Origin of the sequence: Pantoea sp. Z09 (assembly GCF_022394795.1) — a bacterium.
Taxonomy (GTDB): domain Bacteria; phylum Pseudomonadota; class Gammaproteobacteria; order Enterobacterales; family Enterobacteriaceae; genus Pantoea; species Pantoea latae.
In genome coordinates this window covers 3458746-3686134 of sequence record NZ_CP092373.1, presented here as the reverse complement: position 1 = coordinate 3686134, position 227389 = coordinate 3458746, and the positions used below count along the sequence as shown (strand labels likewise).

Below are 227389 nucleotides of genomic sequence, written 5' to 3'. Positions count from 1 at the left end.
CAGCAGGATCACTGCCAGCACGCAGCCCACCACCATCACCAGGAAGCCGCCGTCCCAGCCGAAAAAGTCGACGGTATAGCCGACGATGGCGCTGGCCGCGACCGAGCCGCCCAGATAGCCGAACAGGCCGGTAAAGCCCGCCGCGGTGCCTGCCGCTTTCTTCGGCGCCAGCTCCAGCGCGTGCAGGCCGATCAGCATCACCGGGCCGTAAATCAAAAAGCCGATGACGATCATGCAGGCCATATCGACGCCGGGGTTACCCGCCGGATTGAACCAGTAGACCACGGTGGCAATGGTCACCAGCGTCATAAAGAAGACGCCGGTCGCACCGCGATTCCCCTTGAACACCTTGTCCGACATCCAGCCGCACAGCAGCGTGCCAGGAATACCGGCGTACTCATAGAGAAAATAGGCCCATGACGACTTATCGAGCGTGAAGTGCTTCACCTCTTTCAGATAGGTCGGCGACCAGTCGAGAATGCCGTAGCGCAGCAGATAGACAAAGACGTTGGCCAGCGCGATATACCACAGCAGCTTGTTGGGCAGCACGTACTGCATAAAGATCTGCTTCGCCGTCAGCTCCTCTTCGTGCGTGGCGCTGTAGTCGGGCGGGTAATCGTTTTTATACCCCTCGATAGGCGGCAAGCCGCACGACTGCGGCGTATCGCGCATCAGGGCGAAGGCGATCAGCGCCACAGCGATAGCGGCGAAGGCGGGCATATAGAGCGCCGCTTTCCAGTCGCTGAACCAGGCCATGCCGAGCAGAAACAGCAGCGGCGGCAGGCCGCCGCCGACGTTATGGGCGCAGTTCCACACCGACACGATGCCGCCGCGCTCTTTCTGCGACCACCAGTGCACCATGGTGCGCCCGCACGGCGGCCAGCCCATGCCCTGAAACCAGCCGCAGAGAAACAGCAGAAGGAACATCACCATAATGCTGGAGGTCGCCCAGGGCACAAAGCCCATAAACAGCATCACCGCGGCGGCGAGGATCAGCCCGGCGGGCAGAAAGACGCGCGGATTCGAGCGATCCGACACCGAGCCCATAATGAATTTCGAGAAGCCATACGCAATCGAGATGCCAGAAAGCGCAAAGCCGAGATCGCCGCGCGAAAAGCCCTGCTCCACCAGATAGGGCATCGCCAGCGCGAAGTTTTTACGCACCAGATAGTAGGCGGCGTAGCCGAAAAAGATGCCGAAGAAGATCTGCCAGCGCAGACGACGATATAATGGATCAACCTGATCTTCCGCGACCTGCGGTCGATGCGGCGCGGGTTTAAAGATACTCAGCATAGCTGCCCTCCCAGGCGTCTTGTCGTTGTTATGCAAAGGTGCGGCGCATTCCAGAGGTCGCCGCGATGTTCCTTTTCGCGTCTATTCTGGCGCTTTTCGCGCATGGGAGCTGTGATAGTTGACACATTTGTTACACTTTTATGACAATCACGGCAGGTTAATTTCACAAAATGGTGTTAATCGCGCATCGCTTATAAAACATTCACCCACGCCTGCGCTGAGCGTTGCTTTTATGAGCGGTTGTCAACCAGAAAGCGCCGCGTCGCCGCAGTACATTGATTACACTAGCGGCCTCCTTTTTTATGCAGGATCGACGCTGTGCTGTTACTGATCGTTACCACTATTCTTTGGGCGTTCTCCTTTAGCCTGATTGGAGAATATCTGGCGGGGCAGGTGGACACCTGGTTCTCGGTATTGATGCGTCTGGCGCTGGCGGCGCTGGTGTTCTTACCTTTTTTGCGCTGGCGCGGCTATCGTCCCTCGACGCTGCTGCTCTATATGCTGGTGGGGATGCTGCAGCTTGGCATCATGTACCTGATCAGCTTTGAGGCCTATCTCTACCTCAGCGTGTCGGAGTTTTTGCTGTTTACCGTGATGACGCCGCTCTACGTTACCCTGATCTATGACCTGATCAGCAAACGGCCGCTGCGCATCGGCTACGCCTTCAGCGCGCTACTGGCGGTGGCGGGCGCGGCGATTATTCGCTACGACAAGGTCAGCGATCATTTCTGGTTCGGGCTGCTGCTGGTGCAGCTGGCCAACCTCTGCTTTGCCGTAGGGATGGTGGGCTACAAGCGTCTGCAGGAGACCCGGCCGATGCCGCAGCACACCGCCTTTTCCTGGTTTTATCTCGGCGCGGTGCTGATTGCGATTGTCGCCTGGTTTCTCTGGGGCAATCCGGCGAAGCTGCCGACCACCTCGCTGCAGTGGGGCATTCTGGTCTGGCTGGGCGTGGCGGCGTCAGGGCTGGGCTACTTTATGTGGAACTACGGCGCGACGCAGGTCGACGCGGGCACGCTGGGCATTATGAACAATATGCACGTGCCGGCCGGCCTGCTGGTTAATCTGGCGATCTGGCAGCAGAAGCCGCACTGGCCCAGCTTTATCGCCGGCGCGCTGGTGATTTTCGCCTCGCTCTACGTGCACAAACGCTGGGTGCTGCGCAGTCGCTGAGGCGCGTCATCGGTCAGGGCGGCAATGGTCGCCCTGCGGCGGGACTATTTTCTGGCTTTAGGCGGCTGGGCCGGGCGGGGTTTCGCCGTCTGAGACGGCGCGGATTTCGCTGCCTGCGTCGGGCTGGTTTTCGCCGGCTGCGTCGGGCGCAGCGTCATCGTCAGGCCCTTTAAAAAGTTACGCATAATCTGATCGCCGCATTCGCGATAGTTTTTATGATCCGGCTTGCGGAAGATCGCGCCGATTTCCGCCTGAGAAACGGTAAAGTTGGCCTTAGCCAGCACCGCCGGAATATCGGTGGTTTTCAGATCGAAAGCGATGCGCAGTTTTTTCATAAAAATATTGTTGTTCATACGGCGCTCGATCGAGGGCGCAGGCATCTCTTCGCTCTTGCCGCGGCGGAAGAAGATCAGGCCGTTAAGGAAATAGCCCATCAGCACGTCCGGCAGCGGCTTAAATGCCGCGTCATCCTCTTTTTTTAACCACGCCTGCACGTCTTCCAGCGCCACTTCACAGTTGGTCAACGCGAAAATCTCCACCACTTTGGCATCGCTTAAATTCAGCATAAAGCGCACGCTGCGCAGAATATCGTTATTGGTCATGGTGAGATTTTCTCATGGTCGTTTAACAGGCTGCGCATTATAGGGGAAATTGCGGCTCAGCGTTGCAAAATCGCGCCCGGTTGCGCCGCGTCGCGCACAAACGGCAGATGCTCGCAGGCGTGCTGACGTGCGAAGCGGGTGAAGGCCTCCAGCACCGGCTGACGCTGTTCGCCGTCACGCACCGCGGCGTAGAGGCGGCTCCATAACCCTTCGCCCAGGGTTTTGGTCACGATAAGCCCCTGCTTTTCAAAACTCTCCACCACCCAGTGCGGCAGGGCGGCGATGCCCATGCGCGCCGACACCATCTGGATCAGCAGCAGCGTGTTGTCGACGCTTTTTAGCGCCGGACTCACGCCCGCCGGCTGCAGAAAATGGCGCCAGATATCGAGACGCTGGCGCTGCACCGGATAGATCATCAGCACCTCTTGCGCCAGATCCTCCGGCGCGATCTGCGTCCGCTGCGCCAGCGGATGATCCGGCGCCATCACCAGCCGCACCTCGAAGTCGAACATCGGCGTGTAGTGCAGGCCGCTGCGCGGCAGGATATCCGAGGTCAGCACCACGTCCAGTTCGCCCTGCTGCAGCGCGGGCTGCGGATCGAACGTCACGCCCGATTTGAAATCCATCACCACCTGCGGCCAGCTCTGACGAAATTTATCCAGCGCCGGCGTCAGCCACTGAATGCAGCTGTGGCACTCAATAGCGACGCGCAGCGTTGCCTGATGCGGCTCGTGGCACGCCTGCAGCGCCTGCTGGATTTGCGGCAGCACCTGCTCTGCCAGCTGCAGCAGGATCTCGCCCTGCGGGGTGAAGCGCAGCGGCTGGCTTTTACGCACGAACAGGCGGAATCCCAGCCGCTGTTCGAGATCGCTGAACTGATGCGACAACGCGGATTGCGTCTGATGAAGCTGCGCGGCGGCGGCGGCCAGCGAGCCGGTATTACGCAGAGCCTGAAGCGTCCGCAGGTGCTTGAGTTCGATCATGAGAGTCCTTCACATCGAGATTGAACAATTTGCGCTTGAGGAACATACACTACCCGCAGAATATAGCGGTGTAAACATCTGGACGGCTAAACATCTTTGGCTTCCAGGCGAAGCCCAAGAGAGAGATTATCTGGAGAACAGCATATGACCATTCTGAACCACACCCTTGGCTTTCCTCGCGTCGGCCTGCATCGTGAACTGAAAAAAGCGCAAGAGAGCTACTGGGCGGGCAAGACGACTCAGCAGGCGCTGCTGGCCGTGGGCCGCGAACTGCGCGCCCGTCACTGGCAGCAGCAGAAAGCGGCGGGCGTCGATCTGCTGCCGGTTGGCGACTTCGCCTGGTATGATCATGTGCTGACCACCAGCCTGATGCTGGGCAACGTCCCGGCGCGCCATCAGAACAGCGACGGCTCTGTTGATCTCGACACCCTGTTCCGCATCGGACGCGGTCGCGCGCCGAGCGGCGAACCGGCCGCCGCCGCCGAGATGACCAAATGGTTTAACACCAACTATCACTACATCGTGCCGGAGTTCACGAAGGGCCAGCTGTTCAAACTCGCCTGGACCCAGCTGCTGGACGAAGTCGACGAGGCGCTGGCGCTGGGCCACAAGGTGAAGCCGGTGCTGCTCGGCCCGGTGACCTATATCTGGCTGGGCAAAGTGAAAGGCGAGCCGTTCGACCGCCTGTCGCTGCTGTCGGAGATCCTGCCGATCTATCAGCAGGTGCTGGCCGAGCTGAAGAAGCGCGATATCGAATGGGTGCAGATTGACGAGCCGGCGCTGGCGCTGGAGCTGCCACAGGCGTGGCGCGAGGCGTTCAGGCCCGCTTACCAGGTGCTGCAGGGCAGCGTGAAGCTGCTGCTGACCACCTATTTTGACAGCATCGGCCAGAATCTCGACGTTATCCGCGATCTGCCGGTGCAGGGGCTGCATGTCGATCTGGTGCACGGCGATGACGACCTCGCCTGGCTGAACGAGCAACTGCCCGCGGCGTGGCTGCTGTCGCTCGGCGCGATCAACGGCCGCAACGTCTGGCGCGCCGACCTGAGCCGCTGGTTCACACGTCTGCAGCCGCTGGTGGGCACGCGCGATCAGCTGTGGATCGGCACCTCCTGTTCGCTGCTGCACAGCCCAATCGATCTGGAGAGCGAAACCCGGCTCGATAACGAAGTGAAAAGCTGGTTCGCCTTCGCGCTGCAAAAATGCGGCGAGCTGAAGCTGCTGAGCGCTGCGCTTAACCATAACGACGCGGCTTCGCTGGAGGCCTGGAGCGCGCCGATCCGCCAGCGCGCGCACTCCAGCCGCGTACATAACGCCGCGGTCGCCAGGCGTCTGGCGGCGATCTCCGCGCATGATACCGAGCGGGCGAGCGGCTATGCCGAACGCGCCCGCGCACAGCGCAAACGCTTTAACCTGCCCACCTTACCGACCACCACCATTGGATCTTTCCCGCAGACCACCGAGATCCGCGCTCTGCGTCTCGACTTCAAAAAAGGCCATATCGACGGCGGCAGCTACCGCACCGGCATTGCGCAGCATATTAAACAGGCGATCGTCGAGCAGGAGCGCCTCGGTCTTGACGTGCTGGTGCACGGCGAAGCGGAGCGCAACGATATGGTGGAGTATTTCGGCGAGAACCTCGACGGCTTCGTTTTCACCCAGAACGGCTGGGTGCAGAGCTACGGTTCGCGCTGCGTCAAGCCGCCAGTGATCGTCGGCGACGTCAGCCGTCCGCAGCCGATTACCGTGGAGTGGGCGACCTATGCGCAGTCGCTCACCGACAAGCCGGTGAAAGGAATGCTGACCGGTCCGGTGACCATTCTCTGCTGGTCCTTCCCGCGCGAAGACGTGTCGCGCGAAACCATCGCGAAGCAGATCGCGCTGGCGCTGCGCGACGAGGTCGCGGATCTGGAAGCGGCCGGCATTGGCATTATCCAGATTGACGAACCGGCGCTGCGCGAAGGGCTGCCGCTGCACCAGTCCGACTGGGCGGACTATCTGAAGTGGGCGGTGGACGCCTTCCGTCTGAATGCCGCCGTGGCGAAAGAGGAGACGCAGATCCACACCCATATGTGCTACTGCGAGTTCAACGACATCATGGAGGCTATCGCGGCGCTGGATGCAGACGTGATCACCATCGAAACCTCACGCTCCGACATGGAGCTGCTGGAATCCTTCAAGGTGTTCGACTACCCCAATGAAATCGGTCCAGGCGTCTACGATATTCACTCGCCTAACGTGCCGAGCGTGGAGTGGATGGAAAATCTGCTGCGTAAGGCGGCGCAAAGCATCCCGGCAGCGCGGCTGTGGGTGAACCCGGACTGCGGCCTGAAAACGCGCGGCTGGCCGGAAACCCGGCAGGCGCTGGCGAACATGGTGGAAGCGGCGAGGCGGCTGCGCGGCGAGACCGCCTGAGCAGGCGGTGAAACGGGGGCGCCACGGCGCCCCTTTTTAATGGCGCGATCAGACGACGCCGAACTGCTTAAACCACGTCAGCATGCGCGCCCAGCCATCCTGCGCCGACTCGGCGTGGTAGCTCGGACGATAGTCGGCGTTAAAGGCGTGACCGGCGTCGGGATAGACCACGATCTCCGCCTTGGCGTTGGCGGCGTGCAGCGCCTGGCGCATCTGCTCCACGCTCTCCAGCGGAATGCCCTCATCCTGGCCGCCGTACAGGCCCAGCACCGGCGCGCCTAAATCCACCGCGATATCAATCGGGTGCTTCTGCTGCTTCATGGTTTTTTCGCCGATCAGGCGGCCATACCAGGCCACCGCGGCGCGCAGCTGCGGGTTGTGCGCGGCGTACAGCCAGCTGATGCGGCCGCCCCAGCAGAAGCCGGTAATGCCCATGCGGCGAATGTCGCCGCCGTTGCGCGCAGCCCAGTTGGCGGCGTGGTCGAGGTCGGAGAGCACCTGGCTATCCGGCACTTTGCTGACCAGCTCGCTGAACAGCGTCGGGATATCGTGATACTCATTGGGATCGCCTTCGCGGAAGTAAAGCTCCGGCGCCACGGCCAGATAGCCCTCCAGCGCCAGCCGACGGCAGATATCGCGGATGTGCTCGTGCACGCCAAAGATCTCCTGCACCACCAGCACCACCGGCAGCGGGCCGTTCGCCTCTTTCGGTCTGGCGTAGTAAGCAGGCATATTCTCGCCCTGGCTCGGCACGGACGTTTCGCCTGCCTGAATATCGGGGCTGTCGGTGTGGATGGTGGTGGAGGCGGTCGGCTGAACGGCCGGCGCGAAGCCGCCCGTCGCGGATTTTTGTGCCATATTCTCTTCGGTTTTCATTTTTCTCTCCGTGCTGGCAGTAGCGCAATCACGTAACTATAGCCTGGCCAGATTGCGTCTGGACCAGAGACCGGGAACAGAGTAGGGAGCGAGCAAAAAGACTCTTCTCTTTAACATTGCTGCAAAGCCTTGCGCGCGCAGCTTGTAGCAATGGCATTCTGAATGGATGAAATATGCGACACATATCTCATTATTGTTCTGTAAAAATGTAACATTCATTTTTGATGGTGACTGATATCACACAATTATGCGCTGCGCTCCAGTAGAGTGGCGCGCTTCACTTCCCTGTTCAGGAGTTTGCTATGTCTGACGTTTTTCACCTTGGCCTGACTAAAGCCGATCTGCAGGGCGCGACCCTGGCTATCGTTCCCGGCGACCCGGAGCGCGTAAAGAAAATTGCCGGGCTGATGGCGGACGCCCAGCCGCTGGCTGCGCACCGTGAATTCACCTCCTGGCTGGCGAAGCTGGACGGCAAACCGGTGGTGGTTTGCTCCACCGGCATCGGCGGTCCCTCTACCTCTATCGCCGTGGAAGAGCTGGCGCAGCTTGGCGTGCGCACCTTCCTGCGCGTCGGCACCACTGGCGCCATCCAGCCACACATTAACGTCGGCGACGTGCTGGTCACCACCGGCGCGGTGCGGCTCGACGGCGCCAGCCAGCACTTCGCGCCGCTGGAGTTCCCGGCCGTAGCGGACTTCGCCTGCACCACCGCGCTGGTCGCGGCGGCAGAGGCGAGCGGCGCCACCACCCATATCGGCGTCACCGCCTCGTCGGACACCTTCTATCCGGGCCAGGAGCGCTATGACACCTTCTCCGGCCGCGTGGTCAGCCGCTTCCAGGGCTCGATGAAAGAGTGGCAGCAGATGGGCGTGCTCAACTATGAAATGGAGTCCGCCACGCTGCTGACGATGTGCGCCAGCCAGGGGCTGCGCGCGGGTATGGTCGCGGGCGTGATCGTCAACCGCACGCAGAAAGAGATCCCGGATGCGGCCACCATGAAGCAGACCGAAAGCGACGCGGTAAAAATTGTGGTCGAAGCGGCGCGCCGTTTGTTATAACGCTTTTCAGGCAGCGCGCCTGCGCGCGCTGCAGCAAAAGCGAGGATCGCCCGATGCGTCAGACACCGCCCCGACAGAAACCCGCCGTTACCGCCGCGCCCGCCGTGATGCAGGCGCGTCTCGAAAATGCCGCCGCGCGCTTTCGCCAGCATATGGCGCAGCAGGATTACGCCGCCGCCGCCCGCTGCTGCGAAGAGGTGCTGCGCATCGTGCCAAATCAGATGCAGGTGCTGAGCGACTATGCGCTCTGTCTGCTGCGGCTGGGCCACTACAGCCAGTCTTACCGGGTTTATCAGAAAATCTATCAGGCGCCGCCGGCGGTGCGCGCCACCGCCTCGGAAACCTGGCTGGACGGGCTGGCGGAGCTGTGCGGCTGGATGGGCAAAACCGACGAGCTGGCGAGGTATGGCCTGGAATCGCTCAACGGCGCGGACGCGCGTTTCCGCCAGGGCCAGCGTTACGCCTTTCCGGCGGCGCAGCCGGAGCCCATCGATCTCAGCAAGCCCGAACAGAACGTGATCGCCTTTAGCCTCTACGGCGGCCAGCCGCGCTACTGCGAAACCCTGATTAAAAACGTCGAGGTGGCGCAGGCGCTTTATCCCGGCTGGCGCTGCCGCATCTACCTTGACCAGAGCGTGCCGCAGCATGTGTGGCAGCGCCTTAACCAGCCGCACGTCGAGCTGGTCGACATGTCGCAGGAGCAGGGGATCTACCCGACGCTGTGGCGCTTTCTGGTGATGGACGACCCTGGCGTCAAACGCTTTCTTATCCGCGACGCCGATTCGCTGCTGTCGGAGCGTGAAGCGGCGGCGGTCGACGCCTGGCTCGCCTCGCCCTACTGGTTCCACCATATGCGCGACTACTTTTCCCATACTGAGCTGCTGCTGGCGGGCATGTGGGGCGGCTGTAACGGCGTCTTCAGCCAGCTGGCGCAGGCGATGCGCGACTTTATCGCCCGCTACAGCGGCAGCGCGCGCTTTACCGACCAGTATTTCCTGAAGGTCGCGCTCTGGCCGACGGTGCGCGAGAGCCTGCTCAGCCACGACGAGATTTTCCATTTTCATCAGGCGCAGCCCTGGCCGCCGCACGCGCCGGTGCGCTGGAATATGGCGAACTTTCACGTTGGCAGCAACGCCGGGTTCGCCAGCATGGCGGGCAAGGCGACGGTCGACGACGGCGCGACGCAGCCGGTGGAGCTGAGCTGGGACGGCCACACCGTTGTCTATCTGGCGCAGGTAAAAGGCGGTGAGTGGCGCATGTCGATGCCGTTCTTTTTAACCGACGCCTGGAAAGCGGGCGAGCTGCAGGTCAACGCGCGGTAAAACCCCGTCCGGGCTGAAAATAGTCTGGACATTCATACAGGGCGACTCTACTTTCTTCCCAGCAACGCGCGTCGCGAGGGAATTATGGATCAGCAGATTATTATTAGCGCCTGTCTGGCGCTTGCCGGACTGGGTATCGGCTGGATGCTGGCGCAGCTTCGCGCCAGCCATCAGAGCGCCAGCTTCGCCACCGAGCGGCGTTTGCAGCAGGAGGCGCAGCAGCGTCAGCAGCAGCAGCTTGCACAGCTTCAGCAGCAGCTGCAGCAGCGCGAACAGGAGCTGCGCCAGCTGCACGGCTCGCTAAGCGGCGCGCAGGAGCGGCTGCAGCAGCTCGACTACTGGCGCGGCGAATGCGAACAGCTCAACCGCGAGCTGCGCAACCAGCTTGAGGTTAACAGCGCACAGGAAGCCGAACTGCGCGAGGTCACCATCCGTCTTGAAGAGACGCGCTTCGCCGCCGAGGAGAAGCAGCGTCTGCTCACCAGCAGCGAACAGCGCCTCAGCGCGCAGTTTGAAAATCTCGCCAACCGCATCTTCGAAAACAGCGGCCGCCGCGTCGACGAGCAGAATCGCCAGAGCCTGAACGGCCTCATCGCGCCGCTGCGCGAGCAGCTGGACGGCTTTCGCCGCCAGGTGCACGACAGCTTCGGCCAGGAGGCGCGCGAGCGCCACACGCTGGCGCATGAGATCCGCCAGCTGCAGCAGCTGAACGCGCAGATGGCGCAGGAGGCGATCAACCTGACCAAAGCGCTGAAGGGCGACAATAAGATTCAGGGCAACTGGGGCGAGGTGGTGCTGAGCCGCGTGCTGGAGGCGTCGGGCCTGCGCGAAGGCCATGAGTATCAGACGCAGGTAAGTTTGCAGTCGGAGCAGCAGGGCAGAATGCAACCGGATGTGATCGTGCGTCTGCCGCAGGGCAAAGATGTGGTGGTCGACGCCAAGATGACGCTGGTGGCCTACGAGCGCTACTTCAACGCGGAGGATGAGGTGACGCGCGAGCAGGCGCTGCAGGAGCACGTCGCCGCGGTGCGCAGCCATATTCGTCTGCTGAGCCGAAAAGATTATCAACAACTGGCCGGTTTACGCTCCCTCGATTATGTGTTGATGTTTATCCCGGTGGAGCCGGCGTTTCTGCTGGCGATCGATCGCCAGCCGGAGCTGATCAGCGAGGCGCTGCAGCAGAACATCATGCTGGTCAGCCCCACTACGCTGCTGGTGGCGCTGCGCACCATCAACAACCTCTGGCGCTACGAGCATCAGAGCCGCAACGCCCAGCGTATCGCCGAGCGCGCGGCGCGCCTGTACGACAAGATGCGGCTGTTTGTCGATGATATGAGCGGCATCGGCCATAGTCTGGATAAGGCGCACAACAGCTACCGCGAGGCGATGAAAAAGCTGGCGGAAGGGCGCGGCAACCTGATCGCGCAGAGCGAGGCGTTTAAATCCCTCGGCGTTGAAGTTAAACGCTCAATTAATCCGCAGTTAGTGGAACAGGCGATGCCGGAAAAGGCATGGGACGAGGAGGAGGGGCTGGACGATCTCTCGGAGACCGCGGACGCGCGTGTGAGGCGGCTCCACGAATAAGCGGGTCGTCGCGTGCCTGACTACCCTGACTCTGATACACTTCGGGAAGTATTGTTTGTGGAACAGGTAAAACCGATGGCAGATGAATCACAGCAGGAAACTACCCATTTTGGCTTTCAGACCGTCGCCAAAAGCGAAAAAGCTGACAAAGTCGCGGACGTGTTTCACTCCGTCGCGGCGAAATATGACGTGATGAACGATCTGATGTCGTTTGGCATCCATCGCATCTGGAAGCGTTTTACCATCGACAGCAGCGGCGTGCGCCGTGGACAGCGCGTGCTGGATCTGGCGGGCGGCACCGGCGATCTGACGGCGAAGTTTTCCCGTCTGGTGGGCGACACCGGCCAGGTGGTGCTGGCGGACATCAACAGCTCGATGCTGAAAATGGGCCGCGACAAGCTGCGCAACCTCGGCGTGGTCGGCAACGTCAGCTATGTGCAGGCCAACGCCGAAGCGCTGCCCTTCCCGGATAACTATTTCGACTGCATTACCATCTCTTTCGGCCTGCGTAACGTGACCGAGAAAGAGAAGGCGCTGGCGTCGATGTTCCGCGTGCTTAAGCCGGGCGGACGTCTGCTGGTGCTGGAGTTCTCGAAACCGGTGTTCGATCCGCTCAGCAAGGCGTATGACGCCTACTCGTTCCATATCCTGCCGCGCGTTGGCCAACTGGTGGCGCAGGACGCCGAGAGCTATCGCTATCTGGCGGAGTCGATCCGCATGCATCCCGATCAGGAAACCCTGAAGGCGATGATGAACGACGCCGGCTTTGAGAACACCACCTACCACAACATGACCGGCGGCATCGTCGCGCTGCATCGTGGATTTAAGTTTTAACCGGATATGGTGATGCGCTTAACGCCCTTGATTACCGCCGGTCTTGAGACCGCGCTGAACCGCGTGCTCTATCGCGATCGCAGCCTGAAGGCCGCGCGCCAGCGTCTGGCAGGCCAGGTGCTGACGCTGCGTCTCGACGAGCTTTCCCATCCGCTGGTGCTGGTGTTTAGCGAACAGCAGCTGGACGTGCTGAGCGACTGGCAGGACAGCAGCGACTGCACCGTGATTACGCAGCTGAAAACCCTGCCGAAGCTGCGCGACCGCCAGCAGCTGACCAGCCTGATCCGCAGCGGCGAGCTGCAGGTCGAGGGCGATTTGCAGGTGGTGCAGCGCTTCTCCGCGCTGATTGACCTGGCGGAGCTGGACCCGGCCGAGTATCTGGCGCCCTGGATCGGCGACATCGCCGCACAGAGCGTCAGCCAGGGTGCGCAGCGCGCGCTGCGGCTGCTGCGCGGGGAAGTGGCGCGTCGTCAGGACTATCTTGGGCAGGCATTAACCGAAGAGTGGCGCGTCGCGCCAGGCGCGCTGGAACTGGCGTGGTTTTCTGAGGAGGTAGACGCGATGGAACGTTCGCTTGATGCGCTCACTGCGCGTTTAGCGCAGCTGGAGGCGAGATGACACCTGGAGAAATTCGCCGTTTGTATTTCATCGTCAGGATCTTTTTAACCTACGGTCTTGATGAGCTGATCCCCCGCATGCGCCTTACCCTTCCGCTGCGCCTCTGGCGTCGCGGCATTTTCTGGATCCCGAACCGCCACAAAGATGTCGAGCTTGGCGTGCGTATGCGCCTGGCGATGGAGCAGCTGGGGCCGGTCTGGATCAAGTTCGGTCAGATGCTCTCTACCCGTCGCGACCTCTTTCCACCGGTGATCGCCGACGAGCTGGCGATCCTGCAGGATCGCGTCGCGCCTTTCGACGGCGTAAAAGCCAAAGAGGTGATCGAAAAATCGATCGGTGGGCCGGTTGAAACCTGGTTCGACGATTTCGATATCAAACCGCTCGCCTCAGCGTCGATCGCGCAGGTGCACACCGCGACCTTAAAAGCCACCGGCAAAAAAGTGGTGATCAAGGTGATCCGCCCGGACATCCTGCCGGTGATCAAGGCAGATATGAAGCTGATCTACCGCCTGGCGCGCTGGGTGCCGCGTCTGCTGCCGGACGGCCGTCGCCTGCGTCCGATGGAAGTGGTGCGCGACTATGAAAAGACGCTGATCGACGAGCTGAATCTGCTGCGCGAAGCGGCCAACGCCATTCAGCTGCGCCGTAATTTCGACGAGAGCCCTATGCTCTACGTGCCCGAGGTCTATTCAGACTACTGCAGCGAAACCATGCTGGTGATGGAGCGCATCTACGGCATTCCTATCTCTGACGTGGCGACGCTGGAGCAGCACGGCGTCAATATGAAGCTGCTGGCCGAGCGCGGCGTGCAGGTCTTCTTCACCCAGGTTTTCCGCGACAGCTTCTTCCACGCCGATATGCATCCAGGCAATATCTTCGTCAGCTATGACCACCCGGAAGATCCGCAATATATCGGCATCGACTGCGGCATCGTCGGCTCGCTGAATAAAGAGGACAAGCGCTACCTGGCGGAAAACTTTATCGCCTTCTTTAATCGCGACTACCGCAAAGTGGCGGAGCTGCACGTCGATTCCGGCTGGGTGCCGCCCGACACCAACGTGGAAGATTTTGAGTTCGCCATCCGCACCGTCTGCGAACCGATCTTCGAGAAGCCGCTGGCGGAGATCTCGTTCGGCCATGTGCTGTTGAACCTGTTCAGCACCGCGCGCCGCTTCAATATGGAAGTGCAGCCGCAGCTGGTGCTGCTGCAGAAAACGCTGCTCTATATCGAAGGCATTGGCCGCCAGCTCTATCCGCAGCTCGATCTGTGGAAAACCGCTAAGCCGTTCCTGGAAGAGTGGATTAAAGATCAGATCGGCCTGCCGGCGCTGCTGCGCGCCGTCAAAGATAAGGCGCCGTTCTGGGCGGAGAAGCTGCCGGAGCTGCCGGAGCTGTTCTACGAAAGCATGCGGCACCATAAACTTTTGCAGCACAGCGTCGATAAGCTGACCAACGATATGCACGCCCAGCGCACGCGTCATCATAAGGCGCGCTATCTGTTCGGCGTTGGCGCCACCCTGCTGCTGAGCGGCACGGCGGTGCTGCTGAGCCGGCCGGAGTGGGATTTCTTCCCGGCTCTGTTAATGGCGGCGGGCTTCGTCACCTGGCTAATCGGCTGGCGTAAGACAAACTAATTGTCAGCCACGCCTGAATCGCGGTAATGTCGCAGCCTTAAGCCCGGCGCCATCAGGGCTTTTGGCTGACGTTACTCTTCTCAATCTCTCGCAACATCAGAGGCACTATCTCATGGGCGGTATCAGTATCTGGCAATTATTAATTATTGCCGTCATCGTTGTTCTCTTGTTTGGCACCAATAAGTTAAAAAATCTGGGTTCCGACATCGGCTCTTCCATCAAAGGCTTCAAAAAAGCCATGAACGATGATGAAGAGAAGAAGCATGAGCCTGATTCGCATCAGGATGCTGATTTCAGCGCCAAAACCCTGGCGGAAAAACAACAGACTTCAGCTAACAAAGAAGAATCCAAAAACGACAAGCAGGTGTAAACCGTGTTCGACATTGGTTTTAGTGAACTGGTATTGGTGTTCGTCATCGGACTGATTGTTCTCGGCCCGCAACGATTACCGGTTGCGGTAAAAACCGTAGTGGGCTGGATCCGGGCAATGCGCTCGCTGGCTGCCAACGTGCAGCACGAGCTGGCGCAGGAGCTGAAGCTGCAGGAGCTGCAGGACAGCCTGAAAAAAGTGGAAGAGGCGAGTCGCGGCACCATGTCGCCGGAGCTGAAAGAGTCGATGGAGGAGCTGCGTAAAACCGCCGACTCCATGAAGCGCTCGGTTCAGCAGAGCATCGACATCGAGAAAGCCGAGGATGAAGCCAACACCATCCACGCGCCGCAGCAGCGCCCGGCCGAGTCTGTGACGCCCGCAACGGCGCACGCTCAGGCCAGCGCGCCCGCACAGGCGCCTGAACCGGTCGCGGACGCCGCGAACGGCGCTAAAATCGATGCGAACCACGCTGCGCCGGTTGGGGAACCTCAACCGGCCGCGCCGCGCAGCCCGGCAACTTCCTCTTCTGCAAGTGATGAACGATAACCATGGCCGTTGAAGATACCCAACCGCTTATCAGCCACTTGATTGAGCTGCGTAAGCGTCTGCTGTACTGCATTATCTCGGTGTTCGTGATTTTTATGGCGCTGATCTACTTCGCCAACGACATCTATCATCTGGTCGCGTCGCCGCTGATTAGCCAGATGCCGGCAGGCGCCAGCATGATCGCCACCGACGTCGCGTCGCCGTTTTTCACCCCGATTAAGCTCACCATCATCGTGTCGATCTTTCTCTCGGTGCCGGTCATTCTCTATCAGGTGTGGGCCTTCGTCGCCCCGGCGCTCTACCGCCACGAACGCAGGCTGGTGATGCCGCTGCTCTTTTCCAGCACGCTGCTGTTCTACGTTGGCGTCGCCTTCGCCTATTTTATCGTCTTCCCGCTGGCGTTCGGCTTCTTCGCTAAAACCGCGCCGCAGGGCGTCACCATCGCCACCGACATCACCAACTATCTCGACTTCGTGATGACGCTGTTTATGGCGTTCGGCGTGGCGTTCGAAGTGCCGGTGGCGATCGTGCTGCTCTGCTGGACCGGCATCACCACGCCGGAAGATCTGAAAAAGAAACGTCCCTATATTCTGGTCGGCGCCTTCGTTGTTGGGATGCTGCTCACACCGCCAGACGTTTTCTCGCAAACTTTGCTCGCTATTCCGATGTACTGCCTGTTTGAAGTCGGCGTATTCTTTTCCCGTTACTACGTCGGGAAGGGACGGCGGGCGCAGGAAGAAGAACAGCATACCGACTCCTGACGCGTTATCCGTCTGTTTCCCGCGCCTGGCGGGTAGACCCTTTACCGAACCGCCCCTCTGGGCGGTTTTTGTTTAATAAGCGATGGGAAAAATTATGTTTGATATCGGTGTAAACCTGACCAGCACGCAGTTCGCCGCCGACCGCGACAAGGTGGTAAAGCGTGCGCGCGAAGCGGGCGTCACCGGCATGTTAATCACCGGGACCAACGCGCTGGAGAGCCAGCAGGCGCAGCGGCTGGCGGAGCGTCAGCCTGATTTCTGCTGGTCGACGGCGGGCGTGCATCCGCATCACGCCAGCGAATGGTCGAACGAGACGGCCAGCACGCTGCGCCGCCTGGCGGAACGGCCGCAGGTGGTGGCGATCGGCGAGTGCGGGCTCGACTTCAACCGCAACCTCGCCGCGCACGAGCAGCAGGAGTACGCCTTCGACGCGCAGCTGGCGCTGGCCGCCGAGCTGAATATGCCGGTGTTCCTCCACTGTCGCGAAGCGCACGACCGGTTCGCCGCGGTGCTGGCGCCCTGGCTGCCGAAGCTGCCGGGCGCGGTGGTGCACTGCTTTACCGGCACGCGCGACGAGCTGGAAGCCTGTCTGGCGATGGGGCTGTCGGTGGGGATTACCGGCTGGGTATGCGATGAGCGTCGCGGCATGGCGCTGCGCGACATGCTGCCGCTGATCCCGGCAGAGCGGCTGCTGCTGGAAACGGACGCGCCTTATCTGCTGCCGCGCGATATGCATCCGCGGCCGACGTCGCGCCGCAACGAACCCTGTTTTTTGCCGCACATCGTGCAGCAGGTGGCGAAGTGGCGTGGAGAGGAGCAGGATGCGCTGGCGGCGCAGGTCGATCGCAACGCGCGCGCCTTGTTTCGGCTGGCCTAAAGCTTGCGGAACTGCTTGTTGTCGACGCTGCGCATCACCTGTTTGTTGAGCAGATTAAGCAGCAGCATCGAGCGCGTCTCGCCGTCGGGCTCGGCGAAAATGGCGCGCAGCCCCTCGAAGGTGCCTTCGGTGATGATCACCTCATCGCCGACCTGCGGCGTTTCCGGATCGATCAGGGTTTGCGGCGCGTCAGTTTGCAGCGCTTCGATCACCGCGGAAGGCACCGTCGCCGGCAGGGTGCCGAAGCGCACGAAGTGGCTGACGCCGCGCGTGCTGCTGATGGTGGTGGTGTGAATCGCTTCCGGATCGAATTCGATAAACAGGTAGTTAGGAAACAGGGGCTCACTCACGGTGGTCCGTTTGCCGCGCACCACTTTTTCCAGAGCGATCATCGGGCTGAGGCAATGCACCTCCTGCCGCTCAAGATGCTCTTTCGCGCGCAGCAGCTGTCCACGTTTGCAATAGAGTAAGTACCAGGATTCCATAAATGCTCCCATTGAATGGACGCTAAGAATAGCAAACCTGCTGCCAGAGTTATAGCGCATCGCAGCGTGGAAAGATGCGGATGCGGGGAAAGTGGCTGAGGTTTCCGCAAACCACCTGGCGCGCGCAGGAGAATTGACGAGTGGCGGTGCGCTGGGTCAGACTCGTTGCCCATAACGTTTGCGAAAAGGATCTGCTGATGGAACTGTTTTTATTGAGCAACGGTAAGCTGGCCGACGATGCCCCTTTGCTCGGCTATGCGCTGCCGCAGCTGCACGCGATGATCGCCCAGCGCGGCATCCGTTCGGCGGTGCTGGTGCCCTACGCCATTATTCGCGGCGATCGTCAGCAGCGCGCCGACGAGCTAGGCGCCTCGCTGGGCATTGAGGTGCGCTGCGTGCAGGATTTCGCCACGCCGGTGGCGGCCATTGAGCAGGCGGAGCTGATCCTGGTGAGCGGCGGCAACAGCTGGCTGCTGAATCAGATGCTGCACGAGACCGGGCTGATCGTGGCGATTCAGCGCGCGGTGCGCGAACGCAAGGTGCCCTACGTCGGCTGGAGCGCCGGCTGCAACGTGGCGACGCCGTCGATCCGCACCACCAACGATATGCCGGTGCGCAGCAGCGTGGTGCTGCCGGCGCTGGGCCTGTTTCCGGTGCAGATCAACCCGCACTATCTCGACGCGCACGCCAGCGGGCATATGGGCGAAACGCGCGACGAACGGCTGGCGGAGTTTTGCGCCGTCAATCCCGAGGAGTCGGTGATTGCGCTGCGCGAGGGCAGTTTCCTGCATGTGCATGAAAATCAGCTCGCTTACTTCAGCGTGCGCGGCGAGGATTTTAAAGTTTTCCGCCACGATCGGCCGACTCAGGCCTGCCGCGACGCCACGGCGCTGCAGGCGCTGGTTCCCTTTCGCTGCGACTAAGGTTGCCGCATAAAACCCAACACGCCTTAAGAATCGGCCCTATAATGGCCGATTCACATTGGCTGGAAGCGAAAGCCGCATGAAATATCACGATTTACGAGACTTCCTCGCGCTGCTGGAGCAGCGCGGCGAGTTAAAGCGCATTAGCCAGGCGATCGATCCCGAACTGGAAATGACAGAGATCGCCGACCGCACGCTGCGCGCCGGCGGACCGGCGCTGCTGTTTGAAAACCCCAAAGGCTATGATATGCCGGTGCTGTGCAACCTGTTCGGCACGCCGAAACGCGTGGCGATGGGCATGGGCCAGGAAGAGGTCAGCGCCCTGCGCGAGGTCGGCAAGCTGCTGGCGTTTCTGAAAGAGCCGGAGCCGCCGAAAGGCTTCCGCGATCTGTTCGACAAGATGCCGCAGTTCAAACAGGTGCTGAACATGCCGACCAAACGGCTGCGCAACGCGCCCTGTCAGGAAGTGGTCTACAGCGGCGACGAGGTCGATCTGTCGCGCATTCCGGTGATGAAGTGCTGGCCGGACGACGCCGCGCCGCTGATCACCTGGGGGCTGACCGTCACGCGCGGACCGCATAAAGAGCGGCAAAACCTCGGCATCTATCGCCAGCAGGTGATCGGCAAAAACCGCCTGATTATGCGCTGGCTCTCTCATCGCGGCGGCGCGCTCGACTATCAGGAGTGGTGCCAGACCCATCCCGGCGAACGCTTCCCGGTGTCGGTGGCGCTCGGCGCCGATCCCGCCACCATCCTCGGCGCGGTGACGCCGGTGCCGGACACGCTGTCGGAGTATGCCTTCGCCGGTCTGCTGCGCGGCAATAAAACCGAAGTGGTGAAGTGTCTTTCCAACGATCTGGAGGTGCCCGCCAGCGCGGAAATCGTGCTGGAAGGCTACATCGAGCCGGGCGATATGGCGCCGGAAGGCCCCTATGGCGATCATACGGGTTACTACAATGAAGTGGATAACTTCCCGGTGTTCACCGTAACCCACGTGACGCAGCGGCAAAACGCCATCTATCATTCGACCTACACCGGCCGTCCGCCGGATGAGCCGGCGGTGCTGGGCGTGGCGCTGAACGAAGTGCTGGTGCCGATCCTGATCAAGCAGTTTCCGGAAATCGTCGATTTCTATCTGCCGCCGGAGGGCTGCTCCTATCGCCTGGCGGTGGTGACGATGAAGAAACAGTACGCCGGCCACGCGAAGCGCGTGATGTTTGGCGTCTGGTCATTCCTGCGGCAGTTCATGTACACCAAATTTGTTATTGTGTGTGATGACGATGTTAACGCACGTGACTGGAACGACGTGATCTGGGCCATTACCACGCGTATGGATCCGGCGCGCGATACGGTGCTGGTGGAGAACACGCCCATCGACTATCTGGATTTCGCCTCGCCGGTTTCCGGCCTGGGGTCCAAGATGGGACTGGACGCCACCAATAAATGGCCGGGCGAAACCCAGCGCGAGTGGGGACGTCCTATCGTGAAGGATCCCGCCGTGACGGCGCGCATCGACGCAATCTGGGATGACTTAGGCATCTTTACTCAGCCGCCGCAGCGCTGACGGCGCGCATAACCATAATGACGACCCGACAGAGGGAACGCATGACAACCTTAAGCTGTAAAGTAACCTCAGTAGAAGCGATTACCGACACCGTATATCGCGTTCGCCTGATCCCCGAAGCGGATTTCACCTTTCGCGCCGGGCAATATCTGATGGTGGTGATGGACGAGCGCGACAAGCGTCCGTTCTCTATCGCCTCGACGCCGATGGAGAAAGAGATTATCGAGCTGCATATCGGCGCCTCCGATCTCAATCTCTACGCTATGGCGGTCATGGACCGCATCCGCGACGATCGCCAGATCACCGTGGATATTCCCCACGGCGACGCCTGGCTGCGCGAAGAGAGCACCCGTCCGATCGTGCTGATCGCTGGCGGCACGGGCTTCTCCTATGCGCGTTCGATTCTGCTGACCGCGCTGGCACAGCAGCCGGATCGCGAAATCGCCATCTACTGGGGCGGCCGCGAACTGCAGCACCTCTACGATCTGGATGAGCTGAACGCGCTGGCGGTGAAACATCCCAACCTGCGCGTGGTGCCGGTGGTTGAGCAGCCGGAAGCGGGCTGGCAGGGACGTTCCGGCACGGTGCTGACCGCGGTGATGCAGGATTTCGCCACGCTGGCGGAGCACGATATCTATATCGCCGGACGTTTCGAGATGGCGAAAATCGCGCGCGACCGCTTCTGCGCCGAGCGCGGCGCCAAAGAGGCGCAGATGTTTGGTGACGCCTTCGCCTTTATCTAAGGCGCGGCAGGCAGAAAAAACCCGCCCCTGACGGGCGGGAAGAAACGGCCAACGTGATCCAACGTATTACAGACGTTCGAATACGGTTGCGATGCCCTGGCCTAAGCCGATGCACATGCTGGCAAGGCCAAAGCGGGCGTCGCGTCGTTCCATAATATTCAGCAGCGTGGTGCTGATGCGCGCGCCGGAACAGCCGAGCGGATGACCGAGCGCAATCGCGCCGCCGTTCAGGTTCACCTTGTCGTCCAGCCGATCCAGCAAACCGAGATCTTTGATACAGGGCAGCGTCTGCGCGGCGAACGCCTCGTTCAGCTCGACCACTTCGATATCCTCTATGCTCAATCCGGCGCGCTTCAGCGCCAGCCGGCTGGCGGGCACCGGGCCGTAGCCCATGATCGACGGATCGCAGCCTGTCACCGCCATGCTTTTAATACGGGCGCGCGGCGTCAGGCCGAGGTCGCGCGCGCGGGTTTCGCTCATGATCAGCAGCGCCGCCGCGCCGTCGGAGAGCGCCGACGAGCTGCCCGCCGTTACCGTGCCGTTCACCGGATCGAACGCCGGCTTCAGCGCCGCCAGCCCTTCGAGGCTGGTCTCCTCGCGGATCACCTCGTCGTAGTCATAGCGTTTCAGCACGCCGTCGGCGTCGTGGCCGTAGGTCGGCACGATTTCCCGCCGGAAGTCGCCGCGCTGCGTCGCCGCCCAGGCGCGCTGGTGCGAGCGCAGCGCGAAAGCGTCCTGCTGTTCGCGGCTGATATGGTGCATATGCGCCAGCATCTCGGCGGTCAGGCCCATCATGCCCGCCGCTTTGGCCACCGTGCGGCCCAGCCCGGGATGAAAGTCAACGCCGTGGCTCATCGGCACGTGCCCCATATGTTCGACGCCGCCGACCAAACAGGCGTGGGCATCGCCAACCATAATGGCGCGCGCCGCATCGTGCAGCGCCTGCATCGACGAGCCGCACAGGCGGTTAACGGTGGTCGCCGGCACGCGATGCGGGATCTCCGCCAGCAGCGCGGCGTTGCGCGCGATGTTAAAACCCTGCTCCAGCGTCTGCTGCACGCAGCCCCACACCACATCATCCAGGCTCGCCGCCGCCAGCGCGGGATGGCGGTTCAACAGTTCGCGCATCAGATGGGCGGAGAGATCTTCGGCGCGCACCTGGCGAAACGCGCCGCCCTTAGAGCGGCCCATCGGCGTGCGGAGCGCATCGATAATCACCACATTTTCCATTTTGTTTCCTCAGGCGCTCTGCAGCGCCGCTTCGTCGATGGGTTGAACCGCCGGATACCAGCTTTCGTGCTGATGCGCCTTCTGCAGCAGCAGCGCCGGCAGCTGATAGAGCGGGCCGAGCGCGTCGTAGCGTCTCGCCTGATCGACGACGTTGCCGTTGCCGAGCGTGTCGAGGTAGCGCAGCGCGCCGCCGCGGAACGGCGGGAAGCCGAGGCCGTAGACCAGCGCCATGTCCGCTTCCGCCGGCGAGGCGATGATGCCCTCTTCCAGACAGCGCACCACTTCGTTCAGCATCGGGATCATCATGCGGTTAAGGATCTCTTCGTCGCTGAAAACGCGCGTCGAGGCGCAAATCGGGTTAAGCAGCGTCTCGACTTCGGCGTCGGGCACTTTTTTCGCTTTGCCTTTGCGATCCGTCTCCCAGCGATAGAAGCCTTTGCCGTTTTTCTGGCCGTAGCGTCCGGCATCGAACAGCACATCGATGGCGTCGCGGTAATCTTTCCTCATGCGCGTCGGGAAACCGTCCGCCATCACGCGCTGCGCGTGATGCGCGGTGTCGATGCCGACCACGTCCAGCAGCCACGCCGGGCCCATCGGCCAGCCGAACTGTTTCTCCATCACCTTGTCGATCTGGCGGAAATCGGCGCCGTCGCGCAGCAGCAGGCTGAACGCGGCGAAGTAGGGGAAGAGCACGCGGTTAACGAAGAAGCCGGGGCAGTCATTGACGACGATCGGCGTCTTGCCCATTTTGCTCGCCCAGGCGACCACTTTGCCGATGGTGGCGTCGCTGCTCTGCGCGCCGCGCACCACTTCCACCAGCGGCATGCGCGGCACCGGATTGAAGAAGTGCATGCCGCAGAAATTCTCGGGACGCTGCAGCGCCTGCGCCAGCTGGCTGATGGGGATCGTCGAGGTGTTAGAGGCCAGCACCGCATCCGCGCGCAGATGCTGCTCGGTTTCCGCCAGCACCTTCGCTTTGACCTGCGGGTTTTCCACCACCGCTTCGACCACGATATCGGCGCGCTCGAAACCGGCATAGTCGAGCGTTGGCTGGATCATGGCGATGGTGCTGGCCAGCTTACCGCCGTCGATCTTGCCGCGCTCCAGCTGTTTATTCAGCAGCTTGCCTGCCTCGTTCATGCCCAGCGTCAGCGCCTGCGGCTGGATATCCTTCATCTTCACCGGCACGCCTTTCCACGCCGACTGATAGCTGATGCCGCCGCCCATAATACCCGCGCCCAGCACCGCCGCCTGTTCAGGCGCGCTGCTGGCGCTGGCCTGTTTCTTCGCCAGCCCTTTGACATACTGATCGTTCAGGAAGATGCCGACCAGCGCGCGCGCCTCGTCGCTCTGCGCCAGCGGCACGAAGGCGGCGGTTTCCAGCTTCAGCGCGTCGTCGCGTCCCAGCGCGGCGGCGGCTTCAATGGTTTTGACCGCGGCGAGCGGCGCGGGATAGTGTTTGCCTGCGGTTTGCAGCACGACGTTTTTAGCCACGGTAAAGCTCATCGCGGCCTCAATCGGACTAAGTCGCAGCGGCGCCAGCTTGGGCGCGCGGCGCGTCCGCCAGCTCTCCTGTGCGATAGCGTCCTTCAGCATCACCAGTGCGGCGTCACGCAGCTTATCGCGGCTGACCACTGCATCGACCAGCCCGAGCTTCAGCGCCGCGGTGCCGTCAACATCTTTACCGGCGGCGATGATCTCCAGCGCGGCGTCGGCGCCGAGCAGGCGCGGCAGACGCACGCTGCCGCCAAAGCCTGGCATAATGCCGAGCCGGGTTTCCGGCAGGCCGATACGCGCGTCAGGCGTGGCGACGCGCAGATCGGTCGCCAGGATGCATTCGCAGCCGCCGCCCAGCGCATAGCCATCAACCGCGGCGAGAGTGGGCACCGGCAGATCTTCCAGCCGGTTAAAGATGCTGTTGGCGAAGGCGAGCCACTGGCTGAGCTTTTCGGTTGGCGCGTCGAACAGCGAGAGAAATTCGGTGATGTCGGCGCCGACAATAAAGGCGGGTTTCGCCGAGCTGAGCAGCAGGCCGCGCAGCGCAGGCTGCTGCTCCAGTACGCCAATCGCTTCGCCGAGGCTGGCGACGGTTTTGATGTCGAGTTTATTCACTGAGCCGGGGGCGTCGAACTGCAGCTCAGCGATGCCGTCTTCGAGCCAGCGCAGGGAAAGGGTATCGCCTTGGTAGAGCATGTGCGTCTCCTGATCGCGAAAGTTGATCTGGTCATACCAGATGATCTGGAGTGTGGGATTGGTGTTAATTTTTTGCAAACCAAAGTTTGCTTATTTGCTAACAGGATCACAGCCTCCCGGACGCGGCGTTCAGCCAGCGGCTGTGCTACACTGCGGCGATTTTCGCGACACGGGAGAGCGAGCAATGGATTCACTGAAAACGCTGTATCAGACGCATATCGCTACGCTGCAACAGCGGGCGCAGCAGGTGCTGGCACGCAACAAACTGGATGCGATGTTGATTCATTCCGGCGAGCTGCTGACGGTTTTTCTCGACGATCATGACTATCCCTTTAAGGTGAATCCGCAGTTCAAGGCCTGGGTGCCGGTGACGCAGGTGCCGAACTGCTGGCTCCTGATCGACGGCGTCAACAAGCCGAAACTCTGGTTCTACTCGCCGGTTGACTACTGGCATAACGTCGAACCGCTTCCGAACAGCTTCTGGACCGACGCAGTCGAGGTTATCGGCCTGAAAAACGCCGATGATATTGGCGAACTGCTGCCCGCGCAGCGCGACAATGTCGCCTATATCGGCCCGGTGGTCTCGCGCGCCGCGCAGCTCGGCATCAGCGCCGCCAATACCAACCCGAAAGCGGTGATCGATTTCCTGCACTACCACCGCAGCATCAAAACCGATTACGAGCTGGCCTGCATGCGCGAGGCGCAGAAGCTGGCCGTCGCCGGACATCGCGCTGCGAAAGAGGCGTTTTTCTCCGGCCTGAGCGAGTTTGATATCAACCTGGCTTATCTGACGGCCACCGGCCATCGCGACGTTGACGTGCCCTATGGCAATATCATCGCGCTTAACGAGCACGCCGCCGTGCTGCACTATACCCGACTCGATCACCAGCCGCCGGCGAAGCGCCACAGCTTTTTGATCGACGCAGGCGCGGAGTATCTGGGCTACGCCGCCGATTTGACGCGCAGCTACGCGGCGCAGAAGAACTCGCTGTACGCCAGTATGGTGGCGGCGATGAACGCCGAGGAGCTGGCGCTGATCGGCACGCTGAAAGCGGGGGTGCGCTACACCGACTATCATCTGCAGATGCATCAGCGCATCGCGAAGCTGCTGCTGACGTTCGATCTGGCGCAGGGGATCAGCGAAGAGGCGCTGGTGGCGGAAAACATTACCGGGCCCTTTATGCCACACGGTCTCGGTCATCCGCTCGGGCTGCAGGTGCATGACGTCGCCGGTTTTATGCAGGATGACGCGGGCACTCATCTGGCGGCGCCGGCGCGCTATCCTTACCTGCGCTGCACGCGCGTGCTGGAGCCAGGCATGGTGCTGACCATTGAACCCGGCTTCTATATTATCGAGTCGCTGCTGGCACCGCTGCGCGAGGGGCCGTTCAGTCAGTATCTGAACTGGCAGGCAATCGATGCGCTGAAGCCATACGGCGGCATTCGCATTGAGGATAACGTCGTCGTCCATGCCAGCCGTATCGAGAACATGACGCGCGACCTGCACCTTGCCTGATGGACGCTTACGATATTCCCGCTGATGCGATCAGCATCAGCGAGGAGACGATTAAAAAAAGCCGCTTTATCACGCTGCTGGCCCATACCGACGGCGTGGAGGCGGCGCGCGCCTTTGTGCAGCAGGTGAAAGCCGAACATCCTGACGCGCGTCATCACTGCTGGGCCTGGGTGGCCGGCGCGCCGCACGATTCGCAGCAGCTCGGCTTCTCCGACGACGGCGAACCCTCCGGCACGGCGGGCAAGCCGATGCTGGCGCAGCTGATGGGCGCGAATATCGGCGAGATCACCGCCGTGGTGGTGCGCTACTATGGCGGCATCATGCTCGGCACCGGCGGGCTGGTGAAAGCCTACGGCGGTGGCGTTCAGCAGGGGCTAAAGCAGCTGGCGCGCGCGCGCAAAGTGCCGATGAAGCGCTATACGCTGAGGTGCGACTATGCGCAGCTTGGCGACGTAGAGCGTCTGCTGGCCCGGTTCGACGGCCGCATTGATGAGATTGTCTATCTCGACCGTATCGCGCTGACGCTGGCGCTGCCTTATGCCGGCATCGACGCTTTCACACAGACGCTGTCTGATTTTAGCCGGGGCGCGCTGAGCCTCGACCCGTTAACACCCTGATACTCATCTTCTAAGGAACGGCTGAATGCATTTTCGCGCCATTACTCGCATTGTCGGTCTGCTGGTCATTCTCTTTTCCGTCACCATGATTGTACCGGGACTGGTGGCGTTGATTTACCGCGATGGCGCCGGCCGCGCGTTCAGCCAAACCTTTTTAATGGCGCTGGCGATCGGCTCGCTGCTCTGGTGGCCCAATCGCAAACAGCGTACCGAGCTGAAGCCGCGCGAAGGCTTTTTGATTGTGGTGCTGTTCTGGACGGTGCTGGGCAGCGTGGGGGCAATGCCTTTTATCTTTGCCGAGCAGCCGCATCTCTCTGTTACCGACGCGTTCTTTGAATCCTTTTCCGGCCTGACCACCACCGGCGCGACCACGCTAGTGGGGCTCGATTCGATGCCGAAAGCGATTCTCTTCTATCGGCAGATGCTGCAGTGGCTGGGCGGGATGGGGATCATCGTGCTGGCGGTGGCGATTCTGCCGATTTTGGGCGTCGGCGGCATGCAGCTCTACCGCGCGGAGATGCCGGGTCCGCTGAAAGACAATAAGATGCGGCCGCGTATCGCCGAGACGGCAAAAACCCTCTGGCTGATCTATGTGCTGCTGACGGTGGCCTGCGCGGTGGCGCTCTGGCTGGCGGGCATGCCGCTGTTCGATGCGATAGGGCACAGCTTTTCGACTATCGCCATTGGCGGCTTCTCCACCCATGACGCCAGCATCGGCTATTTCAACAGCGGCACCATCAACACCATTATCGCCATCTTTTTGCTGATTTCCGGCTGTAACTACGGCCTGCATTTTTCGCTGCTCAGCAACCGTAACCTGCGCGTTTACTGGCGCGATCCCGAGTTTCGCACCTTTATCGGCGTGCAGCTGACGCTGGTGGTGATCTGCACGCTGGTGCTCTGGTTTCACAACGTCTACGCCAGCGGCTGGCAGACCCTTAATCAGGCCTTTTTTCAGGTGGTGTCGATGGCGACCACGGCGGGCTTTACCACCGACAGCATTGCACGCTGGCCGCTGTTCTTGCCGGTGCTGCTGCTTTGCTCCGCCTTTATCGGCGGCATGGCCGGTTCAACCGGCGGCGGGCTAAAGGTGATCCGTATTCTGCTGCTCTGCAAGCAGGGATCGCGCGAGCTGAAGCGTCTGGTGCATCCGAACGCGGTCTATACCATTAAGCTGGGCAACCGCGCGCTGCCGGAACGTATTCTGGAAGCGGTGTGGGGATTCTTCTCCGCCTATGCGCTGGTGTTTCTCGTCAGCATGCTGGCGATTATCGCCACCGGCGTGGATGACTTCTCTGCCTTCGCCGCGGTGGCCGCAACCCTGAATAACCTGGGGCCCGGCCTGGGCGTGGTGGCGGACAACTTCACTTCAATGAATGACGTCGCAAAATGGATCCTTATCTCCACTATGCTGTTTGGCCGTCTTGAAGTGTTTACCTTATTAGTGCTCTTTACGCCGACTTTCTGGCGCGAGTAAGCAACAACGGGATGTACAGATGAAAGCGTTGATTCTCTTTTCCAGCCGTGACGGGCAAACGCGCGAAATCGCGGCTTATATTGCCAATGAGATAAAGGCGCAGCAGGCGTGCGATGTGATCAACATTCTTCACGCCGACGCAGTTGACTGGGCGCAGTACGATCGGGTGTTGATTGGTGCCTCGATCCGCTACGGCAAATTTCATCCCGCCGTGGCGAAATTCATTAAGACGCATCTGCAGGCGCTGCAGCAGCGCGCCAGCGGTTTCTTCTGCGTGAACCTGACCGCGCGCAAGCCGGAAAAGCGTTCGCCGCAAACCAACGCCTATACGCGTAAGTTCTTACAGCAGTCGCCGTGGCAGCCCGACTATTGCGCCGTGTTTGCAGGCGCGCTGCGTTATCCGCGCTATCGCTGGTTTGATCGGGTGATGATCCAGCTGATTATGCGTATGACCGGCGGAGAAACCGATAGCCGTAAAGAGGTGGAGTACACTGACTGGCAGCAGGTATCGCGTTTCGCCCGTGAATTTGTGCAATATCCCGTCAAATCGGCGTGAATAACAGCGAATTGACGAAAAATAGTGCGAACGATAATTTTTTTGAAATTAGCCCTTGTCAGCCAGAAAGAACTCCCTATAATGCGCCTCCACTGACACGGCACAACGGCTTACGGAATGCGGTGTTCAGGAGACTCAGGCAGCTGAGTCGCCGGATGAAGTCCCTGAAAAAAGGGGTTGACTCCGAAGGAGAGTAGCGTAATATACGCCACCTCGCAGCAGCAGGCTCAACCGCTGACTGCACCGCTCTTTAACAATTTATCAGACAATCTGTGTGGGCACTCGAGAGCAGATATCAAAAGCCTTCGGGCTTAAAAAATATCAAGCCTCACGAGTGGACACATAATGACATTCATTATGACGTTTTACAGATGAGCACCGCTTAACTTGTTTAAGCAAATCAAACTTAAATTGAAGAGTTTGATCATGGCTCAGATTGAACGCTGGCGGCAGGCCTAACACATGCAAGTCGAACGGTAGCACAGAGAGCTTGCTCTTGGGTGACGAGTGGCGGACGGGTGAGTAATGTCTGGGAAACTGCCCGATGGAGGGGGATAACTACTGGAAACGGTAGCTAATACCGCATAACGTCGCAAGACCAAAGTGGGGGACCTTCGGGCCTCACACCATCGGATGTGCCCAGATGGGATTAGCTAGTAGGTGGGGTAACGGCTCACCTAGGCGACGATCCCTAGCTGGTCTGAGAGGATGACCAGCCACACTGGAACTGAGACACGGTCCAGACTCCTACGGGAGGCAGCAGTGGGGAATATTGCACAATGGGCGCAAGCCTGATGCAGCCATGCCGCGTGTATGAAGAAGGCCTTCGGGTTGTAAAGTACTTTCAGCGGGGAGGAAGGCGATGCGGTTAATAACCGCGTCGATTGACGTTACCCGCAGAAGAAGCACCGGCTAACTCCGTGCCAGCAGCCGCGGTAATACGGAGGGTGCAAGCGTTAATCGGAATTACTGGGCGTAAAGCGCACGCAGGCGGTCTGTCAAGTCGGATGTGAAATCCCCGGGCTTAACCTGGGAACTGCATTCGAAACTGGCAGGCTAGAGTCTTGTAGAGGGGGGTAGAATTCCAGGTGTAGCGGTGAAATGCGTAGAGATCTGGAGGAATACCGGTGGCGAAGGCGGCCCCCTGGACAAAGACTGACGCTCAGGTGCGAAAGCGTGGGGAGCAAACAGGATTAGATACCCTGGTAGTCCACGCCGTAAACGATGTCGACTTGGAGGCTGTTCCCTTGAGGAGTGGCTTCCGGAGCTAACGCGTTAAGTCGACCGCCTGGGGAGTACGGCCGCAAGGTTAAAACTCAAATGAATTGACGGGGGCCCGCACAAGCGGTGGAGCATGTGGTTTAATTCGATGCAACGCGAAGAACCTTACCTACTCTTGACATCCACGGAATTTGGCAGAGATGCCTTAGTGCCTTCGGGAACCGTGAGACAGGTGCTGCATGGCTGTCGTCAGCTCGTGTTGTGAAATGTTGGGTTAAGTCCCGCAACGAGCGCAACCCTTATCCTTTGTTGCCAGCGATTCGGTCGGGAACTCAAAGGAGACTGCCGGTGATAAACCGGAGGAAGGTGGGGATGACGTCAAGTCATCATGGCCCTTACGAGTAGGGCTACACACGTGCTACAATGGCGCATACAAAGAGAAGCGACCTCGCGAGAGCAAGCGGACCTCATAAAGTGCGTCGTAGTCCGGATCGGAGTCTGCAACTCGACTCCGTGAAGTCGGAATCGCTAGTAATCGTGGATCAGAATGCCACGGTGAATACGTTCCCGGGCCTTGTACACACCGCCCGTCACACCATGGGAGTGGGTTGCAAAAGAAGTAGGTAGCTTAACCTTCGGGAGGGCGCTTACCACTTTGTGATTCATGACTGGGGTGAAGTCGTAACAAGGTAACCGTAGGGGAACCTGCGGTTGGATCACCTCCTTACCTGAAGATACTGCCTTCGAAGTGCTCACACAGATTGTCTGATAGAAAGTAACGAGCAGAAAAACCTCTACAGGCTTGTAGCTCAGGTGGTTAGAGCGCACCCCTGATAAGGGTGAGGTCGGTGGTTCAAGTCCACTCAGGCCTACCAATTCGCACTCATGCTGCGTTATGTTTCCGTCTCGCATAGTTCACTATGCTTCGCGAAAACATGCCTTGCCTGAGCACGAATTCACGTTTCTCCTTAAGGGAAAGGTTGAGTGGTAGTAGACGGTCTCTGCAGTAACTGTATGGGGCTATAGCTCAGCTGGGAGAGCGCCTGCCTTGCACGCAGGAGGTCAGCGGTTCGATCCCGCTTAGCTCCACCATACTGTTTTCTGAAATAGTTCAGAGCGTACCGGAAACGGTGGGCTGTGAAGTATTATGCTCTTTAACAATCCGGAACAAGCTGAAAATTGAAACGACGCTTTGCGTTATTCCTCCGTAATAAGGAATAAAGGCAACGCGTTCGAGTCTCTCAATAATCACAACCGCGACGTCGCAAGACGCCTGTGGGTTGTGAGGTTAAGCGACTAAGCGTACACGGTGGATGCCCTGGCAGTCAGAGGCGATGAAGGACGTGCTAATCTGCGAAAAGCGCCGGCAAGGTGATATGAACCGCTACAGCCGGCGATGTCCGAATGGGGAAACCCAGTGTGTTTCGACACACTATCGCAACATGAATACATAGTGTTGCGAGGCGAACCGGGGGAACTGAAACATCTAAGTACCCCGAGGAAAAGAAATCAACCGAGATTCCCCCAGTAGCGGCGAGCGAACGGGGAGCAGCCCAGAGCCTGAATCAGCTTGTGTGTTAGTGGAAGCGTCTGGAAAGTCGCAGGGTACAGGGTGATACTCCCGTACACGAAAACACACAGGCTGTGAGCTCGATGAGTAGGGCGGGACACGTGGTATCCTGTCTGAATATGGGGGGACCATCCTCCAAGGCTAAATACTCCTGACTGACCGATAGTGAACCAGTACCGTGAGGGAAAGGCGAAAAGAACCCCGGCGAGGGGAGTGAAAAGAACCTGAAACCGTGTACGTACAAGCAGTGGGAGCCTCTTTTATGGGGTGACTGCGTACCTTTTGTATAATGGGTCAGCGACTTATATTCTGTAGCAAGGTTAACCGTATAGGGGAGCCGCAGGGAAACCGAGTCTTAACTGGGCGTTAAGTTGCAGGGTATAGACCCGAAACCCGGTGATCTAGCCATGGGCAGGTTGAAGGTTGGGTAACACTAACTGGAGGACCGAACCGACTAATGTTGAAAAATTAGCGGATGACCTGTGGCTGGGGGTGAAAGGCCAATCAAACCGGGAGATAGCTGGTTCTCCCCGAAAGCTATTTAGGTAGCGCCTCGTGAACTCATTCTCGGGGGTAGAGCACTGTTTCGGCTAGGGGGCCATCCCGGCTTACCAACCCGATGCAAACTGCGAATACCGAGAAATGTTATCACGGGAGACACACGGCGGGTGCTAACGTCCGTCGTGAAGAGGGAAACAACCCAGACCGCCAGCTAAGGTCCCAAAGTCATGGTTAAGTGGGAAACGATGTGGGAAGGCCCAGACAGCCAGGATGTTGGCTTAGAAGCAGCCATCATTTAAAGAAAGCGTAATAGCTCACTGGTCGAGTCGGCCTGCGCGGAAGATGTAACGGGGCTAAACCATGCACCGAAGCTGCGGCAGCAGTAGCGATACTGTTGGGTAGGGGAGCGTTCTGTAAGCCGTCGAAGGTGGCCTGTGAGGGCCGCTGGAGGTATCAGAAGTGCGAATGCTGACATAAGTAACGATAAAGCGGGTGAAAAGCCCGCTCGCCGGAAGACCAAGGGTTCCTGTCCAACGTTAATCGGGGCAGGGTGAGTCGACCCCTAAGGCGAGGCCGAAAGGCGTAGTCGATGGGAAACAGGTTAATATTCCTGTACTTGGTGTTGCTGCGAAGGGGGGACGGAGAAGGCTATGTTGGCCGGGCGACGGTTGTCCCGGTTTAAGCGTGTAGGCTGACTTTCCAGGCAAATCCGGAAAGTCAAGGCTGAGGCGTGACGACGAGGCACTACGGTGCTGAAGCAACAAATGCCCTGCTTCCAGGAAAAGCCTCTAAGCATCAGGCAACACGAAATCGTACCCCAAACCGACACAGGTGGTCAGGTAGAGAATACCAAGGCGCTTGAGAGAACTCGGGTGAAGGAACTAGGCAAAATGGTGCCGTAACTTCGGGAGAAGGCACGCTGGCGCGTAGGTGAGGGGACTTGCTCCCGGAGCCGAGGCCAGTCGAAGATACCAGCTGGCTGCAACTGTTTATTAAAAACACAGCACTGTGCAAACACGAAAGTGGACGTATACGGTGTGACGCCTGCCCGGTGCCGGAAGGTTAATTGATGGGGTTATCCGCAAGGAGAAGCTCTTGATCGAAGCCCCGGTAAACGGCGGCCGTAACTATAACGGTCCTAAGGTAGCGAAATTCCTTGTCGGGTAAGTTCCGACCTGCACGAATGGCGTAATGATGGCCAGGCTGTCTCCACCCGAGACTCAGTGAAATTGAAATCGCTGTGAAGATGCAGTGTACCCGCGGCAAGACGGAAAGACCCCGTGAACCTTTACTACAGCTTGACACTGAACACTGGTCCTTGATGTGTAGGATAGGTGGGAGGCTTCGAAGCGTGGACGCCAGTCTGCGTGGAGCCGTCCTTGAAATACCACCCTTTAATGGCTGGTGTTCTAACGTAGGCCCGTTATCCGGGCTGCGGACAGTGTCTGGTGGGTAGTTTGACTGGGGCGGTCTCCTCCCAAAGCGTAACGGAGGAGCACGAAGGTTGGCTAATCCTGGTCGGACATCAGGAGGTTAGTGCAATGGCATAAGCCAGCTTGACTGCGAGAGTGACGGCTCGAGCAGGTGCGAAAGCAGGTCATAGTGATCCGGTGGTTCTGAATGGAAGGGCCATCGCTCAACGGATAAAAGGTACTCCGGGGATAACAGGCTGATACCGCCCAAGAGTTCATATCGACGGCGGTGTTTGGCACCTCGATGTCGGCTCATCACATCCTGGGGCTGAAGTAGGTCCCAAGGGTACGGCTGTTCGCCGTTTAAAGTGGTACGCGAGCTGGGTTTAGAACGTCGTGAGACAGTTCGGTCCCTATCTGCCGTGGGCGCTGGAAAACTGAGGGGGGTTGCTCCTAGTACGAGAGGACCGGAGTGAACGCACCGCTGGTGTTCGGGTTGTCATGCCAATGGCACTGCCCGGTAGCTAAGTGCGGAAGAGATAAGTGCTGAAAGCATCTAAGCACGAAACTTGCCCCGAGATGAGTTTTCCCTGACCCCTTGAGGGTCCTGAAGGGACGTTGAAGACGACGACGTTGATAGGCCGGGTGTGTAAGCGCAGCGATGCGTTGAGCTAACCGGTACTAATGACCCGTGAGGCTTAACCTTACAACGCCAGAGGCGTTTTGTGAGACGCGAGATTTTCAGCTTGTTGACGGATACACCGTGCGGCCTTATGGCGGCGCGGAAAACAGAATTTGCCTGGCGGCACTAGCGCGGCGGTCCCACCTGACCCCATGCCGAACTCAGAAGTGAAACGCCGTAGCGCCGATGGTAGTGTGGGGTCTCCCCATGCGAGAGTAGGGAACTGCCAGGCATCCAAACGAAAAAGCCCTCTGCTGACGCAGAGGGCTTTTTTACGTCTGAATTTCGCTCAAAAAGATCATTTTCCCGTCGCGACAGCGCTAAAACTTCCCTACAAGCCGGAACTGATACGGTAAACTACGCGCAGATAACTTTGTTAAGGCCACACAATGTCCCACCAGTATTCTTCTCTGCAAGCTGATAATACGCTTGGTCTTGAAATCTGCGCGCGTGAACGCATTATCGCTGAAACGCCAGAGGCTATTCTTCACGCCTGGCAGGAGGCGAAGCGCAGTCATCATCCTTTTATTCTGCTGGGCGAAGGCAGTAATGTGCTTTTCCTGGAAGATTTCGCCGGCACCGTCGTGCTAAATCGGATCAAAGGTATCGCGATCCAGCAGCAGGCTGAAGCCTGGCAGCTTCATGTTGGCGCCGGCGAAAACTGGCATGCGCTGGTCAAATTCGCACTGGAGAAGGGGATTGCCGGGCTCGAAAATCTGGCGCTTATTCCCGGTATGGCAGGCTCGGCGCCGATTCAAAATATCGGCGCCTACGGCGTGGAATTTAAAGACATCTGCGAATATGTCGACGTGCTCAACCTCGACAGCGGCGAAACGCTGCGGCTGCACCGTGACGACTGTGCTTTCGGTTACCGCGACAGCATCTTCAAGCATCACTACCAGCAGGGTTACGCCATTGTTGCCGTAGGGCTCAGGCTGCCGAAAAGCTGGCAGCCGGTGCTTTCCTATGGCGATTTAAGCCGTCTGGATCCCGCGACGGCAACGCCAGAAGAGGTATTCAACGCCGTTTGCCAGATGCGGCAGAGCAAGTTGCCCGATCCACGCGTAACGGGCAACGTAGGCAGCTTCTTTAAAAACCCGCTGATAAGCCATGAACAGGCTGAGAGGCTGAAGCTTACCTCGCCGACTATGCCTTATTACCCGCAGGCGAACGGCGAGGTCAAACTGGCGGCGGGCTGGCTGATCGATCAGTGCCAGCTCAAAGGATTTCGCATCGGCGGCGCGGCGGTGCATCAGCAGCAGGCGCTGGTGCTCATCAACGCTGAGCAGGCGACGCCTCAGGATATTGTCGAACTGGCGAAAGCCGTGCGCATGCGCGTCGGAGAGAAATTTGATGTGTGGCTGGAGCCTGAGGTGCGCTTTATCGGCGCGCAGGGCGAGCGCAATGCTGTTGAGGCAATCTTATGAAAGACCATAGCATCCCGTTGAAGCTGGTTGAGATACTCGCCGACGGTGAATTTCATTCTGGCGAACAGCTTGGCGACACGCTGGGCATGAGCCGCGCGGCGATCAATAAACATATCCAGACGCTGAAATCCTGGGGACTGGATATCTATACGGTAACAGGGAAGGGATATAGCCTGCCCGCGCCAATGCAGTTACTGGATAAAGCCGCCATTCTCGCCCAGCTTAACCAGCCCCGGCTGGAAGTGATCCCGGTTATCGACTCCACCAACCAGTATCTGCTGGATCGCATGAATACGCTGCAGTCGGGCGATGCCTGCATTGCGGAGTATCAGCAGGCGGGCAGAGGCCGTCGCGGCCGCCAGTGGTTCTCGCCATTCGGCGCCAACCTCTATATGTCGATGTACTGGCGCCTGGAGCAGGGCCCGGCAGCCGCGATGGGACTGAGTCTGGTTATCGGTATTGTCATGGCCGAAACCCTACAGCAGCTCGGCGCGCAGGATGTCCGGGTAAAATGGCCAAACGATCTTTATCTTAACGATCGCAAACTGGCGGGCATTCTGGTGGAACTCACCGGTAAAACCGGGGACGCTGCACAGATCGTGATGGGCGCCGGGATCAACCTGGCAATGCGCGGCGCGTACACGGCGCAAATCAATCAGGGCTGGATCAATCTGCAGGAAGCGGGTATCGCCATCAATCGAAACGATCTGGCGGCAAAGCTGATCAACAGCCTGCGCGAGGCGCTGCCGCTATTCGAACGTGACGGCCTGGCGCCTTTTACCCATCGCTGGAAGGCGCTGGATAACTTTATCGATCGCCCGGTTAAGCTGCTTATCGGCGACAGAGAGATCCACGGCATCGCGCGGGGCATTGATAAACAGGGCGGATTAGTGCTGGAGCAGGATGGCGAGCTTAAATCCTGGGTCGGCGGAGAGATATCGCTGCGTCCACAGTAAAAAATGAAGCCTGCACGATGCAGGCTTTTTTAACGCTTATTTTCGCAGTCTGACCCGATCAACCGCATGATTGCCGCCTTTGGTCATAATCAGGCTGGCTCGCTCGCGAGTCGGTAGAATATTTTCCTGCAGGTTTAGCCAGTTAATCTCTTTCCACAGTCCGGTAGCGATCTGCACCGCCTCCTCTTCGGAGAGCTGCGCATAGTGATGGAAATAGGAGTCGGGATCGGTAAAAGCGCCCTGGCGGAATTTCAGAAAACGGTTGATATACCATCGCTGCAGCAGCTCTTCAGGCGCATCCACATAGATAGAGAAATCGACAAAGTCCGACACAAAAACATGATGCGGATCGTGAGGGTAGTCCATGCCGCTCTGCAGCACGTTCAGCCCCTCCAGGATCAATATATCGGGCTGATGAACCACTTTGTCGCCGTCGGGAATAACGTCATAGACCAGATGCGAATAGACCGGCGCCGTGACCTGACTGGCGCCTGATTTCAGCGCGGAAACAAAATTAACCAGCCGATGCATATCATAGGACTGCGGGAAACCTTTCTTCTTCATCAGGCCGCGCTCTTTCAGCACCGCGTTGGGATGCAGAAAGCCATCGGTGGTGATCAGCTCGACTTTGCGATGTTCGGGCCAGCGGCTCAGCAGCGCCTGCAATACGCGCGCGGTGGTGCTTTTGCCCACCGCCACGCTGCCGGCAATGCTAATGATGTAGGGGATTTTCTGCCCGTCGGTGCCGAGGAACTGCTCCAGCACTGCCTGACGGCGCAGATTAGAGCTGATATAGAAATTAAGCAGACGCGACAAAGGAAGATAAATCTCTGCGACTTCTTCCAGAGACAAATCCTCATTAATGCCTTTCAGCTGCGCGATCTCCTCTTCAGTCAGGGTCATCGGCACGGAATTACGCAGCGCAGCCCACTGCTTACGCGTGAACTCTAAATAGGGCGTGGTCAGAGGTGAATTCTTTTTATTCATAAGTATGCGTCTGACTGCAGCGTCAGGTTCATTCCTATCACGCAGATAAAAAACCTGTAGCGATATGAGAACATAACGACGCGTCACAAGGTCTTTACTGAGAACAATGGGCTGGAGGTTAACATCAGTGCGACAATAAAAAGAAGAAAAATGATAAAACCGCGCACGCTTTCGCAAGAGAGCGCGCATAACGTAGAAGAGCAAAAATAATGGCTTCTCTTTCCGGTGCCGTACCGGCTCGCCATAGAGGGATAAAAAAGCGTCGCCGGCAAAAAATAATCTTTTTTTATCGCGCTGCATAAAGAAAAAAGCCTGCGGCGCACCTGCTAAGGCAGAGAAAAAGGCGCTGGCAACGCGCGGCGCAGAGGAACAAAACCGGCCTTATTCGTCTAATTTTTCCGCACTAAATCGCTAAAATGCGAGGATTTGCACAAATAGTAAGCGATAGAGTTATTTCAGCGATTTTTTTGTTGCATCCTGTCCCCGACCTTCCTAGAATGCGCGTCACTTGATGCCGGCTTAGCTCAGTTGGTAGAGCAACTGACTTGTAATCAGTAGGTCACCAGTTCGATTCCGGTAGCCGGCACCATCAAGTAGGTGGGATTCCCGAGCGGCCAAAGGGAGCAGACTGTAAATCTGCCGTCACAGACTTCGAAGGTTCGAATCCTTCTCCCACCACCATCTCAACCCTTGCGGTTGAGAGCAGATAAACAGCCAGTTTATCTGTCGGTGAGTCACTTCTCTCACCCTAAATTCAGACTGCGCTTCGGCACAGTTAAAGTCGGTCAGCAACGCTGTCAGACTTTGAATAGTAGGGGATCATCTCTTATTATTCACAAGCTACAGAAAGAACAGGTAGCCGAGTTCCAGGATGCGGGCATCGTATAATGGCTATTACCTCAGCCTTCCAAGCTGATGATGCGGGTTCGATTCCCGCTGCCCGCTCCAGATGTGCTGATATGGCTCAGTTGGTAGAGCGCACCCTTGGTAAGGGTGAGGTCCCCAGTTCGACTCTGGGTATCAGCACCACTTCCTTTATCTCCTCCCTGATTCTCTCTCTGTAAATCCTGCACTCAGGCACAGCCTGGTTGATGTGATGATATCTTTGATATATCCGTGTCTTAGAGGGACAAGCGATGGCTAAAGAGCAATTTCAACGTAACAAACTGCACGTAAACGTGGGCACCATCGGTCACGTTGACCACGGTAAAACCACCCTGACTGCAGCAATCACCACCGTTCTGGCTAAAACCTACGGCGGCCAGGCTCGCGCATTCGACCAGATCGATAACGCGCCGGAAGAGAAAGCACGTGGTATCACCATCAACACTTCACACGTTGAGTATGAAACCCCGTCTCGCCACTACGCGCACGTTGACTGCCCGGGCCACGCCGACTATGTGAAAAACATGATCACCGGTGCTGCGCAGATGGACGGCGCTATCCTGGTTGTTGCTGCGACTGACGGCCCGATGCCGCAGACCCGTGAGCACATCCTGCTGGGTCGTCAGGTTGGCGTGCCTTACATCATCGTGTTCCTGAACAAGTGTGACATGGTTGATGACGAAGAGCTGCTGGAACTGGTTGAGATGGAAGTGCGTGACCTGCTGTCACAGTACGACTTCCCGGGCGACGACACTCCGATCGTTCGCGGTTCAGCGCTGAAAGCGCTGGAAGGCGACGCTGAGTGGGAAGCGAAGATCGTTGAGCTGGCTGGCCACCTGGATACCTACATCCCGGATCCGGTTCGTGCTATCGACCTGCCGTTCCTGCTGCCGATCGAAGACGTATTCTCAATCTCTGGCCGTGGTACCGTTGTTACCGGTCGTGTTGAGCGCGGCATCGTGAAAGTCGGCGACGAAGTTGAAATCGTGGGCATCAAAGACACCGCGAAATCAACCTGTACCGGCGTTGAAATGTTCCGCAAACTGCTGGATCAGGGTCAGGCTGGTGAGAACGTCGGCGTTCTGCTGCGTGGTATCAAGCGTGAAGAGATCGAGCGTGGCCAGGTTCTGGCTAAGCCGGGCTCAATCAAGCCGCACACCACTTTCGTGTCAGAAGTCTACGTTCTGTCCAAAGAAGAAGGCGGTCGTCACACTCCGTTCTTCAAAGGCTACCGTCCGCAGTTCTACTTCCGTACTACTGACGTGACTGGCAACATCGAACTGCCGGAAGGCGTTGAGATGGTAATGCCGGGCGACAACATCAAAATGACCGTTACTCTGATCCATCCGATCGCGATGGACCAGGGTCTGCGCTTCGCAATCCGCGAAGGCGGCCGTACCGTTGGCGCGGGCGTTGTTGCTGAAGTTATCGCTTAATTACGATAATATTTGACGCAATGCATACGAAGAGGGCATCATTTGATGCCCTTTTTGCACGCTGTTATATAGAACCTGGCTCATCAGTGATTTTCGATCATAATCATTGCTGAGACAGGCTCTGTTGCGCGGCGTAGGATGCCGAGTTACGCCCAAAAGCTCATTCGGTTTGGATGCCTCGCCTTGCGGGGCAAAATAGTTTCTGAATTATTGTGGCAGGTTGGTTTATGAGTGCGAATACCGAAGCTCAAGGGAGCGGGCGCGGCCTGGAAGCGATAAAGTGGCTGGCTGTGGTTGCGTTGCTGCTGGTAGCCATCGTAGGCAATTATATTTATCGCGATGTGACGCTGCCTTTACGCGCGCTGGCTGTCGTGGTGCTGATTGCGGCTGCAGGCGGCATTGCGCTGTTGACAGTCAAAGGCAAAGCAACCGTGGCTTTTGCACGTGAAGCACGCACTGAAATGCGTAAGGTCATTTGGCCGACTCGCCAGGAAACGCTGCACACCACGTTAATCGTTGCCGCGGTGACCGCCGTGATGTCACTGATTTTGTGGGGGCTGGATGGTATTCTGGTCCGTCTGGTATCGTTTATCACTGGCCTGAGGTTCTGAGATGTCTGAAGCTCCAAAAAAACGCTGGTACGTCGTGCAGGCGTTTTCCGGCTTTGAAGGCCGCGTAGCACAGTCGCTGCGCGAGCACATCAAATTGCACAACATGGAAGAGCTGTTCGGCGACGTCATGGTTCCCACTGAAGAAGTGGTCGAGATCCGCGGCGGTCAGCGTCGTAAAAGTGAACGCAAATTCTTCCCTGGCTACGTGCTGGTACAGATGGTGATGAATGACGCCAGCTGGCACCTCGTGCGCAGCGTGCCGCGCGTGATGGGTTTCATCGGCGGCACCTCCGATCGTCCTGCGCCGATCAGCGATAAAGAAGTGGATGCGATTATGAACCGCCTGCAGCAGGTGGGTGACAAGCCGCGTCCGAAAACGCTGTTCGAACCGGGCGAAATGGTGCGCGTCAACGACGGCCCGTTTGCCGACTTCAACGGCGTGGTGGAAGAGGTGGATTACGAAAAAAGCCGCCTGAAAGTCTCTGTTTCTATCTTTGGCCGAGCAACGCCGGTCGAACTGGACTTTGGACAGGTGGAGAAAGGTTAATCACCTTGCTCACATTCTGGCTCTTGCAGAAGGCGCGAAATTTAACTATAATTTCGCGCCTTTTGTTTTTATGCGCTGTTAACAGCGTGTGAACTGTTATCACGGGGAGCCTGTTTTTCAGGCGCTATACCCAACTGAGGAATAATCATGGCCAAGAAAGTACAAGCCTACGTCAAGCTGCAGGTTGCAGCAGGTATGGCTAACCCGAGCCCACCGGTAGGTCCGGCTCTGGGTCAGCAGGGCGTTAACATCATGGAATTCTGTAAAGCGTTCAACGCCAAAACGGAATCCCTGGAGAAGGGTCTGCCGACTCCGGTTGTTATCACCGTATACAGCGACCGTTCTTTCACCTTCGTTACCAAAACTCCGCCGGCCGCCGTTCTGCTGAAAAAAGCAGCGGGCATCAAGTCTGGTTCTGGTAAGCCGAACAAAGATAAAGTCGGTAAAGTAACTCGTGCTCAGGTACGTGAAATCGCAGAAACCAAAGCTGCGGACATGACTGGTTCTGACGTAGAAGCGATGACTCGCTCTATCGAAGGTACCGCTCGTTCCATGGGCCTGGTAGTAGAGGACTAAGAAATGGCTAAGCTGACCAAGCGCATGCGCGTGATCCGTGACAAAGTTGATGCGACCAAACAGTACGACGTCACTGAAGCTGTTGCTCTGCTGAAAGAACTGGCTACCGCTAAGTTTGTAGAGAGCGTGGACGTTGCCGTTAACCTCGGCATCGATGCACGTAAATCTGACCAGAACGTTCGTGGTGCGACCGTTCTGCCGCACGGTACTGGCCGTTCAGTACGCGTTGCCGTCTTTACCCAGGGCGCAAACGCCGAAGCTGCTAAAGCAGCTGGCGCTGAGCTGGTAGGTATGGAAGATCTGGCTGACCAGATCAAAAAAGGCGAAATGAACTTTGACGTTGTTATTGCTTCTCCGGATGCAATGCGCGTTGTTGGCCAGTTGGGCCAGGTTCTGGGTCCGCGCGGCCTGATGCCAAACCCGAAAGTGGGTACTGTAACCCCGAACGTTGCTGAAGCGGTTAAAAACGCCAAAGCGGGTCAGGTTCGTTACCGTAACGACAAGAACGGCATCATCCACACTACCATCGGTAAAGTGGACTTCGACGCCGACAAGCTGAAAGAAAACCTGGAATCTCTGCTGGTTGCGCTGAAAAAAGCGAAACCTGCTCAGGCGAAAGGCGTTTTCATCAAGAAAATCAGCCTGTCTACCACCATGGGCGCTGGCGTTGCCATCGACCAGTCTGGTCTGAACGCAGCAGCAAACTAATTTGCTGCTTGAAACGGGCGAAAAATTCACCTAGAATCTTACGCCCGTTGTTCTGGTAAACAGCGCACAGAATTTATATCCCGCGGTGACCCGCGCGTTTGCTTCGGCAGCGCAACGGCAACGGCGGGGTAGGTTGGAGCCAGGCCTTTCCTGGCCTCCGTCCAAGACCGCAGGCGCGACCCATCTTAGGATGAGACGCTTAATCCCCTGCGTAGACGGTGACAGAACCAAAAAGAATTTTTCTTAACTGGATTCTGCTCACCGTGTTTTAGCGCTTACCTTCCTGCGGGTCGGTAAGTGAAGTGAGTTCCGGGGAAATCCTTCCCTGGTCAAATCCAGGAGCAAAAGCTAATGGCATTAAATCTTCAAGACAAACAAGCGATTGTTGCTGAAGTCAGCGAAGTAGCCAAAGGCGCGCTGTCAGCGGTTGTTGCGGATTCCCGTGGCGTTACCGTTGATAAAATGACCGAACTGCGTAAAGCAGGTCGTGAAGCTGGCGTTTACATGCGTGTTGTTCGTAACACCCTGCTGCGCCGCGTCGTTGAAGGTACTCAGTTCGAGTGCCTGAAAGACACGTTTGTTGGTCCGACCCTGATTGCATATTCTATGGAACACCCGGGCGCTGCTGCTCGTCTGTTCAAAGATTTCGCGAAAGCGAATGCAAAATTTGAGGTCAAAGCTGCAGCCTTTGAAGGTGAGCTGATCACGGCGGCTAATATTGACCGTCTGGCAACTCTGCCGACCTACGAAGAAGCACTGGCACGTCTGATGTCGACCATGAAAGAAGCCGCTGCTGGCAAACTGGTCCGCACTCTGGCTGCTGTACGCGACGCAAAAGAAGCGGCTTAAGGCCCACTCTTTTCTTTCGCACTTTAACGTATAAACTTTTTCTGATTCTTAGGAACAATTGTTATGTCTATCACTAAAGACCAAATTCTGGAAGCTGTTGCAGCTATGTCCGTAATGGAAGTAGTTGAGCTGGTTTCTGCAATGGAAGAAAAATTCGGCGTGTCTGCTGCTGCTGCTGTAGCTGTTGCTGCTGGCCCGGCTGAAGCTGTTGAAGAGAAAACTGAATTCGACGTAGTTCTGAAATCTGCTGGCGCGAACAAAGTTGCAGTAATCAAAGCCGTTCGTAGCGCAACTGGTCTGGGCCTGAAAGAAGCCAAAGACCTGGTTGAAGCAACTGGCGTGATCAAAGAAGGCATCAGCAAAGACGACGCAGCTGCACTTGAAGCTGCTCTGAAAGAAGCTGGCGCTGACGTTGAAGTTAAGTAAGACAACCTTTTGGTTGCAGTCTGAGTAAAATCAGGCTGATGGCTGGTGGCTTTTTGGTCACCAGCCTTTTTGCGCTCAAGAGCCTTGATGGGGTTTCGCACTGTTTGTCCATCGCTGCTCTTCAATATCTTTTTCTATCGACGCCTTAATATACTGCTTTCCTGCGCGGGTTCCCTGCCCATGCTAAGGCAATGAAATGATTTAAGAGTGATAGAAAGATGTATTGCATGTGGCCTCCGCGCCGCATGAATCAAACAAAATAGTGTTGCATGAACTGTCCTTCAGGACGGACAGCGTGGGTCGACTTGTCAGCTAGCTGAGGAACCCTATGGTTTACTCCTATACCGAGAAAAAACGTATTCGTAAGGATTTTGGTAAACGTCCGCAAGTACTGGACATACCTTATCTCCTTTCTATCCAGCTTGACTCGTTTCAGAAATTTATCGAGCAAGATCCGGAAGGTCAGTATGGTCTGGAAGCAGCCTTCCGTTCCGTATTCCCTATCCAGAGTTACAGCGGTAACTCCGAGCTGCAATACGTCAGCTATCGTCTGGGCGAACCCGTCTTTGACGTGAAAGAGTGTCAGATTCGTGGCGTGACGTTCTCCGCACCGCTGCGCGTCAAACTGCGTCTGGTGATCTACGAGCGCGAAGCGCCGGAAGGCACCGTTAAAGACATTAAAGAACAAGAAGTCTACATGGGCGAAATTCCGCTCATGACGGACAACGGTACCTTTGTTATCAACGGTACTGAGCGCGTTATCGTTTCTCAGCTGCATCGTAGTCCTGGCGTCTTCTTCGACAGCGATAAGGGTAAAACCCACTCATCGGGTAAAGTGCTGTATAACGCACGTATCATCCCTTACCGCGGTTCATGGCTGGACTTCGAGTTCGACCCGAAAGACAACCTGTTCGTCCGTATCGACCGTCGTCGTAAGCTGCCGGCCAGTATCATTCTGCGCGCGCTGAACTACACCTCTGAGCAGATCCTCGATCTGTTCTTCGAAAAAGTGGTGTTTGAGATCCGCGATAACAAGCTGCAGATGGAGCTGGTGCCTGAGCGCCTGCGCGGCGAAACCGCCTCTTTCGACATCGAAGCCAACGGCAACGTTTACGTCGAGAAGGGCCGTCGCATCACTGCGCGCCACATTCGTCAGCTGGAAAAAGATGGCATTCAGCATATCGAAGTGCCGGTTGAGTACATCGCGGGCAAAGTGGTCGCAAAAGATTACATCGACGAGAGCACCGGCGAACTGATCGTTCCGGCGAACATGGAGCTCTCCATGGATCTGCTGGCCAAACTGAGCCAGTCTGGTCACAAGCGTATCGAAACGCTGTTCACCAACGATCTGGATCACGGCCCGTACATCTCCGAGACCCTGCGCGTCGATCCAACCAACGATCGCCTGAGCGCGCTGGTTGAGATCTACCGCATGATGCGTCCTGGCGAGCCGCCGACGCGTGAAGCCGCTGAGAACCTGTTCGAGAACCTGTTCTTCTCCGAAGATCGCTACGATCTGTCGGCTGTTGGCCGTATGAAGTTCAACCGTTCGCTGCTGCGCGATGAGATCGAAGGTTCAGGTATCCTGAGCAAAGAAGACATCATCGAAGTGATGAAGAAGCTGATCGATATCCGTAACGGTAAAGGCGAAGTGGACGATATTGACCACCTCGGCAACCGTCGTATCCGTTCAGTGGGCGAAATGGCGGAAAACCAGTTCCGCGTTGGCCTGGTTCGCGTAGAGCGTGCGGTGAAAGAGCGTCTGTCGCTGGGCGACCTCGACACGCTGATGCCGCAGGACATGATTAACGCCAAGCCGATTTCGGCGGCGGTGAAAGAGTTCTTCGGCTCCAGCCAGCTCTCTCAGTTTATGGATCAGAACAACCCGCTGTCAGAGATTACGCACAAACGTCGTATCTCTGCACTCGGCCCAGGCGGTCTGACGCGTGAGCGCGCCGGCTTCGAAGTTCGAGACGTACACCCGACTCACTACGGTCGCGTCTGTCCTATCGAAACCCCTGAAGGTCCGAACATCGGTCTGATCAACTCGCTGTCTGTCTATGCGCAGACCAACGAGTACGGTTTCCTGGAAACCCCGTATCGTCGCGTTATCGACGGTGTGGTTTCTGACGAAATCCATTACCTCTCTGCGATTGAAGAGGGTAACTACGTTATCGCTCAGGCGAACGCCCAGCTGGATGACGAAGGTCACTTTGTTGATGACCTCGTCACCTGCCGTAGCAAAGGCGAATCGAGCCTGTTCAGCCGCGATCAGGTTGACTACATGGACGTTTCCACCCAGCAGGTGGTTTCTGTCGGTGCGTCGCTGATCCCGTTCCTGGAGCACGATGATGCTAACCGCGCCCTGATGGGTGCGAACATGCAACGTCAGGCTGTACCGACTCTGCGCGCTGACAAGCCGCTGGTGGGTACCGGTATGGAGCGCGCGGTAGCGGTCGACTCCGGCGTTACCGCCGTAGCGAAACGTGGCGGTACCGTTCAGTACGTTGATGCTTCTCGTATCGTTATCAAAGTTAACGAAGATGAGATGTATCCGGGCGAAGCGGGTATCGACATCTACAACCTGACTAAGTACACCCGTTCTAACCAGAACACCTGCATCAACCAGATGCCGTGTGTGTCGCTGGGCGAGCCGGTCGAGCGCGGCGACGTGCTGGCTGACGGCCCGTCAACCGACCTGGGCGAACTGGCGCTTGGCCAGAACATGCGCGTCGCGTTCATGCCGTGGAACGGTTACAACTTCGAAGACTCCATCCTCGTCTCCGAGCGTGTGGTTCAGGAAGATCGTTTCACCACCATCCACATTCAGGAACTGGCGTGCGTGTCTCGCGACACCAAGCTGGGGCCAGAAGAGATCACCGCTGACATCCCGAACGTGGGTGAAGCAGCGCTCTCTAAACTGGATGAATCCGGCATTGTCTACATCGGTGCGGAAGTGACCGGCGGCGACATTCTGGTGGGCAAAGTGACGCCGAAAGGTGAAACCCAGCTGACGCCGGAAGAGAAACTGCTGCGCGCCATCTTCGGTGAAAAAGCGTCCGACGTGAAAGACTCGTCGCTGCGCGTGCCGAACGGCGTCTCTGGTACGGTTATCGACGTACAGGTCTTTACCCGCGATGGCGTGGAAAAAGACAAGCGTGCGCTGGAAATCGAAGAGATGCAGCTGAAGCAGGCGAAGAAAGACCTGTCTGAAGAACTGCAGATCCTCGAAGCGGGCCTGTTCAGCCGTATTCAGGCGGTGCTGATCTCCGGCGGCGTTGAAGCCGACAAGCTGGACAAGCTGCCGCGCGAGCGCTGGCTGGAGCTGGGCCTGACCGACGAAGAGAAGCAGAACGCGCTGGAGCAGCTGGCTGAGCAGTACGACGAACTGAAGCACGAGTTTGAGAAAAAACTCGAAGCCAAGCGTCGTAAGATCACCCAGGGCGACGACCTCGCGCCGGGCGTGCTGAAAATCGTCAAAGTCTATCTGGCCGTTAAGCGTCAGATTCAGCCTGGCGACAAGATGGCAGGCCGTCACGGTAACAAAGGTGTTATCTCTAAGATCAACCCGATCGAAGATATGCCTTACGACGAGAACGGCACGCCGGTCGACATCGTACTGAACCCGCTGGGCGTACCGTCGCGTATGAACATCGGTCAGATCCTGGAAACGCATCTGGGTATGGCGGCAAAAGGCATCGGCGACAAGATCAACGCCATGCTGAAGCGTCAGGAAGAAGTCGCGAAACTGCGCGAATTCATCCAGCGTGCCTACGATCTGGGCGCGGACGTGCGTCAGCGCGTTGACCTCAACACCTTCTCTGATGATGAAGTGTTGCGTCTGGCTGAGAACCTGAAAAAAGGTATGCCGATCGCTACGCCAGTGTTTGACGGCGCGAAAGAGAGCGAAATCAAAGAGCTGCTGCAGCTGGGCGATTTGCCTTCTTCTGGCCAGATCACCCTGTTTGACGGCCGTACCGGCGAGCAGTTCGAGCGTCAGGTTACTGTTGGCTACATGTACATGCTGAAACTGAACCACCTGGTTGATGACAAGATGCATGCGCGTTCCACCGGTTCTTACAGCCTGGTCACGCAGCAGCCGCTGGGTGGTAAAGCACAGTTCGGTGGTCAGCGCTTCGGTGAGATGGAAGTGTGGGCGCTGGAAGCATACGGCGCGGCATACACCCTGCAGGAAATGCTTACCGTTAAGTCTGATGACGTGAATGGTCGTACGAAGATGTATAAAAACATCGTCGACGGCAACCATCAGATGGAACCGGGCATGCCGGAATCCTTCAACGTACTGTTGAAAGAGATTCGCTCGCTGGGTATCAACATCGAGCTGGAAGACGAGTAAGCACTCGCAAGTACTGGTTATGGGGCGCGCAGTTTCGGCTGCGTGCCCCTGAGAGTTCCACTCCGACGGGAGCTAATCCGTGAAAGACTTACTTAAGTTTCTGAAAGCGCAAACTAAGACCGAAGAGTTTGATGCGATCAAAATTGCGCTGGCCTCGCCAGACATGATCCGTTCATGGTCGTTCGGTGAAGTGAAAAAGCCGGAAACCATTAACTACCGTACCTTCAAGCCAGAGCGTGACGGTCTTTTCTGCGCCCGTATTTTCGGACCGGTAAAAGATTACGAGTGCCTGTGCGGCAAGTACAAGCGCCTGAAACACCGCGGCGTGATCTGTGAGAAGTGCGGCGTCGAAGTGACCCAGACCAAAGTGCGTCGTGAGCGCATGGGCCACATCGAACTCGCTTCTCCGACCGCGCACATCTGGTTCCTGAAGTCGCTGCCGTCTCGTATCGGCCTGCTGCTCGATATGCCGCTGCGCGATATCGAACGCGTGCTCTACTTTGAATCTTACGTTGTGGTCGAAGGTGGCATGACCAACCTCGAAAAACGTCAGATTCTGACTGAAGAGCAGTACCTTGACGCGCTGGAAGAGTTCGGTGACGAATTCGACGCGAAAATGGGCGCCGAAGCGATTCAGGCACTGCTGAAAAACATGGATCTGGAGCAAGAGTGCGAGCAGCTGCGTGAAGAGCTGAACGAAACCAACTCCGAGACCAAACGTAAAAAGCTGACCAAGCGCATCAAGCTGCTGGAAGCGTTCGTGCAGTCTGGCAACAAGCCAGAGTGGATGATCCTGACCGTGCTGCCGGTGCTGCCGCCGGACCTGCGTCCGCTGGTTCCGCTGGACGGCGGTCGTTTCGCTACGTCGGATCTGAACGATCTTTATCGTCGCGTCATCAACCGTAACAACCGTCTGAAGCGCCTGCTGGATCTGGCTGCGCCGGACATCATCGTACGCAACGAAAAACGTATGCTGCAGGAAGCGGTCGACGCCCTGCTGGATAACGGTCGTCGCGGTCGTGCGATCACCGGTTCTAACAAGCGTCCGCTGAAATCTTTGGCCGATATGATCAAAGGTAAGCAGGGTCGTTTCCGTCAGAACCTGCTCGGTAAGCGCGTTGACTACTCCGGTCGTTCTGTTATCACCGTAGGTCCATACCTGCGTCTGCATCAGTGCGGCCTGCCGAAGAAAATGGCGCTGGAACTGTTCAAACCGTTCATCTACGGCAAGCTGGAGCTGCGTGGCCTCGCCACCACTATCAAAGCCGCGAAGAAAATGGTTGAGCGCGAAGAAGCGGTGGTCTGGGATATCCTGGACGAAGTGATCCGTGAGCACCCGGTTCTGCTGAACCGTGCGCCGACGCTGCACCGTCTGGGTATCCAGGCATTTGAACCGGTTCTGATCGAAGGTAAAGCGATCCAGCTGCACCCGCTGGTGTGTGCGGCCTATAACGCCGACTTCGATGGTGACCAGATGGCTGTTCACGTACCGCTGACGCTGGAAGCCCAGCTGGAAGCGCGTGCGCTGATGATGTCTACCAACAACATCCTGTCTCCGGCGAACGGCGAGCCAATCATCGTTCCGTCTCAGGACGTTGTTCTGGGTCTGTACTACATGACCCGCGACTGTGTTAACGCCAAAGGCGAAGGCATGGTGCTGACCGGCCCGAAAGAAGCAGAGCGTGTTTATCGCGCTGGCCTCGCTTCGCTGCACGCTCGCGTGAAGGTACGTATTACCGAACACGAGAAAAACGAGCAGGACGAGTGGGTTGCTAAAACCAGCATCATTGACACCACCATCGGCCGCGCCATCCTGTGGATGATCGTGCCGAAAGGTCTGCCTTACTCCATCGTCAACCAGGCGCTGGGTAAAAAAGCGATCTCCAAAATGCTGAACACCTGTTACCGCATTTTGGGCCTGAAGCCGACCGTTATCTTCGCTGACCAGACCATGTACACCGGTTTCGCTTACGCTGCCCGTTCAGGCGCGTCTGTTGGTATCGACGACATGGTGATCCCAGAGAAGAAAGTGGAAATCATCACCGAAGCGGAAGCGGAAGTGGCTGAGATCCAGGAGCAGTTCCAGTCTGGTCTGGTTACCGCGGGCGAGCGTTACAACAAAGTCATCGATATCTGGGCTGCGGCGAACGAGCGCGTAGCGAAGGCGATGATGGAAAACCTCTCGACTGAAACCGTGATTAACCGTGACGGCGAAGAAGAGAAACAGGTTTCCTTTAACAGCATCTTTATGATGGCCGACTCCGGTGCGCGTGGTTCTGCGGCGCAGATCCGTCAGCTGGCAGGTATGCGTGGTCTGATGGCGAAGCCGGATGGCTCCATCATCGAGACGCCGATTACCGCGAACTTCCGTGAAGGTCTGAACGTACTCCAGTACTTCATCTCGACCCACGGTGCGCGTAAAGGTCTGGCGGATACCGCACTGAAAACCGCGAACTCCGGTTATCTGACGCGTCGTCTGGTTGACGTTGCGCAGGACCTGGTGGTCACCGAAGACGACTGTGGCACCTTCGAAGGCATCATGATGACGCCGGTTATCGAAGGCGGCGACGTTAAAGAGCCGCTGCGCGAGCGCGTGCTGGGTCGTGTAACGGCCGAAGACGTGCTGAAGCCGGGCACCGCTGACATCCTGGTTCCGCGTAATACGCTGCTGGATGAGCACTGGTGTGATGTGGTCGAAGAGAACTCTGTCGACACCATCAAGGTTCGCTCTGTTGTAAGCTGTGAAACCGATTTTGGTGTGTGTGCGCACTGCTATGGTCGCGACCTGGCACGTGGTCACATCATCAACAAAGGTGAAGCGATCGGTGTTATCGCGGCACAGTCCATCGGTGAGCCGGGTACCCAGCTGACCATGCGTACGTTCCACATCGGTGGTGCGGCATCGCGTGCGGCGGCTGAATCCAGCATTCAGGTGAAGAACAAAGGTACTATCAAACTGACCAACGCCAAGTCGGTAACCAACTCCGCTGGCAAACTGGTTATTACCTCGCGTAACGTCGAACTGAAAATGATCGATGAGTTTGGCCGTACCAAAGAGAGCTATAAAGTCCCTTACGGCGCGACCATGGCGAAAGGCGACGGCGAACAGGTTGCAGCGGGCGAAACCGTGGCGAACTGGGATCCGCACACCATGCCGGTTATCACCGAAGTGAGCGGCTTCATTCGCTTTACTGACATGATCGATGGCCAGACCATCACGCGTCAGACCGACGAACTGACCGGTCTCTCTTCGCTGGTGGTGCTGGATACCGCTGAGCGTACCGCAGGTGGTAAAGATCTGCGTCCGGCGCTGAAAATCGTCGATGCACAGGGCGAAGATGTACTGATCCCGGGCACCGATATGCCGGCACAGTACTTCCTGCCGGGCAAAGCGATCGTTCAGCTGGAAGACGGCAAGAAGATCAGCTCCGGTGACACCCTGGCGCGTGTGCCTCAGGAATCTGGCGGTACCAAGGATATTACCGGTGGTCTGCCGCGCGTTGCCGACCTGTTCGAAGCGCGTCGTCCGAAAGAGCCAGCTATCCTGGCGGAGATCAGCGGCATCATCTCCTTCGGTAAAGAGACCAAAGGCAAACGTCGTCTGGTGATCACGCCGGTTGATGGTAGCGAGCCGTACGAAGAGATGATCCCGAAATGGCGTCAGCTCAACGTATTTGAAGGCGAGCGCGTAGAACGTGGTGACGTGGTTTCCGACGGTCCGGAATCTCCGCACGACATTCTGCGTCTGCGTGGCGTCCATGCTGTGACCCGTTACATCACCAACGAAGTGCAGGAAGTTTACCGCTTGCAGGGCGTTAAGATTAACGATAAGCACATCGAAGTCATCGTTCGCCAGATGCTGCGTAAAGCAACCATCATGAGCGCGGGAAGCACCGACTTCCTGGAAGGTGAGCAGGCAGAAGTCTCTCGCATCAAGATCTCTAACCGCGATCTGGAAGCGAACGGCAAAATCGGCGCGACCTACATGCGCGATCTGCTGGGTATCACCAAAGCGTCACTGGCAACCGAATCGTTCATCTCGGCAGCCTCGTTCCAGGAGACCACGCGTGTCCTGACCGAAGCCGCTGTGGCAGGCAAGCGCGACGAACTGCGCGGCCTGAAAGAGAACGTGATCGTGGGTCGTCTGATCCCGGCCGGTACCGGTTACGCTTACCATCAGGATCGTATGCGTCGCCGTCAGGCGGGTGAAGCGCCGGTTGCTCCTCAGGTGACTGCGGATGAAGCCTCTGCCAGCCTGGCTGAACTGCTGAACGCCGGTCTTGGCGGCAGCGATAACGACTAAGCGCTCTTCGCGTAATAAAAACCCTGCTTCGGCAGGGTTTTTTTTTGGCTGCAATACCGTGCGATTTATGCCGCCGTGGGCGCAAACAACACCTCGAAGCCGTGCATTAGGCCCATTTCAACAATTTGCACCGAGAGCAAATTGGCGTCGACCATCGGAAGACGCGCAACCAACGTTTCCAGCTCGTCACGGGTAGAGGTTTCGTAGATAACGCTGACAATCAGCGGGCTGGGTGAAAAATAGATCTCCCGCAGCGCGCCAGCTTTATAGTCATTCCAGACCGCCTGCATTTCTGCCACCGCATAAGGCCTGAACTCAGCCGGATCGCGACCGGCGACGGGTGTGAGTAGCACTAAAAATTTCATATCATGATCTCCTTTAAGAGGCTCAACGTTATCAGCCGTCGCCAGGCGCTTGTAGGCTGCCGCGCAGCAAGGAGATATTGACCAGATGGCAACACCGCTTTTTTCATCCAGCCTGACGCAGCTGCTCTGGTTCGCGCGTATCGTTGAAGCCGGATCCTTTGCCGAAGCCGCGCGTCGCGCCGGTACGACCACCTCGGCCGTCTCTAAAGCGTTAAGCCGCTTCGAGGGCCAGCACGGCGTGCGGCTGCTGCACCGCACCACGCACGCGCTGTCGCTGACGGAAGAGGGCGAGAGAATGCTGACGCTGGCGCGTGGACTGCTGGAAGAGGTGAATCAGGTTGAGAACGCGCTGAGCGGCATCGAGGATGAGGGTGCCAGCGGCCGGGTGCGCATCTCCGTGCCATCCTCTTTTGGACGCGCCTGCATCATGCCTGCGCTGCCCGCCTTTCTTGCCGCGCATCCTGAGATCGCACTGGAAATGCACTTTAGCGACGCAATGGTGGATTTAGCAGGCGGCGGTTTTGATTTCGCGCTCCGTTCCGGCCCGCTGGAAGCCTGGCCGGGTCATTCCGCGCGCAGGCTCTTTAGTTTTCCCTGGGTCGCCTGCGCGACGCCCGGCTATCTCGAGCAGCACGGCGAGCCGTCTACGCCCTTCGAACTCAGCGCGCATAGCCAGATAGGTTTCTGGAATCTCAATAAAGGGCGGGCGGACGCCTGGCGTTTTAGTTCGCCTGAGGATGGCAGAGCGGTGCGCTGGGAGCCCGCCTCGCGCTACTTGTTCGACGATGGTCAGGCTGCCTGGCAGATGGTGCGGGCGGGTTGCGGCATAGGCTGGGCGCCTTACTGGCTAGGCGCGCCCGATTTCGCCAGCGGCGCGGTGGTCGAGATACTAAAAGCCTGGCGAACCGAGAGAATGAATATGTGGGTGCTGCGTCTGGAGCGCCGCCTGACCCCGCGCCGCACGCAGAAGGTTATCGATTTCTTAACCGGGCTTCTCTCGCCCTACGACGCCGCTGTCTAGCCTGGCTGGATAAGGCAGCGGGCAGGTTTTTCTGCCCGCTGTGGCGGACGGTTAGTCCATGCGGCCTGACGCGCTCCGGCGTTACCATCGTTCGTTTTCAATATCGCTGCGCGTCAATCCGATATCTTTGAGCTGCGCATCGTTCAGATGCGACAGGATCTGACGCGTCTTACGCCGCTGGTGGATCGCTTTAATGCCGTGCGCGAGGGCGCGCAGCAGATGCCATGGCGTGACCGCGAAAGGTTTGGCCGCACAGTTTTCTTCATATCCCATTTTCCTGATCCTCGTTTATGAACCAGGGAGTAGTGTCCGCCGACGCGGAAAAAGGATACAGACGCAAAAATCGACTTTCTTTAACATACAGATTGCCGCAAAGACCATCTGAATGGTAAAAAAAACGCTTGTCTGTACTGTTTTTCACCGCTGCTTGCCTGAGGGAGACGATCATGACGCGTTATCAACAGCTGGCGATGCATCTGGCACAGCGCATTGAGCAGGGGCTTTATCGCCACGGCGAGAAGCTGCCGTCAGTGCGGAGCCTGAGCCTTGAACATGGCGTCAGCATTAGCACCGTGCAGCAGGCCTATCACGTGCTGGAGGAGAAGCAGCTGATTACGCCGCAGCCGCGTTCCGGCTATTTCGTTACGCCGCGCAAAGCGACACCGCCGGTGCCGCGGCTGACGCGCCCGGTACAGCGTCCAGTAGAGATCACGCAGTGGGAGTCGGTGCTGGATCTGCTCGATACGCGGCTGGAGCCGAACATGATGCAGCTGGGCAGCGGCATGCCTAATCTGACGCAGCCTACCCTTAAACCGATGTGGAAAATCCTCAGCCGTCAGGCGCAGCGGCAGGCAACCGAACTTCTCGGCTACGATAATCTGTATGGCGTGGTCGCCTTGCGCGAGCAGATCGCGCGGCTGGCCATCGACAGCGGCTGTCAGCTGTCGGTTGAGGATATCGTCATCACCACCGGCTGCCATGAAGCGCTGTCGGTATCGATTCGCGCGGTATGCGAGCCAGGCGACATCATCGCGGTGGAGTCGCCATCGTTCCACGGCATTATGCAGACCCTGCGCGGCTTCGGCATCCGCGCCATCGAGATCCCCACCGATGCGGTCACCGGCATCAGTCTGGAAGCGCTTGAGCTGGCGTTCGAGCAGTGGCCAATCAAGGCGGTGATGGTGGTACCGAACTGCAACAATCCGCTGGGCTTTATTATGCCGGAAGCGCGCAAGCGCGCGCTGCTGACGCTGGCGCAGCGTTTTGACGTGGCGATTATCGAAGACGATGTTTATGGCGAACTGGCGTGGGACTATCCGCGGCCCGCGACCCTGAAGTCGATGGATCTGGACGGCCGCGTGCTGCTGTGCAGCTCTTTTTCGAAAACCATCGCCCCAGGCCTGCGCACAGGCTGGGTGGCGCCGGGGCGCTATCGCGACCGCGTGCTGCATATGAAATATATCGCCACCGGCTCGAGCAATACGCTGGCGCAGCACGCGCTGGCGGAGTTTATTCGTCAGGGCCACTATCAGCCGCATCTGCGGCGCATGCGTCAGTTTTATCAGCGCAACTACAGCAGCTTTAGCTGCTGGGTGCGCCACTATTTTCCGTGTGGCATCTGCGTGTCGCGGCCGCAGGGCGGATTTATGATGTGGGTTGAGCTGCCGGAGGCGTTTGACGCCGTGCGCCTTAACCGCGAGCTGCGCGATTCTCATATTCAGATCGCGGTCGGCTCGCTTTTTTCCGCCTCGGGAAAATACCGTAACTGTCTGCGGCTGAGCTTTGCGATAACGCTCGACGATCGCGTCGAACAGGCGCTGGCAAAAGTCGGCGAGGCCGTCGAGCGCGCGATAGCCGCCTGCGCGGGCGAACACTCTCCACAATCCATGCAGCATGAGATCCTCCTGGCGAAGTAGCTGAGGGCAGGGCCAGAGAGGGTGAAGGGGAGGTCCTGGCCCTGGCCGGGCTGGATAACCCGGCGAGAGCCACTGTAGCGAAACAGAAAAACGGCGCTACAGAGAATGCCTGTCGCTGCGCGCCGTCTTCCATGCTTTTTACCGCTGTTGCAAACCGTTGCTGCCTTTTGCGCGGCGTATTGCGTTTCAGGCGTCTGGCTGCGCCTCTGCCAGTTTTAGCAACGTCTCAGTCGCCGCGCGCCAGTCTGGCGCCTGAGTGATGGCGCTGACCACGGCGATGCTGCCGACGCCGGTCGCCAGCACCGCAGGCGCGCGTTCAAGGCTGATGCCGCCAATCGCCACGGTGGAGATGCCCTTCAGCCGCGCGATATGCCGCTGCAGCTCCGCCAGACCTTGCGGCGCGGACGGCATCGCTTTCGTCTGGGTGGGAAAAATATGCCCCAGCGCGATATAGGAAGGGCCAATCGCCAGCGCGCGATCCAGTTCGGCGTCGTCATGGGTCGACAGGCCCAGCCGCAGGCCCGCCTCGCGAATGGCATTCAGGTTGGCGACGTCGAGATCCTCCTGACCGAGATGCACGCCATAGGCGCGATGCTTGATCGCCAGCCGCCAGTAATCATTGATAAACAGCCGCGCGTGATAGCGCTTGCCGAGGGCAATCGACTCGGCGATCGCCGGTTCTACCGCCTCGTCATCGCGATCTTTGATGCGCAGCTGGATAGTGCGCACGCCCGCCTCCAGCAGTCGCGCGATCCACTCGACGCTGTCGACCACCGGATAGAGCCCTAAGCGCGGCGCGGTAGCGGGAAAGGGGGTATTCATGGGTTCTCCTCGTTCAGCGCATCGGCCGAGTGATAAAGCTCGCTGCCCTGGCGGCGAAACCGGTCCGACATCTGCTGCATGCCGATCTCAACAGGCTGCGCCTCGGTTTGCTGGCGGGCCGCGTAGTCGCGCACCTCCTGACTGATTTTCATCGAGCAGAATTTAGGGCCGCACATCGAGCAGAAGTGAGCGACTTTGCCTGACTCCTGCGGCAGCGTCTCATCGTGATAGGCGCGGGCGGTATGCGGATCGAGCGCCAGGTTAAACTGATCTTCCCAGCGGAATTCGAAACGCGCTTTGGACATGGCGTTATCGCGGATCTGCGCGCCGGGATGGCCCTTGGCCAGATCCGCCGCGTGGGCGGCGATCTTATAGGTAATCAGCCCCTGTTTGACGTCCTCTTTGTTCGGCAGGCCAAGGTGCTCTTTCGGCGTGACGTAGCAGAGCATGGCGCAGCCGAACCAGCCGATCATCGCGGCGCCGATGCCGGAGGTGAAGTGATCGTAGCCGGGCGCGATATCGGTGGTCAGCGGGCCAAGCGTGTAAAACGGTGCCTCGTGGCAATGTTCCAGCTGTTCGGTCATATTGCGGCGGATCATCTGCATCGGAATATGGCCGGGGCCTTCGATCATCACCTGCACGTCATACTCCCAGGCGATCTTTGTCAGCTCGCCCAGCGTGTGCAACTCGGCGAACTGCGCCTCGTCGTTGGCATCCTGAATCGAGCCGGGACGCAGCCCGTCGCCGAGCGACAGGGAAACGTCGTAGGCGGCGCAGATTTCGCAAATCTCGCGGAAATGCTCATAGAGAAAACTCTCGCGGTGATGCGACAGGCACCACTTCGCCATAATGGATCCGCCGCGCGAGACAATGCCGGTCAGGCGCTTCGCCGTCATCGGCACATAGCGCAGCAGCACGCCGGCATGAATAGTGAAGTAATCTACCCCTTGCTCCGCCTGCTCCAGCAGGGTGTCGCGGAACACCTCCCAGTCGAGATTTTCCGCGACGCCGTTGACCTTCTCCAGCGCCTGATAGATCGGCACGGTGCCGATAGGCACCGGGCTATTGCGCAGGATCCATTCGCGCGTTTCGTGAATATAGCGGCCGGTCGAAAGATCCATCACGGTGTCGGCGCCCCAGCGCGTTGACCAGACCAGTTTCTCTACCTCTTCCTCGATAGAGGAGGTGACCGCCGAGTTGCCGATGTTGGCGTTGACCTTCACCAGGAAGTTACGGCCGATAATCATTGGCTCCGACTCGGGATGGTTGATATTGGCGGGAATGATGGCGCGGCCAGCGGCCACTTCCTGACGCACGAACTCAGGCGTGATGTTTTCCGGCAGCTGCGCGCCGAAGCTGTAGCCCGGATGCTGCTGACGCAGCACTTCACCGCGAATGCGCTCGCGCCCCATATTCTCGCGCAGCGCGATAAACTCCATCTCCGGCGTCACGATACCCTGACGCGCATAGTGGAGCTGCGTGACGCGGCGTCCCGCTTTCGCGCGGCGCGGCTGCGGCAAATGGTCGAAACGCAGATGATCCAGCCCATCATCGGCCAGACGCTGCTGGGTGTAGTGCGAGCTGATTTGCTCTAACGTATCGCTGTCGCCGCGCGCGGCAATCCAGCCGGCGCGCAGCTTCGCCAGCCCGCGCTGTACGTCGATCGTGGCATCGGGATCGCCATAAGGCCCCGCCGTATCGTAGACCGGCACCGCCTCATTTTCCTCATAGCGCGGCGCATCCTTGCTGCCGCCCGTCAGCGTCGGGCTGAGCTGGATCTCGCGCATCGGCACGCGGATATCGTCGCGGCTGCCCTGGATCCAGATACGTTTTGAGTTGGGAAAGGCGACGCCGCCCTGAAGCGCATGGATAAACGCCTGCGCCTGCGCGCGCTGCTCACGTCGGTTGGTTTTGGTGGTAGACATAGCAATTTTCCTGTTGAGGGGGAACGTTGCTTGTCCGGAGTTCGGAAGGAGTAACAGACACGACAGGCAGCCGCCTGCGCACTGATGATGTTTACTCTTGTTCCCTTCGCAGGTTCTAACCTGATCAGGTTCCGCGGATCCCGAATTAACGGTCTCAGCCCTTGCGGGCACTCCGACAAGATTTCGTTTTACGTTTTAAGCTACTTAGCTTGCCATTTCGCGCCTGGGCAGTGCTCGTGACGGTCACATACTTCAGTATGCTCCCGTCCCTGCGCGCTGTCCGAGCGTGAACTGGCTGCGCACGCTACGCTTAAAACGCAAAACGCCAGTGCATATTGCACAAAAACAAAACGGGTTTTCGACGTTATCGCCGAAAACCCGTTTAGCATAAAAGGGCTGGTTCAGAATAACAAGCGATTTACAACTGGTTAACCTTAAGCCGGACGCGAGAGCTGGCTGCTGTCGTTCGCCACCGGGGCGCGCACCAGGCTGTTATCCCAGGCAAGCTGGATCAGCTTATCTTCCAGCGTGAAACGTGCCTCCAGCACTTCGCCGACTTCCGACAGCGCCAGCTGGAAATCAACACAGTTGTCGTCGTCGATCGACTGCTGCAGATGGCCATCGTAGAGCTGCATCAGACGTTCGGTATTGGCTTCCAGCGGCGGATAAATCTGCGCGGCGGCGATCATCGGGCTGTCGCCTTCCATCTCATTGATGATGCGCTCATAGATACTGAAGTGACCGGCGGAAAGGTAATCGACCAGACCGTGACAAAAGTTGTCGAGCGCCTGCTCGTCTAACGTCGTGAGCGCCTCTTTGTTGGGTTTCAGCCCAACCAGGTGGTAATAAGACACCAGTAGCTGGCGACGGGCGTCCAGCCACGAATCGACCAGTTCATTGCTGCCACCTACGCGCTCGGTCAGGACATTTAACTGGTTAAGCATTTCTGACTCCATATCAATAAAATCCCCCTGACCGTGGCGGCCGCGGCGGGTCAGAGGCCGCCTGCAAGCTGAACGATTTAGGGTATAGTTGTTTGTCTACATACTTAACATCAGGACTTCAGCGTATCGAAAAGACGCTAAGGATGACGATTAGATGCAACATGAGATCTCAAGCGTAGACGCTGGATGGTGGATTGTCAGCCATGAACAGAAACTTTGGTTGCCGCAGGGCGACCTGCCGCACGGCAGCGCCGCTGCGTTTAAGCTAGCGGGAAGCAAGGCGCAGGCGGTCGGCGAGTGGCAAGGCGAAACGGTCTGGCTGGTGTGTGAAAATCGCGATCGCGATATGTTCTCGGTGCGCCAGCTGATTGATGAAGAGGCGGGGCTGTTCCAGCTGGCCGGACGCGCGGTGCAGCTGGCGGAGTTTTATCGCTCGCATCGCTTCTGCGGCTACTGCGGTCACGAGATGCATCTCAGCAAGCAGGAGAACGCCTGTCTGTGCGGCCACTGCCGCGAACGCTACTATCCGCAAATCGCGCCCTGCATCATTGTCGCCATTCGGCGCGGCGATGAGATTCTGCTCGCCAACCATGCGCGCCATCGCAACAGCATCTATACCGTGCTGGCGGGCTTTGTCGAGGTAGGCGAAACGCTGGAGCAGGCGGTCGCGCGCGAGGTCATGGAAGAGAGCAACGTGCGCGTCAAGAATTTGCGCTATGTCACGTCGCAGCCCTGGCCGTTCCCCCATTCGCTGATGATGGCGTTTATGGCGGAGTATGACGGCGGCGATCTGCAAATCGACAACAAAGAGCTGCTGGACGCCGGCTGGTACCGCTACGACGCGCTGCCGCTGTTGCCGCCGCCCGGCACCGTGGCGCGCCGCCTGATAGAAGATACCGTTGCCATCTGCCGCGCCGACGCCTGAGAAGTGTTACACTAGGCGCCTGAAATTGAGAGAGTCCTGAAATGAGTGAACTAAAGAACGATCGTTATCTGCGCGCCCTGTTACGTCAGCCGGTGGATATCACCCCGGTGTGGATGATGCGACAAGCCGGGCGTTATTTGCCGGAATATAAAGCGACGCGCGCCGAAGCTGGCGATTTTATGTCGCTGTGCAAAAACGCCGAACTGGCGTGTGAAGTCACCCTGCAGCCGCTGCGTCGCTACCCGCTGGACGCGGCGATCCTCTTTAGCGATATCCTGACCATTCCCGACGCGATGGGTCTGGGACTCTACTTCGAAACCGGCGAAGGCCCGCGCTTCTCCAGCCCGATTACCTGCCGCGCCGATGTCGATAAACTGCCGGTGCCCGATCCAGAGCAGGAACTCGGCTATGTAATGAACGCGGTGCGCACCATTCGCAAAAACCTCAAGGGCGAAGTGCCGCTGATTGGCTTCTCCGGCAGCCCCTGGACGCTGGCGACCTATATGGTGGAAGGCGGCAGCAGCAAAGCCTTCACGAAGATCAAAAAGATGATGTACGCCGATCCCGCCACGCTGCACGCGATGCTCGATAAGCTGGCGGACAGCGTCATCCTCTATCTCAACGCGCAGATCCGCGCGGGCGCGCAGTCGGTGATGGTGTTCGACACCTGGGGCGGCGTGCTGACGGGCCGCGACTATCTGGAATTCTCGCTGCACTACATGCATAAAATCGTCGACAGCGTGCTGCATGAGAATGAAGGCCGCCGCGTGCCGATTACGCTGTTTACCAAAGGTGGCGGACAGTGGCTGGAAGCAATGGCCGCGACCGGCTGCGATGCGCTGGGACTCGACTGGACCACCGATATCGGCGAGGCGCGTCGCCGCGTCGGCGACAAAGTCGCCCTGCAGGGCAACATGGATCCGTCTATGCTTTATGCGCCAGCTGCGCGTATCGAGCAGGAAGTCGCCGGTATTCTCAAGGGCTTCGGCGCGGGCAGCGGTCACGTCTTCAATCTGGGGCATGGCATTCATCAGGATGTGCCGCCAGAACATGCGGGCGTGTTTGTTGAGGCGGTACACCGTCTCTCAGGCCACTATCATCAGGAGTAAGTATGGACATTGCTGCACTGCGCGCGGAACAGATCCAGCGCGCTGCAGAGGTGGTGCGGCAGGATGATTTCGACGTGCTGCCGCCGCGTTTTATCGGCGGCGCTGACGTTGGATTCGAACAGGAAGGGGCGGTGACGCGTGCCGCCCTGGTTATCCTCGAATATCCTTCCCTTAAGCTGGTGGAGCACCGCGTAGCGCGCATCGCCACCACCATGCCCTACATTCCCGGCTTTCTCTCTTTCCGTGAATATCCGGCGCTGCTGGCGGCGTGGAACATGCTTGAGCAAAAACCGGACCTGCTGTTTGTCGACGGACACGGCATCTCGCACCCGCGCCGTCTTGGCGTCGCTTCGCACTTTGGCTTAATGGTGGACGTGCCGACCATCGGCGTGGCGAAAAAGCGCCTGTGCGGCCGTTTCGCCGATCTGGATCCAGAGCCGGGTTCGCGCCAGCCGTTAATCGACAAGGGCGAGCAAATCGGCTGGGTATGGCGCAGCAAAGCGCGCTGTAATCCACTGTTTGTCGCGACCGGACACCGCGTTAGCCTGGACAGCGCGCTGCACTGGGTGGAAAAGTGCATGGGCGGCTATCGCCTGCCGGAACCGACGCGCTGGGCCGATGCCGTCGCCTCCAACCGCACCGCCTTTCAACGCTGGCAAAACGCGCTTTAACGCTGTGCGCGCGGCGCTTTTGCGGTACACTGCCGCCAGCTAAACGATGAAGAGCCCTGTTCATGTTACAAAACCCCGTTCACCTGCGTCTGGCAAAGCTGGAAAGCTGGCAGCATCTGACGTTTATGGCTTGCCTGTGCGAGCGTATGTTCCCCAATTACTGGGCCTTCTGTCAGCAGACGGAATTCGCCGATGCGTCACTCTATCGCCGCATCCTTGATCTGGTCTGGGAAAGCCTGACGGTCAAAGACGCTAAAATCAACTTCGACAGTCAGCTGGAAAAGCTTGAAGCCGCCATTCCCGACGGCGAGGCGTTCGACGTCTACGGCGTCTATCCGGCTATCGACGCCTGCGTGGCCTTAAGCGAAGCGCTGCACGCCATGCTAAGCGGCGAAACCCTGGAGCATGCGATCGAAGTCAGCAAAACCTCTATCACCACCGTGGCGATGCTGGAAATGACCCAGGCCGGACGCGAAATGAGCGACGACGAGCTGCGTGAAAACCCTGCTGTGATCGACGAATGGGACCTGCAATGGGAGATTTTTCGCCTGCTGGCCGACTGCGAAGAACGAGACCTTGAATTGATCAAAGGATTGCGTTTGGACCTGCGAGAGGCGGGAATCAGCAACATCGGTATAATTTTTCAGCAGTAAGGCGGGAAAACGTGACTTCAGGCCCGAATTAGCGAGCCTGGAGGCTTCACATCGGCCCCCTGTCTGGTCTACATTTGGGGGGCTGAAAATTGTGGCTATCGGTGCGTGCAGGCTGAAGAGTGCCAGAATATGGCTTTTCCCTCGCACTCGTTGCTTAGCAAGCGATAAATACACTTTAAGGATAACTTATGAACAAGACTCAACTGATTGATGTGATCGCGGAAAAAGCGGACCTGTCAAAAACCCAGGCTAAAGCGGCTCTGGAATCTACTCTGGCTGCGATCACTGAGTCTCTGAAAGAAGGTGATGCTGTACAACTGGTTGGTTTTGGTACTTTTAAAGTGAACCACCGCGCTGAGCGTACCGGTCGCAACCCGCAAACTGGCAAAGAGATCAAAATCGCTGCGGCAAACGTACCGGCATTCGTTTCTGGTAAAGCGCTGAAAGACTCTGTCAAATAAGACGTCGCACCGCGGTCAGAATTTTAAAGAAGGGGCGAATTCGCCCCTTTTGTATTAAGGGCCAGCAATGACGAAGCTGCGTTCACACTCCTGTTTCGCTCTGCTTTTTCTGCTTTTGCTCTCCGGGTGCGGCTCAACGCCCGATACGCCTCCTTTTACCGCCAGCGGCTATCTTGCCGATCGCGGCGCAGTGCGCATCTGGCGCAAGAACAGCGGCCATCTCACCGTCCATATACGCACCCTCTATACGCCCTTTAATGGCGATGCCTCTGAGACCACCGACTATGTGTGGCAAGAAGAGAAGCTGGTTAGCGTGGCACGCCACGTCAGCGGCAAGCAGCCTGACGATGTGACGCTACGTTTCGACCAGGACGGCAGCCTCAGCTTTATGCAGCGGCAGCTGGCCAACCGGCGCGAAGCCGTCGATACGGATACGGTAGAACTCTACAAGTTCGACGCGCAGCGCATGCTGGCGCAGAGCAACGCTTTGCTCAGCGGTCGCGTCATGCTGAAACAGGGCCTGTGGCGGGGCGCAAAACAGATCGAAAGCTGCGACGGCGCGCGGGTGTCGCCCGCCTTCGACGATTATGCCTTTCAGACGCTGGCGCAACAGCAGCGGCGCAGCAGCGAGCCGCTGCTGGTTTCCTGGCTGGAGGCGCCGGAGGGCACCCAGTTGCTGCGCGCCGCGCCGGGAGAACGCTGCGATTCGCAGCCGAAAGAAGAAGATATGTAGAAAGAAAAGGGCGCCTGAGGCGCCCTTTTTGCTTACTTGCGATTGATAGCGCGATAGCCGATATCGCGGCGGCAGAAGCTGCCGTTCCAGGAGATAGGCTGCGCCAGCTCATAGGCGCGTTTTTGCGCCGCCGCCACGTCGTCGCCCAGCGCGGTGACGCAGAGCACGCGGCCGCCGTTGGTCAGCACCAGATCGTTATCGAGACGGGTGCCGGCGTGAAACACCTTGCCGTCTTCCACTTCTTCCAGCGGCAGGCCGTGGATTTGCTCGCCGTTGACGTAGTCGCCCGGATAGCCGCCCGCCGCCAGCACCACGCCCAGCGCCGGACGCGGATCCCATTTTGAATCGGTCTGATCCAGCGCGCCGTCGCACGCCGCCAGGCAAAGCTCCACCAGATCCGACTGCAGGCGCAGCATGATCGGCTGCGTTTCTGGATCGCCGAAGCGGCAGTTAAACTCAATCACCTTCGGCTGGCCCGACTGATCGATCATCAGACCGGCATAGAGGAAGCCGGTATAGACGTTGCCTTCCGCCGCCATGCCGCGCACCGTTGGCCAGATCACCTGATCCATCACGCGCTGGTGGATCTCGTCGGTGACCACTGGCGCAGGAGAGTAGGCGCCCATACCGCCAGTGTTCGGACCGGTATCGCCGTCGCCGACGCGCTTGTGATCCTGGCTGGTGGCCATCGGCAGCACGTTTTCGCCGTCGACCATCACGATAAAGCTGGCCTCTTCGCCGTCAAGAAACTCTTCAATGACGATGCGGTGGCCCGCGTCGCCAAAGGCGTTACCGGCCAGCATATCTTTCACTGCCGCTTCCGCCTCTTCCAGCGTCATGGCGACAATCACGCCTTTACCGGCTGCCAGACCGTCGGCCTTGATGACGATAGGCGCCCCTTTCTCACGCAGGTAGGCCAGCGCCACTTCGACATCGGTAAAGTTGCGATATTCCGCCGTGGGAATATGGTGGCGCGCCAGAAAATCTTTGGTGAACGCCTTGGAGCCTTCCAGCTGCGCGGCGTTTTTAGTCGGACCGAAAATCTTCAGGCCCGCCGCGCGGAACGCGTCGACCACGCCGATAACCAGCGGCGCTTCCGGGCCGACGATGGTCAGATCAATCGCTTCGCGCTGGGCGAACGCCAGCAGGGCAGGGATATCGGTCGGGCTGATATCGACGTTCTGCAGCGCTGGCTCCAGCGCGGTGCCGGCGTTGCCAGGCGCGACGAATACCGTTTCCGCCAGCGGCGACTGGGCCGCTTTCCAGGCCAGCGCGTGCTCACGACCGCCGTTGCCAATCACTAAAATTTTCATATTGCTCTCCAGAGAATTAATGGCGGAAGTGACGCATGTCGGTGAAGATCATGGCGATGCCGTGCTCGTCTGCCGCGGCGATAACCTCTTCATCGCGGATCGAGCCGCCCGGCTGGATAACGCAGGTGACGCCAACGGCGGCCGCCGCGTCGATACCGTCGCGGAACGGGAAGAAGGCGTCTGACGCCATCGCTGAGCCTTTGACCTCCAGCCCTTCGTCGGCGGCTTTAATGCCGGCGATTTTAGCGGAGTAAACGCGGCTCATCTGGCCGGCGCCGATACCAATGGTCATATTGTCGCGCGCATAGACGATAGCGTTCGATTTCACGAACTTCGCCACCTTCCAGCAGAAGAGCGCGTCGCGCAGCTCTTGCTCGCTCGGCTGACGCTTGCTAACGACGCGCAGCTGGCTCGCTTCCACCATGCCCAGGTCGCGATCCTGCACCAGCAGGCCGCCGGTAACGCGTTTGAAATCGAGTCCGGCGACGCGCGCCTGCCACTGGCCGCAGATCAGCACGCGAACGTTCTGCTTCGCCGCGGTGACTTTAAGTGCCGCTTCGCTGGCGGAAGGGGCGATAATCACTTCGACAAACTGACGGCTGATGATCGCCTGCGCGGTGGCTTCGTCCAGCTCGCGGTTGAAAGCGATAATGCCGCCGAAGGCAGAGGTGGGATCGGTCTGATAGGCGCGATCGTAAGCTTCAAGGATCGATGCGCCAACGGCGACGCCGCACGGGTTGGCATGCTTGACGATCACGCAGGCCGCTTCGCTAAACGCCTTCACGCACTCCAGCGCCGCGTCGGTATCGGCGATGTTGTTGTAGGAGAGCGCCTTGCCCTGAACCTGCTGCGCAGTCGCCACCGAGGCTTCCTGCACATTCTCTTCTATATAGAAGGCGGCGTCCTGGTGGCTGTTTTCACCGTAGCGCATATCCTGCTTCTTAATAAAGTTCAGGTTCAGGGTGCGCGGGAAGCGGCCGGCGGGCTGTTCGCGCTCGCCATGATAGGCGGGAACCAGCGAGCCGAAGTAGTTGGCGATCATACTGTCGTAGGCGGCGGTATGCTCAAAGGCTTTGATCGCAAGGTCGAAGCGCGTTTCCAGCGTCAGAGAGTTTTCGTTGGCGTCCAGCTCGGCCACGATGGCGTCGTAGTCGCTGCTCTTGACCACAATCGCCACATCTTTATGGTTCTTGGCCGCCGAGCGCACCATGGTGGGGCCGCCGATATCGATATTCTCAACCGCATCTTCCAGCGTGCAGCCGTCGCGCGCGACGGTTTGAGCAAAGGGATAGAGGTTAACGACCACCATGTCGATAGGCTCGATAGCGTGCTGCGCCATAATCGCGTCATCCTGGCCGCGACGACCCAAAATGCCGCCGTGCACTTTCGGGTGCAGCGTTTTGACGCGTCCATCCATCATTTCCGGGAAGCCGGTGTAGTCAGACACTTCGGTGACGGCAAGACCCGCATCGGCCAGCAGGCGAGCGGTTCCGCCTGTAGAGAGGAGTTCGACGCCGCGGGCAGAGAGCGCCTGAGCAAATTCGAGGATACCGGCTTTGTCTGAGACACTCAGCAGAGCGCGGCGTACAGGACGACGTTGTTGCATGGTGGTTTTATCCCTTGGCTTTGTTTCGCGTAAATAAGAGCGTTACATCAAGCTTAGCGATCTTCATTGCAATAAGAAGAGGCAAAACTTCAGGTAACGCCCCGAAAAGGGGCATCCTTGACGTCGCCGGGCATTGTAGCGAAAACGTTTGCGTGCTGCTCGCAAAAATTCGCCTCGCAATGCATTGTGGATAACTTTGTGGGTAATCGCGTATAAGGCGGGCTTTTGCTGTGGAATGCAGCGAACGCTCATTTTTCTGCAATTTTACTGTTGCGCTCTCTGAACGACTCCCTATAATGCGCCTCCATCGACACGGCACAACGGCTTACGGAATGTGGTGTTGAGGTGATGAAAATCACCGTCGGTTAAAGCGAAAATAAACGCTTGACTGACACAGAGAGTAGCGTAATATACGCCACCTCGCAGCAGCAGGCTCAACCGCTGACTGCACCGCTCTTTAACAATTTATCAGACAATCTGTGTGGGCACTCGAGAGCAGATATCAAAAGCCTTCGGGCTTAAAAAATATCAAGCCTCACGAGTGGACACATAATGACATTCATTATGACGTTTTACAGATGAGCACCGCTTAACTTGTTTAAGCAAATCAAACTTAAATTGAAGAGTTTGATCATGGCTCAGATTGAACGCTGGCGGCAGGCCTAACACATGCAAGTCGAACGGTAGCACAGAGAGCTTGCTCTTGGGTGACGAGTGGCGGACGGGTGAGTAATGTCTGGGAAACTGCCCGATGGAGGGGGATAACTACTGGAAACGGTAGCTAATACCGCATAACGTCGCAAGACCAAAGTGGGGGACCTTCGGGCCTCACACCATCGGATGTGCCCAGATGGGATTAGCTAGTAGGTGGGGTAACGGCTCACCTAGGCGACGATCCCTAGCTGGTCTGAGAGGATGACCAGCCACACTGGAACTGAGACACGGTCCAGACTCCTACGGGAGGCAGCAGTGGGGAATATTGCACAATGGGCGCAAGCCTGATGCAGCCATGCCGCGTGTATGAAGAAGGCCTTCGGGTTGTAAAGTACTTTCAGCGGGGAGGAAGGCGATGCGGTTAATAACCGCGTCGATTGACGTTACCCGCAGAAGAAGCACCGGCTAACTCCGTGCCAGCAGCCGCGGTAATACGGAGGGTGCAAGCGTTAATCGGAATTACTGGGCGTAAAGCGCACGCAGGCGGTCTGTCAAGTCGGATGTGAAATCCCCGGGCTTAACCTGGGAACTGCATTCGAAACTGGCAGGCTAGAGTCTTGTAGAGGGGGGTAGAATTCCAGGTGTAGCGGTGAAATGCGTAGAGATCTGGAGGAATACCGGTGGCGAAGGCGGCCCCCTGGACAAAGACTGACGCTCAGGTGCGAAAGCGTGGGGAGCAAACAGGATTAGATACCCTGGTAGTCCACGCCGTAAACGATGTCGACTTGGAGGCTGTTCCCTTGAGGAGTGGCTTCCGGAGCTAACGCGTTAAGTCGACCGCCTGGGGAGTACGGCCGCAAGGTTAAAACTCAAATGAATTGACGGGGGCCCGCACAAGCGGTGGAGCATGTGGTTTAATTCGATGCAACGCGAAGAACCTTACCTACTCTTGACATCCACGGAATTTGGCAGAGATGCCTTAGTGCCTTCGGGAACCGTGAGACAGGTGCTGCATGGCTGTCGTCAGCTCGTGTTGTGAAATGTTGGGTTAAGTCCCGCAACGAGCGCAACCCTTATCCTTTGTTGCCAGCGATTCGGTCGGGAACTCAAAGGAGACTGCCGGTGATAAACCGGAGGAAGGTGGGGATGACGTCAAGTCATCATGGCCCTTACGAGTAGGGCTACACACGTGCTACAATGGCGCATACAAAGAGAAGCGACCTCGCGAGAGCAAGCGGACCTCATAAAGTGCGTCGTAGTCCGGATCGGAGTCTGCAACTCGACTCCGTGAAGTCGGAATCGCTAGTAATCGTGGATCAGAATGCCACGGTGAATACGTTCCCGGGCCTTGTACACACCGCCCGTCACACCATGGGAGTGGGTTGCAAAAGAAGTAGGTAGCTTAACCTTCGGGAGGGCGCTTACCACTTTGTGATTCATGACTGGGGTGAAGTCGTAACAAGGTAACCGTAGGGGAACCTGCGGTTGGATCACCTCCTTACCTGAAGATACTGCCTTTCGAAGTGCTCACACAGATTGTCTGATAGAAACGTAAAGAAGCAAGACGGCTGCGAAGTCGTGACGCGTTTTCGTGTCCCCTTCGTCTAGCGGTTAGGACTCCGCCCTTTCACGGCGGCAACAGGGGTTCGAATCCCCTAGGGGACGCCACTTGCTGGTTCGTGAGTGAAAGTCACCGACCCCCGTATCTTAAAGATGACTTGCGAGTCATGTTTAAGATATTGCTCTTTAACAATCCGGAACAAGCTGAAAATTGAAACGACGCTTTGCGTTATTCCTCCGTAATAAGGAATAAAGGCAACGCGTTCGAGTCTCTCAATAATCACAACCGCGACGTCGCAAGACGCCTGTGGGTTGTGAGGTTAAGCGACTAAGCGTACACGGTGGATGCCCTGGCAGTCAGAGGCGATGAAGGACGTGCTAATCTGCGAAAAGCGCCGGCAAGGTGATATGAACCGCTACAGCCGGCGATGTCCGAATGGGGAAACCCAGTGTGTTTCGACACACTATCGCAACATGAATACATAGTGTTGCGAGGCGAACCGGGGGAACTGAAACATCTAAGTACCCCGAGGAAAAGAAATCAACCGAGATTCCCCCAGTAGCGGCGAGCGAACGGGGAGCAGCCCAGAGCCTGAATCAGCTTGTGTGTTAGTGGAAGCGTCTGGAAAGTCGCAGGGTACAGGGTGATACTCCCGTACACGAAAACACACAGGCTGTGAGCTCGATGAGTAGGGCGGGACACGTGGTATCCTGTCTGAATATGGGGGGACCATCCTCCAAGGCTAAATACTCCTGACTGACCGATAGTGAACCAGTACCGTGAGGGAAAGGCGAAAAGAACCCCGGCGAGGGGAGTGAAAAGAACCTGAAACCGTGTACGTACAAGCAGTGGGAGCCTCTTTTATGGGGTGACTGCGTACCTTTTGTATAATGGGTCAGCGACTTATATTCTGTAGCAAGGTTAACCGTATAGGGGAGCCGCAGGGAAACCGAGTCTTAACTGGGCGTTAAGTTGCAGGGTATAGACCCGAAACCCGGTGATCTAGCCATGGGCAGGTTGAAGGTTGGGTAACACTAACTGGAGGACCGAACCGACTAATGTTGAAAAATTAGCGGATGACCTGTGGCTGGGGGTGAAAGGCCAATCAAACCGGGAGATAGCTGGTTCTCCCCGAAAGCTATTTAGGTAGCGCCTCGTGAACTCATTCTCGGGGGTAGAGCACTGTTTCGGCTAGGGGGCCATCCCGGCTTACCAACCCGATGCAAACTGCGAATACCGAGAAATGTTATCACGGGAGACACACGGCGGGTGCTAACGTCCGTCGTGAAGAGGGAAACAACCCAGACCGCCAGCTAAGGTCCCAAAGTCATGGTTAAGTGGGAAACGATGTGGGAAGGCCCAGACAGCCAGGATGTTGGCTTAGAAGCAGCCATCATTTAAAGAAAGCGTAATAGCTCACTGGTCGAGTCGGCCTGCGCGGAAGATGTAACGGGGCTAAACCATGCACCGAAGCTGCGGCAGCAGTAGCGATACTGTTGGGTAGGGGAGCGTTCTGTAAGCCGTCGAAGGTGGCCTGTGAGGGCCGCTGGAGGTATCAGAAGTGCGAATGCTGACATAAGTAACGATAAAGCGGGTGAAAAGCCCGCTCGCCGGAAGACCAAGGGTTCCTGTCCAACGTTAATCGGGGCAGGGTGAGTCGACCCCTAAGGCGAGGCCGAAAGGCGTAGTCGATGGGAAACAGGTTAATATTCCTGTACTTGGTGTTGCTGCGAAGGGGGGACGGAGAAGGCTATGTTGGCCGGGCGACGGTTGTCCCGGTTTAAGCGTGTAGGCTGACTTTCCAGGCAAATCCGGAAAGTCAAGGCTGAGGCGTGACGACGAGGCACTACGGTGCTGAAGCAACAAATGCCCTGCTTCCAGGAAAAGCCTCTAAGCATCAGGCAACACGAAATCGTACCCCAAACCGACACAGGTGGTCAGGTAGAGAATACCAAGGCGCTTGAGAGAACTCGGGTGAAGGAACTAGGCAAAATGGTGCCGTAACTTCGGGAGAAGGCACGCTGGCGCGTAGGTGAGGGGACTTGCTCCCGGAGCCGAGGCCAGTCGAAGATACCAGCTGGCTGCAACTGTTTATTAAAAACACAGCACTGTGCAAACACGAAAGTGGACGTATACGGTGTGACGCCTGCCCGGTGCCGGAAGGTTAATTGATGGGGTTATCCGCAAGGAGAAGCTCTTGATCGAAGCCCCGGTAAACGGCGGCCGTAACTATAACGGTCCTAAGGTAGCGAAATTCCTTGTCGGGTAAGTTCCGACCTGCACGAATGGCGTAATGATGGCCAGGCTGTCTCCACCCGAGACTCAGTGAAATTGAAATCGCTGTGAAGATGCAGTGTACCCGCGGCAAGACGGAAAGACCCCGTGAACCTTTACTACAGCTTGACACTGAACACTGGTCCTTGATGTGTAGGATAGGTGGGAGGCTTCGAAGCGTGGACGCCAGTCTGCGTGGAGCCGTCCTTGAAATACCACCCTTTAATGGCTGGTGTTCTAACGTAGGCCCGTTATCCGGGCTGCGGACAGTGTCTGGTGGGTAGTTTGACTGGGGCGGTCTCCTCCCAAAGCGTAACGGAGGAGCACGAAGGTTGGCTAATCCTGGTCGGACATCAGGAGGTTAGTGCAATGGCATAAGCCAGCTTGACTGCGAGAGTGACGGCTCGAGCAGGTGCGAAAGCAGGTCATAGTGATCCGGTGGTTCTGAATGGAAGGGCCATCGCTCAACGGATAAAAGGTACTCCGGGGATAACAGGCTGATACCGCCCAAGAGTTCATATCGACGGCGGTGTTTGGCACCTCGATGTCGGCTCATCACATCCTGGGGCTGAAGTAGGTCCCAAGGGTACGGCTGTTCGCCGTTTAAAGTGGTACGCGAGCTGGGTTTAGAACGTCGTGAGACAGTTCGGTCCCTATCTGCCGTGGGCGCTGGAAAACTGAGGGGGGTTGCTCCTAGTACGAGAGGACCGGAGTGAACGCACCGCTGGTGTTCGGGTTGTCATGCCAATGGCACTGCCCGGTAGCTAAGTGCGGAAGAGATAAGTGCTGAAAGCATCTAAGCACGAAACTTGCCCCGAGATGAGTTTTCCCTGACCCCTTGAGGGTCCTGAAGGGACGTTGAAGACGACGACGTTGATAGGCCGGGTGTGTAAGCGCAGCGATGCGTTGAGCTAACCGGTACTAATGACCCGTGAGGCTTAACCTTACAACGCCAGAGGCGTTTTGTGAGACGCGAGATTTTCAGCTTGTTGACGGATACACCGTGCGGCCTTATGGCGGCGCGGAAAACAGAATTTGCCTGGCGGCACTAGCGCGGCGGTCCCACCTGACCCCATGCCGAACTCAGAAGTGAAACGCCGTAGCGCCGATGGTAGTGTGGGGTCTCCCCATGCGAGAGTAGGGAACTGCCAGGCATCCAAACGAAAAAGCCCTCTGCTGACGCAGAGGGCTTTTTTACGTCTGTGGATCGCCAAAATCTTCCTCTATTTTCTGCGCTACGACCGTTTTCTCCTGTGCTTGCTTCTCTCTGTTCCCTGATTTCCATCTTAAGCTGAAAGATTTTCATAAACTGCATGAAGACTCGACATCATCGGCATGCCAGGGTAAGGTTGGGCATCTGGATGTCTAAACGTATATACGGTTATAAAGAGGAAAGCCGCACATGCCTATCAGGGTTCCCGACGAATTACCGGCAGTAAATTTCTTACGCAATGAGAATGTTTTTGTGATGACCTCATCGCGTGCCAGTGTTCAGGAAATCCGTCCGCTGAAAGTGTTAGTGCTCAACCTGATGCCGAAAAAGATTGAGACGGAAAATCAGTTCCTGCGTCTGCTCTCCAACTCGCCGTTACAAATCGATATTCAGCTGCTGCGCATCGACAGTCGCGAATCGCGCAACACGCCGATGGAGCACCTCAATAATTTCTACTGTAATTTCGATGATATTCAACATGATAACTTTGATGGCCTGATTGTCACCGGCGCGCCGCTGGGCCTGGTGGACTTCAACGATGTCGCCTACTGGCCACAGATCCAGCGCGTGCTGCACTGGGCAAAAGAGCATGTCACCTCGACGCTCTTTGTCTGCTGGGCCGTGCAGGCAGCGCTGAATATACTCTACGGCATTCCCAAACAGACGCGGCAGAACAAGCTGTCGGGCGTCTATGAACACCAAATCCTGCATCCGCACGCGCTGCTGACGCGCGGCTTCGACGATAATTTTCTGGCGCCCCATTCGCGCTATGCCGATTTCCCGACGCAGCTCATCACCGATTACACCGATCTGGAGCTGTTCGCCGAATCAGAGCAGACCGGCGCCTATCTGATGGCCAGCAGAGACAAGCGTCTGGTCTTCGTCACCGGCCATCCGGAATATGACGCGCTGACCCTGTCGGGCGAATATCACCGCGACTACGAAGCGGGCCTGCAGCCAGAGGTGCCTTTTAACTACTTCCCACAGGACAATCCAGAGCTGCCGCCGCGCGCCAGCTGGCGCAGCCACGGCAACCTGCTGTTTTCCAACTGGCTTAACTACTACGTTTACCAGATTACGCCGTTCGATCTGCGTCGTATGAACCCCACGCTGGAGTGATCCCTTAAAAGATCGCCCTCGTTTATCCTCAGGTGACAGCCGCGAATCGTTCGCGGCTTTTTCCCATTTGAAAGTTATGCCAGTATGATGCGCTGGCATTTTAGCCAGCAGATTGAGCTGAATGAGGCAAGAGTGAGCAACCGAATCGAAGCGCTGCATCAGCAGCTCGCGCAACGCATCATGGTGCTGGACGGCGGCATGGGCACCATGATCCAGAGCTATAAACTGGACGAGCAGGATTTCCGCGGCAGCCGTTTCGGCGACTGGCCTTGCGATCTAAAAGGCAATAACGATCTTCTGGTGCTCAGCAAACCTGACGTGATCCGCGAGATCCATTACGCCTATCTGGAAGCGGGCGCCGATATTCTGGAAACCAACACCTTTAACGCCACCACCATTGCGATGGCGGATTACCAGATGGAAGCGCTGTCGGCGGAGATCAACTTCGAGGCAGCCCGGCTGGCGCGCGCCTGCTGCGACGAGTGGACGGCGAAAACGCCTGAACGTCCGCGCTACGTCGCTGGCGTGCTCGGCCCGACCAACCGCACCTGCTCGATCTCGCCGGACGTCAACGATCCCGCTTACCGCAACGTCACCTTTAATCAGCTGGTCGCGGCGTATCGCGAATCGACGCGCGCGCTGATCGAAGGCGGCGCGGATCTCATTATGATCGAAACGGTGTTTGATACCCTGAACGCCAAAGCGGCCATTTTTGCGGTGCAGAGCGAGATGGAGGCGCTGGGCGTCAGCCTGCCGCTGATGATCTCCGGCACTATTACCGACGCCTCAGGCCGCACGCTCTCCGGCCAGACCACGGAAGCGTTCTACAACTCGCTGCGCCACGCCGAACCGCTGTCGTTCGGCCTTAACTGCGCGCTCGGCCCGGATGAGCTGCGTCAGTACGTGGCGGAAATGTCGCGCATCGCCGAGTGCTACGTTACCGCGCACCCGAATGCCGGCCTGCCTAACGCCTTCGGCGAGTATGACCTCGACGCTGCCGTAATGGCCGAGCAGATTGGCGAATGGGCGCGCGCCGGGTTTCTCAATATTATCGGCGGCTGCTGCGGCACCACGCCGCAGCATATCCGGGCGATGGCGGATATCGTCGCCGGGGTGGCGCCGCGCAAACTGCCTGAGCTGCCGGTCGCCTGCCGTCTCTCCGGGCTTGAGCCGCTTAACATCAGCGGCGACACGCTGTTCGTCAACGTGGGCGAGCGCACCAACGTCACTGGCTCAGCCAAATTCAAACGCCTGATTAAAGAAGAGAAATACAGCGAGGCGCTGGACGTGGCGCTGCAGCAGGTGCAGAGCGGCGCGCAGGTGATCGACATCAATATGGATGAAGGGATGCTCGACGCCGAGGCGGCGATGGTGCGCTTTCTTAACCTGATCGCCGGCGAGCCCGATATCGCGCGCGTGCCCATTATGATCGACTCCTCAAAGTGGGAGGTGATTGAAAAAGGGCTGCAGTGCATCCAGGGCAAAGGCATCGTTAACTCCATCTCAATGAAAGAGGGCGAGGAGACCTTTATCCATCATGCGCGGCTGGTGCGGCGCTACGGCGCGGCGATGGTGGTGATGGCCTTTGACGAAGCGGGCCAGGCGGATACGCGCGCGCGCAAAATCGAGATCTGCCGCCGCGCCTACAGGATCCTCACCGAGCAGGTCGGCTTTCCGCCGGAAGATATTATCTTCGACCCGAATATTTTTGCCGTCGCCACCGGCATCGACGAGCACAACAACTACGCGATGGACTTTATCGGCGCCTGCGAAGATATCAAACGCGAACTGCCCCATGCGATGATCTCCGGCGGCGTCTCTAACGTCTCGTTCTCTTTTCGCGGCAACGATCCGGTGCGCGAAGCGATCCACGCCGTTTTTCTCTATTACGCCATCCGCAACGGCATGGATATGGGCATCGTCAACGCCGGCCAGCTGGCGATTTACGACGATCTGCCCGCCGAGCTGCGCGATGCGGTAGAGGACGTGATCCTTAACCGCCGCGCCGACGGCACCGAGCGTCTGCTGGAACTGGCAGAGAAGTATCGCGCCGCTAAAGGCGACGGCGCCGAGGACAAGCAGCAGGCGGAATGGCGCAGCTGGGACGTGGTAAAGCGGCTTGAATATTCGCTGGTAAAAGGCATTACCGAGTTTATTGAGCAGGACACCGAAGAGGCGCGCCAGGCGTCGGCGCGGCCGATTGAGGTGATTGAAGGGCCGCTGATGGCGGGCATGAACGTGGTGGGCGACCTGTTCGGCGAAGGAAAGATGTTCCTGCCGCAGGTGGTGAAGTCGGCGCGCGTGATGAAACAGGCGGTGGCTTACCTGGAGCCCTATATTCAGGCCAGCAAAGAGGCGGGCCGCAGCAACGGTAAAATCGTGCTGGCGACGGTAAAAGGCGACGTGCACGACATCGGCAAAAATATTGTCGGCGTGGTGCTGCAGTGCAATAACTACGAGATTATCGATCTCGGCGTGATGGTGCCGAGCGACAAGATCCTGAAAACCGCCATTGAACAGCAGGCGGATATTATCGGGCTGTCGGGTCTGATCACGCCGTCGCTGGATGAGATGGTCAACGTCGCCAAAGAGATGGAGCGCCAGGGCTTTACGCTGCCGCTGCTGATTGGCGGCGCGACTACCTCGAAGGCGCACACCGCCGTGAAGATCGAGCAGAACTACAGCGGCCCGACGGTGTACGTGCAGAACGCCTCGCGCACCGTGGGCGTGGTGTCGTCGCTGCTGTCGGAGACGCTGAAAGCGGAGTTCGTGGCGCGCACGCGTAAAGAGTATGACACCGTGCGCATCCAGCACGCGCGCAAAAAGCCGCGCACGCCGCCGGTTTCGCTCCAGGCCGCGCGCGATAACGCGGTCAGTATCGACTGGGAAAGCTACACGCCGCCGGCGGCGCATCGCCTCGGCGTCAGCGAGATTTCAGCCAGCATCGACACGCTGCGCCACTACATCGACTGGACGCCGTTCTTTATGACCTGGTCACTGGCGGGCAAGTATCCGCGCATTCTGGAAGATGGGGTGGTAGGCGAAGAGGCGAAGCGGCTGTTTGCCGACGCCAACGCGATGCTGGATCAGTTGAGCGCGCAAAAAGCGCTGACGCCGCGCGGCGTGGTGGGCATTTTCCCGGCTAACCGCGTCGGGGACGATATCGAAGTTTACCGCGACGAGAGCCGCCGCGAGGTGGTTGCCGTCAGCCATCATCTGCGCCAGCAGACGGAGAAAACCGACTTCCCCAACTACTGTCTGGCGGATTATGTCGCGCCGAAAGGGAGCGGCAAAGCGGACTATCTGGGCGCGTTCGCCGTGACCGGCGGCCTGGAGGAGGACGCGTTGGCAGAGGCGTACGACTCGCAGCACGACGACTACAACAAAATCATGGTGAAGGCAGTGGCAGATCGGCTGGCCGAAGCCTTTGCCGAGTATCTGCACGAGCGGGTGCGTAAAGTGATCTGGGGCTTCGCCGCCCATGAGAACCTGAGCAACGATGAGCTGATCCGCGAAAATTATCAGGGCATCCGTCCTGCGCCAGGCTATCCCGCCTGCCCGGAACACACCGAGAAGGCGGCGATCTGGCAGCTGCTGGATGTAGAGGCGCACACCGGCATGAAGCTCACCGAATCCTTCGCCATGTGGCCGGGCGCATCGGTTTCCGGCTGGTACTTCAGTCATCCCGACAGCCGCTACTTCGCGGTGGCGCAGATCCAGCGCGATCAGGTAGAGGATTATGCGGCGCGGAAAGGGATGGCGGTGAGCGAGGTTGAGCGCTGGCTGGCGCCGAATTTAGGGTATGACGCGGATTAAAAACATGGGCAGCTTCGAAAGTTGAAAGCCAGGTGGCGCCGGCCGAACGAGCAGGAATGCTTTGAACGACTTTGCGATCTGCATTGACTAGTAATAAAGGCGGCCATCAGGCCGCCTTTTTTCGTCAATTAAAGCGCGCGTCGCGATCGGACGTCAGGTCATAAAGCTGATACTTACGTCCCAGCATCTGCCCGCCGTCACGCGTCAGCGGCACCCAGTTCACCTGCGCGCGGCCGCGCGTCGGCGTCACGGTAAAGAGATCCATCGGAATCGACAAATAGAAGCCTTTGGTGAAATCCCCTTCGCCATACTGCTCTGACGACACGTTGGTTTTGGTGGCATAGACGCCGACCATCACGCCGCTGTCAAAGCGCTTCGACACGTCGAGCGTCACGCCCTTGTCTTTCGCCAGATATTGACCGACGCTCGCCTTCACCAGCAGATCCTGCATAAACCACGGGCGCCAGTAGGCGGTCACGTGACCGGTCGGCGCCTTGTAATTGGTGAACTGCATCATGTTGTCCCAGTCGCGCTGGCGCACATAGTTGGCGTCGACGCCAAAGGCCCAGTTGCTGTCGACCGGACGATAAAGCATTTCGCCACCGACGCCGCCATACATGGTCTCCAGGTAACCGCCGTACATCTGGCCGTAAAAGCCGTTGCCGAGGTAGCCCATGTAGTTGGCCTGCAGGTCATTAACGTAGACGTTGTTCTCGACGTAGTCGCGGATATGGGTGCGCACGCGCGGCAATGTCGAGTCGGCAGGCGCGCCGTTGTAGTTGAACTTGTCGTAGTTATTGGCGAGGTTGCCGAACAGGCTGCCGCCCACCAGCAGATGATCGGTAAACCAGTAGTCGAGGTTGCCCATCACGCCGACCTGATACATGTAGAAGCTTTCCGGGCCACCCACCGACTGGTTCAATACCGGCGACAGGCTGTAGTTGAGCCGCTCTTTACGAATAAAGAAGCCCTGTTCGGTTTCGCCCGCATCCACCGGATTTTCGCGCGTCTGGCGCAGCGGCTGCTCCTGACCGAGCGGATAGCCCTCCAGCTGATTGCGCAGGCTGCTGACGTCGGTGCGCGTGGTTACCTGCGGCATATTGAAGCGCGACTCGGTGACGTTGATGGTCTCAATGCCCGCCGGCAGATTGTTCATCATGATGCGGTTGGCGCGATCGACCCCTTCGCGCGTGTCGCGGTATTTGGTTTGCTCGCCAGAGACATAAATCGTGCTGCCGCGGGTCTGAATGCGCGGCCCGCTCAGCCCGGCGTTGTACTTCAGATCGGTCAGCTGGCTGGCGACCACCGTCGGCTCCAGCATGCGCTCCTGCGGATGGGGCTGATACGCGGGCTTCGCGCTGTCGATATGCGCCTGGCGCAGATCGTTGAAGTTGGTGCGCACCGTCACCCCGAACATAAAGGTATTGCCGCGCTCGTAGCTGGCGTTGATATCGGCCCAGTCGGTCACGCGGTAAATGGCGCCGACGTTCACTTTGCTGCGCTGCTCCAGCCTGCCGGCGAAATCATCCTGATAGTCGTTGCCCTCATACTCCAGCTTCAGGCGCAGCGGCTGCCACGGCGTCTGATACTCCACGCCGCCGAACAGCGCCGACGGGCCGTGGAACATCTGCGAGCCGTTGATTGACCCCGCTTCGCCGACGCCAGGACGCTGGCAGTAGCTGTCGCTATAGGAACAGAAAGGGTTTTTCACCGTGCCGCTGTTGCCGAGGTAGCCCCAGCCGAACCCCAGCGTGAAGTCGAACGGCCCCCAGGCCTTGCTCGCCACCAGATATTCGCTGTCGAACAGGCCGGTGCCGCCGAGATCGCGCGAGCCGAAAGCGACCTCCGGCAGCCAGTAGCTCTCTTTCAGCAGGCGCAGCTTGAGGTCGAACGCCTTGTCCTTATAGCTCTGATTGCCGCTAAAGCTTTCGACGCCGCTGTAGCGGCGCGTGCGCACGTCGGTATAGCGCACCGTGGTCTCCAGCCAGGGCATCAGCTGCAGCGAGGCGGAGTAGTAGCGGTACTGATCGTTGTCGCGGAAGTTGAGGCTGAACTCGCCTTCGCGCGCCATGCGCGCGGTCGGCACCTGCAGCAGGCCGACGCCGCCGAAGTCAGACTGCGACGGACCCACCGGATCGGCAAAGGTATCGGCCTGCGCCTGACAGGCGGCGGCCACGGAGACAGCCAGCAGGCTGAAAAGAAGTCGTTTATTCATCACTCTGGCACCCGGTGAGTCAGAACAGAAATCATGCGCTGGTTCAAATCGTCATACGCGTCAGGCAGGCTCCAGGCGGAGAAGCCGAGCCAGATCACGCTGCCGGGCGCGACCTCGACGTGACGATGGTTCCAGTAGGCCACCGGCACGCGCTGCGTCTCGCCAGAGGGCGCGATCACCGTGGCGTAGCTGTTCTCCGCGCCGGAAAGACGCGGGTGCTGCGCCAGATAGCCGCGCACCGTCTGGCCGGGCTGCCAGCTGACTTTGCCTGCGCCGCTCAGCGCGCCCATCAACCATACGCTGTCGGAAGGCGGCGTCAGCCAGAGGTCGTAGCGGCCTTCCAGACGACGATTGGCCTCGGGATGCAGGCGGATCGCGTCGGGATCGAGCGAGACGAACTGACGGCCAGCGACCCTGACGGCGCTGAGCTGACGCAGCACCTCGCCGATGGCGGTGGCGCGATCGCCGCTGCTCTGCGCCTGCCAGGCGCGCAGATCGGCCAGCGTCTTCTGCTGTTGCTGCTGCGCGGCCGGGCTGGCGTTGCGCGCCGCGATAACCGCGCCGGGCCACCAGACGGTGTCGAGCAGCGCAGGCTGCGTCGTCAGCTGCGCCAGATTCTGTACGTTATCGAGCGTGGCGCTGCCCTGCGCGGCGTGCACCGTAACCTGGCCCGCCGCCCACGCGGCGCTGCTGCCAGCCAGCATCAGCCCGGCCAGCAAAGAGAGTGTTGTTTTCATGATTTCGCCGGCTTCAGAAGGGTGGTGGCAACAGGGAAGTCGTCCGCAGCCAGCATCTGGCGCGCCTGCACCACGTCGCCGCTGCCGTTATCGATCCAGAAGGTATTTTCCCACGCGCGGCCGGTCGCCTCGATGCGTGCCTGCTCAGTCCAGACGCGACAGGCGACACGGCGGCCCGCCAGCGTCAGCACCTCGTCGGTGCCGCGCGTAAAGCGCGAGCTGACCGTGGCGGCGCGCGTCGCGCCGTGCTCGGTCCACTGCACGATGCGCGTCCAGCTGACGCCGTCGCGCAGATGCAGCGCGTCCGCCAGCGGATCCTGCGGCAGGTTGCTCACGGCCTGCAGGTTATCGGGCAGGCCCAGGGTTTTAATCAGGCGGCCGTGTTGGGTCACCAGCATGGCGTTATCCTGGGTGATCCACTTTTGCCGGCCATTTTCGTTATAGCCGAGCACAACGAAAATCTGTGGGCCGTCATTAATGCGGGCGTAGAGGCTGGCGTAGGGCAGATCGGCGATCTGCTGGCTGGTTTTCGTCACGTCATCGGGGCCAGACACCGCCATCATGACGGTCTGTTCCAGCCCTTTTTGCGTTTGCGTGCAGGCCTGCAGCAGCAGGCAAGCCAGCAACAAAGGAAGTTGGCGCACTGTGTGTCCCTGTAAAAGATGCCGAAGCAAAAAATAACCACACGGCTGTGTGGTTATGTTTAAAGGTGCTACATCAACGAGTGGTGCTCGTTGTGGTCGTGGTTGTTGTACCGGTATTCGCGCCGTCACCACCGCCAGAAGCGGCGATACCGACACCGACTAAGGCGCCGAGCGCGCCGATACCAACAGCGGTCGAGGTGCCGGCGGAGATTGCTCCCGCCTGCGCGCCCGCTGCGGCACCCGCTTCTTCCGGAGCGGCAAAAGCCACGGAATGCGCTGCGACGTATAGTACGGCTGCTCCGGCAACCATGATTTTTTTCATACAACGTGTCCTGCATTGAGTGAATGAAGGATGTACCCGTTTTGGGCGCGTTCAGTATAGGGCAACAAATTACCAGAGTTCAGCGCGGGAAAAAGCGGGTGAAAAGAGGCGGTTATTTTGGCTAAAAAGAGGGCTAAACAGCGATAACCTCTTTTTCATTTGGAAGATTTAAGGCATGGCGGAATTTATCGCTGCCCTGAAATTAAATGCAAAGCGTTTTACGCTTTTTTATTAATAACTGGTACGGAAAAGCGATTATCAGAATTAGCCTGACGGGCTGAAAATAAAATAGCGTTAAAAAACAGAGGGAAAAGAGAGAGGGAAGGGCAGATAAGGTCCAGTTTAAACGCGAGAGCGGCGCTATTTTCGCACGCAGCTTAAGAGCAATCTCAGGGTAATTTAAGAATTATCCCGTCGTCTCTGCGCATATTATCAGCGCTTTTGCGTTGTGAAGCGTGAAAAAAGGCGACCATGAGGCCGCCCTGAGAAAATCGCGGCGTGATTAACGCCAGGATTTATAGCGATTAATTAAGCCATTAGTGGAGCTGTCGTGGCTGTTAATCTGCGCGCTGTTTTCCAGCTCCGGCAGAATACGGTTCGCCAGCTGCTTGCCTAACTCCACGCCCCACTGATCGAAGGTGAAGATATTCAGGATGGCGCCCTGGGTGAAGATCTTATGCTCGTAGAGCGCAATCAGCGCGCCGAGGCTGTACGGCGTGATCTCGCGCAGCAGGATTGAGTTAGTCGGGCGATTGCCTTCAAACACCTTGAACGGCACGATATGCGCCACCGACTCGGCGGATTTGCCGGCATCGGTAAACTCTTTCTCTACCACGTCGCGCGACTTGCCGAACGCCAGTGCTTCGGTCTGGGCAAAGAAGTTCGAGAGCAGCTTCTGATGGTGATCCGCCAGCGCGTTATGGGTGATGGCCGGCGCGATAAAGTCGCACGGCACCAGCTTGGTGCCCTGATGGATCAGCTGATAGAACGCATGCTGGCCGTTGGTGCCCGGCTCGCCCCAGATGATCGGGCCGGTCTGGTAATCCACCGGATTGCCGTCGCGATCGACGTACTTGCCATTGGATTCCATATTGCCCTGCTGGAAGTAGGCCGCAAAGCGGTGCATGTACTGATCGTAGGGCAGGATCGCTTCGGTCTCGGCGCCGAAGAAGTTGTTGTACCAGATGCCGATCAGCGCCAGCAGCACCGGCAGGTTCTGCTCGGCAGGCGTGGTGGAGAAGTGCTGATCCATCGCGTGCGCGCCGCTCAGCAGCTGCTCGAAGTTGTCGAAGCCGATAGAGAGGATAATTGACAGGCCGATAGCTGACCAGAGCGAATAGCGGCCGCCGACCCAGTCCCAGAACTCGAACATATTGGCGGTGTCGATGCCGAAGTCGCCCACCGCTTTCGCATTGGTGGAGAGCGCGGCAAAGTGCTTCGCCACGTGCTGCTGATCGCCAGCGGTTTTCAGGAACCAGTTGCGCGCGCTGTGGGCGTTGGTCATGGTTTCCTGAGTGGTGAAGGTTTTCGACGCCACCAGGAACAGCGTGGTTTCCGGGCTGAGATCTTTCAGCGTCTCTGCGATATGCGTGCCGTCCACGTTAGAGACGAAGTGCATATTCAGGTGGTTTTTATAGGGGCGCAGCGCCTCCGTCACCATAAACGGACCGAGATCCGAGCCGCCGATGCCGATATTTACCACGTCGGTGATCGCTTTGCCGGTGTAGCCTTTCCACTCGCCGCCGATGATGCGCTCGGAGAAGTGCTTCATCTTCTCCAGCACCGCGTTCACTTCCGGCATCACATCTTTGCCGTCGACCAGAATCGGCGTGTTGCTGCGGTTGCGCAGCGCGACGTGCAGCACGGCGCGATCTTCGGTGCGGTTGATCTTCTCGCCAGAGAACATCGATTTAATCGCGCCGCTCAGATCGGTCTCTTTCGCCAGCGCCTGCAGCTTGTCGAGCGTCTCCTGGGTGATGCGGTTCTTGGAGAAATCCACCAGCATCTGATCGTCGAAGGTGGCGGAGAAGCGGGTAAAACGGTCGGCGTCCTGGGCGAACAGCTCGGCGATGGTCACCGATTTCATCTGTTCAAAATGCTGTTGCAGCGCTTTCCAGGCTGCGGTTTGCGTCGGATTGATATTTTTCATGGCAACACTCTTGTTGATTTAAAAACCGTCATTCCATCGTGGGCAATCACACCCGTATAGCGTTTCAGTATGACAACTGTGCTCACTGAAAGGAAAAATTTTGTCGCGGCCCGCGTGCGCGCCGTGCGGCGGCCGGGATCGCGCAGGTGCGATTTTCAGATTAGGCGACGCCTATTGTGCCGCGAATGCCCTCGCTGAACCTTGTGCCGCATCAGCATAAACCGGCGCGCGCGGCCTCATTTAACGCTGCGGGCGCAGCAAATTGCCGACAGACGTAGACAGCAACCTTATGACCCGGTATTTTTATGCGGCTACTTGCGCACCCGTGCGCAAGCCAGAAGAGGCGCGTCGCCCAGGCAGTGTGTTGGAGGAACCGTATCCGGGGATAACACATCAGGGGGAGCGACGCCGAGGTGGTCAACACACGGCGTGTTGCCTGTCGGCTGCAGGGGCTGAATCCCCTGGGTTGTCACCAGAGGCGTCCACAGTCGGTCGCTTCGCAAGGTGAAGTGCTTCTGGGTGACTCGTCTCCTGATCTTGTCTGCCCAATTCTGCTCTTCCCTTGTGCCAAGGCTGATACCATATCTCCCGTCCCTACACGCGGGAGAAGATAACCTGACACGAGGTCGTACATGTCTCAAACTCTGATCGTGGCGAAATTTGGCGGCACCAGCGTTGCCGATTTCGATGCTATGAACCGCAGCGCCGATGTGGTGCTGGCCAATGCCAACACGCGTCTGGTGGTGCTCTCCGCTTCGGCGGGCGTGACCAACCTGCTGGTCTCGCTGGCGGAAGGCCAGGAGCAGGCGCAGCGCGCATACCTGCTGGACGAAATTCGCCGCATTCAGTATGCGATCGTCGAACGTCTGCAAAATCCCGCCGTTATCCGTGATGAAATCGACCGCATGATCGAAAACATCACCATGCTTTCCGACGCCGCCTCGCTGGCAACCTCTAACGCCCTGACCGACGAGCTGGTCAGCCACGGCGAACTGATGTCGACGCTGCTGTTCGTGGAAATTCTGCGCGAGCGTCAGGTCGACGCGGAGTGGTTCGACGTGCGTAAAGTGATGCGCACCAACGACCGTTTCGGCCGCGCCGAGCCGGAGATTGCCACGCTGGCCGAGCAGGCCGCCGCGCTGCTGACGCCGCGTCTGGCGCAGTCGCTGGTGATCACCCAGGGCTTTATCGGCAGCGAGCAGAAGGGGCGCACCACCACGCTGGGACGCGGCGGCAGCGACTATACCGCGGCGCTGCTGGGCGAGGCGCTGCAGGCGGCGCGCGTCGATATCTGGACCGACGTCGCCGGCATCTACACCACCGATCCGCGCGTGGTGCCGTCCGCTAAGCGTATTGACGACATCACCTTCGAAGAGGCGACCGAAATGGCGATCTTCGGCGCCAAGGTGCTGCATCCGGCGACGCTGCTGCCGGCGGTGCGCAGCGATATTCCGGTGTTTGTCGGCTCAAGCAAAGATCCCGCCGCGGGCGGCACGCGCGTGCATCGCGAAACCGCCAACCCGCCGCTGTTCCGCGCGCTGGCGCTGCGTCGTCGCCAGACGCTGCTGACGCTGCACAGCCTGAATATGCTGCATTCGCGCGGCTTCCTCGTTGAGGTTTTCACCATCCTGGCGCGCCATAACATCTCCGTGGATCTGATCACCACCTCGGAAGTGAGCGTGGCGCTGACGCTCGACACCACCGGCTCCACCTCCACCGGCGACAGCCTGCTGACCCAGGCCCTGCTGACAGAGCTGTCGTCGCTCTGCCGCGTGGAAGTCGAGGAGAACCTGGCGCTGGTGGCGATCATCGGCAACAACCTCTCCCGCGCGCGCGGCGTCGGCAAAGAGGTGTTCGGCACGCTTGAGCCGTTTAACCTGCGCCTGATCTGCTACGGCGCCAGCAGCTACAACCTCTGCTTCCTGGTGCCGGGCGAAGATGCGGAAAGCGTGGTGCGCGCGCTGCATAAAAACCTGTTCGAATAAGGATCCGCTCAGCCGGATCGGATCCGGCTGGTGCGATCCACCGCTTTTTAGCGCTAAAACCAGCGTATTTCCGACGCGCTTTGGCGGATCGGCAGCAGTCGATCCGCATTTTCCCCCCATGCCTCGACTCAGCCTTACGCCTCGATAACGAAATGTTATGATCCCGCTCCGCTGGCGCACCGTTCCTGCGTCGCGTTTCTCTGTGGCAAGACCGCGAAAAAAACACAACATTCAAAGAAGGAAGTCTGGCTATGCTCGCCAAATTAACCCGCCTGTTCCCGCTGTGGGCCGTGCTGCTCTCGGTCGCCGCCTACTATTCGCCCGGCACCTTTCTCGGCATCGGGCCCTGGGTCAGCTGGCTGCTGATGCTGATTATGTTCGGCATGGGGGTCACGCTGAATATCGATGATTTCAAACGCGTGCTGGTGCGCCCGGCGCCGGTGATCGCCGGCACCTTCCTGCACTATCTGGTGATGCCGCTCGCCGCCTGGGCGCTGGCGAAGCTGTTTCATATGCCGCCGGATCTCTCCGCCGGTATGATCCTGGTGGGCAGCGTGGCCAGCGGCACCGCGTCGAACGTGATGATCTATCTGGCAAAGGGCGACGTTGCGCTGTCGGTGACCATCTCCTCGGTCTCCGCGCTGGTGGGCGTGGTCGCCACGCCGCTGCTGACGCGCTTCTATGTTGATACCCATATCCAGGTGGATGTGGTGGGGATGCTGCTCAGCATCGTGAAGATCGTGGTGATCCCGATTAGCCTGGGGCTGATCGTCCACCACAGCCTCAACGGTGTGGTGCGCCGCGTAGAGCCTTATCTGCCGGCGTTTTCTATGCTCTGCATTCTGCTGATCATCAGCGCGGTAGTGGCGGGCAGCCAGGGCTTTATCGGCTCGGTCGGACTGGTGGTGATCGCTGCGGTGATTCTGCATAACGCTATCGGCCTGCTGGGCGGCTACTGGGGCGGCAAGCTGTTCGGTTTCGACGAGTCCACCTGCCGCACGCTGGCGCTGGAAGTGGGGATGCAGAACTCGGGTCTGGCAGCGACGCTGGGCAAGCTCTACTTCTCGCCGCTGGCCGCGCTGCCGGGCGCGCTCTTTTCGGTGTGGCACAACCTGTCTGGTTCGCTGCTGGCGGGCTACTGGTCCGGTAAGCCGATCGACAAGACGCCGATCGACAAGAAGTAACGAGACGGGGGCCGCGCGCCCCCGCTTTATTCATACTCCCGCTCGTCCTCCGGCTGCTCCAGCACCGTATAGGCCACGCTGCACAGCAGCGAGTTAAGACGCTTCATATCCCCCAACAGGCCGAGATGCAGCGAGCTGGTCTCAATGCTCTGTACGTTCTTTTGATGCAGCCGCTCGACATGGGCATGGGAGAAGCGGCGGATCAGAATGCGGAAACGATGCTTGGCGCGCCGCAGCCGCTTCGCGCTGGTAACGTCGCGCGACAGAAACACCGACAGGCTGAGGCGTAAATTCGCCAGCAGCTGCTCCTGCAGGGTCTCCAGCTCCTGAATGCCTTCTGCCGAGAAGGCGCGACGCGGCGTCAGCGCCTTATCCGCCACGTCGCCGCTCATGCGTTCGATAATGTCGCCCGCCTGTTCAAGGTTCAGCGACATCTCGATGATTTCGCCCCAGCGGCGCGAATCCTCTTCTGACAGGTCCTCTTTAGGCATGCGCGCCAGATAGAGCTTGATGGCGGTATAGAGCACGTCTACGTCGTCGTCCAGCCGCCGCACCGTGCGCTCTTCGCGCACTTCGCCATGCACCACCTTGTTAAACGCCTCCAGCATCATCTCCAGCACGTCGCCGATGCGCAGCGCCTCGCGCGCGGCGTTGACCAGCGCCAGCGCCGGGGTATCCAGTGCGCTGCGATCCAGATGGCGCGGTTTCAGCGTCATCTCCGTTTCGGCGTCGTCACGGATCAGACGGGTACAGAGCCGCGCCATCGGATCGGCAAAGGGCACCATCACCAGACAGCGGATCAGGTTGTAGAAGACGTGGAAGAAGATCACCAGCTCTTCGTCGTTGACCGGCAGCTTATCCAGCCAGGGCGCCAGCAGGTTGATAAAGGGCAGCACCGCCAGCGAACCGAGCAGTTTGAACAGCAGGCTGCCGAGTGCCACCCGCTTGCCTGCGGCGTTCGAGCCGCTGGCGTTGAGCATCGCCAGCAGGCCGCTGCCAAGATTGGCGCCGATCACCAGACAGAGCGCCACCTTAAAGGAGATCACCCCTGCGGCGGTCAGCGTGGCGGTAATCAGCACCGCCGCCAGGCTGGAGTAGCTGATGATGGCGAATACCGCGCCAATCAACGCATCGAGCAGAATATCGCCGGTCAGGCTGGAGAAGAGCACCTGCACGCCGGACGCCTGAGTTATCGGGCGGGCGGCGCTGACGATCAGCTGCAGCGCCAGCAGGATCAGTCCCAACCCAATGCTGGCGCGGCCCATCTGCCCGACGCGCGTCTGCTTGCGCGACAAAAAGAACACCACGCCAAAGAAGATAAACAGCGGCGACAGCCAGGAGAGATCGAAGGTCAGGATACGCGCCATGATGGCGGTGCCGACGTCGGCGCCCAGCACCACCACCAGCGCGGGCGTCAGGCCCATCAGCTTCTGCGCCACAAAGGAGGTGGCGAGCAGCGTCGTGGCGTTGCTGCTCTGCACCAGCGTGGTAACGCCGACGCCCGCCAGAAACGCCATCGGTTTCTTTTCAATGCTGCGGCTGAGCACGCGGCGCAGATCGGCGCCGAAGACGCGCATGATGCCGGAGCGCACGATATGGGTGCCCCAGACCAGCAGGGCAACGGCGGAAAGAAGATTCAGCAGGGTCAACACGTTATGCGCCTCCACAACCGTCAGGCGAAAAAGCAGCAGAACGCAGCCTGACGGAAAGAGCAATCTGCAAAACGAAGGGCCGGGCAGGGCGCAATTTTTCCTGAGTTTTAAGCAACATGGCGCACTGCCGATCTGTTAACTGTAGCCCACTTCACGCGCCACGGCATGAAATAACCATATTGTGATTTGCGTCACACTATCGCATGATGGCGATTATTCACTGAAAGCAATTATTGAGGAAAATCATGAACGTTAAACCCACCGGCGGTCAGTTTATCGCAATGGCGCTGCAATGGGTGCTGAACCTGGGGCTGCTGGCGCTGGCAGTTATCCTCGCGGTGTTTCTCGGCAAAGAGACGCTGCATCTGGCTAATGTGCTGTTAAACGTCGGCGAACAGGCTTCCTCCTATCTGTTGATTGAGGGGATAGTCATCTATTTCCTCTATTTTGAATTTATCGCGTTGATCGTGAAGTACTTCCAGTCCGGCTACCACTTTCCGCTGCGCTATTTTGTCTATATCGGCATTACGGCGATTATTCGGCTGATTATCGTCGACCATAAAAATCCCTTCGATACGCTCTGCTACTCCGGCGCCATCCTGATTCTGGTGGTGACGCTGTGGCTGGCGAACAGCAACCGCCTGAAGCGCGAATAAACGTCGCCAGGTGTGCCGGCCGCGCCTCTGCGCTACACTGTTGCCCTCAAAATTGACCGGAGTGGTGATATGTCGCAAGAGGCGCTCAGCTTATTACGCGCGCTCAACTGGCTGCCGTCCACGCATCCGACGCTGACCGCGCCGCTGCTGGACTGGCTGATGGAGGAGGACTCCATGACGCGTCGCTTCGAGCAGCACTGTCAGCAGGTGACGGTGCGGCCGATGCGCGAAGGCTTTATCAACGCCGAAGAACTCACCGACGAACGGGCGCTGCTGCCGGACGACGCGCGTTTCTGGCTGCGCGAGATCGTGCTGTGCGGCGATGACCAACCCTGGCTGATCGGCCGCACCCTGGTGCCGGAGAGCACGCTCAACGGCCCGGAGCAGATGCTGCAGCAGCTGGGCACGCGCCCGCTGGGCCGCTATCTTTTCTCCTCTTCAACCCTGAGCCGCGATTTTATCGAGCCCGGCAGCGTCGAGACGCTCTGGGGACGGCGTTCGCGCCTGCGGCTGTCGGGCAAGCCGCTGCTGCTGACCGAACTGTTTTTACCTGCCTCGCCGCTCTATCGCGACCTGGCCTGAGGACGATTAAACGTGGAAAAAAGCGTACAGATGAGCAAGTTTCAGGCCTACAGCCGCCTGATGCGCATTGATAAACCGATCGGCACGCTGCTGCTGCTGTGGCCGACGCTGTGGGCGCTGTGGCTCTCCGGCATGGGCGTGCCGCCACTGTCGGTGCTGGTGGTGTTTGTGCTCGGCGTGTTTGTAATGCGCGCGGCGGGCTGTGTGATTAACGACTTCGCTGACCGCAAGGTCGACGGCTTCGTGAAGCGTACCGCCGGGCGGCCGCTGCCCAGCGGCGCGGTGAGCGAAAAAGAGGCGAAAATCCTGTTCGTGCTGCTGGGGCTGGTGGCGTTCGCGCTGGTGCTCACCATGAATCTGATGACGATTCTGCTGTCGGTGGGTGGGCTGGCGCTCGCCTGGTGCTATCCCTTTATGAAGCGCTACACCCATCTGCCGCAGGTGGTGCTGGGGGCGGCGTTTGGCTGGGCGATCCCGATGGCCTGGGCGGCGGTTAGTGAGTCCTTACCACTGGAGTGCTGGCTGGTGTTTCTCGCCAACATCTGCTGGACCGTCGCCTATGACACCCAGTACGCCATGGTCGATCGCGATGACGACATTAACATCGGCGTTAAATCCACGGCGATCCTGTTTGGCCGTTACGACAAGCTGATTATCGGCCTGCTGCAGCTGGCGACGCTGGGGCTGCTGGCGCTGGTGGGTCTGCTGATGCAGCTTAACGCGCTCTTTTTCTGGTCGCTGCTCGGCGCTGCGGTGCTGTTTATCTATCAGCAAAAGCTGATTGTGCGTCGCGAGCGCGACGCCTGCTTTCAGGGCTTCCTCAACAACAACTATGTCGGGCTGGTGGTGTTTATCGGCGTGGTGCTGAATACGCCACCGTTTAGCCAGCTGTTTTAAACGCCGTTTTTTAACGGGCACCCATGCTGAAACAAGCGGTGGGCATGGCCCGAAGAGCAAAGCGTCCCGCGTCAGGGATGACGCGGGCCGAGCTGGCATGGATGCCGCTGTTGCGTCTTTGCGATCGGGCCATGCCCACTGCGCAGGCACCCTCCAGGCAACAAAAAGGGCGACATCTCTGTCGCCCTTCTTTTTTGCTGCCCGCGGCGGGCTACTCGTGCGCCACCGCGCTTTCAATCGTCAGCCGCACGTCGCTGGTCACCAGGTCGGCCAGAATATGCCAGGTGGCCTGCGTGCGCTCGACGTCGGCGTCACCGGTATCGCTGATATAGCCTTCGTCACGCAGCGTCAGCACCAGCGTGGTAAACACCGCCTTGTCGAAAAACTCCGGCGCGTTGATGCCGTGCAGCACCGAAAGACGCTGCGCCAGCATCCGACTCTCTTTCTCCAGCGTGCCGCGGTTGATGGTCGGCTTCGCGCTGAGGATAGAGAAGGTGATGGCGAAACGCTGCAGGGTCTCGCGAATGCCGGCGGCCAGCAGCTGCAGCGTGCGGTAACGCGCGGCTGTGTGGCGCAGCTGCCCATCCTGCAGGGTAATCAGGCCCTGACGCGCCAGCTCCTGACAGAGCGCGCTCAGCAGCGCCGGCAGCGCCTCGATCTCCCAGCGCAGGAAGAGTTCGCTCTTCAGCATCGGGTAAATCAACCGCACCTGGCGCAGCAGCTCGGCTTCGCTCAGGTTCGGATGCTGCTGGATAATGGCGGCGATCAGCGACGGCATCACCAGCATATGGTGAATATTGTTGCGGTAGTAGGTCATCAGCACCGCCTGCTCGCGCGGCAGGATGATGATGTCGCCGATATTGTCCTGCTCGGTCTCGAACTTGTTCATGCTCATGGCATGGTTGAGCAGCGCTTCCGCAGAGAGCGGCGGCACCGTCGATTCCGGCGAGTAGGGCACGTTGCGCAGCAGCTCGGTGTAGCACTCAAGCTGTTCTATCAACTGTTCGCGGGTAAGTGAGCGCTGACGTGAGGCGAGCAGCGCGGTCACACACAGGTTCATGGCGTTGGCGGCGCCCGCTTCGTTGATGCGCACCATCAGGCGCGCCGCGATATCGTTGACCGTCGGCGTCAGCCAGCTGGGACGCTGCGGTTCAATCGGATCGATGGCGTCGCGCCACTCCGGCACCTGCTTATTCAGGTAGTTCACCAGCGGCAGCGGTTCACCAAAGTTAACGTAACCCTGACCCAGATTGCGCAGCTTACGCAGGCCGCGCACCATCTGCATAAAGCCCTCTTTCTCTTTCGCCGCGCCGCGCAGCTCTTTGGCGTAAGTGCCCACTTCCATTACGTGCTCGTAGCCGATGTAGATCGGCACCAGCGTAATCGGACGGTTGCCGCCGCGCAGCATCGCCTGCAGCGTCATCGCCAGCGTGCCGGTTTTAGGGTCGAGCAAACGGCCGGTACGTGAGCGCCCACCCTCAACGAAGTACTCGACGGAGTAGCCGCGGCTAAAGAGTTCGCCGAGATATTCGCGGAACACGGTGGCGTAAAGCTTGTTGCCTTTAAAGGTGCGGCGAATAAAGAAGGCGCCCAGACGGCGGAAAATCGGTCCGGCAGGCCAGAAGTTCAGGTTGATGCCCGCGGCGATATGCGGCGGCACCAGGCCCTGATGATAGAGCACGTAGGAGAGCAGCAGATAATCCATATGGCTGCGATGGCAGGGCACGTAGACGATCTCATGGCCATCTTCCGCCAGCTGGCGCACGCGCTCGCCGCCGTTGACGTTGATGCCCTGATAGAGACGGCTCCATAGCCAGCCCATCACGCGATCGGTCACGCGGATTGCCTCATAGGAGAAGTCGGCGGCGATCTCTTCCATCATCTCGACGGCGTTCTGCTGCGCTTTCTCATGGGAGAGCTTTTTACTGCGCGCTTCCTCTTCCACCGCTTTCTCAATCGCCTTGGACTGCAGCAGCTTGTTAAAGAGATCCTGCCGCGCCGGCAGACGCGGGCCGACCGCGGCTAAACGCTGACGGGCAAAGTGAATGCGCGCCACGCGCGCCAGCTTCTGCGCGATAGATTTATCGGTGCCGTGCTGCGTCGCCATCCAGCGCAGCGAGACGGTAGGGGAAAAGCGCACAAAGCTGTCGCGGCCATGCCAGACGATGGCGAAAAATTTCTCCACGCCGTTCAGCTCGCGCAGGTGCGGCGTGTCGTCGCCCTGAACCTCGCGGCCAGGCGCGCGTCCGAACATCACCGAAACCGGCAGCATCTGAATATCGAGATGCGGGTTATTGCGGTGCAGATCGAGATACTCATGGAAAATCTTCACCGACTCCGTATTAGGTACGAAATAGGGGAAGACGCGCGGACCGTCGTGAATAAAGACGTGGCGCGGCAGCAGCGCGCCGTCAATTTCCAGCGGCGACAGCGGATCGGGCAGATTATGCTTCAGACACTGCTGGCGCAGCGTCAGCAAATCCGCCTTGGAATCGTATGGCAGCACGTACATAATCGGCCGCGTGGGATCGAGCCCATGCTCGGAAACCGGATCGACCGGAATAGCCTTGGTTTTTACCAGAACCGAGAGTGGTAAATTCAACAATTTATAATAGAGTTTACGCCAACCTGACATAGACAAACATGAAGCCTCTTGTTAGCAAAGCGCCGCAAGCATACCAGAAAGTGCTGCGAAGATCTGTGGTGGTGCCAAACGCATCCGGCCCAGACATTGACGTCAAACAACTCAAAGGGTTCCCTCACTATGGCAAGTAATACCACCGGTTTACTGAGAATTGTGAAAGCGGCCGGCTACTCCTGGCAAGGGCTGCGCGCCGCCTGGCAGCATGAAGCCGCGTTTCGCCAGGAGGCGTCCGCCGCCATTATCGCTATCCTTGTCGCCTGCTGGCTGGATGTCGACACCGTCGCGCGCATCCTGATGATCGGCTCCGTGGTGCTGGTGATTATCGTCGAGATCCTCAACAGCGCTATCGAAGCGGTGGTCGACCGCATCGGCCAGGAGCGTCATCCGCTGGCTGGCCGGGCGAAGGATATGGGTTCCGCCGCCGTACTGCTCGCTATCATACTGGCGCTCTTTGTCTGGATCGCGCTGCTTTGGTCGCATTTGCGCTAGGCTTTCCACAATTCCCCAAACGGCTGTTATTTCCCTGGGTTTTGGTTTTCATTTCGCCAATACCTGTATATACTCACAGCGACTGTATAAACAACCAGGGGGCGGGATGAAAGCATTAACCACCAGGCAGCAACAGGTTTATGACCTGATTCGCGACCATATCAACCAGACGGGCATGCCGCCAACGCGTGCGGAAATCGCCTCGCAGCTGGGGTTCCGTTCCCCGAACGCCGCCGAAGAGCATCTGAAGGCGCTGGCGCGTAAAGGCGTCATTGAGATCGTTTCCGGCGCATCACGCGGCATTCGCCTGCTGATGGAAGAGGAAGAGTCAAACGGCCTGCCGCTAATCGGCCGCGTCGCCGCTGGCGAGCCGCTGCTGGCGCAGGAACATATCGAGACGCACTACAAAGTCGATCCCGACCTGTTTAAGCCTTCCGCTGATTTTCTGCTGCGCGTCGCCGGGATGTCGATGAAAGATATCGGCATCATGGATGGCGACCTGCTGGCGGTGCATAAAACGCAGGACGTGCGCAACGGCCAGGTCGTGGTCGCGCGTATCGATGATGAAGTCACCGTGAAACGCTGGAAAAAACAGGGCACCGTGGTGCATCTGCTGCCGGAAAACAACGACTTCGAGCCGATTATCGTCGACACCCGCACGCAGTCGCTGACCGTAGAAGGTCTGGCGGTAGGCGTGGTGCGCAACGGCGAGTGGCTCTGACCGGCTGATTTCAGACGCCTGCAGCGGCTTTTTGTCGGGCGTCTGAACGCTAACGCTTGCTAAAGCGGTCGGGGCTGCACTCTGCGCCCTCACGCCGCGCTTCTCTCTTTTACGTCTTCAGGCATGGACCGGCTGATGCGTCTCTTCACCGCAAACGACCGACAACTCTGGCGGCTGGCGCTGCCGATGATCCTCTCCAATATCACCGTGCCGCTGCTTGGCCTGGTGGACACCGCCGTTATCGGCCATCTCGACAGCCCGGTTTATCTTGGCGGCGTAGCCATTGGCGCAACCATCACCAGCTTCGTTTTTATGCTGCTCCTCTTTCTGCGCATGAGCACCACGGGCATCACCGCTCAGGCGTTCGGCGCGCGCGATCCGCTGGCGCTGGCGCGCGCCCTGACGCAGCCGCTGCTCATTGCGCTGCTGGCCGGCGCGCTGTTTATTCTGCTGCGCGATCCGCTAAGCGCCCTGGCGGGACGGCTGGCGGGCGGCAATCCGGAGGTGCTGGCGCAGGCGGCAATCTTTATTCATATCCGCTGGCTTAGCGCGCCGGCGACGCTGGCGAATATGGTGCTGCTCGGCTGGCTGCTGGGGGTGCAGTATGCCCGCGCGCCGGTGGTGCTGCTGGTGGTCGGCAACGCCGTCAACATCCTGCTCGACCTCTGGCTGGTGCTCGGGCTGAAGTGGGGCGTCGCGGGCGCGGCGACCGCCACGGCGCTGGCGGAATACGTGACGCTGGCGGTGGGGCTGGCGATGGTATGGCGCGTGCTGAAAATGCGCGGCATTTCCCTCGCGATGCTGAAAAAGAGCTGGCGCGGCGATATTCGTCGTCTGCTGCGCCTGAATCGCGACATCATGCTGCGCTCGCTGCTGCTACAGCTCTGCTTTGCCTCGCTGACCCTTATCGGCGCGCGACTGGGGCCGGAGATCGTCGCGGCGAACGCCGTGCTGCTGATGTTCATTACCTTTACTGCCTATGCGCTGGACGGGTTCGCCTATGCGGTGGAAGCCGTTTCCGGCGAAGCCTATGGCGCGCACGACGGCGACCGGCTGCTGGCGGTGTGGCAGGCGGCCTGCCGTCAGGCGGGCATGGTCGCGCTGGCGTTCGCGCTGTTCTACGCGGCAAGCGGCGAGGCTATCGTGGCGATGCTCACCTCGCTGGCGTCGCTGCGGCAGCTGGTGGATCACTATCTTATCTGGCAAATCATTCTGCCGCTGGCGGGCGTATGGTGCTATCTGCTGGATGGTTTGTTCGTCGGCGCGACGCGCGGGCGCGAGATGCGCAACAGCATGGCGATCGCCGCGCTCGGCTACTTCCTGACGCTGCTCACTCTGCCCTGGCTGGGCAACCACGGTTTATGGCTGGCGGTCACGGTGTTTCTCGCGCTGCGCGGTGTGTCGCTCTGGTTAATCTGGCGCCGCGAATGGCGCTTAAGTCGCTGGTTTAAAAGCTAATTTATCCTCAAGGCGGCCGCCGCGCGCGGCCGCACCGCCTGGATTATTCTGTAATATTCCGGCAGTTGCCGATTCGTCTACTATAATTACCCTACAACAGCGCGACACAGCAGCGCTTTGTATTGTCGTACTGCCATTGTGTGGTGGTATGTAAAACTAAGGATGACGTGGAGGTCTGACATGAATAAAGACGAAGCGAGCGGTAACTGGAAGCAGTTCAAAGGCAAATTTAAAGAAAAATGGGGCAAGCTGACCGACGACGATATGCAGGTTATCGAAGGTAAACGCGATCAGCTGGTCGGTAAAATCCAGGAACGCTACGGTTACGCGAAGGATGAGGCTGAAAAAGAGGTCTCAGACTGGGAAACCAACAATAAAGATTACCGCTGGTAATCTCCTCGTTCAGCACAGGTTGAACGATCGGCACAGGGACGTGCCGCCTATCCTCTCTTACCGCGCTTTTTCCCTTCAGTCTCATGGTCATGATCGCAACTGTCATGATGCGTGCAGGCTTCAACTTCAGCACACTCCACGCACAGGCCATGCGCCTCAATTACGCTATGCCGCAGCGCAAAGCGCGCTTCGCCTGCCAGCTCGTCGATAATTTTCTCAACGCCCTTCGCCTGTTTCTCTGTCACCGCCGCGCAGCGATCGCAAACCAGCATTACAGAGGTATGGGCAGGCGCCTCGAAGTGGTGACACACCACATAGCTGTTGTTCGACTCCACCCGATGAATAAAACCCTGCTCCAGCAAAAAGTCGAGCGCGCGGTAAACCGTGGGCGGCTTCGCCTGAGGTTCGCTGGCGCGCAGCTGGTCCAGCAGATCGTAAGCGCTAATCGATCCATGTTGCGCAGCCATCAGACGTAGCACTTCGGCGCGCTGCGTGGTCAGGCGCACCCCGCGCTGCAGGCAGAGTTTTTCCGCCTGGATCATGATTTGCTCTGGCGTCATTGTCGACATGGTGATGCTCCGCTAAAAACGAGATGTTATTTTATCACACTAAATTCTCTTGCGCTGGGGTTGCCGCTGCTATCTGATTTGCGCGCCGCTTTGCAGCAATATCAATAGATTATCGCTATCCCGCCGCCAGAGACAGGCCGCAAAGCGCCCTGGCAGGGCCAGCCTTACTGAGACATAACGCAACAAAATAGAGGATTTGCTTTACAACTCACCAGGTTAAGCACTAATGTTCATGAGGCCTTAAGCAACCGCTGGCCTTAATATCCTTTTTGACGTCCCCGCTAAATAATAAAAGCGCCGATTTGTAGCTAAATCATCCAATCCGGCGAATAACAGCGCTGTTTCGACTGAATTCACAGCAATGAACCGTTAGCCACAATTCACAATAGCGCTAACGACAAATTCGATGATGAATGTTTTCCTGATCAAGGTGATGGCAGACAAATGGCGAACAAAACTATCCGGCGCGCAGCGCTTTTATCTCCTGTTGTTTTAAATGCGCTTTTTATCTCTTCTTCGGCGATGGCTGCGGGCACCTGGTATGACGCGCGCAACGACGCTATGGGCGGCACGGGTGTCGCATCCTCTACGTGGAGTTCCGCCGTGCTGGCGAACCCGGCGCTGATGACGCGTGCCCAGCCGGACGATAACGTCGGCATTATTTTCCCCTCTGCTGGCCTGCAGATTACCGATAAAGACAAGATGGTCGACAAAGTTGATGACATCAGCGATACCGTCGATCGCTATCGCGACGTGATCAACAACCTGACGTTTAGCGACTATCTCAACGGCTATCCGCAGCTCAAGGCGGCGTCTGGCGACGTCGCGAACCAGCTGCGCGACCTGCGCGGCAACAAGGCTAACGCCACGGCGGGCGTGGCGCTGGCGGTGACGGTGCCCAACGAAACGCTGCCGTTCGCCTTTATCACCAAGGCGTACGGCACGGTGCACCTGCGCGCTAACGTGGCGCAGAGCGATATCACCTATCTGGACGGCGTGGCAAATGGCAGCGTCATTCCCGTGCCGGGCGACCAGAATAACCTGCGCTCCAGCGCCAACGGCCTGGCGGCGCTGACCACCGACTACGGTATTGCCGTGGCGCACCAATTCAGCGTGGCGGGCCATCCAGTTTCGCTTGGGGTGACGCCGAAAATCCAGAAAACCTGGCTCTATAACTACACCGCCAGCATCTATAACTACGATAAAAACGACCTCAACGGCAGCCGCTATCGTAACGACAACACCGGCTTCAACATTGATGCTGGTCTGGCGACGCCGCTGGGCGACAACTGGACGCTGGGCGTCACCGGACAGAACCTGGTGTCGCGCGATCTGCAGACGAAAGAGACCAACGGCTACCGCGATACCTATCAGATCCGTCCGCTGGTGACCTCTGGCCTGTCATGGAGCGGCGGTCCCTTTACCGCCGCGCTGGACGTGGACCTGACGGAAACCAAACGCTTTAAATCGCAGGCCAACAGCCAGTACGCTGGCGTCGGCGGCGAATACCGCGTGCTGGACTGGCTGGCGCTGCGCGCCGGCTACCGCGCGGATATGAAATCCGCCGATGAAAACGTCTTTACCGCCGGTTTTGGCGTTTCGCCGTTCCACAACGCGGTGCATCTGGATCTGGCTGGCTCGGTGGGCGACAACAACACCTGGGGCGCGATGATGCAGCTCGGCTTTAACTTCTGACGGCCGTAGCCTGACCTAAACCGGGCGACGCAGAGTCGCCCGGCAGGCCGTTAGTGTGCTATCCTTGCGCAGATTATCATCACCCTTAACGGATTTTCTGCGCTTCATGAGCAACTCTTTCTCCTCGCAACGTTTTTCCATCGCGCCGATGCTCGACTGGACTGACCGACACTGTCGTTATTTTCATCGCCAGCTGACCGGCGATACCCTGCTGTACACTGAAATGGTCACCACCGGCGCCATTATTCACGGCAAGGGAGACTATCTGGCCTATAGCGAAGCGGAACATCCGGTTGCGCTGCAGCTCGGCGGCAGCGATCCGGCGGCGCTGGCGCAGTGCGCGAAGCTGGCGGAGGAGCGCGGTTACGATGAGGTGAACCTCAACGTCGGCTGTCCGTCCGATCGCGTACAGAACGGCCGCTTTGGCGCCTGCCTGATGGGGGAAGCCTCGCTGGTGGCTGAATGTATCGACGCGATGCGCCAGGTGGTCTCGATCCCGGTGACGGTTAAAACCCGTATTGGCATCGATCAGCAGGACAGCTATGAGTTTCTCACCGATTTTGTTGGCACCGTGGCGCAGCGCGGCGGCTGCGACACCTTTATTATCCATGCGCGCAAGGCCTGGCTTTCCGGGCTGAGCCCTAAAGAGAACCGCGAGATCCCGCCGCTCGACTATCCGCGCGTCTATCAGCTGAAGCGTGATTTTCCGCAGCTGACTGTCGCCATCAACGGCGGCGTAAAAACGCTGGAGGAGGCGAAAGCCCATCTGCAGCATCTCGACGGCGTGATGATGGGACGTGAGGCGTACCAGAATCCTGGCCTGCTGGCGCAGGTCGATCGCGAGCTGTTTGGCCGCGACGCACCGATGGCCGATCCGGTCGCGGTGGTACGCAGCATGTATCCCTATATCGAGGCGGAGCTGGCGAAGGGCACCTATCTGGGCCATGTGACGCGCCATATGCTCGGCCTGTTCCAGGGCATTCCCGGTGCGCGCCAGTGGCGTCGCTACCTGAGCGAGAACGCGCACAAGCCGGGCGCGGACGTGCGCGTGCTGGAAGCCGCGCTGGCGCTGGTGGCGGATAAAATCCCGCAGGAAGCCTGATCATAGCCGTAACGTTGAAAAACCAGCCTCAGGGCTGGTTTTTTTTACGCCATAAAACGGTGAATTTCACTACTGTCAAAGCGCAGCGAGTGGCGTTTTATATTTATTTTCAACAGGTTATAATCTGGCACGTTTCTTGTAATAACGCTGTAGAAATAACAAGAGGAGTAGCAACGTGGAAATTTTATTCGTTCTGGGCTTTTTTCTGATGCTGCTGGTGACCGGCGTCTCGCTGCTCGGCGTGCTGGCGGCGCTGGTGGTGGCGACGCTGCTGATGTTTGTCGGCGGGCTGTTCGCCTTTGTAATCAAATTGTTGCCGTGGCTGGTGCTGGCGCTGGTGGCCGCCTGGGTGTATCGCGCCTTTTGCGGCGACGATCGTGAACGGGCACGACGCAAGCTGCGTCGCAAAATCAGCAGGTTAGATCGTCGTCGCGGCTATTAATTGCGGGTGCGATCACAGAGTAACAACCTGCTTATGCCGGTTTTGCAATTAAACATATTTTTTACTTATGTTTTCTGCCAGGATGATTGTCGTTGAGTCGACAAGCATTCATCGCCGCTGTCCCTACACCAGCGCGAACGATAAAAAGAAAAGGGGCTTCCTACGGGAAGCCCCGCTTGCATTTAGAGATCAGGGAATAAGCAGGCTGGAGCCCTGGGTGCTGCGGCTCTCCAGCGTCTGATGCGCCCGCGCCGCCTCTTTTAACGGGAATTTCTGCTGCTCCGGCACCTCGACCTTGATGGCGCCGCTGGCCAGCAGCGAGAAGAGATCGTTGCTGGCGTGCTCCAGCTCGTCACGCGTGGTGATATAGCCGTAGAGTGAGGGACGAGTGACAAACAGCGAGCCTTTCTGGTTGAGCACGCTTAAATCGATGCCGGTCACCGGCCCGGAAGCATTACCAAAACTCACCATCAGTCCCTGACGACGCAGCGAGTCGAGCGACGCTTCCCAGGTATCTTTCCCCACCGAATCGTACACCACCGCCACTTTTTTGCCGTCAGTGAGCTGGCTGACGCGCTCGGCGATATTCTCTTCGCGATAGTTGATGGTCGCCCAGGCGCCCGCCGCTTTCGCCAGCGCGGCTTTTTCCGCCGAGCCGACGGTGCCGATCAGGTGTGCGCCAAGCGCTTTCGCCCACTGGCAGGCGATCAGGCCGACGCCGCCCGCCGCCGCATGAAACAGGAAAATCTCATCCGGCTTCACCTGATAGGTCTGGCGCAGCAGATAGTGCACGGTCAGCCCCTTCAGAAAGCTGGCGGCGCCCTGTTCGAAGCTGATGGCATCCGGCAGCAGCATCAGGCGATCCTCCGCCACGTTGTGCAGTTCGCTGTAGGCGCCCAGCGCCGCCTGGCAGTAGACCACGCGATCGCCCGGCTTAAAGCGCGTCACCGCGCTGCCGACGCGCTTCACCACGCCCGCCGCCTCGGTGCCGAGGCCCGAAGGCAGGGCGGCGACCGGATAAAGCCCGCTGCGCACGTAGGTATCGATATAGTTAATGCCGATGGCGCGGTTCTCAACCTGCACTTCGCGTTCAGCAGGATCGGCAGGATCGACGTCTACCCATTGCAATACCTCAGGCCCGCCCGGCGCGGTGAACTGAATACGCTTTGCCATTTTTACTCCTGTGATTGTTCAACATGAGGCGTGAGAGGCGCGCCGCCATAAGGTATACTGGCGCGTCCCCTCAGAAGATCGGTATTGCACTCACTATGGCAGGAAATAAACCCACCAACAAATCGAACGACACGCCCGACCGGCAGCTGGAAGGTATCAAAATGCCGCCGCACTCGATTGAAGCGGAGCAGTCGGTGCTGGGTGGGTTGATGCTGGATAACGAGCGCTGGGACAACGTCTCCGAGCGCGTCGTGGCGGAAGACTTCTTCAACCGCTCGCACCGCCTGATCTTTTCCGAGATGCAGCGTCTGCTGGAGGCGGGCCAGCCCATCGATCTCATCACCCTGTCGGAGTCGCTGGAAACGCGCGGCGAGCTGGAGATGGCGGGCGGATTCGCCTATCTGGCGGAGCTGGCAAAAAATACCCCCAGCGCGGCGAACATCGGCGCCTATGCGGATATCGTGCGTGAACGCGCGGTAGTGCGCGAGATGATCTCGGTGGCGAATCAGATCGCCGACGCCGGCTACGATCCTCAGGGTCGTAACAGCGACGAGCTGCTCGACTTCGCCGAGTCCAACGTATTCAAGATCGCCGAGTCGCGCGCCAACAAAGACGAAGGGCCGAAGAACATCCAGGAAGTGCTGGAGGCCACGGTGTCGCGCATCGAATCGCTGGTGTCGACGCCGCACGATGGCGTCACCGGCGTCGATACCGGCTATCAGGATCTGAATAAAAAGACCGCCGGTCTGCAGCCCTCGGATCTGATTATCGTCGCGGCGCGTCCGTCGATGGGTAAAACCACCTTCGCCATGAACCTGTGCGAAAACGCCGCGATGCTGCACGACAAGCCGGTGCTGATCTTCAGCCTCGAAATGCCCAGCGAGCAGATCATGATGCGTATGCTGGCGTCGCTGTCGCGCGTGGATCAGACGCGCATTCGTACCGGCCAGCTCGACGACGAGGACTGGGCGCGCATCTCCGGCACCATGGGCATCCTGCTGGAGAAGAAGAATATGTATATCGACGACTCTTCCGGCCTGACGCCGACCGAGGTGCGTTCGCGCGCGCGACGCATCTTCCGCGAAAACGGCGGCCTGAGCATGATCATGATCGACTACCTGCAGCTGATGCGCGTGCCGGCGCTCTCCGACAACCGTACGCTGGAGATTGCCGAGATCTCGCGATCGCTGAAGGCGCTGGCGAAGGAGCTCAACGTGCCGGTGGTGGCGCTGTCGCAGCTGAACCGATCGCTGGAGCAGCGCGCCGATAAACGTCCGGTCAACTCCGATCTGCGTGAGTCAGGCTCTATCGAGCAGGATGCCGACCTGATTATGTTTATCTATCGCGATGAGGTTTACCACGAAAACAGCGATCTCAAAGGCATCGCCGAGATTATCCTGGGTAAACAGCGTAACGGTCCAATCGGCACGGTGCGCCTGACCTTTAACGGTCAGTGGTCGCGCTTTGATAACTACGCCGGTCCGGCCTACGACGACGAATAAGCTCGCCGCACGGCATGCACGATCTGTGCATGCCGCCTCGCATCATCAGAAAATAGTGTTGGACAACCCCGCCGATAATCGGGTTATCTGTATCACAGCGCACGTTTACGCACTGGAAGCAGCATGACTCACGTAGATGATTACGACCTGAAAATACTGACCTTATTACAATCCAACGGCCGCTTAACCAATCAGGAACTGAGCGACCTGGTGGGCCTGTCAGCCTCGCAATGTTCGCGTCGCCGCATCAACCTCGAACAGGCGAATTTAATCCTCGGCTACCATGCGCGTCTGTCGCCGGATGCGATTGGCCTGGGCATGGTGGGACTGATTGAGGTGCGGCTGATTAATCACACCGCTGAATATGTCGACAGCTTTCATCGCATGGTGGAGCAGGAAGAGGCGATCGTCGACGCCTATAAAACCACCGGCGACGCCGATTATCTGCTCAAGGTGGCGGTGGCGGACCTCGCTTCGCTAAGCGCGCTGATCAGCCAGCTGGTGGCGGGGCATCAAAGCGTCTCCCACGTAAAAACCTCGGTGGTGCTGGGCCGCCTGAAAGAGAACGGTCTGATGATGTCGCCCGAGCACAAAGTGCGCCAAAAGAGTGCATGATGCGCTTATTTGGTGCGCCCGATGGCCATCCAATGCAAAAAGTACGCACCATTTCCCGAATTTGTGCATGAATTGACGGTTTTGCCGCAAGGCGTGCGCAAAAATACGCAATAAAAGCGCCTTAGTTATCAACTGGATAATCACTGGCACCTGCCGAAGGCGGCACAAAGCTGACGGTATGGTGCGTTTTTTGCATTTAACCGGCACTCTTTTCTGCCTTTGACTGCAATGAGATTACCTGATGGATAACGTCGTAGAACCTACCCGCATTCCCCATTCGCGCATTGAAGACGCGCTGGCGATCCTGCTCGGCACGCTGATGGTCTCTTTCGGCGTCATTATGCTGAAACAGGCGGGCGCGCTGACCGGCAGCACCGCCGGCATCGCCTTTTTAATCAGCTACCTGTCGCCGCTCTCGTTTGGCAGCGCCTTTTTCCTGATCAACCTGCCGTTTTACTGGCTGGCGGTGCGCCGCATGGGGTGGGAATTTACCCTGAAAACCTTTTGCGCGGTGGGGCTGGTCTCGCTCTTCACTCATCTTCACCCGCTGTTCGTGCACTTTTCCGCGCTCAATCCCTTTTATGCGACACTGTTCGGTAACGTGATCATGGGCATTGGGTTTATAGTGTTGTTTCGTCATAAAGCGAGCCTGGGCGGAATCAATATTCTGGCGCTGTGGCTGCAGGATCGCACCGGTCTGCGCGCCGGAAAACTGCAAATGGCCGTCGACACCTGCGTCGTGCTGGCGTCGCTGTTCGTCGTCAGCGTGCCGATGCTGCTGGCATCGGTGGCGGGCGCGGTGATCCTTAACCTGATTATCGCCATGAACCATCGTCCCGGACGGTACATGGTTTAATGCTGCATACACCTCTGTTTTTTACGACCACTCATGGAGATCTGCACCGTGTTTCAAAACGTTGATGCCTACGCCGGCGATCCGATTCTGTCGCTGATGGAAACCTTTAAACAGGACCCGCGCGCTCATAAAGTCAATCTCAGCATCGGCCTTTACTACGACGAGCAGGGCATCATTCCTCAGCTCCAGGCGGTCGCCGCTGCAGAAGAGCAGCTCAAGGCCGAGCCGCAGCAGGCGTCGCTCTATCTGCCGATGGAAGGCCTCAACGCCTACCGCAGCGCCATTGCGCCGCTGCTGTTTGGCGCGGAACATCCGATGCTGAAGGCGAACCGCATTGCGTCAATTCAGACGCTGGGCGGCTCCGGCGCGCTGAAAGTGGGCGCGGATTTCCTCAAGCGCTACTTCCCGAATTCTGGCGTCTGGGTCAGCGACCCGACCTGGGACAACCACGTGGCGATTTTCAACGGCGCCGGCTTCGAGGTGAATACCTATCCGTGGTACGACGCCGAAACCAACGGCGTGAAATTCGACGCCTTCCTCGCCGCGCTGAGCGCGCTGCCGAAGAGGAGCATCGTGCTGCTGCATCCCTGCTGTCATAACCCAACCGGTGCCGATCTCACTGACGCGCAGTGGGACCAGACCGTCGAGGTGCTGAAAGCGCAGGAGCTGATCCCGTTCCTGGATATCGCCTATCAGGGCTTCGGCGCGGGCATGGAAGCGGACGCCTACGCTATCCGCGCTATCGCCGCCGCGGGCCTGCCGGCGCTGGTCAGCAACTCCTTCTCGAAGATTTTCTCGCTGTATGGCGAGCGCGTCGGCGGCCTCTCTATCGTCTGCGACAGCGCCGACGAAGCGGGCCGCGTGCTGGGCCAGCTGAAGGCAACGGTGCGCCGCAACTACTCCAGCCCGCCGAACTTCGGCGCGCAGGTGGTGGCGCGCGTGCTGAACGACGCCGCCCTGAAGGCGAACTGGCTGGCGGAAGTAGAAGCGATGCGCCTGCGTATTATCGCCATGCGTAAAACGCTGGTGGACGTGCTCAGCACCGCGCTGCCGGGCAAAAACTTCGACTATCTGCTGAAGCAGCGCGGCATGTTCAGCTATACCGGCCTGAGCGCCCAGCAGGTCGATCGCCTGCGCGAAGAGTTCGGCATCTATCTGGTCGGCAGCGGCCGTATCTGCGTCGCCGGTCTTAACAGCAATAATGTACAGCAGGTAGCGCAGGCGTTTGCCGCCGTGATGTAAGCGAACTCACCCGCGTTTTTACCTTGTTCCAGAAACAAACCGTCCGCCCAGGCTGACGGTTTTTTTTCGCCTTCAGGTTTACCTTTCCCCGACTTCTTGCACACTTAAACGGTGTAACCAACTCAGGAACAAGGCATGTGGCATCAACATACCCTCACGCTCGGTGAGAAATCGCGCGGTTTTCATCTGGTCACCGACGAGATTGTCAGCCAGATCCCGGCGCTGGCGCAGCTGCAAACCGGCCTGCTGCACCTGCTGCTGCTGCACACCTCTGCGTCGCTGACGCTTAATGAAAACTGCGATCCCACGGTGCGCAGCGATATGGAAAACCATTTTATGCGCGCCGTTCCGGAACAGGCGCCTTACCAGCACGACTATGAAGGGCGCGACGATATGCCAGCGCATATCAAATCTTCCTTGCTCGGCGTCTCGCTGCTGCTGCCGGTTCAGCGCGGCAGGCTGATGCTGGGCACCTGGCAGGGCATCTGGTTAGGAGAACATCGCATACACGGCGGCGCGCGACGCATCGTCGCCACATTACAAGGGGAGTCGACATGAACACGTCAGATCTACTGACTTACTGTATGAGCAAGCCGGACGCGGAGCAGAGCGTCCACAGCGACTGGAAAGCGACGCAGATCAAAAGCGGCGGGGTGCTGTTCGCCATGGTGCATGAGGTTAACGGGCGTCCGGCGCTGTCGCTGAAAACCACGCCTGCGCTGGCGGAGCTGCTGCGCGAAGCGCACAGCGATGTGGTTCCCAGTGAGCATCTGAATAAGACGCACTGGAGCACGCTGCTACTGGACGGATCGCTAAAAGATTCGCAAATTTACTATCTGGTGGATGCCTCTTATCAGCAGGCAGGCGCCACCCGAGCGGCGGGCGTCTAGCAGAAACGCGCGGCACTGCGCCGCGCGTCAGGGGTGTTACGCTGCTGCTTCGTCGCGCAGCGTATTAATATCAATAACGAAACGATATTTCACGTCGCTTTTCAGCATACGCTCATAGGCTTCGTTAATCTGGTTCATCGCGATCAGTTCGATATCGGACGTAAGGCCGTGCTTGCCGCAGAAATCGAGCATCTCCTGCGTTTCGGCGATGCCGCCGATCAGCGAACCAGCGATGCTGCGACGCTTCATGATCAGGTTAAACACCTGCGGCGCCGGGTGATCGTGCTCTGGCGCGCCCACCAGCGTCATATTGCCGTCGCGTTTCAGCAGGGCGATAAACGGGTTGAGATCGTGCTGCGCCGCCACGGTGTTCAGGATGAAATCAAAGCTGTTGGCGTGCTGCGCCATCTGATCCGCATCTTTCGAGATCACCACTTCATCCGCGCCCAGGCGCTTGCCGTCTTCGATTTTCGACGGTGATGTGGTGAACAGCACCACATGCGCGCCCATGGCGTGCGCGATTTTCACGCCCATATGGCCCAGGCCGCCCAGGCCGACGATGCCGACTTTTTTGCCCGGACCGACGTTCCAGTGGCGCAGCGGCGAATAGGTGGTGATGCCGGCGCACAGCAGCGGCGCGACGCCCGCCAGATCGAGGTTTTCCGGCACGCGCAGCACGAAGTTTTCGTCGACCACCACGGCCGTTGAGTAGCCGCCGTAGGTAACGTCGCCGGTTTCGCGATCCTGACCGTTGTAGGTGCCGACGAAGCCGACTTCGCAGTACTGCTCCAGCCCTTCCTGACAGCTTGGGCAGCTGCGACAGGAGTCGACCATACAGCCGACGCCCACCAGATCGCCCACTTTATATTTGCTGGCGCGATCGCCGACGGCGGTGACGCGGCCAACGATTTCATGTCCCGGCACGACCGGAAAAAGGGTGTTTTTCCATTCGTTGCGGGCCTGATGCAGGTCAGAGTGACAAACGCCGCAGAACAACACTTCAATTTGTACATCGTGCGCGCGCAGCGCGCGCGGGGTGTAATCGAACGGCGCCAGCTTAGATTTCGCGTCCTGAGCAGCGTAGGCGTGCGTAATATTCATGGTGTCTCCAGGTTCGGGGTGTCGTGATTTTTAGAAGATGAGCGGCGCAAGGTGCGCTGCGCTAAGAGAGCGACGCCGGTTGGGCGCGCCAGTGAGGAACGCTTAAAAGGATAGTCACAGAACGCCAGCGCGGCTATGCCTATACATGCATGAATCTTGCCTGATTCTGTTTTTATCGCGCGGAATAAGCAGCAAAAAAAAGGCCCGCACAGTGCGGGCCTGGAGTAGTTTTACTTTTTCAACAAGGGCTTCAGGAAGCGTGCGGTATGCGACTTCTCGCACTCCGCCACGGTTTCCGGCGTGCCGGCAACGAGGATCTCGCCGCCGCCGCTGCCGCCTTCCGGGCCAAGATCGACGATCCAGTCGGCCGTCTTGACCACGTCAAGGTTATGCTCAATCACCACGATGGTATTACCCTGATCGCGCAGCTGATGCAGCACTTCCAGCAGCTGGGCGATATCGGCGAAGTGCAGACCGGTGGTCGGCTCATCGAGGATATAGAGCGTCTGGCCGGTGCCGCGCTTCGACAGCTCGCGCGCCAGCTTAACGCGCTGCGCCTCGCCGCCGGAGAGCGTGGTTGCCGACTGGCCGAGGCGGATGTAGGAGAGTCCGACGTCTATCAGCGTCTGCAGTTTACGCGCCAGCGCCGGCACCGCGTCGAAGAACTCGCGCGCCTCTTCGATGGTCATCTCCAGCACTTCGTGGATGCTCTTGCCTTTGTATTTGATCTCCAGCGTCTCGCGGTTATAACGCTTGCCTTTGCACTGATCGCACGGCACGTAGATATCAGGCAGGAAGTGCATCTCTACCTTCAGCACGCCGTCGCCCTGACAGGCTTCGCAGCGGCCGCCGCGCACGTTGAAGCTGAAGCGGCCCGGATTGTAGCCGCGCGAACGCGCTTCCGGCACGCCGGCGAACAGCTCGCGCACCGGAGTAAAGATGCCGGTGTAGGTCGCCGGGTTAGAGCGCGGCGTACGGCCGATAGGGCTCTGGTCGATATCGATCACTTTGTCGAAATGCTCAAGCCCGTTGATCTCGCGATAGGGCGCCGCTTCGCCGGTGGTCGCGCCATTCAGGTGGCGCTGGGCGATAGGGAACAGCGTATCGTTGATCAGCGTCGATTTACCCGAGCCGGAGACGCCGGTGATACAGGTAAACAGGCCGACCGGCAGCGTCAGCGTAACATCCTTCAGGTTGTTGCCGCGCGCGCCGCTCAGCTTCAGCGTCTTCGCTGGATCGCCTTTCACGCGCTCTTTCGGCACCGCAATCTCACGCTTGCCGCTAAGGAACTGGCCGGTCAGCGACTCTTCCACCGCCATGATTTCATGCACCGTGCCTTCAGCGACAATCTGGCCGCCGTGCACGCCCGCGCCGGGGCCGATATCGATCACGTGGTCCGCCGCGCGAATGGCGTCTTCATCATGCTCCACCACAATCACGGTGTTGCCGAGATCGCGCAGGTGGATCAGGGTGCTGAGCAGACGCTCGTTGTCGCGCTGATGCAGGCCGATAGAGGGCTCGTCCAGCACGTACATCACGCCCACCAGGCCCGCGCCGATCTGGCTCGCCAGGCGGATACGCTGCGCTTCGCCGCCGGAGAGCGTCTCTGCGGAGCGCGACATCGACAGGTAGTTCAGGCCGACGTTTACCAGGAAGCTCAGGCGATCGCCAATCTCTTTCAGCACTTTCTCGGCGATTTTAGCGCGCTGGCCGCTCAGCTTCAGGTTGCGGAAGAAGTCCATCGCGTGGCCGATGCTCATATCAGAGATGGTCGGCAGACTGGTGTTCTCGACGAAGACGTGGCGCGCTTCGCGACGCAGACGGGTGCCTTCACAGCTGGCGCAGGCGCGGTTGCTGATAAACTTCGCCAGGTCTTCGCGTACCGCGGTGGACTCCGTCTCTTTATAGCGGCGCTCCATATTGTGCAGCACGCCTTCGAATGGATGGCGGCGCACTGAGGTATCGCCGCGATCGTTGATGTACTTAAATTCAATGCTCTCTTTGCCGGAACCGTACAGGATCACCTGCTGCGCTTTCTCGCTCAGGGTGTTGAACGGCGCTTCGACATCGAACTTGAGGTGCTCTGCCAGCGAGCGCAGCATCTGAAAGTAATAGAAGTTACGGCGGTCCCAGCCGCGGATTGCGCCGCCGGCCAGCGACAGCTCACCGTTCTGCACCACGCGGTCGGGATCGAAATATTGCTGTACGCCCAGACCGTCGCAGGTCGGGCAGGCGCCCGCCGGGTTGTTGAACGAGAAGAGACGTGGCTCCAGCTCGCGCATGCTGTAGCCGCAGATGGGGCAGGCGAAGTTAGCGGAGAAGAGCAGCTCTTCCGCGTTCGCGTCGTCCATATCGGCGACGATCGCCGTGCCGCCGGACAGCTCCAGCGTGGTTTCAAACGACTCGGCGAGGCGCGTCGCCAGATCCTCGCGCACCTTGAAGCGATCGATTACCACCTCAATGGTGTGCTTCTTCTGCAGTTCCAGCTTCGGCGGATCGGAGAGATCGCACACTTCGCCGTCGATGCGCGCGCGGATGTAGCCCTGCGCCGCCAGGTTTTCCAGCGTTTTGGTATGCTCGCCCTTGCGATCTTTTACCACCGGCGCCAGCAGCATCAGGCGACGGCCCTCTTCCTGCGCCAGCACGTTATCCACCATCTGGCTGACGGTCTGCGCCGCCAGCGGCACGTCATGATCCGGACAGCGCGGCTCGCCTACGCGGGCAAACAGCAGGCGTAGATAGTCGTGGATCTCGGTAATGGTGCCGACCGTCGAGCGTGGGTTGTGTGAAGTGGACTTCTGCTCGATGGAGATTGCGGGCGACAGACCTTCGATATGGTCGACGTCCGGCTTCTCCATCAGGGAGAGAAACTGACGCGCATAGGCAGAGAGCGACTCTACGTAGCGGCGCTGACCTTCCGCATAGAGCGTATCAAACGCCAGAGAGGACTTGCCGGAGCCTGACAGGCCGGTGACCACTATGAGTTTGTCGCGAGGGATGATCAGGTTGATGTTTTTCAAATTATGGGTGCGGGCACCACGAACTTCGATCTTATCCATTCACCTTTCCCGGATTAAGCAGCACGCTCTGTGTCCTTGCGACACGATTTAGCGTAAACACGATATTATGGCACAAAAAATAGACTGATTAAATATCCAGTATTTTTTGCCTTTTGGGTGTAAAATGAGCGCTTCTGCGAGACGGCTCGAAAGTGGGATCGCTTAGCAGGACGTGGTAGAATTGATCGTTTAGACTCTTAGCATTAACTCATCGGGAGAGAGCAACATGGCCAGTCGTGGCGTAAATAAAGTGATTCTTGTCGGGAATCTGGGTCAGGATCCGGAAGTGCGCTACATGCCGAATGGTGGCGCGGTTGCCAACATTACGCTGGCCACCTCGGAAAGCTGGCGTGACAAGCAGACCGGTGAAAACAAAGAGATCACCGAGTGGCACCGCGTGGTGCTGTTCGGCAAGCTGGCGGAAGTGGCCGGCGAGTATCTGCGTAAAGGTTCTCAGGTCTATATCGAAGGCCAGCTGCGCACGCGCAAATGGCAGGATCAGGGCGGTCAGGATCGCTACACCACCGAAGTGGTGGTGAACGTCGGCGGCACCATGCAGATGCTGGGCGGCCGTCAGCAGGGCGGCGCCAGCGCAGGCGGCGCGCCGATGGGCGGCGGTCAGAGCGGCGGCAACAACAACAACGGCTGGGGCCAGCCGCAGCAGCCGCAGGGCGGAAACCAGTTCAGCGGCGGCGCGCAGTCGCGTCCGCAGCCGCAGAGCGCGCCAGCAAGCAACAACAACGAACCGCCGATGGATTTCGACGACGATATCCCCTTCTGATTGTTGCCCCAGCGCTCAGCGATCTCAGGCCCCGTTCAGACGGGGCTTTTTTTTGTCCTGATTAACGCGCGCTGCGCTTTCGCTAACCCGATTATTAGCAACTTCTCCTCTCTTTTATTTAATCTTTTCTAAAAAAAGATTAAATAAAATATCTTTCGTCATAAACGTGCGGTTAAAATAAGCGTGATGCTTCTGCTCCCGGCGTTCTCTTTTGAACAGGTTTCTCTAAGCCCTGAAATAGCCTCCTCTGCGCCGGTAATTATCTGGATAAGCGCTAAGGCGTGCTGGTGAATAAATAACTACCCGCCTTAAATACGTTTCCTGTTTTTTCCAGATAACGTCAAAGCATAATCATTCTCCAGAGCACGTTCGTGCTGGAGATTAGCGACAGTGCGACGCTATTGAGTACAGGGCACACTCTGGTTAATTAATGTAACATATTGATTTTAAATGAATTATATATAACTTTTGTCTGCTGATTTTTTATTTAATCTCTCTGTTATTATTAGCGGTAAAAATATAAGGGTGATAACCTGTTATTTGTTTTTTCCTGCTTCACGTTAATAACATCCATTTTAATTTGACAATAAAAAACAAAGCTATTCCCATTTGATATGGATTATTTTTTATCTCACCTAAAAAGTGATATTTATCAAAAAAGCGTGGCGCAATAACGGCATAATCCCGCCCGGTTATACCCACCTAATAGATGAAAGAGTTAACTGATGACAAATAAATATAAACTTGTAGCCGTGGCTGGTCTCTTTGCGTTACTGACCGGTTGTTCTTCTTATAATACCAGCCAGCCGACCTCTGCACTGGTCGGGACGGTTGAGTCTTCCGTAAAAGCCAATATCACCGTAGGCGAGAAAATCAGCGGCCAGGCCACCGCTAACGTGCTGTTCGGTCTGATCAAGTGGGGCGAGGGCGATCACTACGCTGACGGTGTGGAGTATGGCACCGGCGGGGCGCTCTCTTTCGCCGACGCTTCCGCCTCGGTTAAATCTGCTGCCGCCTACAATGCCGTTAAGGCCTCTGGTGCCGATCTGATCGTCGCGCCGCGTTACGAAATCACCACGCAGAGCTACGGCGTGTTCAAGAAAATCCATGTGGTTGTCACCGGCTACAAAGGCACCATCACCAGCGTCAAATAAGTTCTTTCAGGATCCCTGCGGGGATCCTTTTTTTCGTCTGTTAACCCAGGGCTAACCGGCCCAGCCGGCTAAAATCTCCGCCGTGCTGATGACCTGCGGCACATTCCCCGGCAGCGATAAGCCCGCCCAGACCTCATTATGTTGCCCTATCAGCTGCTGCGCACTGGCGTAAGTGCGATCCGCCGTGGTGTGCGCGTCGGCGGCGACGGTAATACGATAGCCCAGACCCGCGCCAACCTTCACCGTGGTATCGACGCAGTAATCGCTCGCACAGCCGCAAATCACAAAGCTGTTGACGTTAAGCTGCGTTAGCGTGGCGGCCAGCTCGGTTTGCCAGAAGCTGTCGCAGGCGGTTTTGGTCATGTAGAGCGATCCCGCCGGCTGGCGCAGCTCCGGCAGCAGCGCGAACGCCTCGCTGCCTGGCTGCATCTCGCCTTCGCGGTGGGTAATAAAGAGGGGTATGTCGGCGACGTCGATCAGCTGATTGATGCGCGCTGTGCAACCGGCGCGATCGAAACGCGGCGTGGCGAAAACGCCGTTTTGCATATCGACCACGATAACAACTCGCTGGTTCATCCTGCTTTCTCCCTGGGAACAGTGCGCCTCAGTGTCGCCGCGTTGCCGCGAAATGGCAAAACTGTTTTGCAATTCGCCCGCTGTCGCTGGCATGCTGAACGCCTGTCTGGCTAACGAGGAGATCGAGGTGGAAGGCGTTCCGGCTATCTTTCCCTGCGAAAAAGATCGCGCGCAGTTCCGTCAGCATGACGAGCTGCCTGGCGTTGAGCTTTATCAGGCGCACATCTCCCGCTACGCCTTTGAGCCGCACACCCATGAGGCGTTTGGCATCGGCACCATCGAGTCGGGCGCGCAGCGTTTCCGCTATCGCGGCGCGCAGTACACCGCGCCGCGGCATTCGCTGGTGATGATGAACCCAGATGAGCTGCACACCGGCGAATCCGCCTGCGAAGAGGGCTGGCGTTACCAGATGATCTATATTCAGCCGGACGATATGGCGCAGCTGACCGGCGATCGCGGCTGGTGGTTCAGCGAGGCGCTGCGCACCGACGTTCGCCTGGCGCTGCCGCTGTCGCAGACGCTGTCGGCGCTGTGGCAGGCAGAGAGCCCGCTGGCGCGGCAGAGCCTGCTGGGCGAGTTGCTGGCGCAGCTGCGGCCGCTGGCGCGTATGGCGGAGAAGGGAAAAGAAGAGGGCGGACACCGCTTCGATCGGGTGCGCGACTATCTGCGCGATAACCTGGCCGAGCCGATCAGGCTGGAGGAGCTGGCGGCGCAGGCCGCTCTCTCGCCCTGGCATTTTCTGCGCGCCTTCCGCGCGCGCTATCACGTGACGCCGCATCAGATGCTGATGGCGTATCGGCTCTATCAGGCCAAGCTGCTGCTGGCGCGCGGCCTGCCGGCGGCCAGCGTGGCGGCGAGCGTCGGTCTGAGCGATCAGGCGCATCTGACCCGCGCCTTCGCTCAGCGCTACGGCATTACCCCGGTGCGCTATCAGAAGCAGGTACGCGGCGCGCGCTAACCGCAATCTGCTACAAGATTTTTCCCCCCGTTTTCCGCCACACTTCCTTCTTCACTCTAATAAAGGAAGAGACGATGTTAGCTGGCGTGTTGTTTGCCCTTGCCGCAGGGCTGATGTGGGGACTGATCTTCGTCGGGCCGCTGCTGGTGCCCGACTATCCCGGCGCGCTGCAGTCCGCCGGACGCTATGTCGCCTTTGGTTTAATCGCGCTGCCGCTCGCCTGGTACGATCGTCGTCGCCTGCGTCGGCTGCTACCGGCCGACTGGCGCGAAGCGCTGAAGCTTTCGCTGGTGGGCAACCTTCTCTATTACACCTTTCTCGCCAACGCCATTCAGCGCACCGGCGCGCCGGTCTCCACCATGATTATCGGCACGCTGCCGGTGGTGATGGCGATCACCGCCAACCACCTTTACGGCCACCTTGAGGGTCGACTCGCCTGGCGTCGGCTGGCGCCTGCGCTGCTGGCGATCGCCATCGGACTGGTCTGCGTCAACATTGCCGAACTGCGCGGGCAGGGCGGCGAATGGGACCTCACGCGCTATCTGAGCGGCATTGCGCTGGCGGTGCTGGCGGTGGCCTGCTGGACCTGGTATCCACTGCGCAACGCGCGCTGGCTGCGCAGCCACCCGCAGCATAAGCCGGGCACCTGGGCGACGGCGCAGGGGATCGTGACGCTGCCGCTGGCGTTAATCATGTATCTGCTGGTGAGCGCCCAGCTGGCCTGGCAGCACCCGAGCTTCGCGCTGCCGTTCGGCCCGCATCCACAACGGTTTCTGCCGCTGATGCTGGTGATTGGCCTGCTCTGTTCCTGGCTCGGCACGCTCTGCTGGAACGCCGCCAGCCAGCGCCTGCCCACGGTATTTATGGGGCCGCTGATTGTGTTTGAAACCTTGTCCGGCCTACTGTGGACCTTTCTCTGGCGGCAGAGCTGGCCGCCGCTGCTGACGCTGGCGGGCATTCTCGCGCTGATCGTCGGCGTCTGCTGGGCGATGCGCATTAAACCCGAGCCGCAGATCGTCTCTGTTGAGGGATAATTCCCCCGACAGCGCCGCATTCATTATTGCTGACCCCCTGATTTCACACCGTTTTAAGAATAATACGCAGAGCGGAGCGGCAGATTTTGCCGCTCTTTTGCGCTATTACAGCTAAAGCGGCAGGAGATAAAAGCGTAAATAGCGATCGCGATCTCATTTTTTTACGCCGCGGCGCGGCGTTTCTGCTCTCTGACTGACGGCAACAGGCGCGTCAGAGCCCTTTAATTCCCCTTTCTCACCCGCTTTTTTCCCTTTAACTGGCGATCAATTCGCCAGATTGCTGCATATTTATTAGCTACCGCTGCGTTTTTATTGACGTTTGGCCCTGAGAACGCCGTCTGATAAACCAGCGTTTTTTCCATAAACCGCCCAATGAATAAGAATAATTCCCAATGACGAAATTGATGAAACTTTAGCGGGCGCGTTCTTTATGCTGATTAATCTTATATAAGTGCGCTCACCAATATCAGAAGCGATAAGCGTTGATAAACCTTTCTTCCAGGAAAAATCCTGGCATTTTTTCTGCCGGTTCGCTTATTGCTGATTGTCTGGATATTCTTTGCTGGATGCAAAGTTAGTGCCATCCAATTCTGGATAAAAAGACGCCTCTCTTACCACGGCTGTTCAGCTCTGCTTAATGGAAAACCGCGCCTTTAGCGCCGTGCATTAACGCACGTGAAGTAAAATGAGAAGCACCAATCTCATCGAAATGAGATTGGGCGAGAGGGGAAATAGCGAGAATTGCGAGACTTTTGCTGGTGCTTATCAATATTACCGCAAAAAACGAAAGTCGTTCTGCCTGCAAACGCATCAGCTATGCATGGAACGAAATGTTACGCCACGAATGGTATCTTAAAGTGTCATCATCTCTTCTGGTAAGAACAATCTCAGCGCTAAGTCAGTTTACGGCTGTATTATTGGTTTTATCTGTTTTCTGAGCCTGACGGGTAGTGATAAACGCTACGGCTAATATCGAGCAGGCGGCAGCTGCGGCGCGTGCCGATGTCGAACGTGCTCTGCAGAAAGTTGACCGCCTGACGCTTCTCATTAGTGGTGAAAAAGTTCTTCAGTACGCTTTGCAGCATCTCCTTGTCTGAGTTGAGCGTTTGCAGCTCACGGGTAAGTGTTTGTAGTTTGTCTTCCAACTCCTTGATTTTCCTTCCCTCTTCAGAAGAGAGGCCGGAGAATTTCTTCTTCCAGCTGTAGAAGGTTGCCTCAGAGATCCCTAGCTCGTCACAAATCTCCCTGACTTTAACCCCTGATTCAGAAGCTTTAATGGCATTTGTGATTTGCTCTTCGCTATATCGTGACTTTCTCATAAATGCTCTTACCTTTCTTATCGATTAATGGATGAGATGTACTGTATTAATATCTGGCACTGTAAATAAAGTATTAATGCAGTATTAAAGTGCGCGATTAGAATTGCGTGGGTTAAATTAAGATATTTGGAATAAATATCATCATGGGATAAATCTTATTTTATTCTTATCGGATGGGCGCACCTTCCTGGCTCGGGTTTTTTGTTATAGATTCTTCCCATCCCAAATACGAAAAATTTCTACGTACATTTGATATTTAGCATAACGTGCTTGCTAAATTCGCAGGGAAATGGCTTGCGAAAGAGTGGTGATTTCCGGGTGAAATCGATTCCAAATTCGCCTTTCTGAGCCAAATTTAATCAGAATTATCCTGAAAATATTCACCGAATCGTGTTCTGATTCTCATTTTTCGGACCAGCCTGGTTTGAAATCTTTAAATAACGCCAGGCCCACTGAGCGCTTGTTAATTCGTTACAGGGATGTTGTACCGAAGCGGTTGAAGTAAGTAATGCAAAGGATGAGTCAATGAAATTAAGCGTAATGTCTAATGCCGCCTGGATGATGTCTGAGAAGATCGTCTCGGTTTTTGGCGTCATATTTGTGACCTCCTACGTGGCGAAATCTTTCGGGCCAACCGTTTTTGGCCAGATGGCGTTTTCTACCTCTTTATTTTCTATGGTCCAGACCGTTGCCATCTTCGGGACCGAAACCATCTTGTTTAAGCGGATCAGCAAAAGCGCGCCGAAAGGGCTGCGTCTGATGAGCGTGGCGCGCACCCTGCGCATGATCCTGCTGCTGCTTACCGCGGCGCCGGTGCTGGCCTGGGTATGGTTCACCATGCCGGAGAATTTTCTGGCGTTCACGCTGGCGTCGTTCGTCGCCTCGGTGTTCGTGACGCAGGATACCTTCAGCGTTTACAACAATGCGCGTCTTGCCTCCCGGCTCAACACCGTGGCGAATTCGCTCGGCATGCTGCTGAGCTTCGCTATCAGCTTTACCATCGCCTGGCTGCGCCTCAATCCGGCCTGGCTGACGCTGTCGATCGTGGCGGTGACCCTGGTGCCCTACGTCATCAAGCGATACAACTTTTACCGCGAAACTCAGGATATTGCTCCGCCGCAGGAGAAACGCAGCGCCTATCTGCGCTACCTGATGTACGCCGGCCTGCCGCTGGCCATCTCCAGCATTTTTATTTCGGTGCAGGTTAAAGCCGCGCAGATGTTTTTAGCCGGTATCGCCTCGGCCAGCGATCTTGGGCTGTTTGCGGCGGCCAACACCATTGCGGCTTCGTGGATTTTTATCCCCGTGGCGCTCATCACTTCTTGCTTCACTGAGATCTTCAGGGAACGCGGCGAAGTGGCCATTAAGCTGGCAGCGCGGCTCAATGGCTATGTCATGGGAGTTTCACTGATGATGCTGCTGGTCATCGCGCTGTTCGGCGAGAAAATTATTATCGCTTTGTACGGGTCAGAATACACACAGTCAGGAAGTCTCATTACGTTGCTGTCGATGGCCACCTGTTTCTCCGCCATGGGGACCGTAGCCTATCGCTACATGGTGAAAGAGGGCGGTTTCAACTATCTGTTGAAGAAAATCGTCTGCCTGATGGTCATCAGCCTGCCGCTTTCGTGGTGGCTGATCCAGGGCTACGGCATTATGGGCGCTGCATGGAGCGTCTTTGTGTCGGAACTCTTGTCCCTCACCGTAATGAATTACTTCTTCAAAAACGGCGTCATTCAAAGAATTCAGGTTTCCTCACTCAACTACAAAACCTACAAATGAGGTCAGATATGTTTAAGTTGAAAGATGAACTCAGAAGAAGTGTGCAGTACTTCATTAAGAAGATGCCCTGGGCGTACCAGGACCGCATTTACTACTTCCACAAGTTCAGAAAATTGCCCAATCTGCGCCAGCCCAAGGTGTTCAACGAGAAGGTGCTGTACCGCAAATTTGTCTACGGCGACTATCAGATCTATGGCCGCCTCTCTGACAAATATTCGGTGCGCGACTATATCGCGGAGAAAATCGGCAACGAGTACCTGATACCGCTGGTGCATGAGTCCACCGATCCGGCAACGCTGAATAGCCTGCCCTGCTGGAAGGGCACGGTGATCAAGCCGAATCACGCCTCCAACATGGTGGAGATCCTGCTGGAGGAGCCGGACGCGTTGCGTAAGCAGCAGATTATCAACAGCTGCTATAAGTGGCTGAAGACCGACTTCGCCAACGAGGCGCGTGAGATCCACTACCGCTATATCAAGCCGCGCATTCTGGTTGAACAGTATATCGGCGACGGCAAAACCGCTCCGATCGACTACAAGTTTCATATGTTCAACAAGCGCGATGGCCGCTTTGAATATGTGCTGCAGGTGATCTACAACCGCTGTCAGCCGCAGCTGTCGATGAACTTCTACGTCAACAACCTGGCCGAAGCCTTCCACAAGATCCGTGATACCGGGCTGGATGTGACGAAGATTGCCGAGTCGCTGCAGCACGCGCTCGATCTGAGCAAGAAGCTGGCCAGCGATTTCGACTACGTGCGCGTTGACTGGTATATCCATGAAGGCCGTATCTATTTTGGCGAGCTGACCTTTACGCCGGGCGCAGGTCTGGTGACCGGGCTGGATCGCGGGCTTAACCAGATGATGGGAGATATGTGGATTCAGGATCGCCGCGGCACGCAGAGACCGGGCGTTTCGGTGCAGGACGTTAATATTCCTGCGCTGTTGAAGAAAGTTTGAGTCACACAGCAAAATAAAAAACCCCGCTATGCGGGGTTTTTTATTGGCTGTCTGCAATGTGCCAGCGCGGCAGGCATGGCCCGATCGCAAAGTCGCTTAATGCATCCATGCTCGCTCAGCCCGCGCCGGTACGCACCTCATCCCTGAGGTGCGCCCGTTATTGGGCCAACGCTGCGCGTTGTTCAAAAACGCTCCCGGCATTTTTGCCCCTGGCGCGGGACGCTTTGCTCTTCGGGCCATGCCTGCCACTTTTGAGCTACGTAAATCGTCTGTAATAAAAAACCCCGCTATGCGGTAATGCTTGTCAGTTAAGCATGTGGTGATAATGCAGTCTGGGGCCGCTCAGGGACGGGCGGTCCTCGCGCCGCTGATGCGGTTCCTTCACGCCATTCGTCTGCCTGACGGACCGGTGGGGATGGAACATCCCTGTTCCAGCCCCACCTTTCGCCCGCATCCCTGCGGGCTTTCCTGGCAGACTCACTCTGTTCAGCGCTGCGAAATGCCCGCCCCTGAGCGGCACCAGCCTGCTGGCCAGCTTCCGTGCGCGTGGCTGGAAAAGGACGGCAGCGTTTCAAAGGGCACCCTGTCTGAGGGCACCGCGCCTCCTCTGCTGTAGAGGGCTATTCGCAGCGCTGAGGCGGAGACGTTGTGCCCGGAGCCGGTCGCAGGGATGCGACAGGCAGTTCGGGTAGGCCTGGATGGCCGTACCCGAACGGTCCGGTCGGCACGACGTTGCAGCCGAAGGCACCGCGAAGCGGCGCGAGGACGGCCCGGCAGCAGAGGAGGTGAGGTGGCACGCACCAGCACGCGCACAAAACAAAGGCCGCCGTTTTAAAAAACAGCGGCCTTACCTGAATACAATCTTAACTGACAAGCATTACGCTATGCGGGGTTTTTTATTGGCGAACGATTAGGGCATCGGCCAGTCGGGCGGCGTCTGGCTCATCACCTGGATAAAGGTATCTTTGGTGATCAGCATAAACTGATGCAGGTTTTCCATACTCAGCGTGATGCCCAACAGCCCCGTGACAAACCAGCAGGTCATCCCCAGACCGATGCCGCCGCACATAAACGCCATCACGTGATGGCTGCTCTGGCGGAATTTAATTTTAAGGGTGCTGGCAAAAAACATCATGATTGCGCTGAGCAGCTCCCAACGCATGACAATTAAGCTGGTAGTTATGGTCGCCATCGACTTAAACCTCTGAATCTAAGTGATTATCCCTGACAGTTACTGGACATCACCGGCGACGGAAAGCCTGGTCAGGGAAAGGCTGTCCATCGACAAATAGGGTGGAATGTGTGAGCTGGGTCACATTATATCACTGGATTTGAATTTATGAACAAAATTTGTACCTGGTATGGTAGAGAAATTTTTATCGATGCAGAGGCAGGTAAAGCAGCAAGTCGGGCGGGAAAGAGGGAGGTGCGCCCGTTGAGGGCGCCGGAAAATTAGCGTACCGGGCAGCATTCGCCGGTGGTGCGCTGGGTAAAACTGGCCGCAGGTTCGCTACAGTCGAAGCTGACCAGCCGCGGACGCTGGATCGCCTGACGGCGCATAAAATGGCGATAGGCGGTCGGGGTCTGGGAAAACTGACGGCGGAACACGCGAGAGAAGGTCTGCTGCGAGTCATAGCCATACTGCATCGCGATATCAAACACCGGACGCTGCGTCTGGCGCAGCGCTTCCGCCGCCAGCGTCAGGCGACGTTCGCGAATATAGCCACCCAGCGTCTGTTTCGTCACGGTACGGAACATACGCTGCAGGTGCCATTTTGAATAACCTGACTTCGCCGCCACTTCATCGATGGAAAGGGCCTTATCCAGATTGTGATCGATCCAGTCTGTCAGGGAGTGAATGATCTCTTCTTGCATCATAATCTCGTCCTTTAGTCCTGAGGGATTCGTTATTTAACGCAGGCGAGTATAATTCCTCAAGTTAACTTGAGGTAAAGGTCCAGATGAAAAAAGATCGCAACTACCCAAAACCGGTTTTGACGCCGGGCGAAGTCGCGCGCCGCAGCGGCGTGGCGGTCTCCGCGCTGCATTTCTACGAAAGCAAAGGGCTGATCTCCAGCACGCGCAACGGCGGCAACCAGCGGCGCTATAGCCGCGACGTGCTGCGGCGCGTCGCCATTATCAAAATCGCCCAGCGCATCGGCATACCACTCGCCACGGTTAGCGACAGCCTGATGCATATTCCCGCCAACAAGCGAATGTCGAGCCAGGAGTGGGACGCCCTGACGCAGCACTGGCGCGAGGAGCTGGATAAACGCATCGAAACCCTGACGCGCCTGCGCAACGATCTCGACGGCTGTATCGGCTGCGGCTGTTTATCGATGCGTGACTGTCCGCTGCGCAACCCCGGCGACCGGCTGGCGCAGCAGGGCTCCGGCGCGGTGCTGCTCGACCCCGAACAGGATGAGAAGGGCGATGCGCCGCGCTAAAGCGCGCGCGCTATACTTGCCTGAGGTTCATCAAAGGGAGTCGACATGATTACTGTTCACCATCTTGAGCAGTCGCGCTCGCACCGCGTGCTGTGGCTACTGGAAGAGCTGGAGGTGCCTTATCAGATCAAACGCTATCAGCGCGAAGCGTCGATGCTGGCGCCAGAAGCGTTGAAAAAGGTGCACCCGCTGGGTAAGTCGCCGGTGATCACCGATGAAAACCAGGTCGTCGCCGAGTCTGGCGCCATCCTCTCCTATCTGGAAGGCAAATATGACAGTGAACACCGGCTGAAGCCCGCCGACGACGTGGCGCGCCTGCAGGCGAACTACTGGCTGCACTACGCTGAAGGCTCGCTGATGCCGCTGCTGGTGATGAAGCTGGTCTTTGGTCGGCTCGGCAAGGCGCCGGTGCCCTGGCTGCTGCGGCCGGCGGGCGCGGCGCTGGGCAAAGGCATGCAGAAGGCCTGGCTCGATAAGCAGCTGGTGCCGCATCGCCAGATGATTGAGCGCCATCTGGCCGCGCAGCCCTGGTTCGCCGGCAAACGCTTCAGCATCGCCGATATTCAGATGAGCTTTCCGCTGCTGGCGTTGCAGGCACGCGGCGGGCTGGCGGATATGCCCGCCACGGCGGCGTGGCTCAACACCGTTCAGCAGCGCGCCGCCTGGCAGCGCGCTATTCAGCAGGGCGGCGAGGTGCTGCCAGGCGGCTGATCGGCATAATAAAGCGAGCCGCATCAGCAGGTAACGTCGCGGCGGCCAGCCAGTGCCGCCGCACAACTCTTCAGGAAGCGCCGCGCGCACTCCTCTTTATCCTGAATTAAGGCAAGGAAGCAGTTGAAAATCTGCTGCCAAACGCCGGATAATCCCCTGCCTTTTAACTGGCCGCATCGCGGACAGCTATCCGCCGCGAAGTAAACGTTTGCCTGCCGTCTGGTGCGCCATTGCGCCGGGTCGATAACCAGGGATTTTGCAGGCAGCGACGCAGGGCGTTTTACACAACAAAAAATTCTTGAGGCTCAACTATGTCATACGAATCACGCTCGTCCGCTGGCAAGCTGGACGCCTGGTTCTCTGTTTCTGCACGCGGCAGCAGCGTCCGGCAGGAAATTCTGGCGGGACTGACCACCTTCCTGGCGATGGTCTACTCGGTGATCGTGGTGCCCGGCATGCTGGGCAAGGCGGGCTTCTCGCCGACGGCGGTGTTTGTCGCCACCTGCCTGGTCGCCAGCGTCGGCTCCATCGTTATGGGGCTGTGGGCTAACCTGCCGATGGCCATCGGCTGCGCCATCTCCCTCACCGCCTTTACCGCTTTTAGCCTGGTGCTCGGCCAGCATATCAGCGTGCCGGTGGCGCTCGGCGCGGTATTCCTGATGGGGCTGCTGTTTACCTTTATCTCCGTTACCGGCATCCGCGCCTGGATTTTGCGCAACCTGCCGATGGGCGTGGCGCACGGCACCGGCGTCGGCATCGGCCTGTTTCTGCTGCTGATCGCCGCGGACGGCATCGGGCTGGTGGTGAAGAACCCCGCGCCCGGCATGCCGGTGGCGCTGGGACACTTCACCTCGTTTCCGGTGATGATGTCGCTGTTGGGGCTGGCGGCGATCTTTGGGCTGGAGAAGCGCCGGGTGCCGGGCGGCATTCTGCTCACCATTATCGCCATTTCCGTGCTCGGGCTGATCTTCGATCCGGCGGTGAAGTTTCAGGGGCTGTTCGCTTTGCCAAGCCTGCGCGACAGCCAGGGCCAGTCGCTGCTGTTCAGCCTCGACATCATGGGCGCGCTGCAGCCGGCGGTGCTGCCGAGCGTACTGGCGCTGGTGATGACGGCGGTGTTTGACGCCACCGGCACCATCCGTGCGGTGGCGGGGCAGGCGAATCTGCTGGATGAAAAAGGCCAGATCATCAACGGCGGCCGCGCGCTGACCACCGATTCCGTCAGCAGCCTGTTTGCCGGTCTGGTCGGCGCCTCGCCGGCGGCGGTCTATATCGAATCCGCGGCCGGCACGGCGGCGGGCGGCAAAACCGGCCTGACGGCGATTGTGGTGGGCCTGCTGTTCCTGGCGATCCTGTTTATGTCGCCGCTGGCCTATCTGGTGCCTGCCTACGCCACCGCGCCGGCGCTGATGTATGTCGGCCTGCTGATGCTCAGCAACGTGGCGAAAATCGACTTCGGCGACTTCGTCGACGCGATGTCCGGCCTGCTGACCGCAGTGTTTATCGTGCTGACCTGCAATATCGTGACCGGCATCATGCTGGGCTTCGCCACGCTGGTGGTGGGCCGCCTGTTTGCCGGGGAATGGCGCAGGCTCAACGTCGGCACCGTTGTCATCGCTGTGGCGCTGGTGATTTTTTACGCCGGCGGCTGGGCAATCTGACGCAAAAAGCGGGCGAGCGGCGTCTCGCCCGTTACTTTCTCCTAAAATTTCGCATCGCCGCACGCGTGCCTTGTTATTCCCTGCGCACTTTGCTTTACACTTTAGCGCTTACAACATTTTTTCTGACGTTACGATTCGCCTAAGGAAAGCATGGAAATCTTCTTCACTATTCTCATTATGACGCTGGTGGTGTCGCTCTCCGGGGTGGCCGCGCGCATCTTGCCGTTCCAGATCCCGCTGCCGCTGGTGCAGATCCTCGCCGGGGCGCTGCTCGCCTGGCCGACGTTTGGCCTGCATGTCGACTTCGATCCCGAACTCTTCCTGGTGCTGTTTATTCCGCCGCTGCTGTTTGCCGACGGCTGGAAAACGCCGATCAGCGAGTTCCTGCATCATGGCCGGGAGATCATCGGCCTGGCGCTGGTACTGGTGCTGATTACCGTGGTCGGCATCGGCTATCTGATCTACTGGACGGTGCCGGGCATCCCGCTGATCCCCGCCTTTGCGCTGGCGGCCGTGCTGTCGCCTACCGACGCCGTGGCGCTCTCCGGCATTGTCGGCGAGGGACGCATCCCGAAAAAAATCATGTCGATCGTGCAGGGCGAGGCGCTGATGAACGACGCCTCCGGCCTGGTGTCGCTGAAGTTCGCCGTCGCGGTCGCGATGGGCACCATGGTGTTCACCTGGGGCGGCGCCAGCGTCGAGTTTCTTAAGGTGGCGATTGGCGGCCTGATTGCGGGCGTCGCGGTCTGCTGGCTCTACGGCAAATCGCTGCGTCTGCTGAGCCGCTGGAGCGGCGACGATCCGGCGACGCAGACCGTGCTGCTGCTGCTGCTGCCGTTCGCCTCCTATCTGATCGCCGAACATCTCGGCGTCTCCGGCATCCTGGCGGCGGTCGCGGCGGGCATGACCATTACCCGCTCCGGCATTATCCGTCAGGCGCCGCTGGCGATGCGTCTGCGCGCCAACAGCGTCTGGCAGATGCTGGAGTTCGTGTTCAACGGCATGGTGTTCCTGATGCTCGGCCTGCAGCTGCCGGACATTATCGGCACCTCGATTGACACGGCCACCGCCGATCCCAACGTCGAGCTGTGGATGCTGTGTAGCGACATTATCCTGGTCTACGGCGCGCTGATGGTGGTGCGTTTCGGCTGGCTCTGGATCATGCAGCGCCTCAGCAAGCGCGTGCTGAAGAAGAAGCCGATGGAGTTCGCCAATTACTCGCTGCGCGAGCTGCTGATCGCCACGTTCGCCGGGGTACGCGGCGCAATCACCCTCGCGGGCGTGCTCTCGATCCCGCTGTTTCTGAGCAGCGGCGAGCCGTTCCCGGCGCGCTATGAGCTGGTGTTTATCGCCACCGGCGTGATCCTGTTTTCGCTGCTGGTGGGCGTGGTGATCCTGCCGCTGCTGCTGCGCGGCGTCGACGGCATCGATAAAGCCGGACACCGCCGCGAGCTGCAAAACGCCCGCGCGGTAATGGCGAGTGTGGCGATCGAAAGCCTGCATAAAATGGAAGAGCGGCTGGAGAACAGCAGTGAAGAGAACATCGATCCCGAGCTGCTGAAAGAGGTCAGCCTGCGCGTGATCGGCAACCTGCGCCGCCGCGCCGACGGCAAGAGCGACCTGGAGCAGGCGCTGTTCGCTGAGAACCTCGAGCGCCGCTTCCGCCTTACCGCGCTGCGCGCCGAGCGCGCCGAGGTCTATCACCTGCGCGCGACCCAGCAGATTTCCGATGAGAGCATGCAGCGGCTGCTGCGCGATCTCGACCTGCTGGAAGCGCTGTTGATCGAGAAAGAAGAGTAAGCCGTACGCCGCGCCTACACCGACAGGCGCGGCGCCTCATCCGGCCAGTGTTCGCGGCAGCAGGCGATCCACGCCTGCGCGCTGCGCGACAGATAGCTGCCCTCGCGCCAGATCAATCCCAGACTCCACTTCAGCTCCGACTCCAGCGGCAGCCACAGCAGCGACTGCTTATCGAGCCGCTGACAGATCGGCTCCGGCAGGATCGCCAGCCCCATCTCCGCCTGTACCATCGCCGCGAGAAAATCCCACTGTCCGCTGCGCACCGCGATATGCGGCGTGACGCCCAGACGCTGAAACGCCTTCATCAGCTGGCGATTAAGCGAGAACTCCTCGTTGAAAATCAGCAGCGGGTGCGCCGCCAGCTCCGGCAGCGCGATCTGGCTGCGGTTGAGCCAGCCAGGCTGACGCGGCACCAGCACACAGAGTGGATGATGCATAAGCGGCAGGGTGTTGAGCGGCAGCTCGGGATCGACCGGCAGCGCGGTGAGGGCGATATCCAGGCTGCCCGCCAGCACCGCCTGCTGCACCGTCAGCCCGCCGAACTCCGAGATGTTCAGGGTGACGCCGGGATAGCGGCGGCGAAACGCCGAGATCGAGCCGGCAATCTGCATGCCGACCATTGGCGGAATGCCGAGCCGCAGCTCGCCGGTCTTCAGCTGATTAATATCGCCGATTTCCGCCTCGAGCTGGTGGAACTCCTGCAATATCGCCAGCCCGCGCTGATAAACCGCCTGGCCGCTGTCGGTCAGGTGCAGCCTGCGGCCGTCGCGCAGCAGCAGGGTGCAGCCCAGCTCCTCTTCCAGCTGACGCACCATTTTGCTGATGGTGGGCTGGGTGACAAACAGCTTTTGCGCGGCGCGGGTAAAGCTCTGCTGGCGCACCACCTCCGTGAAGTAGCGTAACGCGCGGACATCCATAACTATTCCTTTCTGGCATGATTTGAATAATTTTAATTCATTTTTTTCACCTTCTGTCGCGGATTTATACTGACTGCCGACAAATGTGACGGAGGAGAAGAAAATGGCGTTAGCGCTCAGCCCGCAGCGGGCGGGCAGGCTGCAACGACTCGGGTTGCCGCTGCAGCTGCTGCTCTATGTGGGCCTGTTTATCGGCTGCGACCATCTGGTGAGCTGGCTGCATCTGCCGCTGCCCGCCAATATCGTCGGCATGCTGCTGATGCTGGCGCTGATCGTTACGCGTGTGCTGCCGCTGCGCTGGGTGAAAGCGGGCTCGCGCTGGCTGCTGGCGGAAATGCTGCTGTTTTTTATTCCGGCGGTGGTGGCGGTGGTCAACTACGGCGATCTGCTGCGCGTCGACGGCTGGCGCATCTGCGTGGTGATCGCCCTGAGCACGCTGCTGGTGCTGGCCTCTACCGCACTGGTGGTCGATCGCCTCTACCGCTATGAACTGGCGCGCGACGCGCGCAGGCAACAGCGCGATGCGTGATCTCATCCTTAGCCTGCTCTGTCTGGCGGTCACGCTGCTGATCTACTTTCTCAACAAGCAGCTCTATCGCCGCTGGCGCACGCTGCTGCTGATGCCGCTGGTGGCGACGCCGCTGCTGCTGGTCGGGCTGCTGCTGCTGCTGCACGTCTCCTGGCAGGACTATATCGCCGAAAGCCACTGGCTGCTGTGGCTGCTCGGCCCGGCGACGCTCGCCTTCGCCGTGCCGGTATATGAAAACATGGCGATTATTCGCCGCCACTGGCTGTCGCTGAGCGCGGGCGTGCTGACCGCCACGCTGGTTGCGGTTTGCAGCTCGGTGTGGCTGGCGCGGCTGCTGATGCTGCCGGAGTCGATCCAGCGCAGCCTGGCGGTGCGCTCTATCACCACGCCCTTTGCGCTCGCCGCCGCGAAGCCCATCGGCGGCCAACCGGATCTGGTAGCGCTGTTCGTGGTGATCACCGGGGTGTTCGGCATGGCGATCGGTGACGTGCTGTTTCTGCGCATCGCCATCAAACAGGGCGTGGCGAAAGGGGCGGGCTTCGGCGCGGCGTCGCACGGCGCGGGCACCGCGCGCGCTTATCAGCTGGGCGAGCAGGAGGGCGTGGTTTCCAGCCTGGTGATGATGCTTTCCGGCGTGGTGACGGTAGTGCTGGCGCCGCTAATCGGCCATCTGCTGTGGACGGCATAAGGGCAAAAGGCGCGCGATCGACATGTCTGTTTACGTAAAGGTTACCAAATAGAGTTGTCAGAGGATTTCAGGCTGTTAACCTTTGCGCCGAAATTATTGTCCTTTCATGGAGTGGAATCATGTTTAAGCAACTTGTTACCGGGAGCGCACTGGGTCTGGTGCTGCTGAGCGGCGCGGCGCAGGCTATCGAAGGCAGCGTGGATGTGGGCGAGCACAACACCAACCTGAACGTCGGTCTGGGCACCACCTCGCCGGGCCTGTTCCTTAAAGGCAACTGGCTGCGCAGCGATCACGACGGCAGCACCTACGGCCTGGGTCTGGGTTACAACGTCGATATCGGCGGACTGCGTCTGGCGCCGACCGCCAAGACCATTTTCACCCATCCTGAAGATGGTAAAGATGGCTTTGCCGTGGCGCTGGGCGGCGGCGCGCAGTACAGCTTCAACAGCATGTGGGGCCTGTACGGCGAGTACTACTACGCGCCGGAAGGTCTGACCGACCATCTCGACAGCTATCAGGAAGCCGCTGGCGGCCTGAGCTTCACCCCGATTTCACTGCTGAACCTGCGCGTCGGCTATCAGTACATCGAGCTGAACAACAAAGGCGGTCGTAAAGACAACGTGCTGGTCGACGGCCCGTACGTCGGCGCCTCGCTGCGTTTCTAATTAGCGTAATAAACACGTTTGAGCCGGTTGCTTGCGCGACCGGCTTTTTTATTGTCAGGGCTGACGCTTTTTCACCGCTTTAGGCAGGGGAGCGTGATGGATCACCGCGATAACCTGGATACCTTCAGGCGCGCGAAGAAAATAGAGATAGTGGCTTTCGTACGGCCAGTAGCAGACGCCCGGCCAGGTTTCGCTGCTAATGTCGATGCCGAGCGGATGATCCGCCAGCATTTGCATTGTCACGCGCATGCCCTGCAGATAAGCTTTGGTGACGGTGGCCCCCCATTGCGTTAATGAATGGGCTTTGACCTCTTTCATATCCTCTTTCGCTTCATCCGTGAGCGTAAACTTTCCCATTACAGATCCTTCATTAGATCGTCAAAAACCTGCTCTCCGTCGTGCAGCTGTCCCTGTTCCGCCTGCGCGATAGCGCGCGCCAGTTTAGCGCGCAGGCTTTCCAGTTTTAATTGCTCAAAGGCGGCGTACTCTTCGGCTGGCAGACAGACAAAGGCGGTGCGGCCATTTTTGGTGATGGTAACGGCTTCATGCTGCGCTTTGTTCATGAGTTCGCCAAAACGCGTTTTAGCCTGGTTAGCGGTCAAATTCAGCATGGTGATCCCTTAATCGTGCGAATCGTGCGATTGGGCGCTATTTTAACCTGGGTGCAGATAAAAACGCCAGCGTCCGGGAACGAGACGCTGGCGAGGAACAACCCGATTAGTGCGACTTGCCCTGTGAAATCCCAACGCCGGTCTGGGAGCGGATAAACTGCGCCCGGAAGCGGCCGCGCTCCTGCGCGCCCTGCGGCGAATGGTCGGTGACCGAGAAGAACCAGGTGCCGACAAAGGCGACGATCATCGAGAAGAGCGCCGGATACTCATAGGGGTAGACCGGCGATGCGTGGCCCAGCACCTGCACCCAGACGGTTGGGCCGAGGATCATCAGCACCACTGCGGTGATCAGCCCAAGCCAGCCGCCGATCATCGCGCCGCGCGTGGTCAGCTTCGACCAGTACATCGACAGCAGGATAATCGGGAAGTTACAGCTGGCGGCGATAGAGAAGGCGAGGCCGACCATAAAGGCGATGTTCTGCTTCTCAAACAAAATGCCCAGCGCAATCGCCACCACGCCCAGCACCAGCACGGTGATCTTCGACACGCGCAGCTCTTCGCGCTCGGTCGCCTGGCCTTTGCGGATCACGCTGGCGTAGAGGTCGTGCGACACCGCCGACGCGCCCGCCAGCGTTAGCCCGGCCACCACCGCCAGAATAGTGGCGAAGGCCACGGCGGAGATAAAGCCGAGGAAGGTGCTGCCGCCCACCGCGTTCGCCAGATGCACCGCCGCCATATTGGTGCCGCCAATCAGCGCGCCGCTGGCGTCCTTAAAGGCGGGATTGGCACCAACCAGCAGAATGGCGCCGAAGCCGATAATAAAGGTCAGGAAGTAGAAGTAGCCCATAAAGCCAGTGGCCCAGAACACGCTTTTGCGCGCCTCGCGCGCGTCCGCCACGGTAAAGAAGCGCATCAGGATATGCGGCAGGCCGGCGGTGCCGAACATCAGCCCCAGCCCGAGAGAGAGCGCAGAGATGGGATCTTTCACCAGCCCGCCCGGCTGCATAATGGCCGCGCCTTTCGGATGCACCGCCATCGCCTGGCTAAACAGGTTGCTGAAGCTGAAGCCGGTCGCCTTCATCACCATAATCGCCATAAAGCTGGCGCCGAACAGCAGCAGCACCGCTTTAATAATCTGCACCCAGGTGGTCGCCAGCATGCCGCCGAACAGCACGTAGAGCACCATCAGAATGCCCACCAGCACCACGGCGATATGATAGTCGAGGCCGAACAGCAGCTGGATCAGTTTGCCCGCGCCCACCATCTGCGCAATCAAGTAGAGCGCCACCACCACCAGCGAGCCGCAGGCGGAGAGGGTGCGAATCGGTTTCTGCTGCAGGCGGTAGGAGGCAACGTCAGCGAAGGTGTAGCGGCCCAGGTTGCGCAGGCGTTCGGCGATCAGAAACAGGATCATCGGCCAGCCCACCAGGAAGCCGAGCGAGTAAATCAGGCCGTCGTAGCCGGAGGTGTACACCAGCGCGGAGATGCCGAGGAAAGAGGCGGCGGACATAAAGTCGCCCGCCATCGCCAGCCCGTTCTGGAAGCCGGTAATATTGCCGCCGGCGGTGTAGTAGTCATTGCGCGAGCGGGTGCGCTTCGACGCCCAGTAAGTAATGCCGAGCGTGGCGGCGACGAACACCACGAACATGCCGATCGCCTGATAGTTGGTGGCCTGCTTCTGCACCGCGCCGGTCAGGGCGTCCGCCAGCGCGCTGGCGGGCAGCAGCGGCAGCAGCAGGAGAAAGAGACGCTTCATGGTTTTACCTCGCTGAGGATCTGCTTCGTCAGGCGATCGAACTCGCCGTTAGCGCGCCAGACGTAAACGCCGGTCAGCACAAAAGAAATCACAATCAGTCCCACACCGATGGGAATGCCGCGCGTCACGCTGGTGCCTGCGTGCAGCGGCGTGCCAAGCCAGCCGGGCGCAAAGGCGATCAGCAGGATAAAGCCGACATAGAGCACCAGCATGATCAGCGACAGCAGCAGGGCGAAGCGCTGACGTTTATGCACCAGCTCCTCAAAGCGCGGATGACGTTCAATCCGTTGATTGAGCGCCTCCTGAGTGGAAAGGGCGTCGTTCATCACAGTTTCTCCAGAGGTTATGCAGGCGGCAGCCTCACGCCGCTGCGCGAGAAAGGCCTGATTAGATATTGTTATGTGACTTCAGAAACACACTGCGTAAGGAAAGAGCGGCGGGAAGAAGAGACTTCCCGCCGGTAAGACGGTTTACGGCATGCGGATCGCCTGCTTCTCCTCCAGCAGCTTGTCCACCACGCCCGGATCGGCCAGCGTCGAGGTATCGCCGAGATTGCTGGTGTCGCCTGCGGCGATCTTGCGCAGGATGCGGCGCATAATCTTGCCGGAGCGGGTTTTCGGCAGCGAATCGGTCCAGTGCAGAATATCGGGCGTGGCGATCGGCCCAATCTCTTTGCGCACCCAGCCGCGCACTTCGCTATAGAGCTCCGGCGACGGCTCTTCGCCCTGGTTCAGGGTGATGTAGGCGTAGATCGCCTGGCCTTTGATGCTGTGCGGAATGCCCACCACCGCCGCCTCGGCGATTTTCGGATGGGACACCAGCGCTGACTCAATCTCCGCGGTGCCGAGACGGTGGCCGGAGACGTTAAGCACGTCGTCGACGCGGCCGGTGATCCAGTAGTCGCCATCTTCGTCGCGGCGCGCGCCGTCGCCGCTGAAATAGCAGTTTTTAAAGGTCGAGAAGTAGGTCTGCTCGAAGCGCTCGTGATCGCCGAACAGCGTGCGCGCCTGGCCCGGCCAGGAGTCGGTGATCACCAGGTTGCCTTCCGCCGCGCCCTGCTGCGGGTTGCCTTCGTTATCGACCAGCGCAGGCTGCACGCCAAAGAAGGGTTTAGTGGCGGAACCTGCTTTCAGCTCGGTCGCGCCAGGCAGCGGGGTGATCATAAAGCCGCCGGTTTCGGTCTGCCACCAGGTATCGACAATCGGACAGCGGCCGTCGCCAATCTTGTTGTAGTACCACTCCCAGGCTTCCGGGTTAATGGGTTCGCCCACCGATCCCATAATGCGCAGGCTGTGACGGCTGGTGCCGGCAATCGCCTTATCGCCTTCCGCCATCAGGGCGCGGATCGCCGTCGGCGCGGTATAGAGCAGCGTCACCTTATGCTTATCCACCACCTCCGCCATGCGGCTCGGCTTCGGCCAGTTCGGCACGCCTTCGAACATCAGGGTGGTGGCGCCGCACGCCAGCGGTCCGTAGAGCAGGTAGCTGTGGCCGGTCACCCAGCCGACGTCGGCGGTGCACCAGTAGATATCGTCCGGGTGATAGTCGAACACGTATTTAAAGGTGGTCGCCGCATAGACCAGATAGCCGCCGGTGGTGTGCAGCACCCCTTTCGGCTTGCCGGTGGAGCCAGAGGTATAGAGGATAAACAGCGGATCTTCCGCCTGCATCTCAGCGGGCGCGTGCTGCTCGCTGGCTTTGTCCATTAACTCGGACCACCAGAGATCGCGGCCATCCTGCCAGTCGATATTCTGGCCGGTGCGCCGCAGCACCACCACGTTCTTCACGCTGTTGACGCTGGGATTATTCAGCGCGTCGTCGACGTTTTTCTTCAGCGGAATGGTGCGCCCGGCGCGCACGCCTTCATCGGCGGTGATCACCAGCTTCGCGCTGGAGTCGACCACGCGTCCCGCCACCGCTTCCGGCGAAAAGCCGCCGAAAATTACCGAGTGCACGGCACCAATGCGCGCGCAGGCCAGCATCGCCACGGCGGCTTCCGGCACCATCGGCATATAGATCGCCACCACGTCGCCTTTTTTCACCCCCAGCGACAGCAGCACGTTGGCGAAGCGGCACACCTGATTATGCAGCTGACGGAAGGTGAGGGTTTTGCTTTCACTGGCGTCGTCGCCTTCCCAGATAATGGCGGGATGGTCACCGCGCTTTTCCAGATGGCGATCGAGGCAGTTGGCCGCCAGATTAAGCGTGCCGTCCTCATACCAGCGAATGGAAATATTGCCCGGCGCAAACGAGCTGTTCTTCACTTTGCTGTAGGGCTTAATCCAGTCGAGGATTTTCCCCTGTTCGCCCCAGAACGCATCCGGGTCGCTGACGGATTGCTGATACATCGTCTGATACTGCTCGGCAGTAATCAGGGCATTCGCGGCAAGGCTGGCAGGAATCGGATGTTTATGTATTTGGCTCATGGCGGATCTCCTTGAAGATGTTAATGATATGTCAATCAAAGGTTAAGTGAAGCCTGCGTCCGCGCTTTGTTTCTTTTTTGCGCCTCAGATCACGGGCAGCCGATCCCCGGTGTAAACCGTTGCAAAAGCGCTGCCGTCGCCCCGCGCAACTGGCGAAAAAGAGAGCAAACGCATCCGCCGCCTTTTTGCCCATTTCTGCATAGCTATGCGAAATTTTTAATAAGTATTACTTTTTAGAACAGTAAGTTAGGGATTTGATAACTAAACAGCATTTTATGCTATAAGAGTGGCTAATCTTTAATCGAACACGCCAGGGGTTGCATTTACCACAGTGAAAATGGTACTTATCTCGCCCCTGCTCAGCAGGACTCAACCAGACGGCGTCTGAAAAAGGATCGGGAATCTTCGCATTTTCGAACCGGACGCTGTCCTCAATAACCCTCTAATTTACCGGGCTTTTGCTCACTTCCCTGTGTGTATCCTTCACTGCACCTTCGCAGCGTAGCAATAGGGGTTTTGACTGAGGAAATAACGCGTTATGAAAGGTTTTAAAATAAGCCTGGCCTGGCAGATTCTGATTGCGCTGGTGCTCGGCATTGTTGTCGGTTCAGTGCTGCATAATCAGCCAGACGATCGTGAATGGTTAATCACCAACATTCTCAGCCCGGCGGGCGATATCTTTATTCATCTCATCAAGATGATTGTCGTGCCTATCGTGATTTCATCGTTGATTGTCGGCATCGCCGGCGTGGGCGATGCGAAAAAACTGGGACGGATTGGCGTCAAAACCATTCTCTATTTTGAAGTGATCACCACCCTTGCCATTGTGGTCGGCATTACGCTGGCTAACGTGTTTCAACCCGGCACCGGCATTGATATGTCAACGCTGGCAACGGTGGACATCTCTAAGTACGAAGCCACGACCGAAGCGGTGCAGAACGGGCCACACAGCCTGGTCGCCACCATCCTGTCGCTGATCCCGCAGAATATCTTCGCCTCGCTGGTGAAGGGCGACATGCTGCCGATCATCTTCTTCTCGGTGCTGTTCGGCATGGGCCTGTCGGCGCTGCCGTCAGAGCAGCGCGATCCGCTGGTCAACGTCTTCCGCAGCGTGTCGGAAACGATGTTTAAAGTGACGCATATGATCATGCGCTACGCGCCGGTGGGCGTCTTTGCGCTGATCGCCGTCACCATCGCCAACTTCGGCTTTACCTCGCTGTGGCCGCTGGCGAAGCTGGTGCTGCTGGTGTATGCCGCCATCCTGTTCTTCGCTTTCGTTATCCTCGGCGGCGTGGCGCGACTCTGCAAGCTGCGCATCACCACCCTGATGCGCATCCTGAAAGATGAGCTGATCCTCTCTTACTCGACCTCCAGTTCGGAAACCGTGCTGCCGCGCATTATGCAGAAGATGGAGGCCTACGGCGCGCCGAAGGCGATCACCAGCTTTGTGGTGCCGACCGGCTACTCCTTCAACCTGGACGGCTCGACGCTCTACCAGAGCATCGCCGCGATCTTTATCGCACAGCTCTACGGCATCGACCTGTCGCTGACCGACGAGATTATCCTGGTGCTGACGCTGATGGTGACTTCGAAAGGCATCGCCGGCGTGCCCGGCGTGTCGTTCGTGGTGCTGCTGGCGACGCTGGGCAGCGTCGGCATTCCGCTGGAAGGCCTGGCCTTTATCGCCGGCGTGGATCGCATCATGGATATGGCGCGCACCGCCCTTAACGTCATCGGCAACGCGCTGGCGGTGCTGGTTATCGCCCGCTGGGAGAACCAGTTCGACGCCGAGCAGGCAAAAGCCTACGAGCTGCAGCTGCGCGCCCAAACGGCCAGCTAACTTAGCTTTTGACCTGACTAACAGACGACACCCAAAGCCGGTAAACGGGAGAGGGGGGCAGAAGAGCAAAGCGTCCGCGACAGGGATGTCGCGGGCCGAGCTGCCAGGGATGGCGCTTTTTGCGTCTTTGCGATCGGCCCCCTCTCCCGTGTCAGCACTGCGATTTCAGGCAACAGCATTCAAAACAACAGGGTTCAGACCACGTCTGAGCCCTTTTTTTATCCCGTAAATATGATAAAACCGGGCCTGGATAAATGACGCCCGGAGCACGCCCGATGACTATCGACCTCAGCCAACTCATCACCGAAGGCCGCAACCCGGCCAGCCAGAACATTGACGAACTCTCCACCGACGCCATGCTGCGCGTCATTAACAACGAAGACAAAAAAGTGGCGCTGGCGGTAGAGGCGATCGTGCCGCAGATCGCGCAGACGGTTGACGCCATCGTCGCCGCCTTCGCGCAGGGCGGCCGCCTGATCTACAGCGGCGCAGGCACCTCTGGCCGACTCGGCATCCTCGACGCCAGCGAATGCCCGCCCACCTTCGGCACGCCGCGCGGCCAGGTGGTGGGGCTGATCGCCGGCGGCCACCCGGCCATACTGCAGGCGGTCGAAAACGCCGAAGACAACCGCGAACAGGGCGCGCAGGACCTGCGTGACATCCAGTTCAGCGCCAAAGATGTGCTGGTGGGCATCGCCGCCAGCGGCCGTACCCCCTACGTGCTGGGCGCGCTGGAATACGCCCGCTCGCTCGGCGCCACCACGGCGGCGCTCACCTGCAATCCCGGCAGCGCCATGGCGCAGACGGCGGAGATCGCGCTCACGCCGGTGGTCGGCCCGGAAGTGGTCACCGGATCCTCGCGCATGAAAGCGGGCACCGCCCAGAAACTGGTGCTCAACATGCTCACCACCGGCGCGATGATCCGCAGCGGCAAAGTCTACGGCAACCTGATGGTCGACGTAGAGGCCACCAACCAGAAACTGGTGCAGCGCCAGATCAACATCGTCATGCAGGCCACCGAGTGCGACGCGGCGCGCGCCAGCCAGGCGCTGGCGGCCTGCGGTGGCCACTGCAAAACCGCTATCCTGATGGTGCTGACCGACACGGACGCCGACGACGCTCGCGCACTGCTCAACCGCCACCAGGGCTTTATCCGCCGCGCCCTACAGGCGTGACAGCGCAATTATTAAAAAGCCCTAACCGATAGCGCTAACAGGGTTGGCGGGTCAATTGCTCGCCAGTCCTCTTATTTAGCGGAAAAAATTTATTCCCCCCTCTAAAGCCCTCCTCTTTCGCTGCCGAAAATATAAAAAAACATAACTGATAATCACCCTACACCTGGCAGCCGTTTCAAGGAATCCCATGCGCAATAACCAGCCCGTCACGCAGCGCGAATTCGTCTTTGACGATCGCGCCACCCTGATGTCGACCACCGATATCAACAGCTACATCACCTACGCCAACGACGCCTTTATCGAGGTCAGCGGCTTTACGCCAGACGAGGTCAACGGCCAGCCGCACAACATGGTGCGCCATCCCGACATGCCGCCCGAGGCCTTCGCCGACATGTGGGCGACGCTAAAAAAGGGCGAACCCTGGTCAGCGCTGGTGAAAAACCGACGGAAAAATGGCGATCACTACTGGGTGCGCGCCAACGCGGTGCCGGTGGTGCGCGACGGCAAGGTGCAGGGCTTTATGTCGGTGCGCACCAAACCAGGCGAGGCGGAAATCCGCGCCACCGAAGCGCTCTACCGCGACTTCCGCGAAGGACGAGCCAAAGGGCGTCGCTTCCATAAAGGGCTGATTGTTGGCACCGGCTGGCGTCGCGTCGGCTCGCTGCTAAAAACCCTGCCGCTGCGCTGGCGCATCCGACTGCCGCTGATGGCGCTGCTGCCGCTGGCGACGCTCAGCGCCGCGCTGCTCGGCGTGACGGCTACCGCGCTCGGCTGCTTCAGCGGCGGCATGGCGATGCTGCTGCTGCTCACCAGCCTGTGGCTGGAACAGCAGATCTCGCGCCCCATTGAGCGTATGTGCCAGCAGGCGCTCAGCGTGGCGACCGGCGCCAGCCACAAAGTCGAGCAGATTGACCGCGTCGATGAGGTCGGCATGACGCAGCGCGCCATCGGCCAGCTCGGCCTGATGTTCCGCTGGCTGGTGGACGACGTCAGCGGCCAGGCGATCAACGTCCTCAGCGCCAGCGACGCCATCGCCAGCAGCAACAACGAGCTGAGCCGCCGCACCGAGCAGGCCGCCGCCAACGTGCAGCAGACCGCCGCCACCATGAACGAAATGACCGCCACGGTGAAAAGCAACACCGAAACGGCGGGCGAGGTCAATACGCTCTCCGCGCGCACCAGCCAGGCGGCGAGCAAGGGCGGCGAGGTGATGCAGGAGATGGTCAGCATGATGGCGGAAATCGCCGACAGCTCGCAGCGCATCGCCAATATCACCAGCGTAATCGACGGCATCGCCTTTCAGACCAACATTCTGGCGCTCAACGCCGCGGTAGAAGCGGCGCGCGCGGGGGAGCAGGGCAAAGGGTTCGCCGTGGTGGCGGGAGAAGTGCGCAGCCTGGCGCAGCGCAGCGCCAAAGCCGCCAGCGAAATCAAAACCCTGGTAGAGACCAGCGCCAGCCGCGTGCAGCTCGGCAGCAATCACGCCGACGCGGCGGGCCGCACCATGCAGGACATCGTGGCGCAGGTGCAGAACGTCTCGTCGCTGATCGCCCAGATCAGCGCGGCCACCGCTGAACAGGCGACCGCGCTAAGCGAGGTCTCCACCGCCGTTGAAGATCTCGACGACATCACCCACCGCAACGCGGCGCGCGTGCAGGAGAGCGCCGAGGCCTCTGGCCGTATGACGCACCAGGCCAACCGGCTGGTGGAAGCGATCAGCGTGTTCCGCTAAGAGGCAGCGCGCGTCTCTTCCCGTCCGGCGCGCAGCGCGCCGGGCGGCTGACCAACAATGCGCTTAAAGGCGCGGCTAAAGGCCGCCAGCGAGCCGTAGCCGAGCTGAAACGCCACCGCCTCCACCGCTTCGCCGTTATTGACGATGCGCTGCACCGCCAGCCGCATACGCAGCTCGGTCAGATAGCGCAGCGGCGTCATGGTGGTGGCGTTCTGAAAGCGCTCGGCAAACACCGAACGCGAGCAGCCCGCCACGCTCGCCAGCCGCTCTACCGTCCAGTTCTCGCCCGGTTCGCGATGCATCGCGGCAATCGCCTTGCTCAGGCGCGGATCGCGCATCGCCTGCACCAGCCCGCTGCCCTGACCGCAGCCGTTCTCTACCCAGCCGCGCACGATCAGCGCCGCCACCACATCCGCCAGCCGCGACAGAATACCGGCGAACCCGGCGTGGCGCGTGCGCGACTCGCGCTCCATCGCGTCGAGAATTGGCTGGATCTCTGGATACTGCGACAGCAGCGTGCTCACCAGCATAATATCCGGCATGGTGTTGATCAGCGGCTGCATGCCGCCCAGCTCAAACTTCATGCAGGCGCTGAACAGGATCACGCTCTCTTCGTCGTCACAGGTGCCGGCGGGCGCGCCGATGGCGCAGACGCTGTCGCAGATCGGCCTGCTGCTGAAGGCGGTGATATTTTCGCAGGCGGCGTCGGGCGAGGAGAGCAGGCTGTGCGGTTTGCCGTGGGGGATCAGCAGCGCGTCGCCGGTATTGAGGGTGAAAATCGCGCCCGACGCGCCGCGCACCAGCAGCGGTCCGCGTCCGACAAAGTGAAACTGCGCGCGGCCCGGCGCATGCTCATAGCGCAGGCCGAAAGGCGCGGCGAGCTGAATGCGCTGGTAGGTCACGCCGTGCAGCCGCATGCCCATCAGCAGCTCGCTGGTCAGATCTTCATAGTGGCTCATGGCATTCAGGACGAATTATCAATAATGAAGGTATTGCCATCATAGATCGTCTTGCCCGCTGCCTCTATGCTCCAGCCTTAATAAATTTTCTATGGAGAAGCTGCATGAGTCTGAGCACAGAAGTGGCTGATGAGGTTTCCGTACCCGCGCGTCCAGCCTGGGGCGCGGTATTTGCAATGGCGTTTGGGGTCTTTGGCTTAATCACCGCCGAGTTTCTGCCGGTTAGCCTGCTGACGCCCATCGCGGCCTCGCTGCAGGTGTCGGAAGGGCAGGCGGGGCAGACGGTCACCGTGACCGCGCTGGTGGCGCTGCTCACCAGTCTGGTGGTGGGCAGCGTGACGCGGCGGCTGGATCGCCGCGTGGTGATGCTGGCCTTTACGCTGCTGCTGGTCGCCTCGGCGCTGCTGGTGGCGCTGGCAAGCAACCTGACGCTGATCCTGCTGGCGCGCGTGCTGCTCGGCATGGCAATCGGCGGCTTCTGGACGCTCTCAACCGCCATCACTATGCGGCTGGTGCCCAGCGATCAGGTGCCGCGCGCGCTGTCGATCGTCTTCAGCGGCATCTCGCTGGCGACCATCATCGCCGCGCCGCTTGGCAGCTATCTCGGCGGCCTGATCGGCTGGCGCAACATCTTTATGCTGACCGCCGGGCTGGGCGTGCTGGCGCTGATCTGGCAGTGCTTTACGCTGCCAGCGATGCCGCCGGAGAACAAAGCGCGCGGCGGCGGCGTGCTCGATCTGCTGCGCAGCGGCCTGATGCGCTGGGGCATGCTGGCGGTGATCATGATGTTCACCGGCCACTTCGCCTTCTTTACCTACCTGCGCCCGTTCCTGGAGAGCAGCGCGCAGCTCAACCTTAACCAGCTCTCGCTGGTGCTGCTGGCGTTTGGCGTGGCGAACTTTTTCGGCACCTCGCTGGCGGGCTATCTGGTGACGCGCAGCGTCTCGCTGACGCTAAGCGTGATGGCGCTGGTGATGAGCGCGACCGCGCTGCTGCTGGTGAGCTTTGCCGACGTCTCCTGGCTGGTGGCGGCGGGCGTGGCGCTATGGGGGCTGGCGTTTGGTTCGATGCCCACCGGCTGGTCCACCTGGATCTCGCGCGCGGTGCCGGACGACGCCGAATCAGGCGGCGGTTTGCTGGTGGCCACCATTCAGCTGGCGATCACCGCCGGCGCGGCGGCGGGCGGCTGGATGTTCGACCTGCGCGGCGCCGGTGGCGTCTTCCTCGCCAGCGGCGTACTGATGCTGCTCGCCGCGATCACTATCTTCACGCGCGTACGTCATCACGGCTAATCGCCTCAAGGGCAGCGGAATATGCTGCCCTTTTTCTTTGTGCCAGTAAGTTAACCTTTTGCGGCCGCGCTACACCCTTTGTGCGCTTTGATGATCAGTAAATTTGATAAAGAACGGCAATTATCTCCGCTATCCGCTGCACCTCTTCCGGTCTATTATTTCTCTCAACAAGGCAACACGCCTTATCCAACTCAAAATTAATCAGGAAATTGACCATGAAAACTATCAAAACTTTTGCTGCTGTTATCGCACTCTCCGTTCTTCCGCTGACCAGCTTCGCGCAGAGCGTGACCGCTATCGATTCAACCCTGGACGGCGCGGAAGCGAAAATCGCGGCGCAGGCGAAAGAAGCAGGCGCTTCCTATAAAGTGACCGAAGCCTACAACAACAACGGCGTGCACATGACCGCTGAACTGCTGAAATAAGCGTGACAGATGCTGACAGGACGCCTCCGGGCGTCCTGGCGGCGTATAAGCGCGTCAAAGCGCTTCCCTTTCGGCGATAAATCCTTATGATTTGCCAAAAAAACTGTCTCTGCCGGCCTTAAGGCCCTTTTCTTTTTTATACGATTTGCAATGTGAGCTTTCCTGCACTGCCTGACAGCGGTGAATTTTTGCTATGGAGAGATCATGAAATCCTTGTCTTTTGCGCTGCGCACCACGCTGCTCGCTGCCTCACTCTTTTCTGCCACCGCCATGCTGGCGCAGGCGGACGAACGTAACCAGCCGGTGAGCAAAGGCGCCTATGAGCTGGCCTTTAGCCCCAGCGACAACGCCCTGTTCCTTGCTGCCTCTCAGGGCAGCGACGCGCCGGGCGGCGCGCTGTTCCGCCTCGATCCACAAACCCTGGCGGTGAAGCAAACCATCCCCACCGAACTGAAAAACTTTGGCGCGGCCATCAACCCGCAGACCAACGTGCTCTATATCGGCAACACCCTGAACAGCGCGCTGACCGCCATCGACGCCGCCAGCGGCAAGGTGCTCAATACCCTGGTGCTGGATAGTCGCAAGCGCGGCGAAAAGGTGCGTCCGCTGCAGCCGCGTGAAATCGCCGTCGATGTTAAAACCAACCGCGTCTACGTCACCGGCCTGGGGCCGCAGAGCGTGGTGTGGGTGGTGGACGGCAACAGCCTGCAGCTGATGAGCGTGGTGCCGAACACCGGCAAAATGGGTACCGGGCTGGCGCTGGACAGCGATCGGCAGAAGCTCTACGTTACCAACGGCGATGGCGAGCTGGTCACCATCAACGCCCGCACCAACGCCATTGAAAGGCGCCAGAAGATCGAGGGCGATAAAGAGCACTTCTTCCTGAATATCGCGCTGGACACCAAAGGTCAGCGTGCTTTCCTCAGCGACTCAAAACAGCCGCAGGTGCTGGTGGTGGATCTGCGCGATCAGACGGTGATCCAGGCGATCGCCGTGCCAGAGTCGCTGGCGGTGCTGTTCAACGCTGCGCGCAACGAGCTGTATGTCACCCATCGCAAAGCGGGCGAAGTCAGCATCATCGACGCGGCCAGCTACAAGGTAAAACGCACGGTGAAAACGCCAGGCCTGCCGAACAGCCTGGCGCTCTCCGCCGACGGCAATACGCTGTTCGTCAGCGTCAAGCAGCCTGGCTCGCGCAAAGAACCGCCGAAAAACCCGGACAGCGTGATGCGCATCGCGCTTTGATTTTCCCTTGCTCTCCCGGGGCGGCCGCTGGCCGCCCTTTGCATTTCTTCGGCTACCTTTAAAGCGTGCCGCTGGCTGGCGGCATCAACACCACCGGAGAGGATGCAATGAGCCAGTTCCTGATGAATGAAAAAAATAATCTGGTCAATGAAGCGATAGAGGGCGTGCTGCTGAGCACGCCGTGGCACAACCTGAGCCGCCTGGATTTAGGCGACGATATTCGCGTTGTGGTGCGCAACGACTGGGACAAAAGCAAGGTAGCGCTGATTTCCGGCGGCGGCTCGGGACATGAGCCAGCCCATGCCGGATTCGTCGGCAAAGGGATGCTCACCGCCGCGGTGTGCGGCGATATTTTCGCCTCGCCCAGCGTGGACGCGGTGCTGAGCGCCATTATCAACGTCACCGGTGAGGCGGGCTGTTTGCTGATCGTCAAAAACTACACCGGCGACCGGCTTAATTTCGGCCTGGCGGCGGAGAAGGCGCGCGCGCTGGGCTACCAGGTCGAGATGGTGATGGTGCAGGACGATATCGCGCTGCCGGAGAATCCGCAGCCGCGCGGCATCGCCGGCACCGCGCTGATCCATAAAATCGCCGGCTACGCCGCCGAGCAGGGACAGCCGCTGGCGCAGGTAAAAACCCTGACGCAGCGCGCAATTAAAGGCACCGCCAGCATCGGCGTCGCCTTTTCCACCTGTCATATTCCCGGCGAGCGGCGCGACAACCGCGTCAAAGAGGGCGAGAGCGAGCTGGGCATGGGCATCCACGGCGAGCCGGGCGTGATTACGCTCGACACCCAGAACAGCCAGCAGCTGGTGAGCATCATGACAGAGAAGCTGGCGAACAGCCTCTCTTCCGGCACCCGCGCGGTGCTGCTGGTGAACAACCTCGGCGGCTTTTCGATGCTGGAGCTGGCGCTGGTGACGCGCGACGTGCTGAAAAGCCCGCTGGCGGCGCGTATCAGCCATCTGATCGGCCCGGCGACGCTGGTGAGCGCGCTCGATATGAAAGGGTTCTCGCTGACGGTATTGCAGATTGAGGCGGCGTTCCTCGAAGCGCTCAAGGCGCCGGTAGAGGTGCTGGGCTGGGCGCCGATCCACGCGATCGAGCCGGTCACGACGCTGAGCAGCCAGCGCGTGGTCAGCGAGCTGGAATTTACCCCCTCGCAGGACGCGCAGACGGCGCAGGTGGTCGAGCGCGTCGCGCAGACGCTGATCGACCTTGAAGCGGAGCTGAACGCGCTGGACGCCAAAGTGGGCGACGGCGACACCGGTTCGACCTTTGCCGCCGGGGCGCGCAAGGTGAAAAGCGCGCTAGAGGCACAGCAGCTGCCGCTGGCGGATCTGCCGTCGCTGTTTGCGCTGGTGGGCGAACAGCTGGCGACGGTGATGGGCGGATCGAGCGGGGTGCTGATGTCAATTCTGTTTACCGCAGCGGGCCAGCAGCTGGCAGAGGGCGGCACGCTGCCAGAGGCGCTGAAGCAGGGGCTGGAGAAGATGAAGCACTACGGCGGCGCGCAGATCGGCCACCGCACGCTGGTGGACGCGCTGGAGCCAGCGCTGGAGGCGCTGACGGCGGGTAAATCGCTGGCGGAGGCGGCAGACGCGGCGGCGCAGGGAGCGGAATCGACCGCGCGGATGCAGAGCGCCCGCGCCGGACGCTCATCCTATCTCAATCAGCAGACGCTGGATGGGGTGAAAGATCCCGGCGCGTACGCCGTGGAGCGGGTCTTCGCCGCGCTGGTGTGACGCTCACACTATCCCGGTCTCAACGCTGAAAAAGCGCTGCTCGCCCGGTGCCAGCGACAGCAGCGTGCCGGCGCGCTGCGCGGCGTTGAAGCCCTCGGGACGACAGGTGGCGGGCAGCACGTAGGCCGCCACCTGCTGATCGCGATTGTGCAGCAGCCAGCGCGTGGCATGGGGAAACTGCCGGCTGCTGAAGCGCGTCATCAGCGCAAAGCCCTGCGGCGCATGCAGCTCGAACTGCATCTCGTCGCCGTACTGCGGCAGATCGTCGGCGAAGAAGACGATCTCCGGGTCGCACATCTCCGGCCGATCCAGCCGCTGCAGCGCCTGCGGATCGCGCGCCAGCGCCGCAGTGTAGGTCTGCCACTGCGGCGTCGGTTTTACATGCGCCGGAACCGACGTGCGCAGTTGAAAGGCGTGCGGCGGGATGGTCTGCTTAAACTCGCCGTCGGGTATCCAGGCGCTATTAAGATGGCACATGTACTGCAACGGCATCGGCGCGCCCGCCAGATTGGTCACCGTCATCTCAATATGCAGGCGCGGCTGGTCAGCCTCGATGCGCACCGCAGGCGCCGCCAGATAGTGATGGCCAAAGCCCTTGATATACTCGGTTTCTCCTTCCAGCGACAGGCGATCGTTCTCCAGCACCAGCCAGGCGCTGTCCATGCGCGCGCAGGCCATTTCGCCGTGCAGCGGATGGCTGTCATCCTCTGCCGGACAGCCGTTCGCCAGCAGACCGGAGTGAAACGCGAAGCAGCCGTAGGTGTCGACAATTGAACTGCCCGGCAGCGGCTGCTTAAAGCCGTGGCCCATGGTCAGCGTTTTTCCGTCAAAGCAGGCGTCCCACACCATCTGGCCGTAAAAGGGCAGCACCACCACCGCGCCGCGCTGATTGCTGATGCGTACCGCCTCAATCCCGGCGGGATAGCGAAACAGCTCGACGTGGAAGGCCGCGTTTTGCAGCAGGGTGGTCGGCGTGGCGTGAAACTGCTCGCGATGCAGCGGTATACGGGTTTTCATGGCATCTCGTCCACTAAACGGCCCGCCTGGCGCGCCTGTTTTTTATGGCGCAGCTCGCCCCAGAAATAGAAGCCGACCCAGGCGAAGCAGAGCAGCGAGACGCCAAACGCCAGCTGCATCGACCCGAGATGATCGGACACAAACCCCTGGATCGCCGGGATAAAGGCGGCGCCGACGATCGACATCACGATAAAGGCGCCCGCCACTTCGGTGTACTTGTTCTCCACGGTCGCCAGCGTACCGGCGTAAATCGTGGCCCAGCACGGCCCGAACAGCACGCTGACAAACACCGCGGCATAGACGGCGGTGAAGTTCGGCACAAACATCACCCACGCCAGCGTCAGCACGCCCAGCGCCGAATAGGCGATCAGCACCTTCTCGGCGCGAAAGCGCGTCATCAGGAAGTTGGCGACGAACTTGCCGATAAAGAAGCAGATAAAGCTGTAGATCATAAAGTTAGAGGCGTGGCGCTCGTTTGCCGCGCCGAGCGTCAGCGCCAGGCGAATGGTAAACGACCATACCGCCACCTGCATGCCGACATAGAGAAACTGCGCCACGATGCCGCGCTTAAAGTGGCGGTTGCCGGCCAGATAGCGCAGCGTTTCCCCGAGCGACGGCAGCGATTTTTCGTTCGACGCCGGTTTGCAGCGCGGATAGCGCGTGAAGAGAAACAGCAGCATTACTACCACCAGCACCATCACCAGATATTTATAGGGCTCCAGCGTATGCTCCAGCATGCTGAGGCGGAACGCGTGCGCCTGTTCGGCGTTCATCCCGGCCAGCTGGCTCTGCAGGCTGTCGCCCTCCTGAAACACCAGATATTTGCCCAGCACGATGCCCATCAGCGCCCCCACCGGATAGAAGGTCTGACTGATATTGAGACGCAGCGTGGCGTGGTCGCGATGGCCAATCATCGAGCTGTAGGTGTTGGCGGCGGTTTCCAGGAAGCTCAGGCCGATGGCAATGGCGAAAATCGCCGCGAGGAACATGGTGTAGGTCGCCATATGCGAGGCGGGATAGAACAGCACGCAGCCAGCGATATAGAGCGCCAGCCCCATCAGGATCGCCAGTTTATAGCTGGCGCGGCGGATCACCAGCGACGCCGGAATCGCGATCAGAAAGTAGCCGCCGTAAAAGGCGCTTTGCACCAGCGCGCTGGCGAAGTCGCTGAGCGCGAAAACGCTTTTGAACTGGGTGATCAAAATATCGTTCAGGCTGGCGGCGCAGCCCCACAGCGGGAAGAGGCAGGAGAGCAAAATAAACGGAAACAGCGGCGTTTTATTCAGGTAGCCATCGGGTTGCTGCACTATTTTCTGCTGCATAGCTCGACCTCAGTTAACGTTAAGAAAACGCTGGAAGGTTTCCGCGTCGGGATAGGAACGCTGGGTGCCGCGGCCGGTCACGCTGCAGGCGGCGTAGGCAGAGGCCTGCGTCATCGCCGCCGCGATATCGCCGGTTTTCACCAGCGCCTGGGCGAAACAGCCGATAAAGGCATCGCCCGCGCCGCTGGTGTCGACCGCTTTCACCGCCGTCGGCGCCACCTGATGCACGCTGTCGCCGTTCATCCACAGCGACCCGCGCGCGCCCATAGTGATAATCAGGTTCTTCAGCCCGCGCCGGAGCAGCGTCTGTCCGGCCAGTTTGACCTCTTCATCGCTGGCGACCGGCATGCCGGTCAGGATCTCCAGCTCGGTTTCATTCGGCATAAAGAAGTCGCACTTGCAGGCCCAGGCGATGTCGAGATCGGCGACCGCAGGCGCGGGATTGAGGATCACCTTAATGTTGTGGCGACGGGCGAAGTCGATGGCGTAGTAGACGGTTTCCAGCGGGATCTCCAGCTGCAGAATGATCAGCTGGCAGGCCGTCAGCGCCTCGGCGGCGGCGTCGATATCGGCCGCGCTAAGCTGCTGGTTGGCGCCTTTAATAATCAGGATGCGGTTCTGCGACTGCTCGTCGACAAAGATCGGCGCCACGCCGCTCGAGGTGCCCGGCGCCGTGGTGACAAAGCGCGTGTCCACGCCCTGGCGCTGCAGGTTGGCGACGGTTTCCGGCGCGAACAGGTCGTCGCCGACCTTGCTGACCATCATCACGCGTCCGCCCATCTTCGCCGCCGCCACCGCCTGATTGGCGCCTTTGCCGCCGCAGCCGATAGCAAAATCAGGCGCTTCCAGGGTTTCGCCCGCTTTAGGCAGCTGGCTGGTGTAGGTAATAAGGTCAACCATGTTTGACCCGATAACCGCGATCTCCATTTGTGTACTCCCAGGTGAATTTTATAATGTTATTAAAATCACATTATCAGCTTGTTAAAGTTAATAATGTGACAAAATTCACAGCCTTTATGCAGGATGCAAACGGTTAGCCCGCTGCGTGACGCGAAGGTAAATGTGACTATTTTAACAAATAGATAGGGATGCAGAGAGAAAGGGCGCTGGGCAAGCGGACAGGCGCGCAGCAGCGTCGCGCCCGTCCGGGAAGGGGAGTTACTCGTTTTCCGCCGCTTCGCGCATCATCTCCTGATGCGGAATGTCCTGCAGGATCTGCTCGAAGCTGCGCAGACGTTTATAGATCGACATCAGCTCCACCAGCGTCGACCAGGAGGTGATCAGATACTGGAATGAGGAGCGCACCTGGTCGAACACGTTGGTGATCTGGTTAAGCAAACCGAGCGTTATGGTGCCCGCCACAATCGAGGGAAACAGCACAAACAGACCGAACACGTTATCCACCTGCAGATAGAGAATGCGGGTGATATTGAAGTAGAGATAGTGAAAGTAGAGGCGGAAATAGTTAAAGCGCACGCGGCTGAACAGCGCCTGCACCGTCGGCGGCGTGGCGCGATCGGGATTGTCTTCACCGTAGACCAGCTCTTTACGATAGGCCGCTTCCACCCGCTGATTGCGGAACTCCAGACCCGGCAGCTTAATGCCCACCAGCGCCAGCAGCGCCGTGCCGAACAGCGACCAGAGCAGCGCGGCGATCACCAGCGCGTAGGGAATATTGCCGAGGATCGGCACATCCTTAACGTGGTGCGACAGGCCGATCAGCACAGGCAGAAACGCCACCAATGTCATTATCGCCTGAATAAAACTGACGCCCCAGTCCTCCAGCGTGCTGGCGAAGCGCATGGTGTCTTCCTGCACGCGCTGCGCCGCGCCTTCTACCTGACGCAGGCGCTGCCAGTTATGCATGTAGTAGTTGTTCATCGCGGTGCGCCAGCGGAACACCCAGTGGCTGATGAAAAACGAGTTCATCACGCCGATCACCACGGCAATCAGCGCGATGCCGAGGAAGGCTATCACCTCGGCGTAAAAACGGCTAATCGGCACCGAGCCCGCTTTGGTCAGTGCCTGCTGGATCAGATCGTAAAAAGGACCGTACCAGGCGTTGACGCCGACGCCGACCTGCACGCCGAACCAGGTGACGAAGATAATCAACGCTGAGCCCCATACCGACCAGCGCTGCCACGGATGGTTATCGATAACGCGCCAGGCCAGGGCGAATATCGCCACCATGATCCAGTAATAGCCATAAAACCAGAGCTGGCTGGGGGCGATAAAGCGTGCGGCCGTGGTCGGCAGCGGCTGCTGCATGGCGGCATGCAGCGCGGGCCAGCGCGACGGCAGGTCATCGGCAAAGCCGAACCAGGCAAAAATGGCGATAAGGCTCCAGATCGCTGCCGAGCTGAAAAACAGCGCTGGCCGGGGAAAATAGGACTTAAACATAGGCTCTCCGCTGTTGTGTGGACTCTTTTATAACGCTTTTTAGCGTTATCTGTCTGTAGTCTGTTGTTTCCGATAGTGACAGTTAGCGCCAGCGGCGAGCGAGAAACGGCGACAGATGTTAATGAATTTGTGCGAATTTGTTTCGAGTATCTAAATGTTTAACCACAACGGTGTTACACTAACCGCCGTTGTTACCGGTAACAACACTGCTGTATCCCTTAATCCGCATAAAAAAACCATTACAACGCAACTGTTTAACTTTCATGCCGCACGACAGGCGGTAATGAGGCAATGTCATGTCAGAACAAAAACGTGGGCAGACACGCAGGGACTTTCTGTTAAAAACCATCGCGCTGGCGCCCGCTATGGCGGCGGGCAGCGCCGTCGTCGGCGGCTTCAGCGTGGCGCCGGCCGTGCAGGCTGCCGATCCCGCCGCCGCGCAACCCGCGCGCGACTACCAGCCCAACTGGTTTACCGCTGAAGAGTTCGCCTTTATTAAGGCAGCCGTCGCGCGCCTGATCCCCAACGACGAGCGCGGGCCAGGCGCGCTGGAAGCGGGCGTGCCGGAGTTTATCGACCGCCAGATGAACACGCCGTACGCCACCGGCGCCAACTGGTATATGCAGGGGCCGTTTAATCCCGACCTGCCGAAAGAGCTGGGCTATCAGCTGCCGCTGGTGCCGCAGCAGATCTACCGTCTGGGGCTGGCGGACGCCGACGACTACAGCAAGCGCCAGCACGGCAAGGTGTTCGCCGATCTTAGCGGCGAGCAGCAGGACGCGCTGCTGCAGGCGATGGAGAGCGGCGAGGCCGACTTCCGCCAGCTGCCGGCGAAAACCTTCTTTGCCTTTCTGATCCAGAACACCCGCGAAGGCTTCTTTAGCGATCCGATCCACGGCGGCAACCAGAATATGGTGGGCTGGAAGCTGATCGGCTTCCCCGGCGCGCGCGCCGACTTTATGGACTGGGTAGAGCGCGGTGAGCGCTATCCGTTCCCGTCAGTATCGATTCGCGGGGAGCGCGCGTAATCATGGCAAACGAAATGAAAAAAGCAGACGCGGTGATCGTTGGTTTCGGCTGGGCCGGGGCGATTATGGCGAAAGAGCTGACCGAAGCGGGTCTGAACGTGGTGGCGCTGGAGCGCGGCCCGCATCGCGATACCTATCCAGACGGATCTTATCCGCAGTCGATTGACGAGCTGACCTACAATATCCGCAAAAAGCTGTTCCAGGATCTGTCGAAAAGTACCGTGACCATTCGCCACGACGCCTCGCAGACGGCGGTGCCCTATCGCCAGCTGGCGGCGTTTCTGCCGGGCACCGGCACCGGCGGCGCGGGGCTGCACTGGTCTGGCGTCCACTTCCGCGTCGATCCCACCGAGCTGCGCCAGCGCAGCCACTATGAAGAGCGCTACGGCAAAAACTTTATCCCGGAAGGGATGACCATCCAGGATTTTGGCGTCACCTATGACGAGCTGGAGCCGTTCTTCGACAAGGCGGAAAAGGTGTTTGGCACCTCCGGCACGCCGTGGAGCATCAAAGGCCAGGTGGTTGGCAAGGAGAACGGCGGCAACCCGTTCGCGCCGGATCGCTCTGACACATTCCCGCTGCCGGCGCAGAAGCGCACTTACTCGGCGCAGCTGTTCGCCGAGGCGGCGAAATCGGTGGGCTATCACCCGTACGATCTGCCGTCGGCCAACACCTCCGGCCCGTACACCAATACCTACGGCGCGCAGATGGGGCCGTGCAACTTCTGCGGCTACTGCAGCGGCTACGCCTGCTACATGTACTCGAAAGCGTCGCCGAACGTCAACATTCTGCCCGCGCTGCGCCAGGAGCCGAAGTTCGAGCTGCGTAATAATTCTTACGTGCTGCGCGTCAACCTTACCGACGACAAAAAGCGCGCCACCGGCGTTACCTATGTCGACGCGCAGGGCCGCGAGGTGGTGCAGCCGGCGGATCTGGTGATCCTCTCGGCGTTCCAGTTCCACAACGTGCACCTGATGCTGCTCTCCGGCATCGGCAAACCCTATAACCCGATCACTAACGAAGGCACCGTCGGCCGCAACTTCGCCTATCAGAACATCTCTACCCTGAAGGCGCTGTTCGACAAGAACACCACCACCAACCCGTTTATCGGCGCGGGCGGCGCGGGCGTTGGCGTCGACGACTTCAACGCCGACAACTTCGACCACGGGCCGCACGGCTTCGTCGGCGGCTCGCCGTTCTGGGTCAACCAGGCGGGCACCAAGCCGATCTCCGGTCTGCCGACGCCAACCGGCACGCCCAACTGGGGCAGCAAGTGGAAAGCGGCGGTGGCGGACACCTACACGCACCATATCTCGATGGACGCCCACGGCGCGCATCAGTCCTACCGCGCCAACTATCTCGATCTCGATCCCAACTACAAAGACGCCCACGGCCAGCCGCTGCTGCGCATGACCTTTGACTGGCAGGATAACGACATCAAAATGGCGCAGTTTATGGTCGGCAAGATGCACAAAATTGCCGAAGCGATGAGTCCGAAGATGATCATCGGCGGCGCGAAAAAACCGGGCACGCACTTTGACACCACGGTCTATCAAACCACGCATATGAACGGCGGCGCCATTATGGGCGAGGATCCCACCACCAGCGCGGTGAACCGCTATCTGCAGAGCTGGGACGTGCCGAACGTCTTTGTGCCGGGCGCGTCCGCCTTCCCGCAGGGGCTGGGCTACAACCCGACCGGTATGGTGGCGGCGCTGACCTACTGGTCGGCGAAAGCGATCCGCGAACAGTATCTGAAAAACCCGGGTCCACTGGTGCAGGCATAAGGAAATGGCGATGAAAAACGGCTTACTGGCCCTGATTCTGGGCACGATGACCTTTGCCGCGCTGGCGGACGACAACGGCGGCGATCGGGTAAAACGCGGCGAGTATCTGGCGCGCGCGGGCGACTGCGTCGCCTGCCACACCAGCAAAGAGGGTAAACCCTTTGCCGGCGGCCTGCCGATGGCGACGCCGATTGGCACTATCTACTCCACCAATATCACCCCGGATAAAGCGACCGGCATTGGCGACTACAGCTACGACGACTTCCAGAAGGCGGTGCGTCACGGCGTGGCGAAGAACGGCGATACGCTCTACCCGGCGATGCCGTATCCCTCCTACGCGGTGGTGAGCGACGAGGATATGCAGGCGCTCTACGCATACTTTATGCACGGCGTCGCGCCGGTCGAGCAGGCTAATCACAAAAGCGACATTCCCTGGCCGCTGTCGATGCGCTGGCCGCTGGCGATCTGGCGCACGATGTTCGCGCCGGACGTGAAGGCGTTTCAGCCGATGGCGCAGGAGGATCCGGCGCTGGCGCGCGGTCGTTATCTGGTGGAAGGCCTGGGCCACTGTGGCGCCTGCCATACGCCGCGCAGCATCACCATGCAGGAGAAAGCGCTGAACAACGGTGAAGGCAGCGACTATCTGGCGGGCAGCAGCGCGCCGATTGACGGCTGGACCGCCAGCAATTTGCGCGGCGACAACCGCGACGGGCTGGGACGCTGGAGCGAAGAGGATCTGCGCCAGTTCCTGCGCTACGGCCGCAACGACCATACCGCCGCGTTCGGCGGCATGACCGAGGTGGTCGAGCACAGCCTGCAGCACCTCAGCGACGAAGATATCACCGCCATTGCCCACTACCTGAAGTCGCTCGGCGCGAAAGACCCGAACCAGGCGGCCTTTAGCGTCGATGACGCCACGGCGAAAGCGCTGTGGAAAGGCGACGACAGCGCGACCGGCGCGTCGGTCTATGTGGACAGCTGCGCCGCCTGTCATAAAACCGACGGCAGCGGCTATCAGCGCTTTTTCCCGGCGCTGCGCGGCAATCCGGTGGTGATGACCGACGATCCCACTTCGCTGATCCATATCGTGCTGGCGGGCGGCGCGCTGCCGGGCGTGAAAGGCGCGCCGTCAACCATCACCATGCCGGCGTTCGGCTGGCGGCTTGACGATCAGCAGGTGGCGGACGTGGTGAACTTTATCCGCACCAGCTGGGGCAACGGCGGCAAAGCGGACGTTACGGCGAAGGATGTGGCGAAGCTGCGTAAAGATAAGACCATCCAGCCTTATCAGGGCAGCGCGGATATCCATCAGCTGGAAAATCAGTAAACCTGTATCGGGACGCTCCGGCTAAGGCTGGAGCGTCTTTTTCACTCAGATATTCTCCAGATCGATACCGCGCGTTTTCGGCCCGTAAATCCCCACCGACAGCATCACCATCAGCATACTCAGCACGATAAAGGCGATAACGCCCTGGCTGCCCGCATACTGCAAAATCATTCCGATCAGAATGCTGCTAAACACCGTCGAGAGGCGGCTAAAGGAGTAGCAAAAGCCGACCGCGCGGGCGCGGATATGGGTGGGGAAAATCTCCGTCTGGTAGGCGTGATAGCTAAAGGTCAGCCAGGCGTTGGAGTAGGTGATGAGAAAGCCGCAAAGGATCAGCATTACCGGGCTGGTCTGAAAAGCGAACAGCGTGCCGAACACCACCGTCATCAGGCAGGATAAAACGATCTGCCATTTGTTCTCGATCTTATCGGCGTAGCGGCTGCAAATCAGCGAGCCGAGCGGGTAGGCGAGGGTGATAAAAAAGGCGTAGAGCAGGCTGTGGGTCACGGTCGCGCCCTTGCCGGACAGCAGCGCCGGCAGCCAGTTGCCGAAGCCGAAAAAGCCGATCGCCTGAAAGAAGTTCATCACCACCAGCATCAGGGTGCGCTTGCGGTAGGCCGGCGCCCAGATCTCACTGAACCGACCGCGTTTCGGCAGCTGCGCCGCCGCGTCATCCGGCGGGAAGTCAGCGCCAGGCGCAACGCCGCAGCGTTTCTCCATCGCGCTCAGCACCTGATGCGCCTCCTGATGACGCCCCTGCTGCGCCAGCCAGCGCGCCGACTCCGGCAGATCCTTGCGGATAAACCAGATGATCAGCGAACAGAGCGCGCCCGCGATCACCACCCAGCGCCAGCCCTCCAGGCTTAACAGCGTCTGCGGCACCAGCCACCAGGACATCAGCGCCACGGTCGGCACAGAGAGAAACTGCACGAAAAACGAAAAGGCGAAGGCGCGGCTGCGCAGATGCGTCGGCACCCACTCCGAGAGGTAGGTGTCGATGGTCACCAGTTCGATGCCGAGGCCGATGCCTACCAGAAAGCGAAACAGAATAATCATCTCTGCGCTCTGCTGAAAGGCCATCAGCAGCGAGAAAATGCCATACCACGCCAGCGCGCACATAAAGGTCAGGCGGCGGCCGAAGCGGTCGGCATAGGGCGCGAGCAGGCTGGCGCCGACAAACAGGCCGAGAAAGGTAGCAGAGGCGAAGGCGGCCTGATCGGCGATGCCGAACACACCTGCGCTGCCGGTGTGGAACACGCCCGCGGCCAGCAAACCTGAGCTGATATAGCCGGTTTCAAACAGATCGTAGAGTTCAAAGAAGCCGCCGAGCGCCAGCAGCGTAATAAAACGCCACAGTCCGCGCGATGAAGGCAGCGCGTCGATGCGCCCCGCTAAGCTGTTATGCGGCGACGGCGCAGCGAACCCCGGCGCCATCCCTGGAGTGCAGGTGGTTGTCATGATGTTGTGAACCTCGGTGTGACGATGTTTGCCTGTCCCGCTAACGGCGTGGCGACGTTGTAAAAATAATTAACCGTTAGCAAGCGAAGAGAGAGCAGAATAATCAATTCGGCGATCCTTGCCGAGAGGGTTGTTAGTGAGTATTTAGCAACGTACGTTGCACTTTTCGCCGTCCCTGGCGAAGCCGCTACGGCATCTGCGGCCAGACGCCCGGACCGATAGGCAGACCCAGCGCATACCAGGCGAGCAGCAGCGCGATCCAGGTGATAAAAAACACCAGCGGGTAGGGGAAAATCAGCACGTAATAGGTGCCGAGCTGCGCGTCCTTCTGGTAGCGCTGCAGGAAAGAGAGAAACAGCGGCAGAAAGGGCGACATCGGCGCCAGCGGCAGCACCGCCGAGTCGGCGATGCGGAAGATCATCTGGGCGAAAGCGGGATGAAAACCGAGCAGCATAAACATCGGCACGAACACCGGGGCGAGGATTGACCAGATGGCCGAGCCGCTGGCGATAAACATGCAGAGAAACGCCGACAGAAACATCAGGCCGAGAAAGGCGGGCGCGCCGCTGATGCCCGCGCTCTCCAGCACGTCAGTCAGCCCGATGGCCATAAACTTGCCCATGTTGCTCCAGTTGAAGAAGGCGACGAACTGCGACAGCGGAAACACCATCACGATAAAGCCCGCCATGCTCTTCATCGGCTCCACCAGCAGCTGCGGAATATCGTCCGGGCGGCGGATCTGCTTCGTCACCGCGCCATAGACGATCGCCACCACAAAGAAGAAGAGGATGATGATCGGCACAATGCCCTTAATAAAGGGCGACGGCACGATACCGCCGGTTTTCGGATCGCGCAGCGGCGCGTGTTCCGGCACCACCAGCAGCGCCATCACACCGATAAACAGCAGCGCCGCGATGCCCGCCGCACGCAGGCCGCGATTTTCAAGCGGCGTCAGCGCCGCCAGTCGCTCGCTGCTGCCTTCTTGCCACAGTGGCAGGCGCGGTTCGACAAATTTGTCGGTGAGAATGGCGCCCGCCACGGTCAGCACGATCACCGAGGTGGCCATAAAGAACCAGTTGTCGATCACGCTGACGTGCACCGTGTCGCTCACCGCCTTCGCCGCCTCGGTGCTGATGCCGGAGAGCAGCACGTCGGTGGTGACGATCAGCAGGTTGGCGGTAAAGCCGGAGGCGACGCCGGCGATGGCCGCCAGCAGGCCCGCCACCGGATGACGCCCCACGGCGAGAAAGATCAGCGCGCCGAGCGGCGGCATCACCACCAGCGCGGCATCAGAGGAGATATGGCTGAAAAAGGCGATAAACAGCACCATATAGCTGGCGTAGCGGCGGCTGACGCGCGACGCCATCTTCACCATCAGCGACTGCAGCAGGCCGACCCTTTCCGCCAGACCCGCGCCGAGCACCAGCGCCAGAATCGAGCCGAGCGGCGTAAAGCCGCTGAAGTTTTTAATGATGTTGGGCAGGATCCACTGCAGGCCCGCGACGCTCAGCAGATTGTTGACTCGCACCAGCTCGCCGCTGACCGGATTTTTCACCGCCAGATCGAGGCTGCTGATAATGGCGGTCGCCACCATCAGCACCACAATCAGATAAACAAACAGCAGAAAGGGATTCGGCACTTTATTGCCGACCCGCTCGATCCAGCCGAACACTTTCCCAGGGCTGCGATTCTCCGACATTAGGGTCATGATATTCCTCGTCTTGTATGGTCGTGTTTGCGTTTTTTATTGTGTTATCGGTCCGCGCCTGCGGCGCGGCCGCGGCTCAGTTGGCCAGTTTTGAAGGCGTCACGCCTTCGGGAATCGGACAGCTATAGGGCTGCGCGCGGCGCGCCCGTCTAAATTCAGCGCGGCAGCGTTCCAGCGCCTCTTCATCGGTGAGCAGATCCAGCACCGTGGCGGCCATCACCTTAGCCGCCAGCAGCATGCCCTTATGCGCGATGCTGGTGCGGCCCTGCGCCACCAGCTGCCAGGTGTGCAGCGGCGTACCGAAGGTGAAGCAGGGCGCAAAGCACTGCGCCACCGGCGTCACCCAGCTGACGTCGCCGACGTCGGTTGAGCCGTAGAGCAGCTCGCGCGTTGCGGCGCAGGGCGCCACCTCGTCCATCAGCAGCTTGTCGCCGTGCGCCTCAATCCAGGCCGCGCCCGCCTCGCCGCCGGTGCGCGCCGCGTTAAGCCGCGCGTTGCGCAGATCGTCCTCGCTGAGCGTGGCGCGGATCTCGGCGGCGAAGGCGCGCTCGCTGTCGCTGTAGTGCGGCAGGCCAAAGTGATGCAAATAGCGCTCCATCACCGCCTCCAGCGCGCGGTTCGGCACGTAGTTAGAGCACGCCTTATCGAAGCGCACGGTGAGCTGGGTGTCGGTCATCAGCGCCGCGCCTTTGGCGATATTGATCACGCGCTGGTAGATTTCCTGCGCCTGAGGCAGCTCCGGCGCGCGGATCAGGTAGAGCACCTCGGCGTCGGCCTGCACCACGTTGGGCGAGACGCCGCCGCTGTTGGTCACCGCATAGTGCAGCCGCGCCTCCTGCACGATATGCTCGCGCAGGAAGTTGGCGCCGGTGTTCATCAGCGTCACCGCATCAAGCGCGCTGCGTCCCAGATGCGGCGAATTGGCGGCGTGCGCCGCCACGCCCTTAAAGTGAAACGCCGCCTGAATATTGGCGAGGGTGCTGAGGTTAAACAGGCCGCTGAAGCCCTCGGGATGCCAGGTGACGGCGGCGTCGACGTCGTCGAACAGCCCCTCGCGCACCATAAAAGTTTTGCCGGAGCCGCCCTCTTCGCCGGGGCAGCCGTAAAAGCGCAGCGTGCCGCGCCCGCCGTGCTGCTCGCGCCACGCCTTGAGCGCGAACGCCGCCGCCACGCCGGCGGTGCCGAGCAGATTATGACCGCAGCCGTGGCCGTTGCCGTTCTGCTCCAGCGGCTCTGGCCGCGCGCAGCCCGCCCGCTGGCTCAGCCCGGCCAGCGCGTCGAACTCGCCGAGAATGGCAATCACCGGTTTGCCTTCGCCCAGGCTGGCGACGAAGGCGGTCTCAATATTGCCGACGCCGCGCGTGACGGCGAAGCCCTCGCGCTCCAGCGCGTCGGCCAGCAGCGCGCTGGAGCGGGTTTCGGCGAAGCGGGTTTCCGGTGTGTCCCAGATGGCGTCGCTGAGGGCGGTAAAGCGTGCCTGGCTGGCGTCAATATAGTCGGCAAGGAAATCTGCGTTCATCGCGCACCGCCGAACTGCGCCTGGTTGAGCGCCAGCGTCGCCAGCATCTGTACCGCTTTGCCCATCACGCCTTCGTCAAAGTCGAAGCGGGCATTGTGATGGCCCGCCGCCAGCTCGCAGCCGAAAATCGCGTAGGTCGCCTGACCGCCGCGCTGCTTGACGCGCTCCATCATGTAGGTGGCATCCTCTGAACCGGCCGCCTGCGCCTTGCGATCCACCACCGAGTCGAAGATGCCGAGCGCCTCCGCCTGCTGGTGAAGAAAGTCGACCCAGGGCTGGGTCGGTGTACAGCTGCGCGCCGCGCCCATCAGTTTCACCTCATACTCCACGCCGTACATCGCCGCCGCGCCGGCGATAATGCGCAGCGCCTGCTGGTAGATGTCATCGTTGACCTGATTGCTGACGCCGCGCGTCTCGACCTTCATCAGCGCGGTGTCGGCCACCACGTTGCGCCCGGTTCCCGCCTGCAGCACGCCGACGTTAACGCGCGCCACGCCGCCGCTGTGCTGCGGCAGGCCGTGCAGCCCCAGCGTCGCCTGCGCCGCCGCCAGCAGGGCGTTGCGGCCCTCTTCAGGCTTGCCGCCCGCGTGCGCCCCGACGCCGGTAAAATGGACGTCCAGCTTGGTGGTGGCGAGAAAGCTGTCGCTGCCGCACACCAGCTCGCCCGCCGGCACGCCGGTGCCGAGATGAATGGCGGTAAAGAGATCGACATCGTCCACCACGCCCGCCGCCACCATCGCCTTCGCGCCGCGCACGCCCTCTTCGGCGGGCTGGAAGATCAGCTTGATGGTGCCGCTTAGCTGCGATTTCATCGCCATCAGCACGCGGGCAAGCGCCAGCCCGATAGTGGTATGGCCATCGTGGCCGCAGGCGTGCATCATGCCGGCGTTGCAGGAGGCGAAACCCTCGCGCTGCGGCAGGTGATCGGGTGCCTGGCTCTCGTTAAGATCCAGCGCGTCCATATCGACGCGGAAGCCCATCACCGGGCCGGGGCGACCGGTCTCCAGCGTGGCGACGATGCCGCAAAAGCCGCCGGAAAAGTGGGACAGCCACTGCTGCAGCGCGCCCTGCTGCAGCGCGCGCGCCTCCTGCTGCTTCAGCGTCTCGGCGTCGGGCAGCCCCATGCGCGCCTCGGCGTCGATCACCTCGCGGCCCAGCTGCAGCCGATAGCCCAGCTGATGCAGCGCGTCGGCCACCCGCGTCGCGGTGCGAAATTCCAGCCAGCCGGATTCAGCGAACTGATGAAGATCGCGCCGCCAGCTTTGCATCTGTGGCGTCAGCGCCTGGACCTGCTCAGAGAGGGTTGTCATAGGAAATCCTTATTGTTGGTTTTTTATGCACAGCCCCGAATTTACACAAGCCTCTCTGGCCGCATAAGATGCGAATATCTTTCTCCTGATAAACAGTGGTTATCATGCCGTCACAGCTTAAATTGCATCAGCTGCGCGCCTTCGTCGAGGTGGCGCGTCAGGGAAGCATCCGCGCCGCAAGCAGACTTTCCGGTATTTCCCAGCCTGCGCTGACCAAAGCGATTCAGGAGCTGGAGCAGGTTTTAGGGGCGCGGCTGTTTATTCGCCGCCAGCAGGGTGTGGTGATGACCGACGTGGGTGATAACTTTTTTCGCCATGCCAGCCTGGTGCTGGAAGAATTACGTGTGGCGCAGGAGGATATTCAGCAGCGGCTTGGACTGGCGGGCGGACGGGTCAATATCGGCGTCGGCGGCAGCGTGGCGCGCACCATCATGCCGCAGGTGATCACCCAGTTTCACCGCGAATATCCGCTGGTGAAGGTGCGCATCGTGGAGGGACAGCTGGTGTCGATGATCCCGGAACTGCGCCAGGGCGAACTGGATTTCACCATCAACACCTACGATCAAAGCCATCTCGATCAGGAGCTGAGCTTTGAGCAGATGATGCAGCGCGACTACAAGGTGGTGGTGCGCAAGGGACACCCGATGGAGAAGGCGCGCTCGCTGGCGGAACTGCAGCAGTGCGACTGGACCATGCCGACGCCGAAAGGCAGCTACTACCGGCTGCTGCACGATCTGTTTGCCGAACGCGGCATGGCGCCGAAGATTGTCGTCTCCTGCGAAACCTTTATGGCCTGCACCAGCCTGGTGGCGCAGAGCGATTTTGTCAGCATTCTGTCGGTGGACGTCATTAACGATCCGGTGCTGGGCCATCAGTTGGTGGCGCTGGATCTGGACGATCCGCTGCCGAAAGCGACCTTCTATCTGATCCAGCGCAAGGAGACCGCGCTGACGCCGATGAGCGCCTACATGGCGCAGCTGTTTCGCCGCTATTGTCAGTAAAAACAGCAGGTAAAGGCGATCGTCTACACTGTTAAGGTGCTGTAAAAAATCCAACCGATAACCGGAGGTGAAGATGCAAGTCAGTCCTTATCTGTTTCTCTATGGCCGTTGTGAAGAGGCCATCGACTTTTACCTGCAGGCCACCGAGGGAGAGTTGCTCTATAAAATGACGTTCGGCGATATGCCGGACCAGGGCGAACAGGTTGGCGATCAATCCGCGCCGCCGCTGCCGCCGGAAAAAATTATGCACGCCCAGCTGCGCATCGGCGAGGGCGAACTGATGCTGAGCGACGGCAACACCGATCAGCCGCCGGCATCCGAGCACGCCGGTTACGCGGTCAGCCTGTCGACCACCGATGTTGAGCAGGGTAAAGACTGGTTTGAGAAACTGTCGGCTGGCGGGAAAGTAACGACGCCGTGGCAGGAGACCTTCTGGTCAAACGGCTTCGCGATGTTTATCGATAAGTTCGGTATTCCGTGGCGTATCAACGTAGAGAAGCCGCAGGAATAAGTGCTCGCCAGGCCTTTCTTATAAACGGCTGAACAAGCTTGCAAGCGGGAGAGCCAGCCCGAGGAGCAAAGCGTCCTGCGCCATGGATGGCGCAGGCCGAGCTGGCAGGGATGCCGCTTTTTGCGTCTTTGCGATCGGGCTGGCTCTCACGCGACAGCACTGTTTCTAAGCGTGCAATTAGCCCGCTTTTATCAGAAGTTATAACCCGCCACCAGGTAGTAACCCCAGCCGGTTGATTTCACTTCAAACGGTCCGCGACCAAAGTTCAGCTCCTGACCATCCGCCCACTGGCCGCCGTTGTGGAAGTAACGCGCCACGGCAGAGATATGCCAGTGATCGTAACCCAGCGACAGAATATGGCTGGAGGCGATAGAGTTGCTGGTGCGTGACGCGTCTGACTTGTCGCGCAGATCGGAGCCCCAGTCAAAGTTGGTAAAGCCGATATAGCTCAGGTTGCCGCCCCACAGGGTAGTAATCGGCACCATATATTTCACCTTGAAGCGATAACCATCCCAGCTGTTCTCGTTCGCCGCGCCGTAGTTTTCCCACTGATATTTGGCGTAGACGTTCAGCGACAGGCCGACGTCGCTGTGCGTGTCGATGTCGGTGCCGAGACCCATATACCAGGTGTTCTGACGGTTATCGCTGTTACGGCCCATATCGTAGATATAGTTGTTGGCGAAATACCACTCTTTGAACGGGCCGAACGCCAGGCTGGTACCGGTCAGCTTATCGATCGAGAAACGCGGCTCAATTTCCATAAACATCGGCGAACCGTGGTCGAAAATGCCGTTGGCGTTGCTGTTGCCCATGCCGAAGAAGTTGGTCAGGTCGAGGTAGCCGTAAAAATCGAACCAGTCTTTCTTCGCGAAGGCTTCATATTCCAGATAGACGTCGTTGTTGAACTGCGGTCCGAAGCGGGTGTGATAGCTGCCTACCACGTTAACGCTCTGATGCCACCAGTCGGAGAGGTACTGCGGGTCTCTTTCGGCAGCCTGCGCGCCGCTGCTCAGGGACGTCGCCAGCAAGGCGCCTGCTATCAAGGTTTTAAATTTCATTATCATTAACCACATGCTTTCGACCGCGCAGAAACGCAGCCAAGGTGAAATCGATCCCAGAGTGGGGCGGCGAAGATGTAACCGTTTTTTACAGCCGGTTTTAGACCTGCGTAGCCTGACCGTTACAGGGCGATAGAAAATAGATTTTGCTCACGTTTGTCAAAATGTGTTGCATTGCATTTACGTGAAAATGTGAACTGTGTCACGAAATTAAGCCGCAGCGAACGGAACGCCGCAACCGTTTACGTTGTCGGCATCGCACGCGAACAGGAAAATCAGGGCAGGGTAACGCGCACCTGCAACCCGCAGATGGCGCCCTGCGGATTGAGGCAGTTTGAGAGGGAAACCTGAATATGGTGCTTCTGGGCGACGCTGCGCACAATCGACAGGCCTAAGCCGCTGCCCTGCGCCTTCACCGTCGGCGCGCGGGTAAAGCGGTCAAAGGCGCGATCGATAAAGGACTCCGGCATGCCCGGCCCGTTATCGACGATATCCACCACCGTGCGGTCGCCGACGCGGTGCAGCAGCACGTCTACCAGGCTCCCTTCCGGGGTATGCAGCATAGCGTTGCCGATCAGGTTGTCGAACAGGCTGCGCAGCTCGGAGCGGCTCGCCTGCAGGCGATAGTGGGTCGAGCCGTTAAAGCCGATGTCAATGCCGCGCTTATCGGCCACCACCATCAGCTGCTCGATGCTCTCTTTCAGCAGATCCTCCAGCTCGATATGCTCCACCGAGGCGACCACGGTTTGATCTTCCTGACGAGAGATATTGAGCAGCTGCGCCACCAGATGGCGCGTGCGCGTCACGCCCGCCTCCAGCTGATCGAACTGGCGGCTCGCTTCGCCCGGCTGAATATGCTGACGCAGATTCTCCAGCTGCAGCGTCACCGCCGTCACCGGGGTACGCAGCTCGTGCGCGGCGTCTTCCAGAAACTGGCGCTGCGACGACCAGGCGGCGCGCAGCTTGTTGAGCAGTGAATTGTAGGCCTCCACCAGCGGCAGGATCTCGTCCGGCAGCCCCTCTGGCGACACCAGATGCGGATGCAGCGTCTCCTGCGCGGCGATCTCGCGCGAGGCGACGCGCAGATCGCGGGTAATTTTGCGCACCACCAGCCAAATCACCAGCAGCGAGAGCGGCATCATTAAAATCAGCGGGATAATCGCCGACAGCGCGCGCTTCACCATCACCGAACGCATATAGCTCAGGTTATGCATCACCTGGATGGTTTTGATCTCGCTGCCCGGCTCGCCGGGACGGGTATAGATGCGCCAGCCGCACTCGTCGCAGCTGCCGACGTCGATATCGTGCCAGCCTTTTTCCGCCTGCAGCGGCGCGTGCAGCTCTGGCCAGGAGCTGGCGCGCAGCTTGCCGTTACTGTCCCACAGCTGCACCACGTAGGCGCTCTTCACCTTGTCGGCGTGCAGCATCAGCGGCATCAGCGCCGGGATCTCTTTATTGGTCGCCCAGGCGTCGGCGATTTTCGTCAGCTGGTCATCCTTCATAGTGCCGATCATCTCGCCGTAGCAGCTGAAGAAGTACCAGGTGACGCCGCCGATCATCAGCAGGTGGATAATCAGCAGCGTGCTCAGCAGCTTGTTGCGCAGGGAGCGCATAAACGTGAACGGCTTCATAGCGCAGGCACGCGCCAGCCGAGCCCGCGCACGTTGCGGATGGCGTCGTTATCGAGTTTGCGGCGCATGCCGTGGATCAGCACGTCCACCGCGTTGCTGGTGACCTCTTCGCCCCAGCCGTAGATGCGGTTTTCCAGCTGCTCGCGCGACAGAATGGCGCCGGGGCGCTCCAGCAGGGCGTAAAGCAGTGCATATTCGCGCGCGGTGAGCTGCTCGCGCTGGCCCTTGTAGAGCACTTCACGCGTCATCATATCCAGCTGGACGTCGCCGCTGCCGAGCAGCGAGTCCGCCGCACCGTGGCGACGTCGGGTAATTGCACGCATGCGCGCCAGCACCTCTTGCAGATCGAAGGGTTTGAGAAGGTAGTCGTCGGCGCCGCAGTCCAGCCCCTGCACGCGCTGCGCCACGGTGTCGCGCGCGGTTAAAATCAGCACCGGCGTGGTGTCGCCGCGCGCGCGCGCGCGCTTCAGCACCTGCAGGCCGTCGTCGCGCGGCAGGCCGAGATCGAGCAGCACGCAGGTGTAGCCGCCTTCGTTCCAGGCGTGATGGGCGAACACTCCGTCGCGCACCCAGTCAACCGACCAGCCTGCGGCCTCCAGCGCCAGCTGCAGGTTAGCGCCGATCATCTCATCATCTTCAACCAGCAGCACGCGCATGAAAATCGTGCTCGTATACAGATAGCTGCAGTGTACGCCGCGATTATTAGCACAGAATTAAAATCGTGTGGCGGCGCCCGTTGCTAATTCTGCGCTAATTTTACGCTAATTAAGGGATAAATTTTCCGCGCTACAGTGGGCTCACTGAACATCATGCCGTATCAGGAGGAACACATGAATCAGCGCGAATTTATTCGTAGCCTGCTGGAGTGGATTGAAGGCAACTTAGGCCAGGATCTGCATCTGGATGAGGTGTCGCGCCGCTCGGGCTATTCCCGCTGGCATCTGCAGCGTCTGTTTCGTCAGCACACCGGCTTTTGGCTGGCGGAATATATTCGCCAGCGCCGGCTGACGGAGTCCGCTCTGCTGCTGCTGAACAGCAACGAGGCGATCCTGCAGGTGGCGATGAACTACGGTTTCGACACCCAGCAGGCCTACACCCGCACCTTTAAAAACTATTTCCGCGTCACGCCGGGACAGCTGCGCCGTCAGCGCCGCGTCGAGCCGGACCGGCTGCTGTTTCCGCTGGCGATGGCGAGCTGACCGCAACAAACAGGTGCCACGGATCGCTGAATTGTTTAGTCTGCTTTTTTCCGGCAGACAAGCAGACTCATGGACAACAGCGAAAACTTAACGGCGATGATGATGTTCGCCCGCGTGGTGGAGTGCAGAAGCTTTAGCGAGGCCGCGCGCGCGCTCGGCCTGTCGAAATCGCACGTCAGTCGGGAGATCGCCCGGCTTGAGGTGCGGCTGGGCTTTAAGCTGCTGCAGCGCACCACGCGCGCCATGGCGCTGACCGAACTGGGCCAGGCCTACTATCCCTTCTGTACCCGCATGCTGGCGGAGATGCATCGCGCCGACGCTTTCGTCCAGCAGCTGCATCAGAACGCGGCGGGCAACGTGCGGCTACAGGCGCCGGTGACCTACGGCTGCCAGTGCGTGGCGCCCGCGCTTAATCCCTTTCTGCGGCGTCATATCCATATCAACGTCGATCTCGACCTGACCGATCGCAGCAGCGATCGGCTGGATGAGCAGGTGGATGTCGCCATCCTTATTCGCGCCCGCGCGCCGCAGGGCGCGCACGTCCGCGTGCTGGGCGATATCGACTGGGGACTCTACGCCGCGCCGGCCTATCTGGCGCAGCGCGCGCCCATTACCCATCCCGATATGCTGCCGCGCCACGATCTGCTGATGTTTCACGGCCCGGCGCACACCGCGGCGCTGCCTTTTCGCCGCGATAAGCAGCGGCTGGCGGTCGACGTGCGCAGCCGCTTTCGCGCCAACAACAGCATGGCGCTGCTCAATGCCGCGCAGGCGGGCAGCGGCATCGCCTATCTGCCTTCCTACATGGCGCAGGCGGCGCTGGCGCGCGGCGAAATCACCCAGCTGCTGGCGGAGTGGCAGATGGACCGCCTGCAGAGCTACCTGCTGCTGAACGAGGCGCAGCCCGCCGCGCCGGTCAGCCTGCTGTGCGACGCGCTGATTGCCGCGCTTGGCAGCTGATTGTTGCTCTCTGGCAACAAAGGGCGGCGTCTGGCAATTATCGCGCCGCCACTGTTGTTTGCGCCTCAACGACGTTAGCCTGAAAGCCGGACAATCATGGGGGCTTTATGGAAGCGATCGCCGCGCCAGACGCGCAAATCTGGAAACGTAACTTATGGGTGTGTGTGCTGGGCTCGTTCAGCACCATCGTGGCGATGACGCTGCTGCTGCCGTTTCTGCCGCTCTACGTGCGCCAGCTCGGCGTGACCGAGCCGGCGGCGATTGCGCGCTGGTCCGGGCTGGCCTACGGAGCTACCTTTTTCAGCGCCGCGCTGACCGCGCCGCTCTGGGGCCGACTGGCGGATCGCTATGGGCGCAAGCTGATGCTGATCCGCGCCAGCCTCGGCATGGCGATCGCGATGGCGCTGATCGGCATGGCGACCGCGCCCTGGCAGCTGGTGGCGCTGCGGCTGCTGGCGGGGCTGCTCGGCGGCTACGCCTCCGGCTCGACGATTCTGGTGGCGGCGCAGACGCCGAAGGCGCACACCGGCTGGGCGCTGGGCGTGCTCTCGTCCGGGATTATGGCGGGCAACGTGGTCGGCCCACTGCTGGGCGGCGTGCTGCCGCCGCTGATTGGCATCCGGCATACCTTCTGGCTGACCGGCGGCGTTATTTTTCTCGCCTTTCTCGCCACCACCTTCTTGCTGAAAGAGCTGCCGCGCCAGCCTGCGGCGCCGCGCCGCGCGCAAGAGGCACCGGACGTTGGCCACCACGGCGTGGTGAGGCTGATGTGGCTGTCGGGCATGCTGCTGATTTTTGCCAATATGTCGATTGAGCCGATTATCACGCTCTATATCGGTCAGTTTGTGCAGGGCGACCACGCGATTACCGTCACCGCCGGGCTGGTGATGGCCGCCGCCGCGCTGGGCAGCATTCTCTCGGCGCCGCGGCTCGGCAGACTGGCGGACCGCATCGGCCACGGGCGCGTGCTGAGCGCCGGTCTGATCGCCTGCGCGGCGCTGCTGATCCCGCAGGCGTTTATCACCGCCGCGTGGCAGCTGGTGGCGCTGCGCTTTCTGATGGGCATGGCGCTGGGCGGACTGCTGCCCTGTATCACGGCGATTATTCGTCATAGCGTGCCGGAAGGGCAGGTTGGCCGCATGCTCGGCTACTCGACTTCGGCGCAGTATATCGGCCAGGTGAGCGGCCCGCTGTTTGGCGGGTTTGTCGGCGGCGCGTTCGGCATGCGGCCGGTGTTTCTGCTGACGGCGGCGGTGATGTTGTTGTGTGGCGCGGTGAACTGGCGCCGCAGCCGAAAAGAAGGGAAATAGAAAAGCGGGCTAAAGCTGGCAATAAAAAAGCGGACCGAAGTCCGCTTTTTTTTACCTCAAAGAGGCTTATTTCTCGTCCGGCAGCGCATAGGCGATGACATAGTCGCCCAGTTTGGTGCCGAAAGAGCCGTGACCGCCCGCCGCGATGACAACGTACTGCTTGCCATTCGCTTCATAGGTCATCGGCGTCGCCTGGCCGCCAGCCGGCAGACGCGCCTGCCACAGCTGCTCGCCGGTTTCGGTGCTGAAGGCGCGCAGATAGTTATCTGCGGTCGCACCGATAAAGAAGACCTTACCGGCTGTCGCGATTGGGCCGCCCAGCATCGGCATACCCATCTTGAACGGAATTGGAACCGGCGCGCTGTCGCGCGTAGTACCAATACGTTTCTTCCAGACAACCTCGTTGGTCTTCAGGTCGACCGCAGAAACGTAGCCCCAGGCCGGCTGCTTACACGGTAGACCAAACGGCGACAGGAACGGGTTCAGCTCGACGCCGTACGGCACGCCATACTGCGGCTGGATACCGGTTTCAGTACCAGAACCGCCGTTCGCGCCTTCAGGCGGCTCGATCGGGTTGCCTGGACCGCGCGGCACCAGTTTAGAGACAAACGGCAGCGCCATCGGGTTGGCAATAGCGATCTGGCGATGCGGATCGACCGCAATACCGCCCCATTCGAACATGCCCAGGTTGCCCGGGAACACCAGCGTGCCCTGCTCAGACGGCGGCGTGAACGGACCTTCATAGCGCAGGCGCTTGAAGATCACGCGGCACACCAGCTGGTCATACAGGGTCGCGCCCCACATATCCTTGTCCGTCAGGTTCTTCTTCGGACGGTAGGTCAGCTCAGAGTAAGGCTGCGTCGGCGACACGTGATCGCCTTTCGCCGCGCCCTGCGGCACCGGGGTCTCCGGCGCGGGCACCACCGGCTTGCCGGTGCGACGATCCAGCACAAAGATGTTGCCGGTTTTGGCCGGGGCGTAGATCACCGGAACGGTATTACCGTCTTTATCGGTGATGTCGGCCAGGGTCGGCTGCGACGGCAGATCCATATCCCACAGGTCGTGGTGCACGGTCTGATATGACCAGACCAGCTTACCGGTGGTGGCGTTCAGCGCCAGTACGCTGCTCGCATAACGCTCCTGCTCTGGCGTGCGGTTGCCGCCCCAGATATCCGGGGTAGAAACGCCCATCGGCAGATAAACGGTATCCAGTTTCGGATCGTAGACCGCCGGCGCCCAGGAGTTAGGCGAGTTCATGGTGAAGGTGTGTTCGTCAGTCGGAATCGCGTTTGGATCTTTCGCGCCCGGATCGAAGACCCACAGCAGTTTACCGGTGTTGACGTCGAAGCCGCGAATGGCGCCTGACGGCTCGCGAGTCGAGTAGTTATCGGTAACCGCGCCGGCGATCACGATAGTGGTATCGGTGATAATCGGCGGAGAGGTCGGCTCATACTGACCCGGCGTGGTAACCGGCTGCTTGTGCTGCAGATCCAGCTCGCCGTTGTTGCCAAAGGCAGGGCAGCGCGCGCCAGTTTCCGCATCCAGCGCGAACAGGCGACCGTCGTTTACCGGCAGGTAAATACGGCGCGAGCAGAGCGCAGGCTGGCTGTTTGCCGCGTCGGCCGCCGCAGGCACTTCGTGGTAAGAGACGCCACGGCAGGTCACATGCTGGAAGGTCGGATTCGGCTTCAGGCCCGGATCAAATTTCCACTTCTGCTTGCCGGTGGTGGCGTCGAGCGCGAACAGGATCTGATGCGGTGAGCAGAGATAAACGGTGTCGCGGACTTTAATCGGCGTCACTTCGTCGGTGATTTCACCTGGATCGTTGGCGGTTTTCAGGTCGCCGGTCTGGAACTGCCAGGCTACCTGCAGGTTTTTCACGTTCTCTTCGTTGATCTGCTTCAGCGGAGAGAAACGGGTGCCCTGCTGGTCGCGCGCATAGGCGGGCCAGTCAGCGTCGTCGATCGCGCTCAGCGGCTGCGCCGGCGTGGCGTTCTGCGCGGTTTCCGGCAGCTTGCCGTTCACCGTCTGCGGATCGTTAAATACCGCATACGCCAGCACCAGTGCGCTGGCGATCAGCGCCACCGCCATGCTGCCCAGCGCGGCTTTGCTGCCCGCGTTTACGCTACGGTAAACAAACGGCAGGATCAGCCAGACGCCGAAAATCACCAGCACGTCGGTGCGCGGCGCAAGGGCCCAGAAGTCGGTGCCGACTTCCCACACGCCCCAGATCAGGGTGCCGATCAGCAGCAGCGCATAGAGAACCAGCGCAGTGCTTTTGCGACGTGACAGCAGATAAGCGGTGATAAGCATAACCACACCGCCGATAACGTAATACCAGGAACCTCCGATAGCGGCTAACCAACCACCGCCTATCAGCATAAACGCGCCCGTCAGGAATGCGAACAGCACCGTCAGGAAACGAATTACGCCAAAAGATGAGGAACTTTTCCCCATAATGTCGACCTCGTTTTTTTGCCATAAAAACACAGAAAACAACGCATTAGGCTGTTTTCACGTCATAAAGTACGTAAGAAAGCAGGTGTTCAATGCTGCTCTTCCCGTGAGCATCGCAATCCATGTGAGTTAAATTTTATAGCAAAAACGTTAAGAGGTTTGATTTTTTTAGCGCTTTGCACTTACGGGCGTAATTAGCACGACATTTTATGGGGGTTACGCTGCGTTATGGCGCAAAGCCTGCGTCCATAACGCTAGCGGTTGGGTTTTTCCTCGGTAATTCAGGGGGAAGGCGCAGACGCGCGGCGCTGGTGCTGCCAGCCCGCTATATTTAGCGCGCGCATCACCTCAGCGGGCGGTGCCGGCTGCGTGCTGCGGACAATAACCATTATTTCCCTTTCAGCAAATGAAGATAATAAAAACGGAAAGGTGAATTTTTGATAATTAGCGTTAAAGAAATCTTCGCTTAACACGATGCCGGCAAAAGGAAAAGATTCAATCAGCCGCCAGTCGACACTGGGCGGCGCAAAGTCGATCAGCCAGAAGCGAAAAACGGGAATTATTTCAGGCAAAGCGAGGCGGCACTCTTTAAACGCCTCATAGTTAATCGCCAGCCGAACCTGCTCATGCTGCCAGTAATGATATTGCTCCGGCGCGGCAATGATTTTTTTAAGCTGCTTCACGCCAACAGGAATAATCATTAAGGCTGCTTCATTTGCAGAGTGATTTTTCCATGCAACTATGTCGGCGTTATTATTGGTTTCCTCAACATCATCCAGTAGGTAGGGCTTAGAATAACAAGAACCCAGCAATGTACCGGCCGGGCAGCGAATCTCTTCAGTAACATATGGATTGTACAAGCTATTTTCCATGCATCTCTGGTTAAAAGAAAAGTCGGACAAAATTAAAAGTGTTTCTCAAGGTAACGCTCAGGTTACTGCTGGACTCAATATAAAACGGAAATATTAAAGACGTCACCCTTTTTATGCGCAGTGTCGCCCGGGAATTAACGCGCCTCGGTTATGCGTTTTCTAATAATTTACTGGTACTAATTCTGTCTTTCTGGAAATAAATAGTCTGATAATGGTCAGTAATAAAGCCGTCACAACGGGTGGCAATTAATGGCCGCGCGAAGGCACAGAGCGACATTGCCAGACGTCCCAAAATCAAGCACGCTGTGCTGCGCATTCACCTGCGCGGATAAAGAAGAGAGGCTCGCGCCATGACGTGAGCCAGCATACTGATTAACGGGATAGAATATGGGATCTATGGCACCGACAGCGGACGAGTCGCTGTTAAAACACCGCGCGTTTGTCGCGTTCTGGCTGGCGCGCACCTGCTCATCGTTTGGCTTTCAGATGTTCTCCGTTGCCATTAGCTGGCAAATCTACGCCCTTACCAACAGCGCAATGGCGCTGGGCATTATCGGCCTGATGCAGTTTTTGCCGTCGGTGCTGCTGGCGCTGCCCGCCGGCCATCTGGCCGATCAGTTTGACCGCCGCCGCATCGTGCTGCTGGGCCAGCTGATTGAGTGCGCCGCGCTGGTGGCGCTGGTGTTTCTGACGCTGTTTCACTGGGCGGGCAAAATTGAAATCTGGGGACTGGTGTTTCTGATTTCGGTGGCAAAAGCGCTGGAGTGGCCCGCAATTACCTCTATGCTGCCGGCGCTGGTGCCCCCTGGGATCCTGGCGCGCGCGATGGCATCGACCTCGGTTGGCAGCCAGGCGGCGGTGATCGTCGGCCCGACGCTGGGCGGCCTGCTCTACGTTGCCGGGCCGGATGTGGTCTACGGCGTTTCCGCCGCCTTCTATCTGCTGTCGCTCTGTCTGGTGGCGCGCCTGCGCTACGAGCGTCCGCCGCAGACGCGCCTGCCGATGAACCTGCCCAATCTTTTTGCCGGGGTGCGCTTTATCCGCGATCGCAAAGATGTGCTCGGCGTGATTTCGCTCGATCTCTTCGCGGTACTGCTCGGCGGCGCCACGGCGCTGCTGCCGATTTTCGCCCAGGATATTCTGCATACCGGCCCGTGGGGGCTCGGTCTGCTGCGCGGCGCGCCGTCGGTGGGCGCGCTGCTGGTGGGCATTTGGCTGAGCCGTAATAAGCTGGAAAAACATGTCGGCATGATTATGTTCGGCTCGGTGGCCGGGTTCGGCGTCGCGACGCTGGTGTTCGCGCTCTCAACGCAGCTCTGGCTGTCGCTGCTGGCGCTGGCCGCGCTCGGCGGCTTCGATATGGTGAGCATGGTGATCCGCGGCGCGCTGGTGCAGCTCGACACGCCGGACGATATGCGCGGCCGCGTCAACGCAGTGAACGCCATCTTTATCAACACCTCGAACCAGCTCGGCGAGTTTGAGTCGGGCATGCTGGCCGCCTTTTTCGGCGCGGTGCCCGCTGCGGCGATCGGCGGCGTCGGCACACTGGTGGTGGTTGGCCTGTGGATGGCGCTGTTTCCGCATTTACGCAAGCGCCAGAAACTGGAGAATGATCCCCAACATGAAGCGACGCGGAATTAAGCATGGATCCTGATTACTATCTTGGCATTGACGGCGGCGGCACCCGCTGCCGCGCAAGGCTGACCGACGCGCAGGGCGTGCTGCTGGCGCAGGCCGAAGGCGGCCCGGCGAACGTTTTTGCCGCCTATGACGCGGCCATCGGCGCGCTTGACGCGCTGATCGCGCAGGTGACGCGCGAGGCGCGCATCGCCGTCGCGCGGCTGCATATCGTCGCCGGGCTGGCGGGCGCCAACGTGCCGTCGGTGCAGCGGCGTCTGGCGAGCTGGCGGCCAGCGTGCGCCTCGCTGCGCGTGGTGACCGACGTCGAAATCGCCTGTATGGGCGCGCACGGCGGTGCGCCTGGCGCGGTGTTTATCGTCGGCACCGGCAGCCAGGGCGCCTGCTGGGACGGCGACAGCTTTACCCTGCTGGGCGGCTGGGGCTTTGCCCTCTCCGATCTTGGCTCCGGTGCGATTCTGGGCCAGCGCGCGCTGCGGCTGGCGCTGCTGGCGCATGAGGCGATCCTGCCCGCCTCGCCCCTGACGCAGCGTCTGATGGCGCGCTTTGAGGATGAGGCGGAAACGCTGCTGCTCTGGTCGCAGCAGGCGACCACCGCCGACTGGGGCAGCGTGGTGCCGGAGGTGTTCGCCGCCGCGCAGCAGGGCGATTTCCACGGCCTGGCGCTGGTGCGGCAGAGCGCAGAGGAGATCGCCCTGATGGCGCAGCCGCTGCTGGCGCGCCAGTCTGGCAAGCTGGCGCTGATGGGCGGCCTGGCGCAGCCCATTGCGCCTTATCTGCCGGAAACGCTGCGGCGCCAGCTGACGACGCCGCAGGGCGATGCGCTGAGCGGCGCGCTGGCCCTGGCCCGTCACCGCTGATTTTGCGAGGCGACGCACAAAGCGGCAAGGTGGCGGCCAGATAAAGGTTTCTCTCTGCCGGACGCGCTGAAATAGCGGCTTCTTCTTTAGCAGGAGCCGAACCATGCATCTTTCCCTTGCCGATTTTCACCCAGCCGCCGACGGCGAAACCCTGGACACCGCCGCGCTGCAGCGCGCGCTGGATCAGCTGGCGGCGCACGGCGGCGGACGCCTCACGGTGCCGCCGGGCCGCTACCGCTGCGGCACGCTGATCTTATCGTCCGATAGCGAACTGCATCTGGAAGCGGGCGCGGTGCTGCTTGCCAGCCGCCGGCCCGAAGATTATCAGCGCGTAGAGACGCAGAGCGAGGCGGAGCGTTCGCGCTACGCGCTGCTCTACGCCTGCGGTCAGCGCAACCTGACCATCAGCGGCAAGGGCAGGATCGACGGCGACGGCGAGGTCTGGTTCGCCGCCGAACGCGACGATCAGGGCTATCGGCAGCCGCAGCCGCACCGGCCGCGCATTATCGTGTTCGAAGCGTGCGAGCAGGTGACGCTGGAGGGGTTCAGCATCGTGCAGGCGCCGATGTGGACGGTGCATCTGGTGAGCTGCCGCCACGTGCATATCGATCATCTGACCATCGACAACGCGATGACGATGCCCAACACCGACGCGCTCGACATCGACAGCTGCGAGGCGGTGTTTGTCAGCAACAGCTACTTCAGCGCGGCGGACGACGCCATCTGCATCAAAACCACCGCTAAACCCGCCGCGCTCCGCCGCCCCGCGCGGCAGATCACCATCAGCAACTGCCTGCTGCGCTCCTACAGCTGCGCCTTTAAGATCGGCAGCGAAACCTTCGACGATATCGAGGACGTCACCGTCACCCACTGCACCCTTTTTGATTCCAATCGCGGCATCGGCATTCTGTCGCGCGACGGCGGCACGATGCGGCGGCTGCTGTTCAGCCATCTCACCTTTGTCTGCCGCCACGCGCCGCCGTGCCACTGGGGCAAGGCAGATCCGCTTTTCGTGTCGGTGCGCCCGCGCGATCCGGCGGTGCAGCCAGGGCGGGTCGAGCAGCTGCAGTTCACCCACGCGAGCGGCACAGCCGAGGGGGCGATCAACCTGCACGCGGCGCGGCCAGGAGATATCCGCAATGTGCTGATCGCCGACGTGCAGCTGCGCCAGGTGGTCAGTCGCCAGAGCGGGCAGGGGGAGTATGATATTCGGCCGCCGTGCAACCCAGAGGCGCCGACCGGCATGGGGATGGACAACGCCTATAAATGCGATCCGGCCACGGGAGAGGCGTTCGGCGTCGAGCGCTATCCTCACGGCCTGCCGGCGCTGTTTGCGCGCGGCGTCGAGGATCTGCGCTGGCGTGAGCTGGCGGTGGAGCGGCCTGAACCGCTGCCGCCAGGCTGGAGCGCTGAGCGCTTTGTCGTGGATTAGGCGCTGAGCGCGGCGGCGATAGCGGCGCCGAGCGCTTCGGTGCCCGCTTCGCCGCCCAGATCCCGCGTCAGGTACTCACCCTGCGCCAGAGTGCGCTCGATGGCGTCGACCACCGCGTCGCCCGCTTCCTTATAGCCGAGGTGCTCCAGCATCATGGCGCCGCACCAGATCTGGCCGATGGGGTTGGCCACGCCTTTGCCGGCGATATCGGGCGCGGAGCCGTGCACCGGTTCAAACAGGCTGGGAAAGGTGCGGTCCGGGTTGATGTTGGCGGAAGGCGCAATGCCGATGGTGCCGGTACAGGCCGGGCCGAGATCGGAAAGGATATCGCCAAACAGGTTGCTGGCGACCACCACGTCGAACCAGTCGGGATGCAGCACGAAGTTGGCGGTAAGAATATCGATATGGTACTTGTCGACCTCTACCTGCGGATAGTGCTCGCCCATCGCCTCGATGCGCTGATCCCAGTAGGGCATGGTGATGGCGATGCCGTTGGATTTGGTGGCGGAGGTCAGGTGCTTTTTCGGGCGGCTGTTGGCCAGCTCGTAGGCGAATTTCAGGATGCGATCGACGCCGACGCGCGTCATCACCGTTTCCTGGATCACCACTTCGCGTTCGGTGCCGGGGAACATGGTGCCGCCGACGCTGGAGTATTCGCCTTCGGTATTTTCGCGCACCACGTAGAAGTCGATATCCCCCGGCTGGCGGTTGGCCAGCGGCGCTTTCACGCCGGGCATCAGGCGCACCGGCCGCAGGTTGACGAACTGATCGAATTCGCGACGGAACTGCAGCAGGGATCCCCACAGTGAAACGTGATCCGGCACGATCGCCGGCCAGCCCACCGCGCCGAAATAGATCGCATCGAAGGTTTTCAGCTGCGCGAACCAGTCGTCGGGCAGCATCTTGCCGTGCTGCTGCCAGTATTCGGCGCTGGCAAAGTCGAACCACTCCCAGCGCAGCGCGATGCCAAACTTCTCCGCCGCCGCGTTCATTACGCGAATGCCTTCCGGCATCACCTCTTTACCGATACCGTCGCCGGGAATTACGGCAATACGATGAATTTTTTCCGTCACAGGGCACCTCTTTGGGTTGATGTTCGAATTGTCGACGCAGTATAACTTTGCATCACCGGGAAATAATTAGCCTGAAACGCAAGCCAATGTTGAATCAAAGTAAAGAATCCCGCACCTCGACCGACGATCTCGCCTTTTTTGTGCGTATCGCCACCCTGGGCAGTTTAACGGCGGCGGCGCGCGATCTCGGCCTGTCGCTGGCGGCGGTAAGCAAGCGCCTGAGCCAGCTGGAGCGGCGGCTCGGCGTGCAGCTGCTGAAGCGCACCACGCGGCGGCTGGAGCTGACGGTCGAAGGGCGGCGCTATCTGGAGGGCGCGCGTCCGCTGCTCGATCAGCTGGCGGCGCTGGAGGAGGCGGTGAGCAGCCAGACCCAGGTGCTGCGCGGCACGCTGAATATCAACGCCTCGTTCGGCTTTGGCCGCCGCCACGTCGCGCCCTGCGTCTCGGCGTTTGCGGCGCTGCATCCTGAACTGGCGCTCTCGCTACAGCTCAGCAGCCAGCCGCTCAATTTTCTCGACGCCAACGTCGATATCGACGTGCGCGTCGGCGAACCGCCCGATTCCCGGCTGGTGGCGCGTCGGCTGCGCACCAACCCGCGCATTCTCTGCTGTTCGCCCGCCTATGCCGCGCGCTGCGGTCTGCCTGACGATATCCACGCTCTGGCGCAGCACAACTGCATTCTGCTGCGCCAGCATGAAGGGGACTTCACCCTGTGGCGTTTTGTGCGGGAGCAAGAGAGCGTCAGCCAGAAGGTGCGCGGCAGCCTGCTGACCAACGACGGCGAGGTGGCGATGCGCATGGCGCTGGACGGGCACGGCATTCTGCTGCGGTCGTGGTGGGATGCGCAGCACGCCATCGCGCGCGGCGAGCTGCTGCACGTGCTGCCGGAGTGGCAGGCGCCCGACGGTGATATCTTCGCGGTCTGGCAGGCGCAGCGCCAGCTGCCGACGCGCATTACCGCCTTTGTGGATTTTCTGCAGGCGCGGCTACGCGCTGAGACGTAAAGGCTGTGGCAGCAACGGGTGAACATTTACACACTGATTGTTAATGCGTATGATTCTCATTCTTTTTGCGCGCGCAGCATCAGGGCGCAGCTTATTTCACAAGGGAGTCATGCATGAAATCTCTGTTCAGCCCGCGCCACGCCGCGCTTGCTCTGGCGGTTGCCGCCGCCTTTGGTCTGAGCGCCTGCCAGGCGCCGGCAAAAAAAGCCGAAGCACCAGCCGTCGCTGCCGCCGCGCAGCCGGCCACCTCGCAGGTAAAGCAGCGCGAACTCGGCTTCGGCCTGTATGAGATGGCTTACGTGCCGGGCAGTAAGGCGCTCTACGTCGCCAGCGCCGACGCCTTCAAGGATGTCAGCGGCGGGGTAATCTATCGCCTCGATCCCGCCACGCTGGAGACCACCGGCAAGGGCTACACCGACCTGAAGAATTTCGGCATGACCATGAACAGCGACGGCAGCGTGCTCTACGTGACCAACTCGCTCGACGGCGGCGTCTCGAAGATCGATCCGGTCAAGGGCAAGGTGCTGGCGCGCACCCTGTTCAGTGAGCGCAACGAGAAGGGCTTCCCGTTCGGCGCGCGCGAGATCTTCCTGCATAACGATGAGCTTTATATCGGCGGCGTGGGCGATCCGGGCGTGATCTGGGTGGTGGACGCGCAGAGCATGAAGCTGAAGACGCGCATTAAAAACGCCGGCAAGTGGGTCACCGGCATTATCTATTCGCCGGTCACCGACCGCATCTACGCCGCGAACGGCGGCGGCGAGATCCTGGTGATCAACCCGCGCAGCCATAAGATCGAGAAGCGTCTGACCGCTGGCGACGGCAAAGAGTATCTGCTGCTGAATATGGCGGAGGATCCGGCCACCGGCCGCCTGTTCGTGACGGATAATTCAAAGGCGAAGACCACGCTGGTGTTCGACGAGCGCAGCGGCAAGGTGATCAAGCGCATCGACGGCGACGCGCTGGGCATCAAGTTCAACGCGAAGCGCAACGAGATCTATATCAGCCAGCGTGAATCGCAGAAGGTGCTGCAGCTTGACGCCACCACCTACGCGGTGAAAAACAGCTGGTCGTTCGAGGGGCATCCCAACAGCCTGCTGGTCACGCCGGATGGTCAGACGCTCTACGTCACCATTAAGCAGGGCTTTAATAAGGATCACAGCAGCAAAGGCCCGGATAGCGTGGCGCGCATTCAGCTGAATTAAGGCGAAGCGGCGTTGTTTTTATTTCATAGCGGGCACAAATCGTAAAACGCGGGTTGCATGGACCGAGGAGCAAAGCGTCCCGCGACAGGGATGTCGCGGGCCGAGCTGGCAGGGATGCCGCTTTTTGCGTCTTTGCGATCGGGCCATGCAACCCGCGTCGGCACGCTGCAAGATTTTAAAGGGACGCCGAACGGCGTCCCTTTTGTTACTTCTCTACGCCCTGCACCAGCACCACGCGGTACTCCGCGCCTTTCAGACGGTGCTGTTTCGCTTCCTGATATTCCGGGCTGTCATACCAGCCGTGCGCCGCCTCTACCGACGGAAACTCCAGCACTACGACGCCGTCTGCTTCCGGCCCTTCCAGCGTCTCCAGCTGGCCATAAAACGCCAGCGGCGTAATCGGGTGATCGCCGCGCGCTTTGCCCGCCTTCTCGCCGTAAATAGCGAACTCTTCCGGATTGGTAATTTTGTCGCGAATAAAGATGACATATGCGCTCATTGTTGGCTCCTTTACGCCTGGCGTTTATCTTCGGTGTTGGTGTCAAAATCGGCTGCGTCGTGACGCTCGTGCAGCTGGTCGGCGGGGTCGCCCATCACGCGGTTCACTTTGCGCCCGCGGATCACCGCCGGACGCTCTGCAATCTCCTGCGCCCAGCGCGCCACGTTCTTGTAGGATTTGGCGTCGAGGAACTCGGTGGCGCCATACTGATTGCTCAGCACCAGCCCGCCGAACCACGGCCAGGTGGCGATATCGGCAATGGTATAGGCGTCGCCGCCGAGGAAGCGGCTCTCCGCCAGACGGCGATCCAGCACGTCGAGCAGACGTTTGGTCTCCAGCGTATAGCGGTTAATGGCGTATTCGATTTTCTCTGGCGCGTAGTGATAGAAGTGGCCGAAACCGCCGCCGACGAAGGGCGCCGCGCCCTGCAGCCAGAACAGCCAGTTCAGCGCTTCGGTGCGGCCCGCCGGATCCTCAGGCAGGAAATGGCCGAACTTTTCCGCCAGATAGAGCAGGATATTGCCAGACTCAAACACGCGCTGCGGCGGCGTCACCGAATGATCGCTGAGCGCCGGGATTTTGGAGTTGGGGTTGATATCAACAAAGCCGCTGCCGAACTGATCGCCGTCGCCGATGCGGATCAGCCAGGCGTCATACTCGGCGTCCTTAACACCAACCGCCAGCAACTCTTCCAGCAGAATCGTCACTTTCTGGCCGTTCGGCGTGCCGAGCGAGTAGAGCTGCAGCGGATGTTTGCCGACCGGCAGCGCTTTTTCATGGGTGGCGCCCGCGATGGGACGGTTGGTTTTCGCGCCGTTGCCTTTGGCTTCCGGATCCCATTTCCAGACTGTTGCGGGCTGATAGCTGTTTTCCGACATAGTGTGGGTTCGCCTTGTGGATGTGAGTGTGTCAGACGTCATTGAGTGTAGCAGGGCGAAAAAACGCGGTTTAACCCTGCTGGCGTTCGCTAATCGACGTTCTCCTGGGTATAGAGCATAAAGTCGACGCGCCCGTCTGCATAAGTGGAAAAATGGTCGCCCTTTTCCAGATGCTGCAAAAGCAGGTTCAGCGCCAGCTGGGCGTGGCGCTGGGTATGCTGATCGAGGGTTAAGGTGAGGATGCGCTGCTGCAACAGCTGGCGCGTGGTAGCGTACAGCTCATGGGTGATGTAGACCACGTCGCGCTCGCGGCGGTGGCGCGCCAGCGCCTCGGCGATCTCGCGGTTGCCGAGGCCGGTGTTGTAGATGCCGACGATGCCGGGCGACGCCACCAGCGCCTTCTCCAGCAGCCGGCTGATGCGCTGGCGATCTTCCTGTCCGGCCAGCGCCTCGCGCAGCGTCAAGTGGGGAAAACGCTGCTGCAGCACGTCGCGAAAGCCGTCGATGCGCTGGCGATGGGCGCGATAGTCGACGCGGCCGCTGACCATCAGCACCTCGCCCGCGCGCGCCAGCATGCTGCCCATCATCAGCCCGGCGGTGCGCCCGGCCTGCAATTGGTTGATGCCGACATGCAGCAAACGCTCGGCGTCGGGCAGATCGGACACCAGAGTGATCACCGGCACGTCGCGCGCTTTGCAGTCGCGCAGCGCCTGGTAAATCGCCGGATGCTCATGGGCGAAAACCATCAGCCCGTCCATCCGGCGGCTGCTGGCGAGCAGATGCGCCGCCAGCTTCTCCGGCGCGTCTTCGGCAATAAAGGTGCGCTGCAGGCGCAGACGGCGATAGCCGAGCGCGTCGGCCAGCTGCTGAAAATCCTGCGCCAGCTGCTGAAAGAAAAAAGAGTCGTTGCCGCTGAGGATCACCTCAATTTGCCACGGCTGACGGTGCTCCTCCGGCAGGATGCGGTTCAGGCCCGCCGCGCGTGCCGCCTCCAGCACCTTTTTTGTCATCGCTGGCGACACGCCGCCGCGATCGTTCAATACCCGGTCTACGGTCGCCACGCCGACGCCTGCCACGCGCGCCAGATGACTGAGCGTCATTCGCTTCATGCTGAGTGAATTCCATCAATTTCTGCGTTTAGCCAGCCTGACAGAACGGGCTATTTTGACAACGTCATCCATCCCGAACTGTGAAGAGGAAAACGGAAATGTCGCCTGTTACGCAACGCGTTGCCCTGATAGGCAGCGGTTTTATCGGTCAGGTTCACGCCGCCAGCCTGGCGGCGCATCCCGGCGCGCAGCTGGCGCTGGTGTGCGATATCGACGCGTCGCGCGCCGAGGCGCTGGCGCGGCGCTACGGCGCGCGCGCAGGCCAGGTGAACGAGGCGTTTAGCCGCGAGGATATCGACATGGTGCTGATCGCCAGCTCGACGCCGACCCACGCCGACTTTCTGGCGCAGGCGGTGCGGGCGGGCAAGGCGGTCTACTGCGAAAAGCCCATCGACCTGTCGCTGGCGAAGGCGCGCGCGGTGGTCGAAAGCCTGCTGCCGCTGCAGGTGCCGGTCACGGTCGGCTTTAACCGCCGCTTCGACCGCAGCCATCAGCAGCTGAAGCAGCATATCCAGCAGGGCGGCATCGGCGCGCCGGAGCTGATCCAGATGGCGTGCCGCGCCTCGGAGATGCCGTCGCTCGACTACCTGCGCGCCTCGGGCGGCCAGATGCGCGACCAGGCGATCCACTTTTTCGATCTGCTGCGCTTCCTCACCGGCGACGAGGTAGAGAGCGTCGGCGCGCTGGGCGCGGCGCTGGCACAGCCTGCGCTGCGCGAGCTGGGCGACGTCGACACCTCGGTGCTGATCATGCGGCTGTCGCGCGGCGCGCTGGCGCAGCTCGATAACACGCGGCGCACCGCCTACGGCTATGACGAACGCATCAGCGTGGTCGGCTCGGCCGGCATGATCGCCTCAGAGCCGCAGGCGATGCGCGGCGCCACGCTCTATCAGCAGAGCGGCGTCACGCAGCCCGGCCTGTTTCCGGACTGGTTCAGCCGCGTGCGCGACACCTATTACGCGCAGCTGGACGCCTTCCTGCGCCAGCTGGGCGGCGAAACGGTGGCGGATCTGCCTGGCCTGATGGATGGCCTGCAGGCGCAGGCGATTGCCGAAGCGGCGTGCGAGTCGCTGGCCAGCGGCCGCTTCGTGCAGGTCGAACGGCTGATTTAGCGGCTCAGCAGCTCGCGCTCGATCAGCTCGCGCGTCTCCACCGCCTGCGTCTTCATCTTTTCGGGATAGCCGAACAGCGCGGAGGCGATAATGGATTCGCCGCCCACTTTATAGGTGCGGTTGGCGAAATCCATCTCGCGCAGCGTCTGGAACAGGGTGTCGAAATCAACCTCGCCTTCGCCGACGCCGACGTGCTGGTGGATAGTGGCGTCCACGCCCGGCGGGTTAACGATATAGCGGCAGTGCTTGGTGTGGTTCATGGTGTCGGCGATCAGCACGTGGGAGAGATCCTCGCCGGCGTACTCCAGCATCGGCCGGACATCGCCTTTGCCGTTGTCGTAAAAGAAGGTGTGCGGCACGCTGTAAACATACTTCACGTTGTCGCTGCGGAACGACTTCACCATATCGGCGGTTTCGTTGCTGTTCTCGCAGAAGTCCCACGGATGCGACTGAATCTCGACGCGGATATTCTCGCGTTCGAAAATCGGCAGCAGCTCCTCCATCGAGCGGTAGAACATCTCTTCGCAGATCTCCGGCTCGTTCGGGTTGCCGGAAAGCTCGGTGTTGATCACCTGCACGCCCATCTCCACGGCGATCTCAATCATGCGCTTCCAGTTTTTCACCGCCGCCTGACGGCGCAGCTCATCCGGGCCGGACCAGCGGTAGACGGTGATAAAAGACGAGATCTCCACACCGGTGGCGTTCAGCGCGTTTTTATATTCGCGCATGATTTCCCGGCTCGCCTTCGGGTGCTTGTAAAACGGGTTGATCTGCGGATGGGGCGACTGCTCGATATACTTATAGCCCCACTCGGCCACCTGATGCACCATGCGGGTAATGCCCATGTCTCTGATGACATCCACGTCAAAAGCGATTTTCATCTTTACGGCTCCTGGCTTGATTTAGCGTTCTTCGTTGAATACCACGCCGATCTGGCGACGCACTTCATCCATCGCGCGCAGCGTCAGCAGCGACGTTGCCAGCGAGCGCAGCGGCGAATCCGTCAGGCTCTGGCCGACGCACCAGGCGAAGTGGTTGATCTCATGGCAGAGTTGCTGGTAGCGGCTGGCCGGCTCTTCCCAGTGCAGCGTCTGGCGTCTGTCGCTGGAGACCAGGCGGAAGTTGCCCGGCGCGTAGAACTGGCCGTCGAGGTAAAGCGTGGCGTCGCGTCCGGCAATCACCGCCGTGCCCGGCGTGTTGCTGAACAGCGTGGTGTGCAGCACCGACTGCATGCCGCCTTTGTGAGTAAAAAGCATGGCAGTCTGGCCGTTGACGCCGCCTGGCGCCGGCTCGCCCTGCGCCATGATGCGCTCGGGCGCGCCGCCGACCAGAATGCTGAAGCTGATCAGATAGCTGCCGAGATCCAGCATCGGCCCGCCGGCCAGATCGGCATTGAAAATGCGATGATCCGGGGTAAAAAACTCGCCATGATCGGCGATCAGGCTGTGCACCTCGCCCAGCGCGCCATCCGCCAGCAGCTGGCGGATAACGTCATATTTCGGCGCATAGTCGCACCACATCGCCTCCATACAGAGCCGCCGCGCCTGCTGCGCCGCCTGCTGCAGCGCCGCCCCCTGCTGCGCGTTGAGCGCCAGTGGCTTTTCAATCAGCACATGTTTTCCCGCCTGCAGCGCGCGCAGCCCGTCGGGAAAGTGGTGATTATGGGGCGTGGCGATATAGACGGCGTCGACGTCGTCGCGCGCCAGCAGCGCATCGATGCCGCCGCAGGCGTGGGGAACAGACCATTTATCGGCGAACGCCTGCGCCTTATCAACGCTGCGCGAGGAAACGGCGACGAGCTGCTGGCCAGTATGCTGGCAGAGGGCGCTGGCGAAACGATCGGCGATCCAGCCGGGGCCGACGATGCCCCAGCGCAGCGTGGGAAGCGTGTTGGCGTCAGGCAGTCGGGGAACGGGCAGGGAAGAGGGGAACATAACATCTCCATCGTTATTCGTCTGTTAAGCCACGGCGGCGAGTTTCCACTATAGAAAGCCTTGCGCTGCCCTCTCTAACCTTTTGCTGATGGAATTCCATCAGCCGTTCTGCTGGCGGTCCGGGCTATTTTTAGCAAATGTTTTTTCTAAAATGAAGAGAGAAAGGAATGAATGTTTCATTTTGCGAAGGGGATCAAACAAGGGCGAAGAAGCGTGCAACAGCGGCTGACGGCACGACGGCGTGAAATGAAGATTTCGTCTGCCGCCCGCCAGGCCTGTCGCGAAACAGAGCGGGCCTGGTGCGCGGCCGAGGAGGGCAGATTAGCAGCGCGCTTCTGACGGCGCTTTTTTACTGGCGCGTGAAGGCGGATGACACAGGCTGCAGGTAAACAGCGCGTTGGTATAGCGCGAGGTCGAGATAAAATTGCCGCCGCACACCGAGCAGGCTACCTGCTCCAGCATATGGCAGTCGATAAAGCGCAGCAGCGTCCAGGCGCGGGTAAACTCCAGCACCGGCTTTTTCCCCGGCTCGCACGGACACTGTTCGCTATAGAGACGGTAGGCTTTCAGCAGGGTGATAATCGGGCGCTGCTTTTCCATGCGCTGAAGATAGAGATAAATATTATAAAAAAGCGAGGAGTGAATATTCTGCTCCCAGGACATAAACCAGTCTGGCGAAAAGGGCAGCATGCCTTTTGCTGGGGAGCAGCCGTTAATCTCTTTGTAGAGGCGTAATAATTTTCTGCGGCTGAGGGTGGTTTCGCTGGTAATGGTCCCAACTTATTGATAGTGTTTTATGTTCAGATAATGCCCGATGACTTTATCATGCAGCTCCACCGATTTTGAGAACGACAGCGACTTCCGTCCCAGCCTTGCCAGATGCTGCCTCAGATTCAGGTTATGCCGCTCAATTCGCTGCGTATATCGCTTGCTGATTACGTGCAGCTTTCCCTTCAGGCGGGATTCATACAGCGGCCAGCCATCCGTCATCCATATCACCACGTCAAAGGGTGACAGCAGGCTCAGAAGACGCTCCAGCGTCGCCATAGTGCGTTCACCGAATACGTGCGCAACAACCGTCTTCCGGAGCCTGTCATACGCGTAAAACAGCCAGCGCTGGCGCGATTTAGCCCCGACGTAGCCCCACTGTTCGTCCATTTCCGCGCAGACGATGACGTCACTGCCCGGCTGTATGCGCGAGGTTACCGACTGCGGCCTGAGTTTTTTAAGTGACGTAAAATCGTGTTGAGGCCAACGCCCATAATGCGGGCGGTTGCCCGGCATCCAACGCCATTCATGGCCATATCAATGATTTTCTGGTGCGTACCGGGTTGAGAGGCGGTGTATGTGAACTGTAACTGCCATGTTTTACGGCAGTGAGAGCAGAGATAGCGCTGATGTCCGGCAGTACTTTTACCGTTACGCACCACCCCGTCAGTAGCTGAACAGGAGGGACAGCTGATAGAAACAGAAGCCACTGGAGCACCTCAAAAACACCATCATACACTAAATCAGTAAGTTGGCAGCATCACCCCCTATCAGAACCTACAGACCGGCTATAAAAACAAAATCTCCTCGTGGGGCAGCATCTCCAGCCTGATGACCAAACTGCAGGCGTCGGTGACGAAGCTGAGCGGCGAAGCCTTTAACACCCTGACGGTGAGCAAAAACAGCGCCTTTACCGCGACCGCCACCGATAAAGCCAGCGCCGACGCGCACTCGGTCTCTGTCAGCCAGCTGGCGATGGCGCACAAGCTGCGCTCCGCTGGCTTTAGCAGCGCCGGCGAGCAGCTCGGCGCGCAGAACGGCGAGAACGGCAGCCGCACCCTCACCATCCAGCAGGGCGACGGCAAGCCGATGACCATCGAGCTGAAAGATGATGAAACCTCGCTGAATCAGATTGCCAAAGCGATCAACAAGCAGGACGGCAGCGTCACCGCCTCGGTGCAGCGCAACGGCGACGGCAACTACCAGCTGATGCTGAGTTCGAAAAAAACCGGCACGGAAGGCGAGATGACGATCAGCGTCGAGGGCGACAGCGATCTGGCGAGCGTGCTCAACACCAGCCACGGCGGCAAAGGCTCCGGCGAAAGCGGCAGCGAGGCGGACGGCATGAGCATGGTAACGGCGGCGCGGGATGCGAAGCTGACCGTGGACGGCGTTGAGTATACGCGCAGCAGCAACAACATCAGCGACATCATTACCGGCGTCACCCTGAGCCTTAATTCAGTCACTAAAGAGGACGCGCCGGAGCAGCTGACCCTGACGGTGGATAACTCCGCCATCAAAACCGCGCTGCAGGACTTCGTTAAGCAGTACAACGCGCTGCTGACCCAGACCTCGGCCGCCAGCAAATATGTCGCGGCGGACACCAGCGGGCTGAGCGCGGACGACGTGGCCACCACCAGCAGCGACAGCGGGGCGCTGATGGGTGACGCGACGCTGCGCGGCATGGTGAGCGAGATTCGCTCAACGGTCAACGGCTGGTACGGCGACAGCAACAGCAGCGACACCACCTACGGCGCGCTGGCGGATTTAGGCATCACCATCGACGCGCAAAGCGGTCAGATGACCCTGAACGAAAACAAACTGGACGACGCCATCGCCGCCGGCGCCGACGAGATCGGCAAAATGTTCAAGGGCAGCGGCGAAACCGCCGGCCTGGCTACCACGCTCGGCGCGGCGCTGACCAAATATGTCGGCGACAGCGACAACAAAACAGACGGCATCATCAAAACCGCGACCGATAACCTCAACAGCCAGCTGAAAAATATCGGCACCCAGATCGATAAAACCCAGGCGCTGATCGACTCCCAGGTGAACCGCTACAAGCTGCAGTTTCAAAACCTCGACAGCGTGATGTCGAAGCTGAACAGCATGAGCAGCTCGATCACCTCGCTGATGTCTTCGGTTTAAGGCAGGATCGCACTATGTATGCCTATCAGGGGCCGCAGGCCTACGCGCGGATTTCACTGGAGAGCCGGGTGGCGGGCGCCACCCCACACCAGCTTATCGCCATGCTGTTCGAGGGGGCGTGCGGCGCAATAGCGCACGCCCGCATCGCTTTCGCACAGGGTAACGTTGCCAGGCGCGGCGAGATGATCTCAAAGGCGATCAACATCGTCGACAACGGCCTGCGCGCCGCACTGGATCATCAGAAGGGACCGACGATCGCCGCCGATCTGGAGCGCCTCTACGACTATATCTCCCGGCTGCTGATGCAGGCCAACCTGCACAGCAGCCTCGACAAGCTGGCGCAGGCCGAGATGCTGCTGCGCGATCTCGCCGAGGTGTGGCAGGCGATCGCGCCGCATAAACAGGCAGGTCAACCATGAAGGAGGCGGATCACCCGGCGCTGCGGCTCAGCCTGCGCCTGCTGGCGATGCAGCAGCGCGAGGAGTGGGAGGCGTTCGCCGCGCTGGCGCCCGACTATATCCGCGCGCTCGAGGCGCTGATCGCCGAGGCGCAGCAGGCAGAGGGCGCGGCAAGCCAGGCGGCGCTGCGGCTGCTGCAACAGCTGCAGCGTCACGACGCGGCGCGCATCCCGCTGCTGCAGGCGCGGCTTGCCGCGCTACAGGCGGCAATGACGCGCCTGCAGCAGGGGAAACAGGGGTGTCAGCGCTACGCCGCGCAAATGCCGCGCCCGCCTTTTCCCGCCCGTTTCTAATCCCTTCACTCGCTGGCTTGCCGTTAACGATAGTTAAGGGTAAGCCGGTTGCTCACCACCTGTAGCGCGGGCGCCAGCGCGCCCCGACTCTCTACGGAATAGAGAAAGCGAAAGGTCTCGCCGGGCGACAGCGGCTGCGTCACCGCCAGCGCGCCCGACAGCCCGGCTAAAGAGAAGCAGCGCGCGGGCGCGCAGAGTTTGATGCGCAGGCCCGGCGGCGGCGCATCCAGCAGATCGATGCGCCAGGCGATGCGGGTGACGCGCGCCGCCGCGGGCAGCGGGCCGGGCGGCGCAAGCGGTCGGCTGACCAGCAGCTGCTGGCCGACGCTGACGCGGCCGCCGACGCTGCTGGCGCTCCAGCTGCCGCCTGCCGCCTGCGCCGTCAGTGCCGCGCAGAGCAGCGTCAACGGCAGCCTCCTCACTGCGCACCGCCGATAGTGGCGATCATATGCAGCGTGCGATCGGGGGCGATCTCGACGTTCGACAGCACCGCCAGCTGCGGATAGACGCGGCGCAGAAAGCGCGACAGCATCAGCCGCAGCGCCGGGTTGACCAGCAGCACCGGCGCGGCGCCCCTGGCGCTCTGCTCGCGCAGGGCGTCGCCGGTTTGCTCGATAATCTTCTCTGCGATGCCTGGCTCCAGCGCGCTGCCGTTCTGCACCGCCTGCATCAGCAGCCCTTCCAGCTGCGGATCCAGTCCCGTTACCTCAATGTCGCGCTGGCTGCCGAACCACTGATGGGTGATGGCGCGTCCCAGCCGGATGCGCACCTGCGCGGTCAGCGCGTCGGCGTCGCTGTGCACGGCGGCCTGTTCCGCCAGGGTATCGATAATGGTGCGGATATCGCGGATGGCGACGCGCTCCGCCAGCAGATTTTGCAGCACCTTGTGAAACAGCGACAGCGAAAGGGTGCCGGGAATAAAATCCTCCACCAGCTTAGGCATCTCTTTGCTTACGCGATCCAGCAGCTGCTGCGTCTCCTGGCGGCTGAAGAGTTCGTCACTGTGCATATCGATCACATGGTTTAAATGGGTGGCGATAACCGACGCCGGATCGACCACCGTATAGCCCATGGTTTGCGCCCGATCGCGCTGTACCGCGTCGATCCAGATAGCGGGCAGCTGGAACGCCGGATCCAGCGCGCGCTCGCCCTCCAGCTCACCCTCTGCGCAGCCGGGATCGATCGCCATCCAGCGCTCAGGGTTGACCTCGCCGCCGCCGATCTCCACCCCTTTCAGCAGGATGCGGTAGGCGGTGGGTTTAAGATCGAGGTTGTCGCAAATATGGATGGCGGGCGGCAGAAAGCCCATGCTCTGCGCAAACTTTTTGCGGATGCCGCGAATGCGCGTCAGCAGCTGACCCTCCTGCGCGCTGTCTACCATCGGGATCAGGCGGTAGCCCACCTCCAGGCCCAGCACGTCCTCCAGCTCGACATCCGCCCATGAGGCCTCCAGCGCCTGAGCCGACTCGGCGAGCGCGCCGCTCTGCGGGCTAAGCGGACGCGCCGCGCCAGGCTGCGCCTGCATCTGCTGGCCGCGCAGCCACCAGGCGAGGCCGAGCAGCGCGGCGGTAAAGAGTAAAAACACCAGATTGGGCATGCCGGGAATAATCCCCAGCAGCCCGACCACCCCGGCCGCCAGCAGCATGACGCGCGGATTGTTGAACAGCTGGCCGACCATCTGCTCGCCGACGTCGGCTTCGGTGGCGACGCGGGTCACGATTACCCCCGCCGCGGTGGAGATGATCAGCGCCGGGATCTGCGCCACCAGGCCGTCGCCAATGGTCAGCAGGGTGTAGGTCTGCGCCGCGTCGGCGAACGACAGGTCGTGCTGCAGAATGCCGATCACCAGCCCGCCGATAATATTGATCGCCATAATCAGCAGCCCGGCGATGGCGTCGCCGCGCACGAACTTGCTGGCGCCGTCCATCGAGCCGTAGAAGTCGGACTCCTGGGTCACCTCGCTGCGCCGCCGCTTCGCCTCCTCTTCGCCGATCAGTCCAGCGTTGAGATCGGCGTCGATGGCCATCTGCTTGCCCGGCATGCCGTCCAGCACGAAGCGCGCGCCCACCTCGGCGATGCGTCCCGCCCCTTTGGTGATCACCATAAAGTTAATGATGATCAGGATGGCGAAGACGATGATGCCGATAGCGAAGTTGCCGCCCACCAGAAAGTGGCCGAACGCCTCGACCACGCGGCCGGCGGCGCTGGCGCCGGTGTGGCCCTTCATCAGGATGATGCGCGTCGAGGCGATATTCAGCGCCAGCCGCAGCAGGGTAGAGAACAGCAGCACGATAGGGAACGAAGAGAAGTCGAGCGTGTTCTGGGTAAACATCGCCACCAGCAGGATCATCAGCGCCAGCACGATATTGAAGGTGAACAGCGCGTCGAGCGCAAAGGCCGGCAGCGGCAGCACCATCATCGCCAGGATCATCATGATCAATACCGGGCCGGCCAGCATCTGCCACTGCGTCTCTTTCAGGTTGGGTAAACGAAGTCGGGAGGATAAATTCGCCATCACTGCAGGCTCTCATGGGTAACATCCAGTGCCGCAGGCACGGACAGGTTTTCAGGTTGTCTGGGCTTAAAGCCGCCTGCCTGGCGCCAGCGCCGCAGGCGATAAACCCAGGCGAGCACTTCAGCCACCACGCTGTACAGCTCGGCGGGGATCGCGTCGCCGATGTCGCAGTGGCGGTAGAGCGCGCGCGCCAGCGGCGCGGCCTCCAGCATCGGGATCTGGTGCGCCGCGCCTCTGGCGCGAATGCGCTGGGCAATCTCGCCCGCGCCCTTCGCCAGCACCACCGGGGCGCGCATCTCGCCCTGCTGCCAGCGAATGGCGACGGAGTAGTGCGTCGGGTTGTTGATAATGACGTCCGCTTTCGGCACCTCTTCCATCATGCGGCTGCGCGCCAGCGCGTGGCGCAGCTGTTTAATGCGCCCTTTGACATGGGGGTCGCCTTCGCTCTGTTTAAATTCATCGCGGATCTCCTGGCGACTCATGCGTAATTTTTTCAGGTGGCTCGTCAGCTGATAGAAAACGTCGTAGCCCACCATCGGCGCGAGGGCGACGATAATGGTCAACAGGCAGTGCGAAATCAGCCGCGAGGCGTCGCGCAGCCCATCCGATAGCGATTCACTTCCCAGCAAAATAAAGTGCTGGCGGTAGTGACAGAAGTAGAGCGCGCAGGCGATGCCAGGCAGCAGCGCCTTCATCAGGCTTTTCGCCAGCTCGGAGAGGGTTTGCAAAGAGCAGATGCGCTTAAAGCCCGCCAGCGGCGACATGCGCGTGATATCCACCTTCAGCGATTTGCTGCTGAGGTGCAGGCCGCCGATCAGCGCGCCGGCGGCGAGGGCGACGCAAAACAGCCCCAGCACGATCGGCAGCAGCGCGGTCAGCATCAGCGACAGCAGGCCGCCGGCGCGGTTCAGCATGGCGGCGTTGTCCGCGATCAGCCGACGATCGAACATCAGTCCGTCATGCAGCAGCTGCGCCAGCTGCCGCGCGGTGTCGGCGCCGCCGAGGAAGATCAGCGCCCAGCCCGTCAGCAGCACCAGCCACGACGTCAGCTCTTTCGAGCGCGGAATATTGCCCTCTTCCCGCGCTTTTTGTCGTCGCTGGGGCGTGGGCTCTTCGGTTTTTTCTACATCGCTCTCTTCAGACATACATCGACCCGAGGCAGCAGAGCGCGGCAGCGGCTCTCATCAGGCCAGGCACGCTCCGCCTGCGCCACATTCAGAAGCCGAGATCGGCGAGCAGATCGTCTACCTGGTCCTGGGTGGCGACCACGCCGGGCTGGTTGTGGCGGATCGGCGGGCCGTTTTTCAGGCTCTCCGCCTCTTCGCCGCGCTCGCTCCCCATGCCGGGCATCGTTTCCACCAGCACCTGAATCAGCTCGTTTTCGATGTTCTCGATCAGCTGCATCATGCGGTTGATCACCTGGCCGGTGAGATCCTGAAAATCCTGCGCCATCATGATTTCTGTTAGTTCGGCGCTGGTGCGGCTGGCGAGATCCGGCACCTCGCGTAAAAAATCGCGCGTCTCGCCGACCAGCTCTCTGGCGATCGGCAGCTCGACCGGCTCGGCGAACCACGCATCCCAGCGCGCGCTGAGCTGAGAGGCCTGCTGGTGCAGACGATCCTGCAAAGGACGCGCCGCCTCGACGCTGGTCAGGGCGCGATCGGCCGCCTGGGAGGTTTTGCTGACGATGTAGTTGAGGCGCTCGCGGGTGTCGGGGATCGCCTCGGCCGCATCCATAATGGCGCGATCCAGCCCCAGGCTGACCATGCTGTTACGCAGCTGGCGCGTCAGGTGGCCGATACGGGAAAATATCGTTTTGAAGTTATCGACCTCAGGCCGATCAGAGTGCATATCCACTGGCTTAACGTCCCGTTTTCTCAAAAATTTTGTTTAGCTTCTCTTCCAGCGTGGCGGCGGTGAAGGGCTTAACGACATAGCCGCTGGCGCCCGCCTGCGCGGCGGCGATGATGTTCTCTTTTTTCGCTTCGGCGGTGACCATCAGCACCGGCATCGTGCGCCACTCAGGGTGGCTGCGAATGGCGGTCAGCAGCTGCAGACCATCCATGTTCGGCATGTTCCAGTCGCTGATGACGAAATCGAAGGCGGCCTGCTCCAGCTTGTGGAGCGCATCCTGGCCATCTTCGGCCTCTTCGACATTATGAAAGCCGAGATCCTTGAGGAGGTTGCGCACGATGCGGCGCATGGTGGCGAAATCGTCCACCACTAAAAAACGCAGATTGTTATCAGCCATAAAAAGGAGGTCCTGATTAAGGGGAAGCTAAAGAGGCGGGTGCTAAATGCGCCGCGCCTGTCCGACGATATTTTTCAGCAGCGCGGCGGCGATCTGCTCGAGATCGACGATTTCACTGACGGCGTTAAGGGCGACCGCCTCGCGCGGCATACCGTAGATCACGCAGCTCTTCTCGCTCTGCGCCAGGGTGCGTGCGCCGGTTTGATAGAGTTCCAGCAGCCCCTGCGCGCCGTCGTAGCCCATGCCGGTGAGGATGGCGCCGACGGCGTTTTTGCCGGCCGCGCGGGCGACGGAACTCAGCAGCATATCCACCGAGGGACGATGGCGGTTGACCGGCGGCAGATCGTTGAGCCGGACGTGGTAGTTGGCACCGCTGCGGCACAGCTCCATATGGCGTCCACCCGGCGCGATATAGGCGTGGCCGGGCAGCACCCGTTCGCCATCCTCCGCCTCTTTCACCGCGATCTGGCAGATTTTATCCAGCCGCTCGGCAAAGGAGCGGGTAAAGCCCGGCGGCATATGCTGGGCGATCACGATGCCGGGGCAGGAGGCGGGCATCGGCATCAGCACCTGGCGAATGGCTTCGGTGCCGCCCGTCGACGCGCCGATGGCGATAATTTTCTCGCTGCCCACGAGCGGAGAGGCGATGATTTTTGGCGTAGTTTGCGGTTCGCGGCGGCGGATTTGCGCGCGGGCTGCGGTGCGGATCTTGTCGGCGATCAGCTCGCTGTATTGCATCATCCCCTCCTGCAGCCCCATCTGCGGCTTAGTGACGAAATCCACCGCGCCCAGCTCCAGCGCGCTCAGCGTAATATCGGAGCCTTTGCGGGTCAGGGAGGAGATCATAATCACCGGCATCGGGCGCAGCCGCATCAGCCGCTCGAGAAAGTCGAGGCCATCCATGCGCGGCATCTCTACATCCAGGGTGAGCACGTCCGGGTTATGCTGTTTGATCAGGTCGCGCGCGATCAGCGGATCGAGCGCGGTGGCCACCATCTCCATGTCTGGCTGCTGGTTGACGATGGTGGTCAGGATGTTGCGGATCAGAGCGGAATCATCGACGCAGAGTACCTTTATCTTGCTCATACCTCTTCCTTAGCCAGGCAATAGACCGACTGCCCCTTCAGGCGAAAAGGGCTTTCCATATGGCTGAAATGTTCTGAATGGCCGACAAACAGCAGGCCGCCGGGTTTAAGCCGCTGCGCAAAGCGGTTCAGCAGCCGGAGTTGGGTCTCTTTATCGAAGTAGATCATCACGTTGCGGCAGAAGATGGCGTCGAAAGGCGCCGGGATATCCCATTCGGTGGCGATCAGGTTAAGCGGCTGAAAATGCACGGCCTGCTGCAGCACGCGTCCTACCTTGACCTGGGTGTGTGGCCCGCTGTCGTTGCGGCGCAGGAAATAGGTTTTCTTCTGGTGCTGAGACAGGTTTTTGAGATCCGCCAGGCGATAGGTGCCGCGGCGCGCTTTTTCCAGCACCTCGGTGTCGATGTCGGTGGCCAGCACGCGCGGCGCCAGCGTGCTGCTGCCCAGCGCTTCATCCAGCGTGATGGCGATGGACCAGGGCTCTTCACCCGTCGAGGCGGCGGTGCACCAGACGTTATAGCTGCCGCCGCGCTGGCGCGCGTGCTCCGCCAGCACCGGAAAGTGATAGGCTTCGCGAAAAAAAGAGGTGAGGTTAGTGGTCAGCGCATTAATAAACGCCTGCCATTCCGGATGGGTGGCGGAGTGCTCCAGCAGCTGCAAATAGTCGCTAAAGCGCGTCAGCCCCAGCGCGCGCAAACGCGGCATCAGGCGGTTATACACCATATCTCGTCGCTGACGGGTAATCACAATGCCGGCACGCCGATAAATCAGCGTGATGATCTTATTTAGCTCGGGTTCGGTAAGCTGACGCTGGCGGCTGAGCGCGGCGTTATTCTTTATTAATTCAGTCATGCCAGAGGGGTCCACGCTGACGGGCGTAAACGCTCGCCGTCAATAACTATAACGCGCCGGATGACGCATGGCTCAGCCGGAAGCGGGAAATAAACAGCAGTATGTCAGAGAGCAACACCGGCAGAGTTATACCGACATCCCCATAATCTCCTGATAGGCGCTGACCATTTTATTGCGCACCTGAATGCCCAGGTTAAGCGCCAGCGTGGATTTTTGCAGCGAGACCATCACATCATTGAGGCCAATATCCGGCGCGCCGCTCATATAGGCTTCCGCCTGATTTTTCGCGCTGTTCTGCACCTGATTCAGCGAATGAAGCGAACTGGAAAGCAGGTCGGAAAAAGATACGCCCGCGTCGGCGGTATTTGCGCTGTCGGCCGCGTCACTATTATTCAGGCCAGATGCCGGTAATGGTCCCAACTTATTGATAGTGTTTTATGTTCAGATAATGCCCGATGACTTTATCATGCAGCTCCACCGATTTTGAGAACGACAGCGACTTCCGTCCCAGCCTTGCCAGATGCTGCCTCAGATTCAGGTTATGCCGCTCAATTCGCTGCGTATATCGCTTGCTGATTACGTGCAGCTTTCCCTTCAGGCGGGATTCATACAGCGGCCAGCCATCCGTCATCCATATCACCACGTCAAAGGGTGACAGCAGGCTCAGAAGACGCTCCAGCGTCGCCATAGTGCGTTCACCGAATACGTGCGCAACAACCGTCTTCCGGAGCCTGTCATACGCGTAAAACAGCCAGCGCTGGCGCGATTTAGCCCCGACGTAGCCCCACTGTTCGTCCATTTCCGCGCAGACGATGACGTCACTGCCCGGCTGTATGCGCGAGGTTACCGACTGCGGCCTGAGTTTTTTAAGTGACGTAAAATCGTGTTGAGGCCAACGCCCATAATGCGGGCGGTTGCCCGGCATCCAACGCCATTCATGGCCATATCAATGATTTTCTGGTGCGTACCGGGTTGAGAGGCGGTGTATGTGAACTGTAACTGCCATGTTTTACGGCAGTGAGAGCAGAGATAGCGCTGATGTCCGGCAGTACTTTTACCGTTACGCACCACCCCGTCAGTAGCTGAACAGGAGGGACAGCTGATAGAAACAGAAGCCACTGGAGCACCTCAAAAACACCATCATACACTAAATCAGTAAGTTGGCAGCATCACCGAAGATCTGAATCTGGTGCTGGATATTCCGGTGCGGATGACGGTGGAGCTGGGGCGCACCAAGATGACCATCAAAGAGCTGCTGCGCCTGAGCCAGGGTTCGGTGGTGCCGCTGGAGGGACTCGCCGGCGAACCGCTCGATATTTTAATCAACGGCTATCTGATTGCGCAGGGCGAGGTGGTGGTGGTGTCAGATAAATTCGGCGTGCGCATCACCGATATCATTACCCCTTCTGAAAGAATGCAGCGGCTGAGCCGATGATGAGGTCGCTGTTAGAGACGCCGGTGGCCGCGCCGCACAGCCTGGGGTTCGGCGCGATGCTGCTCAGGCTGTGCGGCGCGCTGGCGCTGGTGATCCTGCTGATTCTGGCGCTCGCCTGGCTGGCGCGCCGCACCGGCTGGGCGCGCCCGCAGGCGCATGACGCGCCGCTGCTGCGCGTCATGCAGAGCCAGACGCTGGGCCAGCGCGAACGGGTGGTGCTGCTGGAGGTGCAGGATCGCTGGCTGCTGCTGGGCGTCACGCCGGGCAACGTCACGCTGCTCAGCGAGATCGCGCGCCAGCGCGACGCCGCCGAGACGCGCGCCTTGCCCGCGGGCGCGTTTCAGCAGGCGCTGCGTAACGCGCTGCGCAAGAAAGGGCGAGCCGGATGAGAAAAACAGGTTTTTTCCTGCTGCTGCTGGCGCATCCCGCCTGGGCCGGCGGCGGCGATATCCTGATCGGCCACGGCGCGCACGGCGAAAGCTGGTCGCTGCCGGTGCAGACCCTGCTGCTGCTCACCTCGCTGACGCTGCTGCCGGCGGTGCTGCTGATGATGACCGGTTTTACCCGCATCATTATCGTGCTGGGCCTGCTGCGCAACGCGCTCGGCACCGCCTCGTCGCCGCCGAATCAGGTGCTGCTGGGGCTGGCGCTGTTTCTGACCTTTTTCGTGATGTCGCCCGTGCTGTCGCGCGTCTACGACGACGCCTGGCTGCCGCTGTCGCAGGATCGCATCACGCTGGAGCAGGCACTGACGAAAGGAGCGACGCCGCTGCGCGATTTTATGTTTGAGCAGACGCGGGAAACCGATCTGACGCTGTTTGCGCGCATCGCCAGGCAGCCCGCCTGGCAGAGTCGGGAAGAGGTGCCGTTGCGCATTTTGCTGCCGGCGTTCGTCACCAGCGAGCTAAAGAGCGGCTTTCAGATCGGCTTTACCCTTTTTGTGCCGTTTTTGATTATCGATCTGGTGGTGGCCAGCGTGCTGATGGCGCTGGGGATGATGATGGTGCCGCCCGCCACGCTGTCGCTGCCGTTTAAGCTGATGCTGTTTGTGCTGGTGGATGGCTGGCAGCTGGTGCTCGGGTCGCTGGCGCAGAGCTTTTACAGCTAAGGAGACGCGGCATGACGCCGGAAAGCGTAATGAGCCTGGGGTATGAGTCGATGAAGGTGGCGCTGGCGATCGCCGCGCCGCTGCTGCTGACCTCGCTGTTTACCGGGCTGCTGGTCAGCATTCTGCAGGCGTCGACCCAGCTAAACGAGTCGACGCTGTCGTTTATCCCGAAAATCATCGCGCTGGTGCTGGTGCTGATTGTGCTCGGCCCCTGGATGCTGGAGACGCTGATGGATTATATGCGATCGGTGTTTCTGCATATCCCCACCGTTATTCGCTGATGCAGAGCCTCTCCCTCGGCGATCTTTACGCCGCTATCGGCCACTATTTCTGGCCCTTTACCCGCACGCTGGCGCTGTTCGCCGCCGCGCCGCTGTTCAGCGAGAAGGTCGCCGCTAAGCGGGTGAAGATCGGCCTGGCGCTGCTGGTGGCCTGGCTGATCGCACCGACGCTGCCGGCCGCGCCCGCGGCGCTGCTGTCGCTGGAAGGGGTGTGGATCACCGCAAAGCAGATAGCGATCGGCTACGCAATGGGGCTGACGATGCAGTTTCTTTTCGCCGCCGTGCGCAGCGCGGGGGAGATCGTCGGCCTGCAGATGGGGCTCTCTTTTGCCTCTTTCTACGATCCCTCCGGCAATCAGTCGATGCCGGTGCTGGCGCGCATTTTCAACGTGCTGTTTACCCTACTGTTTATCACCCTTAACGGCCATCTGCTGCTGCTCGACGCGCTCGGCGAGAGCTTCAGGCTGCTGCCGGTCAACGGCGCGCCGCTGGGCAACGGCGGCTTTTATCTGCTGGCGCAGGCGGCCGGCGCCATCTTTAGCAGCGGCCTGAAGATGGGGCTGCCGATCGTCACGCTGCTGCTGGCGCTGAATCTGGCGCTGGGATTGCTTAACCGCCTGACGCCGCAGCTCTCGGTGTTCGTCATCGGCTTTCCGCTCTCAATTACCCTCGGCATGGGCGCACTGCTGGTGATGATGATGAATTTCGCGCCGCTATTTGCGGCGATGATGCAGGCCGCTTTCCATCAGCTGATGGCGATAGTGCAGGGCTTGCAGCCTGCCTGAAGGATCAGTCGAGCAGCGACGGATCGGCGGCGATCATCAGCGCCTTCATCTCTTCGAAATGCTGGCGCGAGAAGTCGGGAATGGTTTCCCAGGCGCGCGCCGTCTTCTCTGCCACCGCGTCGCTGAGGATTTTCAGCGGCTGACCGGTGGACCAGGCGGTCACCAGGATCTGACAGGCGCGCTCCAGCGTCCAGATATCGTCAAAGGCTTCGCCGATTGCCGTGCCCGTCACCATTACGCCGTGGTTGCCCATCAGCAGGCGGCTTTTGCCCGCTAGCAGGCTCGCCAGCCGCGCGCCTTCCTCGGCGGTGTCCGCCATGCCGCCGTACAGGGTATCGATCGCCACGCGGTTGAAGTAGCGCGCCGTGTTCTGATCCACCGGCGGGATACGCGGCTCCGCCAGGCAGGCGACGCTGGTGGTGTAAATCGGGTGCAGATGCAGCACCACGCGCGCCTCCGGCAGGCGCTGGTGGATCTGGCCGTGGATCGCCCAGGCGGTGGCGTCCACGTCGTCGCGCTGCGCGCAGGCACCCTCCCCGGCGTCGAGCAGCAGCAGGTCGCTGGCGCGGATGCGCGAAAAGTGTTTCCACTTCGGGTTAAGCAGAAACCGCTTGCCGTCCGGCGAGACGGCGGCGCTAAAGTGGTTCGCCACCGCTTCGTGCATGCCGAGATGGGCGATAATGCGAAAGGTAGCGGCCAGATCGATCCGGGTCTGTTCTTCAAACGAAAGCGCCATAGCGTTCTCCAGAAAAGAGAGAGAAAGGGGCGGGCGACAGCGGTTTGCCGCCCGTATCAGGATTAAGGCTGCGGCATCAGCGTCTTGATATCCTCGGCGCTCGGCGCCTCGAAGTTATATTTCTTCAGCAGCGCGGCGTACTCCGGCGTGTTGCGGTACTTCTCCAGGCCGTCGATCAGCGCCTGCTTCACCTCGTCGTTGCCTTTCTTCACGCCGAAGCCGTTCAGCACCGGGTAGATCAAGGTTTCCGAGGAGATTTGCACGCGGTTGCCCAGCTTCTGCACCACGCCGCGCGCCACGGCGGCGTCGGTGATCTGCGCCTCCACCGCGTGCGACAGCATCGCCTGAGTGGTCTGCGGATCGGTGGTGTATTCGCTGATGGCGATCGGCGGCTTGCCGTTCTTCACGCAGTAGTCGGCGGAGAGCTTATGCAGCTGCTGCAGCCAGGAGGTGGCGCCCATCGAGCCGATTTTGTGGCCGCAAAACTCCTCCGGCGTTTTCGGCTGATAGGCGCCGCCTTTCAGCGACAGGATCGCCTCGCCGCTCTTCAGATAGGGGATCATATCGATCACCTTCAGCCGCTCTGCGGTGATGTACATTGAAGAGTTAGTAATATCGAAGCGGTTGCCCTGCAGGCCGGTGATCAGGTTAGGAAAGCGGGTGTCGAGGTTCACCGCCTGACGGCCCATCACCTTCGCCAGCCCGTCGAGAAACTCGATATCGAAGCCGGTGGGTTTGTTGTTCTCAATATATTCATAGGGGAAAAAGGTCATGTCGGAACCGGCGACGATTTTTCCCGGCTGCTGGAACGCCGACGCGCTAAACGACCCCAGCGCGACGCTGGCGGCCAAAAAAGTCAGGGCAACAAATTTCATAAAGCCTCCGTGGTGGCGATTACGAGCGGGCAAGATCGTTTCCGGCCTGCTGAACAAAAAAGGATGCGCCGCTCGGCTTCTGCGGCAGACGGAACTGGTTAGCGGTGCTGCGGATGGTGCCGCTCTCTTCGCCCGACACCAGCGCGCCGGCGTCCAGGCTCGGCAGCGGGTTGTCGCCGAACGGCAAGGCGTCTTCCGCCGCGTAGACGGCGATAAACAGCGTGCGCGGCAGCTCGGTTTCGTTTGGGCTGGAGGCGTGCAGCAGGCGCGTGTGCATAAAGCAGACCGAGCCGGGCGGGCCGAAGCAGGCGGCGGGCTGGCCGCACTGCTCGTCCACCACGCTTTTATCCACCGCGCCGGTAAAACGGCCGTTTTGCCAGTGGGAGTAGAGCGGGCCTTTATGGCTGCCCGGCACCACGTTGAGCGGGCCGTTTTCCGGCGTCACTTCGCTTACCATCAGCAGCGCGGTGACGATGTCGTCGTTGCTGTGCGGCGTAAAGAGAAAATCCTGATGCCACTCGACTTTGGTCGCGGTGTGCGGCAGCTTGGAGTTGATCTTGCTGTGGTGGAAGCGCGCGCCCTGGCTGCCGGTCAGCTGGCCGGCGATCTGCGCCATGCGCGACTGCAGCGCCGCGCGGCGGTAGTCGGCGGAGATTTCTGTCGGCGAGCTGACGCGGCGCAGCGACGGATGGTCGGCGCGGTGATCGCCCTCCAGATCGAAGCGCGCGCGGCCGTCCAGCGTCTCGCCCCAGGCCGCCTGCTGGCTGCGGCTCTCTTCCACCCAGCCGTCGAAATCGCGCTGCAGCGCGGCGATCTCCTCGGCGCTTAAGACGTTTTCCACCACCAGAAAACCCTGCTGGTGATACTGCTCTATCTGCCACTGTTCAATCATGATTTTCCCTCGTGCTGGTTAAAGGCGTTAAGCCAGAGAAACATCTTTCAGGAAGGCTTCGACGCGCGGATGCTGTCCGCTGCGCATCGCCTGCGGTGCGTCGTCGCAGACCACGCGGCCTTTTTCCATAAAGACGATGCGGTCAGAGACCTTAAAGGCGAAGTTCATCTCATGGGTGACGATCACCATGGTGATGCCCTCCTGCGCCAGGGTTTCGATCACCTGCAGCACTTCGTTGACCTTTTCCGGATCGAGCGCCGACGTCGGCTCGTCGAACAGCATGATTTGCGGACGCATCATCAGGGCGCGGGCGATGGCGACGCGCTGCTGCTGGCCGCCGGAGAGCTGATGCGGATATTTCCACGCGTGCTCCAGCATGCCGACCTTGTGCAGCAGTTCGCAGGCGTGCTGCTTCAGCGCGTCGCGCGACGCCAGCCGGTGATAGCGCGGCGCCAGCATCAGGTTGTCCAGCACGCTGAGGTGCGGGAACAGGTTGAAGCTCTGGAACACCATGCCGATGTTGAGGCGGTGCTCGGCGTGCTCGATAAAGCGCGGCTTCTGCTCGCCCTGCTGGCTGAGGTGGATAAAAGGCTGGCCGTTAATGCGGATTTCGCCGTTGTCGATCTGCTCCAGCCCGTTCAGCAGGCGGATCAGCGTGGTTTTGCCGGAGCCGGACGGCCCAATCACCGACACCACTTCGCCCGGCTGGATTTGCAGGCTGACCGCGCCCAGCACCTCTACGTTGTTGTAGGCCTTGTGCAGGCGCGACGCCTGCAGCGCCGGGCCATTGCCCTGCGCGGCCGGTCGGGCGAGCGGCGCGCTGCCGCGCTGCGCCAGCGCCATAAGCTGCGCGTCGACCTTGCCCGACGGACGGCGCTGGGTGACGTCGAGATGGCGCTCCAGCTGTTTCAGCAGGAAGTCGAACACCGTAACGATCAGCACGTAGTAGCAGGCGACCGCCGCCATGGTTTCCATTACCAGGAAGTTCTGCGAATAGAGGCGCTGGCCCACCATCAGGATCTCGGTGAGGGAGATCACCGACACCAGCGAGCTGAGCTTGACGATGGCGATATATTCGTTGGCCAGCGCCGGCAGGGCGACGCGCACCGCCTGCGGAATAATGATGCGCCACTGAATGCCGGCGAAGCGCAGCCCCAGCGCGCGGGCGGCTTCGCTCTGGCCTTTCGGAATCGAGAGCAGGCCACCGCGATGGATTTCGGCGATATAGGCGCTTTCGCTCAGCACCATGGCGATCAGGCCCGCCCAGAAGGGATCGCTCAGCAGTGCGGAGGTGCCGGGTGCGGCCTGCGGCAGGTTATAGACGAAAATCAGCAGCACCAGCAGCGGCAGGCTGCGAAACAGCCAGATATAGCCGCGCGCCGGCAGGTTAAACAGCGCGCGGTTCGACTGTTTCGCCAGCGCCAGCACAAACCCCACCACAATGCTGATGCCCCAGGTAAGCAGGCTCAGTTTGATCACGGTCCAGGTCGCCAGCCAGAACTCGGCGTCGCTGAACAGGCTGAACATATAGTTCCAGTTAAAAGTCATCAGGCATTTCACTCGCTTAAATAAAAGCGAATTTCAGAAAGAGGAATTCGCCGCTGTCGGTTATTGACACTATGGCGGCAGCCGCTAATTTGAGGCAATTAGTAAATTGCTGGCTTCAGACTTTAAAAAAACTATCCAGCTAAAAAAGCGCGGCAATGATGCATGGCGCTAATTAATGCAGGCGGGGAATGAATCATCCAGTGGTGTGAAATTAAAAACGGCGAATGCGTTGCTCTTTTTAAGCGCATCGCTGTACCAAAATGATGCAGCGGGTTAAATAAACTTTTCTGCGCCGCAAATTAATTCAGGCGACAGGTTGATCTATCAATAATAAAGCGCGGTGATGGCGCGTGCGGCGGCTGCGCGCAAATGGGGCACAGAGCTGGCATGGCCCTTGCAGCAACCGCTGACCTGTAAAAAAGCGCGCCAGCCGAGCGCGCTGCACGCCACCAGAAAGGGTTTTATGATGCGTTTTACGCTAAAACAGCTTAAGTACTTCGTCACGGTGGTTGAAACTGAAAGCATCGCCGAAGCGTCGCGCCAGCTGCACATCGCGCAGCCCTCTATCTCAATCGCCATTAAAAATCTGGAAGATACCTTCGACCAGCAGCTGTTTATCCGCCATCACGCGCAGGGCGTCTCCCTGACGCCGGGCGGCCGCCGCTTTTACGAAAAGGCGCGCGACCTGCTGCGTCTCTCTTATGAGTTCGAGCAGAACTCGCGCGCCGAACACCAGCTGGTGTCCGGCACCATCGCCGTCGGCTGCTTTGAGTCGGCCGCGCCGCTCTATCTGCCAAAGCTGATCGCTGGCTTTAAAAAAATCTATCCCGATATCACCATTGAGCTGTATGACGGCGAGCAGCATGAGCTGATGCACGGGCTGCATCGCGGCCGCTTCGACCTGGCGTTTCTCTACGATCTCGACCTCGATCACTCGATAAAAAAAGAGCCGCTCAACGCGCCGCACCGGCCCTACGCGCTGCTGCCCGCCGCGCACCCGCTGGCGCGCCAGGCGACGGTGACGCTACAGCAGCTGAGCCGCGAACCGATGATCCTGCTGGATGCCATCCCCAGCAAAAACTACTTTATCCGCATCTTTAAAGAGCGGGGCTATCACCCGGAGGTCGCCTACAGCTCGCCCTCGATTGAGATGGTGCGCTGCATGGTGGGTCAGGGATTAGGGTTTTCGGTGCTGGTGACGCGTCCCTGTTCCAGCATGACCTACGACGGGCAGCAATTAATTCATCTTGAAATAGAAGATGAGATGGCGGACTCGACGCTGATTATGGCTTACCTGCAAAATAACGAGCCAACCCGGCCGGCGCAGTTATTTATGGAGTATTGCCGTCGCGCCGAACTCTTCCCGACGCCGGCGATGCAATAATTTTTTCTGCCGTGGCGTGCAGCCTAATAAATTCCTATTCAGTCGTTAGCTTTATAATATTTTACCCTCTCTGTCGGCTCAAATAGTCTTGGAAACCTCTCCCATGGTGAATATATCGGCCGGCGGCTGGTTGAAGGACGCGGAAATGACAGAGATAAAAACAGAGATTGATACCCTGGTGATCGGCGCCGGGCAGGCGGGGGTCGCGATGAGCGAACACCTGAGCCGGCTCGACGTGCCGCACCTGGTGCTGGAGAAAAACCGCATCGCCGAAGCCTGGCGCAGCGGGCGCTGGGATTCGCTGGTGGCCAACGGCCCGGCCTGGCACGACCGCTTTCCCGGCATGGCGTTTCCGGCGTGCGCGCCCGACAGCTTTGTCGGCAAAGAGCAGGTGGCGGACTACTTCGTCGCCTACGCGGAAAAATTTCATGCGCCGATCCGCACCGGCGTCGAGGTGCTGAGCGTGACGCGCAACAGCGGGCGTCCTGGCTTTACCGTGCAGACGTCAGAGGGCGTAATTGAGGCGCAGCGCATCGTGGCAGCTACCGGCCCCTTCCAGAAGCCGGTGATCCCGGCCATCGCGCCGCGCAGCGAACGCCTGACGCAGATCCACTCCGCCGACTACCGCAACCCGCAGCAGCTGCCGGATGGCGCCGTGCTGGTGATCGGCGCCGGATCCTCCGGCGTGCAGATCGCCGATGAGCTGCAGCGCGCCGGCAAAACGGTTTACCTGTCGGTCGGCCCGCACGATCGGCCGCCGCGCGCCTATCGCAACCGCGATTTCTGCTGGTGGCTGGGCGTGCTGGGTATGTGGGACGCGGCGGCGAGCCAGCCGGGCAAAGAGCACGTCACCATCGCGGTGAGCGGCGCGCGCGGCGGCCATACCGTGGATTTCCGCGCGCTGGCGCATCAGGGCGTCCATCTGGTCGGCATGACCAAGGCGTTCGACGGCGAAACGGTGCGCTTTCAGCCCGATCTGGCGCACAACATCGCGCGCGGCGACGCCAGCTATCTGGCGCTGCTCGACGCGGCGGATGCCTATATCGCCCGCAACGGCCTCGATCTGCCGGAGGAGCCGGAGGCGCGGCACTTCCTGCCTGAGCCCGCCTGCGTCGCCCAGCCGCTCGCCGAGCTGAACCTCACAGACGCGGGTGTCACCACCCTTATCTGGGCCACCGGCTACGAGGCGGATTACCGCTGGCTGAAGGTAGACGCCTTTAACGCGCAGGGCAAACCGCAGCACCATCGCGGCGTCTCCAGCGAGCCGGGTGTCTATTTTCTCGGCCTGCCGTGGCTGTCACGTCGCGGATCGACCTTTATCTGGGGCGTCTGGCACGACGCGAAATATATCGCCGACCAGATTGCCATTCAGCGTCAGTACCAGCACTACCCGACCGCGTCGCCCCTTTAACCGAGCAGGAGAGCAATGATGCCCACCCATACCCGTATTCGCATGTTTAACACCAAAGAGACCTATCCCAATCAGGCGCTCGACAACGACCTCTGCCAGGCGGTGCGCGCAGGCAACACCGTTTACGTGCGCGGCCAGGTCGGCACCGACTTTGACGGCAAGCTGGTCGGGCTGGGCGAGCCGGGCCTGCAGGCAGAGCAGGCGATGAAGAATGTCAAACAGCTGCTGGAAGAGGCGGGCAGCGACCTGTCGCACATCGTCAAGACCACCACCTATATCACCGATCCGCGCTATCGTGAGCCGGTCTATCTGGAAGTGGGCAAATGGCTGAAGGGGGTGTTTCCCATCTCCACCGGGCTGGTGGTGTCGGCGCTGGCGCAGCCGCAGTGGCTGATGGAGATTGACGTGATCGCGGTGATCCCGGATAGCTGGCACGGCAAGGAGGCGCTATGACGCTGTCGATTAGCGCGCGCTGCCCGGAGAGCGGACAGCTCGGCATCGCCATCAGCTCTTCTAGCATCGCGGTCGGCGCGCGCTGCCCCTGGCTGCAGGCGGGAACGGGCGCGGTGTCCAGCCAGAACATCACGCTGCCCGCGCTGGGCCAGCAGATCCTGGCGCAACTGGAAGCGGGCGCCTCGGCGCAGCAGGCGCTGAAGCTGGCGCTGGCGGAGGATCGCTTCAGCGACTACCGCCAGGTGACGGTGATTGACTCCGCCGGCGAGATGGCGCACTTCAGCGGCAGCAACACCCTGGGCGTCTGGCATGTGGCGCAGGGGGAGAACTGCGTGGCGGCGGGCAATATGCTGGCGGATAAAGCGGTGATCGAGGCGATGGTGTCGGCGTTTGACGCCTCGTCCGGCGAGCTGACCAGCCGACTGATCGCGGCGCTGCAGGCGGGCATCGCGCGCGGCGGCGAGGCGGGGCCGGTGCACTCCGCCGCGGTGAAGGTGGTGGACGACTATACCTGGCCGCTGGTGGATCTGCGCGTCGACTGGGTTGACGCCGATCCGGTCGACGCGCTGTCGCGTCTGTGGCTCGCCTATGAACCGCAGATGGAGGCCTACGTGACGCGCGCGCTCGACCCGCGCGACGCGCCGAGCTACGGCGTGCCGGGCGATGAATAGCGCGCTGCGCGAGACGCTGGCGGCGCTGCTCGCCTTCGACACCACCAGCCGCGAGTCGAATCTGGCGCTGATCGGCTTTATTCGCGACTTTCTGGCGCAGCGCGGCGTGGCGGCTGAGCTGTTGTATGACGAAGGCGGCACGAAAGCCAACCTCTATGCGCGGCTGGGGCCGGCGGGCGACGGCGGCGTGCTGCTGTCGGGCCACACCGACGTGGTGCCGATCGACGGGCAGCGCTGGACGGTGCCGCCTTTTGCCCTGACCGAGCGCGACGGGCGCTGCTACGGCCGCGGCAGCGCCGATATGAAAGGCTTTATCGCCTGCGTGCTGGCGTCGCTGGATCGCTTCCTGGCCGAGCCGCTGCGCCTGCCGCTGCATCTGGCGTTCTCCTACGACGAAGAGGTCGGCTGCCTGGGCGTGCGCTCGCTGGTGGCGCATCTTCAGGCGTCGCCGCAGAAGCCGGCGCTCTGCATTATCGGAGAACCCACCGAGATGGCGCCGGTTTACGGCCATAAGGGCAAAGTGGCGATGCGCTGTCAGGTGCGCGGCCGCGCCTGCCACTCCGCCTACGCGCCGGACGGCGTCAACGCCATCGAACAGGCAGCGGCGCTGATCGGCCATATCAGCCGCGTCGGCGCCTCGCTGCGGCAGACGCGGGATACGCGCTTCGATCCGCCGTTCAGCACCCTGCAGGTCGGTACTATTCAGGGCGGCGCGGCGCTGAATATCGTGCCGCAGGATTGTCAGTTCGATTTTGAGCTGCGCACGCTGCCGGACGCCGATGCCGGGGCGGTGCTGGAAAGCATCGCCGCCTTCGCGCGCGACCAGCTATTGCCCGCCATGCAGGCGCAGGCGCCAGAGAGCGACGTGACGTTTCAGCCGCTGGGCGCCTATCCCGGCCTGCTGACCGATCCGCAGGGCGACTTTGCCCGCTGGCTGGCGCAGTGGAGCGGCAGCGACCGCTTTGCCACCGTCGCCTTTGGCACCGAAGGCGGCCTGTTCGACGAGATCGGCATGGCGACGCTGGTGTGCGGGCCGGGCAGTATGGCGCAGGGACACAAGGCGGATGAGTTCGTCGCCGTGGACCAGCTGGAGCGCTGCATGCAGATGCTGGGCAATCTCTGCGACTGGATGCGCGCTGGTTAAGCCTCGCGCCGCGCGCGCCTCTGTGATATATACAGTTAAACTGTACATATCAGGAGGCGTGGCAATGAGTGAAAGCAACAAAGCGGTGGTACGTCGTTTTAATCAGCAGGTGATCGTGGCGGGCGATCGCGCCGCGTTCGAGGCGCTGGTAGCGCTGGACTTCATCAACCACTCCGCGCCGCCGCGCGCGCCGCGCGACCGCGAGAGCCTGTGGCACACCTTTGACGCCTTGCTGCGTCCGGCGTTCTCTTCGCTGCGGGTCGAGATAGAAGAGCAGGTGGCGGAGCGTGATTGGGTCACCACGCGAAAAATCATCACCGGCCTGCATACCGGCGCGCTGATGGGCGTGGCGGCGACCGGGCTGCCGGTCACCATTCAGGTGATGGATATGGTGCAGATTGCCGAGGGACAATATCGCGCGCACTGGGGAATGAATAGTCTGGCGGCGGTGGTGGCGCAGCTGCGTGCGGCGAGTCAGCGCGCTTAATCCACCAGCTTGTTTAGCGCGGCGATGCCGTTTATCAGGGCGTCGCGCGACGGCGCATCCAGCTTTTCCGTTAACAAATCGGCGATCCAGCGGGCGCGCTGTTCGCGCGCGTCGCGCAGCAGGGCGCGGGCCGTTTCGGTCAGCGCGATATGCTGCGCGCGGGCATCCTGCGGGTTGGGCTGGCGAGTTATATAGCCCTGGCTCTCCAGCTCCTGGATCACCAGCCGCATGCTCTGATGTTTGACGCCGCGCAGCCGCGCCAACTCGGCAATGGTGATGGCGCCGTGGGTTTCCAGCAGCTCCAGCGTCTCCAGCTGCGAGGTGCGTGGGGTCGCCGTGGCTACGCGCACCTGACGGACAAAGGTGCTGACCGAACGGCGCAGCGCTTCGGCGAGCTGAAGTGTACTTTCGTCGTGTGGGGAAGGCATGGCGATCTCCTGAGCGGCGTAGTGCGAGCGGGTATCTTGCCGGGGAAGCGCTGAGTAATAAAGGAAAACCAGAGTGGGCAGGGCAAGCCGCAGGACGCGGCGAGGAGATCGAACCGGTTCGATGACGGGTTCTGCACAAAAGCAAAAACCCAGCCATAGGCTGGGTTCTTTAATTTGTGGTGCCCGAACCCGGAATCGAACCAGGGACACGGGGATTTTCAATCCCCTGCTCTACCGACTGAGCTATTCGGGCAACGGGGCGCATTAAACCGTAATGGCCGCTTCGCGTCAACGCCTTTCCGGTAAAAAAGTGGGGAAACGTGACTGATTGCCTGCTTTTCAGGCAGAAGCGGCAAAAGGCTAAGCCAGCGCGCCGTTGGCACGGCACAGCGCGATGCGCAGCACATCTTCCGCCAGCCGTTTGGCCGTGGCGACATCCTGCGCGTTACGCTTCACCAGTAGTTTGCTGAGGCAGCCTTCCAGGATCAGCTCCAGCTGGTCCGCCACCATCGTCGGGTTATCCAGCCCCAGCTCCACCAGAATGCTGTGGGTGAAGTGCCAGGAGGCCTGTTTCTGCTGCTCGGCAATCTGATGCACCGGCTGATACGGCTGCGGATAGAAGCTGCAGGCGGCGATAAACAAGCAGCCGGGATAGCGGCCTTTCTGCACCTGCTCGCTCAGCACCTGATAGCGCGCCAGCAGCTTCTGCTCGCCGTCGAGCTGGTCGTTGAGCAGCACCTGGCGTCGCCAGCTGTCGATCTGCTGGCCGTGATAGCGCAGCGCATCGTAGAGCAGGGCGTCGCGGTCGGGCCAGTGCCCCTCCAGCTGCGCCAGCGCCAGTTCGCCTTCGCCGGCCAGCTGCGGTAATGACGTCGTCGCCGCCAGTCCATTTTTTTCGAGCACATTCAGCGCATGCTCGAGTATCTGTTCACGCTGCAAATGACGTCTCCTCTCTGTACGCCTCCGCCTGCGGCGGGGTTACACCAGTGTCGTTTAGCGCGCCCGATTGTGCAAATGCGCGCGGAAATCTTCAGCGTCGAGAAAGCCTGTCACGCGCGAGGCGGGAATTTCATGGCCCTGCGCGTCAAAAAACAGGATGGTCGGCAGGCCAAGCACCTGAAGACGCTGTAACAGCGCGTTATCGGCGGCGTTGTTTGCGGTCACGTTCGCCTGCAGCAGCTGCAGATGGCCCAGCGCTTCGCGCACGGCGGGATCGCTGAAGGTGTACTTTTCAAACTCTTTGCACGCCACGCACCAGTCGGCGTAGAGATCCACCATGGTGACGCGACCGTCGGCCTGCTGTAGCGCCTGATCCAGCTGCGCCGGGGAGGCGATGCGCTGAAAGGGCAACGGCGTGGCCGTCTGCGCGGCGGCGGGCGCGCCCCAGACCCACTCCTGCAAAGGACGCGCGCTGATCAGCGCCGCGCCCAGCATCGCGATTTGCACGATGCGCCATCTGCCGCCGTGGCCGCGCAGGCTGGTGCAAAATGCCCAGGCGAAGCAGGCGACGCCCAGCGCGCTCCAGAGCCGCACGCCCCAGGGCTCGCCCAGCACGCGATCCAGCAAAAAGACCGGCAGCGCGAGGATCACGAAGCCGAAGCCCTGCTTGACCGTTTCCATCCAGGGGCCGCTTTTCGGCAGCAGGCGATTGCCAAACATCGTGACCACTATCAGCGGCAGGCCCATGCCCATTGCATAGAGCCACAGCGTGCCCGCGCCCGCCCACAGATTGCCGCTCTGGGCGATGTAGAGCAGGATGGCGCTGAGCGGCGCGGTGGTGCAGGGCGAGCAGATCAGCCCCGCCAGCGCGCCCATAAAAAAGACGCCGGGCAGCGAGCCGCCCTGCTGGCGGTTGCTCCACAGCGTCAGGCGCGTCTGCACGCTGGCGGGCAGCTGCAGCTGGAACAGGCCGAACATCGACAGCGCCAGCAGGGTGAAAATCAGCGACAGGCCGATCAGCACGTACGGATGCTGCAGCGCCGCCTGAAAGCGCAGGCCCGCCGCCGCCACTACCACCCCCAGCAGCGTATAGGTCAGCGCCATGCCCAGCACGTAGATCAATGCCAGGCTAAACAGCCGCAGCAGCGAGCCGCTGCGCTGGCCGCCGAGGATAATGCCGGCGATCAGCGGATACATCGGCAGCACGCAGGGGGTAAAAGCGACGCCGATGCCGATCAGCAGCGCCCAGAGCGGCGAGAAGGGCAGCGGCGCGGGCTGGGCGCTGGGCGCGCTCGGCGTCGCGCTGGCAGCCACCGCGCTGAGCGGAATGGCACGCGTCTCCGGGGGATAGCAGAAGCCCGCCGCCGCGCAGCCCTGGTAGGTCACGCTAAGGGTGGCGCCTGCCGCCGCCTGTCGCAGCTGAACCGGCACGCTGAGATCCTGCGGGTAGATTTCGCTTTTACCGTAGAACTCATCTTGATGCGGCTCGCCTGGCGGCAGCGCTACCGGCGCTATCTGTGCCTGCTGCGCGGTGATATGAATCTGCTGTCGGTAGAGGTAGTAGCCCTGTTTTACCTTCCAGTTGAGCCTGAGCTGACTGCCTTGCTGACTGAAATCAAAGGCAAACGCCTGATCCACAGGCACGAACCGACTGTTAGCGTTGGGGGAGAAAATCGAGGCCTGCGCCGACAGCGTGATAAACAGCGCCAGCAGAGAGGCGATCAGGCAAGAGATGCGTGCAGCCATGACAAGTATTCACTGTCTCCATGTTGAACCGGAAGCGCCAGCAGTTCAGGCACGTCGTAGGGATGTTCGCGCTTCAGCAGCGCCATCAGCGCCTGCTGGTGCGCGGCGCTGCTTTTTAACAGCAGCTGGACTTCGCTGGCCTGCTCAAGCTGGCCCTGCCAGACATAAAGCGAGGTGGCGCCGGGCAGCAGCGTCACGCAGGCGGCGAGTTTCGCTTCCAGCGCCAGCGCGGCGAGCCGGCGCGCGCAGGCGTCATCGGGCGCGGTACAAAGAATGATCACGGCGTTCATCGCGTCGCTCCTGTTGCGGGAAAGGGGCGATGATAGCACGCTCGCCGCGCGGCAGGCTTTACAGGTTGTAACGAGGCTACAGCACCACGCCGCCGATTAAAAAGCCAAACAGCACCGACAGCACAATCGCCAGCACGCCCGGCACGATAAAGGCGTGGTTAAAGACATAGTTGCCGATGCGTGTCGAACCGGTGTCGTCCATCTCCACGGCGGCGAGCAGCGTCGGATAGGTCGGCAGCACAAACAGCGCAGAGACGGCGGCGAACGAGGCGACGGCGGTGTGCGGCGAGACGCCCAGCAGCAGCGCGGCGGGCATCAGCGCTTTGGCGGTCGCCGCCTGCGAGTAGAGCAGCATTGAGGCGAAAAACAGCGCCACCGCCAGCAGCCAGGGCGCCTGTTGCAGCAGGCCGCCCGCCAGCTGCTGGATCTCGCCGATATGCGCTTTGACGAAGGTGTCGCCGAGCCAGGCGACGCCCATTACGCAGACGCAGGCGCTCATTCCCGACTTAAAGGTGCTGGCGCTGAGAATGGCGCCGGTATCGATCTTGCAAAACAGCGCGATCAGCGTCGCAATCGTCAGCATAAACACCACGATCGCCTCGTTGCGCGGCAGCGGCGGATCGGCGATCAGGCCGACGCCGTCGCTGATGGCGGTGGCATAGAGCACCACGGCGGCGATGCCCGCCAGAAACAGCAGCACCGACCGCTTCGCGCCAGGCTTCTCTTGGTAGCGGCTCGCCCCGCGCAGCTTCACTTCGCCTTTGGCAAGGCGCGCCTGGTAAACCTCATCTTCATGCAGCTCTTTGCCGAGGAAGTTGGTCACCAGCGCCGCGAGAAACAGGCCGATCATCGTCGAGGGAATAGCGACCGCCAGCAGCGCGATATAGCTGACGCCGCGCGGCTCCAGCAGCGAGGCGAAGAAGACCACCGCCGCCGAGAGCGGCGAGGCGGTGATGGCGATCTGCGAGGCGACCACGGCGATAGAGAGCGGACGCGACGGGCGCACCCCTTGCTCTTTCGCCACTTCGGCAATCACCGGCAGCGTCGAGAAGGCGGTATGGCCGGTGCCCGCCAGCAGCGTCATGGTGTAGGTCACCAGCGGCGCCAGCAGCGTGACGTAGCGCGGATGGCGACGCAGCAGCCGCTCCGCCAGGCTGACCAGGTAATCCATGCCGCCCGCTACCTGCATCGCGGCGATGGCGGCAATCACCGCCATAATGATTTCAATCACATCGAAGGGAATGGCGCCCGGCTTCAGCCCGCAGACCAGCGTCAGCGCCAGCACGCCCAACCCGCCGGCAAACCCGATGCCGATGCCGCCCAGCCGCGCGCCCAACCAGATCGCCAACAGGACGATCGCTAATTCAACGACGATCATTCGTCACCTCATGCAAGTGGTAAAAACAGCAGGCTATGTACCAAATAAAAAGGCGCGCCGTGTTGATCGCGGCGCGCCTTTTCCCTGATCTTAGCCGATCGACTTACTGTTCGTTGTCGTCAGTGTAGCGTTTGGCCTTGTAGACGGGGTACATCAGGTTCTGCACTGAGAAGATGTCGTCCAGCTCGCTTTCGGTCAGCAGACCGCGCTCCAGCACCACCTCGCGCACGCTTTTGCCGGTTTCCGCGCAGATTTTGCCGACGATATCGCCGTTGTGGTGGCCAATATAGGGGTTGAGGTAGGTGACGATGCCGATAGAGTTGAAGACATAGGCCTCGCACACCGCCTTGTTGGCGGTAATGCCGTTGACGCATTTCTCCAGCAGGTTATAGCAGGCGTTGGTCAGGATGCTGATCGATTCGAACAGCGCCTGGCCGATCACCGGCTCCATCACGTTGAGCTGCAGCTGGCCCGCTTCCGCCGCCATCGTCAGGGTGGTGTCGTTGCCGATCACCTTGAAGCAGACCTGATTCACCACCTCCGGCACCACCGGGTTGACCTTGGCGGGCATAATGGACGATCCGGCCTGCAGCTCAGGCAGGTTGATCTCGTTGAGGCCGGCGCGCGGGCCGGACGAGAGCAGGCGCAGGTCGTTGCAGATTTTCGACAGCTTCACCGCCAGACGCTTCAGCGAGGAGTGCACCATGACGTAGGCGCCGCAGTCGGAGGTTGCTTCGATCAGATCTTCCGCCGGCACCACCGGCAGGTTGCTCACTTCGGCGAGGCGCTGCACCGCCAGCTGCTGATAGCCGTCCGGCGTGTTGAGGCGCGTGCCGATCGCCGTGGCGCCAAGGTTGACCTCCAGCAGCAGTTCGGCGGTGCGCAGAATGCTGCGCGTCTCTTCGTTGAGCAGAACGTGGAAGGCGTGGAACTCCTGGCCCAGCGTCATCGGCACCGCGTCCTGCAGCTGGGTGCGGCCCATTTTCAGGATGGTCTCAAACTCCGCCGCCTTGCGCTCGAAGCCTTCGCCCAGCACGCTGATGCCCTCCAGCAGCTTCAGGATCGAGCTGTAGACCGCGATGCGGAAGCCGGTAGGGTAGGCGTCGTTGGTGGACTGGCACTTATTGACGTGATCGTTGGGATTGAGAAACTGATAGTCCCCTTTCTGGTGGCCCATCAGCTCCAGCCCGATATTGGCCAGCACTTCGTTGGTGTTCATATTAACCGAGGTGCCCGCGCCGCCCTGATAGACGTCAACCGGGAACTGATCCATGCACTTGCCGTTATTCAGCACCTCGTCGCAGGCCTGAATAATGGTGTTGGCGATGTTGCGCGGAATGGTCTGCAGCTCTTTGTTGGCGAGCGCGGCGGCCTTTTTCACCATCACCATGCCGCGCACGAATTCGGGAATGTCGCTGATTTTACTGTTGCTGATACGGAAATTTTCAATCGCACGCAGAGTATGAACGCCGTAGTAGGCATCGGCGGGGACTTCACGCATGCCTAGCAGGTCTTCTTCGATACGAATGTTGTTCGCCATGATAACCTTCTTGTTATTGGCCGCTTGCGCTGGCGCCATCCATCACAGGTGATGTGTTGATTTGTCGTGGAAAGCCGAAGCCGACAGTGTATCCGCCCGGGCTCCGGCGCGCACGATCATATGCTGCCGTCAGGTTAAAGCGCGAGTCTGGAGACCGGTTCATGCCGCTATTATCGTCGTAATAACTACGATATGTGATAGCGCGCACAAATTTAACCCTACTGTAAATATTTGAAAGCAGCGGTTGAATTCCCGTTGCGGCAAGCCCATCTCATGGCTGTGCCCTCTGACAGGGCATTTATCGCTCTCTGCCTGACGCAGAGCAGCCCGACTAAAAGGAGAATACGGTGCGCTGGTTACCGTTAATCGTGATTTTTGCGCTCGCCTGGATTGAGATCACCCTGTTTATTCAGGTGGCTCACGCGCTGGGCGTGCTGATGACCATGCTGCTGGTGATTTTTACCTCGGCGCTTGGCGTGTCGCTGGTGAAAAACCAGGGCATGAAAAACTTTATGCTGATGCAGGAGAAGCTGGCGCGTAACGAAAGCCCGGCGGAAGAGATGATTAAAAGCGTGTCGCTGATCATCGCCGGTTTCCTGCTGCTGCTGCCCGGCTTCTTTACCGACCTGCTCGGCCTGCTGCTGCTGCTGCCGCCGGTGCAAAAGCTGCTGACGCTGAGGCTGATGCCGCACCTGCGCGTCTGGCGCGGGCCGGGCGCCGGTCCCGACAGCGGGTTTACCGTCGACGGCGAATATGAGCGCAAGGACAACGATCGCATCGGCCATGACGATCGCCGCGATCGCTAAGGGCGTAGGGCAAAAAGGCGTGACCTGAGGTCACGCTTTTTTTTTATGCGCGCGGTGACTTTTTTAAGCGCGCAGCGAAATGTGCGCCATTGCGCAAAAAATCGGCAGTTGTCGCAGCCAGATAAAAAATTTGTCCTGTTGCCCCTTGAAAGGGATTTTGGTCGACCCTATCTCTTGCACCACGAGGCCGGAAGCCCTGCAGCCCGGCGTTCAACCCAAAAATGAATGATTGGACTTCTCAAAGGAGAGCTATCTAATGAAAATTCGTCCGTTGCACGATCGCGTTATCGTCAAGCGTAAAGAAGTTGAAGCAAAATCGGCTGGCGGCATCGTTCTGACCGGCTCTGCAGCAGGCAAATCAACCCGTGGCGAAGTACTGGCCGTGGGCAATGGTCGCATCCTGGAAAATGGCGATGTGAAGCCGCTGGACGTCAAAGTGGGCGACCTGGTGATCTTTAGCGAAGGTTACGGCGCTAAAACCGAAAAGATCGACAACGAAGAAGTGCTGATCATCTCTGAAAGCGACATTCTGGCGATTGTTGAAGCGTAATTACGCGGAACTCACTGAACGAAACGAATTTAAGGGACAATTGAAATGGCAGCTAAAGACGTAAAATTCGGTAATGACGCTCGCGTAAAAATGCTGCGCGGCGTGAACGTACTGGCAGATGCAGTAAAAGTTACCCTGGGCCCGAAAGGCCGTAACGTGGTTCTGGATAAATCTTTTGGTGCACCGACCATCACGAAAGATGGCGTGTCCGTTGCGCGTGAAATCGAACTGGAAGACAAGTTCGAAAACATGGGCGCGCAGATGGTGAAAGAAGTGGCCTCTAAAGCGAACGACGCTGCAGGCGACGGCACCACCACCGCAACCGTACTGGCGCAGTCAATCATCACCGAAGGCCTGAAAGCTGTGGCAGCGGGCATGAACCCGATGGATCTGAAGCGCGGTATCGACCAGGCGGTTATCGCCGCGGTTGAACAGCTGAAAGCGCTCTCCGTGCCTTGCTCCGACTCCAAAGCTATCGCTCAGGTCGGCACCATTTCCGCTAACTCCGATGAAAGCGTCGGCACCCTGATCGCCCAGGCGATGGAAAAAGTGGGTAAAGAAGGCGTGATCACCGTTGAAGAAGGCACCGGTCTGCAGGACGAGCTGGACGTGGTTGAAGGTATGCAGTTCGATCGCGGCTACCTCTCTCCGTACTTCATCAACAAGCCGGAAACGGGCGCCGTTGAGCTGGAATCACCGTTCATCCTGCTGGCTGACAAAAAAATCTCCAACATCCGCGAAATGCTGCCGGTGCTGGAAGCCGTGGCGAAAGCAGGCAAACCGCTGCTGATCGTTGCTGAAGACGTGGAAGGCGAAGCGCTGGCGACTCTGGTGGTCAACACCATGCGCGGCATTGTGAAAGTGGCTGCGGTGAAAGCGCCGGGCTTCGGCGACCGTCGTAAAGCGATGCTACAGGATATCGCTATCCTGACCGGCGGTACCGTTATCTCTGAAGAGATCGGTATGGAGCTGGAAAAAGCAGCGCTGGAAGATCTGGGCCAGGCGAAACGCGTGGTTATCAACAAAGACACCACCACCATCATCGACGGTGTGGGTGAAGAGGCGACGATTCAGGGCCGCGTAACCCAGATTCGTCAGCAGATTGAAGAAGCGACCTCTGACTACGACAAAGAAAAACTGCAGGAGCGCGTAGCGAAACTGGCAGGCGGCGTAGCCGTTCTGAAAGTGGGCGCAGCCACTGAAGTTGAAATGAAAGAGAAGAAAGCCCGCGTTGAAGATGCCCTGCACGCGACCCGTGCTGCGGTAGAAGAAGGCGTGGTTGCTGGTGGTGGCGTGGCGCTGGTGCGTGTTGCTGCACAGCTGGGCGACCTGCGTGGCCAGAACGAAGATCAGAACGTCGGTATCAAAGTTGCGCTGCGCGCAATGGAAGCACCGCTGCGTCAGATCGTCTCCAACGCCGGTGAAGAGCCGTCTGTTGTGGCGAACAACGTGAAAGCGGGCGACGGTAACTACGGTTACAACGCGCAGACTGAAGAATACGGCAACATGATCGACTTCGGTATCCTCGACCCAACCAAAGTGACCCGTTCTGCGCTGCAGTACGCGGCCTCTGTTGCTGGTCTGATGATCACCACCGAGTGCATGGTGACCGACCTGCCGAAAGGCGACGCGCCTGATTTAGGTGCTGGCGCTGGCGGCATGGGTGGCATGGGCGGTATGGGCGGCATGATGTAATTGCCCTGACGCTTTTGCGCAGTGAAAACCCCCGATCGGAAACGGTCGGGGGTTTTTCTTTTGCGGATGAAAAGGGTATAAGTAAGGGCGCAAACCTTCGGCTTTGCGGGCTCAGGGCAATGAATGTTCAGAAAAAAGAGATACTTTTCTGCTACGCTGCCGCCCGATACTGATGATAATAAATGGGGATTACAATGCGGATTAACCTCTTGCTCGGACTGGCGGTCGGTACTTTATTGCTGGCGGGATGCAGCAGTTCTCACCAGCTGAGCGCCGGCGGCGAACGTGTCACCTTCACCGATCAACAGCCGGGCAGCGACTGTCAGCTGCTGGGCAACGTCACCGGTTCGCAAAGCAACTGGCTGAGCGGCTCCGGCGGCGAGGGCAGCTCCCTGCGCGGCGCGGCCAACGATCTGCGCAATCGCGCGGCAGAAATGGGCGGCAACGTGATTTACGGCGCCACCAGCCCGACGCAAAATCTGTGGTCCGCTTTCGCGCCTCTGGACAGCAAAATGAACGGTCAGGTTTATAAGTGCCCGGCGAAAGCCTGATAGCGGCACGCCCCTGATGATAACGGCCGGTTGCTACCGGCCTTTTTTTTGCCTGCTATTCCTGGCGCAGCTGCAGGTCGAGCGGCGTCTTGCTCGGCTCGCCGCCAATCTCGCGCGCCAGCTTCGGCACCATATAGCCAGAGACCTGCGTCAGCAGCGCGCGCACCAGCGCGCGCGCCTCGTCGTCAGAAACGTAAAAGTGCGCCGCGCCCTGAACCTTATCCAGCACGTGCAGGTAGTAGGGCAGAATGCCGATGTCGAACAGCGCGTTGCTGAGGTTAGCCAGCGTGCTGGCGCTGTCGTTGACGCCGCGCAGCAGCACGCTCTGGTTCAGCAGGGTGACGCCGGCGCGCTTCAGCTGCTGCATGGCGGCCGCCAGCGACGCGTCGATCTCCTGCGCATGGTTGATATGGGTCACCAGCAGCACCTGCAGACGCGTTTCCGCCAGCATTTGGCACAGCGCGTCGGTAATGCGCGCCGGGATCACCACCGGCAGGCGGCTATGGATGCGCAGGCGTTTCAGGTGCGGGATCTGCGCCAGCGCGTCAATCAGCCACGCCAGCTCGTGATCCTTCGCCATCAGCGGATCGCCGCCGGAGAAGATAATCTCATCCAGCTCGGGATGAGCGGCGATATAGTCGATTGCGGTCTGCCAGCTGCGCTTGTTGCCGGGGTTATCCTGATAGGGAAAATGGCGGCGGAAGCAGTAGCGGCAGTTAACGGCGCAGCCGCCTTTTACCAGCAGCAGCGCGCGGTTGCGGTACTTATGCAGCAGGCCCGGCACCACGCTGCTCTGTTCATCGAGCGGATCGGCGCTGTAGCCCGGCGCCTGTACAAACTCCTCGCGCTGGGTGAGCACCTGCAGCAGCAGCGGATCCTGTGCGTCGCCTGGCTTCATGCGCGCGATAAAGGCGCGCGGCACGCGCAGGGCGAAAAGCCGCCGTGCATCGCCGCCAGCCGCCAGTTCCGCGTGCCGGTCAAGGCCTAAAAGTTGGAGTAATTCATCAGGTTCGGTGACAACATCAGCAAGTTGCTGCAACCAACCTTCTCTGGAAGGGGTTTTTAGGGTTACAATGTGTGCCATTTTTTTGGCTATTACCAGTTCAATATTTACAGAGGGCCTTTATGGCGACTTATCTTAGCAACGATTTTCGTTCCGGTCTTAAAATCATGTTCGAAGGCGAGCCCTATGCCATCGAATCCAGTGAGTTCGTGAAGCCAGGTAAAGGCCAGGCATTCGCACGCGTTAAGATGCGTCGTCTGCTGACCGGCACGCGCGTTGAGAAAACCTTCAAGTCTACCGACTCAGCGGAAGGCGCGGACGTTGTAGATATGACGCTGCAATACTCTTACAACGACGGCGACTTCTTCTACTTTATGCACCCGGAAACCTTCGAGCAGTATCAGGTTGAGTCGAAAGTGCTGGAAGACGTGCAGAAGTGGCTGCAGGACAACGCAGAGTGTATCGTCACCCTGTGGAACAACAAAGCGATCGCCGTACAGGCGCCGAACTTTATCGAATCAGAAGTCATTGAAACCGATCCGGGCCTGAAAGGCGATACCGCTGGCACCGGCGGCAAGCCTGCCAAGCTGGCGACCGGCGCCGTGGTGAAAGTGCCGCTGTTCGTCCAGATCGGCGAAGTGGTAAAAGTCGATACGCGCTCTGGCGAATACGTGTCGCGCGTCAAATAAGTGCGAAGGCGCATCCCAGGATGCGCCTTTTTCTTTGGTGAGTTAAGAAGAATGAAAAAACAGCTAACGCTTTTCACTCTTGTGCTGCTGGCCTGCTGCGCGCTGAACGCCTGCAATACCTTTCACGGCTTCGGCGAAGATGTCTCCCACCTTGGCGGCGCCATCTCGCGCGCGGCGAAATAGTCCCAGACAATAACCTTTTTTCGCTGCGTTTCAGTACGTTCAGCCATAAGCAGTCTATGCTTAAAACGCTGTACTTGACTGCAACCACAAAAAGGACATTGCCATGTTAAAGAAAAGTATTGTTGCGATTTTTTCGGTGCTGGTGCTCTCTTCTCTGCTGTCCGCCTGTAACACCACGCGTGGTGTCGGCGAGGACGTAGAAGCAGGCGGCCAGGCTATTCAGCGTACCGCGCAGTAAGTTCTCCCAGCCGGTACGCTGTTGTCGTACCGGTTATTTCTGTTTTACCCAGATCAGCTCTTCCACCGGGAACCCGGCCTGCCGCGCCTGATCCACCAGCTGCTGCTTCACGCCCTCATCCAGCTGCGGCGTGCGCGATAAAATCCACAGGTAGTGACGATTCGGTCCGCACACCAGCGCGTAGCGGTAATCTTTGTCCAGCGCGATCACGTTGTAGCCGCCGTAGAAGGGGCCGAAGAAAGAGACTTTCAGCGCCGCGCGCTGCGGGTCGCCGGTAAAGTAGGCTTTGCCGACGCTCTCCTGCCACTTCTGCTTCTGCGGCTTGTAGCCGCGGTTAATCACCTTAAGGCCGCCGTCGTCGCGCGGGCTGTAGGTGGCGGTGACCTGTTCCAGGCCGCGTTCGAAGCGGTGATCGAGGCGGGCGATCTCATACCAGGTGCCGAGATAACGCTGGGTGTCGAACCCTTCGACAACGGTGACGTTTTTCGGCGGCGTGGTGGAGCAGGCGACAGAGAGCATGGAGCCCAGGCCTGCGATGAAGGTTTTCCATGGAGACATAAGCGATTCCTTGTTGATTGAACAGAGTAAGTATAGTTGCCGCCGCGATTTTTCCCTGGATTCAGGTGGCTGATTGTCTGCCGCGGGCAATGCAGGTAGACTTCCACCCCTTATTTGTATACGGAGTCACCAACATGAGCGAAACGGCAAGCTGGCAGCCGAGCGCACCCATTGCCAATTTGTTGAAACGTGCCGCTATCCTTGCGGAAATTCGACGTTTCTTTGCCGATCGCGGCGTGCTGGAAGTAGACACCCCGGCAATGAGTCAGGCGACCGTCACCGATATTCATCTGGTGCCGTTCCAGACCCGTTTTGTCGGCCCCGGCGCCACCGAGGGACGCGATCTCTGGCTGATGACCAGCCCGGAATACCATATGAAGCGTCTGCTGGCGGCGGGCAGCGGCCCGATTTACCAGATGGGGCGCTGTTTCCGCAATGAAGAGGCGGGACGTCATCACAATCCTGAGTTCACCATGCTGGAGTGGTATCGTCCGCACTACGATATGTACCGTCTGATGAACGAGGTGGACGATCTGCTGCAGCAGGTGCTGGAGTGCGAGAGCGCGGAGTCGCTCTCTTATCAGCAGGCGTTTATTCGCCATCTCGATCTCGACCCGCTGTCAGCCGACAAAGCGCAGCTGCGCGAGGCGGCGGAAAAGCTGGGCGAGGGCGAGCTGGCGAACCGCGAAGAGGATCGCGATACTCTGCTGATGCTGCTGTTTATGCTGGGCGTGGAGCCGAAAATCGGCATCGACAAGCCGACCTTCGTCTACCATTTTCCCGCCAGCCAGGCGGCGCTGGCCGAGATCAGCACCGAGGATCACCGCGTGGCGGAGCGTTTCGAGGTCTATTACAAAGGCGTGGAGCTGGCGAACGGCTTCCGCGAGCTGACCGACAGCCGCGAGCAGCGTCAGCGCTTCGAGCAGGATAACCGTCGGCGCGCGGCGCGCGGGCTGCCGCAGCATCCGGTCGACACCCTGCTGCTGGACGCGCTGACCCACGGCATGCCCGCCTGTTCCGGCGTGGCGCTCGGCGTGGATCGGTTGATTATGCTGGCGCTGAAGGCGGATTCGTTGAGCGAGGTGATCGCGTTTCCGGTGGATCGCAGTTAAAGAGCAGTTTTTGCTGTGGGCAAACGGCCGCCAGAGCTGAAGAGCGGGTGGTATGGACCGAAGAGCAAAGCGTCCTGCGCCATGGATGGCGCAGGCCGAGCTGGCAGGGATGCCGTTTTTTGCGTCTTTGCGATCGGGCCATACCACCCGCGACAGCACGGCACACCGTCCTCAAAATCAGTCCCCGCTGTCGGGAAATTCCTGAATCGTGACCGGCAGCGTCAGCTTCTGATCGTTGCGCAGCACCTCGACCTGAATCACCGAGCCTGGGCGGATCTCCGCCACCTGATCCATCGTCTCCTGCGCGGAGACGGCGGGTTTGCCATTCACGCTCAGCAGCACGTCATTCACCTGAATGCCCGCTTTATCCGCCGGTCCGTCTGGCGTCACCACGCTGACGATAATGCCCTGAACATGATCGATGCCGCTGCCCTGATTATGCAGCGCCGGCAGCTCGCGCCCGGTGATGCCGATATAGCCGCGGATCACGCGGCCGTCGCGGATCAGCTTATCCATAATTTTGTTCGCCAGCGCGGTCGGGATGGCAAAGCCAATGCCTTCCGGCGTTTCGCCGTCGTTGCTTTTATCGAAGGTCAGGGTGTTGATACCCATCAGCTCACCGAGCGAGTTAATCAGCGCGCCGCCGGAGTTGCCCTGGTTGATGGAGGCGTCGGTTTGCAGAAAGTTCTGGCGCTTCGATGAGCTTAGCCCGACACGGCCGGTGGCGCTGATAATGCCCTGCGTCACCGTTTGTCCCAGATTGTAGGGGTTGCCGATGGCCATCACCACGTCGCCGATATGCGGCACGCGATGCGGATTAATCGGGATCACCGGCAGGCTGGAGGCGGTGATCTTTAGCACCGCCAAATCGGTCATGGCGTCAGAGCCGACCAGGTTGGCTTCAAAGAAGCGGCCATCCTGCAGCGCGACGATAATCTGATCGGCATTGTTGATCACGTGTTTGTTGGTGAGGATGTAGCCTTTGGCGTTCATGATGACGCCGGAGCCGAGCGTGGTGATACCGCGGTTGTTATTGCCGCCGTGGGCGCTGCGGTTGTAGACGTTGACTACGGCGGGCACGGCGCGACGCACGCCGGCGTTGAAGCTGAAGGGCGTTTTATCGTCGCTGTCGTCATGGTTGAGCAGGGCGTCGGTGCCGCCCAAACGCAGTGCGGGCAGCGCCGCAAGCAAGATGCCCGCGACAATCAGGCCCAACACCACTGAACGCAAAAGTTTAAGAAACATGGTGTTAACTTACGCCAGAGGGGATCGCAGGGCAGAATAGCACGAGAAAGGCGAACAAACACGCGCTTGTGTTGTTCGCCTGTCAGAGGGGATTAACGCAGCAGCAGGTAGATTGACTCGTCGCCGCGCACCACGTTCAGCGCCAGCACCGGCGGTTTGCCTTCCAGCACCTTGCGCATTTCAGCCAGGCTGGTGACGCGCGTGCGGTTGACGCCAACAATCACGTCATCTTTCTGCAGGCCGACCTGCTCAGCCGCCGTGCCTTTATCGATGCTGTCGATCTTCACGCCTTTGTCGCCCGATTTGGTCGCGCCGTCGCTCAGCGTCGCGCCCTGCAGCGCCGGGGACATCAGCTGCGCGCTGGCGGTGCTCTGCGCGCTCTGCTCCAGCGTTACTTCGACCGATAGCGGCTTGCCGTCACGCAGCAGGCCGAGCTTCACTTTCTCGCCTGGCGCGGTGGTGCCCACCTTCACGCGCAGTTCGGCAAAGCTGGTGATCGGCTTATCGTTAATCGAAGTAATAATATCGCCCGACTTCACGCCCGCTTTCTGCGCGGCGGACTGCGGCAGCACCTCAGAGACAAAGGCGCCGCGCTGCGCATCGACGTTAAAGGCTTTGGCGATATCCGCCGTCATTTCGGTGCCTTTGATGCCGAGCTGGCCGCGCTTCACTTCGCCATATTTGATCAGCTGCTGCGCCAGGTTCATCGCCATGTCGCTGGGAATAGCGAAGCCGATGCCGATATTGCCGCCGCTCGACGCCAGGATCGCGGTGTTGATGCCGATCAGCTCGCCGTTCAGGTTGACCAGCGCGCCGCCGGAGTTGCCGCGGTTAATCGCCGCGTCGGTCTGGATAAAGTTCTCCAGCCCTTCCAGATTCAGGCCGCTGCGCCCCAGCGCGGAGATAATGCCGGAGGTGGCGGTCTGACCCAGCCCGAACGGGTTGCCGATCGCCACGGCGAAGTCGCCGACCTTCAGCTGATCGGAGTCGGCGATTTTCACCTGCGTCAGATTCTTCGCGCCTTCTACCTGAATCAGCGCGATATCGGTCTGTTCGTCATGGCCAATCAGCTTCGCGTCATATTCACTGCCGTCGCCAAGCTGCACGCTGATCTTGTCCGCGCCGTTGACGACGTGGTTATTGGTGAGGATATAGCCTTTGACGGCGTCGATAATCACGCCGGAGCCCAGGCCCTCAAACGGCTGCGCCTGATCGCCGCCCGGCGCCTGACCGAAAAAGCGTTTTAACGGCTCGGGAATATCCTGCGCCTGGCTGGCCGCTTCCGTTCCCTCAACGTGAACGCTGACCACCGCCGGCAACACTTTTTCCAGCATCGGCGCCAGGCTAGGTAACGGCTGGCCCTGAATCTGGGCGGGCAACGTCGCCATCGCCGCAGGCGCTGCGGCAAGGCTCATCCCGATGCTCAAGGCTAATGCGCTTAACAGTCGTGCTTGTTTTTTCATTGCTACAACGCTCTCGCTGCGAAAAGTGGGGGGAGTAAACGTCTGTGACAGCTGATTCAGGGTCTGGGTTCGCAAAAAAGCGGGGCGTAACCCGATTACGCCCCAATAAGATTAGTCGCGCGCGGCGCGTTCGCCACGCAGCAGGCCGGAAGCGCCTTCAGAATAGTCGCGCGGGATCTGCACCGGCGCCTGATCGTTGTCCGCTTCCGCTTCTGTCAGCTGGTAGGCGAAGGGGTTCTTCTCGCCCGGCAGGTTCGGCAGCAGATCGTTCGATCCTTTCGCCATATGCTGATAGAGCTGGCGATAGTCGCGCGCCATGTTGTCCAGCAGCTCGGCGCTCTGCGCGAAGTGGTTAGTCAGCTCTTCGCGGTAGTCCGCCAGTTCCGCTTTGGATTTTTCCAGCTCGTACTGCATGCTGCGCTGCTCGCGCAGCTTTTTGTTACCGAAACGCATGGCAACCGCGCCGACAATAATGCCAATTACCAAACCAATTAGCCCGTATTCCCAGGTCATAATGACTCCCATGTAATTTCCGTTGTTTGTAGGGCATCCACCATTTCAATAGTAGTCACTATACCCGTTAATCTTATGGATGTGGAACTCTGAGGCGGCATGCCTTAGTGTAGAGCGGCCTTTTTTTCATCAACCGAACTGTGAATAAGACCTTTTCAGGGATTCTGAGAGAACCATGCAAACCTCATCTCCGCTTGCGCGCTATGAGCAGGCGCTGTCGCAGGGCGACTTTAAACCCGACGATGTACAACGCGACGCCATCACCCGACTGGACGCCGTTCAGCGGGCGCTGATTGCGCGTCAACCCGAGCCGTCCGCCAGCGGCAAAGGGCTGTTCGGCCGCCTCTCCCGCCTGATGGGCAAAGAGAAATCTGAGGCGCAAACGCCGGTGCGCGGCCTCTATATGTGGGGCGGTGTAGGGCGCGGCAAAACCTGGGTCATGGACTTGTTTTTTCAGTCTATTCCTGGCAACCGCAAGCTGCGTCTCCATTTCCATCGCTTTATGCTGCGCGTGCATGAAGAGCTGACCCAGCTGCAGGGCCAGAGCGATCCGCTGCTGACCATCGCCGACCGCTTTAAAGCGGAAACGGACATTCTCTGCTTCGATGAGTTTTTCGTCTCCGACATTACCGACGCCATGCTGCTCGGCACGCTGATGGAGGCGCTGTTCGCGCGCGGCATCACGCTGGTGGCGACCTCAAACATTCCGCCGGACGATCTCTACCGCAACGGGCTGCAGCGCGCGCGCTTTCTGCCGGCCATCGAGCAGATCAAACAGCACTGTGACGTGATGAACGTCGACGCCGGCATCGACTACCGCCTGCGCACCCTGACTTCGGCGCACCTGTGGAACGCGCCGCTTAACGAGGCGACGCACGCCGAAATGGAGCGCATGTTTAAGGCGCTGGCGGGCAGCGCGCGCGATGACGCGCCGGTGCTGGAGATCAACCATCGTCAGATGGCGACGCTGGGCGTCAGCGAAGGGGTGCTGGCGATCGACTTCCTGACGCTGTGCGGGGAAGGGCGCAGCCAGCACGACTATATCGAGCTGTCGCGCCGCTTTCACAGCGTGCTGCTCTACGACGTGCCGGTGATGATTTACAAAACCGAAGATCAGGCGCGGCGCTTTCTCGCGCTGGTGGATGAGTTCTACGAGCGCCACGTCAAACTGGTGGTCGCGGCGGAAACCTCGCTGTTTGAAATTTACCAGGGCACGCGGCTGAAATTCGAGTACCAGCGCTGCCTGTCGCGCCTGCAGGAGATGCAGAGCGAAGAGTATCTGCGCCTGCCGCATCTGCCTTAAGGGCGCGCAAGAAAAAGATCAAATAGGGTTCGATTTTTGCAATCGACTTCTCTATAATCTTGCGACCCCACGTTACAGCAACTGGATTTATTTCCCGAATCCGTTGTGCTCCGGTAACTCTATCCGAAGGGGTGGGCTTGCTGGTCAAAATGGTCGTGTGAGCCTCAACCGTTTACTTAAGCGTTTGGGTTTTCACCAACGTGTAACTTAATTTGGGTAAGCTTTTCGATGAAAACTTTTACAGCTAAACCAGAAACCGTACAGCGTGACTGGTATGTTGTTGACGCAACTGGCAAAACCTTGGGTCGCCTGGCGACTGAACTGGCGCGCCGTCTGCGTGGTAAGCATAAAGCGGAATACACTCCGCACGTTGATACTGGTGATTACATCATCGTTCTGAACGCTGACAAAGTCGCCGTTACCGGCAACAAGCGTTCTGACAAGATTTACTATCACCACACTGGCCACATCGGTGGTATCAAACAGGCGACCTTTGAAGAGATGATTGCTCGCCGTCCTGAGCGTGTGATTGAAATCGCGGTTAAAGGCATGCTGCCGAAGGGCCCGCTGGGCCGTGCAATGTTCCGTAAGCTGAAAGTTTACGCGGGCAACGAGCACACCCATGCGGCACAGCAACCGCAAGTTCTTGACATTTAATCGGGATTACAGGCAATGGCTGAAACTCAAAACTACGGCACTGGTCGCCGCAAAAGCTCTACCGCTCGCGTATTCATCAAGCCGGGCAGTGGCAACATCGTAATCAACCAACGTTCTCTGGAACAGTACTTCGGTCGCGAAACGGCACGCATGGTCGTTCGTCAGCCGCTGGAACTGCTGGACCTGGTTGGTAAATTCGATCTGTACGTCACCGTTAAAGGTGGTGGTATTTCTGGTCAGGCAGGTGCGATCCGTCACGGCATCACCCGCGCTCTGATGGAGTACGACGAATCTCTGCGTGCTGAACTGCGTAAAGCGGGCTTCGTTACCCGTGACGCACGTCAGGTTGAACGTAAGAAAGTCGGTCTGCGTAAAGCACGCCGTCGTCCGCAGTTCTCCAAGCGTTAATTGTTTGCGGCTTCGGCTGCTGCGATTGGCACGAAAAACCCGCTCCGGCGGGTTTTTTATTTGCGCGCGCCGCGTGCCGCACGGCGCGTAAATTCTCAGCGCTGCTCGCAAAATCCCCGCAAATCTCGAATCCCCGCCCACAAGCTGCGCAAAATCTGGTAAACTCTGTGTCACTTTGCGCCCATATGTCGGCGTGTGATGCCGCTCCTCTGTCAGGATGTCAGAGCGACAACGCTAGCGCAGGCTGTGAGCGAACGATTGAGCAGGTGAGTCGCCGTGTGGTTGGCTATTCGCAGTAACTTTTTGTGAACAAACTTGGAGGTTTTCATGGCTGTCGCTGCCAACAAACGTTCGGTAATGACGCTGTTTTCTGGTCCCACTGACATTTTCAGCCATCAGGTACGCATCGTACTGGCTGAAAAAGGCGTGAGTGTGGAGATCGAGCAGGTCGAAATGGATAACCTGCCGCAGGATCTGATTGACCTCAACCCGTATCGCACTGTGCCGACGCTGGTAGATCGTGAACTGACGCTGTATGAATCCCGCATCATCATGGAGTACCTCGACGAGCGCTTCCCGCATCCGCCGCTGATGCCGGTTTACCCGGTTGCGCGCGGCGAAAGCCGTCTGATGATGCACCGCATCGAGCAGGACTGGTACAGCCTGATGCACCGCATTGAAAAGAGCAGCGGTCAGGAAGCTGACGCCGCGCGCAAACAGCTGCGCGAAGAGCTGCTGGCCATCGCGCCGCTGTTTGCGCGCACGCCGTTCTTTATGAGCGAAGAGTTCAGCCTGGTAGACTGCTATCTGGCGCCGCTGCTGTGGCGTCTGCCCTCTATGGGCATCGACCTGGCCGGTGCCGGCTCGAAAGAACTAAAAGGCTATATGAATCGCGTATTCGAGCGTGACTCTTTCCTCGCGTCGCTGACGGAAGCGGAACGCGAAATGCGCCTGCAAGCCCGAGGCTAAGCTATGGAAATGTCGCAACTCTCAGCCCGTCGTCCCTACCTGCTGCGCGCCTTCTACGACTGGCTGCTCGACAACCAGCTGACGCCGCATCTGGTGGTCGACATTAATCTGCAGGGCGTGCAGGTGCCGCTGGAGTACGCGCGCGACGGTCAGATCGTGCTGAACATCGCGCCGCGCGCGGTCGGCAACCTGGAGCTGGGCAATGACGAAGTGCGCTTCAACGCGCGTTTCGGCGGCGTGCCGCGTCAGGTCTCCGTGCCGATGGCCGCTATTTTGGCGATCTACGCGCGTGAAAACGGCGCGGGCACCATGTTCGAGCCGGAACCGGCCTACGAACTGGGCGCGCAGGGTGCGGAAGAGGCGCCAGCCGATCCGGTGATGTCGGTGATCGACGGCGATCGTCCTGACGACGCCACCGAAGAAGATCCATCGCCGGATGACGATCCGCCGCCGCGCGGCCATCGCCCGTCACTGCGCGTGGTGAAATAAGCGAAAAAAAGCCGGCTATCTCAGCCGGCTTTTTTGTGGCTGCGCCACGATTACACTTCCAGATAGTCCATGATGCCTTCGGCCGCTTTACGTCCTTCGGCGATCGCCGTCACCACCAGGTCAGAGCCGCGCACCGCATCGCCGCCGGCGAAGATTTTCGGGTTGCTGGTCTGATGGGCGCTCTCGGCGCGCTCCGGCGCGATAATGCGTCCCTGACCGTCCAGCTCAACGCTGAAATCAGCCAGCCACTCCATTTTGTGCGGACGGAAACCAAACGCCATCACCACCGCATCGGCGGGCAGTACATGCTCGGATCCCGGCACGATCTCCGCGCGACGACGGCCTGCCGCGTCGGGCTGGCCCATCTCGGTGCGCGCCACTTTCACGCCGCTGACGCGGCCGTTGGCGTTAATTTCCACGCCCAGCGGCTGCACGTTGAACTGAAACTCTACGCCCTCTTCGCGCGCGTTTTTTACTTCGCGTTTCGAGCCAGGCATGTTGGCTTCATCGCGACGGTAAGCACAGGTCACGTGCGTCGCGCCCTGACGGATCGAGGTGCGCACGCAGTCCATCGCCGTGTCGCCGCCGCCCAGCACCACCACGCGCTTGCCTTCCATCGAGATGTAAGGCTGGTCATCCTGCTGTGCAAAGCCCATGGTGTGCTTGGTGTTAGCGATCAGGAACGGCAGCGCGTCATAGACGCCCGGCGCATCCTCGTTCTCCAGACCGCCGCGCATCGACTGATAGGTGCCGACGCCAAGGAAAACCGCGTCATAGGCGTTTACCAGGTCGCTCATCTGCACGTCGCGGCCCACTTCGGTGTTGAGCTGAAACTCAATGCCCATTCCGGTAAAGAGTTCGCGGCGCTTGATCATCACCTCTTTTTCCAGCTTGAACGACGGAATGCCGAAGGTCAGCAGGCCGCCGATTTCCGGATGGCGATCGTAGACCACCGCCTTCACGCCGTTGCGCGTCAGCACGTCCGCGCAGGCGAGGCCCGCCGGGCCCGCGCCGATGATCGCCACGCGCTTGCCGGTCGGCTTGACGTGCGACATATCCGGACGCCAGCCCATCTCCATCGCTTTATCGTTGATATAGCGCTCGATGTTGCCGATGGTCACCGCGCCGAACTCATCGTTCAGGGTGCAGGAGCCTTCGCACAGGCGATCCTGCGGGCAGACGCGGCCGCACACTTCCGGCAGGCTGTTGGTCTGATGCGACAGCTCGGCTGCTTCGATAATGCGGCCTTCGTTCGCCAGCTTCAGCCAGTTAGGGATGTAGTTGTGAACCGGGCACTTCCACTCGCAGTAAGGGTTACCGCAGGAGAGACAGCGGTCGGCCTGCGCCTTCACCTGACTGTCAGAAAAGGGCTCATAAATTTCGACAAACTCAATTTTACGGATTTTCAGCGGCTTCTTTGGCGGGTCAACGCGCTGTAAGTCGATAAATTGATATACGTTTTGACTCATCG

The 227389-nt window shown here is 59.8% G+C and carries 200 protein-coding genes, 8 tRNA genes, 6 rRNA genes, 3 pseudogenes and 2 riboswitches (1 of these 219 cut by a window edge); of the genes and pseudogenes, 132 read left to right on the top strand and 85 right to left on the bottom strand.

Annotated elements, in window-relative coordinates; genetic code table 11:
- Positions 1 to 1293: the 5' portion of a glycerol-3-phosphate transporter gene (glpT, locus tag MC269_RS17615; RefSeq protein ID WP_239953180.1), read on the bottom strand. The gene continues 51 nt to the left of window position 1, outside the view; only the first 1293 of its 1344 coding nucleotides appear in the window; its start codon is at positions 1291 to 1293; its stop codon lies beyond the left edge, outside the window.
- A gap of 318 nt (positions 1294 to 1611) precedes the next feature.
- Here glpT and MC269_RS17610 point away from each other — a divergent pair, with 318 nt between their 5' ends.
- Entirely contained in the window at positions 1612 to 2466 is an 855-nt protein-coding gene (locus MC269_RS17610; protein ID WP_081137955.1) for a carboxylate/amino acid/amine transporter, read from the top strand.
- Between the two features lie 143 nt (positions 2467 to 2609).
- Here MC269_RS17610 and MC269_RS17605 read toward each other — a convergent pair.
- Positions 2610 to 3068 (bottom strand): annotated as a pseudogene (locus MC269_RS17605) (DUF1456 family protein); the annotation flags it as partial.
- A 56-nt stretch (positions 3069 to 3124) separates the two neighbouring features.
- Positions 3125 to 4051, bottom strand: coding sequence for an HTH-type transcriptional regulator MetR (metR, locus tag MC269_RS17600; RefSeq protein WP_081137957.1), 927 nt, complete (start codon positions 4049 to 4051; stop codon positions 3125 to 3127).
- Positions 4052 to 4195: 144 nt separating this feature from the next.
- Here metR and metE point away from each other — a divergent pair, with 144 nt between their 5' ends.
- A complete protein-coding gene (gene metE, locus MC269_RS17595) occupies positions 4196 to 6466 on the top strand; it encodes a 5-methyltetrahydropteroyltriglutamate--homocysteine S-methyltransferase (protein WP_239953179.1) in 2271 nt (756 codons plus the stop codon).
- Between the two features lie 48 nt (positions 6467 to 6514).
- Here the strand turns inward: metE and MC269_RS17590 are convergent, their stop codons facing one another.
- Positions 6515 to 7342 (bottom strand): dienelactone hydrolase family protein, encoded by an 828-nt coding sequence (locus MC269_RS17590; RefSeq protein WP_081137959.1) that lies wholly within the window; start codon positions 7340 to 7342, stop codon positions 6515 to 6517.
- A 302-nt stretch (positions 7343 to 7644) separates the two neighbouring features.
- Here MC269_RS17590 and udp point away from each other — a divergent pair, with 302 nt between their 5' ends.
- The 10 genes from udp to tatD all read left to right on the top strand — a co-directional run bounded on the left by udp (position 7645) and on the right by tatD (position 16946).
- Positions 7645 to 8400: a uridine phosphorylase gene (udp, locus tag MC269_RS17585; RefSeq protein WP_239953178.1), complete on the top strand. Its 756-nt coding sequence runs from the start codon at positions 7645 to 7647 to the stop codon at positions 8398 to 8400.
- A 53-nt stretch (positions 8401 to 8453) separates the two neighbouring features.
- Positions 8454 to 9722 (top strand): tetratricopeptide repeat protein, encoded by a 1269-nt coding sequence (locus tag MC269_RS17580; RefSeq protein ID WP_239953177.1) that lies wholly within the window; start codon positions 8454 to 8456, stop codon positions 9720 to 9722.
- A gap of 84 nt (positions 9723 to 9806) precedes the next feature.
- Positions 9807 to 11306 (top strand): DNA recombination protein RmuC, encoded by a 1500-nt coding sequence (rmuC, locus tag MC269_RS17575; protein WP_239953176.1) that lies wholly within the window; start codon positions 9807 to 9809, stop codon positions 11304 to 11306.
- Between the two features lie 75 nt (positions 11307 to 11381).
- Positions 11382 to 12140 carry a bifunctional demethylmenaquinone methyltransferase/2-methoxy-6-polyprenyl-1,4-benzoquinol methylase UbiE gene (gene ubiE / locus MC269_RS17570; RefSeq protein WP_081137966.1) on the top strand — a complete coding sequence of 253 codons (759 nt, stop codon included), beginning with the start codon at positions 11382 to 11384 and terminating at the stop codon, positions 12138 to 12140.
- A gap of 12 nt (positions 12141 to 12152) precedes the next feature.
- Positions 12153 to 12758 carry an SCP2 domain-containing protein gene (locus MC269_RS17565; protein WP_081138001.1) on the top strand — a complete coding sequence of 202 codons (606 nt, stop codon included), beginning with the start codon at positions 12153 to 12155 and terminating at the stop codon, positions 12756 to 12758.
- Complete coding sequence (gene ubiB, locus MC269_RS17560; protein WP_239953175.1) at positions 12755 to 14392, top strand: ubiquinone biosynthesis regulatory protein kinase UbiB; 1638 nt, start codon at positions 12755 to 12757, stop codon at positions 14390 to 14392. The genes MC269_RS17565 and ubiB overlap by 4 nt, the downstream gene beginning before the upstream one ends.
- Before the next feature lie 112 nt (positions 14393 to 14504).
- The gene (gene tatA / locus MC269_RS17555; RefSeq protein WP_081137969.1) at positions 14505 to 14762 is read left to right on the top strand and encodes a Sec-independent protein translocase subunit TatA; all 258 of its coding nucleotides are present in this window, start codon (positions 14505 to 14507) and stop codon (positions 14760 to 14762) included.
- A 3-nt stretch (positions 14763 to 14765) separates the two neighbouring features.
- Positions 14766 to 15308, top strand: a complete 543-nt coding sequence (tatB, locus tag MC269_RS17550; protein ID WP_081137971.1) for a Sec-independent protein translocase protein TatB — start codon at positions 14766 to 14768, stop codon at positions 15306 to 15308.
- A gap of 2 nt (positions 15309 to 15310) precedes the next feature.
- Positions 15311 to 16069 carry a Sec-independent protein translocase subunit TatC gene (gene tatC, locus MC269_RS17545; RefSeq protein WP_239953174.1) on the top strand — a complete coding sequence of 253 codons (759 nt, stop codon included), beginning with the start codon at positions 15311 to 15313 and terminating at the stop codon, positions 16067 to 16069.
- A 94-nt stretch (positions 16070 to 16163) separates the two neighbouring features.
- The gene (gene tatD, locus MC269_RS17540) at positions 16164 to 16946 is read left to right on the top strand and encodes a 3'-5' ssDNA/RNA exonuclease TatD (protein WP_239953173.1); all 783 of its coding nucleotides are present in this window, start codon (positions 16164 to 16166) and stop codon (positions 16944 to 16946) included.
- Here the strand turns inward: tatD and rfaH are convergent.
- Positions 16943 to 17431, bottom strand: coding sequence for a transcription/translation regulatory transformer protein RfaH (gene rfaH / locus MC269_RS17535; RefSeq protein ID WP_081137977.1), 489 nt, complete (start codon positions 17429 to 17431; stop codon positions 16943 to 16945). The two genes, tatD and rfaH, sit on opposite strands and share 4 nt — an antisense overlap.
- A gap of 197 nt (positions 17432 to 17628) precedes the next feature.
- Between rfaH and pepE the strand changes: the two genes are divergently transcribed.
- The 3 genes from pepE to fre all read left to right on the top strand — a co-directional run bounded on the left by pepE (position 17629) and on the right by fre (position 20661).
- A complete protein-coding gene (gene pepE / locus MC269_RS17530; protein WP_081138003.1) occupies positions 17629 to 18354 on the top strand; it encodes a dipeptidase PepE in 726 nt (241 codons plus the stop codon).
- Positions 18355 to 18433: 79 nt separating this feature from the next.
- On the top strand, positions 18434 to 19918 hold the full coding sequence (gene ubiD, locus MC269_RS17525; protein ID WP_081137979.1) for a 4-hydroxy-3-polyprenylbenzoate decarboxylase: 1485 nt from the start codon (positions 18434 to 18436) through the stop codon (positions 19916 to 19918).
- Between the two features lie 41 nt (positions 19919 to 19959).
- On the top strand, positions 19960 to 20661 hold the full coding sequence (gene fre, locus MC269_RS17520) for an NAD(P)H-flavin reductase (RefSeq protein WP_239953172.1): 702 nt from the start codon (positions 19960 to 19962) through the stop codon (positions 20659 to 20661).
- Positions 20662 to 20727: 66 nt separating this feature from the next.
- On the opposite strand, the gene fadA is transcribed toward fre, so the two are convergent.
- Positions 20728 to 21891: an acetyl-CoA C-acyltransferase FadA gene (gene fadA, locus MC269_RS17515; RefSeq protein ID WP_239953171.1), complete on the bottom strand. Its 1164-nt coding sequence runs from the start codon at positions 21889 to 21891 to the stop codon at positions 20728 to 20730.
- A gap of 9 nt (positions 21892 to 21900) precedes the next feature.
- Entirely contained in the window at positions 21901 to 24084 is a 2184-nt protein-coding gene (gene fadB / locus MC269_RS17510) for a fatty acid oxidation complex subunit alpha FadB (RefSeq protein ID WP_239955142.1), read from the bottom strand.
- Positions 24085 to 24268: 184 nt separating this feature from the next.
- Between fadB and pepQ the strand changes: the two genes are divergently transcribed.
- The 11 genes from pepQ to birA all read left to right on the top strand — a co-directional run bounded on the left by pepQ (position 24269) and on the right by birA (position 36019).
- Positions 24269 to 25600: a Xaa-Pro dipeptidase gene (gene pepQ, locus MC269_RS17505; RefSeq protein WP_239953170.1), complete on the top strand. Its 1332-nt coding sequence runs from the start codon at positions 24269 to 24271 to the stop codon at positions 25598 to 25600.
- Positions 25600 to 26217 carry an IMPACT family protein gene (locus MC269_RS17500; RefSeq protein ID WP_239953169.1) on the top strand — a complete coding sequence of 206 codons (618 nt, stop codon included), beginning with the start codon at positions 25600 to 25602 and terminating at the stop codon, positions 26215 to 26217. Before pepQ ends, MC269_RS17500 begins: the two co-directional genes overlap by 1 nt.
- Positions 26218 to 26242: 25 nt before the next feature.
- Entirely contained in the window at positions 26243 to 27694 is a 1452-nt protein-coding gene (gene trkH / locus MC269_RS17495; protein ID WP_081137991.1) for a Trk system potassium transporter TrkH, read from the top strand.
- A 19-nt stretch (positions 27695 to 27713) separates the two neighbouring features.
- Positions 27714 to 28250, top strand: a complete 537-nt coding sequence (hemG, locus tag MC269_RS17490; RefSeq protein WP_081137993.1) for a menaquinone-dependent protoporphyrinogen IX dehydrogenase — start codon at positions 27714 to 27716, stop codon at positions 28248 to 28250.
- Between the two features lie 408 nt (positions 28251 to 28658).
- Positions 28659 to 30198, top strand: a 16S ribosomal RNA gene (locus MC269_RS17485).
- Between the two features lie 71 nt (positions 30199 to 30269).
- Positions 30270 to 30346 (top strand) — tRNA-Ile (locus MC269_RS17480).
- A 141-nt stretch (positions 30347 to 30487) separates the two neighbouring features.
- Positions 30488 to 30563, top strand: a tRNA-Ala gene (locus tag MC269_RS17475).
- A gap of 194 nt (positions 30564 to 30757) precedes the next feature.
- Positions 30758 to 33660 (top strand): 23S ribosomal RNA (locus tag MC269_RS17470).
- A gap of 92 nt (positions 33661 to 33752) precedes the next feature.
- Positions 33753 to 33868 (top strand): 5S ribosomal RNA (gene rrf, locus MC269_RS17465).
- Together the 16S, 23S and 5S rRNA genes with 2 tRNA genes alongside form the textbook arrangement of a ribosomal RNA operon.
- Positions 33869 to 34025: 157 nt before the next feature.
- Complete coding sequence (murB, locus tag MC269_RS17460) at positions 34026 to 35063, top strand: UDP-N-acetylmuramate dehydrogenase (RefSeq protein WP_239953168.1); 1038 nt, start codon at positions 34026 to 34028, stop codon at positions 35061 to 35063.
- Positions 35060 to 36019 carry a bifunctional biotin--[acetyl-CoA-carboxylase] ligase/biotin operon repressor BirA gene (gene birA / locus MC269_RS17455; protein ID WP_239953167.1) on the top strand — a complete coding sequence of 320 codons (960 nt, stop codon included), beginning with the start codon at positions 35060 to 35062 and terminating at the stop codon, positions 36017 to 36019. Before murB ends, birA begins: the two co-directional genes overlap by 4 nt.
- A gap of 36 nt (positions 36020 to 36055) precedes the next feature.
- Here birA and coaA read toward each other — a convergent pair whose 3' ends face one another.
- A complete protein-coding gene (gene coaA, locus MC269_RS17450; RefSeq protein WP_081142488.1) occupies positions 36056 to 37006 on the bottom strand; it encodes a type I pantothenate kinase in 951 nt (316 codons plus the stop codon).
- A gap of 513 nt (positions 37007 to 37519) precedes the next feature.
- On the opposite strand from coaA, the gene MC269_RS17445 reads away from it, so the two are divergent.
- From MC269_RS17445 to rpoC, 13 genes are all read left to right on the top strand, one after another.
- Positions 37520 to 37595 (top strand) — tRNA-Thr (locus tag MC269_RS17445).
- Between the two features lie 7 nt (positions 37596 to 37602).
- A tRNA-Tyr gene (locus MC269_RS17440) sits at positions 37603 to 37687 on the top strand.
- A gap of 192 nt (positions 37688 to 37879) precedes the next feature.
- Positions 37880 to 37954: transfer RNA gene (locus MC269_RS17435), tRNA-Gly, on the top strand.
- A gap of 5 nt (positions 37955 to 37959) precedes the next feature.
- Positions 37960 to 38035: transfer RNA gene (locus MC269_RS17430), tRNA-Thr, on the top strand.
- 107 nt (positions 38036 to 38142) lie between these two features.
- On the top strand, positions 38143 to 39327 hold the full coding sequence (gene tuf, locus MC269_RS17425) for an elongation factor Tu (protein ID WP_033752981.1): 1185 nt from the start codon (positions 38143 to 38145) through the stop codon (positions 39325 to 39327).
- Between the two features lie 227 nt (positions 39328 to 39554).
- Positions 39555 to 39938: a preprotein translocase subunit SecE gene (gene secE / locus MC269_RS17420; protein WP_033755817.1), complete on the top strand. Its 384-nt coding sequence runs from the start codon at positions 39555 to 39557 to the stop codon at positions 39936 to 39938.
- 1 nt (position 39939) lies between these two features.
- Positions 39940 to 40485: a transcription termination/antitermination protein NusG gene (gene nusG / locus MC269_RS17415; protein ID WP_012439920.1), complete on the top strand. Its 546-nt coding sequence runs from the start codon at positions 39940 to 39942 to the stop codon at positions 40483 to 40485.
- A 147-nt stretch (positions 40486 to 40632) separates the two neighbouring features.
- Complete coding sequence (gene rplK, locus MC269_RS17410; RefSeq protein ID WP_008108393.1) at positions 40633 to 41061, top strand: 50S ribosomal protein L11; 429 nt, start codon at positions 40633 to 40635, stop codon at positions 41059 to 41061.
- A 3-nt stretch (positions 41062 to 41064) separates the two neighbouring features.
- The gene (rplA, locus tag MC269_RS17405) at positions 41065 to 41769 is read left to right on the top strand and encodes a 50S ribosomal protein L1 (RefSeq protein WP_081142490.1); all 705 of its coding nucleotides are present in this window, start codon (positions 41065 to 41067) and stop codon (positions 41767 to 41769) included.
- A gap of 351 nt (positions 41770 to 42120) precedes the next feature.
- The gene (gene rplJ / locus MC269_RS17400) at positions 42121 to 42618 is read left to right on the top strand and encodes a 50S ribosomal protein L10 (protein ID WP_003848098.1); all 498 of its coding nucleotides are present in this window, start codon (positions 42121 to 42123) and stop codon (positions 42616 to 42618) included.
- A gap of 63 nt (positions 42619 to 42681) precedes the next feature.
- Entirely contained in the window at positions 42682 to 43044 is a 363-nt protein-coding gene (rplL, locus tag MC269_RS17395; RefSeq protein WP_033755825.1) for a 50S ribosomal protein L7/L12, read from the top strand.
- A 328-nt stretch (positions 43045 to 43372) separates the two neighbouring features.
- Positions 43373 to 47401: a DNA-directed RNA polymerase subunit beta gene (gene rpoB / locus MC269_RS17390; protein WP_239953166.1), complete on the top strand. Its 4029-nt coding sequence runs from the start codon at positions 43373 to 43375 to the stop codon at positions 47399 to 47401.
- 79 nt (positions 47402 to 47480) lie between these two features.
- Positions 47481 to 51704: a DNA-directed RNA polymerase subunit beta' gene (gene rpoC / locus MC269_RS17385; protein WP_239953165.1), complete on the top strand. Its 4224-nt coding sequence runs from the start codon at positions 47481 to 47483 to the stop codon at positions 51702 to 51704.
- A gap of 65 nt (positions 51705 to 51769) precedes the next feature.
- Here the strand turns inward: rpoC and MC269_RS17380 are convergent, their stop codons facing one another.
- Positions 51770 to 52069: a hypothetical protein gene (locus MC269_RS17380; RefSeq protein ID WP_239953164.1), complete on the bottom strand. Its 300-nt coding sequence runs from the start codon at positions 52067 to 52069 to the stop codon at positions 51770 to 51772.
- Positions 52070 to 52154: 85 nt separating this feature from the next.
- Here MC269_RS17380 and MC269_RS17375 point away from each other — a divergent pair, with 85 nt between their 5' ends.
- On the top strand, positions 52155 to 53090 hold the full coding sequence (locus MC269_RS17375) for a LysR family transcriptional regulator (RefSeq protein WP_239953163.1): 936 nt from the start codon (positions 52155 to 52157) through the stop codon (positions 53088 to 53090).
- Between the two features lie 81 nt (positions 53091 to 53171).
- On the opposite strand, the gene MC269_RS17370 is transcribed toward MC269_RS17375, so the two are convergent.
- Complete coding sequence (locus tag MC269_RS17370; RefSeq protein WP_239953162.1) at positions 53172 to 53363, bottom strand: DUF1127 domain-containing protein; 192 nt, start codon at positions 53361 to 53363, stop codon at positions 53172 to 53174.
- A 173-nt stretch (positions 53364 to 53536) separates the two neighbouring features.
- On the opposite strand from MC269_RS17370, the gene MC269_RS17365 reads away from it, so the two are divergent.
- A complete protein-coding gene (locus MC269_RS17365) occupies positions 53537 to 55006 on the top strand; it encodes a PLP-dependent aminotransferase family protein (protein WP_081142502.1) in 1470 nt (489 codons plus the stop codon).
- A gap of 186 nt (positions 55007 to 55192) precedes the next feature.
- Here the strand turns inward: MC269_RS17365 and thiE are convergent, their stop codons facing one another.
- The 3 genes from thiE to MC269_RS17350 form a co-directional block, all read right to left on the bottom strand.
- Entirely contained in the window at positions 55193 to 55828 is a 636-nt protein-coding gene (gene thiE / locus MC269_RS17360) for a thiamine phosphate synthase (protein ID WP_081142504.1), read from the bottom strand.
- The gene (gene thiC / locus MC269_RS17355; RefSeq protein ID WP_239953161.1) at positions 55825 to 57753 is read right to left on the bottom strand and encodes a phosphomethylpyrimidine synthase ThiC; all 1929 of its coding nucleotides are present in this window, start codon (positions 57751 to 57753) and stop codon (positions 55825 to 55827) included. The genes thiE and thiC overlap by 4 nt, the downstream gene beginning before the upstream one ends.
- A gap of 84 nt (positions 57754 to 57837) precedes the next feature.
- Positions 57838 to 57938, bottom strand: a riboswitch (TPP riboswitch).
- A gap of 249 nt (positions 57939 to 58187) precedes the next feature.
- The gene (locus MC269_RS17350) at positions 58188 to 58697 is read right to left on the bottom strand and encodes an Rsd/AlgQ family anti-sigma factor (RefSeq protein ID WP_081142508.1); all 510 of its coding nucleotides are present in this window, start codon (positions 58695 to 58697) and stop codon (positions 58188 to 58190) included.
- A 154-nt stretch (positions 58698 to 58851) separates the two neighbouring features.
- Here MC269_RS17350 and nudC point away from each other — a divergent pair, with 154 nt between their 5' ends.
- From nudC to MC269_RS17320, 6 genes are all read left to right on the top strand, one after another.
- Positions 58852 to 59622, top strand: a complete 771-nt coding sequence (gene nudC, locus MC269_RS17345) for an NAD(+) diphosphatase (RefSeq protein ID WP_239953160.1) — start codon at positions 58852 to 58854, stop codon at positions 59620 to 59622.
- Between the two features lie 41 nt (positions 59623 to 59663).
- On the top strand, positions 59664 to 60731 hold the full coding sequence (gene hemE, locus MC269_RS17340; RefSeq protein ID WP_081142512.1) for a uroporphyrinogen decarboxylase: 1068 nt from the start codon (positions 59664 to 59666) through the stop codon (positions 60729 to 60731).
- A 2-nt stretch (positions 60732 to 60733) separates the two neighbouring features.
- Positions 60734 to 61402: a deoxyribonuclease V gene (gene nfi / locus MC269_RS17335; protein WP_081142514.1), complete on the top strand. Its 669-nt coding sequence runs from the start codon at positions 60734 to 60736 to the stop codon at positions 61400 to 61402.
- Positions 61403 to 61464: 62 nt separating this feature from the next.
- Entirely contained in the window at positions 61465 to 62055 is a 591-nt protein-coding gene (locus MC269_RS17330) for a YjaG family protein (protein WP_081142516.1), read from the top strand.
- Between the two features lie 188 nt (positions 62056 to 62243).
- Complete coding sequence (hupA, locus tag MC269_RS17325; protein WP_033755847.1) at positions 62244 to 62516, top strand: nucleoid-associated protein HU-alpha; 273 nt, start codon at positions 62244 to 62246, stop codon at positions 62514 to 62516.
- 67 nt (positions 62517 to 62583) lie between these two features.
- Positions 62584 to 63249: a DUF1481 domain-containing protein gene (locus MC269_RS17320; RefSeq protein ID WP_239953159.1), complete on the top strand. Its 666-nt coding sequence runs from the start codon at positions 62584 to 62586 to the stop codon at positions 63247 to 63249.
- Between the two features lie 32 nt (positions 63250 to 63281).
- Here MC269_RS17320 and purD read toward each other — a convergent pair whose 3' ends face one another.
- Entirely contained in the window at positions 63282 to 64562 is a 1281-nt protein-coding gene (gene purD, locus MC269_RS17315; protein ID WP_239953158.1) for a phosphoribosylamine--glycine ligase, read from the bottom strand.
- 16 nt (positions 64563 to 64578) lie between these two features.
- Complete coding sequence (purH, locus tag MC269_RS17310; protein ID WP_239953157.1) at positions 64579 to 66168, bottom strand: bifunctional phosphoribosylaminoimidazolecarboxamide formyltransferase/IMP cyclohydrolase; 1590 nt, start codon at positions 66166 to 66168, stop codon at positions 64579 to 64581.
- 615 nt (positions 66169 to 66783) lie between these two features.
- Between purH and MC269_RS17305 the strand changes: the two genes are divergently transcribed.
- From MC269_RS17305 to metH, 6 genes are all read left to right on the top strand, one after another.
- Positions 66784 to 68323: ribosomal RNA gene (locus MC269_RS17305) — 16S ribosomal RNA — on the top strand.
- Between the two features lie 92 nt (positions 68324 to 68415).
- Positions 68416 to 68490: transfer RNA gene (locus MC269_RS17300), tRNA-Glu, on the top strand.
- A 210-nt stretch (positions 68491 to 68700) separates the two neighbouring features.
- Positions 68701 to 71603, top strand: a 23S ribosomal RNA gene (locus MC269_RS17295).
- Positions 71604 to 71695: 92 nt separating this feature from the next.
- Positions 71696 to 71811, top strand: a 5S ribosomal RNA gene (gene rrf, locus MC269_RS17290).
- 248 nt (positions 71812 to 72059) lie between these two features.
- Positions 72060 to 72989: a homoserine O-succinyltransferase gene (gene metA / locus MC269_RS17285; protein ID WP_081140621.1), complete on the top strand. Its 930-nt coding sequence runs from the start codon at positions 72060 to 72062 to the stop codon at positions 72987 to 72989.
- 180 nt (positions 72990 to 73169) lie between these two features.
- Entirely contained in the window at positions 73170 to 76805 is a 3636-nt protein-coding gene (gene metH / locus MC269_RS17280; RefSeq protein WP_371824388.1) for a methionine synthase, read from the top strand.
- A 124-nt stretch (positions 76806 to 76929) separates the two neighbouring features.
- On the opposite strand, the gene MC269_RS17275 is transcribed toward metH, so the two are convergent.
- The 5 genes from MC269_RS17275 to pgi form a co-directional block, all read right to left on the bottom strand.
- Entirely contained in the window at positions 76930 to 79020 is a 2091-nt protein-coding gene (locus MC269_RS17275) for a YjbH domain-containing protein (RefSeq protein ID WP_239953155.1), read from the bottom strand.
- A complete protein-coding gene (locus MC269_RS17270) occupies positions 79020 to 79757 on the bottom strand; it encodes a capsule biosynthesis GfcC family protein (RefSeq protein ID WP_081140624.1) in 738 nt (245 codons plus the stop codon). Before MC269_RS17270 ends, MC269_RS17275 begins: the two co-directional genes overlap by 1 nt.
- Positions 79754 to 80401 (bottom strand): YjbF family lipoprotein, encoded by a 648-nt coding sequence (locus MC269_RS17265; RefSeq protein ID WP_239953154.1) that lies wholly within the window; start codon positions 80399 to 80401, stop codon positions 79754 to 79756. The genes MC269_RS17270 and MC269_RS17265 overlap by 4 nt, the downstream gene beginning before the upstream one ends.
- Before the next feature lie 73 nt (positions 80402 to 80474).
- Entirely contained in the window at positions 80475 to 80723 is a 249-nt protein-coding gene (gene yjbE / locus MC269_RS17260) for an exopolysaccharide production protein YjbE (RefSeq protein WP_033749135.1), read from the bottom strand.
- A 502-nt stretch (positions 80724 to 81225) separates the two neighbouring features.
- Entirely contained in the window at positions 81226 to 82872 is a 1647-nt protein-coding gene (gene pgi / locus MC269_RS17255) for a glucose-6-phosphate isomerase (protein WP_239953153.1), read from the bottom strand.
- Positions 82873 to 83202: 330 nt separating this feature from the next.
- Positions 83203 to 83395: riboswitch (Lysine riboswitch) on the top strand.
- 109 nt (positions 83396 to 83504) lie between these two features.
- Between pgi and lysC the strand changes: the two genes are divergently transcribed.
- Positions 83505 to 84857: a lysine-sensitive aspartokinase 3 gene (gene lysC, locus MC269_RS17250; protein WP_081140627.1), complete on the top strand. Its 1353-nt coding sequence runs from the start codon at positions 83505 to 83507 to the stop codon at positions 84855 to 84857.
- 251 nt (positions 84858 to 85108) lie between these two features.
- Positions 85109 to 86041: a ketopantoate/pantoate/pantothenate transporter PanS gene (gene panS / locus MC269_RS17245; protein WP_239953152.1), complete on the top strand. Its 933-nt coding sequence runs from the start codon at positions 85109 to 85111 to the stop codon at positions 86039 to 86041.
- A gap of 26 nt (positions 86042 to 86067) precedes the next feature.
- Here the strand turns inward: panS and MC269_RS17240 are convergent, their stop codons facing one another.
- Positions 86068 to 87693, bottom strand: a complete 1626-nt coding sequence (locus MC269_RS17240; protein ID WP_081140701.1) for a Na/Pi cotransporter family protein — start codon at positions 87691 to 87693, stop codon at positions 86068 to 86070.
- 245 nt (positions 87694 to 87938) lie between these two features.
- On the opposite strand from MC269_RS17240, the gene psiE reads away from it, so the two are divergent.
- The 3 genes from psiE (at position 87939) to ubiA (ending at position 89828) form a co-directional block, all read left to right on the top strand.
- Positions 87939 to 88349 carry a phosphate-starvation-inducible protein PsiE gene (psiE, locus tag MC269_RS17235; RefSeq protein WP_081140629.1) on the top strand — a complete coding sequence of 137 codons (411 nt, stop codon included), beginning with the start codon at positions 87939 to 87941 and terminating at the stop codon, positions 88347 to 88349.
- A 69-nt stretch (positions 88350 to 88418) separates the two neighbouring features.
- The gene (ubiC, locus tag MC269_RS17230; RefSeq protein ID WP_239953151.1) at positions 88419 to 88931 is read left to right on the top strand and encodes a chorismate lyase; all 513 of its coding nucleotides are present in this window, start codon (positions 88419 to 88421) and stop codon (positions 88929 to 88931) included.
- A 30-nt stretch (positions 88932 to 88961) separates the two neighbouring features.
- A complete protein-coding gene (ubiA, locus tag MC269_RS17225; RefSeq protein ID WP_239955141.1) occupies positions 88962 to 89828 on the top strand; it encodes a 4-hydroxybenzoate octaprenyltransferase in 867 nt (288 codons plus the stop codon).
- A 211-nt stretch (positions 89829 to 90039) separates the two neighbouring features.
- Here the strand turns inward: ubiA and plsB are convergent, their stop codons facing one another.
- Entirely contained in the window at positions 90040 to 92463 is a 2424-nt protein-coding gene (gene plsB / locus MC269_RS17220; protein WP_239953150.1) for a glycerol-3-phosphate 1-O-acyltransferase PlsB, read from the bottom strand.
- 129 nt (positions 92464 to 92592) lie between these two features.
- Here plsB and MC269_RS17215 point away from each other — a divergent pair, with 129 nt between their 5' ends.
- The 4 genes from MC269_RS17215 to MC269_RS17200 all read left to right on the top strand — a co-directional run bounded on the left by MC269_RS17215 (position 92593) and on the right by MC269_RS17200 (position 95533).
- On the top strand, positions 92593 to 92961 hold the full coding sequence (locus MC269_RS17215; protein WP_239953149.1) for a diacylglycerol kinase: 369 nt from the start codon (positions 92593 to 92595) through the stop codon (positions 92959 to 92961).
- A gap of 106 nt (positions 92962 to 93067) precedes the next feature.
- On the top strand, positions 93068 to 93682 hold the full coding sequence (gene lexA / locus MC269_RS17210) for a transcriptional repressor LexA (protein WP_033749144.1): 615 nt from the start codon (positions 93068 to 93070) through the stop codon (positions 93680 to 93682).
- A 135-nt stretch (positions 93683 to 93817) separates the two neighbouring features.
- Entirely contained in the window at positions 93818 to 95140 is a 1323-nt protein-coding gene (dinF, locus tag MC269_RS17205) for an MATE family efflux transporter DinF (protein ID WP_239953148.1), read from the top strand.
- Between the two features lie 180 nt (positions 95141 to 95320).
- Positions 95321 to 95533 carry a CsbD family protein gene (locus MC269_RS17200; protein ID WP_081140635.1) on the top strand — a complete coding sequence of 71 codons (213 nt, stop codon included), beginning with the start codon at positions 95321 to 95323 and terminating at the stop codon, positions 95531 to 95533.
- 47 nt (positions 95534 to 95580) lie between these two features.
- Here MC269_RS17200 and zur read toward each other — a convergent pair whose 3' ends face one another.
- Positions 95581 to 96102 carry a zinc uptake transcriptional repressor Zur gene (gene zur / locus MC269_RS17195; RefSeq protein WP_239953147.1) on the bottom strand — a complete coding sequence of 174 codons (522 nt, stop codon included), beginning with the start codon at positions 96100 to 96102 and terminating at the stop codon, positions 95581 to 95583.
- A 444-nt stretch (positions 96103 to 96546) separates the two neighbouring features.
- On the opposite strand from zur, the gene MC269_RS17190 reads away from it, so the two are divergent.
- From MC269_RS17190 to pspG, 3 genes are all read left to right on the top strand, one after another.
- A complete protein-coding gene (locus tag MC269_RS17190; RefSeq protein ID WP_239953146.1) occupies positions 96547 to 97797 on the top strand; it encodes a conjugal transfer protein TraF in 1251 nt (416 codons plus the stop codon).
- Positions 97798 to 97903: 106 nt separating this feature from the next.
- Complete coding sequence (gene dusA / locus MC269_RS17185) at positions 97904 to 98899, top strand: tRNA dihydrouridine(20/20a) synthase DusA (RefSeq protein ID WP_239953145.1); 996 nt, start codon at positions 97904 to 97906, stop codon at positions 98897 to 98899.
- A 175-nt stretch (positions 98900 to 99074) separates the two neighbouring features.
- On the top strand, positions 99075 to 99341 hold the full coding sequence (pspG, locus tag MC269_RS17180) for an envelope stress response protein PspG (protein WP_239953144.1): 267 nt from the start codon (positions 99075 to 99077) through the stop codon (positions 99339 to 99341).
- A 189-nt stretch (positions 99342 to 99530) separates the two neighbouring features.
- Here pspG and MC269_RS17175 read toward each other — a convergent pair whose 3' ends face one another.
- Positions 99531 to 100514: a quinone oxidoreductase gene (locus MC269_RS17175; RefSeq protein ID WP_239953143.1), complete on the bottom strand. Its 984-nt coding sequence runs from the start codon at positions 100512 to 100514 to the stop codon at positions 99531 to 99533.
- Positions 100515 to 100609: 95 nt separating this feature from the next.
- On the opposite strand from MC269_RS17175, the gene dnaB reads away from it, so the two are divergent.
- The 6 genes from dnaB (at position 100610) to MC269_RS17145 (ending at position 105619) form a co-directional block, all read left to right on the top strand.
- Entirely contained in the window at positions 100610 to 102016 is a 1407-nt protein-coding gene (dnaB, locus tag MC269_RS17170) for a replicative DNA helicase (RefSeq protein WP_081140641.1), read from the top strand.
- A 123-nt stretch (positions 102017 to 102139) separates the two neighbouring features.
- Positions 102140 to 102631, top strand: a complete 492-nt coding sequence (locus MC269_RS17165) for an Lrp/AsnC family transcriptional regulator (protein WP_081140642.1) — start codon at positions 102140 to 102142, stop codon at positions 102629 to 102631.
- Between the two features lie 241 nt (positions 102632 to 102872).
- On the top strand, positions 102873 to 103487 hold the full coding sequence (locus MC269_RS17160; RefSeq protein ID WP_081140643.1) for a YitT family protein: 615 nt from the start codon (positions 102873 to 102875) through the stop codon (positions 103485 to 103487).
- A gap of 48 nt (positions 103488 to 103535) precedes the next feature.
- Positions 103536 to 104729 carry an amino acid aminotransferase gene (locus MC269_RS17155; RefSeq protein WP_239953142.1) on the top strand — a complete coding sequence of 398 codons (1194 nt, stop codon included), beginning with the start codon at positions 103536 to 103538 and terminating at the stop codon, positions 104727 to 104729.
- Between the two features lie 135 nt (positions 104730 to 104864).
- The gene (locus tag MC269_RS17150; RefSeq protein ID WP_239953141.1) at positions 104865 to 105287 is read left to right on the top strand and encodes a secondary thiamine-phosphate synthase enzyme YjbQ; all 423 of its coding nucleotides are present in this window, start codon (positions 104865 to 104867) and stop codon (positions 105285 to 105287) included.
- Positions 105284 to 105619, top strand: a complete 336-nt coding sequence (locus MC269_RS17145; protein WP_081140646.1) for an MmcQ/YjbR family DNA-binding protein — start codon at positions 105284 to 105286, stop codon at positions 105617 to 105619. The genes MC269_RS17150 and MC269_RS17145 overlap by 4 nt, the downstream gene beginning before the upstream one ends.
- Before the next feature lie 36 nt (positions 105620 to 105655).
- Here MC269_RS17145 and MC269_RS17140 read toward each other — a convergent pair whose 3' ends face one another.
- Both MC269_RS17140 and uvrA read right to left on the bottom strand, forming a co-directional pair.
- Positions 105656 to 106720 carry an NAD(P)-dependent alcohol dehydrogenase gene (locus tag MC269_RS17140; protein ID WP_239953140.1) on the bottom strand — a complete coding sequence of 355 codons (1065 nt, stop codon included), beginning with the start codon at positions 106718 to 106720 and terminating at the stop codon, positions 105656 to 105658.
- A gap of 230 nt (positions 106721 to 106950) precedes the next feature.
- Complete coding sequence (uvrA, locus tag MC269_RS17135) at positions 106951 to 109779, bottom strand: excinuclease ABC subunit UvrA (RefSeq protein WP_081140648.1); 2829 nt, start codon at positions 109777 to 109779, stop codon at positions 106951 to 106953.
- Positions 109780 to 110005: 226 nt separating this feature from the next.
- On the opposite strand from uvrA, the gene ssb1 reads away from it, so the two are divergent.
- Entirely contained in the window at positions 110006 to 110560 is a 555-nt protein-coding gene (gene ssb1 / locus MC269_RS17130; RefSeq protein ID WP_081140649.1) for a single-stranded DNA-binding protein SSB1, read from the top strand.
- 725 nt (positions 110561 to 111285) lie between these two features.
- A complete protein-coding gene (locus MC269_RS17125) occupies positions 111286 to 111714 on the top strand; it encodes a hypothetical protein (RefSeq protein ID WP_081140650.1) in 429 nt (142 codons plus the stop codon).
- Between the two features lie 51 nt (positions 111715 to 111765).
- On the opposite strand, the gene MC269_RS17120 is transcribed toward MC269_RS17125, so the two are convergent.
- Positions 111766 to 112290 carry an isochorismatase family protein gene (locus tag MC269_RS17120; RefSeq protein ID WP_239953139.1) on the bottom strand — a complete coding sequence of 175 codons (525 nt, stop codon included), beginning with the start codon at positions 112288 to 112290 and terminating at the stop codon, positions 111766 to 111768.
- Positions 112291 to 112417: 127 nt separating this feature from the next.
- Here MC269_RS17120 and MC269_RS17115 point away from each other — a divergent pair, with 127 nt between their 5' ends.
- Both MC269_RS17115 and MC269_RS17110 read left to right on the top strand, forming a co-directional pair.
- Positions 112418 to 113248 (top strand): AraC family transcriptional regulator, encoded by an 831-nt coding sequence (locus MC269_RS17115; protein WP_081140702.1) that lies wholly within the window; start codon positions 112418 to 112420, stop codon positions 113246 to 113248.
- A 74-nt stretch (positions 113249 to 113322) separates the two neighbouring features.
- The gene (locus MC269_RS17110; RefSeq protein WP_239953138.1) at positions 113323 to 114282 is read left to right on the top strand and encodes a DMT family transporter; all 960 of its coding nucleotides are present in this window, start codon (positions 113323 to 113325) and stop codon (positions 114280 to 114282) included.
- Positions 114283 to 114503: 221 nt separating this feature from the next.
- Here MC269_RS17110 and MC269_RS17105 read toward each other — a convergent pair whose 3' ends face one another.
- Entirely contained in the window at positions 114504 to 114644 is a 141-nt protein-coding gene (locus tag MC269_RS17105; RefSeq protein ID WP_158083440.1) for a hypothetical protein, read from the bottom strand.
- A gap of 561 nt (positions 114645 to 115205) precedes the next feature.
- A complete protein-coding gene (locus MC269_RS17100) occupies positions 115206 to 115601 on the bottom strand; it encodes a transposase (protein ID WP_048781395.1) in 396 nt (131 codons plus the stop codon).
- Between the two features lie 525 nt (positions 115602 to 116126).
- Here MC269_RS17100 and MC269_RS17095 point away from each other — a divergent pair.
- Both MC269_RS17095 and MC269_RS17090 read left to right on the top strand, forming a co-directional pair.
- Positions 116127 to 117383: a polysaccharide biosynthesis C-terminal domain-containing protein gene (locus tag MC269_RS17095; protein ID WP_081140653.1), complete on the top strand. Its 1257-nt coding sequence runs from the start codon at positions 116127 to 116129 to the stop codon at positions 117381 to 117383.
- Between the two features lie 8 nt (positions 117384 to 117391).
- On the top strand, positions 117392 to 118342 hold the full coding sequence (locus tag MC269_RS17090; protein WP_081140654.1) for an ATP-grasp fold amidoligase family protein: 951 nt from the start codon (positions 117392 to 117394) through the stop codon (positions 118340 to 118342).
- A 910-nt stretch (positions 118343 to 119252) separates the two neighbouring features.
- On the opposite strand, the gene MC269_RS17085 is transcribed toward MC269_RS17090, so the two are convergent.
- Together MC269_RS17085 and soxS are read right to left on the bottom strand one after the other, a co-directional pair.
- A complete protein-coding gene (locus MC269_RS17085) occupies positions 119253 to 119534 on the bottom strand; it encodes a YjcB family protein (RefSeq protein WP_081140655.1) in 282 nt (93 codons plus the stop codon).
- 260 nt (positions 119535 to 119794) lie between these two features.
- Positions 119795 to 120220 (bottom strand): superoxide response transcriptional regulator SoxS, encoded by a 426-nt coding sequence (gene soxS / locus MC269_RS17080; RefSeq protein ID WP_081140656.1) that lies wholly within the window; start codon positions 120218 to 120220, stop codon positions 119795 to 119797.
- An 83-nt stretch (positions 120221 to 120303) separates the two neighbouring features.
- On the opposite strand from soxS, the gene soxR reads away from it, so the two are divergent.
- The 4 genes from soxR to MC269_RS17060 all read left to right on the top strand — a co-directional run bounded on the left by soxR (position 120304) and on the right by MC269_RS17060 (position 124961).
- Positions 120304 to 120789, top strand: a complete 486-nt coding sequence (gene soxR / locus MC269_RS17075; RefSeq protein ID WP_239953137.1) for a redox-sensitive transcriptional activator SoxR — start codon at positions 120304 to 120306, stop codon at positions 120787 to 120789.
- Between the two features lie 45 nt (positions 120790 to 120834).
- Complete coding sequence (locus MC269_RS17070) at positions 120835 to 121500, top strand: glutathione S-transferase family protein (protein ID WP_239953136.1); 666 nt, start codon at positions 120835 to 120837, stop codon at positions 121498 to 121500.
- 311 nt (positions 121501 to 121811) lie between these two features.
- A complete protein-coding gene (locus tag MC269_RS17065; RefSeq protein ID WP_239953135.1) occupies positions 121812 to 123161 on the top strand; it encodes an NCS2 family permease in 1350 nt (449 codons plus the stop codon).
- Between the two features lie 150 nt (positions 123162 to 123311).
- On the top strand, positions 123312 to 124961 hold the full coding sequence (locus tag MC269_RS17060; RefSeq protein WP_081140660.1) for a Na+/H+ antiporter: 1650 nt from the start codon (positions 123312 to 123314) through the stop codon (positions 124959 to 124961).
- Positions 124962 to 124975: 14 nt separating this feature from the next.
- On the opposite strand, the gene MC269_RS17055 is transcribed toward MC269_RS17060, so the two are convergent.
- A complete protein-coding gene (locus MC269_RS17055) occupies positions 124976 to 125878 on the bottom strand; it encodes a LysR family transcriptional regulator (protein ID WP_081140661.1) in 903 nt (300 codons plus the stop codon).
- Positions 125879 to 125981: 103 nt separating this feature from the next.
- On the opposite strand from MC269_RS17055, the gene MC269_RS17050 reads away from it, so the two are divergent.
- The 3 genes from MC269_RS17050 to MC269_RS17040 all read left to right on the top strand — a co-directional run bounded on the left by MC269_RS17050 (position 125982) and on the right by MC269_RS17040 (position 127760).
- Positions 125982 to 126407: a CidA/LrgA family protein gene (locus MC269_RS17050; RefSeq protein ID WP_239953134.1), complete on the top strand. Its 426-nt coding sequence runs from the start codon at positions 125982 to 125984 to the stop codon at positions 126405 to 126407.
- Positions 126400 to 127095 carry an LrgB family protein gene (locus MC269_RS17045; protein ID WP_239953133.1) on the top strand — a complete coding sequence of 232 codons (696 nt, stop codon included), beginning with the start codon at positions 126400 to 126402 and terminating at the stop codon, positions 127093 to 127095. Before MC269_RS17050 ends, MC269_RS17045 begins: the two co-directional genes overlap by 8 nt.
- A 119-nt stretch (positions 127096 to 127214) precedes the next feature.
- Complete coding sequence (locus MC269_RS17040) at positions 127215 to 127760, top strand: YfaZ family outer membrane protein (protein ID WP_033749177.1); 546 nt, start codon at positions 127215 to 127217, stop codon at positions 127758 to 127760.
- 54 nt (positions 127761 to 127814) lie between these two features.
- Here the strand turns inward: MC269_RS17040 and MC269_RS17035 are convergent, their stop codons facing one another.
- The 5 genes from MC269_RS17035 to acs form a co-directional block, all read right to left on the bottom strand.
- Positions 127815 to 128117 carry a type II toxin-antitoxin system RelE/ParE family toxin gene (locus MC269_RS17035; protein ID WP_239953132.1) on the bottom strand — a complete coding sequence of 101 codons (303 nt, stop codon included), beginning with the start codon at positions 128115 to 128117 and terminating at the stop codon, positions 127815 to 127817.
- Positions 128117 to 128371 (bottom strand): type II toxin-antitoxin system Phd/YefM family antitoxin, encoded by a 255-nt coding sequence (locus MC269_RS17030; RefSeq protein WP_239953131.1) that lies wholly within the window; start codon positions 128369 to 128371, stop codon positions 128117 to 128119. The genes MC269_RS17035 and MC269_RS17030 overlap by 1 nt, the downstream gene beginning before the upstream one ends.
- A 106-nt stretch (positions 128372 to 128477) precedes the next feature.
- On the bottom strand, positions 128478 to 130127 hold the full coding sequence (locus MC269_RS17025) for a cation acetate symporter (protein ID WP_239953130.1): 1650 nt from the start codon (positions 130125 to 130127) through the stop codon (positions 128478 to 128480).
- Positions 130124 to 130453, bottom strand: a complete 330-nt coding sequence (locus MC269_RS17020; protein ID WP_239953129.1) for a DUF485 domain-containing protein — start codon at positions 130451 to 130453, stop codon at positions 130124 to 130126. The genes MC269_RS17025 and MC269_RS17020 overlap by 4 nt, the downstream gene beginning before the upstream one ends.
- Positions 130454 to 130597: 144 nt before the next feature.
- Positions 130598 to 132553 carry an acetate--CoA ligase gene (gene acs, locus MC269_RS17015; protein ID WP_239953128.1) on the bottom strand — a complete coding sequence of 652 codons (1956 nt, stop codon included), beginning with the start codon at positions 132551 to 132553 and terminating at the stop codon, positions 130598 to 130600.
- 538 nt (positions 132554 to 133091) lie between these two features.
- Between acs and gltP the strand changes: the two genes are divergently transcribed.
- From gltP to MC269_RS17000, 3 genes are all read left to right on the top strand, one after another.
- Positions 133092 to 134393: a glutamate/aspartate:proton symporter GltP gene (gene gltP / locus MC269_RS17010; RefSeq protein WP_239953127.1), complete on the top strand. Its 1302-nt coding sequence runs from the start codon at positions 133092 to 133094 to the stop codon at positions 134391 to 134393.
- 275 nt (positions 134394 to 134668) lie between these two features.
- Positions 134669 to 135568, top strand: a complete 900-nt coding sequence (gene murQ / locus MC269_RS17005) for an N-acetylmuramic acid 6-phosphate etherase (RefSeq protein ID WP_239953126.1) — start codon at positions 134669 to 134671, stop codon at positions 135566 to 135568.
- 187 nt (positions 135569 to 135755) lie between these two features.
- The gene (locus MC269_RS17000) at positions 135756 to 137300 is read left to right on the top strand and encodes a PAS domain-containing methyl-accepting chemotaxis protein (RefSeq protein WP_081140668.1); all 1545 of its coding nucleotides are present in this window, start codon (positions 135756 to 135758) and stop codon (positions 137298 to 137300) included.
- On the opposite strand, the gene MC269_RS16995 is transcribed toward MC269_RS17000, so the two are convergent.
- Positions 137297 to 138259: an AraC family transcriptional regulator gene (locus MC269_RS16995; RefSeq protein ID WP_239953125.1), complete on the bottom strand. Its 963-nt coding sequence runs from the start codon at positions 138257 to 138259 to the stop codon at positions 137297 to 137299. The genes MC269_RS17000 and MC269_RS16995 overlap by 4 nt on opposite strands.
- A 104-nt stretch (positions 138260 to 138363) precedes the next feature.
- On the opposite strand from MC269_RS16995, the gene MC269_RS16990 reads away from it, so the two are divergent.
- The 4 genes from MC269_RS16990 to MC269_RS16975 all read left to right on the top strand — a co-directional run bounded on the left by MC269_RS16990 (position 138364) and on the right by MC269_RS16975 (position 142966).
- On the top strand, positions 138364 to 139551 hold the full coding sequence (locus tag MC269_RS16990; protein WP_081140670.1) for an MFS transporter: 1188 nt from the start codon (positions 138364 to 138366) through the stop codon (positions 139549 to 139551).
- 215 nt (positions 139552 to 139766) lie between these two features.
- Positions 139767 to 139976, top strand: coding sequence for a DUF1471 domain-containing protein (locus MC269_RS16985; protein WP_081140671.1), 210 nt, complete (start codon positions 139767 to 139769; stop codon positions 139974 to 139976).
- A 204-nt stretch (positions 139977 to 140180) separates the two neighbouring features.
- A complete protein-coding gene (locus tag MC269_RS16980; RefSeq protein WP_239953124.1) occupies positions 140181 to 141221 on the top strand; it encodes a YncE family protein in 1041 nt (346 codons plus the stop codon).
- A gap of 107 nt (positions 141222 to 141328) precedes the next feature.
- On the top strand, positions 141329 to 142966 hold the full coding sequence (locus MC269_RS16975) for a dihydroxyacetone kinase subunit DhaK (RefSeq protein ID WP_239953123.1): 1638 nt from the start codon (positions 141329 to 141331) through the stop codon (positions 142964 to 142966).
- A 3-nt stretch (positions 142967 to 142969) separates the two neighbouring features.
- Here MC269_RS16975 and MC269_RS16970 read toward each other — a convergent pair whose 3' ends face one another.
- The 4 genes from MC269_RS16970 to sbmA all read right to left on the bottom strand — a co-directional run bounded on the left by MC269_RS16970 (position 142970) and on the right by sbmA (position 147705).
- The gene (locus tag MC269_RS16970; protein ID WP_239953122.1) at positions 142970 to 143983 is read right to left on the bottom strand and encodes an aldose 1-epimerase family protein; all 1014 of its coding nucleotides are present in this window, start codon (positions 143981 to 143983) and stop codon (positions 142970 to 142972) included.
- Positions 143980 to 145305, bottom strand: coding sequence for an L-fucose:H+ symporter permease (gene fucP / locus MC269_RS16965; protein WP_239953121.1), 1326 nt, complete (start codon positions 145303 to 145305; stop codon positions 143980 to 143982). Before fucP ends, MC269_RS16970 begins: the two co-directional genes overlap by 4 nt.
- A gap of 9 nt (positions 145306 to 145314) precedes the next feature.
- Positions 145315 to 146232, bottom strand: a complete 918-nt coding sequence (rbsK, locus tag MC269_RS16960) for a ribokinase (RefSeq protein WP_239953120.1) — start codon at positions 146230 to 146232, stop codon at positions 145315 to 145317.
- Positions 146233 to 146463: 231 nt separating this feature from the next.
- A complete protein-coding gene (sbmA, locus tag MC269_RS16955) occupies positions 146464 to 147705 on the bottom strand; it encodes a peptide antibiotic transporter SbmA (protein ID WP_239953119.1) in 1242 nt (413 codons plus the stop codon).
- A 296-nt stretch (positions 147706 to 148001) separates the two neighbouring features.
- Between sbmA and MC269_RS16950 the strand changes: the two genes are divergently transcribed.
- From MC269_RS16950 to MC269_RS16940, 3 genes are read left to right on the top strand one after another with little or no spacing between them, the layout of a single operon-like run.
- Positions 148002 to 148733, top strand: a complete 732-nt coding sequence (locus MC269_RS16950; protein WP_239953118.1) for a gluconate 2-dehydrogenase subunit 3 family protein — start codon at positions 148002 to 148004, stop codon at positions 148731 to 148733.
- Between the two features lie 2 nt (positions 148734 to 148735).
- Complete coding sequence (locus tag MC269_RS16945; RefSeq protein WP_239953117.1) at positions 148736 to 150520, top strand: GMC family oxidoreductase; 1785 nt, start codon at positions 148736 to 148738, stop codon at positions 150518 to 150520.
- Positions 150521 to 150530: 10 nt separating this feature from the next.
- On the top strand, positions 150531 to 151847 hold the full coding sequence (locus MC269_RS16940) for a cytochrome c (RefSeq protein WP_239953116.1): 1317 nt from the start codon (positions 150531 to 150533) through the stop codon (positions 151845 to 151847).
- A 45-nt stretch (positions 151848 to 151892) separates the two neighbouring features.
- On the opposite strand, the gene MC269_RS16935 is transcribed toward MC269_RS16940, so the two are convergent.
- From MC269_RS16935 to MC269_RS16920, 4 genes are all read right to left on the bottom strand, one after another.
- A complete protein-coding gene (locus MC269_RS16935; protein ID WP_239953115.1) occupies positions 151893 to 153305 on the bottom strand; it encodes an MFS transporter in 1413 nt (470 codons plus the stop codon).
- 187 nt (positions 153306 to 153492) lie between these two features.
- Positions 153493 to 155013: a p-aminobenzoyl-glutamate transporter gene (gene abgT, locus MC269_RS16930; RefSeq protein WP_239953114.1), complete on the bottom strand. Its 1521-nt coding sequence runs from the start codon at positions 155011 to 155013 to the stop codon at positions 153493 to 153495.
- Between the two features lie 76 nt (positions 155014 to 155089).
- Positions 155090 to 156532 carry a M20 family metallopeptidase gene (locus MC269_RS16925; protein ID WP_239953113.1) on the bottom strand — a complete coding sequence of 481 codons (1443 nt, stop codon included), beginning with the start codon at positions 156530 to 156532 and terminating at the stop codon, positions 155090 to 155092.
- Positions 156529 to 157842, bottom strand: coding sequence for an amidohydrolase (locus MC269_RS16920; protein ID WP_239953112.1), 1314 nt, complete (start codon positions 157840 to 157842; stop codon positions 156529 to 156531). The genes MC269_RS16925 and MC269_RS16920 overlap by 4 nt, the downstream gene beginning before the upstream one ends.
- 104 nt (positions 157843 to 157946) lie before the next feature.
- Here MC269_RS16920 and MC269_RS16915 point away from each other — a divergent pair, with 104 nt between their 5' ends.
- Complete coding sequence (locus MC269_RS16915) at positions 157947 to 158843, top strand: LysR family transcriptional regulator (protein WP_239953111.1); 897 nt, start codon at positions 157947 to 157949, stop codon at positions 158841 to 158843.
- 73 nt (positions 158844 to 158916) lie between these two features.
- Positions 158917 to 159354, top strand: a complete 438-nt coding sequence (yjdN, locus tag MC269_RS16910; RefSeq protein ID WP_239953110.1) for a VOC family metalloprotein YjdN — start codon at positions 158917 to 158919, stop codon at positions 159352 to 159354.
- A gap of 191 nt (positions 159355 to 159545) precedes the next feature.
- On the opposite strand, the gene MC269_RS16905 is transcribed toward yjdN, so the two are convergent.
- The 3 genes from MC269_RS16905 to MC269_RS16895 form a co-directional block, all read right to left on the bottom strand.
- Positions 159546 to 160412, bottom strand: coding sequence for a nucleoside-specific channel-forming protein Tsx (locus tag MC269_RS16905; protein WP_239953109.1), 867 nt, complete (start codon positions 160410 to 160412; stop codon positions 159546 to 159548).
- Between the two features lie 275 nt (positions 160413 to 160687).
- The gene (locus tag MC269_RS16900; RefSeq protein WP_081140687.1) at positions 160688 to 162043 is read right to left on the bottom strand and encodes a HAMP domain-containing sensor histidine kinase; all 1356 of its coding nucleotides are present in this window, start codon (positions 162041 to 162043) and stop codon (positions 160688 to 160690) included.
- Positions 162040 to 162699, bottom strand: a complete 660-nt coding sequence (locus MC269_RS16895; RefSeq protein ID WP_239953108.1) for a response regulator — start codon at positions 162697 to 162699, stop codon at positions 162040 to 162042. The genes MC269_RS16900 and MC269_RS16895 overlap by 4 nt, the downstream gene beginning before the upstream one ends.
- A 174-nt stretch (positions 162700 to 162873) precedes the next feature.
- Between MC269_RS16895 and MC269_RS16890 the strand changes: the two genes are divergently transcribed.
- The 3 genes from MC269_RS16890 to MC269_RS16880 all read left to right on the top strand — a co-directional run bounded on the left by MC269_RS16890 (position 162874) and on the right by MC269_RS16880 (position 165512).
- Positions 162874 to 163242, top strand: a complete 369-nt coding sequence (locus MC269_RS16890; protein WP_239953107.1) for a helix-turn-helix domain-containing protein — start codon at positions 162874 to 162876, stop codon at positions 163240 to 163242.
- 69 nt (positions 163243 to 163311) lie between these two features.
- Positions 163312 to 164202 (top strand): LysR family transcriptional regulator, encoded by an 891-nt coding sequence (locus MC269_RS16885; protein WP_239953106.1) that lies wholly within the window; start codon positions 163312 to 163314, stop codon positions 164200 to 164202.
- A 107-nt stretch (positions 164203 to 164309) separates the two neighbouring features.
- Positions 164310 to 165512 (top strand): MFS transporter, encoded by a 1203-nt coding sequence (locus tag MC269_RS16880; protein ID WP_239953105.1) that lies wholly within the window; start codon positions 164310 to 164312, stop codon positions 165510 to 165512.
- Positions 165513 to 165578: 66 nt separating this feature from the next.
- Here the strand turns inward: MC269_RS16880 and MC269_RS16875 are convergent, their stop codons facing one another.
- Positions 165579 to 167969 (bottom strand): glucose/quinate/shikimate family membrane-bound PQQ-dependent dehydrogenase, encoded by a 2391-nt coding sequence (locus MC269_RS16875; RefSeq protein ID WP_239953104.1) that lies wholly within the window; start codon positions 167967 to 167969, stop codon positions 165579 to 165581.
- Positions 167970 to 168250: 281 nt separating this feature from the next.
- Positions 168251 to 168829 carry a hypothetical protein gene (locus tag MC269_RS16870; protein WP_239953103.1) on the bottom strand — a complete coding sequence of 193 codons (579 nt, stop codon included), beginning with the start codon at positions 168827 to 168829 and terminating at the stop codon, positions 168251 to 168253.
- A 399-nt stretch (positions 168830 to 169228) separates the two neighbouring features.
- On the opposite strand from MC269_RS16870, the gene MC269_RS16865 reads away from it, so the two are divergent.
- From MC269_RS16865 to MC269_RS16855, 3 genes are all read left to right on the top strand, one after another.
- Positions 169229 to 170482: an MFS transporter gene (locus tag MC269_RS16865; protein WP_081140695.1), complete on the top strand. Its 1254-nt coding sequence runs from the start codon at positions 169229 to 169231 to the stop codon at positions 170480 to 170482.
- A 2-nt stretch (positions 170483 to 170484) separates the two neighbouring features.
- Positions 170485 to 171339 carry a BadF/BadG/BcrA/BcrD ATPase family protein gene (locus MC269_RS16860; RefSeq protein WP_239953102.1) on the top strand — a complete coding sequence of 285 codons (855 nt, stop codon included), beginning with the start codon at positions 170485 to 170487 and terminating at the stop codon, positions 171337 to 171339.
- 103 nt (positions 171340 to 171442) lie between these two features.
- Positions 171443 to 172771, top strand: a complete 1329-nt coding sequence (locus MC269_RS16855; RefSeq protein ID WP_239953101.1) for a glycoside hydrolase family 28 protein — start codon at positions 171443 to 171445, stop codon at positions 172769 to 172771.
- Here MC269_RS16855 and MC269_RS16850 read toward each other — a convergent pair.
- Positions 172768 to 173844 carry a tartrate dehydrogenase gene (locus MC269_RS16850; RefSeq protein WP_305802678.1) on the bottom strand — a complete coding sequence of 359 codons (1077 nt, stop codon included), beginning with the start codon at positions 173842 to 173844 and terminating at the stop codon, positions 172768 to 172770. The two genes, MC269_RS16855 and MC269_RS16850, sit on opposite strands and share 4 nt — an antisense overlap.
- 86 nt (positions 173845 to 173930) lie before the next feature.
- Between MC269_RS16850 and MC269_RS16845 the strand changes: the two genes are divergently transcribed.
- Positions 173931 to 174848 (top strand): LysR family transcriptional regulator, encoded by a 918-nt coding sequence (locus MC269_RS16845; protein WP_239953100.1) that lies wholly within the window; start codon positions 173931 to 173933, stop codon positions 174846 to 174848.
- Between the two features lie 113 nt (positions 174849 to 174961).
- Complete coding sequence (locus tag MC269_RS16840; RefSeq protein WP_239953099.1) at positions 174962 to 176053, top strand: YncE family protein; 1092 nt, start codon at positions 174962 to 174964, stop codon at positions 176051 to 176053.
- A 205-nt stretch (positions 176054 to 176258) separates the two neighbouring features.
- Here the strand turns inward: MC269_RS16840 and MC269_RS16835 are convergent, their stop codons facing one another.
- The 3 genes from MC269_RS16835 to MC269_RS16825 all read right to left on the bottom strand — a co-directional run bounded on the left by MC269_RS16835 (position 176259) and on the right by MC269_RS16825 (position 178539).
- Positions 176259 to 176552, bottom strand: a complete 294-nt coding sequence (locus MC269_RS16835) for a DUF1330 domain-containing protein (protein ID WP_239953098.1) — start codon at positions 176550 to 176552, stop codon at positions 176259 to 176261.
- A gap of 11 nt (positions 176553 to 176563) precedes the next feature.
- On the bottom strand, positions 176564 to 177430 hold the full coding sequence (gene yghU, locus MC269_RS16830; RefSeq protein WP_239953097.1) for a glutathione-dependent disulfide-bond oxidoreductase: 867 nt from the start codon (positions 177428 to 177430) through the stop codon (positions 176564 to 176566).
- An 89-nt stretch (positions 177431 to 177519) separates the two neighbouring features.
- Positions 177520 to 178539 (bottom strand): LacI family DNA-binding transcriptional regulator, encoded by a 1020-nt coding sequence (locus tag MC269_RS16825; RefSeq protein ID WP_239953096.1) that lies wholly within the window; start codon positions 178537 to 178539, stop codon positions 177520 to 177522.
- Positions 178540 to 178637: 98 nt separating this feature from the next.
- On the opposite strand from MC269_RS16825, the gene MC269_RS16820 reads away from it, so the two are divergent.
- Positions 178638 to 179651, top strand: a complete 1014-nt coding sequence (locus MC269_RS16820; RefSeq protein WP_239953095.1) for a Gfo/Idh/MocA family oxidoreductase — start codon at positions 178638 to 178640, stop codon at positions 179649 to 179651.
- On the opposite strand, the gene MC269_RS16815 is transcribed toward MC269_RS16820, so the two are convergent.
- The 4 genes and pseudogenes from MC269_RS16815 to MC269_RS16800 form a co-directional block, all read right to left on the bottom strand.
- Complete coding sequence (locus MC269_RS16815; RefSeq protein WP_081137148.1) at positions 179648 to 180532, bottom strand: sugar phosphate isomerase/epimerase family protein; 885 nt, start codon at positions 180530 to 180532, stop codon at positions 179648 to 179650. The genes MC269_RS16820 and MC269_RS16815 overlap by 4 nt on opposite strands.
- A gap of 21 nt (positions 180533 to 180553) precedes the next feature.
- The gene (locus tag MC269_RS16810; protein WP_239953094.1) at positions 180554 to 181585 is read right to left on the bottom strand and encodes a Gfo/Idh/MocA family protein; all 1032 of its coding nucleotides are present in this window, start codon (positions 181583 to 181585) and stop codon (positions 180554 to 180556) included.
- 321 nt (positions 181586 to 181906) lie between these two features.
- Positions 181907 to 182356 (bottom strand): annotated as a pseudogene (locus MC269_RS16805) (FlhC family transcriptional regulator); the annotation flags it as partial.
- A 9-nt stretch (positions 182357 to 182365) separates the two neighbouring features.
- A protein-coding gene (locus MC269_RS16800; RefSeq protein WP_239953085.1) for an IS1-like element IS1A family transposase occupies positions 182366 to 183063 on the bottom strand; the annotation gives its coding sequence in 2 pieces (ribosomal slippage) (positions 182366 to 182814 and positions 182814 to 183063; 699 coding nt in all).
- A gap of 49 nt (positions 183064 to 183112) precedes the next feature.
- Between MC269_RS16800 and fliD the strand changes: the two genes are divergently transcribed.
- The 3 genes from fliD to fliT are packed head-to-tail and all read left to right on the top strand — an operon-like array spanning position 183113 to position 185252.
- Positions 183113 to 184501, top strand: coding sequence for a flagellar filament capping protein FliD (gene fliD / locus MC269_RS16795; protein ID WP_371824387.1), 1389 nt, complete (start codon positions 183113 to 183115; stop codon positions 184499 to 184501).
- A gap of 14 nt (positions 184502 to 184515) precedes the next feature.
- Positions 184516 to 184920: a flagellar export chaperone FliS gene (gene fliS, locus MC269_RS16790; RefSeq protein WP_239953093.1), complete on the top strand. Its 405-nt coding sequence runs from the start codon at positions 184516 to 184518 to the stop codon at positions 184918 to 184920.
- Complete coding sequence (gene fliT / locus MC269_RS16785; protein ID WP_239953092.1) at positions 184917 to 185252, top strand: flagellar protein FliT; 336 nt, start codon at positions 184917 to 184919, stop codon at positions 185250 to 185252. Before fliS ends, fliT begins: the two co-directional genes overlap by 4 nt.
- 23 nt (positions 185253 to 185275) lie before the next feature.
- Here fliT and MC269_RS16780 read toward each other — a convergent pair whose 3' ends face one another.
- From MC269_RS16780 to MC269_RS16740, 9 genes are all read right to left on the bottom strand, one after another.
- Positions 185276 to 185659, bottom strand: coding sequence for a flagellar protein FlhE (locus MC269_RS16780; RefSeq protein ID WP_239953091.1), 384 nt, complete (start codon positions 185657 to 185659; stop codon positions 185276 to 185278).
- An 11-nt stretch (positions 185660 to 185670) separates the two neighbouring features.
- Positions 185671 to 187767 (bottom strand): flagellar biosynthesis protein FlhA, encoded by a 2097-nt coding sequence (gene flhA, locus MC269_RS16775; RefSeq protein ID WP_239953090.1) that lies wholly within the window; start codon positions 187765 to 187767, stop codon positions 185671 to 185673.
- Complete coding sequence (gene flhB, locus MC269_RS16770) at positions 187767 to 188912, bottom strand: flagellar biosynthesis protein FlhB (RefSeq protein WP_239953089.1); 1146 nt, start codon at positions 188910 to 188912, stop codon at positions 187767 to 187769. Before flhB ends, flhA begins: the two co-directional genes overlap by 1 nt.
- 70 nt (positions 188913 to 188982) lie before the next feature.
- A complete protein-coding gene (cheZ, locus tag MC269_RS16765) occupies positions 188983 to 189618 on the bottom strand; it encodes a protein phosphatase CheZ (protein WP_239955138.1) in 636 nt (211 codons plus the stop codon).
- A 10-nt stretch (positions 189619 to 189628) separates the two neighbouring features.
- On the bottom strand, positions 189629 to 190018 hold the full coding sequence (gene cheY, locus MC269_RS16760; RefSeq protein WP_081137061.1) for a chemotaxis response regulator CheY: 390 nt from the start codon (positions 190016 to 190018) through the stop codon (positions 189629 to 189631).
- Positions 190019 to 190060: 42 nt separating this feature from the next.
- Entirely contained in the window at positions 190061 to 191104 is a 1044-nt protein-coding gene (locus tag MC269_RS16755; RefSeq protein WP_239953088.1) for a chemotaxis response regulator protein-glutamate methylesterase, read from the bottom strand.
- Positions 191101 to 191955, bottom strand: a complete 855-nt coding sequence (locus MC269_RS16750; protein ID WP_239953087.1) for a CheR family methyltransferase — start codon at positions 191953 to 191955, stop codon at positions 191101 to 191103. The genes MC269_RS16755 and MC269_RS16750 overlap by 4 nt, the downstream gene beginning before the upstream one ends.
- Before the next feature lie 126 nt (positions 191956 to 192081).
- Positions 192082 to 192375 carry a flagellar hook-basal body complex protein FliE gene (gene fliE / locus MC269_RS16745; RefSeq protein WP_239953086.1) on the bottom strand — a complete coding sequence of 98 codons (294 nt, stop codon included), beginning with the start codon at positions 192373 to 192375 and terminating at the stop codon, positions 192082 to 192084.
- 1 nt (position 192376) lies between these two features.
- A protein-coding gene (locus MC269_RS16740) for an IS1-like element IS1A family transposase (protein WP_239953085.1) occupies positions 192377 to 193074 on the bottom strand; the annotation gives its coding sequence in 2 pieces (ribosomal slippage) (positions 192377 to 192825 and positions 192825 to 193074; 699 coding nt in all).
- A gap of 64 nt (positions 193075 to 193138) precedes the next feature.
- Between MC269_RS16740 and fliN the strand changes: the two are divergent.
- The 5 genes and pseudogenes from fliN to fliR all read left to right on the top strand — a co-directional run.
- Positions 193139 to 193390, top strand: a pseudogene (fliN, locus tag MC269_RS16735) (flagellar motor switch protein FliN); the annotation flags it as partial.
- Positions 193387 to 193779 (top strand): flagellar biosynthetic protein FliO, encoded by a 393-nt coding sequence (fliO, locus tag MC269_RS16730; protein WP_239953084.1) that lies wholly within the window; start codon positions 193387 to 193389, stop codon positions 193777 to 193779. The pseudogene fliN and the gene fliO, both read left to right, overlap by 4 nt.
- Positions 193776 to 194498 (top strand): flagellar type III secretion system pore protein FliP, encoded by a 723-nt coding sequence (gene fliP, locus MC269_RS16725; protein ID WP_239953083.1) that lies wholly within the window; start codon positions 193776 to 193778, stop codon positions 194496 to 194498. Before fliO ends, fliP begins: the two co-directional genes overlap by 4 nt.
- Before the next feature lie 11 nt (positions 194499 to 194509).
- Positions 194510 to 194779, top strand: coding sequence for a flagellar biosynthesis protein FliQ (gene fliQ / locus MC269_RS16720; RefSeq protein WP_081137036.1), 270 nt, complete (start codon positions 194510 to 194512; stop codon positions 194777 to 194779).
- Positions 194779 to 195564, top strand: coding sequence for a flagellar biosynthetic protein FliR (fliR, locus tag MC269_RS16715; protein ID WP_239953082.1), 786 nt, complete (start codon positions 194779 to 194781; stop codon positions 195562 to 195564). The genes fliQ and fliR overlap by 1 nt, the downstream gene beginning before the upstream one ends.
- A 4-nt stretch (positions 195565 to 195568) precedes the next feature.
- Here the strand turns inward: fliR and MC269_RS16710 are convergent, their stop codons facing one another.
- The 4 genes from MC269_RS16710 to MC269_RS16695 form a co-directional block, all read right to left on the bottom strand.
- A complete protein-coding gene (locus MC269_RS16710; protein ID WP_239953081.1) occupies positions 195569 to 196300 on the bottom strand; it encodes a class II aldolase and adducin N-terminal domain-containing protein in 732 nt (243 codons plus the stop codon).
- Between the two features lie 62 nt (positions 196301 to 196362).
- Positions 196363 to 197175: an ABC transporter substrate-binding protein gene (locus MC269_RS16705; protein WP_239953080.1), complete on the bottom strand. Its 813-nt coding sequence runs from the start codon at positions 197173 to 197175 to the stop codon at positions 196363 to 196365.
- A gap of 19 nt (positions 197176 to 197194) precedes the next feature.
- Entirely contained in the window at positions 197195 to 198067 is an 873-nt protein-coding gene (locus MC269_RS16700; protein ID WP_239953079.1) for a phytanoyl-CoA dioxygenase family protein, read from the bottom strand.
- Positions 198068 to 198094: 27 nt separating this feature from the next.
- Entirely contained in the window at positions 198095 to 199615 is a 1521-nt protein-coding gene (locus MC269_RS16695) for an amino acid ABC transporter permease/ATP-binding protein (RefSeq protein WP_081137032.1), read from the bottom strand.
- A 463-nt stretch (positions 199616 to 200078) separates the two neighbouring features.
- Between MC269_RS16695 and MC269_RS16690 the strand changes: the two genes are divergently transcribed.
- From MC269_RS16690 to MC269_RS16665, 6 genes are all read left to right on the top strand, one after another.
- The gene (locus MC269_RS16690; protein ID WP_239953078.1) at positions 200079 to 200999 is read left to right on the top strand and encodes a LysR substrate-binding domain-containing protein; all 921 of its coding nucleotides are present in this window, start codon (positions 200079 to 200081) and stop codon (positions 200997 to 200999) included.
- Between the two features lie 145 nt (positions 201000 to 201144).
- The gene (locus MC269_RS16685; protein ID WP_239953077.1) at positions 201145 to 202410 is read left to right on the top strand and encodes an NAD(P)/FAD-dependent oxidoreductase; all 1266 of its coding nucleotides are present in this window, start codon (positions 201145 to 201147) and stop codon (positions 202408 to 202410) included.
- Positions 202411 to 202428: 18 nt separating this feature from the next.
- Positions 202429 to 202863: a RidA family protein gene (locus MC269_RS16680; RefSeq protein ID WP_081137166.1), complete on the top strand. Its 435-nt coding sequence runs from the start codon at positions 202429 to 202431 to the stop codon at positions 202861 to 202863.
- Positions 202860 to 203534 carry a DUF1028 domain-containing protein gene (locus MC269_RS16675; protein ID WP_081137028.1) on the top strand — a complete coding sequence of 225 codons (675 nt, stop codon included), beginning with the start codon at positions 202860 to 202862 and terminating at the stop codon, positions 203532 to 203534. Before MC269_RS16680 ends, MC269_RS16675 begins: the two co-directional genes overlap by 4 nt.
- A complete protein-coding gene (argE, locus tag MC269_RS16670) occupies positions 203527 to 204678 on the top strand; it encodes an acetylornithine deacetylase (RefSeq protein WP_239953076.1) in 1152 nt (383 codons plus the stop codon). The genes MC269_RS16675 and argE overlap by 8 nt, the downstream gene beginning before the upstream one ends.
- A gap of 64 nt (positions 204679 to 204742) precedes the next feature.
- Positions 204743 to 205165: an ester cyclase gene (locus tag MC269_RS16665; RefSeq protein ID WP_239953075.1), complete on the top strand. Its 423-nt coding sequence runs from the start codon at positions 204743 to 204745 to the stop codon at positions 205163 to 205165.
- Here the strand turns inward: MC269_RS16665 and MC269_RS16660 are convergent.
- The 7 genes from MC269_RS16660 to aspA form a co-directional block, all read right to left on the bottom strand.
- Positions 205162 to 205593: a MarR family winged helix-turn-helix transcriptional regulator gene (locus MC269_RS16660; protein WP_239953074.1), complete on the bottom strand. Its 432-nt coding sequence runs from the start codon at positions 205591 to 205593 to the stop codon at positions 205162 to 205164. The two genes, MC269_RS16665 and MC269_RS16660, sit on opposite strands and share 4 nt — an antisense overlap.
- A gap of 177 nt (positions 205594 to 205770) precedes the next feature.
- Positions 205771 to 205846, bottom strand: a tRNA-Phe gene (locus MC269_RS16655).
- Positions 205847 to 205953: 107 nt separating this feature from the next.
- Entirely contained in the window at positions 205954 to 206532 is a 579-nt protein-coding gene (locus MC269_RS16650) for a transcriptional regulator (RefSeq protein WP_239953073.1), read from the bottom strand.
- A 54-nt stretch (positions 206533 to 206586) separates the two neighbouring features.
- Positions 206587 to 208278, bottom strand: a complete 1692-nt coding sequence (locus MC269_RS16645) for a protein-disulfide reductase DsbD (RefSeq protein WP_239953072.1) — start codon at positions 208276 to 208278, stop codon at positions 206587 to 206589.
- Complete coding sequence (cutA, locus tag MC269_RS16640) at positions 208254 to 208568, bottom strand: divalent cation tolerance protein CutA (RefSeq protein ID WP_081137020.1); 315 nt, start codon at positions 208566 to 208568, stop codon at positions 208254 to 208256. Before cutA ends, MC269_RS16645 begins: the two co-directional genes overlap by 25 nt.
- A gap of 76 nt (positions 208569 to 208644) precedes the next feature.
- Positions 208645 to 209946 carry an anaerobic C4-dicarboxylate transporter gene (locus MC269_RS16635; protein WP_081137018.1) on the bottom strand — a complete coding sequence of 434 codons (1302 nt, stop codon included), beginning with the start codon at positions 209944 to 209946 and terminating at the stop codon, positions 208645 to 208647.
- A gap of 103 nt (positions 209947 to 210049) precedes the next feature.
- Positions 210050 to 211486 carry an aspartate ammonia-lyase gene (gene aspA, locus MC269_RS16630; RefSeq protein WP_239953071.1) on the bottom strand — a complete coding sequence of 479 codons (1437 nt, stop codon included), beginning with the start codon at positions 211484 to 211486 and terminating at the stop codon, positions 210050 to 210052.
- A 347-nt stretch (positions 211487 to 211833) separates the two neighbouring features.
- Between aspA and MC269_RS16625 the strand changes: the two genes are divergently transcribed.
- From MC269_RS16625 to MC269_RS16610, 4 genes are all read left to right on the top strand, one after another.
- Positions 211834 to 212292, top strand: coding sequence for an FxsA family protein (locus tag MC269_RS16625; protein ID WP_081137014.1), 459 nt, complete (start codon positions 211834 to 211836; stop codon positions 212290 to 212292).
- 256 nt (positions 212293 to 212548) lie between these two features.
- Positions 212549 to 212842 (top strand): co-chaperone GroES, encoded by a 294-nt coding sequence (locus tag MC269_RS16620; RefSeq protein ID WP_021507766.1) that lies wholly within the window; start codon positions 212549 to 212551, stop codon positions 212840 to 212842.
- A 45-nt stretch (positions 212843 to 212887) separates the two neighbouring features.
- Entirely contained in the window at positions 212888 to 214537 is a 1650-nt protein-coding gene (gene groL, locus MC269_RS16615; protein ID WP_081137012.1) for a chaperonin GroEL, read from the top strand.
- A gap of 194 nt (positions 214538 to 214731) precedes the next feature.
- Positions 214732 to 215088 carry a DUF4156 domain-containing protein gene (locus MC269_RS16610; protein WP_033749244.1) on the top strand — a complete coding sequence of 119 codons (357 nt, stop codon included), beginning with the start codon at positions 214732 to 214734 and terminating at the stop codon, positions 215086 to 215088.
- A 55-nt stretch (positions 215089 to 215143) separates the two neighbouring features.
- Here the strand turns inward: MC269_RS16610 and epmB are convergent, their stop codons facing one another.
- Positions 215144 to 216172 (bottom strand): EF-P beta-lysylation protein EpmB, encoded by a 1029-nt coding sequence (epmB, locus tag MC269_RS16605; RefSeq protein ID WP_239953070.1) that lies wholly within the window; start codon positions 216170 to 216172, stop codon positions 215144 to 215146.
- 41 nt (positions 216173 to 216213) lie between these two features.
- Between epmB and efp the strand changes: the two genes are divergently transcribed.
- From efp to MC269_RS16590, 3 genes are all read left to right on the top strand, one after another.
- Positions 216214 to 216780 carry an elongation factor P gene (gene efp, locus MC269_RS16600; RefSeq protein WP_081137006.1) on the top strand — a complete coding sequence of 189 codons (567 nt, stop codon included), beginning with the start codon at positions 216214 to 216216 and terminating at the stop codon, positions 216778 to 216780.
- Positions 216781 to 216831: 51 nt separating this feature from the next.
- On the top strand, positions 216832 to 216963 hold the full coding sequence (locus tag MC269_RS16595; protein ID WP_239953069.1) for an entericidin A/B family lipoprotein: 132 nt from the start codon (positions 216832 to 216834) through the stop codon (positions 216961 to 216963).
- A 103-nt stretch (positions 216964 to 217066) separates the two neighbouring features.
- The gene (locus MC269_RS16590; RefSeq protein ID WP_033749247.1) at positions 217067 to 217201 is read left to right on the top strand and encodes an entericidin A/B family lipoprotein; all 135 of its coding nucleotides are present in this window, start codon (positions 217067 to 217069) and stop codon (positions 217199 to 217201) included.
- Positions 217202 to 217234: 33 nt separating this feature from the next.
- On the opposite strand, the gene MC269_RS16585 is transcribed toward MC269_RS16590, so the two are convergent.
- The gene (locus tag MC269_RS16585; protein ID WP_081137002.1) at positions 217235 to 217759 is read right to left on the bottom strand and encodes a lipocalin family protein; all 525 of its coding nucleotides are present in this window, start codon (positions 217757 to 217759) and stop codon (positions 217235 to 217237) included.
- Positions 217760 to 217893: 134 nt separating this feature from the next.
- Here MC269_RS16585 and epmA point away from each other — a divergent pair, with 134 nt between their 5' ends.
- Complete coding sequence (gene epmA / locus MC269_RS16580) at positions 217894 to 218871, top strand: elongation factor P--(R)-beta-lysine ligase (RefSeq protein WP_239953068.1); 978 nt, start codon at positions 217894 to 217896, stop codon at positions 218869 to 218871.
- Positions 218872 to 219048: 177 nt separating this feature from the next.
- Here epmA and degS read toward each other — a convergent pair whose 3' ends face one another.
- The 3 genes from degS to zapG all read right to left on the bottom strand — a co-directional run bounded on the left by degS (position 219049) and on the right by zapG (position 222092).
- Positions 219049 to 220116 carry an outer membrane-stress sensor serine endopeptidase DegS gene (gene degS / locus MC269_RS16575; protein WP_081136998.1) on the bottom strand — a complete coding sequence of 356 codons (1068 nt, stop codon included), beginning with the start codon at positions 220114 to 220116 and terminating at the stop codon, positions 219049 to 219051.
- A 92-nt stretch (positions 220117 to 220208) separates the two neighbouring features.
- Positions 220209 to 221579, bottom strand: a complete 1371-nt coding sequence (gene degQ / locus MC269_RS16570) for a serine endoprotease DegQ (RefSeq protein ID WP_239953067.1) — start codon at positions 221577 to 221579, stop codon at positions 220209 to 220211.
- Between the two features lie 111 nt (positions 221580 to 221690).
- Complete coding sequence (zapG, locus tag MC269_RS16565; protein WP_033749631.1) at positions 221691 to 222092, bottom strand: Z-ring associated protein ZapG; 402 nt, start codon at positions 222090 to 222092, stop codon at positions 221691 to 221693.
- A 175-nt stretch (positions 222093 to 222267) separates the two neighbouring features.
- Between zapG and zapE the strand changes: the two genes are divergently transcribed.
- The 5 genes from zapE to sspB all read left to right on the top strand — a co-directional run bounded on the left by zapE (position 222268) and on the right by sspB (position 225918).
- Positions 222268 to 223395: a cell division protein ZapE gene (gene zapE, locus MC269_RS16560; protein WP_081136994.1), complete on the top strand. Its 1128-nt coding sequence runs from the start codon at positions 222268 to 222270 to the stop codon at positions 223393 to 223395.
- A 228-nt stretch (positions 223396 to 223623) separates the two neighbouring features.
- Positions 223624 to 224052 (top strand): 50S ribosomal protein L13, encoded by a 429-nt coding sequence (gene rplM, locus MC269_RS16555; protein ID WP_081136992.1) that lies wholly within the window; start codon positions 223624 to 223626, stop codon positions 224050 to 224052.
- A 15-nt stretch (positions 224053 to 224067) separates the two neighbouring features.
- Complete coding sequence (gene rpsI, locus MC269_RS16550) at positions 224068 to 224460, top strand: 30S ribosomal protein S9 (RefSeq protein WP_031375459.1); 393 nt, start codon at positions 224068 to 224070, stop codon at positions 224458 to 224460.
- A gap of 327 nt (positions 224461 to 224787) precedes the next feature.
- Positions 224788 to 225429, top strand: a complete 642-nt coding sequence (gene sspA / locus MC269_RS16545) for a stringent starvation protein SspA (protein WP_081136990.1) — start codon at positions 224788 to 224790, stop codon at positions 225427 to 225429.
- Positions 225430 to 225432: 3 nt separating this feature from the next.
- Complete coding sequence (gene sspB / locus MC269_RS16540; RefSeq protein ID WP_081136988.1) at positions 225433 to 225918, top strand: ClpXP protease specificity-enhancing factor; 486 nt, start codon at positions 225433 to 225435, stop codon at positions 225916 to 225918.
- Positions 225919 to 225968: 50 nt separating this feature from the next.
- Here sspB and MC269_RS16535 read toward each other — a convergent pair whose 3' ends face one another.
- Positions 225969 to 227387, bottom strand: coding sequence for a glutamate synthase small subunit (locus MC269_RS16535; protein ID WP_239953066.1), 1419 nt, complete (start codon positions 227385 to 227387; stop codon positions 225969 to 225971).
- Positions 227388 to 227389 lie beyond the last annotated feature (2 nt).

Excerpts from the sequence above, each read along its gene's own strand:
- metR (WP_081137957.1), bottom strand. The coding sequence starts at position 4,051 with ATGATCGAACTCAAGCACCTGCGGACGCTTCAGGCTCTGCGTAATACC.
- metE (WP_239953179.1), top strand. The coding sequence starts at position 4,196 with ATGACCATTCTGAACCACACCCTTGGCTTTCCTCGCGTCGGCCTGCAT.
- MC269_RS17590 (WP_081137959.1), bottom strand. The coding sequence starts at position 7,342 with ATGAAAACCGAAGAGAATATGGCACAAAAATCCGCGACGGGCGGCTTC.
- udp (WP_239953178.1), top strand. The coding sequence starts at position 7,645 with ATGTCTGACGTTTTTCACCTTGGCCTGACTAAAGCCGATCTGCAGGGC.
- MC269_RS17580 (WP_239953177.1), top strand. The coding sequence starts at position 8,454 with ATGCGTCAGACACCGCCCCGACAGAAACCCGCCGTTACCGCCGCGCCC.
- rmuC (WP_239953176.1), top strand. The coding sequence starts at position 9,807 with ATGGATCAGCAGATTATTATTAGCGCCTGTCTGGCGCTTGCCGGACTG.
- ubiE (WP_081137966.1), top strand. The coding sequence starts at position 11,382 with ATGGCAGATGAATCACAGCAGGAAACTACCCATTTTGGCTTTCAGACC.
- MC269_RS17565 (WP_081138001.1), top strand. The coding sequence starts at position 12,153 with ATGCGCTTAACGCCCTTGATTACCGCCGGTCTTGAGACCGCGCTGAAC.
- ubiB (WP_239953175.1), top strand. The coding sequence starts at position 12,755 with ATGACACCTGGAGAAATTCGCCGTTTGTATTTCATCGTCAGGATCTTT.
- tatA (WP_081137969.1), top strand. The coding sequence starts at position 14,505 with ATGGGCGGTATCAGTATCTGGCAATTATTAATTATTGCCGTCATCGTT.
- tatC (WP_239953174.1), top strand. The coding sequence starts at position 15,311 with ATGGCCGTTGAAGATACCCAACCGCTTATCAGCCACTTGATTGAGCTG.
- tatD (WP_239953173.1), top strand. The coding sequence starts at position 16,164 with ATGTTTGATATCGGTGTAAACCTGACCAGCACGCAGTTCGCCGCCGAC.
- rfaH (WP_081137977.1), bottom strand. The coding sequence starts at position 17,431 with ATGGAATCCTGGTACTTACTCTATTGCAAACGTGGACAGCTGCTGCGC.
- pepE (WP_081138003.1), top strand. The coding sequence starts at position 17,629 with ATGGAACTGTTTTTATTGAGCAACGGTAAGCTGGCCGACGATGCCCCT.
- ubiD (WP_081137979.1), top strand. The coding sequence starts at position 18,434 with ATGAAATATCACGATTTACGAGACTTCCTCGCGCTGCTGGAGCAGCGC.
- fre (WP_239953172.1), top strand. The coding sequence starts at position 19,960 with ATGACAACCTTAAGCTGTAAAGTAACCTCAGTAGAAGCGATTACCGAC.
- fadA (WP_239953171.1), bottom strand. The coding sequence starts at position 21,891 with ATGGAAAATGTGGTGATTATCGATGCGCTCCGCACGCCGATGGGCCGC.
- fadB (WP_239955142.1), bottom strand. The coding sequence starts at position 24,084 with ATGCTCTACCAAGGCGATACCCTTTCCCTGCGCTGGCTCGAAGACGGC.
- pepQ (WP_239953170.1), top strand. The coding sequence starts at position 24,269 with ATGGATTCACTGAAAACGCTGTATCAGACGCATATCGCTACGCTGCAA.
- MC269_RS17500 (WP_239953169.1), top strand. The coding sequence starts at position 25,600 with ATGGACGCTTACGATATTCCCGCTGATGCGATCAGCATCAGCGAGGAG.
- trkH (WP_081137991.1), top strand. The coding sequence starts at position 26,243 with ATGCATTTTCGCGCCATTACTCGCATTGTCGGTCTGCTGGTCATTCTC.
- hemG (WP_081137993.1), top strand. The coding sequence starts at position 27,714 with ATGAAAGCGTTGATTCTCTTTTCCAGCCGTGACGGGCAAACGCGCGAA.
- murB (WP_239953168.1), top strand. The coding sequence starts at position 34,026 with ATGTCCCACCAGTATTCTTCTCTGCAAGCTGATAATACGCTTGGTCTT.
- birA (WP_239953167.1), top strand. The coding sequence starts at position 35,060 with ATGAAAGACCATAGCATCCCGTTGAAGCTGGTTGAGATACTCGCCGAC.
- coaA (WP_081142488.1), bottom strand. The coding sequence starts at position 37,006 with ATGAATAAAAAGAATTCACCTCTGACCACGCCCTATTTAGAGTTCACG.
- tuf (WP_033752981.1), top strand. The coding sequence starts at position 38,143 with ATGGCTAAAGAGCAATTTCAACGTAACAAACTGCACGTAAACGTGGGC.
- secE (WP_033755817.1), top strand. The coding sequence starts at position 39,555 with ATGAGTGCGAATACCGAAGCTCAAGGGAGCGGGCGCGGCCTGGAAGCG.
- nusG (WP_012439920.1), top strand. The coding sequence starts at position 39,940 with ATGTCTGAAGCTCCAAAAAAACGCTGGTACGTCGTGCAGGCGTTTTCC.
- rplK (WP_008108393.1), top strand. The coding sequence starts at position 40,633 with ATGGCCAAGAAAGTACAAGCCTACGTCAAGCTGCAGGTTGCAGCAGGT.
- rplA (WP_081142490.1), top strand. The coding sequence starts at position 41,065 with ATGGCTAAGCTGACCAAGCGCATGCGCGTGATCCGTGACAAAGTTGAT.
- rplJ (WP_003848098.1), top strand. The coding sequence starts at position 42,121 with ATGGCATTAAATCTTCAAGACAAACAAGCGATTGTTGCTGAAGTCAGC.
- rplL (WP_033755825.1), top strand. The coding sequence starts at position 42,682 with ATGTCTATCACTAAAGACCAAATTCTGGAAGCTGTTGCAGCTATGTCC.
- rpoB (WP_239953166.1), top strand. The coding sequence starts at position 43,373 with ATGGTTTACTCCTATACCGAGAAAAAACGTATTCGTAAGGATTTTGGT.
- MC269_RS17380 (WP_239953164.1), bottom strand. The coding sequence starts at position 52,069 with ATGAAATTTTTAGTGCTACTCACACCCGTCGCCGGTCGCGATCCGGCT.
- MC269_RS17375 (WP_239953163.1), top strand. The coding sequence starts at position 52,155 with ATGGCAACACCGCTTTTTTCATCCAGCCTGACGCAGCTGCTCTGGTTC.
- MC269_RS17370 (WP_239953162.1), bottom strand. The coding sequence starts at position 53,363 with ATGGGATATGAAGAAAACTGTGCGGCCAAACCTTTCGCGGTCACGCCA.
- MC269_RS17365 (WP_081142502.1), top strand. The coding sequence starts at position 53,537 with ATGACGCGTTATCAACAGCTGGCGATGCATCTGGCACAGCGCATTGAG.
- thiE (WP_081142504.1), bottom strand. The coding sequence starts at position 55,828 with ATGAATACCCCCTTTCCCGCTACCGCGCCGCGCTTAGGGCTCTATCCG.
- thiC (WP_239953161.1), bottom strand. The coding sequence starts at position 57,753 with ATGTCTACCACCAAAACCAACCGACGTGAGCAGCGCGCGCAGGCGCAG.
- MC269_RS17350 (WP_081142508.1), bottom strand. The coding sequence starts at position 58,697 with ATGCTTAACCAGTTAAATGTCCTGACCGAGCGCGTAGGTGGCAGCAAT.
- nudC (WP_239953160.1), top strand. The coding sequence starts at position 58,852 with ATGCAACATGAGATCTCAAGCGTAGACGCTGGATGGTGGATTGTCAGC.
- hemE (WP_081142512.1), top strand. The coding sequence starts at position 59,664 with ATGAGTGAACTAAAGAACGATCGTTATCTGCGCGCCCTGTTACGTCAG.
- nfi (WP_081142514.1), top strand. The coding sequence starts at position 60,734 with ATGGACATTGCTGCACTGCGCGCGGAACAGATCCAGCGCGCTGCAGAG.
- MC269_RS17330 (WP_081142516.1), top strand. The coding sequence starts at position 61,465 with ATGTTACAAAACCCCGTTCACCTGCGTCTGGCAAAGCTGGAAAGCTGG.
- hupA (WP_033755847.1), top strand. The coding sequence starts at position 62,244 with ATGAACAAGACTCAACTGATTGATGTGATCGCGGAAAAAGCGGACCTG.
- MC269_RS17320 (WP_239953159.1), top strand. The coding sequence starts at position 62,584 with ATGACGAAGCTGCGTTCACACTCCTGTTTCGCTCTGCTTTTTCTGCTT.
- purD (WP_239953158.1), bottom strand. The coding sequence starts at position 64,562 with ATGAAAATTTTAGTGATTGGCAACGGCGGTCGTGAGCACGCGCTGGCC.
- purH (WP_239953157.1), bottom strand. The coding sequence starts at position 66,168 with ATGCAACAACGTCGTCCTGTACGCCGCGCTCTGCTGAGTGTCTCAGAC.
- metA (WP_081140621.1), top strand. The coding sequence starts at position 72,060 with ATGCCTATCAGGGTTCCCGACGAATTACCGGCAGTAAATTTCTTACGC.
- metH (WP_371824388.1), top strand. The coding sequence starts at position 73,170 with ATGGTGCTGGACGGCGGCATGGGCACCATGATCCAGAGCTATAAACTG.
- MC269_RS17275 (WP_239953155.1), bottom strand. The coding sequence starts at position 79,020 with ATGAATAAACGACTTCTTTTCAGCCTGCTGGCTGTCTCCGTGGCCGCC.
- MC269_RS17270 (WP_081140624.1), bottom strand. The coding sequence starts at position 79,757 with ATGAAAACAACACTCTCTTTGCTGGCCGGGCTGATGCTGGCTGGCAGC.
- yjbE (WP_033749135.1), bottom strand. The coding sequence starts at position 80,723 with ATGAAAAAAATCATGGTTGCCGGAGCAGCCGTACTATACGTCGCAGCG.
- pgi (WP_239953153.1), bottom strand. The coding sequence starts at position 82,872 with ATGAAAAATATCAATCCGACGCAAACCGCAGCCTGGAAAGCGCTGCAA.
- lysC (WP_081140627.1), top strand. The coding sequence starts at position 83,505 with ATGTCTCAAACTCTGATCGTGGCGAAATTTGGCGGCACCAGCGTTGCC.
- panS (WP_239953152.1), top strand. The coding sequence starts at position 85,109 with ATGCTCGCCAAATTAACCCGCCTGTTCCCGCTGTGGGCCGTGCTGCTC.
- psiE (WP_081140629.1), top strand. The coding sequence starts at position 87,939 with ATGAACGTTAAACCCACCGGCGGTCAGTTTATCGCAATGGCGCTGCAA.
- ubiC (WP_239953151.1), top strand. The coding sequence starts at position 88,419 with ATGTCGCAAGAGGCGCTCAGCTTATTACGCGCGCTCAACTGGCTGCCG.
- ubiA (WP_239955141.1), top strand. The coding sequence starts at position 88,962 with ATGAGCAAGTTTCAGGCCTACAGCCGCCTGATGCGCATTGATAAACCG.
- plsB (WP_239953150.1), bottom strand. The coding sequence starts at position 92,463 with ATGTCAGGTTGGCGTAAACTCTATTATAAATTGTTGAATTTACCACTC.
- MC269_RS17215 (WP_239953149.1), top strand. The coding sequence starts at position 92,593 with ATGGCAAGTAATACCACCGGTTTACTGAGAATTGTGAAAGCGGCCGGC.
- lexA (WP_033749144.1), top strand. The coding sequence starts at position 93,068 with ATGAAAGCATTAACCACCAGGCAGCAACAGGTTTATGACCTGATTCGC.
- dinF (WP_239953148.1), top strand. The coding sequence starts at position 93,818 with ATGCGTCTCTTCACCGCAAACGACCGACAACTCTGGCGGCTGGCGCTG.
- MC269_RS17200 (WP_081140635.1), top strand. The coding sequence starts at position 95,321 with ATGAATAAAGACGAAGCGAGCGGTAACTGGAAGCAGTTCAAAGGCAAA.
- zur (WP_239953147.1), bottom strand. The coding sequence starts at position 96,102 with ATGTCGACAATGACGCCAGAGCAAATCATGATCCAGGCGGAAAAACTC.
- MC269_RS17190 (WP_239953146.1), top strand. The coding sequence starts at position 96,547 with ATGGCGAACAAAACTATCCGGCGCGCAGCGCTTTTATCTCCTGTTGTT.
- dusA (WP_239953145.1), top strand. The coding sequence starts at position 97,904 with ATGAGCAACTCTTTCTCCTCGCAACGTTTTTCCATCGCGCCGATGCTC.
- MC269_RS17175 (WP_239953143.1), bottom strand. The coding sequence starts at position 100,514 with ATGGCAAAGCGTATTCAGTTCACCGCGCCGGGCGGGCCTGAGGTATTG.
- dnaB (WP_081140641.1), top strand. The coding sequence starts at position 100,610 with ATGGCAGGAAATAAACCCACCAACAAATCGAACGACACGCCCGACCGG.
- MC269_RS17165 (WP_081140642.1), top strand. The coding sequence starts at position 102,140 with ATGACTCACGTAGATGATTACGACCTGAAAATACTGACCTTATTACAA.
- MC269_RS17160 (WP_081140643.1), top strand. The coding sequence starts at position 102,873 with ATGGATAACGTCGTAGAACCTACCCGCATTCCCCATTCGCGCATTGAA.
- MC269_RS17150 (WP_239953141.1), top strand. The coding sequence starts at position 104,865 with ATGTGGCATCAACATACCCTCACGCTCGGTGAGAAATCGCGCGGTTTT.
- MC269_RS17145 (WP_081140646.1), top strand. The coding sequence starts at position 105,284 with ATGAACACGTCAGATCTACTGACTTACTGTATGAGCAAGCCGGACGCG.
- MC269_RS17140 (WP_239953140.1), bottom strand. The coding sequence starts at position 106,720 with ATGAATATTACGCACGCCTACGCTGCTCAGGACGCGAAATCTAAGCTG.
- uvrA (WP_081140648.1), bottom strand. The coding sequence starts at position 109,779 with ATGGATAAGATCGAAGTTCGTGGTGCCCGCACCCATAATTTGAAAAAC.
- ssb1 (WP_081140649.1), top strand. The coding sequence starts at position 110,006 with ATGGCCAGTCGTGGCGTAAATAAAGTGATTCTTGTCGGGAATCTGGGT.
- MC269_RS17125 (WP_081140650.1), top strand. The coding sequence starts at position 111,286 with ATGACAAATAAATATAAACTTGTAGCCGTGGCTGGTCTCTTTGCGTTA.
- MC269_RS17120 (WP_239953139.1), bottom strand. The coding sequence starts at position 112,290 with ATGAACCAGCGAGTTGTTATCGTGGTCGATATGCAAAACGGCGTTTTC.
- MC269_RS17110 (WP_239953138.1), top strand. The coding sequence starts at position 113,323 with ATGTTAGCTGGCGTGTTGTTTGCCCTTGCCGCAGGGCTGATGTGGGGA.
- MC269_RS17105 (WP_158083440.1), bottom strand. The coding sequence starts at position 114,644 with ATGGAAAAAACGCTGGTTTATCAGACGGCGTTCTCAGGGCCAAACGTC.
- MC269_RS17100 (WP_048781395.1), bottom strand. The coding sequence starts at position 115,601 with ATGAGAAAGTCACGATATAGCGAAGAGCAAATCACAAATGCCATTAAA.
- MC269_RS17095 (WP_081140653.1), top strand. The coding sequence starts at position 116,127 with ATGAAATTAAGCGTAATGTCTAATGCCGCCTGGATGATGTCTGAGAAG.
- MC269_RS17090 (WP_081140654.1), top strand. The coding sequence starts at position 117,392 with ATGTTTAAGTTGAAAGATGAACTCAGAAGAAGTGTGCAGTACTTCATT.
- MC269_RS17085 (WP_081140655.1), bottom strand. The coding sequence starts at position 119,534 with ATGGCGACCATAACTACCAGCTTAATTGTCATGCGTTGGGAGCTGCTC.
- soxS (WP_081140656.1), bottom strand. The coding sequence starts at position 120,220 with ATGATGCAAGAAGAGATCATTCACTCCCTGACAGACTGGATCGATCAC.
- soxR (WP_239953137.1), top strand. The coding sequence starts at position 120,304 with ATGAAAAAAGATCGCAACTACCCAAAACCGGTTTTGACGCCGGGCGAA.
- MC269_RS17070 (WP_239953136.1), top strand. The coding sequence starts at position 120,835 with ATGATTACTGTTCACCATCTTGAGCAGTCGCGCTCGCACCGCGTGCTG.
- MC269_RS17065 (WP_239953135.1), top strand. The coding sequence starts at position 121,812 with ATGTCATACGAATCACGCTCGTCCGCTGGCAAGCTGGACGCCTGGTTC.
- MC269_RS17060 (WP_081140660.1), top strand. The coding sequence starts at position 123,312 with ATGGAAATCTTCTTCACTATTCTCATTATGACGCTGGTGGTGTCGCTC.
- MC269_RS17055 (WP_081140661.1), bottom strand. The coding sequence starts at position 125,878 with ATGGATGTCCGCGCGTTACGCTACTTCACGGAGGTGGTGCGCCAGCAG.
- MC269_RS17050 (WP_239953134.1), top strand. The coding sequence starts at position 125,982 with ATGGCGTTAGCGCTCAGCCCGCAGCGGGCGGGCAGGCTGCAACGACTC.
- MC269_RS17045 (WP_239953133.1), top strand. The coding sequence starts at position 126,400 with ATGCGTGATCTCATCCTTAGCCTGCTCTGTCTGGCGGTCACGCTGCTG.
- MC269_RS17040 (WP_033749177.1), top strand. The coding sequence starts at position 127,215 with ATGTTTAAGCAACTTGTTACCGGGAGCGCACTGGGTCTGGTGCTGCTG.
- MC269_RS17035 (WP_239953132.1), bottom strand. The coding sequence starts at position 128,117 with ATGGGAAAGTTTACGCTCACGGATGAAGCGAAAGAGGATATGAAAGAG.
- MC269_RS17030 (WP_239953131.1), bottom strand. The coding sequence starts at position 128,371 with ATGCTGAATTTGACCGCTAACCAGGCTAAAACGCGTTTTGGCGAACTC.
- MC269_RS17025 (WP_239953130.1), bottom strand. The coding sequence starts at position 130,127 with ATGAAGCGTCTCTTTCTCCTGCTGCTGCCGCTGCTGCCCGCCAGCGCG.
- MC269_RS17020 (WP_239953129.1), bottom strand. The coding sequence starts at position 130,453 with ATGAACGACGCCCTTTCCACTCAGGAGGCGCTCAATCAACGGATTGAA.
- acs (WP_239953128.1), bottom strand. The coding sequence starts at position 132,553 with ATGAGCCAAATACATAAACATCCGATTCCTGCCAGCCTTGCCGCGAAT.
- gltP (WP_239953127.1), top strand. The coding sequence starts at position 133,092 with ATGAAAGGTTTTAAAATAAGCCTGGCCTGGCAGATTCTGATTGCGCTG.
- murQ (WP_239953126.1), top strand. The coding sequence starts at position 134,669 with ATGACTATCGACCTCAGCCAACTCATCACCGAAGGCCGCAACCCGGCC.
- MC269_RS17000 (WP_081140668.1), top strand. The coding sequence starts at position 135,756 with ATGCGCAATAACCAGCCCGTCACGCAGCGCGAATTCGTCTTTGACGAT.
- MC269_RS16995 (WP_239953125.1), bottom strand. The coding sequence starts at position 138,259 with ATGAGCCACTATGAAGATCTGACCAGCGAGCTGCTGATGGGCATGCGG.
- MC269_RS16990 (WP_081140670.1), top strand. The coding sequence starts at position 138,364 with ATGAGTCTGAGCACAGAAGTGGCTGATGAGGTTTCCGTACCCGCGCGT.
- MC269_RS16985 (WP_081140671.1), top strand. The coding sequence starts at position 139,767 with ATGAAAACTATCAAAACTTTTGCTGCTGTTATCGCACTCTCCGTTCTT.
- MC269_RS16980 (WP_239953124.1), top strand. The coding sequence starts at position 140,181 with ATGAAATCCTTGTCTTTTGCGCTGCGCACCACGCTGCTCGCTGCCTCA.
- MC269_RS16975 (WP_239953123.1), top strand. The coding sequence starts at position 141,329 with ATGAGCCAGTTCCTGATGAATGAAAAAAATAATCTGGTCAATGAAGCG.
- MC269_RS16970 (WP_239953122.1), bottom strand. The coding sequence starts at position 143,983 with ATGAAAACCCGTATACCGCTGCATCGCGAGCAGTTTCACGCCACGCCG.
- fucP (WP_239953121.1), bottom strand. The coding sequence starts at position 145,305 with ATGCAGCAGAAAATAGTGCAGCAACCCGATGGCTACCTGAATAAAACG.
- rbsK (WP_239953120.1), bottom strand. The coding sequence starts at position 146,232 with ATGGAGATCGCGGTTATCGGGTCAAACATGGTTGACCTTATTACCTAC.
- sbmA (WP_239953119.1), bottom strand. The coding sequence starts at position 147,705 with ATGTTTAAGTCCTATTTTCCCCGGCCAGCGCTGTTTTTCAGCTCGGCA.
- MC269_RS16950 (WP_239953118.1), top strand. The coding sequence starts at position 148,002 with ATGTCAGAACAAAAACGTGGGCAGACACGCAGGGACTTTCTGTTAAAA.
- MC269_RS16945 (WP_239953117.1), top strand. The coding sequence starts at position 148,736 with ATGGCAAACGAAATGAAAAAAGCAGACGCGGTGATCGTTGGTTTCGGC.
- MC269_RS16940 (WP_239953116.1), top strand. The coding sequence starts at position 150,531 with ATGAAAAACGGCTTACTGGCCCTGATTCTGGGCACGATGACCTTTGCC.
- MC269_RS16935 (WP_239953115.1), bottom strand. The coding sequence starts at position 153,305 with ATGACAACCACCTGCACTCCAGGGATGGCGCCGGGGTTCGCTGCGCCG.
- abgT (WP_239953114.1), bottom strand. The coding sequence starts at position 155,013 with ATGACCCTAATGTCGGAGAATCGCAGCCCTGGGAAAGTGTTCGGCTGG.
- MC269_RS16925 (WP_239953113.1), bottom strand. The coding sequence starts at position 156,532 with ATGAACGCAGATTTCCTTGCCGACTATATTGACGCCAGCCAGGCACGC.
- MC269_RS16920 (WP_239953112.1), bottom strand. The coding sequence starts at position 157,842 with ATGACAACCCTCTCTGAGCAGGTCCAGGCGCTGACGCCACAGATGCAA.
- MC269_RS16915 (WP_239953111.1), top strand. The coding sequence starts at position 157,947 with ATGCCGTCACAGCTTAAATTGCATCAGCTGCGCGCCTTCGTCGAGGTG.
- yjdN (WP_239953110.1), top strand. The coding sequence starts at position 158,917 with ATGCAAGTCAGTCCTTATCTGTTTCTCTATGGCCGTTGTGAAGAGGCC.
- MC269_RS16905 (WP_239953109.1), bottom strand. The coding sequence starts at position 160,412 with ATGAAATTTAAAACCTTGATAGCAGGCGCCTTGCTGGCGACGTCCCTG.
- MC269_RS16900 (WP_081140687.1), bottom strand. The coding sequence starts at position 162,043 with ATGAAGCCGTTCACGTTTATGCGCTCCCTGCGCAACAAGCTGCTGAGC.
- MC269_RS16895 (WP_239953108.1), bottom strand. The coding sequence starts at position 162,699 with ATGCGCGTGCTGCTGGTTGAAGATGATGAGATGATCGGCGCTAACCTG.
- MC269_RS16890 (WP_239953107.1), top strand. The coding sequence starts at position 162,874 with ATGAATCAGCGCGAATTTATTCGTAGCCTGCTGGAGTGGATTGAAGGC.
- MC269_RS16885 (WP_239953106.1), top strand. The coding sequence starts at position 163,312 with ATGGACAACAGCGAAAACTTAACGGCGATGATGATGTTCGCCCGCGTG.
- MC269_RS16880 (WP_239953105.1), top strand. The coding sequence starts at position 164,310 with ATGGAAGCGATCGCCGCGCCAGACGCGCAAATCTGGAAACGTAACTTA.
- MC269_RS16875 (WP_239953104.1), bottom strand. The coding sequence starts at position 167,969 with ATGGGGAAAAGTTCCTCATCTTTTGGCGTAATTCGTTTCCTGACGGTG.
- MC269_RS16865 (WP_081140695.1), top strand. The coding sequence starts at position 169,229 with ATGGGATCTATGGCACCGACAGCGGACGAGTCGCTGTTAAAACACCGC.
- MC269_RS16860 (WP_239953102.1), top strand. The coding sequence starts at position 170,485 with ATGGATCCTGATTACTATCTTGGCATTGACGGCGGCGGCACCCGCTGC.
- MC269_RS16855 (WP_239953101.1), top strand. The coding sequence starts at position 171,443 with ATGCATCTTTCCCTTGCCGATTTTCACCCAGCCGCCGACGGCGAAACC.
- MC269_RS16845 (WP_239953100.1), top strand. The coding sequence starts at position 173,931 with ATGTTGAATCAAAGTAAAGAATCCCGCACCTCGACCGACGATCTCGCC.
- MC269_RS16840 (WP_239953099.1), top strand. The coding sequence starts at position 174,962 with ATGAAATCTCTGTTCAGCCCGCGCCACGCCGCGCTTGCTCTGGCGGTT.
- MC269_RS16835 (WP_239953098.1), bottom strand. The coding sequence starts at position 176,552 with ATGAGCGCATATGTCATCTTTATTCGCGACAAAATTACCAATCCGGAA.
- yghU (WP_239953097.1), bottom strand. The coding sequence starts at position 177,430 with ATGTCGGAAAACAGCTATCAGCCCGCAACAGTCTGGAAATGGGATCCG.
- MC269_RS16825 (WP_239953096.1), bottom strand. The coding sequence starts at position 178,539 with ATGAAGCGAATGACGCTCAGTCATCTGGCGCGCGTGGCAGGCGTCGGC.
- MC269_RS16820 (WP_239953095.1), top strand. The coding sequence starts at position 178,638 with ATGTCGCCTGTTACGCAACGCGTTGCCCTGATAGGCAGCGGTTTTATC.
- MC269_RS16815 (WP_081137148.1), bottom strand. The coding sequence starts at position 180,532 with ATGAAAATCGCTTTTGACGTGGATGTCATCAGAGACATGGGCATTACC.
- MC269_RS16810 (WP_239953094.1), bottom strand. The coding sequence starts at position 181,585 with ATGTTCCCCTCTTCCCTGCCCGTTCCCCGACTGCCTGACGCCAACACG.
- fliS (WP_239953093.1), top strand. The coding sequence starts at position 184,516 with ATGTATGCCTATCAGGGGCCGCAGGCCTACGCGCGGATTTCACTGGAG.
- fliT (WP_239953092.1), top strand. The coding sequence starts at position 184,917 with ATGAAGGAGGCGGATCACCCGGCGCTGCGGCTCAGCCTGCGCCTGCTG.
- flhA (WP_239953090.1), bottom strand. The coding sequence starts at position 187,767 with ATGGCGAATTTATCCTCCCGACTTCGTTTACCCAACCTGAAAGAGACG.
- flhB (WP_239953089.1), bottom strand. The coding sequence starts at position 188,912 with ATGTCTGAAGAGAGCGATGTAGAAAAAACCGAAGAGCCCACGCCCCAG.
- cheZ (WP_239955138.1), bottom strand. The coding sequence starts at position 189,618 with ATGCACTCTGATCGGCCTGAGGTCGATAACTTCAAAACGATATTTTCC.
- cheY (WP_081137061.1), bottom strand. The coding sequence starts at position 190,018 with ATGGCTGATAACAATCTGCGTTTTTTAGTGGTGGACGATTTCGCCACC.
- MC269_RS16755 (WP_239953088.1), bottom strand. The coding sequence starts at position 191,104 with ATGAGCAAGATAAAGGTACTCTGCGTCGATGATTCCGCTCTGATCCGC.
- MC269_RS16750 (WP_239953087.1), bottom strand. The coding sequence starts at position 191,955 with ATGACTGAATTAATAAAGAATAACGCCGCGCTCAGCCGCCAGCGTCAG.
- fliO (WP_239953084.1), top strand. The coding sequence starts at position 193,387 with ATGATGAGGTCGCTGTTAGAGACGCCGGTGGCCGCGCCGCACAGCCTG.
- fliP (WP_239953083.1), top strand. The coding sequence starts at position 193,776 with ATGAGAAAAACAGGTTTTTTCCTGCTGCTGCTGGCGCATCCCGCCTGG.
- fliQ (WP_081137036.1), top strand. The coding sequence starts at position 194,510 with ATGACGCCGGAAAGCGTAATGAGCCTGGGGTATGAGTCGATGAAGGTG.
- fliR (WP_239953082.1), top strand. The coding sequence starts at position 194,779 with ATGCAGAGCCTCTCCCTCGGCGATCTTTACGCCGCTATCGGCCACTAT.
- MC269_RS16710 (WP_239953081.1), bottom strand. The coding sequence starts at position 196,300 with ATGGCGCTTTCGTTTGAAGAACAGACCCGGATCGATCTGGCCGCTACC.
- MC269_RS16705 (WP_239953080.1), bottom strand. The coding sequence starts at position 197,175 with ATGAAATTTGTTGCCCTGACTTTTTTGGCCGCCAGCGTCGCGCTGGGG.
- MC269_RS16700 (WP_239953079.1), bottom strand. The coding sequence starts at position 198,067 with ATGATTGAACAGTGGCAGATAGAGCAGTATCACCAGCAGGGTTTTCTG.
- MC269_RS16695 (WP_081137032.1), bottom strand. The coding sequence starts at position 199,615 with ATGACTTTTAACTGGAACTATATGTTCAGCCTGTTCAGCGACGCCGAG.
- MC269_RS16690 (WP_239953078.1), top strand. The coding sequence starts at position 200,079 with ATGATGCGTTTTACGCTAAAACAGCTTAAGTACTTCGTCACGGTGGTT.
- MC269_RS16685 (WP_239953077.1), top strand. The coding sequence starts at position 201,145 with ATGACAGAGATAAAAACAGAGATTGATACCCTGGTGATCGGCGCCGGG.
- MC269_RS16680 (WP_081137166.1), top strand. The coding sequence starts at position 202,429 with ATGCCCACCCATACCCGTATTCGCATGTTTAACACCAAAGAGACCTAT.
- MC269_RS16675 (WP_081137028.1), top strand. The coding sequence starts at position 202,860 with ATGACGCTGTCGATTAGCGCGCGCTGCCCGGAGAGCGGACAGCTCGGC.
- argE (WP_239953076.1), top strand. The coding sequence starts at position 203,527 with ATGAATAGCGCGCTGCGCGAGACGCTGGCGGCGCTGCTCGCCTTCGAC.
- MC269_RS16665 (WP_239953075.1), top strand. The coding sequence starts at position 204,743 with ATGAGTGAAAGCAACAAAGCGGTGGTACGTCGTTTTAATCAGCAGGTG.
- MC269_RS16660 (WP_239953074.1), bottom strand. The coding sequence starts at position 205,593 with ATGCCTTCCCCACACGACGAAAGTACACTTCAGCTCGCCGAAGCGCTG.
- MC269_RS16645 (WP_239953072.1), bottom strand. The coding sequence starts at position 208,278 with ATGGCTGCACGCATCTCTTGCCTGATCGCCTCTCTGCTGGCGCTGTTT.
- cutA (WP_081137020.1), bottom strand. The coding sequence starts at position 208,568 with ATGAACGCCGTGATCATTCTTTGTACCGCGCCCGATGACGCCTGCGCG.
- MC269_RS16635 (WP_081137018.1), bottom strand. The coding sequence starts at position 209,946 with ATGATCGTCGTTGAATTAGCGATCGTCCTGTTGGCGATCTGGTTGGGC.
- aspA (WP_239953071.1), bottom strand. The coding sequence starts at position 211,486 with ATGGCGAACAACATTCGTATCGAAGAAGACCTGCTAGGCATGCGTGAA.
- MC269_RS16620 (WP_021507766.1), top strand. The coding sequence starts at position 212,549 with ATGAAAATTCGTCCGTTGCACGATCGCGTTATCGTCAAGCGTAAAGAA.
- groL (WP_081137012.1), top strand. The coding sequence starts at position 212,888 with ATGGCAGCTAAAGACGTAAAATTCGGTAATGACGCTCGCGTAAAAATG.
- MC269_RS16610 (WP_033749244.1), top strand. The coding sequence starts at position 214,732 with ATGCGGATTAACCTCTTGCTCGGACTGGCGGTCGGTACTTTATTGCTG.
- epmB (WP_239953070.1), bottom strand. The coding sequence starts at position 216,172 with ATGGCACACATTGTAACCCTAAAAACCCCTTCCAGAGAAGGTTGGTTG.
- efp (WP_081137006.1), top strand. The coding sequence starts at position 216,214 with ATGGCGACTTATCTTAGCAACGATTTTCGTTCCGGTCTTAAAATCATG.
- MC269_RS16595 (WP_239953069.1), top strand. The coding sequence starts at position 216,832 with ATGAAAAAACAGCTAACGCTTTTCACTCTTGTGCTGCTGGCCTGCTGC.
- MC269_RS16590 (WP_033749247.1), top strand. The coding sequence starts at position 217,067 with ATGTTAAAGAAAAGTATTGTTGCGATTTTTTCGGTGCTGGTGCTCTCT.
- MC269_RS16585 (WP_081137002.1), bottom strand. The coding sequence starts at position 217,759 with ATGTCTCCATGGAAAACCTTCATCGCAGGCCTGGGCTCCATGCTCTCT.
- epmA (WP_239953068.1), top strand. The coding sequence starts at position 217,894 with ATGAGCGAAACGGCAAGCTGGCAGCCGAGCGCACCCATTGCCAATTTG.
- degS (WP_081136998.1), bottom strand. The coding sequence starts at position 220,116 with ATGTTTCTTAAACTTTTGCGTTCAGTGGTGTTGGGCCTGATTGTCGCG.
- degQ (WP_239953067.1), bottom strand. The coding sequence starts at position 221,579 with ATGAAAAAACAAGCACGACTGTTAAGCGCATTAGCCTTGAGCATCGGG.
- zapG (WP_033749631.1), bottom strand. The coding sequence starts at position 222,092 with ATGACCTGGGAATACGGGCTAATTGGTTTGGTAATTGGCATTATTGTC.
- zapE (WP_081136994.1), top strand. The coding sequence starts at position 222,268 with ATGCAAACCTCATCTCCGCTTGCGCGCTATGAGCAGGCGCTGTCGCAG.
- rplM (WP_081136992.1), top strand. The coding sequence starts at position 223,624 with ATGAAAACTTTTACAGCTAAACCAGAAACCGTACAGCGTGACTGGTAT.
- rpsI (WP_031375459.1), top strand. The coding sequence starts at position 224,068 with ATGGCTGAAACTCAAAACTACGGCACTGGTCGCCGCAAAAGCTCTACC.
- sspA (WP_081136990.1), top strand. The coding sequence starts at position 224,788 with ATGGCTGTCGCTGCCAACAAACGTTCGGTAATGACGCTGTTTTCTGGT.
- sspB (WP_081136988.1), top strand. The coding sequence starts at position 225,433 with ATGGAAATGTCGCAACTCTCAGCCCGTCGTCCCTACCTGCTGCGCGCC.
- MC269_RS16535 (WP_239953066.1), bottom strand. The coding sequence starts at position 227,387 with ATGAGTCAAAACGTATATCAATTTATCGACTTACAGCGCGTTGACCCG.